The organism is Pseudomonas sp. Pmew2 (assembly GCF_058129885.1).
The window spans coordinates 5,632,737-5,862,642 of the sequence record NZ_CM176702.1 but is presented as its reverse complement, the minus strand read 5'-3'; the positions used below and the strand labels follow the sequence as shown (position 1 = coordinate 5,862,642).

General features: G+C 57.8%; 188 protein-coding genes, 1 tRNA gene and 17 pseudogenes (2 of these 206 only partly in view). 87 read left to right on the top strand and 119 right to left on the bottom strand.

What is annotated here, in order from left to right; genetic code table 11:
- The 3 genes from AC4ANK_RS27085 to AC4ANK_RS27075 all read left to right on the top strand — a co-directional run.
- On the top strand, positions 1–1,122 hold the 3' portion of the coding sequence (locus AC4ANK_RS27085) for an NAD(P)/FAD-dependent oxidoreductase (RefSeq protein ID WP_002555953.1). Its footprint begins 33 nt before the window's first position; only the last 1,122 of its 1,155 coding nucleotides appear in the window; the start codon falls outside the window, past its left edge; its stop codon occupies positions 1,120–1,122.
- Complete coding sequence (argE, locus tag AC4ANK_RS27080; RefSeq protein WP_002555952.1) at positions 1,119–2,276, top strand: acetylornithine deacetylase; 1,158 nt, start codon at positions 1,119–1,121, stop codon at positions 2,274–2,276. The genes AC4ANK_RS27085 and argE overlap by 4 nt, the downstream gene beginning before the upstream one ends.
- A 114-nt stretch (positions 2,277–2,390) precedes the next feature.
- The gene (locus AC4ANK_RS27075; protein WP_002555951.1) at positions 2,391–3,848 is read left to right on the top strand and encodes an NAD-dependent succinate-semialdehyde dehydrogenase; all 1,458 of its coding nucleotides are present in this window, start codon (positions 2,391–2,393) and stop codon (positions 3,846–3,848) included.
- Between the two features lie 191 nt (positions 3,849–4,039).
- Here the strand turns inward: AC4ANK_RS27075 and AC4ANK_RS27070 are convergent, their stop codons facing one another.
- Complete coding sequence (locus AC4ANK_RS27070) at positions 4,040–4,969, bottom strand: 2-hydroxyacid dehydrogenase (RefSeq protein WP_002555950.1); 930 nt, start codon at positions 4,967–4,969, stop codon at positions 4,040–4,042.
- Between the two features lie 284 nt (positions 4,970–5,253).
- Here AC4ANK_RS27070 and gabT point away from each other — a divergent pair, with 284 nt between their 5' ends.
- From gabT to AC4ANK_RS27055, 3 genes are all read left to right on the top strand, one after another.
- A complete protein-coding gene (gabT, locus tag AC4ANK_RS27065) occupies positions 5,254–6,558 on the top strand; it encodes a 4-aminobutyrate--2-oxoglutarate transaminase (RefSeq protein ID WP_002555949.1) in 1,305 nt (434 codons plus the stop codon).
- An 81-nt stretch (positions 6,559–6,639) separates the two neighbouring features.
- On the top strand, positions 6,640–7,296 hold the full coding sequence (locus AC4ANK_RS27060) for an HAD family hydrolase (protein WP_032074465.1): 657 nt from the start codon (positions 6,640–6,642) through the stop codon (positions 7,294–7,296).
- A 47-nt stretch (positions 7,297–7,343) separates the two neighbouring features.
- A complete protein-coding gene (locus tag AC4ANK_RS27055) occupies positions 7,344–7,832 on the top strand; it encodes an Lrp/AsnC family transcriptional regulator (RefSeq protein WP_002555947.1) in 489 nt (162 codons plus the stop codon).
- 37 nt (positions 7,833–7,869) lie between these two features.
- Here AC4ANK_RS27055 and AC4ANK_RS27050 read toward each other — a convergent pair whose 3' ends face one another.
- Entirely contained in the window at positions 7,870–8,328 is a 459-nt protein-coding gene (locus AC4ANK_RS27050) for an REP-associated tyrosine transposase (protein ID WP_002555946.1), read from the bottom strand.
- A 517-nt stretch (positions 8,329–8,845) separates the two neighbouring features.
- Between AC4ANK_RS27050 and AC4ANK_RS27045 the strand changes: the two genes are divergently transcribed.
- Positions 8,846–10,342, top strand: coding sequence for a methyl-accepting chemotaxis protein (locus tag AC4ANK_RS27045; RefSeq protein ID WP_002555945.1), 1,497 nt, complete (start codon positions 8,846–8,848; stop codon positions 10,340–10,342).
- 28 nt (positions 10,343–10,370) lie between these two features.
- Here AC4ANK_RS27045 and AC4ANK_RS27040 read toward each other — a convergent pair whose 3' ends face one another.
- From AC4ANK_RS27040 to AC4ANK_RS26995, 10 genes are all read right to left on the bottom strand, one after another.
- The gene (locus AC4ANK_RS27040) at positions 10,371–11,954 is read right to left on the bottom strand and encodes an ABC transporter ATP-binding protein (RefSeq protein ID WP_002555944.1); all 1,584 of its coding nucleotides are present in this window, start codon (positions 11,952–11,954) and stop codon (positions 10,371–10,373) included.
- Between the two features lies 1 nt (position 11,955).
- Positions 11,956–12,978: an ABC transporter permease gene (locus tag AC4ANK_RS27035; RefSeq protein ID WP_002555943.1), complete on the bottom strand. Its 1,023-nt coding sequence runs from the start codon at positions 12,976–12,978 to the stop codon at positions 11,956–11,958.
- Complete coding sequence (locus tag AC4ANK_RS27030; RefSeq protein ID WP_002555942.1) at positions 12,978–14,045, bottom strand: microcin C ABC transporter permease YejB; 1,068 nt, start codon at positions 14,043–14,045, stop codon at positions 12,978–12,980. Before AC4ANK_RS27030 ends, AC4ANK_RS27035 begins: the two co-directional genes overlap by 1 nt.
- A 1-nt stretch (position 14,046) precedes the next feature.
- On the bottom strand, positions 14,047–15,930 hold the full coding sequence (locus tag AC4ANK_RS27025; RefSeq protein ID WP_002555941.1) for an extracellular solute-binding protein: 1,884 nt from the start codon (positions 15,928–15,930) through the stop codon (positions 14,047–14,049).
- A gap of 144 nt (positions 15,931–16,074) precedes the next feature.
- Positions 16,075–18,900, bottom strand: coding sequence for a TonB-dependent receptor (locus AC4ANK_RS27020; RefSeq protein ID WP_031596816.1), 2,826 nt, complete (start codon positions 18,898–18,900; stop codon positions 16,075–16,077).
- Positions 18,901–18,999: 99 nt separating this feature from the next.
- Positions 19,000–19,401: an ExbD/TolR family protein gene (locus AC4ANK_RS27015; RefSeq protein ID WP_002555939.1), complete on the bottom strand. Its 402-nt coding sequence runs from the start codon at positions 19,399–19,401 to the stop codon at positions 19,000–19,002.
- Positions 19,401–20,087 (bottom strand): MotA/TolQ/ExbB proton channel family protein, encoded by a 687-nt coding sequence (locus AC4ANK_RS27010; RefSeq protein WP_003435083.1) that lies wholly within the window; start codon positions 20,085–20,087, stop codon positions 19,401–19,403. The genes AC4ANK_RS27015 and AC4ANK_RS27010 overlap by 1 nt, the downstream gene beginning before the upstream one ends.
- 74 nt (positions 20,088–20,161) lie before the next feature.
- Positions 20,162–20,986, bottom strand: a complete 825-nt coding sequence (locus AC4ANK_RS27005) for an energy transducer TonB (RefSeq protein WP_002555937.1) — start codon at positions 20,984–20,986, stop codon at positions 20,162–20,164.
- 1,194 nt (positions 20,987–22,180) lie between these two features.
- Entirely contained in the window at positions 22,181–22,960 is a 780-nt protein-coding gene (locus AC4ANK_RS27000; RefSeq protein ID WP_002555833.1) for a hypothetical protein, read from the bottom strand.
- Positions 22,961–23,075: 115 nt separating this feature from the next.
- A complete protein-coding gene (locus AC4ANK_RS26995) occupies positions 23,076–24,230 on the bottom strand; it encodes a cysteine desulfurase family protein (RefSeq protein ID WP_002555834.1) in 1,155 nt (384 codons plus the stop codon).
- A 265-nt stretch (positions 24,231–24,495) separates the two neighbouring features.
- On the opposite strand from AC4ANK_RS26995, the gene AC4ANK_RS26990 reads away from it, so the two are divergent.
- A protein-coding gene (locus tag AC4ANK_RS26990) for an IS3 family transposase (protein WP_095178871.1) occupies positions 24,496–25,871 on the top strand; the annotation gives its coding sequence in 2 pieces (ribosomal slippage) (positions 24,496–24,967 and positions 24,967–25,871; 1,377 coding nt in all).
- Here AC4ANK_RS26990 and AC4ANK_RS26985 read toward each other — a convergent pair.
- Positions 25,796–26,239, bottom strand: a complete 444-nt coding sequence (locus AC4ANK_RS26985; protein WP_460383754.1) for a DUF3010 family protein — start codon at positions 26,237–26,239, stop codon at positions 25,796–25,798. The genes AC4ANK_RS26990 and AC4ANK_RS26985 overlap by 76 nt on opposite strands.
- 55 nt (positions 26,240–26,294) lie before the next feature.
- A complete protein-coding gene (locus tag AC4ANK_RS26980; protein ID WP_002555668.1) occupies positions 26,295–26,705 on the bottom strand; it encodes a lysozyme inhibitor LprI family protein in 411 nt (136 codons plus the stop codon).
- Positions 26,706–26,933: 228 nt separating this feature from the next.
- Here AC4ANK_RS26980 and AC4ANK_RS26975 point away from each other — a divergent pair, with 228 nt between their 5' ends.
- The 6 genes from AC4ANK_RS26975 (at position 26,934) to etfB (ending at position 34,687) form a co-directional block, all read left to right on the top strand.
- Positions 26,934–27,911, top strand: coding sequence for a dipeptidase (locus AC4ANK_RS26975; protein WP_002555667.1), 978 nt, complete (start codon positions 26,934–26,936; stop codon positions 27,909–27,911).
- Positions 27,912–27,995: 84 nt separating this feature from the next.
- Positions 27,996–28,526, top strand: coding sequence for a DUF5943 domain-containing protein (locus AC4ANK_RS26970; RefSeq protein ID WP_005613912.1), 531 nt, complete (start codon positions 27,996–27,998; stop codon positions 28,524–28,526).
- A 15-nt stretch (positions 28,527–28,541) separates the two neighbouring features.
- Positions 28,542–30,602 (top strand): dimethylglycine demethylation protein DgcA, encoded by a 2,061-nt coding sequence (gene dgcA / locus AC4ANK_RS26965; protein ID WP_031598465.1) that lies wholly within the window; start codon positions 28,542–28,544, stop codon positions 30,600–30,602.
- 116 nt (positions 30,603–30,718) lie between these two features.
- Positions 30,719–32,680: a dimethylglycine demethylation protein DgcB gene (gene dgcB / locus AC4ANK_RS26960; protein WP_460383751.1), complete on the top strand. Its 1,962-nt coding sequence runs from the start codon at positions 30,719–30,721 to the stop codon at positions 32,678–32,680.
- Positions 32,680–33,900, top strand: coding sequence for an electron transfer flavoprotein subunit alpha (gene etfA / locus AC4ANK_RS26955; RefSeq protein ID WP_002555663.1), 1,221 nt, complete (start codon positions 32,680–32,682; stop codon positions 33,898–33,900). Before dgcB ends, etfA begins: the two co-directional genes overlap by 1 nt.
- Entirely contained in the window at positions 33,890–34,687 is a 798-nt protein-coding gene (gene etfB, locus AC4ANK_RS26950; RefSeq protein ID WP_002555662.1) for an electron transfer flavoprotein subunit beta, read from the top strand. The genes etfA and etfB overlap by 11 nt, the downstream gene beginning before the upstream one ends.
- A gap of 2 nt (positions 34,688–34,689) precedes the next feature.
- Here etfB and AC4ANK_RS26945 read toward each other — a convergent pair whose 3' ends face one another.
- The 9 genes from AC4ANK_RS26945 to gbca all read right to left on the bottom strand — a co-directional run bounded on the left by AC4ANK_RS26945 (position 34,690) and on the right by gbca (position 47,366).
- Positions 34,690–35,925: a PI-PLC domain-containing protein gene (locus AC4ANK_RS26945; protein WP_223216230.1), complete on the bottom strand. Its 1,236-nt coding sequence runs from the start codon at positions 35,923–35,925 to the stop codon at positions 34,690–34,692.
- A complete protein-coding gene (locus AC4ANK_RS26940) occupies positions 35,912–36,649 on the bottom strand; it encodes a PI-PLC domain-containing protein (protein WP_002555660.1) in 738 nt (245 codons plus the stop codon). Before AC4ANK_RS26940 ends, AC4ANK_RS26945 begins: the two co-directional genes overlap by 14 nt.
- 33 nt (positions 36,650–36,682) lie before the next feature.
- A complete protein-coding gene (locus AC4ANK_RS26935) occupies positions 36,683–39,997 on the bottom strand; it encodes a hypothetical protein (protein ID WP_460414679.1) in 3,315 nt (1,104 codons plus the stop codon).
- Positions 39,998–40,371: 374 nt separating this feature from the next.
- Positions 40,372–41,343 carry a hypothetical protein gene (locus AC4ANK_RS26930; protein ID WP_460383747.1) on the bottom strand — a complete coding sequence of 324 codons (972 nt, stop codon included), beginning with the start codon at positions 41,341–41,343 and terminating at the stop codon, positions 40,372–40,374.
- The gene (locus tag AC4ANK_RS26925; RefSeq protein ID WP_460382697.1) at positions 41,328–42,077 is read right to left on the bottom strand and encodes an IS5 family transposase; all 750 of its coding nucleotides are present in this window, start codon (positions 42,075–42,077) and stop codon (positions 41,328–41,330) included. Before AC4ANK_RS26925 ends, AC4ANK_RS26930 begins: the two co-directional genes overlap by 16 nt.
- Before the next feature lie 68 nt (positions 42,078–42,145).
- Positions 42,146–42,658 (bottom strand): hypothetical protein, encoded by a 513-nt coding sequence (locus AC4ANK_RS26920; RefSeq protein WP_460383745.1) that lies wholly within the window; start codon positions 42,656–42,658, stop codon positions 42,146–42,148.
- Between the two features lie 243 nt (positions 42,659–42,901).
- On the bottom strand, positions 42,902–43,105 hold the full coding sequence (locus AC4ANK_RS26915; protein ID WP_460383743.1) for a hypothetical protein: 204 nt from the start codon (positions 43,103–43,105) through the stop codon (positions 42,902–42,904).
- A 338-nt stretch (positions 43,106–43,443) separates the two neighbouring features.
- Positions 43,444–45,864: a fibronectin type III domain-containing protein gene (locus tag AC4ANK_RS26910; protein ID WP_460383741.1), complete on the bottom strand. Its 2,421-nt coding sequence runs from the start codon at positions 45,862–45,864 to the stop codon at positions 43,444–43,446.
- A gap of 203 nt (positions 45,865–46,067) precedes the next feature.
- A complete protein-coding gene (gene gbca / locus AC4ANK_RS26905) occupies positions 46,068–47,366 on the bottom strand; it encodes a glycine betaine monooxygenase oxygenase subunit (RefSeq protein ID WP_002555658.1) in 1,299 nt (432 codons plus the stop codon).
- Between the two features lie 309 nt (positions 47,367–47,675).
- Here gbca and gbcB point away from each other — a divergent pair, with 309 nt between their 5' ends.
- On the top strand, positions 47,676–48,776 hold the full coding sequence (gene gbcB / locus AC4ANK_RS26900; RefSeq protein ID WP_002555657.1) for a glycine betaine monooxygenase reductase subunit: 1,101 nt from the start codon (positions 47,676–47,678) through the stop codon (positions 48,774–48,776).
- A 289-nt stretch (positions 48,777–49,065) separates the two neighbouring features.
- Here gbcB and AC4ANK_RS26895 read toward each other — a convergent pair.
- A pseudogene (locus AC4ANK_RS26895) lies at positions 49,066–49,308 on the bottom strand (hypothetical protein); the annotation flags it as partial.
- Positions 49,309–49,431: 123 nt separating this feature from the next.
- Entirely contained in the window at positions 49,432–49,662 is a 231-nt protein-coding gene (locus AC4ANK_RS26890) for a DUF6124 family protein (protein WP_004654874.1), read from the bottom strand.
- A gap of 380 nt (positions 49,663–50,042) precedes the next feature.
- Here AC4ANK_RS26890 and AC4ANK_RS26885 point away from each other — a divergent pair, with 380 nt between their 5' ends.
- A complete protein-coding gene (locus tag AC4ANK_RS26885; RefSeq protein WP_002555652.1) occupies positions 50,043–50,879 on the top strand; it encodes a 23S rRNA (adenine(2030)-N(6))-methyltransferase RlmJ in 837 nt (278 codons plus the stop codon).
- A 243-nt stretch (positions 50,880–51,122) separates the two neighbouring features.
- Here AC4ANK_RS26885 and msrA (AC4ANK_RS26880) read toward each other — a convergent pair whose 3' ends face one another.
- The 6 genes and pseudogenes from msrA (AC4ANK_RS26880) to AC4ANK_RS26855 form a co-directional block, all read right to left on the bottom strand.
- Complete coding sequence (gene msrA, locus AC4ANK_RS26880; RefSeq protein ID WP_002555651.1) at positions 51,123–51,770, bottom strand: peptide-methionine (S)-S-oxide reductase MsrA; 648 nt, start codon at positions 51,768–51,770, stop codon at positions 51,123–51,125.
- A gap of 147 nt (positions 51,771–51,917) precedes the next feature.
- Entirely contained in the window at positions 51,918–54,611 is a 2,694-nt protein-coding gene (locus AC4ANK_RS26875) for a sensor domain-containing phosphodiesterase (protein WP_031597329.1), read from the bottom strand.
- Between the two features lie 250 nt (positions 54,612–54,861).
- Positions 54,862–56,271: pseudogene (gene mdtD / locus AC4ANK_RS26870) on the bottom strand (multidrug transporter subunit MdtD).
- Positions 56,272–56,288: 17 nt separating this feature from the next.
- A pseudogene (locus tag AC4ANK_RS26865) lies at positions 56,289–57,599 on the bottom strand (TldD/PmbA family protein); the annotation flags it as partial.
- On the bottom strand, positions 57,599–59,041 hold the full coding sequence (locus tag AC4ANK_RS26860; RefSeq protein WP_031597326.1) for a TldD/PmbA family protein: 1,443 nt from the start codon (positions 59,039–59,041) through the stop codon (positions 57,599–57,601). The pseudogene AC4ANK_RS26865 and the gene AC4ANK_RS26860, both read right to left, overlap by 1 nt.
- 127 nt (positions 59,042–59,168) lie before the next feature.
- Positions 59,169–60,209 (bottom strand): threonine aldolase family protein, encoded by a 1,041-nt coding sequence (locus AC4ANK_RS26855; RefSeq protein ID WP_002555646.1) that lies wholly within the window; start codon positions 60,207–60,209, stop codon positions 59,169–59,171.
- A gap of 99 nt (positions 60,210–60,308) precedes the next feature.
- Between AC4ANK_RS26855 and AC4ANK_RS26850 the strand changes: the two are divergent.
- Positions 60,309–61,054, top strand: a pseudogene (locus AC4ANK_RS26850) (TraX family protein).
- Positions 61,055–61,162: 108 nt separating this feature from the next.
- On the opposite strand, the gene AC4ANK_RS26845 reads toward AC4ANK_RS26850, so the two are convergent.
- Positions 61,163–62,359: a class I SAM-dependent rRNA methyltransferase gene (locus AC4ANK_RS26845; protein WP_005744093.1), complete on the bottom strand. Its 1,197-nt coding sequence runs from the start codon at positions 62,357–62,359 to the stop codon at positions 61,163–61,165.
- A gap of 81 nt (positions 62,360–62,440) precedes the next feature.
- Positions 62,441–62,980 (bottom strand): type 1 glutamine amidotransferase domain-containing protein, encoded by a 540-nt coding sequence (locus AC4ANK_RS26840; RefSeq protein WP_005735018.1) that lies wholly within the window; start codon positions 62,978–62,980, stop codon positions 62,441–62,443.
- Positions 62,981–63,218: 238 nt separating this feature from the next.
- Here AC4ANK_RS26840 and AC4ANK_RS26835 point away from each other — a divergent pair, with 238 nt between their 5' ends.
- The 3 genes from AC4ANK_RS26835 (at position 63,219) to AC4ANK_RS26825 (ending at position 65,326) form a co-directional block, all read left to right on the top strand.
- The gene (locus AC4ANK_RS26835) at positions 63,219–64,031 is read left to right on the top strand and encodes an HDOD domain-containing protein (protein WP_011169740.1); all 813 of its coding nucleotides are present in this window, start codon (positions 63,219–63,221) and stop codon (positions 64,029–64,031) included.
- 45 nt (positions 64,032–64,076) lie between these two features.
- Entirely contained in the window at positions 64,077–64,889 is an 813-nt protein-coding gene (gene mutM, locus AC4ANK_RS26830) for a bifunctional DNA-formamidopyrimidine glycosylase/DNA-(apurinic or apyrimidinic site) lyase (protein ID WP_002555642.1), read from the top strand.
- 98 nt (positions 64,890–64,987) lie between these two features.
- Positions 64,988–65,326 carry a hypothetical protein gene (locus AC4ANK_RS26825; protein WP_002555641.1) on the top strand — a complete coding sequence of 113 codons (339 nt, stop codon included), beginning with the start codon at positions 64,988–64,990 and terminating at the stop codon, positions 65,324–65,326.
- Between the two features lie 8 nt (positions 65,327–65,334).
- Here AC4ANK_RS26825 and AC4ANK_RS26820 read toward each other — a convergent pair whose 3' ends face one another.
- The 4 genes from AC4ANK_RS26820 to AC4ANK_RS26805 all read right to left on the bottom strand — a co-directional run bounded on the left by AC4ANK_RS26820 (position 65,335) and on the right by AC4ANK_RS26805 (position 68,032).
- The gene (locus AC4ANK_RS26820; RefSeq protein ID WP_002555640.1) at positions 65,335–65,586 is read right to left on the bottom strand and encodes a YfhL family 4Fe-4S dicluster ferredoxin; all 252 of its coding nucleotides are present in this window, start codon (positions 65,584–65,586) and stop codon (positions 65,335–65,337) included.
- A 98-nt stretch (positions 65,587–65,684) separates the two neighbouring features.
- Positions 65,685–66,164 (bottom strand): pantetheine-phosphate adenylyltransferase, encoded by a 480-nt coding sequence (gene coaD / locus AC4ANK_RS26815; protein WP_002555639.1) that lies wholly within the window; start codon positions 66,162–66,164, stop codon positions 65,685–65,687.
- A gap of 376 nt (positions 66,165–66,540) precedes the next feature.
- Positions 66,541–67,770 (bottom strand): IS91 family transposase, encoded by a 1,230-nt coding sequence (locus AC4ANK_RS26810; protein WP_460382827.1) that lies wholly within the window; start codon positions 67,768–67,770, stop codon positions 66,541–66,543.
- A complete protein-coding gene (locus tag AC4ANK_RS26805; protein WP_015062535.1) occupies positions 67,751–68,032 on the bottom strand; it encodes a hypothetical protein in 282 nt (93 codons plus the stop codon). The genes AC4ANK_RS26810 and AC4ANK_RS26805 overlap by 20 nt, the downstream gene beginning before the upstream one ends.
- Positions 68,033–68,238: 206 nt before the next feature.
- On the opposite strand from AC4ANK_RS26805, the gene AC4ANK_RS26800 reads away from it, so the two are divergent.
- Positions 68,239–68,901, top strand: a complete 663-nt coding sequence (locus tag AC4ANK_RS26800) for a TetR/AcrR family transcriptional regulator (protein ID WP_002555638.1) — start codon at positions 68,239–68,241, stop codon at positions 68,899–68,901.
- 54 nt (positions 68,902–68,955) lie between these two features.
- The gene (locus tag AC4ANK_RS26795) at positions 68,956–69,813 is read left to right on the top strand and encodes a sulfurtransferase (RefSeq protein ID WP_002555637.1); all 858 of its coding nucleotides are present in this window, start codon (positions 68,956–68,958) and stop codon (positions 69,811–69,813) included.
- A 16-nt stretch (positions 69,814–69,829) separates the two neighbouring features.
- On the opposite strand, the gene AC4ANK_RS26790 is transcribed toward AC4ANK_RS26795, so the two are convergent.
- The 4 genes from AC4ANK_RS26790 to AC4ANK_RS26775 form a co-directional block, all read right to left on the bottom strand.
- The gene (locus AC4ANK_RS26790; RefSeq protein WP_031595041.1) at positions 69,830–70,855 is read right to left on the bottom strand and encodes a hydrolase; all 1,026 of its coding nucleotides are present in this window, start codon (positions 70,853–70,855) and stop codon (positions 69,830–69,832) included.
- A gap of 284 nt (positions 70,856–71,139) precedes the next feature.
- Positions 71,140–71,730, bottom strand: coding sequence for a 16S rRNA (guanine(966)-N(2))-methyltransferase RsmD (rsmD, locus tag AC4ANK_RS26785; protein ID WP_002555635.1), 591 nt, complete (start codon positions 71,728–71,730; stop codon positions 71,140–71,142).
- The gene (locus AC4ANK_RS26780) at positions 71,730–73,223 is read right to left on the bottom strand and encodes a M16 family metallopeptidase (protein WP_460383733.1); all 1,494 of its coding nucleotides are present in this window, start codon (positions 73,221–73,223) and stop codon (positions 71,730–71,732) included. The genes rsmD and AC4ANK_RS26780 overlap by 1 nt, the downstream gene beginning before the upstream one ends.
- Positions 73,220–74,572: a M16 family metallopeptidase gene (locus AC4ANK_RS26775; RefSeq protein ID WP_002555633.1), complete on the bottom strand. Its 1,353-nt coding sequence runs from the start codon at positions 74,570–74,572 to the stop codon at positions 73,220–73,222. The genes AC4ANK_RS26780 and AC4ANK_RS26775 overlap by 4 nt, the downstream gene beginning before the upstream one ends.
- A 256-nt stretch (positions 74,573–74,828) precedes the next feature.
- Here AC4ANK_RS26775 and ftsY point away from each other — a divergent pair, with 256 nt between their 5' ends.
- The 4 genes from ftsY to rpoH all read left to right on the top strand — a co-directional run bounded on the left by ftsY (position 74,829) and on the right by rpoH (position 78,988).
- Complete coding sequence (gene ftsY, locus AC4ANK_RS26770) at positions 74,829–76,319, top strand: signal recognition particle-docking protein FtsY (protein ID WP_460383731.1); 1,491 nt, start codon at positions 74,829–74,831, stop codon at positions 76,317–76,319.
- On the top strand, positions 76,316–76,987 hold the full coding sequence (gene ftsE / locus AC4ANK_RS26765; RefSeq protein WP_002555631.1) for a cell division ATP-binding protein FtsE: 672 nt from the start codon (positions 76,316–76,318) through the stop codon (positions 76,985–76,987). Before ftsY ends, ftsE begins: the two co-directional genes overlap by 4 nt.
- Positions 76,984–78,015, top strand: a complete 1,032-nt coding sequence (gene ftsX / locus AC4ANK_RS26760; protein ID WP_460383729.1) for a permease-like cell division protein FtsX — start codon at positions 76,984–76,986, stop codon at positions 78,013–78,015. The genes ftsE and ftsX overlap by 4 nt, the downstream gene beginning before the upstream one ends.
- A 118-nt stretch (positions 78,016–78,133) precedes the next feature.
- Positions 78,134–78,988: an RNA polymerase sigma factor RpoH gene (gene rpoH, locus AC4ANK_RS26755; protein WP_002555629.1), complete on the top strand. Its 855-nt coding sequence runs from the start codon at positions 78,134–78,136 to the stop codon at positions 78,986–78,988.
- A gap of 124 nt (positions 78,989–79,112) precedes the next feature.
- Here rpoH and mtgA read toward each other — a convergent pair whose 3' ends face one another.
- On the bottom strand, positions 79,113–79,823 hold the full coding sequence (gene mtgA / locus AC4ANK_RS26750) for a monofunctional biosynthetic peptidoglycan transglycosylase (protein ID WP_002555628.1): 711 nt from the start codon (positions 79,821–79,823) through the stop codon (positions 79,113–79,115).
- 80 nt (positions 79,824–79,903) lie between these two features.
- Here mtgA and AC4ANK_RS26745 point away from each other — a divergent pair, with 80 nt between their 5' ends.
- The 4 genes from AC4ANK_RS26745 to trmB all read left to right on the top strand — a co-directional run bounded on the left by AC4ANK_RS26745 (position 79,904) and on the right by trmB (position 82,189).
- Positions 79,904–80,284, top strand: a complete 381-nt coding sequence (locus AC4ANK_RS26745) for a DUF423 domain-containing protein (RefSeq protein ID WP_002555627.1) — start codon at positions 79,904–79,906, stop codon at positions 80,282–80,284.
- A gap of 112 nt (positions 80,285–80,396) precedes the next feature.
- Positions 80,397–80,597, top strand: a complete 201-nt coding sequence (gene thiS / locus AC4ANK_RS26740; protein WP_002555626.1) for a sulfur carrier protein ThiS — start codon at positions 80,397–80,399, stop codon at positions 80,595–80,597.
- Positions 80,598–80,649: 52 nt separating this feature from the next.
- Positions 80,650–81,444 carry a thiazole synthase gene (locus AC4ANK_RS26735; protein ID WP_002555625.1) on the top strand — a complete coding sequence of 265 codons (795 nt, stop codon included), beginning with the start codon at positions 80,650–80,652 and terminating at the stop codon, positions 81,442–81,444.
- Between the two features lie 97 nt (positions 81,445–81,541).
- Positions 81,542–82,189: a tRNA (guanosine(46)-N7)-methyltransferase TrmB gene (gene trmB, locus AC4ANK_RS26730; protein WP_215907216.1), complete on the top strand. Its 648-nt coding sequence runs from the start codon at positions 81,542–81,544 to the stop codon at positions 82,187–82,189.
- Positions 82,190–82,241: 52 nt separating this feature from the next.
- Here trmB and AC4ANK_RS26725 read toward each other — a convergent pair whose 3' ends face one another.
- Positions 82,242–83,300 carry an HAD family hydrolase gene (locus tag AC4ANK_RS26725; RefSeq protein ID WP_002555623.1) on the bottom strand — a complete coding sequence of 353 codons (1,059 nt, stop codon included), beginning with the start codon at positions 83,298–83,300 and terminating at the stop codon, positions 82,242–82,244.
- 190 nt (positions 83,301–83,490) lie between these two features.
- Positions 83,491–84,003, bottom strand: a complete 513-nt coding sequence (locus AC4ANK_RS26720; RefSeq protein ID WP_002555622.1) for a dihydrofolate reductase — start codon at positions 84,001–84,003, stop codon at positions 83,491–83,493.
- Positions 84,004–84,101: 98 nt separating this feature from the next.
- Between AC4ANK_RS26720 and AC4ANK_RS26715 the strand changes: the two genes are divergently transcribed.
- From AC4ANK_RS26715 to AC4ANK_RS26690, 6 genes and pseudogenes are all read left to right on the top strand, one after another.
- Positions 84,102–85,481, top strand: coding sequence for a DUF2868 domain-containing protein (locus tag AC4ANK_RS26715; RefSeq protein ID WP_002555621.1), 1,380 nt, complete (start codon positions 84,102–84,104; stop codon positions 85,479–85,481).
- Positions 85,474–86,862: a GTPase/DUF3482 domain-containing protein gene (locus AC4ANK_RS26710; protein WP_031595049.1), complete on the top strand. Its 1,389-nt coding sequence runs from the start codon at positions 85,474–85,476 to the stop codon at positions 86,860–86,862. The genes AC4ANK_RS26715 and AC4ANK_RS26710 overlap by 8 nt, the downstream gene beginning before the upstream one ends.
- 433 nt (positions 86,863–87,295) lie before the next feature.
- Positions 87,296–87,889, top strand: coding sequence for a transcriptional regulator BetI (gene betI, locus AC4ANK_RS26705; RefSeq protein ID WP_002555619.1), 594 nt, complete (start codon positions 87,296–87,298; stop codon positions 87,887–87,889).
- 102 nt (positions 87,890–87,991) lie between these two features.
- Entirely contained in the window at positions 87,992–89,464 is a 1,473-nt protein-coding gene (gene betB, locus AC4ANK_RS26700; RefSeq protein ID WP_002555618.1) for a betaine-aldehyde dehydrogenase, read from the top strand.
- Positions 89,465–89,604: 140 nt separating this feature from the next.
- The gene (gene betA / locus AC4ANK_RS26695; RefSeq protein WP_002555617.1) at positions 89,605–91,311 is read left to right on the top strand and encodes a choline dehydrogenase; all 1,707 of its coding nucleotides are present in this window, start codon (positions 89,605–89,607) and stop codon (positions 91,309–91,311) included.
- 287 nt (positions 91,312–91,598) lie between these two features.
- Positions 91,599–91,823, top strand: a pseudogene (locus AC4ANK_RS26690) (sigma factor); the annotation flags it as partial.
- 174 nt (positions 91,824–91,997) lie between these two features.
- On the opposite strand, the gene AC4ANK_RS26685 reads toward AC4ANK_RS26690, so the two are convergent.
- Both AC4ANK_RS26685 and AC4ANK_RS26680 read right to left on the bottom strand, forming a co-directional pair.
- Positions 91,998–93,227 carry an IS91 family transposase gene (locus AC4ANK_RS26685; protein WP_460382827.1) on the bottom strand — a complete coding sequence of 410 codons (1,230 nt, stop codon included), beginning with the start codon at positions 93,225–93,227 and terminating at the stop codon, positions 91,998–92,000.
- Positions 93,208–93,489, bottom strand: coding sequence for a hypothetical protein (locus AC4ANK_RS26680; RefSeq protein ID WP_015062535.1), 282 nt, complete (start codon positions 93,487–93,489; stop codon positions 93,208–93,210). Before AC4ANK_RS26680 ends, AC4ANK_RS26685 begins: the two co-directional genes overlap by 20 nt.
- A 93-nt stretch (positions 93,490–93,582) precedes the next feature.
- Here AC4ANK_RS26680 and AC4ANK_RS26675 point away from each other — a divergent pair.
- The 4 genes and pseudogenes from AC4ANK_RS26675 to AC4ANK_RS26660 all read left to right on the top strand — a co-directional run.
- Positions 93,583–94,335 (top strand): annotated as a pseudogene (locus AC4ANK_RS26675) (FecR domain-containing protein); the annotation flags it as partial.
- 121 nt (positions 94,336–94,456) lie between these two features.
- Positions 94,457–95,590: a PepSY-associated TM helix domain-containing protein gene (locus AC4ANK_RS26670; RefSeq protein ID WP_002555614.1), complete on the top strand. Its 1,134-nt coding sequence runs from the start codon at positions 94,457–94,459 to the stop codon at positions 95,588–95,590.
- A complete protein-coding gene (locus AC4ANK_RS26665) occupies positions 95,587–95,769 on the top strand; it encodes a hypothetical protein (protein WP_002555613.1) in 183 nt (60 codons plus the stop codon). The genes AC4ANK_RS26670 and AC4ANK_RS26665 overlap by 4 nt, the downstream gene beginning before the upstream one ends.
- 69 nt (positions 95,770–95,838) lie before the next feature.
- Positions 95,839–96,468, top strand: coding sequence for a glutathione S-transferase family protein (locus AC4ANK_RS26660; protein WP_002555612.1), 630 nt, complete (start codon positions 95,839–95,841; stop codon positions 96,466–96,468).
- Positions 96,469–96,729: 261 nt separating this feature from the next.
- Here the strand turns inward: AC4ANK_RS26660 and rloA2 are convergent, their stop codons facing one another.
- A complete protein-coding gene (gene rloA2 / locus AC4ANK_RS26655; protein WP_002555611.1) occupies positions 96,730–97,233 on the bottom strand; it encodes a retropepsin-like aspartic peptidase RloA2 in 504 nt (167 codons plus the stop codon).
- A 193-nt stretch (positions 97,234–97,426) separates the two neighbouring features.
- Here rloA2 and yihG point away from each other — a divergent pair, with 193 nt between their 5' ends.
- The gene (gene yihG / locus AC4ANK_RS26650) at positions 97,427–98,326 is read left to right on the top strand and encodes a 1-acylglycerol-3-phosphate O-acyltransferase, YihG family (protein ID WP_002555610.1); all 900 of its coding nucleotides are present in this window, start codon (positions 97,427–97,429) and stop codon (positions 98,324–98,326) included.
- On the opposite strand, the gene AC4ANK_RS26645 is transcribed toward yihG, so the two are convergent.
- On the bottom strand, positions 98,306–98,869 hold the full coding sequence (locus AC4ANK_RS26645) for a DUF2780 domain-containing protein (protein ID WP_005735044.1): 564 nt from the start codon (positions 98,867–98,869) through the stop codon (positions 98,306–98,308). The genes yihG and AC4ANK_RS26645 overlap by 21 nt on opposite strands.
- 230 nt (positions 98,870–99,099) lie before the next feature.
- On the opposite strand from AC4ANK_RS26645, the gene AC4ANK_RS26640 reads away from it, so the two are divergent.
- Together AC4ANK_RS26640 and AC4ANK_RS26635 are read left to right on the top strand one after the other, a co-directional pair.
- Positions 99,100–100,146: an RHS repeat-associated core domain-containing protein gene (locus AC4ANK_RS26640; protein ID WP_162837002.1), complete on the top strand. Its 1,047-nt coding sequence runs from the start codon at positions 99,100–99,102 to the stop codon at positions 100,144–100,146.
- A gap of 238 nt (positions 100,147–100,384) precedes the next feature.
- Positions 100,385–100,894, top strand: a pseudogene (locus AC4ANK_RS26635) (RHS repeat-associated core domain-containing protein); the annotation flags it as partial.
- Between the two features lie 513 nt (positions 100,895–101,407).
- Here the strand turns inward: AC4ANK_RS26635 and AC4ANK_RS26630 are convergent.
- From AC4ANK_RS26630 to AC4ANK_RS26580, 11 genes are all read right to left on the bottom strand, one after another.
- Entirely contained in the window at positions 101,408–102,667 is a 1,260-nt protein-coding gene (locus tag AC4ANK_RS26630; protein ID WP_054082596.1) for an IS256-like element ISPsy17 family transposase, read from the bottom strand.
- Positions 102,668–102,840: 173 nt separating this feature from the next.
- On the bottom strand, positions 102,841–104,040 hold the full coding sequence (fdhA, locus tag AC4ANK_RS26625; RefSeq protein WP_002555607.1) for a formaldehyde dehydrogenase, glutathione-independent: 1,200 nt from the start codon (positions 104,038–104,040) through the stop codon (positions 102,841–102,843).
- A 49-nt stretch (positions 104,041–104,089) separates the two neighbouring features.
- Positions 104,090–104,947: a formyltetrahydrofolate deformylase gene (gene purU, locus AC4ANK_RS26620; RefSeq protein ID WP_004655932.1), complete on the bottom strand. Its 858-nt coding sequence runs from the start codon at positions 104,945–104,947 to the stop codon at positions 104,090–104,092.
- Positions 104,948–105,197: 250 nt separating this feature from the next.
- The gene (locus AC4ANK_RS26615; RefSeq protein WP_002555605.1) at positions 105,198–105,830 is read right to left on the bottom strand and encodes a sarcosine oxidase subunit gamma; all 633 of its coding nucleotides are present in this window, start codon (positions 105,828–105,830) and stop codon (positions 105,198–105,200) included.
- Positions 105,831–105,881: 51 nt separating this feature from the next.
- Positions 105,882–108,902, bottom strand: coding sequence for a sarcosine oxidase subunit alpha (locus tag AC4ANK_RS26610; protein WP_002555604.1), 3,021 nt, complete (start codon positions 108,900–108,902; stop codon positions 105,882–105,884).
- Positions 108,899–109,195, bottom strand: a complete 297-nt coding sequence (locus tag AC4ANK_RS26605; protein WP_002555603.1) for a sarcosine oxidase subunit delta — start codon at positions 109,193–109,195, stop codon at positions 108,899–108,901. Before AC4ANK_RS26605 ends, AC4ANK_RS26610 begins: the two co-directional genes overlap by 4 nt.
- A gap of 15 nt (positions 109,196–109,210) precedes the next feature.
- Complete coding sequence (locus AC4ANK_RS26600; RefSeq protein ID WP_002555602.1) at positions 109,211–110,461, bottom strand: sarcosine oxidase subunit beta family protein; 1,251 nt, start codon at positions 110,459–110,461, stop codon at positions 109,211–109,213.
- 17 nt (positions 110,462–110,478) lie between these two features.
- A complete protein-coding gene (gene glyA, locus AC4ANK_RS26595; RefSeq protein WP_460383719.1) occupies positions 110,479–111,732 on the bottom strand; it encodes a serine hydroxymethyltransferase in 1,254 nt (417 codons plus the stop codon).
- A gap of 261 nt (positions 111,733–111,993) precedes the next feature.
- Positions 111,994–113,172, bottom strand: coding sequence for a choline ABC transporter ATP-binding protein (gene choV, locus AC4ANK_RS26590; RefSeq protein WP_002555600.1), 1,179 nt, complete (start codon positions 113,170–113,172; stop codon positions 111,994–111,996).
- Complete coding sequence (gene choW, locus AC4ANK_RS26585; protein ID WP_170846044.1) at positions 113,169–114,017, bottom strand: choline ABC transporter permease subunit; 849 nt, start codon at positions 114,015–114,017, stop codon at positions 113,169–113,171. Before choW ends, choV begins: the two co-directional genes overlap by 4 nt.
- Positions 114,018–114,081: 64 nt before the next feature.
- Entirely contained in the window at positions 114,082–115,029 is a 948-nt protein-coding gene (locus AC4ANK_RS26580) for a choline ABC transporter substrate-binding protein (RefSeq protein ID WP_002555598.1), read from the bottom strand.
- Positions 115,030–115,809: 780 nt separating this feature from the next.
- Here AC4ANK_RS26580 and gbdR point away from each other — a divergent pair.
- Entirely contained in the window at positions 115,810–116,913 is a 1,104-nt protein-coding gene (gene gbdR / locus AC4ANK_RS26575) for a choline metabolism transcriptional regulator GbdR (protein WP_002555597.1), read from the top strand.
- A gap of 85 nt (positions 116,914–116,998) precedes the next feature.
- Here gbdR and AC4ANK_RS26570 read toward each other — a convergent pair whose 3' ends face one another.
- Together AC4ANK_RS26570 and AC4ANK_RS26565 are read right to left on the bottom strand one after the other, a co-directional pair.
- The gene (locus AC4ANK_RS26570; protein ID WP_404940567.1) at positions 116,999–118,129 is read right to left on the bottom strand and encodes a methyl-accepting chemotaxis protein; all 1,131 of its coding nucleotides are present in this window, start codon (positions 118,127–118,129) and stop codon (positions 116,999–117,001) included.
- Positions 118,130–118,558, bottom strand: a pseudogene (locus AC4ANK_RS26565) (MCP four helix bundle domain-containing protein); the annotation flags it as partial.
- 488 nt (positions 118,559–119,046) lie between these two features.
- On the opposite strand from AC4ANK_RS26565, the gene AC4ANK_RS26560 reads away from it, so the two are divergent.
- Both AC4ANK_RS26560 and AC4ANK_RS26555 read left to right on the top strand, forming a co-directional pair.
- Positions 119,047–119,280 (top strand): hypothetical protein, encoded by a 234-nt coding sequence (locus AC4ANK_RS26560; RefSeq protein ID WP_002555595.1) that lies wholly within the window; start codon positions 119,047–119,049, stop codon positions 119,278–119,280.
- Positions 119,277–119,579, top strand: a complete 303-nt coding sequence (locus AC4ANK_RS26555) for a cell division protein ZapA (protein ID WP_002555594.1) — start codon at positions 119,277–119,279, stop codon at positions 119,577–119,579. Before AC4ANK_RS26560 ends, AC4ANK_RS26555 begins: the two co-directional genes overlap by 4 nt.
- A gap of 13 nt (positions 119,580–119,592) precedes the next feature.
- On the opposite strand, the gene AC4ANK_RS26550 is transcribed toward AC4ANK_RS26555, so the two are convergent.
- Entirely contained in the window at positions 119,593–120,306 is a 714-nt protein-coding gene (locus AC4ANK_RS26550) for a 3'-5' exonuclease (protein WP_002555593.1), read from the bottom strand.
- Positions 120,303–122,237 carry a putative nucleotidyltransferase substrate binding domain-containing protein gene (locus AC4ANK_RS26545; RefSeq protein ID WP_002555592.1) on the bottom strand — a complete coding sequence of 645 codons (1,935 nt, stop codon included), beginning with the start codon at positions 122,235–122,237 and terminating at the stop codon, positions 120,303–120,305. The genes AC4ANK_RS26550 and AC4ANK_RS26545 overlap by 4 nt, the downstream gene beginning before the upstream one ends.
- A 232-nt stretch (positions 122,238–122,469) precedes the next feature.
- On the opposite strand from AC4ANK_RS26545, the gene AC4ANK_RS26540 reads away from it, so the two are divergent.
- Positions 122,470–122,916, top strand: a complete 447-nt coding sequence (locus tag AC4ANK_RS26540) for a response regulator (protein WP_002555590.1) — start codon at positions 122,470–122,472, stop codon at positions 122,914–122,916.
- Between the two features lie 45 nt (positions 122,917–122,961).
- Here AC4ANK_RS26540 and AC4ANK_RS26535 read toward each other — a convergent pair whose 3' ends face one another.
- The 3 genes and pseudogenes from AC4ANK_RS26535 to AC4ANK_RS26525 form a co-directional block, all read right to left on the bottom strand.
- On the bottom strand, positions 122,962–126,699 hold the full coding sequence (locus AC4ANK_RS26535; protein ID WP_170947354.1) for a coiled-coil domain-containing protein: 3,738 nt from the start codon (positions 126,697–126,699) through the stop codon (positions 122,962–122,964).
- Between the two features lie 721 nt (positions 126,700–127,420).
- Positions 127,421–127,660: pseudogene (locus tag AC4ANK_RS26530) on the bottom strand (hypothetical protein); the annotation flags it as partial.
- Between the two features lie 272 nt (positions 127,661–127,932).
- Complete coding sequence (locus AC4ANK_RS26525; RefSeq protein ID WP_002555587.1) at positions 127,933–130,110, bottom strand: malate synthase G; 2,178 nt, start codon at positions 130,108–130,110, stop codon at positions 127,933–127,935.
- 321 nt (positions 130,111–130,431) lie between these two features.
- Between AC4ANK_RS26525 and AC4ANK_RS26520 the strand changes: the two are divergent.
- A pseudogene (locus AC4ANK_RS26520) lies at positions 130,432–130,948 on the top strand (glycine cleavage system transcriptional repressor).
- Positions 130,949–131,171: 223 nt separating this feature from the next.
- Here AC4ANK_RS26520 and rarD read toward each other — a convergent pair.
- Both rarD and AC4ANK_RS26510 read right to left on the bottom strand, forming a co-directional pair.
- The gene (gene rarD, locus AC4ANK_RS26515; protein ID WP_010204883.1) at positions 131,172–132,059 is read right to left on the bottom strand and encodes an EamA family transporter RarD; all 888 of its coding nucleotides are present in this window, start codon (positions 132,057–132,059) and stop codon (positions 131,172–131,174) included.
- Positions 132,060–132,270: 211 nt separating this feature from the next.
- Positions 132,271–133,245, bottom strand: coding sequence for a serine/threonine protein kinase (locus AC4ANK_RS26510; protein ID WP_002555585.1), 975 nt, complete (start codon positions 133,243–133,245; stop codon positions 132,271–132,273).
- Between the two features lie 194 nt (positions 133,246–133,439).
- Here AC4ANK_RS26510 and AC4ANK_RS26505 point away from each other — a divergent pair, with 194 nt between their 5' ends.
- From AC4ANK_RS26505 to AC4ANK_RS26480, 6 genes and pseudogenes are all read left to right on the top strand, one after another.
- Positions 133,440–134,459, top strand: a complete 1,020-nt coding sequence (locus AC4ANK_RS26505; RefSeq protein WP_002555584.1) for a LacI family DNA-binding transcriptional regulator — start codon at positions 133,440–133,442, stop codon at positions 134,457–134,459.
- The gene (locus tag AC4ANK_RS26500; RefSeq protein ID WP_002555583.1) at positions 134,443–135,444 is read left to right on the top strand and encodes an ABC transporter substrate-binding protein; all 1,002 of its coding nucleotides are present in this window, start codon (positions 134,443–134,445) and stop codon (positions 135,442–135,444) included. The genes AC4ANK_RS26505 and AC4ANK_RS26500 overlap by 17 nt, the downstream gene beginning before the upstream one ends.
- Positions 135,444–136,294 (top strand): annotated as a pseudogene (locus tag AC4ANK_RS26495) (ABC transporter permease). The gene AC4ANK_RS26500 and the pseudogene AC4ANK_RS26495 overlap by 1 nt, the downstream one beginning before the upstream one ends.
- The gene (locus tag AC4ANK_RS26490) at positions 136,291–137,085 is read left to right on the top strand and encodes an ABC transporter permease (RefSeq protein WP_002555581.1); all 795 of its coding nucleotides are present in this window, start codon (positions 136,291–136,293) and stop codon (positions 137,083–137,085) included. The pseudogene AC4ANK_RS26495 and the gene AC4ANK_RS26490 overlap by 4 nt, the downstream one beginning before the upstream one ends.
- Complete coding sequence (locus AC4ANK_RS26485; protein WP_002555580.1) at positions 137,082–138,113, top strand: ABC transporter ATP-binding protein; 1,032 nt, start codon at positions 137,082–137,084, stop codon at positions 138,111–138,113. The genes AC4ANK_RS26490 and AC4ANK_RS26485 overlap by 4 nt, the downstream gene beginning before the upstream one ends.
- A 24-nt stretch (positions 138,114–138,137) precedes the next feature.
- Positions 138,138–138,971: a phosphodiesterase gene (locus AC4ANK_RS26480; RefSeq protein WP_005735063.1), complete on the top strand. Its 834-nt coding sequence runs from the start codon at positions 138,138–138,140 to the stop codon at positions 138,969–138,971.
- A 268-nt stretch (positions 138,972–139,239) separates the two neighbouring features.
- On the opposite strand, the gene AC4ANK_RS26475 is transcribed toward AC4ANK_RS26480, so the two are convergent.
- The 3 genes from AC4ANK_RS26475 to AC4ANK_RS26465 form a co-directional block, all read right to left on the bottom strand.
- Entirely contained in the window at positions 139,240–141,156 is a 1,917-nt protein-coding gene (locus tag AC4ANK_RS26475; protein WP_460385227.1) for a PhoX family protein, read from the bottom strand.
- Between the two features lie 81 nt (positions 141,157–141,237).
- Positions 141,238–142,002, bottom strand: coding sequence for a TOBE domain-containing protein (locus AC4ANK_RS26470; protein ID WP_002555576.1), 765 nt, complete (start codon positions 142,000–142,002; stop codon positions 141,238–141,240).
- 147 nt (positions 142,003–142,149) lie between these two features.
- On the bottom strand, positions 142,150–142,884 hold the full coding sequence (locus AC4ANK_RS26465) for a ComFC family protein (protein ID WP_002555575.1): 735 nt from the start codon (positions 142,882–142,884) through the stop codon (positions 142,150–142,152).
- Positions 142,885–142,973: 89 nt separating this feature from the next.
- On the opposite strand from AC4ANK_RS26465, the gene bioB reads away from it, so the two are divergent.
- The 10 genes from bioB to AC4ANK_RS26415 all read left to right on the top strand — a co-directional run bounded on the left by bioB (position 142,974) and on the right by AC4ANK_RS26415 (position 154,322).
- On the top strand, positions 142,974–144,032 hold the full coding sequence (gene bioB / locus AC4ANK_RS26460; protein WP_002555574.1) for a biotin synthase BioB: 1,059 nt from the start codon (positions 142,974–142,976) through the stop codon (positions 144,030–144,032).
- A gap of 64 nt (positions 144,033–144,096) precedes the next feature.
- Complete coding sequence (bioF, locus tag AC4ANK_RS26455) at positions 144,097–145,287, top strand: 8-amino-7-oxononanoate synthase (RefSeq protein WP_002555573.1); 1,191 nt, start codon at positions 144,097–144,099, stop codon at positions 145,285–145,287.
- The gene (locus AC4ANK_RS26450) at positions 145,280–146,011 is read left to right on the top strand and encodes an alpha/beta fold hydrolase (RefSeq protein ID WP_044423848.1); all 732 of its coding nucleotides are present in this window, start codon (positions 145,280–145,282) and stop codon (positions 146,009–146,011) included. The genes bioF and AC4ANK_RS26450 overlap by 8 nt, the downstream gene beginning before the upstream one ends.
- Positions 146,004–146,813: a malonyl-ACP O-methyltransferase BioC gene (gene bioC, locus AC4ANK_RS26445; RefSeq protein WP_002555571.1), complete on the top strand. Its 810-nt coding sequence runs from the start codon at positions 146,004–146,006 to the stop codon at positions 146,811–146,813. The genes AC4ANK_RS26450 and bioC overlap by 8 nt, the downstream gene beginning before the upstream one ends.
- Positions 146,814–146,843: 30 nt before the next feature.
- Positions 146,844–147,524 (top strand): dethiobiotin synthase, encoded by a 681-nt coding sequence (bioD, locus tag AC4ANK_RS26440; RefSeq protein ID WP_002555570.1) that lies wholly within the window; start codon positions 146,844–146,846, stop codon positions 147,522–147,524.
- Positions 147,525–147,679: 155 nt separating this feature from the next.
- A complete protein-coding gene (locus AC4ANK_RS26435; RefSeq protein WP_002555569.1) occupies positions 147,680–147,976 on the top strand; it encodes a hypothetical protein in 297 nt (98 codons plus the stop codon).
- Positions 147,977–148,324: 348 nt separating this feature from the next.
- On the top strand, positions 148,325–150,130 hold the full coding sequence (locus AC4ANK_RS26430) for a phenylacyl-CoA dehydrogenase (RefSeq protein WP_002555568.1): 1,806 nt from the start codon (positions 148,325–148,327) through the stop codon (positions 150,128–150,130).
- Positions 150,131–150,506: 376 nt separating this feature from the next.
- Positions 150,507–151,805 (top strand): GGDEF domain-containing protein, encoded by a 1,299-nt coding sequence (locus AC4ANK_RS26425; RefSeq protein WP_031596853.1) that lies wholly within the window; start codon positions 150,507–150,509, stop codon positions 151,803–151,805.
- A 172-nt stretch (positions 151,806–151,977) separates the two neighbouring features.
- Entirely contained in the window at positions 151,978–153,756 is a 1,779-nt protein-coding gene (locus AC4ANK_RS26420; RefSeq protein ID WP_002555566.1) for an acyl-CoA dehydrogenase C-terminal domain-containing protein, read from the top strand.
- A gap of 404 nt (positions 153,757–154,160) precedes the next feature.
- Positions 154,161–154,322 carry a YqaE/Pmp3 family membrane protein gene (locus tag AC4ANK_RS26415; protein ID WP_002555565.1) on the top strand — a complete coding sequence of 54 codons (162 nt, stop codon included), beginning with the start codon at positions 154,161–154,163 and terminating at the stop codon, positions 154,320–154,322.
- A gap of 84 nt (positions 154,323–154,406) precedes the next feature.
- On the opposite strand, the gene AC4ANK_RS26410 is transcribed toward AC4ANK_RS26415, so the two are convergent.
- The 11 genes from AC4ANK_RS26410 to AC4ANK_RS26360 form a co-directional block, all read right to left on the bottom strand.
- Entirely contained in the window at positions 154,407–156,233 is a 1,827-nt protein-coding gene (locus AC4ANK_RS26410) for a S9 family peptidase (protein WP_005735076.1), read from the bottom strand.
- The gene (pqqE, locus tag AC4ANK_RS26405) at positions 156,196–157,365 is read right to left on the bottom strand and encodes a pyrroloquinoline quinone biosynthesis protein PqqE (protein WP_002555563.1); all 1,170 of its coding nucleotides are present in this window, start codon (positions 157,363–157,365) and stop codon (positions 156,196–156,198) included. Before pqqE ends, AC4ANK_RS26410 begins: the two co-directional genes overlap by 38 nt.
- A complete protein-coding gene (pqqD, locus tag AC4ANK_RS26400) occupies positions 157,358–157,642 on the bottom strand; it encodes a pyrroloquinoline quinone biosynthesis peptide chaperone PqqD (protein WP_002555562.1) in 285 nt (94 codons plus the stop codon). The genes pqqE and pqqD overlap by 8 nt, the downstream gene beginning before the upstream one ends.
- Entirely contained in the window at positions 157,639–158,394 is a 756-nt protein-coding gene (pqqC, locus tag AC4ANK_RS26395) for a pyrroloquinoline-quinone synthase PqqC (protein WP_002555561.1), read from the bottom strand. Before pqqC ends, pqqD begins: the two co-directional genes overlap by 4 nt.
- Positions 158,395–158,402: 8 nt before the next feature.
- Positions 158,403–159,314: a pyrroloquinoline quinone biosynthesis protein PqqB gene (gene pqqB / locus AC4ANK_RS26390; RefSeq protein ID WP_002555560.1), complete on the bottom strand. Its 912-nt coding sequence runs from the start codon at positions 159,312–159,314 to the stop codon at positions 158,403–158,405.
- A gap of 87 nt (positions 159,315–159,401) precedes the next feature.
- Positions 159,402–159,476: a pyrroloquinoline quinone precursor peptide PqqA gene (gene pqqA / locus AC4ANK_RS26385; protein WP_003422658.1), complete on the bottom strand. Its 75-nt coding sequence runs from the start codon at positions 159,474–159,476 to the stop codon at positions 159,402–159,404.
- Between the two features lie 135 nt (positions 159,477–159,611).
- Positions 159,612–161,921 (bottom strand): pyrroloquinoline quinone biosynthesis protein PqqF, encoded by a 2,310-nt coding sequence (pqqF, locus tag AC4ANK_RS26380; RefSeq protein ID WP_002555559.1) that lies wholly within the window; start codon positions 161,919–161,921, stop codon positions 159,612–159,614.
- Between the two features lie 182 nt (positions 161,922–162,103).
- A complete protein-coding gene (locus tag AC4ANK_RS26375; RefSeq protein ID WP_002555558.1) occupies positions 162,104–162,898 on the bottom strand; it encodes a carbon-nitrogen hydrolase family protein in 795 nt (264 codons plus the stop codon).
- A gap of 14 nt (positions 162,899–162,912) precedes the next feature.
- Positions 162,913–164,592 carry a flavin monoamine oxidase family protein gene (locus AC4ANK_RS26370; RefSeq protein ID WP_002555557.1) on the bottom strand — a complete coding sequence of 560 codons (1,680 nt, stop codon included), beginning with the start codon at positions 164,590–164,592 and terminating at the stop codon, positions 162,913–162,915.
- 150 nt (positions 164,593–164,742) lie between these two features.
- Entirely contained in the window at positions 164,743–165,204 is a 462-nt protein-coding gene (locus tag AC4ANK_RS26365; protein ID WP_002555556.1) for an Lrp/AsnC family transcriptional regulator, read from the bottom strand.
- Between the two features lie 10 nt (positions 165,205–165,214).
- Positions 165,215–166,282 (bottom strand): FUSC family protein, encoded by a 1,068-nt coding sequence (locus tag AC4ANK_RS26360; RefSeq protein WP_002555555.1) that lies wholly within the window; start codon positions 166,280–166,282, stop codon positions 165,215–165,217.
- Between the two features lie 311 nt (positions 166,283–166,593).
- Between AC4ANK_RS26360 and AC4ANK_RS26355 the strand changes: the two genes are divergently transcribed.
- The 10 genes and pseudogenes from AC4ANK_RS26355 to AC4ANK_RS26310 all read left to right on the top strand — a co-directional run bounded on the left by AC4ANK_RS26355 (position 166,594) and on the right by AC4ANK_RS26310 (position 177,759).
- The gene (locus AC4ANK_RS26355) at positions 166,594–166,917 is read left to right on the top strand and encodes a helix-turn-helix domain-containing protein (protein ID WP_004654729.1); all 324 of its coding nucleotides are present in this window, start codon (positions 166,594–166,596) and stop codon (positions 166,915–166,917) included.
- Positions 166,917–168,143 (top strand): type II toxin-antitoxin system HipA family toxin, encoded by a 1,227-nt coding sequence (locus AC4ANK_RS26350; RefSeq protein ID WP_031596855.1) that lies wholly within the window; start codon positions 166,917–166,919, stop codon positions 168,141–168,143. The genes AC4ANK_RS26355 and AC4ANK_RS26350 overlap by 1 nt, the downstream gene beginning before the upstream one ends.
- Positions 168,144–168,412: 269 nt before the next feature.
- A complete protein-coding gene (locus tag AC4ANK_RS26345) occupies positions 168,413–169,708 on the top strand; it encodes a M20 family metallopeptidase (protein ID WP_031596857.1) in 1,296 nt (431 codons plus the stop codon).
- A 117-nt stretch (positions 169,709–169,825) separates the two neighbouring features.
- A complete protein-coding gene (locus AC4ANK_RS26340) occupies positions 169,826–170,329 on the top strand; it encodes a GNAT family N-acetyltransferase (RefSeq protein ID WP_005735085.1) in 504 nt (167 codons plus the stop codon).
- 327 nt (positions 170,330–170,656) lie between these two features.
- The gene (locus AC4ANK_RS26335) at positions 170,657–174,697 is read left to right on the top strand and encodes a Pls/PosA family non-ribosomal peptide synthetase (RefSeq protein ID WP_460383704.1); all 4,041 of its coding nucleotides are present in this window, start codon (positions 170,657–170,659) and stop codon (positions 174,695–174,697) included.
- Positions 174,694–175,338, top strand: a complete 645-nt coding sequence (locus AC4ANK_RS26330) for a 4'-phosphopantetheinyl transferase family protein (protein ID WP_031596860.1) — start codon at positions 174,694–174,696, stop codon at positions 175,336–175,338. The genes AC4ANK_RS26335 and AC4ANK_RS26330 overlap by 4 nt, the downstream gene beginning before the upstream one ends.
- 107 nt (positions 175,339–175,445) lie before the next feature.
- On the top strand, positions 175,446–175,697 hold the full coding sequence (locus AC4ANK_RS26325; protein ID WP_004660081.1) for a helix-turn-helix transcriptional regulator: 252 nt from the start codon (positions 175,446–175,448) through the stop codon (positions 175,695–175,697).
- A gap of 15 nt (positions 175,698–175,712) precedes the next feature.
- Positions 175,713–176,168 (top strand): annotated as a pseudogene (locus tag AC4ANK_RS26320) (HipA domain-containing protein); the annotation flags it as partial.
- Between the two features lie 129 nt (positions 176,169–176,297).
- Entirely contained in the window at positions 176,298–177,134 is an 837-nt protein-coding gene (locus tag AC4ANK_RS26315) for an AraC family transcriptional regulator (RefSeq protein ID WP_031596862.1), read from the top strand.
- Positions 177,135–177,183: 49 nt separating this feature from the next.
- Positions 177,184–177,759 (top strand): LysE family translocator, encoded by a 576-nt coding sequence (locus AC4ANK_RS26310; protein WP_044423846.1) that lies wholly within the window; start codon positions 177,184–177,186, stop codon positions 177,757–177,759.
- Positions 177,760–177,931: 172 nt separating this feature from the next.
- Here AC4ANK_RS26310 and AC4ANK_RS26305 read toward each other — a convergent pair whose 3' ends face one another.
- Together AC4ANK_RS26305 and AC4ANK_RS26300 are read right to left on the bottom strand one after the other, a co-directional pair.
- Entirely contained in the window at positions 177,932–178,747 is an 816-nt protein-coding gene (locus AC4ANK_RS26305) for a formate/nitrite transporter family protein (RefSeq protein WP_005735093.1), read from the bottom strand.
- Positions 178,748–179,098: 351 nt separating this feature from the next.
- Positions 179,099–180,079 (bottom strand): IS5 family transposase, encoded by a 981-nt coding sequence (locus AC4ANK_RS26300; protein WP_044424202.1) that lies wholly within the window; start codon positions 180,077–180,079, stop codon positions 179,099–179,101.
- A gap of 75 nt (positions 180,080–180,154) precedes the next feature.
- On the opposite strand from AC4ANK_RS26300, the gene AC4ANK_RS26295 reads away from it, so the two are divergent.
- The 5 genes from AC4ANK_RS26295 to AC4ANK_RS26275 all read left to right on the top strand — a co-directional run bounded on the left by AC4ANK_RS26295 (position 180,155) and on the right by AC4ANK_RS26275 (position 187,012).
- Positions 180,155–181,414 carry an IS256-like element ISPsy17 family transposase gene (locus tag AC4ANK_RS26295; RefSeq protein ID WP_460237255.1) on the top strand — a complete coding sequence of 420 codons (1,260 nt, stop codon included), beginning with the start codon at positions 180,155–180,157 and terminating at the stop codon, positions 181,412–181,414.
- Between the two features lie 304 nt (positions 181,415–181,718).
- A complete protein-coding gene (gene msrA / locus AC4ANK_RS26290) occupies positions 181,719–182,225 on the top strand; it encodes a peptide-methionine (S)-S-oxide reductase MsrA (protein WP_031598392.1) in 507 nt (168 codons plus the stop codon).
- A gap of 829 nt (positions 182,226–183,054) precedes the next feature.
- Complete coding sequence (locus AC4ANK_RS26285) at positions 183,055–183,480, top strand: hypothetical protein (protein WP_460383700.1); 426 nt, start codon at positions 183,055–183,057, stop codon at positions 183,478–183,480.
- A gap of 12 nt (positions 183,481–183,492) precedes the next feature.
- Positions 183,493–184,473: an IS5 family transposase gene (locus AC4ANK_RS26280; protein ID WP_044424202.1), complete on the top strand. Its 981-nt coding sequence runs from the start codon at positions 183,493–183,495 to the stop codon at positions 184,471–184,473.
- A gap of 256 nt (positions 184,474–184,729) precedes the next feature.
- On the top strand, positions 184,730–187,012 hold the full coding sequence (locus AC4ANK_RS26275) for a C48 family peptidase (RefSeq protein ID WP_200877642.1): 2,283 nt from the start codon (positions 184,730–184,732) through the stop codon (positions 187,010–187,012).
- A gap of 158 nt (positions 187,013–187,170) precedes the next feature.
- Here AC4ANK_RS26275 and AC4ANK_RS26270 read toward each other — a convergent pair.
- Positions 187,171–187,488 (bottom strand): annotated as a pseudogene (locus tag AC4ANK_RS26270) (integrase core domain-containing protein); the annotation flags it as partial.
- 190 nt (positions 187,489–187,678) lie between these two features.
- On the opposite strand from AC4ANK_RS26270, the gene AC4ANK_RS26265 reads away from it, so the two are divergent.
- The 3 genes from AC4ANK_RS26265 (at position 187,679) to AC4ANK_RS26255 (ending at position 189,968) form a co-directional block, all read left to right on the top strand.
- Positions 187,679–188,188 carry a hypothetical protein gene (locus AC4ANK_RS26265; RefSeq protein ID WP_223812328.1) on the top strand — a complete coding sequence of 170 codons (510 nt, stop codon included), beginning with the start codon at positions 187,679–187,681 and terminating at the stop codon, positions 188,186–188,188.
- A gap of 398 nt (positions 188,189–188,586) precedes the next feature.
- Positions 188,587–189,102 carry a GAF domain-containing protein gene (locus tag AC4ANK_RS26260; protein WP_031598251.1) on the top strand — a complete coding sequence of 172 codons (516 nt, stop codon included), beginning with the start codon at positions 188,587–188,589 and terminating at the stop codon, positions 189,100–189,102.
- 335 nt (positions 189,103–189,437) lie between these two features.
- A complete protein-coding gene (locus tag AC4ANK_RS26255) occupies positions 189,438–189,968 on the top strand; it encodes a hypothetical protein (RefSeq protein ID WP_031598249.1) in 531 nt (176 codons plus the stop codon).
- Between the two features lie 101 nt (positions 189,969–190,069).
- On the opposite strand, the gene AC4ANK_RS26250 is transcribed toward AC4ANK_RS26255, so the two are convergent.
- Positions 190,070–191,029: a tyrosine-type recombinase/integrase gene (locus tag AC4ANK_RS26250; RefSeq protein WP_002556075.1), complete on the bottom strand. Its 960-nt coding sequence runs from the start codon at positions 191,027–191,029 to the stop codon at positions 190,070–190,072.
- 337 nt (positions 191,030–191,366) lie between these two features.
- Here AC4ANK_RS26250 and AC4ANK_RS26245 point away from each other — a divergent pair, with 337 nt between their 5' ends.
- Positions 191,367–191,615, top strand: coding sequence for a type II toxin-antitoxin system prevent-host-death family antitoxin (locus AC4ANK_RS26245; RefSeq protein ID WP_002556076.1), 249 nt, complete (start codon positions 191,367–191,369; stop codon positions 191,613–191,615).
- A 12-nt stretch (positions 191,616–191,627) separates the two neighbouring features.
- The gene (locus AC4ANK_RS26240) at positions 191,628–191,978 is read left to right on the top strand and encodes a type II toxin-antitoxin system RelE/ParE family toxin (protein ID WP_002556077.1); all 351 of its coding nucleotides are present in this window, start codon (positions 191,628–191,630) and stop codon (positions 191,976–191,978) included.
- Between the two features lie 93 nt (positions 191,979–192,071).
- On the opposite strand, the gene AC4ANK_RS26235 is transcribed toward AC4ANK_RS26240, so the two are convergent.
- From AC4ANK_RS26235 to rpsU, 22 genes and pseudogenes are all read right to left on the bottom strand, one after another.
- Positions 192,072–192,476 carry a hypothetical protein gene (locus tag AC4ANK_RS26235; RefSeq protein WP_031598244.1) on the bottom strand — a complete coding sequence of 135 codons (405 nt, stop codon included), beginning with the start codon at positions 192,474–192,476 and terminating at the stop codon, positions 192,072–192,074.
- Positions 192,466–193,449 (bottom strand): annotated as a pseudogene (locus AC4ANK_RS26230) (RHS repeat-associated core domain-containing protein); the annotation flags it as partial. The gene AC4ANK_RS26235 and the pseudogene AC4ANK_RS26230, both read right to left, overlap by 11 nt.
- Positions 193,450–193,463: 14 nt before the next feature.
- Positions 193,464–194,213, bottom strand: coding sequence for an IS5 family transposase (locus tag AC4ANK_RS26225; protein ID WP_460382697.1), 750 nt, complete (start codon positions 194,211–194,213; stop codon positions 193,464–193,466).
- Between the two features lie 89 nt (positions 194,214–194,302).
- A pseudogene (locus AC4ANK_RS26220) lies at positions 194,303–196,147 on the bottom strand (RHS repeat protein); the annotation flags it as partial.
- Positions 196,144–197,637 (bottom strand): DUF6531 domain-containing protein, encoded by a 1,494-nt coding sequence (locus AC4ANK_RS26215; RefSeq protein ID WP_237772657.1) that lies wholly within the window; start codon positions 197,635–197,637, stop codon positions 196,144–196,146. The pseudogene AC4ANK_RS26220 and the gene AC4ANK_RS26215, both read right to left, overlap by 4 nt.
- A gap of 17 nt (positions 197,638–197,654) precedes the next feature.
- Positions 197,655–197,858: pseudogene (locus AC4ANK_RS26210) on the bottom strand (hypothetical protein); the annotation flags it as partial.
- Positions 197,855–199,372: a DUF6531 domain-containing protein gene (locus tag AC4ANK_RS26205; protein WP_460383694.1), complete on the bottom strand. Its 1,518-nt coding sequence runs from the start codon at positions 199,370–199,372 to the stop codon at positions 197,855–197,857. The gene AC4ANK_RS26205 and the pseudogene AC4ANK_RS26210, both read right to left, overlap by 4 nt.
- A 920-nt stretch (positions 199,373–200,292) precedes the next feature.
- Positions 200,293–200,508 carry a hypothetical protein gene (locus AC4ANK_RS26200; protein WP_080719071.1) on the bottom strand — a complete coding sequence of 72 codons (216 nt, stop codon included), beginning with the start codon at positions 200,506–200,508 and terminating at the stop codon, positions 200,293–200,295.
- A 120-nt stretch (positions 200,509–200,628) separates the two neighbouring features.
- The gene (trbL, locus tag AC4ANK_RS26195; RefSeq protein WP_460383692.1) at positions 200,629–201,960 is read right to left on the bottom strand and encodes a P-type conjugative transfer protein TrbL; all 1,332 of its coding nucleotides are present in this window, start codon (positions 201,958–201,960) and stop codon (positions 200,629–200,631) included.
- Positions 201,961–202,163: 203 nt separating this feature from the next.
- Positions 202,164–202,919, bottom strand: coding sequence for a P-type conjugative transfer protein TrbJ (gene trbJ / locus AC4ANK_RS26190; protein WP_002556080.1), 756 nt, complete (start codon positions 202,917–202,919; stop codon positions 202,164–202,166).
- Positions 202,920–203,032: 113 nt separating this feature from the next.
- On the bottom strand, positions 203,033–203,842 hold the full coding sequence (istB, locus tag AC4ANK_RS26185) for an IS21-like element ISPsy4 family helper ATPase IstB (protein WP_005741073.1): 810 nt from the start codon (positions 203,840–203,842) through the stop codon (positions 203,033–203,035).
- Positions 203,839–204,861: an IS21-like element ISPsy4 family transposase gene (gene istA / locus AC4ANK_RS26180; RefSeq protein WP_002551322.1), complete on the bottom strand. Its 1,023-nt coding sequence runs from the start codon at positions 204,859–204,861 to the stop codon at positions 203,839–203,841. Before istA ends, istB begins: the two co-directional genes overlap by 4 nt.
- Positions 204,862–204,915: 54 nt before the next feature.
- Positions 204,916–205,302, bottom strand: coding sequence for a conjugal transfer transcriptional regulator TraJ (gene traJ / locus AC4ANK_RS26175; protein WP_460383690.1), 387 nt, complete (start codon positions 205,300–205,302; stop codon positions 204,916–204,918).
- 328 nt (positions 205,303–205,630) lie between these two features.
- A complete protein-coding gene (locus tag AC4ANK_RS26170) occupies positions 205,631–205,873 on the bottom strand; it encodes a TraK family protein (RefSeq protein ID WP_080053433.1) in 243 nt (80 codons plus the stop codon).
- A gap of 63 nt (positions 205,874–205,936) precedes the next feature.
- Complete coding sequence (locus AC4ANK_RS26165; RefSeq protein ID WP_002556081.1) at positions 205,937–206,776, bottom strand: helix-turn-helix domain-containing protein; 840 nt, start codon at positions 206,774–206,776, stop codon at positions 205,937–205,939.
- 4 nt (positions 206,777–206,780) lie between these two features.
- Complete coding sequence (locus AC4ANK_RS26160) at positions 206,781–206,999, bottom strand: MerR family transcriptional regulator (RefSeq protein WP_003433273.1); 219 nt, start codon at positions 206,997–206,999, stop codon at positions 206,781–206,783.
- Between the two features lie 475 nt (positions 207,000–207,474).
- Positions 207,475–208,572, bottom strand: a complete 1,098-nt coding sequence (locus AC4ANK_RS26155; protein ID WP_050512918.1) for an integrase — start codon at positions 208,570–208,572, stop codon at positions 207,475–207,477.
- A gap of 127 nt (positions 208,573–208,699) precedes the next feature.
- A tRNA-Ile gene (locus tag AC4ANK_RS26150) sits at positions 208,700–208,776 on the bottom strand.
- A gap of 15 nt (positions 208,777–208,791) precedes the next feature.
- Positions 208,792–211,259 (bottom strand): annotated as a pseudogene (locus AC4ANK_RS26145) (EAL domain-containing protein).
- 277 nt (positions 211,260–211,536) lie between these two features.
- Positions 211,537–213,387, bottom strand: coding sequence for an RNA polymerase sigma factor RpoD (gene rpoD, locus AC4ANK_RS26140; RefSeq protein ID WP_002551876.1), 1,851 nt, complete (start codon positions 213,385–213,387; stop codon positions 211,537–211,539).
- A gap of 67 nt (positions 213,388–213,454) precedes the next feature.
- Positions 213,455–215,410: a DNA primase gene (gene dnaG / locus AC4ANK_RS26135; protein ID WP_031597121.1), complete on the bottom strand. Its 1,956-nt coding sequence runs from the start codon at positions 215,408–215,410 to the stop codon at positions 213,455–213,457.
- A 509-nt stretch (positions 215,411–215,919) separates the two neighbouring features.
- Positions 215,920–216,135 carry a 30S ribosomal protein S21 gene (gene rpsU, locus AC4ANK_RS26130; RefSeq protein ID WP_002551877.1) on the bottom strand — a complete coding sequence of 72 codons (216 nt, stop codon included), beginning with the start codon at positions 216,133–216,135 and terminating at the stop codon, positions 215,920–215,922.
- A gap of 198 nt (positions 216,136–216,333) precedes the next feature.
- On the opposite strand from rpsU, the gene tsaD reads away from it, so the two are divergent.
- On the top strand, positions 216,334–217,359 hold the full coding sequence (gene tsaD / locus AC4ANK_RS26125) for a tRNA (adenosine(37)-N6)-threonylcarbamoyltransferase complex transferase subunit TsaD (protein WP_002551878.1): 1,026 nt from the start codon (positions 216,334–216,336) through the stop codon (positions 217,357–217,359).
- Between the two features lie 35 nt (positions 217,360–217,394).
- On the opposite strand, the gene plsY is transcribed toward tsaD, so the two are convergent.
- Positions 217,395–217,964, bottom strand: coding sequence for a glycerol-3-phosphate 1-O-acyltransferase PlsY (gene plsY / locus AC4ANK_RS26120; RefSeq protein WP_004660108.1), 570 nt, complete (start codon positions 217,962–217,964; stop codon positions 217,395–217,397).
- Positions 217,965–218,038: 74 nt separating this feature from the next.
- On the opposite strand from plsY, the gene folB reads away from it, so the two are divergent.
- Together folB and folK are read left to right on the top strand one after the other, a co-directional pair.
- On the top strand, positions 218,039–218,392 hold the full coding sequence (folB, locus tag AC4ANK_RS26115) for a dihydroneopterin aldolase (RefSeq protein ID WP_002551880.1): 354 nt from the start codon (positions 218,039–218,041) through the stop codon (positions 218,390–218,392).
- Positions 218,383–218,907, top strand: coding sequence for a 2-amino-4-hydroxy-6-hydroxymethyldihydropteridine diphosphokinase (gene folK / locus AC4ANK_RS26110; protein ID WP_002551881.1), 525 nt, complete (start codon positions 218,383–218,385; stop codon positions 218,905–218,907). The genes folB and folK overlap by 10 nt, the downstream gene beginning before the upstream one ends.
- Positions 218,908–219,003: 96 nt before the next feature.
- On the opposite strand, the gene AC4ANK_RS26105 is transcribed toward folK, so the two are convergent.
- The 10 genes from AC4ANK_RS26105 to AC4ANK_RS26060 all read right to left on the bottom strand — a co-directional run.
- The gene (locus AC4ANK_RS26105; protein ID WP_002551882.1) at positions 219,004–220,233 is read right to left on the bottom strand and encodes a multifunctional CCA addition/repair protein; all 1,230 of its coding nucleotides are present in this window, start codon (positions 220,231–220,233) and stop codon (positions 219,004–219,006) included.
- A gap of 97 nt (positions 220,234–220,330) precedes the next feature.
- Positions 220,331–221,893, bottom strand: coding sequence for a SpoVR family protein (locus AC4ANK_RS26100; protein WP_002551883.1), 1,563 nt, complete (start codon positions 221,891–221,893; stop codon positions 220,331–220,333).
- Positions 221,890–223,161, bottom strand: a complete 1,272-nt coding sequence (locus AC4ANK_RS26095; protein ID WP_002551884.1) for a YeaH/YhbH family protein — start codon at positions 223,159–223,161, stop codon at positions 221,890–221,892. Before AC4ANK_RS26095 ends, AC4ANK_RS26100 begins: the two co-directional genes overlap by 4 nt.
- 121 nt (positions 223,162–223,282) lie before the next feature.
- The gene (locus AC4ANK_RS26090; RefSeq protein ID WP_460383683.1) at positions 223,283–225,205 is read right to left on the bottom strand and encodes a PrkA family serine protein kinase; all 1,923 of its coding nucleotides are present in this window, start codon (positions 225,203–225,205) and stop codon (positions 223,283–223,285) included.
- A gap of 284 nt (positions 225,206–225,489) precedes the next feature.
- A complete protein-coding gene (gene glpE, locus AC4ANK_RS26085; RefSeq protein ID WP_002551886.1) occupies positions 225,490–225,810 on the bottom strand; it encodes a thiosulfate sulfurtransferase GlpE in 321 nt (106 codons plus the stop codon).
- Positions 225,807–226,703, bottom strand: coding sequence for a symmetrical bis(5'-nucleosyl)-tetraphosphatase (locus tag AC4ANK_RS26080; RefSeq protein WP_002551887.1), 897 nt, complete (start codon positions 226,701–226,703; stop codon positions 225,807–225,809). Before AC4ANK_RS26080 ends, glpE begins: the two co-directional genes overlap by 4 nt.
- A complete protein-coding gene (gene apaG, locus AC4ANK_RS26075; protein ID WP_002551888.1) occupies positions 226,703–227,083 on the bottom strand; it encodes a Co2+/Mg2+ efflux protein ApaG in 381 nt (126 codons plus the stop codon). Before apaG ends, AC4ANK_RS26080 begins: the two co-directional genes overlap by 1 nt.
- A gap of 113 nt (positions 227,084–227,196) precedes the next feature.
- Positions 227,197–228,003, bottom strand: a complete 807-nt coding sequence (gene rsmA / locus AC4ANK_RS26070) for a 16S rRNA (adenine(1518)-N(6)/adenine(1519)-N(6))-dimethyltransferase RsmA (RefSeq protein WP_002551889.1) — start codon at positions 228,001–228,003, stop codon at positions 227,197–227,199.
- Positions 228,000–228,989, bottom strand: a complete 990-nt coding sequence (gene pdxA / locus AC4ANK_RS26065) for a 4-hydroxythreonine-4-phosphate dehydrogenase PdxA (protein WP_002551890.1) — start codon at positions 228,987–228,989, stop codon at positions 228,000–228,002. The genes rsmA and pdxA overlap by 4 nt, the downstream gene beginning before the upstream one ends.
- Positions 228,986–229,906 carry the 3' portion of a peptidylprolyl isomerase gene (locus tag AC4ANK_RS26060; RefSeq protein ID WP_460383679.1) on the bottom strand. It continues 402 nt past the right edge of the window, so 921 of the gene's 1,323 nt are visible here — the last part of the coding sequence; its start codon lies off the right edge, out of view — the gene reads right to left on this strand; it ends in the stop codon at positions 228,986–228,988. The genes pdxA and AC4ANK_RS26060 overlap by 4 nt, the downstream gene beginning before the upstream one ends.

Below are 229,906 nucleotides of genomic sequence, written 5' to 3'. Positions count from 1 at the left end.
GGTGGCGGCTTCATGGGCTCGGCGTCGGCGTTCTTTCTGCGTCAGCGCGGCAAGTCGGTGACCCTGCTGGAGCGCGACGTGATCGGCCAGTACGCCAGCGGCGTCAACTTCGGCAACGTGCGGCGCCAAGGCCGGCACCTCGGTCAGCTGGAACTGGCCAACCGCTCCAGAGCACTGTGGCAGCGGTTGCCTGAGCTGATCGGCGAAGACCTGGAGTTTCTGCCCAGCGGGCACATGCGCGTCTGCTATCGCGAGGATGAAATCGCTGAGCTGGAAGCTTACGCAGCGGCCCCGGAGGCCCGTGAGCTGGACCTGAAAATCTATAGCGGCAAGGCACTGCACGAGCGTTTCGGGTTTCTCGGGCCGGACGTAAAGGGCGGCTCCTACGCGCCGCACGATGGCCACGCCAACCCACGTCTGGCTGCACCGGCTTTTGCGCGAGCAGCGATTCGTGCCGGGGCGCGCATCGAAGAGCGTACCGAAGTGGCGCATGTGGAAAAGGTCGGTAACGAATTTGAAGTCACCACCACTGACGGGCGCATTTTCACTGCCGATCAATTATTGATCACCGCAGGTGCCTGGGGGCAAAAACTCTCCGCGCAGTTTGGCGAGCCCGTACCGCTGGAAACCAATGGCCCGCAGATGGCTGTGACCGAACCGGTGCCTTATGCGCTGCCGACCGTCATCGGCGTGTTCACCAAAATCCCTCACGAAGTGATCTACTTTCGGCAGATCGCACGTGGCAACATCGTCATCGGCGGTGGTTTTCGCAGCAAGCCGGACATGGTCAACCGCCGCGCCTACGTCGAGCCGCGCAGCATCATTAATCAGGTGCAGCAGATGCGTCGGCTGTTGCCCGGTGTCGGCAACCTGAACATCATCCGCGTGTGGAGCGGCATTGAAGGCTACACGCCGGACTCGCTGCCAGTGATGGGCCGCAGCGGTAAGGTCGATGGCCTGTTCTATGCATTTGCCTTCTGCGGTCACGGCTTCCAGCTCGGTCCGGGCGTGGGCGACGTGATGGCTGAACTGATCAGCACCGGTAAGACCAGCACCTCGATCAGCCCGTTCGACATTCGCCGTTTTGAAATCGTTACCGAACAAGCGAGTAAAGCCTCATGAGCCCCCGCGCCCTGGAAATTCTCAAACGCCTGATCGCCTTCGACACCGTGTCGTCGGAGCCGAACATGGCACTGATCGAATACGTCCGTGAACTGCTGGCCAGCAAGGGCATCGAGTCGTTGATCGTCAAGGACGAGACCGGCAAGAAGGCCAACCTGTTCGCCAGCACCGGCCCGCGTGATGTACCCGGCGTGCTGCTGTCCGGCCACACCGACGTGGTTCCTGCGGCCGGTCAGGCGTGGACGATGCCGCCGTTTCAGGCCACCCTGCGTGACGGGCGTATCTACGGCCGTGGCACCTGCGACATGAAGGGTTTCATTGCCCTGGCCATCGACGCGATGCTCGATGCCGCGGACATGACCCTGATCCGTCCGCTGCAACTGGCGCTGTCCCACGATGAAGAGATCGGCTGTGTCGGCGTGAGACGGCTGCTGGATGTGTTGCATCTGGCACCGGTGCGCCCGTTCCTGTGCGTGGTTGGCGAGCCGACCCTGATGCAGTTCGCTGTCGGTCACAAGGGCAAGGCGTCCTATCGCACCTTCTGTCGAGGCCAGGAGGCACATTCCTCGCTGGCCCCAAGAGCGGTCAACGCGATTCACCTGGCCAGCGATTTCATCGCCGAGCTGCGCAATAGCCAGAAACGGATCGAGCAACAAGGCGCGCGTGACGAGGGTTACGACATCCCTTACAGCACCGTGCACATCGGCCGTATCGATGGCGGCAAGGCGCTGAACATTGTGCCCAACCTTTGCACCATGGAATTCGAGTACCGCAACCTGCCGGGCGACAATCCCGACGCGCTGCTGGAGCAACTGCGCGAGCGCGCCGAAGTGCTGGTACGCGAAGCGAAACAATTGTCGGGCGTGGCCGCTATCGAAATCGAAGTGATGAACGAATACCCGGCACTGGAGACTCATCCGAGCGTTGAAGCAGTGCGCATGCTGCATGCATTTGCCGAACCGGGCACACAGCACATCAAGGTCTCCTATGGCACTGAAGGCGGCCTGTTCGCCGGGCGGCTCAACGTGCCGGTGGTGGTGTGCGGGCCAGGCTCCATCGAGCAGGCACACAAGCCGGACGAGTTTATCGAGGAGAGCCAGATGAACGCGGGCGAGCGCTTTTTGCAAAGCCTGCTGGGTTCGTTGAAGCAGTAGAGGCTGCCGTCCGAGGGCAAATTTCAGCATCGGACGCTGCCGTTATCCTGCTTTCAGCATCCTGGACTGCGGCGCCTGCCTAGACTGGCAGGTATCCCGAAACAGGACTCGACCATGCTCAAGAATCAGTTGAAAGACCCCAGCCTGCTGGTAGACCGCGCCTACGTCGATGGGCAATGGATCAGCGCTGACGATGGTGCAACGCTGACCATCAGCGACCCGGCGACCGGCGAAACGATCGCGCAGGTTCCGGCCCTGAATGGCCCTGAAACCCGTCGCGCCATCGAAGCTGCGAATCGTGCCTGGCCCGCCTGGCGTGCACGTCCCGCTGCCGAGCGCGCGACCCTGCTGGAGCGCTGGCATCAGGCGATGCTCGACAACGTCGAAGACCTGGCGCTGATCATGACCCTTGAGCAGGGCAAGCCGCTGAACGAATCTCGCGGCGAGATCCGCTATGGCGCGAGCTTCGTCAAATGGTTCGCTGAAGAGGCGCGCCGCTCCTACGGCGAAACCATCCCCGCGCCCAGCGCAGACCGTCGTTTGATGACCCTCAAGCAGCCGGTGGGTGTGTGCGCCGCAATCACCCCGTGGAATTTCCCCAACGCCATGATCACCCGCAAGTGCGCGCCAGCCTTGGCTGCCGGGTGCCCGATCATCGTCAAACCTTCGGACCTCACGCCTTTGTCGGCGCTGGCGCTGGCGGTATTGGCCGAGCGTGTGGGTATCCCTGCCGGTGTGTTCAACGTCATTACCGGCATGCCCGCAGGCATTGGCGAAGAACTCACCGGCAACCCGGTGGTGCGCAAGATTTCCTTTACCGGCTCGACCCCGGTCGGCCGTTTGCTGATGCGCCAGAGCGCCGAACACATCAAGCGTCTGAGCCTTGAACTGGGCGGCAACGCGCCCTTCATCGTGTTTGACGACGCGGACCTGGAACAGGCGGTGACGGGCATCATGCTCAGCAAATTCCGCAACGCCGGGCAGACCTGCGTGTGCGCCAACCGGATTCTGGTGCAAGACGGCATCTACGACCGTTTTGCTGCACGGCTGGTAGAGGAAGTGAGCAAACTCAAGGTCGGCAACGGCCTGGAAGAGGGCGTGACCATTGGCCCGCTGATCAACCCGGCGGCGGTCAGCAAGGTTACCCGGCACATTGATGATGCGCTGAGCCAGGGCGCGAAGTTGCTGCATGGCGGCCGTCCCGATGGCACCAGTCAATTCGTCCAGCCAACGGTATTGGGCGAAACCCATGCGGGCATGCTGCTGGCCAACGAAGAAACCTTCGGGCCTGTTGCGCCACTGATGCGCTTCACCGACGAAGCCGAAGCGCTGGCACTGGCCAACGCCACGCCTTATGGCCTTGGCGCGTACTACTTCACCCAGGACCTGCGTCGCTCATGGCGTTTCGGCGAGGCGCTGGAGTTCGGCATGGTCGGCCTCAACACCGGCATCATCTCCATGGAAGTCGCCCCGTTCGGTGGCGTCAAACAATCCGGCCTGGGCCGCGAAGGCTCCAGCTACGGCCTGGATGAATACCTGGAAGTGAAGGCGTTTCATGTGGGGGGGTTGTAGCGTTCAGAACGGCGTACCAACGCGGAGCGTCGGCACGATAGTTGAGATTATCGTTCCTCACGCTCCGCGTGGGAATGCAGGTCGTGACGCTCCGCGTCACAAATCCACAGAGCACAGCACGCTCAAGATCGGACGCGGAGCGTCCAGAACTGCATTCCCACGCGGAGCGTGGGGAACGATAATCCAACGCATCAGTAACCCTGGCCGCGATCCACCTGCCCCTGCATTGCTTCACCACGCTCAAAGCGGCGAATGTTATCGAGCAGGCCAGGAAAGGCGCTTTCCGGTTGGGTCATGGCCGCGACATGCGGTGTCAGCATGATCTTCGGGTGTTGCCAGAACGGATGATCAGCCGGTGCCGGTTCCTGTTGCAGTACATCCAGCACCGCAGCGCTCAACTGGCCGCTATCCAGTGCTTCAAGCAGGTCCGCTTCCACCAGATGCCCGCCACGGCCCATGTTGATCAATGCTGCCCCCTGGGGCAGGTGCTCGAAAAGCTGGCGATTGAGGATGCCTTCGGTTTGCCCGGTCAGCGGCAACACACACAGCAGAATGTCGCACTGACCAAGAAACGCACTCAGCTGTCCTTCACCCGCATAACACGTCACGCCTTCTACCTGATGCTCGCTACGCGCCCAGCCCGACAGCTCGAAACCGAATGGTTTTAGGGTCGACAGAATATGCTGCGCCTGCAAGCCCAGCCCCATCACACCCACGCGACGCTTGTGCGCCGGTACCAGCGGATGAGCTTTCCAGACGCCCTCGACCTGCTGCTGCCGATAACGCAGCATTTCCCGGTGCAGGCTCAGTACCGCCAAAGACGCGTACTGACACATCCCGTGACTGATGCCGGGGTCCAGCAGACGAACCACCGGCAAGGACTCGGGAATACGGCTCAGGTCCAGTTGATCGACGCCCGCAGACAAGGCGAACAGCACCTTCAGGTTGGGCAGCAGCTCCTGCAGATCGTCAGGTGCCAGCCAGGCCCCCAAATAGTGGATATCGGCCGGGTCACCGATATCCGGCCACACACGCCATTCAATGTCCGGCGCGTGCTCGGCAAACAGGACACGCCAGCGTTCGGCGCGTGCGGGATCGGCTTTGTAGAGCAGGGCGGGCATGGGCATTTCCTGAGTGTGAAAGTGGAGCCCCATCATGCCGCAAGTCGAAAGCAGGATCTGTCGAAACAGCCTTTTGCAGAGCGTCGGCATGACTGAAAAGCAGCGTTGCCCGGCAGATTGCGTGGTGCTCGCAAGGCATGAAGGAATCTGCCGTTTGCGAGGCGAAAAACAGTCGATCTGGACATCTGAGAGGGCAAGTTCGGCGTAGATCATTTCGCTGAACGCTTAACCTGAACAGCATCGCAGCCACCCCGTCGGCTGCCAGGCCCACGACAGGTAAAACCATGAACAGCAAAGTCGACGAAACACCTCATCTGCTCCGCCAGCGCGATCAGTTCGTGCCGCGAGGCATCGTCACGGCCCATCCGCTGGTCATCGACCGCGCGCAAGGTTCTGAACTGTGGGACGTCGATGGCAAGCGCTATCTGGATTTCGTCGGCGGTATCGGCGTGTTGAACATCGGCCACAACCACCCCAACGTGGTCGCGGCGATTCAGGCGCAACTGACCAAGGTCACCCACGCCTGCTTCCAGGTGGCGTCCTATCAGCCCTATCTGGATCTGGCCAAACGCCTGAGCCATCTCATCGCGGGCCAGAGCGGCATCGATCACAAGGCCGTGCTTTTCACCTCTGGCGCCGAAGCGGTCGAAAACGCGGTGAAAATCGCCCGCGCTCACACCAATCGCCCGGCAGTTATCTCGTTCCGCGGCGGTTTTCATGGCCGTACACTGCTTGGCACCACGCTGACCGGCATGAGCCAGCCGTACAAACAGAATTTCGGCCCGATGGCCCCCGAAGTGTTCCACACGCCGTACCCGAACGAATTCCGCGGCGTCACCACTGAAGTAGCGCTGGCGGCGTTGCACGAGCTGTTGGCCACCCAGGTCGCACCGGAGCGTGTGGCGGCGATTCTGATCGAGCCGATGCAGGGCGATGGCGGCTTCCTGACTGCGCCGGTGGAGTTTATGAAGGCCTTGCGTGCGCTGACCGAGCAACATGGCATCGTGCTGATTGTCGATGAAATCCAGTCCGGTTTCGGGCGTACCGGCAAATGGTTCGGTTTCGAGCATTCGGGTATCCAGCCTGATCTGGTGACGGTTGCCAAGAGCCTCGCGGGCGGCATGCCGCTGTCAGGCGTGGTCGGTCGTGCCGAGATCATGGATGCACCGCTTCCGGGCGGTCTAGGGGGCACTTACGGCGGTAATGCGCTGTCCTGCGCCGCGGCACTGGCAGTGATCGATACGTACGAGCAGGACAATCTGCTCGCGCGTGGCGAACAGCTGGGCGAACACTTGCGTGCCGGTCTGCTCAAGCTCAAAGACCGTTACAACTGCATTGGCGATGTGCGCGGTACGGGTTTCATGCTCGCCATGGAACTGGTCAAGAACGATGCTGCACGCAGCCCGGACGCTGATCTCAACCAGAAGGTCATTGATCAGGCACGCATCGGCGGTCTGCTGGTGATCAAGTGTGGTGTGTACCGCAACGTATTGCGTTTCCTCGCACCGCTGGTCACCACAGAGCAGCAGATCGATGAAGCACTGACCATTCTCGATGCCGCCTTGGCACGAGTATTGAAGTCCAGCTGAGCGTAGACGTGGTCGCGGTTGTCGCGAGACGCTGCGACCACCAGCGCTGGGGATCATTGTTGAATGGAGACGTTGCCTGCCATGGGGCTTATTGATTACCGCGCACTGCTGATCGATTGTGATGAGGTTCTGGTGGACCGTGATTCGGGTGTCTGGGTGGCGTTGCAGCCGTTGCTGGAAAACGGTCTGAACACACCGGATAAAGACTCGGTCCTGACCGAATTCAATGATGTTGTGCGCACGCTCTATCCGCGCTTCGACGAATTGGGATTCAGCGGCCTGCTGTGCTTCGCGCACCGGCAACTGGCCGAGCGCCTTGGCATCAAGGCCAGTTGGGAAGAAGGTATGACCTTCGCCCGTTCCGTGCCGAACTGGACGCTGTTCGAGGATGCACCCGGCGCGATGCTCTACCTGCGCAAGTTCTATCGGCTGCTGGTGTACGCCGACCGGGACCTGCAGGATCGCGGCATCCTGTGCGAACGGCTGGGGCTTGAACCTGACAGCCTGCTGTCCCTGACCACTCACCCGCTGGACAATCCGGACTGGCTCGCCGGGATGGATCTGGAGCCACGTGAAACGCTTCTTGTGTCTCGCCCGCCCGCCTCGGCGTTAGGCACCGGTGGGCTGTGTCTGATCCGCCGTAGCAGTGAGCAACACTGTCAGCCATGCACTGCCGACCTGTGCATCAACAGCATGGCCGATCTGGTCGCTCAGCATCAGCTGTCTTTACGGCGCTGATTTTGCTAGAAGGTAGGCACCGTGAATGGCAATACAAGAGGTAGGTAATGGAAGGCTTGGTCAAACTGGATCGGATTGATATCAATATCCTGGTAGAACTCCAGAAAGACGGGCGCATGACCAACGTCAGCCTGGCCGACGCCGTCGGGCTTTCCGCGAGCCCTTGCCTGCAGCGCGTCAAACGTCTTGAGTCGGCAGGTTACATTTCCAGTTACAAGGCGCACCTTAATCTGGCAAAAATCACCGAATCGGTAACCGTATTCACGGAAATCTCCCTCAGCGACCACAAGCGTGAAGACTTCGCCAAATTCGAAGCCAACATCCGCCACGTTGACGAAGTCCTGGAGTGCCACCTGATCAGCGGCGGCTACGACTACCTGGTGCGCTTCATGACCCGCAGCATTCAGCACTATCAGGAAGTGATCGAAGAGCTGCTGGACAAGAACATTGGCATCTCCAAGTACTTCAGCTACATCGTCATCAAATCCCCGGTCATGAAAGACGGCGTGCCACTGCGCAAACTGTTGCGCCATTGAAACGGCGTAAAGAAATTTCACTGCGTGGATGTGTGGTTCAAACCCATACCGCATCCCACAGTGGATAATCTCCTATCTTCTTGACCAGTCCTGCGCGTAGCGGGTTTGCGACGATATAGCGAGCCAGACCGACCATGTCCTGTTCGTTGCGCACAGCCTGGTCGTGATACCCGGACTGCCATAAGGTGTCGGGATGTGCTCTGATTTTTCCGATGGCTATTGAACTGCGTGCTTTAAGTTGTTGAATCAACATGGGCAGATCATTCTTTTTGAGCTCAAAAAGCCAGTGAAAGTGGTCAGGCATTACGACCCAGGCAAGCGACTTGACCAGTTCCTGCTCTTCGCATCGTCTCAGCTCTCGAACCAGCAAGCGCCCGAGACGAACATCGGCGAATACCGGTTCGCGTCCTCGTGTCACTGAAGTCACCATATATATCTGGCCTATTGCGGAATATCGGCCTGTACGTAAACGTTTTGACGCAGAGTACACGTGCATTCCCTTGCTCCTAAAATCACTTCACCGGTGAACTTTAGTGTGTGGCACGTGGAGCAGCTGAGTAATGCTTTACAGCATGTAATTTCAATGAATCATTCGGTGTTTGATGATCAGCCTTCGTGGACAAGTCCACTCCCACAGGAGTGCATGGGTGCATGGTCACAGGATTACAGGAGTGCATGGTCACAGAATCACAGGAGTGCAGGAGTCCAGGAGTCCAGGAGTCCAGGAGTGCATGGTCCCAGAGTCACAGGAGTGCAGGAGTGCAGGAGTGCAGGAGTGCAGGACCAGGATCACCGATTGATGTGGTGGGAGCGGACTTGTCCGCGAAGAGGTCCGGCCTGCTACCAACGGAAGCCCGCTCCATCATCGCGCCTCAACACCGGGTAAATAATCCATTTCTGAATTTATGGCACGAGGCCACCACTCAGATGGCACGTTGGCCGGGGTTTTGCTCGTGCAGATCTGAAAACCGACGGGGCCCCCTGTCGCCATGGATTTCAAAAGGATGTGTTCGATGCCCGTAGCCCCTCGTTTCCTGGACCATTACCGCAAGGCCGACCGGATCATGCTGGGTCTGATCTGGCTGTTGTTCATCTACGCGCTCGGGTTGGCGTTCTGGTTCGACACCTTCACCCAGGCAGTCATCGTCGGTGGCGGCACCGCGGTGGTGCTGACCGGGCTGTATCGTGCCATCGGCGGCACCCGATTGATGCGCTGCTGTGTGGGTGTAGGCCTGATGGTCATGGCCGCGCTGCATATCAATCAGGCGCACGGGCTGATCGAAATACATTTCGGCATCTTCGTCTTCCTCGCCGTGCTGACCTTCTACCGCGACTGGCTGCCGATTCTGGTCGCTGCCGTCACCATTGCCATCCACCATGTCGGTTTCCACGCCCTGCAGCATGCGGGCTTCCCGGTTTACGTCATGCACCACGGCGGCGGCTGGAGCATGGTGATGGTGCATGCGGTGTACGTCGTCGTAGAAAGCGCGATTCTGGTCTATCTGGCCGTGCAGAATCAGGCTGAAGCGGTCGAGAATCATGACATGCTCGATCGAATGCTGGCCACCACCAATCAGTTTTCGCCCAATAGCCAGGCCAGCGAGCGTTCGGCCAAACGCGTGCCGCTGGCGCAACGTTTCGAGCAGTTTCTGGAGCAGATCACCAGCCTTGTCGACGGCGTGGTGCGCGACACACGCGGGCTCGGCGAGCTGGGTCATGACCTTGCCAAGGCCAGCGGTACGCTGGAAACCGGGGCGCAGCATCAACTCAGCGAGATCGCCCGCATGACCGGCGCAATGCAGCGCATGGGTGATGCCATGAACGATATCTCCAGCCATGTTGCGCAAGCCGTGCAGCGTGCCGGTGATGCAAGCGATCAGGTGGCTCACGGACGCGACAGCGTCGACCGTGCGCAGAGCGAAATCACTCAGCTTGCCGCGCGCATCAACACCACCGATGAAACCGTGCAGGCACTCGCCAACCAGTCAGAGCAGATCGGCAAGGTGCTGGACGTGATCGGCAGTATTGCCGAGCAGACCAACCTGCTGGCGCTGAACGCAGCGATTGAAGCTGCACGAGCCGGAGAGCAGGGCCGGGGCTTTGCCGTGGTGGCCGACGAGGTGCGCAATCTGGCGCAACGCACCGCGTCGTCGACCAAGGAAATCCAGACCATCATCGAGGATCTGCAAAGGGGCAGCCGTCAGGCCGCTACAGCCATGAACGACAGCCTGCAAGGCGTCGGGCGTTGTGTGGAAAACAGCCAGCGCGCGTCGGAATCCCTGCGCGCAGTCGGTGAAGGTATCGGGCATATCACCCAGCTTAACGGCCTGATTGCCACGACCACTGAACAGCAGTCCACCGCCAGCCGGGAAATCGCCGATCAATTACGTTCGGTGCAGACCATCGCCGAGCACACCGCCGCCAATATCGGCGTACTCGCGACCAGCAGCCAGAGCCTGTCGCCGCTGGCCATACGCCTGGAGGCGCTGGGCCAGAGCTTCCACAACTAGCTTTCGCACCTGGCTTTAAAATTCAGGCTCAGGCAAACACCAGCCCGGAAGAACGCAGCAGTTCCTGAGTATAGGCCTGCTGCGGCGCGGCGAAGATCTCGCGGGACGGGCCTTGTTCGACCACCTTACCGTCCTTGATCACAATCAGGTCATGCGCCAGCGCATGGACAACCGCCAGGTCATGGCTGATGAACAGGTACGTCAGGCAATGACGGATTTGCAGGTCACGCAGCAGGGCGACGATCTGTTTCTGCACCGTACGGTCGAGCGCTGACGTAGGCTCGTCGAGCAGGATCAGATCCGGCTCAAGCACCAATGCCCGGGCGATGGAAATGCGCTGGCGTTGCCCACCGGAAAACTCGTGCGGGTAACGATGCCGGGTTGCCGGGTCCAGCCCGACTTCCTGCAACACCCGGATCACCGTCTGCTCACGCTCTTTCGGCGTGCCGATATTGTGCGTCACCAACCCCTCGGCGATGATCTGTTCCACGGTCATGCGCGGGCTGAGGCTGCCGAACGGGTCCTGAAACACTACCTGTAACTGACGACGCAACGGGCGCATCAGGTGCTGACTGTGCAGGCTCAGCTCCTTGGTGCCAAAACGGATGCTGCCCTCTGAATCGACAAGACGCAAAATCGCCTGGCCCAGAGTCGACTTGCCCGAACCGGACTCGCCGACAATCCCGAGTGTCTTGCCCTTGAGCAGCTCAAAACTCACCCCATCCACCGCCTTCACATACTGCGGCTCGCGCTTGAACCAGGCTTTGCCCAGCGGGAACCAGACTTTCAGGTCCTGCACCGACAACAGCGTGTTGCTGTGCGTGGACGGCACCGGCTCGCCGTCTGGTTCGGCGTTGATCAGCAAGCGACTGTAAGGATGCTGCGGATTGTCGAACAGGGCCTGGCAATCGGCCTGCTCCACGATTTCGCCCTCACGCATCACGCAGACCCGCTGAGCGATGCGCCGCACAAGATTGAGGTCGTGGCTGATCAGCAACAACGACATGTTGAGCCGCTGTTGCAGGGACTTGAGCAACTCCAGAATCTTCACCTGCACGGTCACGTCCAGCGCGGTGGTCGGCTCGTCGGCAATCAGCAAGTCGGGCTCGTTAGCCAGTGCCATAGCAATCATGATGCGCTGGCGCTGCCCACCCGACAGTTGATGCGGATATGCCTTGAGACGTGACAGCGAGTCGCGGATGCCGACCAGTTCCAGCAGCTCCAGGGTGCGACTCAGCGCGGCCTTGCCTTTCAGGCCCTTGTGAGTGACGAGAATTTCGCCGATCTGCTTTTCGACCGTGTGCAGCGGGTTCAGCGAGCTCATGGGCTCCTGAAAAATCATCGCCACACGGTTGCCACGCAGGCTGCGCAATTGCTTGTCGCTGGTAGTAACCAAGTCGAGCCCGTCATAGCGAATCGAGCCCTGGGTGCTGACGGTTTTGGCCGGCAACAGACGCAGAATCGAATGCGCAGTGACCGACTTGCCCGAGCCGGATTCGCCGACCAGCGCCAGGCATTCGCCGCGTCGGATGTCGAGGCTGACGCCATGCACCACTTCATGGCCGTTGAAGGCGACCCGCAGGTCGCGAATTTCAATCAGGTTGTCTTGCATGTCAGCTCCGAGGATCAAACGCGTCGCGGCAGGCTTCGCCGATGAACACCAACAGAGAAAGGATCAGAGCCAGCGCTACGAACGCGGTCAGCCCCAGCCAGGGCGCTTGCAGGTTGCGCTTGGCCTCGCCGATCAGTTCGCCCAGCGAAGCGCTGCCAGCGGGCATGCCGAAGCCGAGAAAGTCCAGCGCGGTCAGAGTAGCGATGGCACCGGTGATGATGAACGGCAGGTACGTCAGGGTGCTGGTCATCGCGTTGGGCAGGATGTGCCGCCACATCAGCGCGGCATCGGTCAGGCCCAGTGCGCGGGCGGCTTTGACGTATTCCAGATTGCGCCCGCGCAGGAACTCGGCACGCACCACGTCAACCAGCGACAGCCAGGAGAACAGCGCCATGATCCCCAGCAGCCACCAGAAACTGGGGGACACGAAGCCGGACAGAATGATCAGCAGGTACAGCACCGGCAGCCCCGACCAGATCTCCTGAATGCGCTGGCCGATCAGGTCGGTCATGCCGCCGTAGTACCCCTGAATCGCCCCGGCACACACGCCGATCACCGTGCTGATCGCGGTCAGCAGTAGCGCGAACAGAATGGAAATCCGCGCGCCGAACAGCACCCGCGCCAGCACATCACGGGCCTGTTCGTCCGTGCCCAGCCAGTTGATGTGGTCCGGCGGGCTGGGCGATGGCGCGTCCAGGTCGTAGTTGATGGTGTCGTAGCTGAACGGGATCGGCGCGAACAGCATCCAGCCGTTTTTTGCCGCGATCAGCTTGCGCACATAGTCGCTGGCATAGTCCGGCTCGAAAGGCAGCTCGCCGCCGAAATCAGTTTCCATGTAGGTGTGCAACACCGGGTAATACATCTGCCCGTCGTAGCTGACCAGCAGCGGCTTGTCGTTGGCGATCAGTTCGCCGCACAGGCACACCAGCATCAGGCCGATGAAGATCCACAGCGACCACCAACCGCGACGGTTGGCCTTGAACAGGTCGAAGCGACGCCGGGTCTGGGGAGAGAACTCGAACATCAGGCGCTCCTCGCGGAAAAGTCGATGCGTGGGTCGACCAGCGTGTAACACAGGTCACCGATCAGTTTGATCAGCAGGCCGAACAGCGTGAACAGAAACAGCGTGCCGAACACGATGGGGTAGTCGCGCGAGACGGCAGCTTCGTAACTCATGCGCCCCAAACCATCGAGGCCGAAGATGGTTTCGATCAGCAGCGAGCCGGCGAAGAACACCTCGATCAAGGCCTGCGGAATACCGGCGATCACCAGCAACATGGCGTTGCGAAACACGTGGCCGTACAGCACGCGATGCTCGGTCAGGCCCTTGGCGCGCGCCGTGACCACGTACTGGCGGCTGATCTCGTTGAGAAAGCTGTTCTTGGTGAGGATGGTCAGCGTGGCGAAGCCGCCGATTACCAGCGAGCTGACTGGCAACACCAGGTGCCACAGATAGTCCTTCACCTTGCCCCAGGTACTCAGGTTGTCGAAGTTGTCCGAGAACAGCCCTTGCGCCGGAAACCAGCTCAGGTAACTGCCTCCGGCAAACACCACGATCAGCAGAATGGCGAACAGAAACGCGGGCGTGGCGTAACCGATGATCACCAGCGTGCTGCTCCAGACATCGAACGCGCTGCCGTGCCGCACCGCCTTGCGAATGCCCAGCGGGATGGAAATCAGGTAGGTGATCAGCGTCGCCCAAAGCCCGAGGGACAGCGACACCGGGAGCTTTTGTGTAATCAGTTCGGTGACCGGCGCGCCACGGAAGAAGCTGGTGCCGAAGTCCAGTTGCGCGTAGTTCTTGAGCATCAGCCACAGCCGTTCGTGCATCGGTTTGTCGAAACCGTAATGTTCCTTGATCTGCTCGATCAGCGCCGGGTCCAGCCCGCGCGTACTGCGGCTGGCGGTGCCGCTTGCGGCTACTTCGCCCCCGCCGCCCCCCACACCGTTGGGGCTGAAGCCCTGAATGCGCGCGATGGCCTGCTCGACCGGTCCGCCGGGAGCGGCCTGCACGATCAGGAAATTCACAATCAGAATGGCCAGCAGCGTGGGAATGATCAGCAGTAGGCGTCGAATCACATAAGCCAGCATCTCAGTACTCCTTGGCGGCGGCAGGCTTGCCGGTCAGCGCAGCGGCCTGAGCATTGGTCAGCGGCGTCGGGCTGATCTGCCACCAGGTTTCCAGACCAACGTCATAGGTCGGTGCCACATCCGGCATGCCGAAACGGTTGGCGAACACCAGTGGCGTGCCCTTGGAGTAGTAGTTGGGAATCACGTAGTAACCCCATTGCAGGACCCGATCCAGCGACCGTGCGTAGAGCACCATGTCATTGCGCGTATTGGCGCTGACCAGCCCGTCGATCAGCGTGTCCACCGCAGGATTGCGCAGCACCATGGCGTTGGAGCTGCCCACTTCGGTGGCGCTTTGCGAGCCGTACAGGTTGTACAGCTCACGGCCAGGGGAAATGATCGGATTACCGTTTTTCGGCAGGTTGACCACGATCATGTCGTAGTCCCGCGCATTGAGCCGGTTGATGTACTGCGCCGAATCGATGCGCAGGAAATCCAGGGTGATGCCGATCTGCGCCAGCGTGCGCTTGAACGGCAGAATCAGCCGGTCGAAACCGCCTTGACCATCGATGAAGCTGAACACCATCGGCTCGCCCGCCGCGTTGACCAGCTTGTTGTCCTTCGGATGCCAACCGGCTTCGGCCAGCAGCTTGAGGGCCTGCAACTGCTTGTCACGGATGTAGCCGCTGCCGTCGGTTTTCGGTGGCTGATAGACCTTGCTGAACACCTCTTCCGGCACTTGGCCGCGCAAGGGCTCGAGAATTTTCAGCTCGGCCGGGGTCGGCAGCTCGGTGGCGGCCATGTCGCTTTTCGGGAAATAGCTTTGTTCGCGCACGTAGAAATTGCGCATGACTCGACGATTGATCCAGTCGAAATCCCACAGCAACGACAGCGCCTCGCGGACGCGGCGGTCCTTGAACATGGGTTTGTCCAGATTGAACACAAAGCCCTGCGCGGCGACCGGACGTTGCGGTGCGAGGATGCGCTTTTGCAGGCGCCCGTCGTCAATCGCCGGGCCGCTGTAGCCGACCACGAAGCCTGAAGAGGAGAACTCGCGGTTGTAGTCGAACGTCCCGGCCTGCAGCAACTGGCGGGCGATTTCGGTGTCGCCGTAGTAGTTCACGGTGAGCGTGTCGAAGTTGTACAGGCCACGGCTGACCGACAGGTCCTTGCCCCACCAGTCCTTGACCCGTTCGAAGGTGACGCTGCGCCCGGCGTCAACCTTGGCGACACGGTACGGCCCGTTGCCCAAAGGCGGCTCGAAACCGCCGCCGTTGGCGAAGTCGCGGGTCTTCCACCAGTGTTCGGGGAGGATGTGCAGGCTGGCGATGTCCAGCGCCAGCATGCGGTTGAGGTTGTTCTTGAAGTCGAAGCGAATCTGCAGCGGCCCTTCGATGGTCACCTCTTTGACGTCGGCGAACATGGGTCGATAACTGAAGCTGGCCTTGGTGGTTATCAGCTCGAAGGTGTAGCGCACGTCTTCGGCGGTGACGGGCTTGCCGTCCTCGAAGCGCGCCTTGGGGTTGAGGAAAAAACGAATCCACAGACCGTTCGGGTCCATCTCCATCTTTTCCGCGATCAATCCATAAACGGTGTACGGCTCATCCAGCGAGCGATAGGCCAATGGTGAGTACACCCAGGTATCGACCTGCACCACATTGATGCCCTGATCGACATAAGGGTTGAGGTAGTTGAACTGGCCGATTTCTTCCGCCGAACGGGTCAGTGAACCGCCTTTAGGGGCGTTCGGGTTGACGTAGTCAAAGTGCTGGAAGCCAGCCGGGTATTTCGGTGCCTCGCCATAGACGGTCAAGGCGTGAGTCGGGGCGGCCTGAGCGACCTGCCAGCAACTGCACAGCGCAACACCCAGAATCAGGCGCCGCAGAAAACGGGTATGACGCAACATGATGGGGCTTTCCTCGTACGCACTGAATGACGATGAGTCGCGAAAAAGCCCCCGGCCGGGGAAGGTGGATGAAACCTGGGCCGGAGGGGGCGAGCTCGCAATCTGACGTGGCCCAAGGAGCGTGTATGGGCCACGTCGTCACACTCAGAAGTGGTAAGTCGCGCGTGCGAACAGGGTGCGGCCCAGCGGGTCGGCGTAACGAGGGTCGTAGCCGGACTGGAAGTTGTAGGCCTGGTTGGAGAACGGCGGGTTGCGGTCGAACATGTTGCGCACCCCGGCGTCGATATCCAGCACCTTGTCGAAGGTATGACCCACCGACATGTCCCACAGCGCATACGACGCGACGCGCGCATTGGTGGTGCGGTCGTAGTCGTTGTAGCCGCTGGTGAAGCGGTTGGTGATGGAAGCGCGGGTATCGCCCAGTGCCCAGGTGCCGGTCAGAACGTGTTTCCAGCGCGAGATCACGCCGTCGCCCTGGAAGTCGCCGACCTTGTCGGTGTACGGGCCGTCGATGATGTTCTGGAAGTCATAACGGGTCACATAGGTGCCGGTCATGCCCAGACCGAACTGGCCGTAAGGTGTGTTCGGGAAGCGATAGTCGAGCGTTACGTCGACGCCGCTGGTCTTGACGATACCCAGGTTGGCGTTGCCGGTCACGATATTGGCAATCGAACCATCAGCAGCGCGCACGTAGCGGTCGGCGTAGGTGTTCGGATCATCAAACACAGTCGACTCAGGGAACGCCTGGATCTGGTTGGAAATGTGAATCCACCAGAAATCCAGGCCCATCGACAGGTTGTTGACCGGCTGATAGACGAAGCCCAGCGTCATGTTGCGGGCTTTTTCCGGGGCCAGCTCGGTGTTGCCTCCACCATTATTGAGAAACTGCTGCTGGCAATCACGACCGGCGTTACCACCCGGCTGAACGACGCCACCGGCACACAGAACCGGGTCGTTGTAATAGCCCTGAGTGAAAGTCGTACTGCGCGGGGCATACAGCTCGTAGAGCGACGGCGCGCGGAAACCTTCGCTGTAGGCACCACGGACCACCAGTTGCTTGATCGGCTGGTAGCGGAACGAGTATTTCGGATTGGTGGTGCTGCCGAAGTCGCTGTATTTGTCATGACGAACGGCGGCGGTCAGTTCAAGGCTGTCCAGCACGGGCACGTTCAGTTCGGCGTATTCCGCCTTGACGCTCCTGTCACCTTCGACGCTACCGGCGGCATCTGCGCCCAGGCTGCTGATGTCGTTGACGTAGGCTTCGTACTGCTGATGCATTTTCTCTTTGCGGTATTCGCCGCCCAACGCCAGACCCGCAGGGCCTGCACCGAACCAGTCACCGATTTCCCGGCTGATGCGCGCATCGAGCCCGGCGACCCTGCCCACGGCGCTTGAGTATTGGCCGTGATATTCGCTGGCATCGATCAGCGCCTGACCGGCAGTGGTTTGCGGGCCGAACGGGTTAAGGGTGCCATTGGCCAGGCCGTTGAGCATTGCAGCGTCACTGACATACCCGTTGGTGAGCGATGACAGGACTTTGTTCTGGTTGTAAGAAGCACCTACGTTGTAGTCCCAGCCGCCCACCAGGCCGTCGAAGTTCAGCAGAAAACGCTGGCTGGTGTTCTGGTCGCTGGACCCGCGTGGCCCGGCCGCCGTTTCTCGCCAGGCTGTGCTGATCGGTTGGGTCGGGTCGAGAGTAAAGTCGGTCGGTGCCGGAGTGATGCCGTTGCCGGGATAAAAAGGCGACGATGAGTCCAGAGACAGGCCGGTGAGAGGCGCAGGCCCGATATCGGTATGGTTGTTGTTACGGGCCCAGAAGTATTCGAGGCTGACGTTATGATCGTCTGCCAGCTTGCCGGTGGCCTTGCCAAAAAACGAGGTCTTTTCGGTTTGCGGGATCAGGTCGATGTATTCACGGGTGCTGAACCGGCAGATGCCGTTGCTGGCGATCAGGTTAGGGCCGCCGCAGTTTCTGCCCAGCGGGTTGGCAGAGTTGTCACCCTGGAAGTAATTGCCGGGATAGGCCGTACCGGAAGTCTGATTGAGCCCGCGTCCTGGCACGTAATCTCTGGCAAACGAGCGGTCGTTGGCGTCCAGGTTTTGCTGCTTGTTGTAGTTGAAGACACCCATGACGTTGAAGCGGTCTTGCTCCAGATCACCAAAGCCCCAACTGGCGCTCATGTCCTTGGTGGCACCGCCGCCGCTGGCGGTCGGGGTTTCTCCACCCAGGGTCAGGCTGCCGTCGGTCAGGGATTTTTTGGTGATGAAGTTGATCACACCGCCAATGGCGTCAGTGCCGTATAGCGCCGAGGCGCCGTCACGCAATACTTCCACACGGTCGATGGCGGCAAACGGGATCATGTTCAGGTCGATGGCGCTGCCGTTGGGCGTGCCCACACCCGACAGTGCGTTATTGGCCAGACGGCGGCCGTTGAGCAGCACCAGCGTCTTGTTGGCGCCGATGCCGCGCATATCGGCAAACGAGGCACCTCCTGTTCCTGCACCGACCGAGCCTGCGCTGTTGTTGATCGACTGGCTGCCGGTAATGCGCTGGACCATTTCCTGGGTGGTGGTCACGCCCTGTTTCTTCAGGTCGTCGGCACGCAGGATAGTAATCGGCACTGCGGTTTCGGCATCGACCCGGCGGATCGCCGAACCGGTCACTTCTACACGTTGCAGCTGGGTCGTGGCAGGCACAACCGCTGCGCTGGTGGACACGGCCGAGCCGCTTGTGTCCGCATCGACGGCGTCTGCCGCCTGGGCACCGCTCATGCCCATGGCCAATGCACAAAGCAGGGCACGTGGATGACGCCGGACCGCGAGGGCCAGTGGTTTGAGGGTGCAACCGGGAAGATTCATCAGCATGGTTAGTTCCGACTTGGTCCAGACGTTATTGAAATGGCCTTGTGAGCCCTCTGTTCCCGACGCGGTTGTGCCGAGCGGGAGTTCCACTTCTTCTTTTTCCAGCAAGCCGCTCCCCTCCAGAGGCTTTTCAGCCCACGGACAACCGCATTTACGGGGGTCGGGTCAAACGGCTTCGCGCGGCGAAGCCGTCAAATCACCTGAGGGTCATTTCGCCGTCATGACGGATATCTTCGTAATGCCCGAACGCTCGATGGACGCCATGGCCTTGGCCACCTGGCCATAATTCACGGCGGTATCGGCCTGCAACTGGACGCGGATTTCCGGGTCTTTGGCCTTTTCGTCCTGCAGGCTTTTTTCCAGCAGTTCCGGGGCGATTTCCGATTTGGCGAGGTAGAACTTGCCGTCCTGATCGACGCTGACCACCACCGGGTTTTTCTTCTCGGCAGGGGCGACCGCATCAGTCTTGGGCAAGTTGACCTTGATCGCGTTGGTCATCAGCGGCGTGGTGACGATGAACACCACCAGCAGTACGAGCATCACGTCCACCAGCGGCGTGACGTTCATTTCGCTGAGCACTTCATCGCTGTCCTGAGTGGAGAAAGACATTAGCTGGCCTCCCGAACGGCATGGCCATTCTTGCTGGCGATGGGCTGACGGGTGACCGCGAAGGCGCTGCGCTGGGCGAGGGCGTCGAAATCGTGGGCGAAGTCATCCATGTCGGCCACGGCGAGCTTGAGGCGGCGCAGGAAGAAGTTGTAGATCAACACTGCTGGCACGGCTACGGCGATACCCACACCGGTGGCGACCAGCGCATGGCCGATAGGCCCGGCGACCGCTTCCAGGCTGGCCGAGCCGGTCACACCGATGCTTTGCAGTGCTTCCATGATCCCCCAGACGGTACCGAACAGGCCGATGAAGGGCGCGGTGCTGCCGATACTGGCGAGAATTGCCTGACCACTTTCCAGTGCGCGACGCTCTTTTTGTATCTGCTGGCGCAGGTTGCGCTCCAGACGGTCCGAGCGGTTGATGGTGTGCGCCAGTTGTTGCGTGGTGCGCGGCGACTCATCGACCGCCATGGCTTCGAAGCCACTATTGGCGATACGCGCCAGCGCACCGGGGTATTGTGCAGAGTGCTCGGCGGCGGTCAGCAGGTCCGGTGCGCTCCAGAAGGCTTTGGTGAATTGTTTGTTCTGCGATTTCTGGCGGACATACTGCGCCGACTTGATCAGCAACAGTGCCCAACTCAATACGGAAAACAGAATCAGTGCCCAGAGCACGGCCGGGACGATCATGGAAGAGAGCGATGCGTTCATGGTTTAAACCTCACCAGCTTTAATAATTGAAGTGTCGGTTGTCAGGTGCCGGATCATTCCGGCAACTTGAAGTCGATGGTCTGCGTCGCGAAGCCTTCTATCGGCGTGTCACCGCGTTTGGCCGGTATGAACTTCCAGTTGCGCACAGCCTCCACGGCCGCTTCGTCCAGTACCGGTTTGCCGCTGGATTTGGTCACCTCGACAGCGCCAGCGCGGCCGTTTGGCAGCACCTTGATGCGCAGAATCACGCGACCTTCCCAACTGCGGCGCAAGGCCAGCCCTGGGTATTCCGGCGGCGGGTTGCCCAGGCTGGCGAGCCCGGATACGGCAGCGCTTTCCTTGGCTGGCGCAGGTGGCGCAGCAGGTGCCGGAGGTGCGGGCGCAGGTGCGGGCGGCGCAGGCGGGCTGGGTGCGGCAGCAGGCGTTGGCGCAGGCGGCGTCGGCTTTTTCACCGGCTCGACTTTCTTGACCGGCTTGGGCTTCTCGACCTTGGGCTTTTCCACTGGCTTGGGCGGCGGCTCGACCGCGTCCGGATCCTCGACCGGTTGTTCCGGTTCGGGGGGAGGCGGTGGGGGCGGCGGCGGAGGTGGTGGCTCGGGCGGCGGCGGTTCCGCGGCAGGTGGCGTAGGGCTGGTCAGTTCAATGGTCATTTCCGGAACTTGTGGTGCAACTTCCGGCAGGTCTGGCTGGGCAGTTTGCATGTACCACCAGATCACACCATGGATAAGTACTGACGCAGCAATCAACACCATTACTTGTGGCTTGTTAAGGCCACCCGGTCGTGACGTATTGGCGCTGAAAGGAATGCCCTGCCACGCCGTCGAAGTGTCATCGGGCGAGGGAGAGGGAACCGCTTTCATTATTACCGCATCATTCATTAACGCTCCCTCGGGTAGTTAAAGGGCAATAAAAATCCGTTCGAATATTTTTGTGAATATTCGACTGAGGGCGGCCTGCACACTGTTTATATGCAGCGCACCGCGGCACCTGCGCACGGCAGGCTTAAACAGGGAAAAGCGGTTTACATCAGGGCGCTGGCATTGCTGATCCTTGCTTCTTATCGTCATGTACGGGGACGTACAGCGATGTTCCTGAATGCTTACATTGCAACCGCTGTGCCAGAAAGCCCACGCAGGGACCGTTGATTCAGAGCGGGTGTCGCATTCATATAACTATTTATCGAATCCCGATCTCATGGACTTCGAAGGTATTCAAATGAAGGACTCCTTAAACAAAACAGCAGACAAATTCGTACCCTCTGCTGTGCCAGACGCGTTCGAAACTCGTGACCTGCTAGTCACTTTCCTGAATGCACCAATACTGTGTAACGAGGATCAAGTTGGTGCGTTAGTTACTCAAGACTTCATAAAGGACTGCTCCATGTGGGTCCGCGTTTATATGATCAGTAACCGTTAAAGAAACAAAAGCCATCGCACGAATGATGGCCAAATGAAACCACCTCAAATAAAGTGTCGGACAATCTTTATATGTGGGTTGCGCGTTAATTGAAAAACAGGGGGTTTATCCTTATTGCGCGCACAGTTCTGCAAGGCCCTGATTAATCGTCAGAACATTCAAGGGCACACGCAAAATGACTTACGTCCAGACGTACAGAACCGTCGGAAAACAACAAGCAGATCTGGATAACGCGCAGGCACCGTCCAAGGCAGGCAATGCCTCAGGGGTAAGCAGCCAGCGTAACGGTGGTCTGACACAATACTGATAGAGCACGGCTAGATTCCTTTCCTGGTGAGGAGAAGACTTGTGGTCTGCCCTCCTGCACTGTTTGTGGACGCTCTGGCGTCCGTTAACTGCACTTTGGTGCGTGTAGGCACCCCTTGAATGCAGCGTGCACCAATGGTTTATGGCACGACCGTTCCACTTGAAAGAACTGTGCCAATTTGTGTCTTTTTGTATCTGGAGGGGTACATTTTCATGTAATCGACGCTAAAGGCCCCCGCCGGGTGATGTTCGGGGCCTTGACTTGAAGACATGGGAGAAGATGAAAGCCAGCGATGGCTGGCTCTGGGGAAGGGCATTACTTTTCAGAGCGTCAGGGACCGCTTCGATACTCAGAGCTGCTCCAGCGCTTGTATCCGGATCTTGAACCCGTTGGGTGCGAGGATTTTCTGCCAACCGACGTATCTGAATTGGGCGTCGGGGTTGATCCAGTCACCGCTGTTCACGCCGCGGGTTCCTCTGATCGCGAATCTTTTTACTGACCCACATGGGCCATTGAATCTGGGGTCAGTCGTATAAATGACGTACGGCTCCACGTACTGCGTGGCCCGCAGATACTTTCCGCATTGCTGGTCAACGTTAATCAGTGTTGACTTCAGCTCAGCGTCACCGACCATGTCGTCATACATTTTCAGAAACGTGATATTGCCTACGTCCTTGAACCCCAACGATCTCGCCTGTTTGTATTCAGGTAAATTCTGGTGAGCGATCAAGTCGGCTTTCTTTTGCTTCTTGTCTTCAATGGCCTGAGCGGCCGCCAGAGTAGCTTCGGCCTGCTTGCGTAACTTACCCGCTTTAGCGTAAGTGGCATTGCATCGCGCAAGCTCCTCTGCGCTCACACCCATTTCGCTGGGGGTGTAGTTGTCAGCGCTGAGGGAGTAGGAAGTAATAGTGAGCGAGTTGATCACTTCTTTTGGGTCCAGCGGGCCTTGTTGAGCCTCCAGAGAATCCACTTGCTCTTGCGTTTTGTTGCAGTGCTCCATGTAGAGGGTGTAGGGAGAGTAGGCGTCATTTTTGTCGGAGTCGGTATACATCTTGGCAAAAACCAGGGGGCTGATGGCGGTCGTCACAAACGCCAGGAAAATACACCTGATTGGAAGAGCAAAGGTCATGACTTATTCCTTTAGGGTTAAAACCTGATCCGTGAGCATCACTTGGCAGCTGCCGGGTTGTGCCATTATAACGACATCGCTCTGTTGTTGCTTTTTCTGATCTCGAAAATACTGGTCACCAGAACGCAGCAGGTGCGCTGAGCGCCTTGCTGAATACCTCAATGGCACGCTCGACGTCTGCCTGCGTGGTGTAGCGGCCAAGGCTGACACGCACGCTGGCCAGGGCCTTGGCTGAATCCATCCCCAGAGCGAGCAACACATGCGAGGGTGCATTGCTGGCCGAGTTGCACGCGGATGTAGAAGACAACGCCAGGCTGTGGGATAGCTGCGAGCTGGTGAAGCCACTGCGGGTGATGCACAGGTTCAGGGTGTGCGGGATGCGTTGTTGCGGACAGCCGTTGAGCTGCACATCCGGCAGGCTCAACAAGCCTTCGCGCAGGTGGCGACTCAGCTCTTCGATACGGCGGTTTTCAGTTTCGGCCTGGCTGATCGCCAACGCAAAGGCTGTACCCATGCCGACGATCTGATGGGTTGCCAGTGTGCCCGACCGAAAGCCGCCTTCATGTCCACCGCCGTGAATCTGCGCTTTCAGCAGCGAATGAGCACGCGGGCCCACGTACAGCGCGCCAATGCCCTTGGGGCCGTAGGCCTTGTGCGCCGAGAACGACATCAGGTCGACGGCCAGACTCGCCAGATCGACCTTCACCTTACCGACTCCCTGCGCAGCGTCCACATGAAACAGCGCGCCGTGCTCGCGCACCAAGGCGCCAATGCTGGCGATATCGGTCAGCGTGCCCAGCTCGTTGTTCACCAGCATCAGTGATACCAGCAGCGTGTCTTCGCGCAGGGCAGCCTGAACCGCCTGCGGCTGGATCAGGCCCTGGGCGTCCGGTTTCAGCCAGGTGACGGGAAAGCCCTGACGCTCCAGCGTGCTGACGGTATCGAGCACTGCTTTGTGCTCCAGAACACTGGTAATGATGTGCCGACGCTGCGCGCTGCTGTCATGGGCGATGCCCTTGATCGCCAGGTTGTTGGACTCGGTAGCGCCGGAGGTCCAGACGATGGTGTCGGCAGGCGCACCCACCGCATCGGCCACCTGCGCGCGTGCCTGTTCAACGGCCTGCCGCGCCACCTGCCCATAACCGTGCCCGCTGGATGCCGGATTACCGAAATGACCTTCGCGCCCCATGCAGGCAACCATAGCTTCGATGACCTGTTCATCAACAGGCGTGGTAGCGGCGTAATCCAGGTAGAGCGCAGAGGTGGTCATGGGCAATTCACTTTTGTAATCGAGTCAGAATCAAGGGCTGGCGGTACAAGGCCGATTGCTTGAAAGATTACTGATGCGCACGCGAAAATTTATTGATATTTGCACGTATAGCAGCAGCTAAAGCGAAAAATTATTCGCTTTTGCTTGGATTTTTACGATTAAAAATTCTAGGATGCTGCTTCAGGCGCAGAATCGCAGTCATACACCATCGTTCCTCACGCTCTGGTATGACCCCCGAAGGTTGGACGCAACCTTTGGAGGCGTCATGGGTAAATATACAGTGCAGGCAAAACTCGCAGCCGTGAAAGAATATTGTGCCGGCAAGGCAGGGTTGAGGGATGTTGCGCATCGCCACGATGTGGACTTTTCCTGTCTTCGTCAGTGGGTCGCGGCTTATCAGATCCACGGCCCAGCGGCTCTTAAAGAGAAAAAGCGGCAGCGTTACAGTGACGAGTTCAAGCTAGCTGTTTTGAAGCGCATGCATGATGAGCGATTATCACTGCGCCAGACAGCGGCCTTGTTCGATATCCGTCAGTTCGGCATCATCAATCTATGGCAGCGCCTTTTTGACGAAGGTGCGCTTAACGCCTCCTCAAAGCCCCCTGAGAAAGCTGGACGCCCAAGAAAGATGACGACGACCCTTCCCCCTGTGAATTCCGCTCCAGTCGACGATGAATCGCGTTCGCGTGACGAGTTGCTTGCCGAGGTGAAGCAACTGCGGATGGAGGTCGATTATCTAAAAAAGCTCGATGCCTTGGTTCAGAAGAAGCAACGAATAGCGCAGCAGAAAAAGCGCAAATCGTAATAGAACTGAGGCCTTTGCATTCTCTGGACGGCCTGCTGAAGTTTGCCGGTCTGGCACGCAGCACTTTTTACTATCAACAAAAGGTACTGCTGGCAGACGACAAATACGCAGGGCTGAAGGACCTGATTCAGGCAACGTTCTACGAGCATAAGGGCCGGTATGGCTATCGTCGCATCACGGCAGTCTTGCGCAGGGCGGGCCATCTTGTGAACCACAAGACGGTGCAGAAACTAATGGGGCAGCTAGGCCTGAAGAGCCTGATACGCGTGAAGAAATACCGTTTCTACAAAGGCGAAACAGGTAAGGCCGCGCCTAACCTGCTAAAGCGTGATTTCAAAGCGCAATACCTTAACCAGAAATGGGCCACCGACGTGACCGAATTCAAAGTAGGAGGCCAGAAACTCTATCTGTCGCCGATCATGGATTTGTACAACGGCGAAATCATTTCCTATGCGATTGCCAGGCGCCCGCTGTACTCCATGGTCGACGAAATGCTTGACGGAGCATTCACGCGGCTTGGACCGGATGAAAAGCCGATTTTGCATTCTGACCAGGGCTGGCAATATCGGATGCCTATTTACCAGCGACTGCTCCATGAGAATTCGATCACAGCCAGCATGTCGCGCAAGGGTAACTGCTATGACAACGCGGCTATAGAGAGCTTTTTTAGCACGCTGAAATCCGAATTTTTCTACCTGAACAAATTTAACGATCTGGATGAGCTTCAAGCGGGTATCGAAGAGTACATTGAGTATTACAATCACTCACGCATAAAACTGAAGCTTAACGGCCTGAGTCCTGTGGAATTCAGGATGCAGGCCGCCAAGGCAGCGTAAGTGGATAATTGTCCAACCTTCGGGGGGCATACCAGTTTCTTGTTCTGCGCATTAATGGTCTGCGGCGAGATCAGCGCTACATCGCAATCGGACATCAGTTGAAAGATGGTTTCGATCTTGAATGTGGTCGGGCCGCCGGCGAATTCGCCTTTCTTGCTGCGTTTTTTGATGGCGATGTGACTGACGCCGTGTTCGCGTACGAAGCTGGCGAGCTGCGTAGCGAAAGCCTTGACGTTGGCAGGCTCTTCATCGTCCTCCAGCGCGATCTTTTTCGTGGCCAGCGGCAGATGAGCGAGCCCGCTGCTCTGCCGAGTGGCAAGGGCGAAGATAGCTTCGCTGCCTTTGATTTCTACACCGCAAATAATCATGAGAAAACCTGATGAGCTCGTTCATATAAAGAAGCAGGTTATCTCATCGTAGACGTTATTCCTGTGCAATCGACTCCAGGTACTCCGAGCGCTCGTCGCTCATGCGCGCAATGCAGTCGTTTTCACTGATGGTGAATGCTTTGCTGCCTGCCGCAGAAGGGAAGACTTCAACGGCGCAATCTGCGTCACGCAGCTTCTCCCAGGCTTGCTGGGCGGTCTTGAGTTTGCTGGTAAAGTCGTTGAATTGCGTCTTGTTGGCAACGAACTGGGACTGAACACGCTTGAGCAGGTTGTTGAAATTTTCCTTGAGCAATTCTTCTGCAGTCGTGCGGCTGTAAACCGAGCACTCCAGAGTCTGCTTGTCATCGTCAACACCGTCGCAAGGCGAGACATCCGGGTTCTGAGCAGCCTGTACGCCTGTCACAGCCGTTGCCATCAGGGCCAGGGTCAGCAAAAACGTTTTCATCGAGTCGCTCCGATCCATTGATACGCTGGATTCTGTCTCAAGCGCGAGACAATGAACAGGTTTACGACATCGTGGGGCGACACGCCGTCACCCTTTGTCGCATCTTGACGCTTTCGGCAAACCCCCTGTCGTTTTTGCACCCGGTTCACGCGACCCTCCGGCATATGCTGACCCCATTAGCGCCGACAGCCGATTCGGCGCGCCGGAATCAAAAAAGGGGACAGCCTGATGAGCCCAGCCGAATTGCACGCCGACAGCATCGTTATTGACGGGCTGATCATCGCCAAGTGGAACCGCGAGCTGTTTGAAGACATGCGCAAGGGCGGCCTGACCATGGCCAACTGCACGGTGTCGGTATGGGAAGGCTTCCAGGCCACTATCAACAGCATCTGCAGCAGCCAGAAACTGATGCGCGAAAACAGCGACCTGGTCATGCCGGTGCACACCACCGCAGACATTCGCAAGGCCAAGGAACTGGGCAAGACCGGCATCCTCTTCGGCTTCCAGAATGCGCATGCCTATGAAGACCAGATCGGCTACGTCGAGATCTTCAAGCAACTGGGCGTCGGCATCGTGCAGATGTGCTACAACACCCAGAACCTGGTCGGCACCGGCTGCTACGAACGTGACGGCGGGCTGTCGGGTTTCGGTCGTGAGATCGTCGCTGAAATGAACCGTGTCGGAGTGATGTGCGACCTGTCCCACGTGGGTTCGAAAACCTCGGAAGAAGTCATTCTCGAATCGAAAAAGCCGGTCTGCTATTCCCACTGCCTGCCTTCAGGCCTCAAAGAGCATCCGCGCAACAAATCCGACGCTGAACTGAAGTTTATTGCCGACCACGGCGGCTTTGTGGGTGTGACCATGTTCGCGCCGTTTCTGGCCAAGGGCATCGATTCGACCATCGACGATTACGCCGAAGCCATCGAATACGTGATGAACATCGTGGGTGAAGATGCCATCGGCATTGGTACTGACTTTACCCAGGGGCACGGTCAGGACTTTTTTGAATACCTGACCCACGACAAGGGCTATGCCCGCCGTCTGACCAGCTTCGGCAAGATCATCAACCCGCTGGGCATCCGCACCGTGGGCGAGTTTCCCAATCTGACTGAAACATTGCTCAAGCGCGGTCATTCCGAGCGCGTGGTGCGCAAGATCATGGGCGAGAACTGGGTCAACGTACTGGCCGACGTCTGGGGCGAGTAATCCGCCAGCCACACCTTATCGAATTGAACCCCCGCGGCCTTTCAGGCGGTGGGTGTAACCCGAATCATCTGGAGTTTGACCCCCATGGCTAAAATCGCCCCGCAACTGCCTATCGAAGTCGACAGCGAAACCGGCGTCTGGACCTCCGATGCGTTGCCGATGCTCTATGTGCCCCGGCACTTTTTCGTCAACAACCACATGGGCATCGAAGAAGTGCTGGGTGCCGATGCCTACGCTGACATTCTCTACAAAGCCGGTTACAAGTCCGCCTGGCACTGGTGTGAAAAAGAAGCCGAATGCCACGGCCTGCAAGGTGTTGCCGTGTTCGAGCACTACATGAAGCGTCTGTCGCAACGCGGCTGGGGGCTGTTCAAGATTCAGGACATCGATATCGAAAAAGGCACCGCCAGCGTGAAGCTTGAGCACTCCTGTTTCGTGTATGTCTACGGCAAGGTCGGACGTAAGGTCGACTACATGTTCACCGGCTGGTTTGCCGGGGCGATGGACCAGATACTCGCCGCCAGCGGCAGCTCGATCCGTACCGTAGCCGAGCAGGTTTACGGTGGTTCCGAAGAAGGTCACGACGACGGACTGTTTGTCGTCAAGCCGCTGTAAATCGAGGATCGCGTTATGGCTTTCGAAGCGATGTTCCAGCCGATCCAGATTGGCAAACTGACAATCCGTAACCGTGTGTTGAGTACCGCGCACGCTGAGGTTTATGCCACAGACGGCGGTATGACCACCGACCGGTATGTGAAGTACTACGAAGAGAAGGCCAAGGGCGGCATCGGTCTGGCCATCTGCGGCGGCTCATCAAGTGTCGCCATCGACAGCCCGCAAGGCTGGTGGAAATCGGTCAATCTGGCGACCGACAGAATCATCCCGCACTTCCAGAACCTCGCCGACGCCATGCACAAGCACGGCGCCAAGATCATGATCCAGATTACTCACATGGGCCGTCGCTCGCGCTGGGATGGTGATCACTGGCCGACCCTGATGTCGCCGTCAGGCATTCGCGAGCCGGTACACCGTGCGACTTGCAAGACCATTGAGCCGGAGGAGATCTGGCGAGTGATCGGCAACTACGCCAGCGCAGCGGCGCGTGCCAAGGCCGGTGGGCTGGACGGGGTCGAGTTGTCGGCGGTGCACCAGCACATGATCGACCAGTTCTGGAGCCCGCGGGTCAACAAGCGCACCGATGAATGGGGTGGCAGTTTCGAGAACCGCATGCGCTTCGGCCTGGAAGTGATCAAGGCGGTGCGCAAGGAGGTCGGCCCCGACTTTTGTGTGGGCCTGCGCATCTGTGGCGACGAGTTCCACCCCGATGGTCTCAGTCACGAGGACATGAAACAGATCGCCAAGTATTACGACGACACCGGCATGATCGATTTCATCGGCGTGGTGGGCTCGGGTTGCGACACCCACAACACCCTGGCCAACGTCATTCCGAACATGAGTTATCCACCGGAGCCGTTTTTGCACTTGGCGGCCGGGATCAAGGAAGTGGTCAAGGCCCCGGTGCTGCACGCGCAGAACATCAAGGACCCGAACCAGGCAACGCGAATTCTGGAAGGCGGCTATGTCGACATGGTCGGCATGACCCGCGCGCACATTGCCGACCCGCACCTGATCGCCAAGATCAAGATGGGCCAGATCGATCAGATCAAGCAATGCGTCGGTGCCAACTACTGCATCGACCGCCAGTATCAGGGGCTGGATGTGCTGTGCATTCAGAACGCTGCGACGTCCCGCGAATACATGGGCGTGCCGCACATCATCGAAAAATCAGCCGGGCCAAAACGCAAGGTCGTGGTGGTCGGTGCCGGTCCTGCCGGTATGGAAGCGGCTCGGGTATCTGCCGAGCGTGGCCATGACGTAACGCTGTTCGAGAAAAAGGAGTTCATCGGCGGGCAGATCACTACCGCGTCCAAGGCACCGCAGCGCGACCAGATTGCCGGTATTACGCGCTGGTTCCAGCTGGAGCTGGCGCGCTTGAAAGTAGATTTGCGTCTGGGTGTTGCGGCCGATGCAGCAACCATCCTCGACCTGCGCCCGGACATCGTGGTGCTGGCGGTCGGCGGTCACCCGTTTCTTGAGCAGAACGAACACTGGGGTGCGGCTGAAGGCCTGGTGGTCAGCAGTTGGGATGTGCTGGACGGCAAGGTGGCGCCCGGCAAGAACGTGCTGGTCTACGACACCATCTGCGAGTTCACCGGCATGTCGGTGGCCGACTATCTGGCCGACAAGGGCAGCCAGGTCGAAATCGTCACCGATGACATCAAGCCGGGCGTGGCAATTGGCGGAACCTCGTTCCCGACCTACTACCGCAGCATGTACCCCAAGGAAGTGATCATGACCGGCGACATGATGCTGGAAAAGGTCTATCGCGAGGGCGACAAGCTGGTGGCGGTGCTGGAGAACGAATACACCGGTGCCAGGGAAGAGCGAGTGGTCGATCAAGTGGTGGTGGAAAACGGCGTGCGTCCGGACGAAGCGATTTATTACGCGCTCAAGGAAGGCTCGCGCAACAAGGGCCAGATCGACATCGATGCGCTATTCGCCATTCAGCCACAGCCTTCATTGAGCCAGCCGGGCGACGGTTACCTGCTGTTCCGTATCGGCGACTGCGTGGCGCAGCGCAATACCCATGCAGCGATCTATGACGGCTTGCGCCTGTGCAAGGATTTTTGAGAACAGCTACAGGTTGCAAGCTTCAAGCTGCAAGTAGAAGCCTTTGCTCGGTACTTTTTCTTGAAGCTTGCAGCTTGAGGCTTCCAGCTTAAAGCTTGCATCTTGAGGGCAACGTGATGCTAGACACCCTTCTTCCCATCCTGCTGTTCAGCGCCCTGGCCCTTGCGGCGCTGGGTGCGTGGCGGCGGGTGAGCATGTGGCGCAACGGACGGCCCTCGAAAGTCGACTTGCTCGGCGGGCTGCTGGCCATGCCCAAGCGCTACATGGTTGACCTGCACCACGTAGTCGCACGCGATAAATACATCGCCAACACCCATGTTGCCACTGCAGGCGGGGCGGTTGCCTCAATCGTGCTGGCGATTCTGGTGCACGGCTTCGGCCTGCATAACCGCGTTCTTGGCTACGCGCTATTGCTAATGACGGCGGTGATGTTTGTCGGCGCGGTATTTGTCTATAAGCGTCGTCTCAATCCGCCCGCGCGTTTGTCGAAAGGGCCGTGGATGCGTCTGCCGAAAAGCCTCATGGCGTTTTCCGCGAGTTTCTTTCTGGTCACGCTGCCGGTGACGGGCATTCTTCCCGAGCATTTTGGTGGCTGGGTGCTCGTCGCTGTTCTCGGGCTGGGCGTGCTGTGGGGCGTAAGCGAACTGTTTTTCGGCATGACCTGGGGCGGGCCGATGAAGCACGCCTTCGCCGGGGCCCTGCACCTGGCCTGGCACCGGCGTGCCGAGCGCTTTGCTGGTGGTCGCTCCACGGGCCTGAAACCTTTGGACCTGAACGATCGAACCGCACCGCTGGGTGTGGAGAAACCTCAGGACTTCACCTGGAACCAACTGCTGGGCTTCGACGCCTGCGTGCAGTGCGGCAAGTGCGAAGCGGCCTGCCCGGCGTTTGCGGCAGGCCAGCCACTCAACCCGAAAAAGTTGATTCAGGACATGGTGGTCGGCCTTGCCGGTGGCACCGACGCAAAATTTGCGGGCAGTCCATATCCGTCGCTGGATGGCAAAGGCAAGCCGCTGGGCGAGCATGGCGGCAATCCGCATCAGCCCATCGTCAACGGGCTGGTGGACGCCGAAACGCTGTGGTCCTGCACCACGTGCCGAGCCTGCGTCGAAGAGTGCCCGATGATGATCGAGCACGTCGATGCCATCGTCGACATGCGCCGTCACCTGACCCTTGAAAAGGGCGCGACGCCAAACAAGGGTGCCGAGGTGCTGGATAACCTGATCGCCACCGATAACCCCGGCGGTTTTGCACCGGGTGGTCGGATGAACTGGGCAGCGGATCTGAACCTGAGTCTGCTCAGCGAGAGAAAGAGCGTGGACGTGCTGTTCTGGGTCGGCGATGGCGCGTTCGACATGCGCAATCAGCGCACGCTGCGCGCCTTTGTCAAAGTACTCAAAGCGGCCAGGATCGATTTCGCCGTGCTGGGCCTCGAAGAGCGCGACAGCGGTGACGTGGCACGGCGTCTGGGCGATGAGGCAACCTTTCAGGTACTTGCCCAACGCAACATTCAGACCCTGGCCAATTACAGCTTCAAGCGTATCGTGACCTGCGACCCACACAGTTTTCATGTGCTGAAAAACGAATATGGCGCTTTTGGCGGTGACTATCAGGTGCAGCATCACAGCACCTTCATGGCTGAACTGGTGCGCAATGGCGCATTGAGTCTGGGCCAGCACAAAGGTGCCAGCGTGACCTATCACGACCCGTGTTACCTGGGCCGTTATAACGGCGAGTACGAGGCCCCTCGTGACGTGCTGCGTGCGCTGGGTATAGAAATCAGGGAAATGCAGCGCTCGGGCTTTCGTTCCCGCTGCTGTGGCGGTGGTGGCGGCGCGCCGATCACCGATATCCCCGGCAAACAGCGAATTCCCGACATGCGCATGGACGACATTCGTGAAACCGCTGCCGAGGTGGTAGCAGTCGGTTGTCCACAGTGCACGGCCATGCTTGAAGGCGTGGTTGAACCACGCCCGCTGATCAAGGATATCGCCGAGCTGGTGGCCGATGCGCTGATTGAAGAAGTTATCCCCAGCCCGTCTGTTGCCAGCAAACGTGAACCCGCGGAGGTGTACTGATGAGCGACATTATCCGCCGCGACCCTCGTGCCGAGTGGATTGCTCGCAATCGACTGCACCCACTGCATGCGGCCATGCAGCCGGCGCTGAACAGCTGGATGGGACCAAACGGTTTGCTGCGCAAGAACGTGCATGGCCTGGGTTTTATCGGTCCCAACGGTATAAAGCGCATCGACCGTAGCGGCGCTCAGCAGGGTGGCGCGGTCAAGCGTTCGGCCGCTGCCGACGTGCAGTTGCCACTGCATGCCATCGTCGAGCCAGCGTTCTATATCACGGTGGTGCCCGATATGGTCGGCGGCCGCCTGAGCAGCCACGATCGCGACTTGCTGGGGCTGGCGCGTCAGCTTGCCGGAGCTGAAGGTGCCGTGCTGGCAGTGGTGTTCGGCGAACACAAGGAAACTGCGTTCGACGTTGCTGGCGTGGATCGGTTATTGATTATCGACGGTGCCGGGTTCGACGGTTATTCACCGGAACAGCGCGTGCAGGGTTTGCGAGCTGTGGATAACCAGTTCAACCCGCGCCACTGGCTGTTGCCGGACAGCCGTAGCGGCGGTGGCGAGCTGGGAAGACGTTTTGCCGCCAGTATCGGCGAGCGACCTGCAACGCGGGTCTGGCAGGTCAAGGACCAGCTGTGCATAAGTCGGGCAGGAGCCGGGCGCGAAGACCTGGTTCGGCCTTTGGCCCGTCTGATTCTGGCCGCCGTAGAGTGTGCCGAACCGGTGAGCGAAACCCGCCACGAGGTATTGGCGGTCGAGTTGTCCACAAGCGTGGCGCGCAGCCTGCCGCGTATAGAGGACCTGGGAGCGGTTGCCGTCGATCCCGGAGTTATCCCCATGGCTGAAGCCGAATTCATTCTGTCTGGCGGCAATGGTGTCAAAGACTGGGACCTGTTTCATCACGCCGCTTCGGTACTCGGGGCCACCGAAGGGGCGTCGCGGGTGGCGGTGGACGATGGTTTCATGGGCCGCGAGCGGCAGGTAGGCGCGAGTGGCACCTGGGTGACCGCAAGGGTGTATGTCGCCGTCGGTATTTCCGGGGCCATCCAGCATCTGCAGGGCATCGGCGCCTGCGACAAGGTCATTGCGATCAATCTGGATGCGGGGTGCGACATGGTCAAACGCGCTGATCTATCGGTCATCGGCGAGAGCGCCGAAGTGCTCACGGCGTTGATAGCCGCAGTGCAAGCCTGGCGCAGCGGAGGTAAGCGCGATGCAGCCTGAAGTGTCTGTGGATAAGCATGCGGTACAGATCATCAGTCTGGTGTCCATCGGGGCGCACCCGACATCGGGTCGTGCGCGCCGCGCCGAACAGGATGCGCGGGCCGTCGAGCTTGGCTTGCAGCTGGCTGGGGATAACTTGCAGGTACTGCACGCCGGCAATGCCGAAGAACCGGCACTGCGCGCTTACCTTGGCATGGGGCTCAACGAGCTGCATGTGCTGGAGCAACCCGAGGGCGCCGATGCGCTGGTCGCGTTGACTGACTACCTCCGCGATTCTGCCGCACAGGTGGTGCTGGCCGGCAGTCAGGCTGAAACCGGTGAAGGGTCGGGCATGCTGCCTTTTCTGTTGGCTGAAAGGCTGGGCTGGCCACTGGTGACCGGTCTGGCTGAGGTCGAGTCGCTGAACAACGGTACCGCAGTGGTGTTGCAGGCTCTGCCTCGCGGCCAGCGTCGTCGGCTGAAGGTCCGCCTGCCGTTTCTGGCCACTGTGGATAACGCGGCTCCCAAACCTCGACAGAGCGCATTCGGGCCCGCACAGCGTGGCACGCTGGACACCGAAAGAGTTCAGGTCGTTGCCGATGAGTTATTGACCAACCAAGCGCTGCAGCCAGCCAGACCGCGGCCCAAACGCCTGAAAGTGATCAAGGCCAAGAGCGGCGCTGATCGCATGAAAGCCGCCACTGCCAAGGCCAGCGGCGGCGCAGGCCAAGTGCTGAAGGGGCTGCGCCCGGAAGAGGGCGCAGCCGCGATTCTGAAGCTGTTGATCGATGAGGGCGTCGTAAAGTAAGGCTATGGTCTGGTGCTGCCCTCTTTGATGGGCGGTTTGCCTTTCTGCTCGGAGAGAGGCTGGAAGTAGGCATAGGAAATGCTCCCGTCCAGACCACCGCCATTACTGACCTCGACTTTTACATCCGCGTTTTCGTAACTGCGGTTGAAACTCGAAATCGTGATGGGTAGCAAGATGGCTCGTTTGAACGTTACGCCTGTACGGCCTTGGCCAAAACTTCCGTCCGGCTTGCCGGTAACCGAGAACCTCGATCCCTTACCGGCCTTGAGTATTTTGGCAGAGCGTATTTCATCGTTGTCGCAGCCATAGCTGTTATTGCCACTGCCCATTTTGAATTGTCTGTCCGCATTGAAGGGCACCGTGCAGACAATATTCTGTGTTGCCCCATTGCCTTCATAGAACACAATGCTTGCGTCGCTTATGTCGTTATCGTCTGCTTTGTTAAGCACTTTTATTCGTGAAACCTTACCGTCAAGCCCATTATTATGAGAGGCGACCTTGCAGTAGTAGAACGTATCGGCCGAGCCCTCGAATGAATCGATTCGCACCCTTTTGCCCATGGGAATCGATTGCTTGACGTCTATCAGTGTGAAGTCATCCTGCTTATCTGCGTCGGGGTTGTCGTACAGTTCTATACGCGTGCCCGCTCGAACACCCTCAAGTTCCATTGACCGGAGTTCGTCGTTCTCACACCCGCGTGAGGCAAGCTTCATGTCATATTGAACGCCGCTGGTGCCCCCACCCTGATTCACCGGCAATACGCAGGAGGTGTCCCCCGCACGGTTGGCCCGGTTGTCTTCGTAGAAATAGAGACCGCCTTGAGAAAGCGCCGCAGCATAGGGCAGCGCGTCACCCACCTGGTTGAAGTCAATGCCCAGGTAGTTGGGTTTGCGCCAACCGGTCGCTTCGCCGCAATAGTTTTCCACCCGGCGCTGCAACCAGGTCAGGTTGTTGTCCATGTTTCCTGCATGCAGCGTAGTACTGCCCCAGGCATGGAATTGATTAAGAACGAATAGCCGCGGCAAACCACCGTCACGGGTGCGCAATGAAAGGTCCATGTAGCTGTAGCGTCTTTTGCATTGCCAGTCATGAACCAGCGAAGTTATACCCAGGTTGTAGGAGTTCTCAACTTGCGTGTTGGGTGCCCAAAGAACCTCGGCCTGTTTGCCGGCCAGCGTGTACTTCTGCGCCGCTGACCCGTTCGATAACATGACGAGGCGTTTGTTACTGTCGATCATTTCCCCGAACCGTTGGCCAGCTTTGTCCGTTGGACACATGGCTGTAATCCGCTATTTCCGGCACTTCTTCCAGCACCGGGAGCAGTTCGGCTGGGCTCAGCGTCGATTCGAAAAGCATGGAAATGACGGCATTTCGATCTTTCTTCATGTAGGCAATAAACTCTCTTAGCACGTCGCTTAACAAGGGCGCGTCCCTCCAGCATGCACCGATCGCCGGCAGATGGCATACCCGAACCCGTTTTTGCCCGTTGTCATCGCCCACATCCATGTGGATATCCAGCATGAACCCCCTTATACCGCGTTCCAGTTGTGGAGTAATGGCGTCCAGATAAGCATTGTGCGCAGTGACCCACGTGTACTGATCGAAGGTCTTGGTGAAGTCATTGATGCCCGGCGCTGCATACGCATCCTTGTTGACCCTGATCCAGTGGGCGTCTTCTGTTTCTGAGGTCGGGTAATACCAGTAATGCGCGGCTGCGTTACCGGAAAATTTCGAGCGGTAAAAAGTAATGTTATTCAGCGAGTGAATGGCGCCGGGGTACGTAGGTTCGTCCCATTCCTTCGGATCCTGCCATGTTCCTGCATGCTTGCCAGCATAGGTCCAGTAACTGTTGTCTGCAGCACCCGCAGGGTAATACCAGTTGTGTCTGGCCGGGCTGCCTTCCTTCAAGGCCTTGAAGAACCGTGTTTGGCCATTTTCATCGTAACGATGAATTTCCCCCACACGCGTAAATTCGTTCCATGTTTTGGGATCGGCTTAGTTACCTTCATTTTTGTAGAGATATGTCCAGTCTGACGTGCTGTATTCCGAGGTTGGAAAGTACCGGCCCGCTTCGGACGGACGACCCTCTTTTTCTGCACGGAACAACAACCGTTCGCCGTGGTAGTCGTAGCTGTAGATATCATCCGGGTAGGCGTAGTCGTTCCAGGTATTGGGCACTTCGAACGTACCTCGTCCCTTGCGGAAGAACTCCCACCATGTAGAGCTCTTGTCGGCAACAGGGTCGCCTTTAGCGGGCTGCTCCTTGGGGTAGTCGTTCTTGCCTGTGAACTTCGACCTGAACAACATGCTTTGATAGTCGATGGTTGTCTGATGGACAAGGCCATTCTGCGTCCAGTCAGCCAGGCTTTTGGGCTGATCGCGTGTTCCAGTGAGGTGCGTGACCTGAAGAAACTTCCAGGCTGGCGACTTTTCGACGAGAGCCGGAGGCTTCTTCTCTTCGTCCGCATCAAGTGGCGCGTTCGGAGGCTGGCTCCATTTGTCCTGCTCAGGTATACCCTCCTTGTCGGAGTTCACGCTAAACAACAAGCGCATTCCGCTGACATTGCGCACATGAACGGCGCCACGCCAGCTGACTTCGTTCCACTCTTTAGGGTTATCGACGGTGCCGGCGTGCCTGGAGATGCCATAGAAAACCCAGTTTTCGTTGTCCTGTTGATCGGCGGGGGTTGGCCAGTCATTCAATGAAGGAACACCGCTGTTTTTCGCGATGAAATAATGATCACCATCCTCGTACGTGGTTTTTACATAGTCGCCTGGTATGACGGGCTCGTTCTCATTCTTGGGATCGCTGATAGTGCCGTCGTGTCTTGCGGTCGCTACGTAGAGGAAATGTTCAGTGCTACTGTCGTCTGGGGGATAGGCCCAGTTCTGCTGGTTGGGTATTCCAGCGCGTCTGGCTTTGAAATAGAGCCGTATGCCGTCTTTTTCTACGCGATGAATCGCTCCCCTCCACGTAACTTCGTCAGGTACATGAGGGTCGGCAAAAGTGCCTGCATGCGACGTCGTGCCGTAATAGGCCCACTGTTCGGTGCTGCTTTCATCTGTGGGGTAGTACCAGTTATGTGTTGAAGGTGTCCCTGTCATCTGTGCACGGAAGTAGAGTGTTTTGCCATCATACTCATAGCGATGCAGACGTCCGGGCCACGTGTATTCATCCCACTCCTTGGGATCGTTTTCGGTTCCGGAGTGCCTGCTGACGCCCAGAAAGTGCCAGGAGTCGTTATCAGTGGGGGTCTTTGGCCGTTCGCCTACATCAACGTTCATTTCGCCGGATTTTTTGGCTTCAAACATAAATCGCGTTTCCCGGTCCAGATGGATGGCACCCGCCCAGGTTGGCTGGTCGAAATATTTGGGACTGTTCAGCGTGCCTTGGTAAATCGAAAAGCCAACATGATCAAAGTTGTTTTCGTTCCCATAGCCCTCTGGATCATCCGCCACATGCCCCCAGATTTTCGATCTGAAGAACCATCGGGTAAAACTTTCGCCAATACCGGTGGGGATTTTCACCACGTGTAGCGCGCCTGGCCAGGTTGCATCGGATTCAGGTTTCGGATCGAGCCAACTGCCCGCGTGAATACCCATGTCCAGGTAAGACCATTGCTGGTTGCTGTCAGGCGGTGTCGGATAGTGCCATCCTCCCTGACCGGGAACGCCATCGATGAGAGACCTTGCGAAGTAAACCTTTCCATCAACTTCAAAGCGGTGAATCGCGCCAGGCCAAGTGATTTCGTAAGCGTCCTTGGGTGATTGCAAGGTGCCTGCAAGCGCACTTTTACCCACATAAAACCAGTCTTCATTGCTTTGCTGTGAGTCAGGCAGCGGATGCCCGGTACTGAAAACACCGGCAAAACGAGCCTGGTAATACTTGTCCGTGGTGTGGATGACCCGGACAGTCTCGCCTGGCCTGATCATCTCCCCGGCCTGCACTGGATCAGTCAATGTGCCTTGATGAGAGGCTTGGCCCACGAACTCCCACCAGGCGTTGCCGGCTGCTTGCAGCGGAAGCGGGTGATCGATGCCGATGACAGCTAGATTGCCTGCAATCTTCGAGCGGTAATAATGCCTGGTGTTTTCGACCTGGCGCATATGAATCGCTCCCGTCCAGGTCACTTCCTGCTGATCCTTGGGATTGATGATATCGCCCGAATGCCTGGATTCTCCGACTACTGTCCAGTAATCATTTTCTCCGTTCAGAGGAATCGGCCAGTCGTGCTCGGCAAGCAGTCCATCGACTTTGGAGAGCAGATACAGAGTACGGTCTCTGGCTTGCATCGCGTGGATGCTGCCGGGCGAGGTAAATCCTGAGGAGCCTTTCGGATCGGCCCAGGTACCCTCGGGAACGTTTGTGCCCAAATACTGCCAGTGCTCGTTGTCGGTTCCAGGTACGGGATAACTCCAGTCATTGGCTTGAGGAATGCCCTGTGCGAGAGAGCGGTAATAGACGTGTTGACCTTCAACGGTAATGGCGTGAATCAGCCCCTGGCTGGTCATTTCGTCGAAGTCTTTCGGATCGGCGAACGTGCCTTTGTGCCGGACCACGCCCATCACTTTCCAATACTCTGTATCGCCCGCAGTCGGGAGAGGCCAATGGTCGGCGGTCGGGTTTCCGGACTGCTGAGCTATGTAAAACTGGCGCCGGCCTGATGAGCTGTACTCGTGAACAGCGCCAACCCAGGTCTGGCCGCTCATTGATTTGGGGTCGGCGTAAGTGCCAGCCTGATCGGAGGTAAACATGAACTCCCAGAAGTCTGTACTTGCGGGCTGTTGCGGGTAAGGTGTTTGCGAAGTGGGCTTTCCGCTGATTTTCGATTTGAGAAACACCCGTTGACCATCGATGGTTGCTACGTGTATCGCATCTGGCCAGGTAGGATCGGTAAAGGGTTTTGGGTCCGAGAAGGTGCCGGCATGTTCTCCGGCGTACTCATAGAACGCGTTGGATTCGTCGCCTGAGGGATATACAGCACCTACATCCTGAGCAAATCCGGAAAATCTGGAGCGGAAAAGTTTTTGACGCGTCAGGCCAAGCTGGTCGGCAAAGATTGCGCCGGGCGTGTTGATGTCGTTACGTTCGCGCGGCGTTTCGGCTGTGCCGCCGTTGAGTGAGGTCACGTAGCTCCACTGATCATCGCTTGTTTCGCCCACCGGATAAATCCACCCCCCTGCATCCGGTTGAGCCTGCTGCCTGGCCGCAAAAATGATGTGCTGATCTTCATCCAGGTGCAGTGCGCCAGGCCATGTGGTGTCATCACGGTCTTTGAGGTCGTCTGCCGTGCCGGCATGTTTGAACACCGTGACGAACTCCCAGTGTGTGTTACTGGCGAGATCATTCGGGTAGGGCGTCGTTGCGGAGGGCATGCCGTCGAACAGTGAGCGCAGTACTACACGCTGACCCTTGATCGAGGCCTCATGCAGTGCGCCGATCCGGGTGAAGTCATCGAAGGGCTTGAAGTCACTCCATGTGCCTGCGTGCCTGCCTGCATAGACCCAGTAAGGATCGGCGATGCCTACAGTCGAGAAGCTGTCGAGATCGTTGGCGGGGTAGCCTTCGTAATTGGAAACATAGAACGTGCGCGCGCCTGGAACAGTGCCATCCACGTAGACCGAACCTGCCTGGCTGTAGTCAGCGAACTGCCTCGGCGCTTCGAAAGTGCCTAACGGTTGTATCACTGGAATATATGACCAGTGTTCATTGCTTTCTGGTGTGGTTGGCAGCGGCCAGTCCTGCTCGGAGGGAAAGCCCTCTGCAGCGATACGAAATAAACGGGAGTGCCGTCGATCAGCGTTTTATGCACCGCGCCGGGCCAGGTAAATTCCTGTTGGGTCTTGGGGTCGGCCACTGTTCCTGCATGGAGAGAAGTCCCCAACGAATGGAACTCGTCGGTCTGGCTGTAATCCCAACCGGTTGCCGGCGCGGTCCAGGATGTCAGCGCACGATACAGCGCTTTCCCCTGGCTCTGCGGCGCTGAATGGATAGCGCCGACCCAGGTCTCGGTGTCCAGATCAGTTCTGGGGTCCCACCAGGTTCCGGCGTTCTGGGTGATGCTGCGCACTCCCCAATAAGTGGTATTGGCAGGCCAGGTTGGGTAAGGCTGTTCAACTGCCCCCGCGAAGTGCGCCGCGAATGAAACCCACTTGCCCTGCAGTTTGGCGCGATGCAGTTTGTCGAGCGCCGTGTTTTCTCCGAAGGCTTTCGGATCTGTATATGAGCCTTCATGTGCGCCGCGATAGTCCCAGTTGTGATTGCTCTGCGCGTCATTGGGGAACTCTGCATTCAGAAGGGGCGCAAACCCGATAAATGTGGATGCGCAGTAGTGACTGCGTAGCGGGCTCAGCGGGTTGCGATAATAAGAGCCCTTCGACGTGCTCATGTCGGTCCAGGGTTTGGGGAGGGTGACCCCTATGCCTGACAGGGTTCCCGCAAACTTCCAGTACCCAGCGCCTTGCTCTGTGCCGGGTGCAGGCCAAGCATCAACACTTGGGCGTCCGGTGTGCTGTGCCAGATAAACGGTTTTGGTGTGCTCGAAATATACGAAGACGCCAGGCCATACCAGATCCTGATCGGTTTTCATGGCTTCAGGTGTTCCGGATTTATCAAAAAAGCCTAGGGTCTGTTCCCGTTTCACATTGGCAGCCACAGAAAAGCGCAGGCCATTGCTATGACGCTTTCATAGTTTCTCTTGAGTTTGTCGAACCGAGAAGCCGCCGCCCGGAAATGCTTCAACCGGGCAAAGGCGTTTTCTACGAGATGTCGATTGCGATATAACCCTTTGTCCAGATCTGCGTTCCCTTTCAGAGAATTGCGCTTTCGTGGAATCACCACTTTGCTGCCTTGCTGCTCGACCTGAGCGCGTATCGCTTCAGTGTCGTAGCCCTTGTCCGCAATGATCACTTCTGCATTGGGCATCTTGGCAATCAACGAGGCCGCCTGCGAACAATCATTGGTCTGGCCTCCGGTCACGTCAAATGCAATGGGCAGCCCACAAGCGTCTACAGCCAGGTGAATCTTGCTGGTGTTACCGGCTCGGCTTTTTCCGATGGCCTGGTCCTGCGTGCTGGCAGCACCTGCACTGTGCTGATGAGCCTTTACATAACTGCCATCAATGAAAACCCACTCCATGTCAGGATCGGTCATCAGCACCTCAAGCACCTTGACCCACTTGCCTGAAGCAGACCAGGCATTGAACCGCTTGTAGACCTTGCTCCAGTTTCCAAACGCTTTCGGCAGGTCTCGCCAAGGGCAACCCACACGCATGCGGTACAGCATGCCTTCAACCGTGGTGCGCAAATCTCGCTTGTTGTAGATCGATTCGTGCAGCAAAATTTCTCGAAGCTTCGGCCAGTGCTCATCACTGAGCATTAATCGGGGCATTGCAGGCTCGTATTGGTGTTGTGTGAGAACTCCAACAATACGGGCCTGTTCTCATAGAGATCAATGGGTTACGTCGAAACGGGAACAGACCCTAGGAAGTCCCAGAAATCATTGCTCTGTGCTGTGGTGGGATAGGGTGTTTCGGCGCTTGGCGTGCCGTCCACTTTCGAGCTTAACAAAGCCTTTTTGTTATCAATCAGGCCCATGTGCAGGGCACCCACACGGGTAGGCTCATCGAACGACTTGAGGTCCGGCCCCAGACCTGAATGCTGGCCGGCGTAGGTCCAGAATTCGGTTGAACGTGGCGTATCGGGAAAAGCCGGATCAGCCTGATCAGGCTGGCTGTCGAACACAGCGGTATAGAACACGTTGCCTTGCTCGGTCAGGTCGAGGAATACCGCGCCTTTGAAAGCTGGTTCTCCTGCCAGCCGTGGCTGCTCGAAAGTGCCCGCGTTCACTTCTTCACCGACTGCCCGGACGGGAACAGTCGAGGCCGATGGAGATGATTCAGAAGGGCTCACGCCAGGGGCCGCAGTGACCAGCCAGGCCAACAGAAGGCCGCTGGCAAATGCCACCGACATTACAATCCTTTGATATTTTTTCACGGCACACCCGAGTCCATTCACAGTGAGTTGGCAATGCATTGAATAAATCCTATACGCGGAGCAAGCGCTGAGGTACCTATCAAACCTGACAGGTCTGTGCATAACGGCTTTGCAGGACGACTTACACACAATCCCTGTGCGTGCGCCTGTGGATAATGTGTTCGTGAACGTCTGAAGGGCTTTTAGAACGTGGCTTTCGGAGTGGTGTTCAAAAAACGATCAATCTAACTCTTTATTTTCATTGCATTTTTTTGTGGATAAATGCGCACTGCCATCTGCCAGCCACTGGGTATGCCCACAATCTCTGTGCGCGTGCTTGTGGGCAAGTTGTTTGTGATTACCTGCAAGCCTTGTAAATAAAGGCTTTGGAGGTTTTGTATGAAAAATGATCAAAGCAGGGTTTTGCGTGCAGCGTTGGTCCATTCGGGTGGTTTTTCAGCTATTTTATACATTGTCCACAGCAGGCCGGGTGATTCGGACGAAGTTGTACCCAAAGTCTGTTGGCGCTTCTGTGGATAAGGTGTTCGCGCTCCTCTGTAAACCCAGTGAAACTGTGGGCTACAAGGTTTTGAGCAAAAAATGTACAGGTGCAATGTTTGCAAGGTGATCTGGATAAGTGATTGTTATCCATTACATTCCTGCGTCAGCGCAACGACTCACCCACATGAACGCTTTGAAGGCTGTGTGGATAAGTCATTTCGTCGCTATATTTTCAAGCCCGTCTCATCGGCTATGGCAGCAGGTACCTGACGTCACGAGGATTACTGCCATTTTTTCGGCAAACCGGGATAAAGTTTGCCGCCTGCTTGCTCCACCCAAAGCGCCCACAACGTTGGTGCACTACCTGGCTTCCAGTCTATTTGTGAGGTGTGAGGATTGAGACAGATATAGGTGTCGCCGCCATACGTCACTTTATCCCCCTCCAAATAGGATTGAGCTGTTTTCCACTCAGGAATCGCTGCGCTGGTCGAAGCTTGTACAACATTGCTTGGGCCAGACAGGTTTTTCTCTGTATCGAGCGCGCCGGCAAGACACTGATACTTTTTAGCCGCTGTTAGTCCTTCCACAGTGTACTTGAGTGTTGTGGCGTCGAGACTCACTGTCTCCCCGCCAAAGGTTATGAGGCGGTAGGACGCGACACCCAGTGCACTGAAAGACGCGTCCCACTCTAATGAAACACTGGTCATTGTTGCAGCGGTCTGGCGTAAGTTGCCTGGTGGCGTAGGGCGATCGTCAGAGGGCTCGGACTTTGTAGTGACCAAGAGCGTTTCAGAGCGCTCAGAGCTGTTTCCCACGCTGTCAATTGCCTGGATCTGATAACCATAAAGACGGCTGTGCAAGACACTTGTGTCAGTAAAGGGTGCGCTTCCAACGCGCTGTAAAAAAACATTATCCCTGAAGAGGTCATATTGGACGTGAGCAACTTTCGCCTTGCTCCAGTCGAGCGTTACCGACGTTGTGGTCTGTTCGGTGGATTTGAAGTCGAGAGGCAGTGACGGGTTACCGGGAGCAGGTGTTTCGCCAGCAGTCTTGACCTTTAATACATTACTGACCTCTGACCACTGAAGTTCGGTATCTTGTGCAACGACGTAGTATTCATACTGAGTATCGGCAGTGACGTCGCTATCGGTATACGCGGTCGTTACGCTTGCGATCGTTTGAAAAGGCCAACCATTGCGGCCAATTTGATACCTGACGATTTGGCTATCGCTGGTAGACGGTGTCCACGTTAGCGACACACTGCTCTGGGTGACGTCTGCGAGGCTCAATACAGGTGTCGTCGGTTTTGCATCGCCTCCGCCTTCACTCTGTGTACGCACGGTGAGCGCGGCCGAGAATTCGGATGTGTTGCCTATGACATCAATTGCACGCACCTGGTAACTGTAAGCAGTACCGGGCTGAAGGCCGGTATTGTTATAAACAGGGTTGTCTACAAGAAAGGAGTCCGCACCGTTACGACGCAATTCATATTGCAAGACCGGTTGCGGGCCTTCCGAGAGCGACCAGTTCAGTTTCACCGACGTTGCAGTTTTTTCGGTTGATCTGAGATCAGCAGGTACTGATGGTTTTTCCGGTACAGGTGTTTCGCCTCCGGTGAGATAACCGTAGCGGTTCACGAACTCCCAGTTGTACTCCTCGCCGCTTTTGTTCTTGCCGGCATCCCAGTTGACTGACCAGGTCATCAGCCCGCGAATCGGATTGCCGACTTTTCTCAAGTCGTCCAATGCATCTATAGCATCCTGCGGGTTTACCACATAACCGGTAGCGGCTGCGTCGTTATTGGTGGGTAAGCCAATGGCCAGTCTATCGGCGGGAATTGTTGTGAAGCCACGTGTACCGTGGATCAGGCTATCAGTCAGGTAGTAGAGAAAATCTTTCTTGTGAGCATCGTTGTTTTGAGTGACCCACAGGCCGCTGCCATTATTGGCTTCATCGACCCATAAGCCATCGCCGCCCTGGTTGTAGTACTGGGGCGCAATAAAGTCATAGATGTCTTCCAGAGCGTTGATGTAGGCCAGGTAAGCGCCGCCGCTTCTCAACGATTCCAGGAACGTCACGACGTCTTTTAGAAACGGAAAGTACGTAGTGATTTCTTTCAATAAAGGAAGTTTTTTGCTGACTCTAAGGTAAGGAAATTCCGGGGCCATGCTGATGATGAAGTGCTTCCCTTCTGTCTCGTAATACTCGCGCACCATCCTCAACGCAGCGGGTAATACGGTCTGGTTATCGGCAAAGGTAATAGCAGCTTGTTCAAGGTCGATATCCAGGCCGTCAAAGCCATAGGTTTCAACCAGACGAATAATTTCATAGGCCAGTGCATCTTCCTGACCGGCATGCAACTCAATATGCGCGTCAGCCCCGCCAAGAGAAATCAGCACTGCACGGCCTTGTGCATTCAGTGCTGCCACCTGAGCGCGAAACGCATCATCACTCAGGTTATAAGGTTTGAAGGTGGGAATGCCGGCACCTTTCATAAAGGCCACTGCCACAACGTTATACGCTTCGGGTATGTCGGTCAGCGCCATCTCTTTGAAGAGGCCTTGCTGGTAACCTTGATCGGGTTCGGAAGGCCAGTTATGCCAGAACCCCATGAGAATATTTTTGCCCCTTATATCCGGCATGGCCGAGGCGGCATCGGTTGTTTTGTTTTTATATTGATCAATGATTTTTGGGTTGAGCATAGTCCGTGTCTCCTTCCGTTGGATTGACTTCCACGAGAGTTGATCACGAGAGGGGTTTTCAGGTAACTGTCAGAAATGACGGTATCGGCGGAGGAGTTGTTGTGCGGGGGAAACGGGAAATTCGTCAGTCGACGATCGTTTGAGCAGGCTCACCTCGCTGAAGAGTGAGCCGTACTCAGTATTGCCAAGGGCAGGTGTGCCCTCTACTCGTGATTCACCGCCACGCCCTTCAGATAGGGTGCTGGCTCTGCCCCGAGGTTTTCCAGCATACGCGAGCTGTACCAGTCGACGAAGTTGACCACGCCGAACTCATAAGTTTTCGAATAAGGCCCGGGTTGATAGGCGGTAGAGTTAATGCCGCGCTGGTTTTCTTCGGCAAGACGGCGGTCCTGATCATTGGTGGCATCCCAGACCTGGCGCATGCGTTCCACGTCATAGTCAACGCCTTCGACTGCATCCTTGTGGACAATCCACTTGGTGGTGACCATGGTTTCCTGTGCACTTATCGGCCACACCGTGAATACGATGATGTGATCGCCCATGCAGTGGTTCCAGGAGTGCGGCAAATGCAGAATACGCATCGAGCCCAGGTCCGGGTTCTGGATGCGGCCCATCAGCTTTTTGCAGCCGACCTTGCCGTCCAGGGTCATCGACACCGTGCCTTTGAGCAGCGGCATGCGCACGATACGGTTACGCAGGCCGAAACTGGCGTGGGCGTAGGGGATTTTCTCGGCGTCCCACGCAGCAGCAGATGCGGCCACGTGATCCTTGAAGGCCTGATCGGCGCGCGGGTCTGTGACATCGTCCCATTCCAGCAGGGTTTTGAGCAGCTCAGGGTGCGAGCCACCGCAGTGATAGCACTCGCGGTTGTTCTCCAGCACCAGCTTCCAGTTGGCCTTTTCCATCAAGGTGGTTTGCACCGCCACCTTGGTGTTCTCCATATCATAGGGTTCCATGTAGTGCCGCAGCGTCGACAGGAACTCGTCGATGGCAGGCGGGTTCTCCGCCAGGCTGATGAAAATGTAACCGCCTGCGGTCTTGACGTGCACCGGCTTGAGGCCGAACTGCTTCATGTCGAAGTCGTCGCCCATTTCAGTGCCCGCATACAGCAGGCGGCCATCCAGCTCGTAGGTCCACTGGTGATAGTGGCAAACCAGTTTGGCGACTTTTCCTTTCTCGGCAGTGCACAGGCGCGAGCCGCGATGGCGGCATACGTTGTGGAACGCGTTGACTGCGCCGTCCGGACCACGCACCACCAGGATCGGGTTCTTGCCGATCTGCAGCGTCAGGTAATTGCCCTTGGTCGGGATCTCGCACGTCATCCCGGCAATCAGCCACTCCTTGTGAAAGATTTCCTGCATGTCGATTTCAAACAGTCGGTCATCACTGTAAAAAGGCTGCGGCAGCGAGTAGGTGCGCTCGCGATTCTGCAGCATCTCGGCAGTGGCCTTGCGTGCAGGTTCCAGCGGATCGCCCAGGCTCAAGGTTGCGGTGACGTCCATCGATTAAATCCCTCATGACCGCGGCATGGGCGGCCTGCGAATGTGGCTGATACGGGTGTGATCGCGTTGCACGCATGACGATAGATCAGTCAATCATGCTCATGACCCTTGATGGCGAGTGTGGAGCCGGGCGCTGAGTGAACCTTATCCATGGGCGACATGGCCGCATCCGTTCCCGACGCGACAGGCCTTGTTGCACGGGGCTGGTCGCGGTAAGTACGTGAATGTCGTTGATAGGTAAATGGCCGCCTCGCGCGTTACGCAGAATCCGCAGCATGAGAGGCCGACAGTCGGCCGTGGAGATCGAGTATGTCGCAAAGTTTCCTGAGCCCGGTCACGACCCAGACATGGGCCAACGGTCGCCACCAGGTACGTGTCGTCAAAGTCATCCAGGAAACCTGGGATGTGCGCACGTTCTGCTTCATGGCCGACCAGCCGATCATGTTCTTCTTCAAGCCGGGCCAGTTCGTGACCCTGGAGCTGGAGATCGACGGCCTGCCGATCATGCGCTCTTACACCATCTCCAGCTCGCCGTCGGTGCCCTACAGCTTTTCGATCACCGTCAAACGCGTACCGGGTGGCAAGGTCTCCAACTACCTGCATGACACGCTCAGTGAGGGTCAGGAATTGGCCGTGCACGGGCCGGTCGGGCTGTTCAATGCCATCGATTTCCCCAACCCGAAGATTCTCTACCTTAGCGGTGGCGTCGGCATCACGCCGGTGATGTCCATGGCGCGCTGGTTCTATGACACCAACGCCAATGTCGACATGGTGTTTGTGCACAGCGCCCGCTCGCCCAAGGACATTATCTATCACCGCGAGCTGGAACACATGGCCTCGCGGATCGATAACTTCAGCCTGCATCTTGTCTGCGAAAAGCATGGGCTGGGTGAGCCGTGGGCCGGTTATCGCGGCTACCTGAACCAGAAAATGCTTGAACTGATGGCCCCGGACTTCATGGACCGCGAGGTGTTCTGCTGCGGGCCGACGCCTTACATGGCGGCGGTCAAGCGACTGCTGTTGGAAAACGGCTTCAACATGGCGCAATACCATGAAGAGTCGTTCGGTGCGACGCCGCCCGAGGCCAGGGCAGACGCCGTCGAGCAGGCCGAAATCGCCGCCGACGCGCCGGATGTCGACGCCGCCGACCTGCATCAGGTGGAATTCACCGACACCGGCAAGAGCATTCGCGTGGCCCCGGGCGAAACTGTTCACGCCGCTGCCGCCAAACTCGGCCTGATGATCCCCAAAGCCTGTGGTATGGGCATTTGCGGCACCTGCAAGGTTATGAAGCTGAGCGGCGAAGTGGAAATGGAACACAACGGCGGCATCACCGACGAGGATGTTGCAGAGGGTTACATTCTGTCCTGCTGCAGCGTTCCGAAGGGGGATGTGCGGATTGAGTATTGAGCACGCCGAAACTGTGTAACGCGGAGCGTCCGGAACGGCATACCCACGTGGAGCATGGGCACGATAGTGATCTCTCTGACGACTATCGTTCCTCATGCTCCAGCGTGGGAATGCCGTGGGTGACGCTCTGCGTCACAAATCTACGCCGCGCTGCAGGTTCAAGACCGGACGCGGAGCGTCCAGAACGGCATGCGACGCGGAGCGTCGCACGATAGTTGGTGTCATCCTTCCGCACGCTCCAGCGTGGGTACGATAGGCGTTCTTTAGGGCACCTATCGGTTACGTTCCAATAAGCCGCCAGCGCTGGCAGCAGTTGCTGGTCGATGGCCTGGCGTACCGCGGGGAGGAGGGTGGCGCTGCCGGTCAGGAGTTGCTCTACCAGACGTCGCAGGGCTGTAGCGCGTTCGGCGTTCAGGCCGCAAACGGCTTGCGCGCAGGCTTGTTCAGCGGTTGCGCCGCCGGGTGCTTCGAAGCCCAGGGCTCTGAGTTGGCCGAGCAGGTCTTCCTGGTCAATCAAATCTGCGTGCATCATGGCTTCTGTTCCTTTGATCGGGCTTTTTTCCGATTCTGGTAGGGCAGGCTGCCAAGGGCAAGTCCTGTGCGTCGCGCATGGCAGGATTGACTACAGGTACGTCGTTTTCAGTTCAGGTCGCGCTTATTCGATTTGCAGGTTTTCTATTGTGTTGTCGACCATGACCTTTGCCATTTCCACCAGGTGCATGATCGTGAGCGTCATATCTCTTTGCGCGCCGGTCATGCTGTCGCTGAACTCGTAAGCGCTGGTTGCTGCACAGCGCAGCAGGTCGCTGGCATACATCAGCGCATCTTCATGGCTGACTTTGGGGCGGGCGTTGAAGAGGGGTGGGTCGGGGACGATTTTTAGCATGTGATGTATCTCCTGGAGTTTTAGAAGACCATCACCGTCGGCTACTAAGCGAGGGTGGTGATCATGCGCAGGTAGTAGCCCGGTCCAGGAACCCCGGTGCATCCGAAGATGCCCCACGCACGACCACCATAAAAAATGCAGGCCGTGAAAGGGCACCTGCACAAGGTGGCGCAATGCGCCTGGATTTAACGAGGGCTACTAATCCTCATCGCTGAATATGCAGCGACGGGCGCAGAGTAGTGATCGAAATCGGCAGGCACAAGGGGGCGGGAGTTTCTCGGAAATTTCCTTCAAACGAAAGAGACGAGTCCCGCAAATTCGTTACAAATTCTTGTTCATTGCTCAGGTTTGCTAAACTGCGCAGCTTGCCAGGAGCTGCCATGAATTACCGTCACGCCTACCATGCCGGCAACCACGCCGACGTGTTCAAACACCTGACTCTGACTCGCTTGATCGCCCTCATGGCGCGCAAGGAGCAGCCGTTCGCCTATCTCGACACCCACGCGGGGTTGGGGTTATACGACCTCAAGGGCGATCAGGCCACCCGCACCGGAGAGTGGCTGGAAGGCATCGGCCGTCTTTGGGATGCACCGGACTTGCCCGCGTTGGCCTCCGATTACTTGCAAGTGCTGCACGACATGAACCCCGACGGCGAGCTGCGCTACTACCCCGGCTCGCCGGAGCTGGCCCGCCGCCTGACTCGCGAGCGCGAGCGTGTGCTGCTCAACGAGAAGCACCCCGAAGATGGGCGTCTGCTCAAGGAAAACATGAAGGGCGATCGCCGCGTGGCAGTGCATCTGGGGGAAGGCTGGCATGTGCCACGCGCCTTGCTGCCGGTGGCTGAGAAGCGTGCCGTGATGCTCATCGACCCGCCATTCGAGCAGCTCGATGAAATGAAACGCTGCGCTGTAGCGCTCAAGGAAACCATCGGACGCATGCGTCAGACGGTGGCTGCTATCTGGTACCCGATCAAGGACCCGCGCCTGCTGCGGCGTTTTTATCAGGACCTGGCCGAGACTGGCGCACCCAAATTGCTGCGCGTCGAGCTGTTCGTCCACCCGCTGGACACCCCGGCCAGCCTCAACGGTTCAGGCCTGGCCATCGCCAACCCGCCGTGGGGTCTGGAAGAAGAATTGCGTGAGCTGATGCCTTATCTGGCAGACAAACTGGGCCAGACCCAGGGCGGCTGGAAGATGGACTGGTTGATCGCCGAGTAATTGAGCCAGCCGTGACCACTCTGAAGCCCGAAGGGTGCGAGAGGTTCAGGAGATAGCTCTTGTATTCCCAAGCGCAGCAATGAATGAGCTTTTGTGGGAGCGAGCTTGCTCGCGAAAGGGCCAGTGCAGTCCTCGAAAAAGGGGCGTTTGAACTATTGCCTTCGCGAGCAAGCTCGCTCCCACGGGGGCTAGCCCTATCCAGCTACCAACGCTTCAGCCCCTTTTTTCAGCTAGTCAGCCAGTTCAAGCTGGCAGACAAACTCCGGTACCACCCAGGCCGCAATAGCCCTGAGGGTTCTTGGCCAGGTATTGCTGGTGGTAGGCCTCGGCAAAGTAGACCGTCGGGGCTTCTTCGATTTCAGTGGTAATTGCGCCTAGCCCGGCCTTGCTCAGTTCCGCCTGGAACTCCGCAGCGCTGGCCTTGGCGGCGTCGAGCTGTTCGGGAGTGGTGCAGTAGATCACCGAGCGGTACTGAGTACCGATGTCGTTACCCTGACGCATACCCTGGGTCGGGTTGTGCGCTTCCCAGAACACCTTGAGCAACGACTTGTAGCTGATTTTCTCGGGCTCGTAGACAACCAGCACCACTTCAGTTTGGCCAGTCAGACCGGAGCAGACTTCTTCGTAAGTCGGGTTCGGGGTAAATCCGCCCGCATACCCCACGACAGTGCTCACCACACCGTTCTGTTGCCACAGGCGGCGTTCTGCGCCCCAGAAGCAACCCAGGCCGAAGATGGCGAATTCCACATTGCTCGAAAACGGTCCCAGCAGCGGGTTGCCGTTGACGAAATGAGTTTCCGGAAGCGCCATAGGCGTTTCACGACCCGGCAGTGCCTGTTCGGCGGTGGGCAGTACGTTTTTGTTCACTAGAATTTCCGAGCGCAGAGTCATGAACCATATCCTCTCGTTTAGAGACAGGCAGCAGGGGCCAGGACAGATGAGCAGAGTTACATAGGTCCCGTTACACGCACAAACAAGTGCTGCCGTGTAATAACAGCCTGACAGTGTGCCCGAGAGAGCAGGGTGCAGGGAAGGTTGTCAGGCGGACGGACGACGCGGGTAGCGCTTCAGTTTCTCGATCAGCTCTTCGCCGGGGATAGGCTTGTCGAACAGATAGCCCTGGCCCACATCGCAACGATGACGGCGCAGGAACGTCAACTGTGCAGCGGTTTCAATGCCTTCGGCGACCACTTTGAGCTTGAGGTTGTGGGCCATCGCGATGACCGCAGAGGTGATTTCCATGTCGTCTTCATCATCCGGAATATCGCGGATGAAGCTGCGATCGATCTTGATCACATCAATGGGGAATTTCTTCAGGTAGCTGAATGACGAGTAACCGGTGCCGAAGTCATCCATGGCCAACGACAGGCCAAGCTTCTTCAGCGAGTCCAGCTGCTGGCGCGTGTCTTCGGTGGCTTCCAGCAGCAGGCCTTCGGTCAGTTCCAGTTCCAGCAGCGAAGGATCCAGCTCTTCTTCTCTGAGGATAGCGGCAATCGATGACACCAGCTCGGGGTCGGAAAACTGCTTGGGTGACACGTTGATCGCCACCTGCAAATTGCCGAAACCAGCGGCGGTGAGGTCCTTGCTCATGCGGCAGGACTGGCGAGCGACCCACTTGCCGATGGGGATGATCAGGCCGGTTTCTTCCGCCACGCTGATGAACTGATCGGGGCGGATCATGCCTTTTTCAGGATGATTCCAGCGCAGCAGCGCTTCCATGCCCAGCAGACGACCGGTCAGCAGGCACAGCTTGGGCTGGTAGAACACCTCCAGCTCGTTCTGGGTCAGGGCGCGGCGCAGGTTGTTTTCCACAAACAGCTTGTAGCTGGCCTCGGCATTCAAGGCTTCGGTAAACACCTGAACCTGGTGCTTGCCGTTGGCTTTGGCCTTATGCAGGGCCAGGCCGGCGTTTTTCATTAAGGTCTGCGGGTCACGGCCGTGCAGCGGCGCGCAAGCAAGGCCCACCGAGCCGGTAACGCTGATCAGCTGATTATCGACGAACATCGGCTTGTCCAGCGTGGCCAGTACCTGACTGGCGGTGGCCTGTCCGGCTTCCTGATCCGTGTTGTCGAGCAGAACGGCGAATTCGTTACTGGCAAAGCGCGCCAGCACGTCGGACGGGCTCAAGGTGTTACGCAGACGGCGCGCCAGACTGATCAGCAGTTTGTCGCCGGTCTGGTGGCCAAGACTGTCGTTGATGCGCTTGAAGTTGTCGATGTCGACCAGCAACAGGCTCATCGGCGTGTCGGTGTCACGGACAAAGCGTTCGTCCAGGTTGCGGATGAAGGCCGGACGGTTGCCCAGATTGGTCAGGTTGTCAGTGTAGGCCAGGCGCTCGATACGCTGCTGGGCCAGCTTGCTCTGAGTGATGTCTTCATAGATGCCGATGTAGTGCGTCAGCTCGCGATTATCGCCATACACCTTGGAAATCGACAGCTGGCCCCAGTAGGGTTCGAGGTTCTTGCGTCGACTTTTGAACTCGCCCTGCCAGCTGTTGCTGTTGGTCAGGCTGGAGTTGGCTTCCAGCAGCAACTGGTTGAGGTTTTCCAGCGCAGGCAGTTCAGAGAGCTTGTGCCCGGAGACTTCATCGGAACTGTACTGCGTGATCGCCGTGAAGCTTGGGTTGACGTATTCGACCACGCCGTTGCAGTTGACCAGCAGAAAGGCGTTGGCGCTCTGTTCGACCGCACGCTGGAACAGGTGCAGCGCATTGGTCGCGGCTCGACGGTTATGGTTGTTGATGACCTGAGCGAACTGGTCGGCCAGCTCCCCGGCGAAGGCGATTTCGTCGGACTGCCACTCGCGTGTCGAGCCGGACTGTTCCAGGCAGAGCACGCCAATGACCTGGCCATCGATACGAATACTCGCATCGAGGACCGCCTTGTCTTCTCCAGGGTTCAGGCTTTCGGCCATTTCGCGGGTGCGCGGGTCGGTCTGGATATTGCTGGCGTCAATCGCCCTGCTGGTATTGAGCGCTTGGAGATAGGTGGGGTAGGCGCTGATATCAATCGGCGTACGCGACTGATAGTCGCCGCTTTCCCGACGATAGTCGGTGATCGGTTCCAGACGCTTGTCGATGAGGTTCCAGATACTGACATGATCGACGTCATAAATGTCGCAGGCACTCTTGGTGATCAGCTTTGCCGCTTCCAGCAGGGTATTGGCTGTGGTGTAACGATGTCGGGTCAGGCGCAGGATCAGGTCCTGCTGGGCACGCACGCGTTCCAGATGGGCAAACTGGTCACGCTGGGCGCGCTGGTTGAGTTCAAGGGCAATCTGCAGGCGCAGGTTACGGGTTTCGAGATCGGAGTCAGTGGCGGTCTCGCTTTCTGTGACAAGGCCATCGACGATCAGAAAATAACCACGCAGCAGATGACGATTGTGCTGCTTGTAGGCTTCGCCGATTTCCAGCAAGCCAAGCGCGCCCTTGGGGCTGTGCAGGGTGTAGCGAATCAGGTAATTCGGAGAAGAAGCCAGTTGCTGCTGGATGTCGTCATGCAGTTGATAGCGTGCTTGCGGCTCCATGAGGCTGGCATAAGGGGATCCAATCAAGGCGCAAAGGTCGACGGCGGGCAGGCCGAACTGCTTTTCGCAATTCGGATCGAGAAACAATAGCGCCCAATTGGCTTCATTCAGCCGCTCGAAACGCAGCATGCCCAGGCGCGAAGGCACTGGCAATTGCGTCACTACCTCGGCTGCGGATCTACCGGCAGCATCGGTTTGGCTTTTCATGAACAAACTCGCTTCCGGAATACTAGTCGCGACGGGCGTAAACCCCACTTTCGCGTATGGCAAGGTTGCATGATGCGGCTCGTGCTTACAAGAGACCACAGTGGCTTAGTGCTATAAAAGTGTCGGCCGATTGCCCAGGTTCTTCAATGTATCTGGTCGGATACTTGAAACTGCTCGTTTTTCGGGCAAAGTTCCTGTTTTAAAGGGGATTTCGCCATACAGGTTTGCTCCTGTCCGGAAGGGTTGTCAATCAAGTCGTCGCTACCCTGGCCTCCTTCGCTGGTAATTGCAGGAAAATCCCGGCGGCAAACATGGCCAGAACTCCGACGCTCAGGAACGTCAGCTGGAAAGCCTCCAGCACGCTGCTCATCGCCGGTGGCCACTTCTTCGCTGAAACCGCCCAACAAGGCCGCAGCGCTTGCAACCCCAAGGCTCAGCGAAAGTTGTGCCACCACCGAGAGCAGGCTGTTGCCGCTTGCCGCGCTGGCATCGTCCAGATCGATCAGGGTGACGGTATTCATCGCGGTGAACTGCAAGGAGTTGACCGCACCGAGCAGGCCCAGATGCACCAGCAGAACCCAGTAAGGCGTCTGCACATCGACCAGTGCCAGGCTTGCCAGCAGGATGCCCAGCAGCAATGTGTTACCGGTCAGAATGAGGCGATAGCCCATATGCTCGATCAGCCAGCGCGCTACCGTCTTGGCGAACATTCCTGCAGCTGCCAGCGGCAACATGCTCATGCCCGCCTCGGAAGGCGAATACCCCAGTGCCACTTGCAGCAGCAATGGGATCAGGAAAGGCAAGGCTCCGCTGCCCAAACGGGCGAACAGATTGCCCAGAATACCGACGGCAAATGTCCGGGTGCGAAACAGCGAAGGGGCGAACAACGGCGATTCGATGTGCCCGGCGCGCAGCCAGTAGGCCGCCAGGCAGCCCATCCCGGCAAACAGCAGAAGCACCACGCGCATATGTGGCAGGTTCAGCTCGCCCAGCCCCTCGAGGGCAATGGTGATCAGCACCATTGCCGCGCCAAACAGGATAAACCCGATGCCGTCAAAACGCGTTCGACCGCCTCCGGGAAGGTCGGGGAGAAGTGTTTGACGGCGTAGCAGCCGAGAATCCCGACTGGAATATTGAGCAGGAAAATCCAGTGCCAGCTCAGGTACTCGACCATCCAGCCGCCAAGCGTCGGCCCCAGCAACGGTCCCAAAAGACCGGGCACGGTGATAAAGCCCATGATCCGTACCAGCTCCGACCGAGGATACGCACGTAAGACGATCAGGCGTCCGATGGGCAGCATCAGCGCGCCACCCAGCCCCTGAATCACCCGCGCCGCCACCAGCACGTTGAGTGACCAGGACAGCGCACGCAGCAACGAGCCGAAGCTGAACAGCAGAATGGCGCTGAAGAAGATGCGCTTGATCCCGAACCGATCGGCAATCCAGCCCGAGGCCGGGATCAGCAGTGCGATGGTCAGCATGTAGGCGATAACCACCGACTGCATGCGCAGGGGGTCTTGCGCCAGCGAGCTGGCCATGGACGGCAGGGCGGTGTTGAGGATCGTGCCGTCCAGGCTTTGCATGAAGAACGCAATGGCGATGACCCAGGGCATCCAGCGCAGGGTCTTTTCATCCATGATTGGCGCTGCTGAGTTCGACATAAGCTCCTGCTACAAGGGAGTCGGCTTATCAGAGCGCCGGGCAGTTGAATCGACCCCGTCTGGCGCTGAGTGTAGGTACTCGATTGAAGAATCAGTTCCCGCTCGCGAGTCAGGTCCTCCAGTGCGCTACCCAACAGGCTGTAGGCGCTGTCATCGAAACGCATGGTGCTGACCGGTGCGACGATCTTGCCGTCTTCGACCCAGAATGTTGCGAAACGTGTCATCCCGGTCAGACGTGCGGCAGCGCGATCCGAAAAGTTCAGGTACCACAGGTTGCTGATGTAAAGGCCTGTGCCGAGCTTTTCAAGGATCTGGTCCAGCTCCAGCGAGCCACCGGCAATGCTCAACGCGCTTGGACCCTCGCCATAATCCGCGCCGTTGGCAGGCAGGTCGTACTCAGCGGCGCTGCTCGAGTCCACCAGTCGCTCGCGGGCCTGCCCGTTGACGATCAGCTTCAGATCCTTGCGCGGGTAGCCTTCGCGTGAGAAGGCTGGCGAGAGCGAGCCACTGACTTGCTCGTCGAAGCTGATCAGCGGGCTGAAATGAGTCTCGCCGTCATACAGCCTTTGCAACGGGCTGCGCTTGCTGGCCACCGCTTGCGCGGAAAACCCGCCCCAGCTGAGCATGCCAATGACTTCGTCCAGCGCCGCCGGAGCCAGATAGGCACGGTATTGACCGGGCTTGAGGGTGTGCAGTGGGCGGCCGAGAAATTCGAGCTGTTCACGGGCCTGCTGAAAGCGTTGCGCGAACGCTTCGTTGTTCCAGTCGTGACCTGCGTAATTGGCTTTCACCGCCTGGCCGTTTTCATGAAACAGGCTCCAGTCGAAATTGAAGCTGTTGGCCTGATGCCAGCCCAGCGCGCCCCACGAACTGGCGAAACCCCGATACAGCGGACCAGCCGCGTAAAAACCCACCAGATCGAGGTCGCCTGACAGTTGGCTGATCTGCTCGACTACCTGCGCGCTGTCCGGCAGCGGTAAGTCCTGCACATTGCTGCTTTGCCAGGCCTGCGTGTTAGGCAACAGATACGGGTCTTTCGCCAGCGAAGGCAGGGTTTCGCGCAACTGCTGCAAGGCATTGGAAAGGCGCCGAGTATCGGTCTCCTGATCCCCGGACAAGGTCACTTCCAGGTTGGCATGACGCCCGTCGTCGATCAGTTTGAAGGTCGCAATGACCTGCTGCACGCTCCCGGCCTGCCGAACCTGGCCGTGGTTGAAACGAATGAAGTCGGACGCTTCGGCGTCGTAGGCCAGGGTGAAGTGTTCCGTCGGGCTGATGGCAGCCTTGAGCACGGCGACCAGCGCCTCGAATTGCTGTTGGTGCGACATCAGGCATCCCCTCCAAACACATCGACATTGGCAAATACACACGCCGGAGAGGCATGGCCTACACGGATCACCTGATTGGGTTCGCCCTTGCCGCAGTTGGGCGTGCCCAGCACTTTGAAGGTACTGGCGTCACCGACTGCGCTGAGGTTTTTCCAGAACTGAGCAGAAATCGCCCGATAGTTGGGGTTCTTCACAACGCCCTTGAGTTCACCGTTTTCAATCAATTGGCCCCATTCGCAGCCGAACTGGAACTTGTTGCGCGCGTCGTCGATGGACCAGGAGCGATTGCTCGACATCAGGATGCCGTGCTCGATGTTACCGATCAGGCCGTCCAGTGACTGGTCGCCCGGTTCGATGTTCAGGTTGGCCATGCGATCGATGGGCGCACGGTTCCAGCCGCAGGCGCGGCTGTTGGCAACCCCGTCCAGGCCGCTGCGGTATTGCGACAGTGCGCCGCCGAGCGGGCGTTGCAACAGGCCGTCACGAATCAGGAACTGTTTGCTGGCGGCCGTGCCATCGTCGTCGTGCGCATAGCTGGCCAGCTGTTCAGGAATGTCCGGGTCGAACGTCACGTTCAACAGGCTGGAGCCATATTGCAACGTGCCGAAATCAGTCGTCTTGACGAAGCTGGTGCCTGCGTAATTACGCTCGTCGCCAAGAATCCGGTCCAGTTCCAGAGGATGGCCGATGGACTCGTGAATCTGCAGAACCATCTGATCCGGCATCAGCAGCAGGTCGCGTGGGCCTGACGGTGTGTTGGGTGCGAGGATAAGCTGCAAGGCCTCATCGGCGACGTTGGCCGCAGAGCCGATCAGGCCGCAACTGCTCAGCACTTCGATGCCGCCCTGCTGGCCGAAGTTATGGCCACCCAGCGTGCGGGTCTGGCTGTCACGACCGTCGTAGGCTGTCACGCTCATGCCGGGGAAAATGAAGCGTTGCGCCTGACGAAGCTCTGCGCCCGCGGTGTTCAGGTAAATCTGCTCAACCGTTTCCAGCCCCAGTACGGCCTGCCAGTTGACCAGCCGTTCGTCTTTCGGGACGGCGCTGGACTCGGCCATCAGCAGGCCGATGCAGTCGCTCAGTGGCGGGAAGGCTTGATCCATGTGCGGCGACAGATAGTCAGCCTTGGCAGTCGAGACAGCTTGATCGCTCAGGTTCAGTAACGCATGCGGTGCCAAGCGACGTGCCAGCGCTTCGGCCTGCTGCAAGGCGGCTTGCAAACCCCGAAGGGAAATGTCGTTGGTGGCGGCGTAGGCTTCAACACCGTTCAGGCGCACGGTCAGCATTGCGCCCTCGTCGCTGCTCAGCGACGGCGGCTCGGCCACATTCTTGCGCACGCACAGGCGTTGGCCGGTGCGGTGCACGTAACGTACGGAAAAAAATTGCGCTTCACTCTGCAGAGCAGCGAAATGCTGCTTGAGCCGGGCGGAGAAATCGAACATGCAGACAAGCTCCTTCTTGAGGGTGGTCAGTGAAGTCCGGGCGGCCTTTTGGGCCGATTGCCGTTGAGGGGGAGATTGCCCCCACCACGATTGCCAGGCTGCACCTGCAAGCTTTGAGCCAGACGCTTCAGCCCTGCATCACCAGCTTGATATCGGCGGCCAGTTCACGCACGCGCTCTTCTTCGGTGTCCCACGAGCACATGAAGCGTGCGCCGCCGTTGCCGATGAAGGTATAGAAACGCCAGCCCCTGGCCGTCAATGCTGCAATGGCCGGTTGCGACAATTGCAGGAACACACCATTGGCCTGTACCGGAAACATCAGCTCCACGCCGGGAATATCCTTGACCAGTTCGGCCAGCAGTTGTGCGCAATGGTTGGCGTGGCGTGCGTGTTTGAGCCAAGCGTCGTTTTCCAGCAGCCCGACCCACGGAGCAGACAGAAAGCGCATTTTCGACGCAAGCTGCCCGGCCTGTTTGCAGCGGTAATCGAAATCTTCAGCCAGGTCATGGTTGAAAAACAGGATGGCTTCACCCACCGCCATGCCGTTTTTGGTACCGCCGAAGCACAGCACATCGACGCCGGATTTCCAGGTCAGTTCTGCCGGTGAGGCCTCCAGAAAGGCGCAGGCATTGGAGAAGCGGGCACCGTCCATGTGCAGATGCAGGCCCAGCTCCTTGCAGGTCGCACTGATTGCCTTGAGTTCTTCGGGCTGATAAACGCCGCCTACCTCGGTGGCCTGGGTCAGCGTCACGACGCGCGGTTTGGGGTAGTGAATATCCTGACGCTTGAGCGCCACTTCGCGAATCGACTCCGGGGTCAGCTTGCCGCCTGCGCTTCGTGCTGTCAGCAGTTTGGAGCCGTTGGAGAAAAACTCCGGCGCGCCGCATTCATCGGTTTCAACGTGAGCCGTTTCCGAACAGATGACACTGTGGTAACTCTGGCACAGCGATGACAGCGCCAGCGAGTTGGCCGCTGTGCCGTTGAAGGCAAAAAACACTTCGCAGTCGGTTTCGAACAGACGGCGGAAATCATCTGATGCGCGTGCAGTCCATTGATCGTCACCATAGGCACGTTGATGCCCCTTGTTCGCCTGCTCCATGGCTGCCCAGGCTTCAGGGCAGATACCGGAATAGTTGTCGCTGGCGAACTGTTGGCTTTGGTCTGTCATGGCCGATTCCTTATGGGCGATTATGGTGCGCACTGTAGCGACAATATAAGGTTCGGTCATGTGTTGACTGCATGACGCAATTCCCCATTCAGGAGCGATATGGATCTGTCCAACCCGCCTTTTCTGCCCGGACGCAACAAGGCGCTGGACCTGCTCAAGTGGCTGGCGATGCTGAGCATGGTGCTCGATCATCTTCGCTATGTGGGCTGGTCAGTTGATTTTCTTTACGTACCGGGGCGTTTCGCCTTTCCCTGGTTCTGTCTGGCAATTGCCGTAAACCTTTCCCGGCGCAGCGCAGCCATTCTGGCCCCGCGGGTGCAATGGCGCTATCTGGGCTGGCTGCTGGCATTCGCAGCGCTAGCAGAAATCCCGTATCGGCTGTTCATGGCGGACGTGACCGTGCTGAACGTGATGCCGACCCTGTGCTGGGGCTGCTGATTGCTCAAGGCTGGCAGCATCGCAACGTGACGACGCGGATCATGGCCATCGTGGCCCTGCTGTTTGGGGCGGTTTTTCAGCAACAATTGATGTTTGGTTTTGCTGGCGTGCTGCTGCCGCTGGTTTTTCTGTTGGTGCTGCAAAAGCGCCTTTGGTATTCGGTGTTTCCGGCAGTTTTCTGTCTCGCAGCCAATGCCTGGCCGCAGATGATTGCCGGCGCGAGCTGGGGCGACCCGATTTCCATTGGCTCGATAGCCGCCTGCCTGGTGGCACCTGCGCTGGGCATAGCGCTACTGCGCACCAGACCGAAGTTCGCAGTGATCCCGATGCGGCGCTGGGCCTATGCGATTTACCCGCTGCACTTTCTGGTATTGCTGGGTTTACGGACGGCGTTGGAGCGTGGCTGAACGATAACCTCAACTATCGTGCGACGCTCCGCGTCGCATGCCGTTCCGGACGCTCTGCGCCCTCTTGCAAGGCAGAGCGTCCTGAACTGCATTCCGATGCTGGAGGCATCAGCTATTAGGCAGCAACCGGCAAGTAATGCTCTTGATGTAGCGTGTCTCGGCAATTGCCGGGTGCACCGGATGGTCCGGGCCCTGGCCGCCGCGTTCCAGTAGCTGGATATTGCGGTCCAGATGGCGGGCGCTGGTCAGGAGGATGTTTTGCAGGTCGTCTTCCGGCAGGTGCATGGAGCAGGAAGCGCTGACCAGAATGCCGTCCTTGCTGAGCAGGCGCATGGCTTGCTCGTTCAGGCGGCGGTAAGCGCCTTCGCCGTTTTTCATGTCTTTCTTGCGTTTGATGAACGCAGGTGGATCGGCAACGATCACATCGAAACGCTCTTCACCGGCTTTCAGCTCTTTCAGCGCCTCGAAAACATCGCCTTCGATGCAGGTCATTTTTTCTGCGAAGCCATTCAGGGCTGCGTTGCGCTCAACGCCATCAAGGGCGAAGGACGATGCGTCGACGCAGGTCACGTCACTGGCACCAAAAGCCGCTGCCTGAATTCCCCAGCCACCAATGTAGCTGTACAGGTCCAGTACACGCTTGCCTTTGACGTAGGGGGCAATGCGTGCGCGGTTCATACGGTGGTCGTAGAACCAGCCGGTCTTCTGCCCGGCCATCACCGGTGCTTCGAACTTCACGCCGTTTTCTTCCAGCGCAACCCATTCGGGAACCAGGCCGAACACGGTTTCGACGTAACGATTCAGACCTTCCGCATCGCGAGCGGCTGAGTCGTTCTTGAACAGGATGCCGCTTGGCTTGATGACCTGAACCAGCGCGGCAATGATGTCTTCCTTGTGGTTTTCCATGGTGGCCGAGGCCAGCTGGACAACCAGAATGTCACCGAACCGGTCCACCACCAGACCCGGCATCAGGTCTGAATCGCCGTAGACCAGACGGTAGAAAGGCTTGTCGAACAGACGCTCGCGCAGCGACAGCGCCACGTTCAGGCGGTGGACCAGCAAAGACTTATCGAGCGGCAGCTTGATATCGCGCGATAGCAAACGTGCGCAGATCAGGTTGTTGGGGCTCATGGCGACGATGCCCAGCGGCTTGCCGCCAGCAGCTTCGAGGATGGCCTGATCACCGGCTGCAAAACCATGCAGCGGGGTGGCGGCTACGTCGATTTCGTTGCTGTAGACCCACAAGTGACCGGCGCGCAGGCGGCGGTCGGCGTTGGCTTTGAGGCGCAAGCTAGGCAGGGACATGACGTCGCTCCTGAAAAAAGAGCGGGATTATAGCGCGTCATCCCGGTAGTGCGCCGGGATGACTACAATAATCGCAACCGATCAAGCCGACAGCGCTTCAATCAACTTGCTGTTGAAGGCCGGGATGTCATCAGGCTGGCGGCTGCTGATCAGCGTGCCGTCAGTGACAACTTCCTGATCAACCCATTTAGCCCCGGCGTTGACCAGGTCATCCTTCAGCGTCTTGAAGCTGGTCAGGGTTTTACCCTTCACCAGGCCTGCCGATATCAACAGCCAGCCGCCGTGACAGATAACCGCCACTGGTTTGCCGGAGCCCTCTATGTCCTTGACGAGCTTCTGTGCGTCAGTGTCTATGCGGATGGTGTCGGAGTTCTGTACGCCGCCCGGCAGAACCACGCCATGGTAGTCGCTGGCGTTGGCCGCCTTGAACGTGCGGTCGATCTTGAAATCATCGGCAGGTTTGTCGTGATTCCAGCCTTTGACCTGGCCCTCTTCGGTGGACAGGATTTCCACGGTGGCACCTGCTTGCTCCAGCGCTTCTTTCGGGCCGGTCAGTTCGACCTGCTCGAAACCGTCGGTTACAAGAATTGCGATGCGTTTGCCAGTCAGTGCTTTAGACATGGGATCCTCCAGTGTCGGGCTTTCAGGGTGGCGTCTGGCGGTCGTTTTGAGGCCGCCATATACGCCGTCAACACAAGGTCCGAAGCCTGGCATTTGGCAAAGTTCCGAGAATATCTTCGTCTTGGGTGATGGACCGTTTCCCCGCAAGGGGTCAGAATCCAGTCATTACGGTGAGTAAATTCCTATGTCCGAAGAGCTAAGCCCAGAACAGATCCAGCAAGCGTTGCAGGGTATCAGTGTGCCCCCGCAGCCGCAGATCATGGTGGATCTGCAGATGGAGCAATACATGCCCGATCCGGACCTTGGGGTAATTGCGCGGCTGATTGCGCAAGATCCGGGGTTGTCCGGGGCGCTGCTGAAGATCGTCAACTCTGCGCACTATGGCCTGTCCAACAAGATTGCCTCGATTGACAAGGCTGTGAATCTGCTGGGCAGCCGTACCGTGATCAATCTGATCAACGCGCAGTCGATCAGGGGTGAGATGACCGATGAGACCATCGTCGCGCTTAATCGCTTCTGGGACACCGCGCAGGATGTCGCAATGACCAGTCTGACGCTGGCCAAGCGCATCGGCTCGCAGACTGTGGATGAATCCTACGCATTGGGCCTGTTCCATGACTGCGGTATTCCGTTGATGCTCAAGCGCTTCCCGAATTACATGCCGGTCCTTGAAGAAGCCTACGCCAACGCAGGGCCTGATTGTCGCGTTGTCGATACTGAAAACGCTGCGTTCGACACCAATCACTCGGTGGTCGGCTATTACACGGCCAAGTCATGGCGCTTGCCTGCGCACGTGACTGACGCGATCGCCAATCATCACAACGCATTGGCGATTTTTCAGGACGATACCAGTCGCAATGCCCCGCTCAAGAACCTCTTGGCCCCCCTGAAAATGGCCGAGCACATCTGCCAGTCCTACCAGGTGCTGGGCAATCAGGGCGAAGATCACGAATGGGAATGCATTGGTGCGCTGGTGCTGGATTACGTGGGCTTGTCCGAATATGACTTTGAATACCTGAGGGAAAGCATCCGCGAGCTGGGCGCGCGCTGAGCCTGTGCGCTGCTGGCTTGCCCTTCCTGTAAAACCGAGTGATACATGCCTGAATTACCCGAAGTAGAAACCACCCGTCGCGGCATTGCACCCCATCTTGAAGGTCAGCGTGTCAGCCGCGTTATCGTACGCGACAGCCGTTTGCGCTGGCCCATTCCCGAAGATTTGGACATCCGGCTTTCCGGACAGCGCATTGTGCAGGTGGACCGGCGCGCCAAGTACCTGCTGATTCAGGCCGAAGTGGGCACGCTGATCAGCCACTTGGGCATGTCGGGCAATCTGCGCCTCGTCGAGGCCGGGCTTCCGGCGCTCAAGCACGAGCATGTCGATATCGAACTGGAGTCCGGGCTGGCCTTGCGCTACACCGACCCGCGTCGATTCGGGGCGATGCTCTGGAGCCTTGATCCGCATAACCACGAGTTGTTGATTCGTCTGGGGCCGGAGCCGCTGACTGATCTGTTCGACGGTGAGCGCCTTTACGAGCGCTCGCGCGGCAAGTCGATTGCGGTCAAACCGTTTGTCATGGACAACGCCGTGGTGGTCGGGGTGGGCAATATTTACGCGACCGAAGCACTGTTCGCGGCTGGTATCGACCCGCGACGCGAAGCCGGAGGCGTCTCACGGGCTCGTTATCTCAAGCTTGCCATCGAGATCAAGCGCATTCTGACCTACGCTATAGAGCGCGGCGGTACCACCCTGCGTGACTTCATCGGCGGCGACGGCAAGCCGGGGTATTTCCAGCAGGAATTGTTTGTCTACGGGCGTGGCGGCCAGCCATGCAAGGTCTGCGGTACAACGCTGCGTGAAATCAAGTTGGGGCAGCGCGCCAGTGTTTACTGTCCAAAATGCCAGCGCTGAAACACCAGAGGCGCAGAGCGTCAGGCCACTTGCTTAAGCTGCACCCCTGTTTATAGTGATGGCACCTTAATTATTTGCTACGCCTGAAGGACCAAGCCATGAGACCGTTTCGTATTCTTGCTGCCACGCTGGCGCTGTTTATCGGCCTGCAGGCGCTGCCTGCGATTGCCGCCGATGTCTCCACCGGCAGCGGCGATCCGGTCTACACCATTCAAAACCCGCCAGCGTTCGCGATGATCGGCGATCTGCTGATTGCCCGACCGCTGTTGATAGCAGCCACGGTCATCGGTACAGGGCTGTTCGTGATTGCAGCGCCTTTTGCAGCGGCAGGCGGCAACCTCGGCGCAACGGGCAAGGCGCTGGTGGTCGATCCGGGCAAGGCAGCCTTTGTGCGTTGCCTGGGTTGCACCGGTGACGGGTACGGCAAGCAGCAGTAAAGGCTGTATCAGACCTTGCTGGTGATGATTCGGTACTTGTCCATCAGCTGCTCTTTGCTCTCGACGTGATTTTCATCCAGGGGGATGCAGTCGACCGGGCAAACCTGCTGGCATTGAGGCTCGTCGTAGTGACCCACACATTCGGTGCACAGGTTCGGGTTGATCACGTAGATCTCCTCGCCTTGTGAAATCGCCTCGTTTGGGCACTCGGGTTCGCAGACGTCGCAGTTGATGCAATCGTCAGTGATGATAAGGGACATGAATTGCTCCTGCCGCAGCCGACGCCGGGGCACATTAAAACCAATGCGGCGAATTGTGCCGCATTAGGCTTCGGGATGCACCTTCACATGCGGTGCGTCTAGCGCTTGAAGCGTTCGGTCAGCGCCTGAGCGACGGCAGGATGAACGAATTTGGTGATATCACCGCCCAATGCCGCGATTTCACGCACCAACGTCGAGGAAATGAATGAGTAGCGCTCTGAGGGCGTGAGGAACAGGCTTTCGACGTCCGGTGCCAACTGACGGTTCATGTTGGCCAGCTGAAACTCGTACTCGAAGTCTGATACCGCGCGAAGGCCGCGCAGAAAGACGTTGGCATTCTGTTCCTTGGCAAAATGCGCGAGCAGCGTCGAGAAGCCGACGACTTCCACGTTGGGCAGGTGTTTGGTGACTTCGCGGGCCAGTTCGACGCGTTGTTCCAGAGGAAACAGCGGGTTTTTCTTCGGGCTGGCGGCAACCGCAATGACCACGTGGTCGAACAGGCGCGAGGCGCGCTCGACCAAATCTCCATGGCCCTTGGTAATCGGGTCGAAGGTGCCTGGGTACAACACTCGGTTCATCGCGTCGTCCTGGTCGGAGTCCGTTGTGGGACTCGGATGGTATCGCAGCCTTCCCGATGGGCCAAGCTGCGTAATAAGCGCCAAGCGTCGTATTGCGCCGATTATCGGCCATGTTTCAGCCCAAACCCCCGATTTTGGGGCTATTTACTGTGGTGCGGATGATGCTCGACGCGCAGCAATTGGCTAAGACACCTTGATGCATAGGAATTTCAAAATGCCTATGCATGAACCTGACGCTGTGAAGGAGGCGTCATGCCTTCATAGCGATGCGTAGGAAGACGCTGATGCGTTACTTATGCAGTGAAAATCCCTATAAATCCGCATTAACACAGTTTATTTTACCGCTGAGCCTAGGTGCGGACGCACCTTCCCCCTGTCAGGGCTTCACGTACCTCATCTGCGCGATCGCCTGAGCGTTGAGGACCAGTCCCTGCACCGTCAGCCCGCTGATCGCTGCCGTGTATACCATCCGCGCGCCACACAGCACGCAGCGGAACGGATCGACGTTTAGAAAGGCTTTGGCCATCGGCGCAAAATACAGCTTTGGTACCGGTCCTGGCGTCGCCATCTTCAGTGCTTCATACACCTTCGGCAGGTATTTCCCACACACCCGATTGGCCAGAAAACCAAAATACCGGATCATCCGGAAATGCTTTTCCGGGATGTGCTGGACCACCCGGCGCAGCATGTCGGCCTGGCTCAGCGTTTCCTGCTGATAGGTCTGCGTGCGGTGATCCAGGTAGGTAAAGCTCAACGTGGCCCCGCAGGTGTAATGCGCCAGACGACTGCCCGAGATCGGCGGTTTTTTCAGGTAGCGGCCCAGGTAATTGACGGTCTTTCGGCCGTTTTCCGTCTTCTTCGACAAGTGGATGTGCCAGTGCTGGCCACCAGCGGTCAGTATCAAACGGCGCCAGTCGCTTTCACAGTGGATGTGGGCCAGCTGCGGCGGCATCGTCAGTTGCGAAAGCGGCTGTCCCAGCAGGTAATCGCGCACCAGCCACATCCAGCGCCGCCGCAGGGCCTCTTTGTGGAACGACAGATTTTTCCAGACGCCCTGCTCATCCAGGCCGCCCGCGGTCACCGACAGGTGGACGTGGGGATGCCAGTTGAGCCGCCGGCCATAGGTGTGCAGCGCACCGAAAATCCCGACGCGCAAACCGCGCCGCTTGGCGGTGTAGATCAGGTTATCGGCCGCCAGACGAAACAGCGCATCGAGCAGCCAGCGGTTGTAGAAGAACAGGGACCACAGCGTGTCGGGCAGCGTGAACACCAGATGCTGCCAGGGGCAGTCGGGCAGACGGTTGTTTTGCACGGCGATCCACTGGTCGGTGGCCTTTTTGCCGCAGGAAGGACAGGCCCGGCAATGGCAGGTGTTGCACAGGTATTTGACGTGTGGGCAATGCTCATTGCCACAGGTGTAGTGTTTGACGCCCAGTATCGAGGTGCCGCAGGCGAGCATTTTGCTGATCGACTCCACTTCGATTTGGCGCAGACCGCCGGCTTCCAGCAAATCTGCCCAGCAGCCGTTGGCCGTGAAGAGGTTTTTGAGCGGTCGAGGTTTGTAAGCAGGCGGTGCAGAGGCCACGTCAGCAGGATGGCTCCTCATCGTGGTGAATGACGGCGGTGATGGCGAATCCGCCTGGCCCTTCTCTCATCGAAACGCTTACGCAAGAAGCGTCGGGAAACCTGTCGTTCAGATACGCTGTCTGGCAGCAACTACAAAGATCGACATCACCCAAAGGATCGACATCGAAGAAAAATTCGGTATCGGGAACGAAGGTGGTATGCCCGGCGCGTTGGAGACGGGTCTGCTTTGCCTTGGCTTTTGCCCGGCTTGCCCGTTTACGTTTTTTTGTCTCTGACGCCATGTGTAAGCCTGTGCTGAGGAGGGATCGACTCAATTTTGGCTATGATAACCGATTTCAAAATCCCACAATTTGCAGCCGCAGGCTGCCCAGTTCAGCTTGCCTGCGTCGACTCTTCACTGGTGCTGCTTCGATTCTGCCACCATTGCGGCATCTGCCTGCGTTAAGATTGCCATCATCTGATTAGCACTTAGAGTGGCCTTGTCCGCATGGCAACCCGTACCAAAACCCGTGAACGCATCGTGCAAACCAGTCTGGAGCTGTTCAATCAGCAGGGCGAACGAAGCGTGACCACCAATCATATTGCTGCGCACATGGAAATCTCGCCCGGCAATCTCTATTACCACTTCGCCAACAAGCAGGTGATCATCGCCGAGTTGTTCACCGAGTATGAAACGCTGGTGGGCAGTTTTCTGACCCTGCCTGCCGACCGCCCGCCGACCATCGAAGACAAGCGCGATTATTTTCTGGCGATAATGGACGCCATGTGGCGCTACCGTTTTCTGTACCGCGACCTTGAGCATCTACTGACGTCGGATGCAGAGCTGGCGAGGCGTTACCGGCGCTTTTCGTATCGCTGCCTGATGCAGGCGATGACTATCTATCGGGGGTTTATCAAGGCTGGCATCCTGAAAATGGATGAATCGCAGATCGAATGGACCAGTCTCAACACCTGGATCGTTCTGACGTCGTGGGTGCGTTTTCTGTGCACCAACCGGGAAAACGCTACAGAGTTGAACGAATCGGCGATTCGACGTGGCGTCTATCAGGTACTTATGCTCGAATCTGTGTTTGTCGCGCCTCAGGCTCGCGAAGCGTTCGACGCGCTATGCGAAACGTTTCACTCGACGTTGCCTGAGGTTCTGATGTGAATTTCAGAGCCGATGAGCGGCCTGCTTGTCGGTTCTCTGCCACAGGAGTGTGTCATGTCCATTGCGCAACTGATCAGCCCCGAGCAACTGGCTGCACGACAGAAAACCCCAGGTCTGGTGATTCTCGATTGCCGTTATGCGCTTGAAGATTCCGATTACGGTCAGCGCACTTACGCCCAAGGGCGTATCGAGGGCGCGTCCTTTGCCGATTTGAAGCGCGACCTCAGCGGGCCGATGATCAAGGGCAAAACAGGCCGCCACCCGCTACCGGACCCCGACGCCTTGTTACAGTGCTTTCAGGCATGGGGTATCAACGCTGACAGCGATATCGTGCTGTACGACGACGGACCTGGAATGTATGCCGCGCGCGCCTGGTGGTTGCTGGCCTGGATGGGCAAGCGCGAAGGCGTGTACCTGCTCGATGGAGGGCTGAAAGCCTGGCACGCCGCCGGGTTGCCGTTGAGCCTTGACGCGCCGAATCGTGAGCCAGGCAGTTTCAGCGGTGAGCCGGACATGTCGATGGTTCTCAGCGGCAGTCGCTTGCATGGCCGTCTCGGTCGCCCGGAAATGACCTTGATCGACGCCCGCGCCGAGGCGCGCTTCCGAGGTGACGTAGAGCCTTTGGACCCTGTCGCCGGGCATATTCCAGGTGCTCAGTGTGCGGCCTGTACCGATAACCTCGGGCCGGATGGACGCTTTTTGCCACCTGAGCAGCTCAGGCAGCGTTTTGCCGAAAAATTGCAGGGTCGTCCGCCGGAAAGTCTGGTGTCCTACTGCGGATCAGGCGTCACGGCCTGCCATAACCTGTTCGCCCTGTGTCTGGCCGGCTATCCGCTGGCAACGCTGTATGCGGGCTCGTGGAGCGAGTGGATCAACGATCCCGAGCATGAAATCGCCACGGGCGCCGGTTGATGCTTCGTCAGCCTGATCAGGCGTTTTCGCGCTGATGTGCAGCGCTTAGCCATAACGGGATGCGGCGCTCAAGGTAATAGCCCGGATTGCGCAGCGAGCCGTCGACGAAACCGACATGCCCGCCTTTGGCGTGTAGCTCGAACTCGGTGCAGGACGACAGCTCGCTCGGTTCGGGGAGGCTGTGGGGGAACACGAACGGGTCGTCGCTGGACTGAATGATCAGCGTCGGCGTCTGAATCTGACCCAGATAGTAGCGGCTGGATGCCCTGCGGTAGTAATCCGTGGCGTCGGAAAAACCATGCAGCGGTGCAGTCACCCGTCCATCGAAGTCCCAGAACGTTCGCATGTTCTCCAGTGAGCCCAGCGCGGCGAGTTCGGCCAGCCCCTCGCTGATGCCTTCATGCTGGAAGCGATGCTGCTTGTCACGGATATACGCCAGCATTTCGCGCATGAAGTGCCGTTGATAAACCCTGGAGAACCCTTGGCCGATGCGGTTGGCGGATTCGTCCAGCCGAAACGGCACTGACACCGCCACCGCGCCCCGAAGATCACTGCTGGCGCCGGATTCACCCAGGTACTTGAGCAACACATTGCCGCCCAGCGAATACCCCGCCGCATAAATCGGAGCCAATGGCCGCAGCGAACGCAAATGAGCGATCACCTCGGCCAGATCCTCGCTCGCGCCTGAGTGATAGCTGCGCGACAGCAGATTCGGCTCTCCCGAGCACCCGCGCCAGTTCAGCGCCACACTGGGCCAGCCCTGCGCCGCCAGGGCCTTTTGCAGACCGGCTACATACGGCGAATTGGACGACCCGGTCAGGCCGTGCAGTACAAGAACCAGGGGTTTATGGGGCTCATCCGGACCATGCCAGTCCATATCCAGAAAATCCCCATCCTTCAGCCACAACCGCTCGCGAGTGCGCGCCAGCAGCGTCGGCCTGCGCAGCAGCGGGCCCCACAACGTCTGCAAATGCGGATTGCCCATGCCAGCGGCCGGGACGAATGGATTGGCATGGGACAGAAAGGTAGGGCGTGTGGACACGTGCTTGCTCAACGATCGGTGCAGTGACTGAAGCTGTACGTTGCCATTAAGTGGACCGGGATGTAAGTGGCTTGACGGTGTCGTTGCGTATAGAAATGCGTTTCGTGACGCTCTGCATCGCAAAAGAGTACGCACAGCGTCCAGAACTGCATGCGACGCGGAGCGTCGCACGATAGTTGTAGTTGCTCCAGGGTGGGAATGCCTTTCATGACGCTATGCGTCGTCAACAGGACGCGGAACGTTCAGAGCTGCATGCCAAACGCGGAGCATTGGTTCGTGAGCTGTCAGCCCTGGCCCCGCTGCCACAACGCGTAATACACCTGACCAGCCTTTTTCTCGCGGTGCAATCGCCAACTGCCCGGCAAGCCGGTGGTCGATGGCGGGGTTTCGCTTTCGGTGTAGATCCAGGCAGTGTCGGCCAGCCAGCCGTGGCTTTCCAGCAGGTTGCAGGCTGAAGCCAGCAGGCCTTGATGGAAGGGCGGGTCGAGGAACACCACGTCAAAGGGCGATGCCGTGGCGGTTTCCAGATGGCGCAGGGCGTCGGTCTGGGAGACCTGGCCGCTGGTGCAGTTCAGTGCGTTGAGGCTCTGGCGCAGGCTGGCGATGGCTGCCGCGTTGCTGTCCAGCGCCAGGCCCATGCTGGCGCCACGGGACAGGGCTTCGAAATACAGTGCGCCGCTGCCAGTGAAAACGTCCAGCACCCTGGCACCAGCGATGTAGGGCGCCAGCCAGTTGAACAGGGTTTCGCGCACGCGATCAGGCGTCGGGCGCAGGCCGGGGGCGTCGGGGAAGGTCAGGCGACGGCTGCCCCATTCTCCGCCGATGATACGAAGCTGACCCAGGCCGTTGTGGCCCTTCGGACGTGGATTGGCCATCAGTGTTCCGGGACCCCTACAGGTTGGCGAGTGGGTTTGTCGGTCGGTGCCGGCAGTGGCTTCTGCTCCACGGTCGGGCCAACGGTAACAATGACCATCTTGTCGGCGCTCAGGTGCTTGCTCATCGCAGCTTTCACCTGTTCGACGGTCACGCTCTGGGCGGCGGCCATGTAGTCCTCAAGGTAGGTCAGCGGCAGGTTGTAGAAGCCGATTGCACCTAGCTGACCCACGATGGCCGAATTGCTGGCTGCGGTGAGCGGGAAGCTGCCGGTCAGTTCGCGTTTCACATCGTCGACTTCTTTCTGGGTCGGGCCGTTGGCGAGGAAGTCGCGAACGATGTCCTGCACCAGCTTGAGGGTGTTTTCGCTCATTTCCGCACGCGTTTGCAGGCCGATCATGAACGGTCCGGCAACCTGCATGGCGGTGAAGCCTGACGACACACCGTAGGTCAGGCCGCGTTTTTCCCGCACTTCGGCCATCAGTCGACTGCCAAAGCCGCCACCACCCAGTACCGAGTTACCCACGGTCAGCGCCGCGTAATCCGGGTCGTTACGGTCGATGCCCAGTTGCGCGAGCATCAGGTGGGTCTGGTTGGACGCGAATTCGATATGCGTGGTGCCTGCCTTCGGTTCAACCGGATCGGCGACCTTCGCCAGCGCCGGGCCTTTGGGCAGCGAGGCGGAAACCTGCGCCGCGACGGCTTGCGCTTCGTCTCGCGACAGATCGCCTACCAGAGCAATCACCGCGTTGCCTGCCGCATAGCCTTTGGCGTGGAAAGCCTTGAGCTGAGCCAGGGTAATGGCATTGATGCTTTTTGCGTCGCCTTCGCTCGGGTGAGCGTAGGGATGGTCGCCGTAGAGACGGTTGAACAGTTCCTTGCTGGCGATAGCGCCGGGGTTCTGTTTCTGAGTCTCGAAGCTGGCGATCAACTGGTTTTTGATACGGGCCAGAGAGTCGGCAGGGAAGGTGGGCTTGCCCACGACTTCGCTGAACAGCTTCAGTGCCGGGTCGCGCTTGTCGGCAGCACTCAGGCTGCGCAAGGACGTGACCGCCATGTCACGGTAGGAACCGTTGCTGAAATCCGCTCCCAGGCCTTCGAAGCCCTGAGCGATGGCATTGACGTCCTTGCCTTTGACGCCCTCGTTGAGCATGGCGTTGGTCAACAGGGCAATGCCGGGCGATTTCTGGTCCTGGCTGCTGCCTGCGGCGAATGTCAGGCGCATGTCGAACATCGGCAATTCGCGTGATTCCACGAACAGCACCCTGGCACCCTCGGCGGTATTCCAGGTTTGTATGTTCAGGGCACGACGGGCCGGCGCCTTGCCGTCCAGTTCCTTGAGGGTTTGCAGGTTGCTGCCCAGTGCAGGAGTGGTCTGGCCCTGCTCGGCAGGGGCGGCGTTGTCTGCCACGGCTGGCAATGCGACAAAGGTGCCGAGTGAACCGGCCAGGATCAGGCCAAGCAGCGCATGACGTGGAGCGTTGCGCGTGATCATTTGGCTTTCTCCTCAGGCAGAACGTGCGCAACGCTGAGGCGCTCACGGGTGAAATAGGTATTGGCTGCTTTCTGGATGTCTTGCGGGGTCACGCTTTGCAGCGCCTCCAGTTCATTGTCCATCAGCTTCCAGGACAGACCGACGGTTTCAAGCTCGCCGATCATGGTCGCCTGGCTGGTAATCGAGTCGCGTTCATAGACCACGCCCGCAATGACCTGAGCCCGAACGCGCTCCAGTTCTTCGGCCGACGGTGCCTTGGTTTTCAGCTCGTCGAGCAGACGCCAGATGCCGGCTTCCACATCGGCCAGGGTCTTTTTCTTTTGCAGATTGGGTGTAGCGCTGATCATGAACAGGCTGTCGCCGCGAGCAAATGCGTCGTAGCGCGACGATGCGCCGGAGACCAGTTCTTCGCCACGTTCCAGGCGTGAGGAAATGCGTGCGCTGTAACCACCGTCGAGCAGTGCCGCAATCAGGCGCAGGGCATTCGCCGAACGTGGGTCTTCAGCGGTCGCAACGCTTGGCACGTTGAAGCCGTAAATCAGGCTCGGCAACTGGGTTTTGACGTGCAGAGTGATCTTGCGCTCGCCCGGCTCGGCCAGTTCCAGCGGTTTTTTCGAGGGCGGCACGTCGCGGCGCGGGATCGGCCCGAAGAAACGCTCTGCCAGGGCTTTGACCTCGTCCGGCTGCACATCGCCAACCACCACCAGCGTGGCGTTGTTCGGCGCATACCAGGATTCGTACCAGTGGCGCAGCTCTTCAACCTTCATGCGCTCCAGGTCCGCCATCCAGCCAATGGTCGGCGTGTGATAGCCGCTGGCAGGGTAGGCCATCGCCTTGAAGCGTTCGAATGCCTTGCCCATCGGCTTGTCATCGGTGCGCAGGCGACGCTCTTCCTTGATGACTTCGATCTCGCGGCTGAATTCGTCGGCGGGCAATTTCAGGGTTGCCATGCGATCGGCTTCCAGTTCCAGCGCTACGCTCAGACGATCGCGGGCCAGGACCTGATAGTAGGCGGTATAGTCATCGCTGGTGAACGCATTCTCTTCAGCGCCCAGATCGCGCAGAATCAGCGAGGATTCACCCGGTCCGGTCTTGCTGCTGCCCTTGAACATCATGTGCTCAAGCGCATGGGACAGGCCGGTCTGGCCGGGTGTTTCGTAGCTGGAGCCGACCTTGTACCAGATCTGCGATACCACCACTGGAGCGCGGTGGTCTTCGCGGACGACAACTTTCAGGCCATTGTCCAGGGTAAATTCATGAGTCGGTTGCGAATCAGCAGCCAATGCTGTCAAGGGCAGACAAATAGTGCTGAGCAGCAGGCCTGCGGCGCGGCGGGCTAGAGCATTCATTCGTAGTTTGAACCTGTAGGACGGCCCGCGTGAACTTAGCGTCGGCGGGCGCGGGGGTGTTAGGATACTGATCCGTTTGCTTCAGAGACAGCCTTCACTGGCCGATTGCGAGTGAAACCTGTCTGAAACGCAGGTAAAGGTAGCGCTTCAAGCGGCCGTTGAGTGAACAAGAAGTCCTAAACGCAGTCTGTTTTGCATGTCAGAATTTTTCCGGGTCGCCCTCTGGCGCCCCGCAACCTTGAGATAGCCGTCCTCCATGTTTGGTTCCAACGACGACAAGAAGACCCCAGCCGAGGCTGGAGAGAAGAAAGGCCTGTTCGGATGGCTGCGCAAGAAACCGCAGCAAGCCGAGCCAGCGCCACAAGAATCATCCCCGACGCAACCCGATCCGGTCCACGACCCGGTTGTGATCACGCCGCAGGTTGAGCCTGCTGTTGCCTCGCAATCTGTACCCGAGAGCATCGTCGAGCCGGTTGCGAATTCGCAGCAAGGCCATGTCAAGCCAGGTGCGCCGTCGCCTCAGCCGTGGCTGACCTTGCCGGTAACCGAGGAGCCAGTGGCACTGAGTGACGAGCGCGAGCCGCACATCACCCCGCCAATTCCAGAGCAAAGTCAGGCTCATGCCATGCCCGAGCCGGTCGCAGCGCAACCTGTGGCTGATATCGTGCCGCTGAGTGTTCCCGAGCCACTACTGGTTCAGCCTGTTCCAGAACCAGAACCCGTCGTAGCGCAGGCTGTGCCACAACCGGTAGCGCCTGTTCCGCAAGTGGTTCCTGCTCTGGCCCCTGCTCCGGTACAAGAGCCCGAAACCGGCAAGGTCGGCTTCTTTGCTCGCCTGAAGCAGGGGCTGTCGAAAACCAGCGCCAGCATTGGCGAAGGCATGGCCAGCCTGTTCCTGGGCAAGAAAGCCATCGATGATGACCTGCTGGAAGAAATCGAAACCCGTTTGCTGACCGCCGATGTCGGCGTTGAGGCCACATCGGTCATCATCAAGAGCCTGACTCAGAAGGTCGCGCGCAAGCAGTTGACCGATGCTCAGCCGTTGTACACCTCGTTGCAGGGCGAACTGGCTGCGATGCTCAAGCCTGTCGAGCAACCGCTGGTGATCAAGGCCGAACACAAGCCGTTCGTGATTCTGGTGGTCGGCGTCAATGGCGCGGGCAAGACCACCACCATCGGCAAGCTGGCCAAGAAGCTGCAACTGGAAGGCAAGAAGGTCATGCTGGCCGCGGGCGACACGTTCCGCGCTGCAGCCGTCGAGCAATTGCAGGTCTGGGGTGAGCGTAATCACATACCGGTCATCGCTCAGCACACCGGTGCCGATTCCGCCTCGGTGATTTTCGATGCCGTGCAGGCCGCCAAGGCCCGTGGCATTGATGTGTTGATCGCCGACACCGCCGGTCGCCTGCACACCAAGGACAACCTGATGGAGGAGCTGAAGAAGGTTCGCCGCGTGATCGGCAAGCTGGACGCAGATGCTCCTCACGAAGTCCTGCTGGTCCTCGATGCGGGCACCGGGCAGAACGCTATCAATCAGGCCAAACAATTCAACCAGACGGTTACGTTGACCGGGCTGGCGCTGACCAAGCTGGATGGCACAGCCAAAGGCGGCGTGATTTTCGCCCTGGCCAAGCAGTTCGGCTTGCCGATTCGCTATATCGGCGTTGGTGAAGGTATCGATGACTTGCGTACCTTCGAGGCCGAACCCTTTGTTCAGGCACTGTTTGCGGAGCGGGAGCGTCCATGATTCGATTCGAGCAGGTCGGTAAGCGCTACCCGAATGGACATGTCGGGTTGCATGAACTGAGCTTTCGAGTACGTCGCGGCGAGTTTTTGTTTGTCACTGGTCATTCCGGTGCCGGTAAAAGCACGCTGTTACGCCTGTTGCTGGCCATGGAGCGTCCGACCACCGGCAAACTGATGCTGGCCGGCCAGGACCTTGGGCAGATCAGCAACGCACAGATCCCGTTTCTGCGTCGTCAGATCGGCGTGGTGTTCCAGAATCACCAGTTGCTGTTCGATCGCACGGTGTTCAACAACATCGCGTTGCCCTTGCAGATCCTCGGTCTGTCCAAGCCCGAGATTGCCAAACGGGTCGATTCGGCCCTTGAGCGTGTGGCGTTGTCCGATAAGGCCGAGCTGTACCCCGGCGACCTGTCCACCGGTCAGCAACAGCGTGTCGGGATTGCTCGCGCCATTGTCCATCGCCCGGCCTTGCTGCTGGCCGATGAACCGACCGGTAACCTCGACCCACGTCTGGCGGCGGAAATCATGGGCGTGTTTGAAGATATCAACCGACTGGGGACCAGCGTGCTGATCGCCAGTCACGACCTTGCATTGATTGCCCGCATGCGCCATCGCATGTTGACCCTGCAACGCGGTCGTTTGATCGGTGACGGGGAGGCCGGAGTATGAGTGCTACACGCAGCCCCAAGGTTTCCGAACGCGTTGCGCCCAAGGCCGCCGATCCAGTGCCGCCGAAAAAGAAAAAGCAGCGTCACGACCATGATGACGGCCCGGATTTCAGTGCGTTGTTGTCGGCGTGGCTGGAAAGCCATCGCTCCAGTCTGCTGGACAGCCTGCGACGTCTGGCCAAACAGCCGATAGGCAGCTTTTTTACCTGTCTGGTGATGGCGATTGCCTTGAGCCTGCCGATGGGCTTGTCATTGCTGCTAAGTAATGTCGAGCGTCTGGGTGGTTCATGGCAGCGTGCGGCGCAGATTTCCATCTACCTGAAGCTGGATGCCAATACTGCTGATGGCACTCGCTTGCGCGATGAAATCAAGTCGATGCCCGGTGTGGCAGATGCCGAGTACATCAGCAGCGAGCAGGCATTGGGTGAATTCAAGCAACAGTCCGGTCTGGGCGAGGCGCTCAAGGAATTGCCAGAGAACCCGCTTCCAGGCGTGGTGTTGGTAACGCCGGATGAAGTGGACAAACCTGCGCTGGAAGCCTTGCGCACGCGGTTGGCAGAACTGCCTAAAGTCGAGCAGGCGCAACTGGATCTGGTCTGGGTCGAAAGGCTGGCCGCGATCCTCAAGCTGGGTGACCGATTCGTTTTCGGCTTGACGGTTTTGCTTGTCTCAGCTTTGCTGTTAGTAATTGGTAACACAATTCGTCTACATATTGAAAACCGCCGTATCGAAATCGAAGTTATCAAGCTGGTGGGCGGTACTGACAGCTACGTGCGCAGACCCTTTCTTTATATGGGCGCGCTGTACGGTTTCGGGGCAGGTATCCTGTCCTGGGGCGTTCTGGCTTATGGCCTGAACTGGCTGAACGGTGCGGTCGTCGGGCTGGCAGGTCTCTATGGAAGCGACTTTGCGCTGGCAGGTGTTCCGATGGGTGATGGTCTTTCGCTCTTGCTTGGAGCGGTTCTGTTAGGGTATATCGGTGCCTGGATTGCGGTCGCTCGTCACTTGCGTGAGCTGGCGCCCCGTTAGAGGCAAATTTTTCGTTCACCAGACTGGCTTCTGAAAATCAAGGAACTTGGTTAGCGGTTCCGGGTCAATCTGGCTATCGCTGAACTGCACATAACCTGTGCGCTGGAGGTTTTTTCGTATGACCACTTCTTTGCAACCTGCTTATGCTTTAGTCCCGGGTGCGAACCTTGAGGCCTATGTGCACACGGTCAACAGCATTCCCTTGCTGACGCCCGAGCAGGAGCGTGAACTGGCTGAAAGTCTCTACTATGAGCAGGATCTGGACGCGGCCCGACAAATGGTCCTCGCCCACCTGCGCTTTGTCGTGCACATCGCTCGCAGTTATTCGGGTTACGGTCTGGCTCAGGCTGACCTGATTCAGGAAGGTAACGTTGGTCTGATGAAGGCCGTGAAGCGTTTCAACCCCGAAATGGGCGTGCGTCTGGTGTCCTTTGCCGTGCACTGGATCAAGGCCGAAATTCACGAGTTCATCCTGCGTAACTGGCGCATCGTCAAGGTCGCCACCACCAAGGCGCAGCGCAAGCTGTTCTTCAACCTGCGCAGCCAGAAGAAGCGTCTGGCCTGGCTGAACAACGACGAGGTGCATCGCGTCGCTGAAAGCCTTGGCGTCGAGCCGCGTGAAGTCCGTGAAATGGAAAGCCGTCTGACGGGCCATGACATGGCCTTTGACCCGGCAGCCGAAGCGGATGACGACAGTGCGTTTCAGTCACCAGCCAATTATCTGGAAGACCACCGTTACGACCCGGCGCGTCAACTGGAAGACTCCGACTGGACTGACAATTCCACCGCCAACTTGCATCAGGCGCTGGACGTGCTGGACGAACGCAGCCGCGACATCCTCTACCAGCGCTGGCTGGCAGAAGAAAAAGCCACGCTGCACGACCTGGCGCAGAAGTACAACGTCTCCGCCGAGCGTATTCGTCAGCTGGAAAAAAGCGCGATGAACAAGCTCAAGACGTCGATAGCTGCGTAAGGCTACCCGGTGACGAAAAAACGCCCCGAGATGATCGGGGCGTTTTTGTTTGTGTACCAGCTATCGAGCGTCGCTCCGCATCGCATGCCGCTTCAGACGCTTCGCGTTCTCTTTTGTGACGCAATCACCACCGACGGCTGCTATTGAGTCCCTGCAAATACTCATCCCCACCCAACTGACGCATTTGCTGACGAATCCAGCCGGCGCGACGCGAGACGTAGCTGCTCGGGTGGCTGGCGCTCCACTCGCGCGGGTTGGGGAGGACGGCGGCGAGGTAGCTGGCCTGCTGTACAGAAAGCGCGCTGGCGTTGGTGCGGAAGTGATGTTGCGCTGCTGCCTGCGCGCCGAATACGCCTTCGTCCCATTCGACGCTGTTCAGGTACACCTCAAGGATGCGCTCCTTGGACCACAGCAGCTCGATGAGCATAGTGAACCACGCCTCCAGCCCTTTGCGCAGGTAGCTGCGACCGGACCACAGGAACAGGTTTTTCGACACCTGCTGGCTAAGCGTACTGGCGCCACGGATCGAGCCGCCGCGCTCGTTGTGCAGGATGGCCGCTTGAATGGCGTCGACGTCGAAACCCCAATGCTCTGCGAATTTCTGATCCTCGCCGGCAATGACCGCAATTTTAAGGTTGTCGGAGATCCTGTCCCACGGTTCCCAGTCGCGTTGCAGGTCGATAGGCTCGCCGTCGACCCAGGATTCGACCTTGCGTTCGACCATCAGCGCGGTGCCTGGTGGCGGTACCCAGCGCAGAACCAAAACCACGAGAACACTGCCTGCGGCGAACCACAGCAGGGCTTTGACGATGCGACGAAGGATAAACTGCAGCATAGAGATGGCTTGGCCGAACCCGTTGAGCGGGCCATTATACAGACCGTGCGCCTTTCGACGATTTTTCACTGGAGTTCCTGATGCTTCGTAGCTTTTTGATGCTTGCTGCCTTCTTTGGCTTCACGGGTGTGGCGTTGGGCGCATTTGCCGCCCACGGTCTCAAGGAACGCCTGAGTGCCGAGTACCTGGCGGTGTTCCATACGGGTGTGCTTTACCAACTGATCCACGCGCTGGCCCTGCTCGGTGTGGCGATACTGGCGACGCACATCCCCGGGCGTCTCGTCACTTGGGCCGGATTCTCGTTCGCTATCGGCATACTGTTGTTCTCCGGCAGCCTGTACGCGCTCACCCTGACCGGCATCGGCAAGCTGGGCATCATCACCCCGTTCGGTGGTCTGGCCTTTCTGTTTGGCTGGTCGATGCTGGGTCTGGCTGCCTGGCGGTTGGGCTCTGCTCCTTGAGTGACGGCTTGCACGGCAGATCGCGCTTGAGACGAATGGCGTGGCTTTGCCTTGGTCATACCCGCTGATCGGGCTAGAATGCTGGCCCCCCAAAAATGATGGCTGCTCTCGCATGCACATTCAGTTGAACGGTGAACCCTTTGAATTGCCCGATGGCGAAACCGTCGCGGCATTACTGACCCGCCTGGACCTTGCCGGACGCCGGGTTGCGGTGGAACTGAACCTGGATATCGTGCCGCGCAGTCAGCATGCGGCGACCGTCCTGGGTGAAGGCGATCAGGTCGAAGTGGTTCATGCCATTGGCGGTGGCTAGTTCGCAACCTGCACTTAGCCCAACCCCCATCTGCACGTTATGAGGATTTCCGATGAGCAATGTTCGCAGCGACAAGCCCTTCGTCCTGGCCGGTCGGACTTTCGAGTCGCGTCTGCTGGTAGGCACCGGCAAGTACATCGATATGGAACAGACCCGTCTGGCCATTGAAGCCTCGGGTGCCGAGATCGTGACTGTTGCCGTGCGTCGCACCAACCTCGGCCAGAACCCCGGCGAGCCGAACCTGCTGGATGTGCTGCCACCTGATCGCTACACCATCTTGCCGAACACCGCTGGCTGCTTCGATGCAACCGAGGCCGTGCGCACCTGCCGCCTGTCCCGCGAACTACTCGACGGCCGCAATCTGGTCAAGCTCGAAGTGCTGGCCGACCAGAAAACCCTGTTTCCGAACGTCATCGAAACCCTCAAGGCCGCCGAGATACTGGTCAAGGACGGTTTCGACGTGATGGTCTACACCAGCGATGACCCGATCATCGCCCGCCAGCTGGCCGAAATCGGCTGCATCGCGATCATGCCGCTGGCCGGCCTGATCGGCAGCGGTCTGGGTATCTGCAACCCCTACAACCTGCAGATCATCCTTGAAGAAGCCAAAGTGCCGGTGCTGGTCGATGCCGGTGTCGGCACTGCCTCCGACGCCACCATCGCGATGGAACTGGGCTGTGAAGCCGTATTGATGAACTCGGCCATCGCCCATGCGCAGCAGCCGGTGATGATGGCCGAAGCCATGAAGCACGCTGTAATTGCCGGTCGTCTGGCGTACCTCGCCGGGCGCATGCCTCGAAAACTCTATGCCAGCGCATCTTCGCCGCTGGATGGCCTGATCAAGTAAGAGCCCGTTGATGACTGATTCGCACGTTCCGCACCCAGAGTCGCCTGCTGTCGAAGAAGGCGAAGAGCGCCCGCACCGCCGCATCAAGAGTTTCGTGATGCGTGCCGGTCGCATGACCGAGGGTCAGCAGCGCGGCCTTGATCAAGGTCTCCCCCTGTATGGCCTGTCGCTGACCGATGCGCCGGTGGATTTCGATCAGGTGTTCGGTCGCGCTGCGCCGCGCACGCTGGAAATCGGTTTCGGCATGGGCCACTCGTTGCTGGAAATGGCGGCAGCGGCTCCCGAGCACGATTTTATAGGTGTCGAGGTGCACTCCCCAGGCGTAGGCGCGCTGCTCAACGGTGTGCTGACCCAAGGGCTGACCAATGTGCGCGTCTACGATTGCGACGCCATTGAAGTGCTGAACCGCTGCGTCGCCGATAACAGCCTTGATCGCCTGATGCTGTTCTTCCCGGATCCGTGGCACAAGAGCCGTCACCACAAGCGCCGTATCGTGCAGCCGGAATTCGCCGCACTGGTGCGTAGCAAGCTCAAGGTTGGCGGTGTGTTTCACATGGCCACCGATTGGGGGCCTTACGCGGAATACATGCTGGAAGTGATGAGCGTAGCGCCTGGTTATCGCAATCAGGCTGAAGACAACCAGTACGTTCCGCGCCCCGCGGAACGGCCGATCACCAAGTTCGAACGCCGTGGCGAGAAGCTCGGACACGGCGTATGGGATCTGAAGTTCGAGAAAGTCGACTGAGCGTGCTGATCGTGCCCGGTTACATGGGCACGATCACGCAGTATGAAGCCCGTTACTGAATCTCGTCCGGCTTGACGATCACCCAGTTCTTGTCCGCCGTGACCGGCAGCTTCTCCTTGGCCTGAGCTTCGGCATTGTCCTTGATCATGCCGTTCAGCTGGGTCATGTACTTGTCCTTGCGGTTGATCCACAAGTGCACGCCGCCCTTGCTCACGTCGACGCTGTGAAACAGCATGTAGCCGTCGCTGGTCGGGGTATCGCCGCCGACCAGAACCGGTTTTTTCCACTGATCGATGTAGGTCAGAATCGCCGCCTGCTTGCCGGCCATCCAGGTCGCCGGGGTCCACAGATAAGGTGTCAGCTCCAGTCCCATGTTGCTTTTCGCATCGTATTTGCCTGCGGTGATCTGCTTGCGTGCGGTAGTCAGCTCACCGGTCTTGCGGTCTTTGAGCAGGGTGGTGACGCCTATCACGTTCTGCGGTTTGACGTTGTAGCCGTACTTCGGATCGGCGGCGACCATGCGCACCAGCTCTTCGGACGCTGCGGTCATCACGTAGACCTCGATGCCGTTCTCCATCAGCTTGTTGTACAGCTCGGTCTGCCCGGTGAATACGCGCGGCGGCTCGACATTGAGTTGCTTGACCGTATCGCCGTCGTAATAGGTCGCCGGGATCGGCTTTTTCAGGGCCATCAGCTCATCGACATAGCCTTTGAGCTCCTGCAGGGTAAAGCCGGAAAACACCTGCACGACCCACGGGTAGCAGACCATGTCGTCTATTTCGCAAAGGCGATAGTAGTAACTGAACAGGCTTTCCTTGTGGTCGGCGGTGTCTTTGAAGGGGATCAGCTTCAGCGAAGGGTCGAGCGTTTCGCGGGTAATCAGTCCTTTGTTTTCCATGTACGGCAGCAGCGACTCTTCAAGGTCGAAGCGGTAGCTGGTGTTGTCCATGTCGAAGACCGCATAGTTGCCCTTGTTGGCATTGGCGGCAATCATCGCGTCGAGTGCCTTGGCGGCAGGCTCGGGCCAATGCTTCAATTCGGTGGCCGCGGTAGCCTGGCTGGCAAGCCCGAAAAAGACGGCAGCAGCCAACAGTTTTGGCACGAGTTTCATAGGCGATTTCCCCTTGTCGAAAAAACGAAGGGGCAGACCGTAACAAATTATTGTGAAGGCAAAAGTACGTCAGCGACCCGAAAAAGGCCAAAAGACGCCGTTTGCCCCTTTATTTGCGACAGTTAAACCAAAAGCGACACTTTTATTGCAGTTTTTCGTCAGCGACCTCAAATGCGCCGAAAAACGCTTATCAGACGCGCTCCCAGACTTCGAAGTTGTAGGCAGGCTTGCCGTCGACAGCCGCGTTCTCGGTATCGGACACCAGCGCCCACTGCGCCGTATCGAATTCAGGAAACCACGCGTCGCCATCAGGGCTCAGCGCTACGCGAGTCAGGTACAAGCGATCCGCCTGTGCAAGGCCCTGAGCATAAAGCTGCGCGCCGCCGATCAGCATCACCTCGTCGACACCCTGTTCCTGCGCCCATTGCTCGGCGCGCACGACTGCGGCATCCAGCGAAGGGAAGACTTCCGCGCCCTCGAGCTGCAAATCAGTCTGGCGGCTGACCACCAGGTTCAGGCGACCGGGCAGGGGACGGCCCAGCGAATCCCAGGTCTTGCGACCCATGATGATCGGCTTGCCGAGCGTCGTGGCCTTGAAGTATTTGAAATCCCCCGGCAAATGCCAGGGCATGGAATTGTCGACGCCGATCACTCGGTTTTCACCAAGGGCGGCAATCAGGCTAAGGGGGAGATGAGTTTTCATGCGCCGAGGATATCAGAGGGCGAATGAACTGACACGCACCGTGCTCAGTCCCATGACAGCGGTTATGCTCACCGCTGAATTCAATCAAGAGACACTGTGTGACTGCACTGACCCCACTCGATACCCTCTGGCTGACCGAAGCCGTGCGCCTGCGTGAACAACAGGCTGGCGCGCTGGATGATCAGGAAGCCAATCGCCGCGCCCGGGCGGCCGGAGGCGACCTGACTGCCCGTATCACCCATCGCGCCCTTGGGCTGGCACAGCGCGACGGCATGCTCGGCGCATTGCATCACTGGAAGCAGGGCGCGCGGTTGGCGTTGATTGCGCTTGCCGTATTCGCTGTCATCAGTGGCGCGGGCCTGGCCTTCGCCGCAATGGGCGACGGGCAGGCACCGGTCAATGTGTTCTGGGCGCTGGGCAGTCTGCTTGGGTTTAATCTGGTGCTGCTGGCTACCTGGGCGCTGGGCTTTATCTTCGCTGGCCGCAGCAACAGCGGGCTGGGCCGCTTATGGCTGTGGTTGAGTGAAAAGCTTGCCCGTGACGCCCAGGCTGCGCAACTTGCTCCGGCATTGGTTCTGCTGCTGCAACGCAAGCGTCTGAATCGCTGGGTGCTTGGCCTGGTGGTTCACAGCCTGTGGCTGCTCTCGCTGGTCAGTGCGCTGGTGGTGCTGTTGATGCTGATGGCGACCCGGCGCTACGGGTTTGTCTGGGAAACCACCATTTTGAGCAGCGACACGTTTGTCAGCCTGACTCAGACACTCAGTACCGTCCCGGCCTGGCTGGGCTTCAGTGTGCCGGACGAAGCCATGATTCGCGCCAGCGGCAATGCAGCGCTGAGTATCGAGAATGCACGCCAGGCCTGGGCTGCGTGGCTGGTGGGCGTGCTGCTGGTCTACGGCATTGTGCCGCGTCTGTTGCTGGCAGCGTTCTGCCTGTGGCGCTGGAAGCAGGGGAGTGCGGGGCTGCGTCTCGATCTTGAGCTGCCCGAGTACCTTGAGCTGCGTGAACGATTGATGCCCAGCAGCGAGCGATTGGGTGTCAATGACGTCGAACCTGCCGCGCTGCATCAGATTCAGCCCGGCGTGGGTGCGTCCGACAGTAATGGCGCGTTGCTGGTGGCCATCGAGCTGGATGATCAACAAGTCTGGCCGCCAGAACTGCCGTCAGGCGTGGTCGATGCAGGCATTCTCGACAGCCGTGAGTCGCGCCACAAGCTGCTTGAACAACTGACTCACTATCCGCCTGCGCGCATGGTGGTCGCCTGTGATCCGCGCCGCTCACCGGATCGTGGCAGTCTGGCACTGATTGCCGAACTGGCGCGCAGCGCGGGGGCGACACGTGTATGGCTGTTGCCCGCGCCTGCCGGGCAGGTGCTCGATCTGGAGCGTCTGGGCGACTGGCACAGCGCGCTGGATCAATTGCAGTTGCCGCGCACAGACAGCGCGCCCTTGAACTGGCTGGAGACGGGCCATGACTGAAGCAGACAATGTCCGCGCCATCAAGCTGGCGGTGGTTGGCCACACCAATGTCGGCAAAACGTCGCTGCTGCGTACCCTGACCGGCGATGTCAGCTTTGGCGAAGTGTCTCACCGGCCAAGCACCACCCGCCATGTGGAAGGTGCGCGCCTATCCGTGGACGGTCAGGCGCTGGTCGATCTGTACGACACGCCCGGCCTGGAGGACGCCATTGCGCTGCTCGATTACCTGGAGCGGCTTGATCGTCCTGGTGAACGTCTGGATGGCCCGGCACGGCTGGCGCGCTTTCTGGAGGGCAGCGAGGCACGCCAGCGTTTTGAGCAAGAGGCCAAGGTCATGCGCCAGTTGCTCGGCTCGGACGCCGGGCTGTATGTGATCGATGCACGCGAACCGGTGCTCGCCAAGTACCGTGATGAGCTGGCGGTGCTGGCCAGTTGTGGCAAGCCGTTGCTGCCGGTGCTGAATTTCGTCAGTGCGCGCGAGCACCGCGAGCCGGAATGGCGAGAGTCACTTTCACGCCTGGGGCTGCATGCATTGGTGCGCTTCGACAGCGTCGCACCGCCGGAAGATGGCGGTCGTCGTCTGTACGAAAGCCTGGCGCTGCTGCTGGAAAGCGCGCGGCCTCGGCTTGAGCGTTTGATTGAGGATCAGGAGAAACAACGTCGAGCCAGAAAACACAGCGCGGCGCGGCTCATCGCCGAACTGTTGATTGACTGTGCAGCGTGTCGGCGTAGCGTCGAGACCACTGCCGAGCAGGAACATCAGGCTGTGGAAGCGTTGCGCAAGGCTGTTCGCCAGCGTGAGCAGCAATGTGTCGAGGCGCTGCTCAAGCTGTATGCGTTTCGCAAGGATGATGTGTCTACCAGCGATTTGCCGTTGATGGATGGCCGTTGGGGCGATGACCTGTTCAATCCGGAAACCCTCAGGTTGATGGGCGTGCGGGTTGGCGGCGGCGTGGCAGCCGGTGCGGCGGCCGGGGCAGGGGTCGATCTGATGGTCGGCGGCGTAACGCTTGGCGCGGCGGCTTTGGTTGGTGCGATTGCAGGCGGTGCCCTGTTGACGGCGCGCAGCTACGGCGGACGATTGCTGGGCAAGTTGAAGGGCCGCAGGGAATTGACGGTGGACGATGCAGTGCTGCGCCTTCTCGCACTGCGACAGGGGCACTTGTTGCTGGCATTGGGAGTGAGAGGCCACGCGGCCATTCACCGCATGGAATTGACCACCCCGCAGGACAAAACCTGGCGCAAAGGCAAAATCCCCGAGCCGCTCACCCGTGCCCGCGCCCACCCGCAATGGTCAACACTCAACTCGCACGCCAAACCGAATCAGGCTGAGCGGCAGGAAGCGATTGATGAGCTGGCGGATGTGGTTTTGCAGGATTGACTATTCCAGCGCTGAAGACCGGACGCAAAGCGTCCAGAACGGCATGCGACGCGGAGTGTCGCACGATAGTTGAGGTGATCGTTCCTCACGCTCCACCGTAGGAATGCCGTTGCGTCACAGGTCTGTGCAGCGCCACGGCCCCAAGACTGGACGCGGAGCGTCGCACGATAGTTGAGGATGAAGCTGAGCACGATAGTTGAGATATCGTTCCTCACGCTCCAGCGTGGGAATGCCGTGGGTGACGCTCCGCGTCACAAATCTGCGCCTTGACGCATCCTCCAGAACCCTCGCATTCAGGCGCTTTTCAGCTTGCCGTTTGCCGGCGAAAACCTGCCGATTATTTTTATTGATTGATCGTTCAATAAAAAATCTTTAGACTGGCCTCACCGTTTTGGTACAACGATCATTGCAGACACCCGGGAGAATCGCGCCAATGCCCAAGGTCGGAATGCAACCCATCCGCCGCCAACAACTGATCCAGGCCACGCTTACTGCGGTCGATCAGGTCGGTATGGGCGACGCCAGCATTGCTCTGATCGCACGACTGGCGGGCGTGTCCAACGGCATCATCAGTCACTATTTTCAGGACAAGAACGGCCTGATCGCCGCCACGATGCGGCATCTGATGAACGCCTTGATCCAGAACGTCCGCGAACGTCGGCAGGCGCTGACCGAAGACAGCCCAAGGGCTCATCTGCAAGTGATCATCGAAGGTAACTTCGACGCCAGTCAGGTCAGCGGCCCGGCCATGAAAACCTGGCTGGCCTTCTGGGCGACCAGCATGCATCACCCTTCGCTGCACCGATTGCAGCGTATCAACGACCACCGTTTGTATTCGAACCTGTGCTGTCAGTTCCGCCGTACCTTGCCACTGGAACAGGCACGCAGCGCCGCCCGCGGGCTTGCTGCCCTCATAGATGGGCTGTGGCTGAGAGGCGCGCTGTCAGGCGATGCATTCGACACCGAGCAAGCGCAACGGATCGCTTACGAGTACATGGATTTCCAATTGGCGAAATCGGCGAGCTGAGGCTTTCGAAGCCCCTTACCGAACGACTGTAAAAGCCTGTTGCCGAACGAACCTGGCACACTGAAATCAGTCATCGCCCCCCACTGAATTTGCGAGGACTTTATGGCCCGTTTTGAACTGCAGAAACTTTACATCGATGGCGGTTACGTCGATGCCAGCAACACTGAAACCTTCGATGCCATCAACCCGGCGAACGGCGAAGTACTGGCGCAGATCCAGCGCGCCGGCAAGGAAGACGTCGAGCGCGCAGTCGTTGCTGCTGAAAAAGGCCAGAAGATCTGGGCGGCCATGACCGCCGTCGAGCGTTCGCGCATCCTGCGCCGTGCTGTCGACATCCTGCGTGAGCGCAACGATGAGCTGGCCGCGCTGGAAACGCTGGACACCGGTAAAGCCATTTCCGAAACCCGCTACGTGGATATCGTGACCGGCGCTGACGTACTGGAATACTACGCAGGCCTGGTGCCTGCAATCGAAGGCGAACAGATCCCGCTGCGTGATTCCTCTTTCGTTTACACCCGCCGAGAGCCGCTGGGTGTGGTTGCAGGCATCGGTGCGTGGAACTACCCGATCCAGATCGCCCTGTGGAAATCCGCACCGGCGCTGGCTGCGGGCAACGCGATGATCTTCAAACCAAGTGAAGTCACCTCGCTGACCACTCTGAAACTGGCAGAAATCTACACCGAAGCTGGCGTGCCAAATGGCGTGTTCAATGTGCTGACCGGTAGCGGTCGCGAAGTCGGCACCTGGATCACCGAGCACCCGCGCATCGAGAAAGTCTCGTTCACCGGCGGCACCGACACCGGCAAGAAAGTCATGGCCAGCGCCTCGAGCTCGTCGCTCAAGGAAGTGACCATGGAGCTGGGCGGCAAATCACCGCTGATCGTGTTTGACGACGCTGATCTGGACCGTGCTGCCGACATCGCAATGATGGCCAACTTCTATAGCTCCGGCCAGGTCTGCACCAACGGCACGCGTGTGTTTGTACCGAACGCGTTGAAAGCCGAGTTCGAAGCGAAAATCCTCGAGCGTGTGAAGCGTATTCGCGCCGGTAACCCGGAAGACGAAAACATCAACTTCGGCCCGCTGGTCAGCTTCGAGCATATGGAAAGCGTGCTGGGCTACATCGCCAAGGGCAAAGAGCAGGGCGCACGCCTGTTGTGCGGCGGTGATCGTCTGGCCGGTGGTGTGTTCGACAAGGGCGCTTTTGTTGCGCCAACCGTGTTCACCGACTGCACCGACGACATGACCATCGTGCGTGAAGAAATCTTCGGCCCGGTAATGAGCATCCTCGGCTACGACACCGAAGAAGAAGTGGTGCGCCGCGCCAACGACACCGACTTCGGTCTGGCCGCAGGCATCGTGACTCGCGACCTGAATCGCGCACACCGCGTGATTCATCTGTTGGAAGCCGGTATCTGCTGGATCAACGCCTGGGGCGAGTCGGCGGCACAAATGCCGGTCGGCGGTTACAAGCAATCGGGTGTTGGTCGTGAGAACGGCATCAGCTCGCTGGCGCAGTACACGCGGATCAAGTCGGTACAGATCGAGCTGGGCGACTACGCCTCGGTTTTCTAAACACGCTTCAAGTGGCACGCGGCAAATCTCAAGCAGACGCAATCAAAAGCGGTTTGCCGCACCCCATTTTCACAAGTATCGCCTCGCTGCTTCTGCTTGCAGCCAAGGCTTGAGACTTGCAGCTCTATGAGGGAGCCTCTATGACGACTCAATCCGAATACGACTACATCATCATTGGTGCCGGCTCTGCCGGTAACACCCTGGCAGCCCGTCTCACCGAAGACGCAGGCGTCACTGTTCTGCTGCTGGAAGCCGGTGGCCCGGACTACCGTCTGGATTTCCGTACCCAGATGCCAGCCGCACTGGCATTCCCGCTACAGGGACGCCGCTATAACTGGGCCTACGAGACCGAGCCAGAGCCACACATGAACAACCGCCGCATGGAATGCGGTCGTGGTAAAGGCCTGGGCGGCTCGTCGCTCATCAACGGCATGTGCTACATCCGCGGCAACGCGATGGACTATGACGGCTGGGCCAAGGAGCCGGGTCTCGAAGACTGGAGCTACCTCGATTGCCTGCCGTACTTCCGCAAGGCCGAAACCCGCGACATCGGCCCGAATGACTACCACGGTGGTGAAGGTCCGGTCAGCGTGACCACGCCCAAGGCGGGCAACAATCCGCTGTTCCACGCGATGGTCGAGGCGGGCGTGCAAGCCGGTTTCCCGCGCACTGACGACCTCAACGGTTATCAGCAGGAAGGTTTCGGTCCGATGGACCGCACCGTGACGCCTAACGGTCGTCGCGCCAGTACCGCCCGTGGTTATTTGGACGAGGCCAAGAAGCGCTCGACCCTGACCATCGTCACTCACGCGCTCACCGATAGCATTCTGTTCGAAGGCAAGCGTGCCGTCGGCGTGGCGTACCTGGTAGGTGACAGCGACACCCGCATCCAGGCCCGTGCCCGCAAGGAAGTGCTGCTGTGTGGCGGCGCGATCGCTTCGCCACAGATTCTCCAGCGTTCCGGCGTCGGCCCGGCCGAAGTGCTGAACAAGCTGGATATTCCGGTGGTTCATGACCTGCCGGGCGTTGGCCAGAACCTTCAGGATCACCTGGAGATGTACCTGCAGTACGCCTGCACCCAGCCGGTGTCGCTGTACCCTTCGCTGAAGTGGTGGAACCAGCCTGCCATCGGTGCAGAGTGGATGTTCCTCGGCACCGGTATCGGTGCGAGCAACCAGTTTGAAGCCGGTGGTTTCATTCGCTCCAGCGAAGCGTTCGAATGGCCGAACATTCAGTACCACTTCCTGCCGGTCGCGATTAACTACAACGGCACCAAGGGCGTTCAGGAACACGGCTTCCAGGCTCACGTCGGCTCCATGCGTTCGCCGAGCCGTGGTCGTGTGCAGGTCAAATCCAAAGACCCGCGCGAGTACCCGAGCATCCTGTTCAACTACATGTCCAGCGAGCAGGACTGGCAGGAGTTCCGTGATGGCATCCGCCTGACGCGCGAGATCATGCAGCAACCGGCTCTGGACCCGTACCGTGGCCGCGAAATCAGCCCCGGTATCGATGTGCAGTCTGATGAAGCGCTGGATCAGTTCGTGCGCGAGCATGCTGAAACGGCTTATCACCCGTCCTGCTCGTGCAAGATGGGCACCGACGAGATGGCCGTTGTCGACGGTCAGGGCCGTGTGCATGGCCTGCAAGGCCTGCGCGTAGTCGATGCCTCGATCATGCCGATCATCACCACGGGCAACCTGAATGCACCGACAATCATGATCGCCGAGAAAATCGCCGACAAGATCCGCGGTCGTCAGCCCCTGCCACGCAGCACCGCCGACTACTTCGTTGCAGGCGACAAACCTGCACGTGGCAAGCCGCTGCGCGAAATCAGCCACCAGGCCTGATCTGACAACGGGCGTCCTCCCTGGACGCCTTTCGTTGTGCATGCTCCAGCGTGAATGCATTTCACACTGGAGCATCGGCACGATAGTTACAAGATTCTCGTTCCTCACGCTCCAGCGTGAGACTGCATTTCCCCGACGCTCCGCTTCGCAATTTGCGCTGAGCATGGGTACGAGCGCCAACTCGATTCAGACCCTCCTCCCGACAGACGCGAATTGCCACCATCCCTCCGCTCTGCCACAATCGCGAATGATTCTCTTTAGTTAGATCTTTCTCATCGAGGCTATTCGTGTCGTCAGTCCCAAGCACTCATAGCGAGATTGTTGGCGCGCTGTATCGCGATCATCGTGGTTGGCTGCTGGCCTGGCTCAGACGCAATGTCGCCTGTCCACAGCGTGCTCAGGATTTGAGTCAGGACACGTTCGTGCGTTTGCTCGGGCGACAGGAATTGCTGACGCCCAGAGAGCCGCGAGCGTTCCTGGCGGCCGTTGCCAAGGGACTGATGTTCATGCATAGGAATTTCAAAATGCCTATGCATGAACCTGACGCTGTGAAGGAGGCGTCATGCCTTCATAGCGATGCGTAGGAAGACGCTGATGCGTTACTTATGCAGTGAAAATCCCTATAAATCCGCATTAACACAGTTTATTTTACCGCTGAGCCTAGGTGCGGACGCACCTTCCCCCTGTCAGGGCTTCACGTACCTCATCTGCGCGATCGCCTGAGCGTTGAGGACCAGTCCCTGCACCGTCAGCCCGCTGATCGCTGCCGTGTATACCATCCGCGCGCCACACAGCACGCAGCGGAACGGATCGACGTTTAGAAAGGCTTTGGCCATCGGCGCAAAATACAGCTTTGGTACCGGTCCTGGCGTCGCCATCTTCAGTGCTTCATACACCTTCGGCAGGTATTTCCCACACACCCGATTGGCCAGAAAACCAAAATACCGGATCATCCGGAAATGCTTTTCCGGGATGTGCTGGACCACCCGGCGCAGCATGTCGGCCTGGCTCAGCGTTTCCTGCTGATAGGTCTGCGTGCGGTGATCCAGGTAGGTAAAGCTCAACGTGGCCCCGCAGGTGTAATGCGCCAGACGACTGCCCGAGATCGGCGGTTTTTTCAGGTAGCGGCCCAGGTAATTGACGGTCTTTCGGCCGTTTTCCGTCTTCTTCGACAAGTGGATGTGCCAGTGCTGGCCACCAGCGGTCAGTATCAAACGGCGCCAGTCGCTTTCACAGTGGATGTGGGCCAGCTGCGGCGGCATCGTCAGTTGCGAAAGCGGCTGTCCCAGCAGGTAATCGCGCACCAGCCACATCCAGCGCCGCCGCAGGGCCTCTTTGTGGAACGACAGATTTTTCCAGACGCCCTGCTCATCCAGGCCGCCCGCGGTCACCGACAGGTGGACGTGGGGATGCCAGTTGAGCCGCCGGCCATAGGTGTGCAGCGCACCGAAAATCCCGACGCGCAAACCGCGCCGCTTGGCGGTGTAGATCAGGTTATCGGCCGCCAGACGAAACAGCGCATCGAGCAGCCAGCGGTTGTAGAAGAACAGGGACCACAGCGTGTCGGGCAGCGTGAACACCAGATGCTGCCAGGGGCAGTCGGGCAGACGGTTGTTTTGCACGGCGATCCACTGGTCGGTGGCCTTTTTGCCGCAGGAAGGACAGGCCCGGCAATGGCAGGTGTTGCACAGGTATTTGACGTGTGGGCAATGCTCATTGCCACAGGTGTAGTGTTTGACGCCCAGTATCGAGGTGCCGCAGGCGAGCATTTTGCTGATCGACTCCACTTCGATTTGGCGCAGACCGCCGGCTTCCAGCAAATCTGCCCAGCAGCCGTTGGCCGTGAAGAGGTTTTTGAGCGGTCGAGGTTTGTAAGCAGGCGGTGCAGAGGCCACGTCAGCAGGATGGCTCCTCATCGTGGTGAATGACGGCGGTGATGGCGAATCCGCCTGGCCCTTCTCTCATCGAAACGCTTACGCAAGAAGCGTCGGGAAACCTGTCGTTCAGATACGCTGTCTGGCAGCAACTACAAAGATCGACATCACCCAAAGGATCGACATCGAAGAAAAATTCGGTATCGGGAACGAAGGTGGTATGCCCGGCGCGTTGGAGACGGGTCTGCTTTGCCTTGGCTTTTGCCCGGCTTGCCCGTTTACGTTTTTTTGTCTCTGACGCCATGTGTAAGCCTGTGCTGAGGAGGGATCGACTCAATTTTGGCTATGATAACCGATTTCAAAATCCCACAATTTGCAGCCGCAGGCTGCCCAGTTCCGCAAGCTTGGCGGCGGTCTGGTCGGCGTGTTCATGGCGTTGGGGCTGGCATTGTTCGTCGGCGACCGCTACCTGCCGATAGATTACTGGCTTGCCGATCAGCGCACCGCCACCGGTGAACAGCGTGACGTGCGTCTGGCGGACAACACCCTGATTCGCCTTAACACCCACAGCGCGATTGATGTGCGCTTCGATGCGCAGCAACGTCGGGTGATTCTGCAGGACGGCGAAATAATGGTGCAGACCGGCAATCATGACGATCCGCGTCCCTTCATCGTCGAAACTGCGGATGGCAAAATGCGCGCCCTGGGTACGCGCTTTCTGGTCCGTCGCGAGCCAGACGGAACACTGCTCAGCGTGCTGCAATCAGCGGTTGCCGCCAATGCGCGCAATGCGTCCGGTGAACAGGTTCTGCGCGAGGGCCAGCAGGTTCTCCTCACGCGCAATGGCCTTGGCCCGTTGCTCAGCATGCCTTCCGGCGTCGACGCCTGGACGCGCGGCATGTTGGTGGTGGACAACGCCCGGCTGGCGGACATGCTTGCTGAACTGGGTCGTTACCGTACAGGCCATCTGGGTGTCGACTCGACCGTGGCTGATCTGCGTATTACCGGCACATTCCCGCTGGCCGACACTGACCTGGCGCTCAAGGCGTTGTTGCCGACCTTACCCGTGCAGATCGAACAACACACCGCGTGGTGGGTCACTGTGCTGGCCAGGGATGAGCAGGCCAGCAGCAATCCGGCAAAACTCTGAAACATACCTCTTCATGCCTGCACCGGATCGCCCTGACACTTTTCCGGTTTCGAGCGGCTTAGTCTTACAAGTCATTTCGGGGACGCGCTCGGTTTTGCGTCCCTTCGCCTGTGGATAAACCATGAAAAGCCAAACCGTGCGCCGCTGGTCCATCGTGCATACCTGGAGCAGCCTGATTTGCACCCTGTTTTTGTTGATGCTCGCGGTTACAGGACTGCCGTTGATCTTCCATCATGAAATCGATCACCTGCTGGGCGACGCCCCGCAGTACCAGGAGATGCCTGCCGACACGCCGCATCTGAACCTGGAGCAACTGGCCAGGGCCGCCGAAGCACATCGCCCCGGCGAGGTGATGCAGTATTTCGGCTGGGATGACGAAGACCCCAATGGCGTGATGGCCATCACCGCGGCAACCGCAGATACCGAGCCCAACTCATCGCACACCTTCGCCCTTGATGCACGCACCGGTGAAGCGCTGGAAATGCCTTCTGCCAACGGCGGCTTCATGATGGTCATGCTGCGCCTGCACGTAGACATGTACGCCAACCTGCCCGGCAAATTGCTGCTGGCGTTCATGGGTTTGCTGTTTGTGGTGGCGATTGTTTCCGGGACCGTGTTGTATGCGCCGTTCATGCGCAAGCTGGAGTTCGGCCAGGTGCGGGTCAATAAATCCAGGCGTACGCGTTGGCTGGACCTGCACAACCTGATCGGCGTAGTGACATTGACCTGGGCGCTGGTGGTGGGCGTGACGGGGGTGATCAGTGCCTGTGCCGATCTGCTGATTGCCTCCTGGCGCAATGATGCGCTGGCCACCATGATCGCCCCTTACAAAGACGCGCCGCCATTGACCCAGCGCGCCCCGGCGACTCGATTGCTGGAAATTGCCGAATCCGCTGCGCCCGGTATGCAGGCCGATTTCATCGCTTTCCCCGGCACGCGCTTCTCCAGCGAGCATCATTACGCGGTGTTCCTCAAAGGCAACACGCACTTGACTGCGCACCTCGCCACACCGGTGCTGATCGACGCGCAGACCCTGCAAGTTACCGCCGTGGTCGAACGTCCCTGGTATATGGACGCACTGGGCATGTCGCAACCTCTGCATTTCGGTGATTACGGCGGCATGCCGATGAAGATTCTCTGGGCAGTGCTGGACGTGCTGACCATCATCGTACTCGGCAGCGGCGTCTATCTGTGGTGGGTGAGGCGTCGTGCCGCGCGCTCGGTGAGCGTGGTTCGGGCTCAGGTGGCGCAATGAGTTCCAGGCCATCGCGATTCTGGAGGACCTTTGCGATACCCGCCGTGATAGCGCTGCTTATCGGCGTCGGCTTGTTCGCCGCGCTGCTGGGTGATGGCTGGTGGGATACGCTGGCGTGGCTGGGCATGGGGACGGCTGCCCTGTTGAGCATCAAGGGCTTGCTGGTGCGGCGCGGCTGATTGAAACGCTGATTGCAGACGCGTCACAGGCTGACTAGTCTAGGATCCTGTCTCATTCGAGGAATACCCATGTCAGCGCCCACGATGACGTTGTACTTCAACGCGGCTTCACCCTTCGCCCGCAAGGTGATGGTGATGCTGCATGAAACCGCTCAGCTCGATCGCGTCGAGTTGCAGACCACAGTGCTGACGCCGGTCAGCCCGTCTGCCGAGCTCAATGAAGACAACCCGGCCGGCAAACTTCCCGCGCTAAGGCTGGCTGACGGCAACGTCATTCACGACAGCCGGGTGATTCTTGATTATCTCGACCACCAGCACGTGGGCCTGCCACTGATCCCCCGGGAAGGCTCGGCACGCTGGAGGCGCCTGACCCTGGCTTCGCTGGCCGATGCGGTGTTGGATGCAGCGGTAATGATCCGCTACGAAACTGCCTTGCGTCCGAAGGAAAAACACCGGAACCAGTGGCTGGACAACCAGCAGCAGAAGATTGAGCGCTCGCTGCATTACTTCGAAAGCGACGCGGTCACCGAGCTCAGCACGTCCTTCGATGTCGCATCGATCAGCGTCGCCGCTGCACTTGGATATCTGGATTTCCGCCAGCCGGATCTGAACTGGCGCAGCACTTATCCGCGACTGGCCGCCTGGTATCTGGACGTCAGTCAACGCCCGTCGATGATCGCGACCCTGCCGCCAGTTTGAGTCAATCTGCGCCGCGCCGCATAGTCAAGATTGGACTCGGAGCGTCCTGAACGGCATACCCACGCGGAGCATGGGCACGATGGTGTTCTCGCGTGCGGCTATCGTTCCTCACGCTCCAGCGTGGGAATGCCGTGGGTGACGCTCTGCGTCACAAATCTGTGCCGCGCCACGCCCTCAAGACCGGACGCGGAGAGTCCAGAACGACATGCGACGCGGAGCGTCGCACGATAGTCAGGAAGAAGCATGAGCACGATAGACGCCTCAGCAGTCAGGCTGGTCAGCGGTATAGCGGCGTGCCGGATTAACCGCAGCGTCAAACTCGCGCAGGGCCTTGGCACCGATCAGTAGCGGGAAGTTGAAATGGCTGCGGTCGACCAGGTTGACTTCGACCGTACGCTTCTTGTTTCCCAGGCACAGTTCCAGGTCTACAACAGGACGCTTGGCAGGGTTGATACCTTCGTCGTCTTCGTCATCACCTTCTGCACGCCCTTTGATCTTGCTGATCCGCGACACCTTGTGCTCATACACCTTGTTGTCGGCGCCCTTGGTTGCCAGACGGAATCGCACCCAGTCATCGCCATCACGCTGGAACAGCTCGATGTCCTTGGCCGACAGCGATGCAGTGAGTGCGCCGGTGTCCATCTTGGCCTTGAAGGTCTGGTCCACGTCCAGAACCTTGATGTTCTCGTAGCGGCCATACAACGTCGGTTCAGCGGCCATGACCGGCAGGGCCAGCAAAGACAATAGCGCCAGGATCGGTTTCACGTGAGAGGTTCCTCGCAATAGTCAGCGCCTGATTGGCGCCCGTTTTTAGACAGCGAACCTGCAGTAGGTTCGTCAGGATGAATATGACGTCAGCATAAAGGCCGAGACGTGAAACATTTGTAAGCACCTGTGTAATTGGCGTAAAACGCGTGGGTCTTTATTATTGCCGCCCCTGAACCTTCAAGAGTCCGTCATGCGCCGTCTGCTCACCGGCTGTTTTGTTGCTTTGTTGTTACTGATCAATACGCTGGTATTGATAGGTCCGTTATTGGTTTTTGCCTTGCTCAAGCTGCTGTTCAGAGGCCGAATGCGTGATCGCTGTTCAGTCGCCGTTATGTGGATTGCCGAAACCTGGGCCGAGATCGACAAGGTCATCTTCGCAACCTGTGTACCGACGCAATGGGATATTCGTGGCGATGAGGGCTTGCGCGGTGATACTTTGTATCTGGTCATCAGCAATCATCAGTCGTGGGTGGATATTCCCGCGCTGGTCCAGGCACTCAACCGGCGCACGCCCTTCTTCAAGTTTTTCCTGAAAAAAGAACTGATCTGGGTGCCTCTGCTGGGCCTGGCGTGGTGGGGGCTGGATTACCCGTTCATGAAGCGCTATAGCAAGGCGTTTCTGGCGAAGCACCCGGAACTGAAGGGCAAGGATCTGGAAATCACCAAGGCCGCCTGCGAGCTGTTCAAGCGTCAGCCAGTGACCATCGTCAACTATCTGGAAGGCACGCGCTTTACTCCGGGCAAACATGCGACTCAAGCATCGCCCTATACCCATCTGCTCAAGCCCAAGGCCGGTGGCGTCGCATTCGTGCTGGCTGCCATGGGCGAGCAACTGGACGCCATTCTGGATGTCACCGTGGTCTATCCGGGTTCAGGCATCCCGGGGTTCTGGGACATGCTGTGCGGGCGGGTGCCCAAGGTGATTGTCGACATCAAAACCCGCGAAATGGACCCGGCACTGTGGCAGGGCGATTACGAGAACGATCCGGTATTTCGCGAGAAAATCCAGAGCTGGGTCAACCAGCTCTGGGTGGAGAAAGATGCGCGTATTGCGGCGTTGCGGCTTGAATCAGCTGCCTGTACCCCATAACCCACTCAGGCTCTGCAACGCCGAACCGCTGGCACCTTGCTGCCCGAGGTACTGCAGAATCAGCGGGGCAAACTGGCTGACCATCGTGCTGTCCATGCCCAGTGCCTTGAAGGCGTTATTCACATCACCCATGCTCTGCACGTTGCCCAGTGCGCTGTTGAGCATCGAGTTATCGCCGGACTTGCCACCGAGCAGGCTGCCCAGTGCGTTTGCGCCTCCCAGGCTGTCCAGTGCGGAGGTGCCGGACATCTGCTCCAGACCGGGAACCGATTTGGCCAACTGCGAATAATCGGTGCTGGTCAGCTTGTTCTTCGCCAGCCCGAGCAATGCGCCTGTTCCGCCAACGGCTTGTTCAGGGGTGACATTGAGCTGGGTGCCAAGGGTATTAAGCAGTCCTGCGACTTCAGGGGCCGCTGTGGCTTTCTGATTGCCACTCGTGGCATTGGAAACCGCATTTGCGGCGTCATTCAGATTGAAGGCAAACACCGGGCTTGCAGCCAGTGCCATCAACGTTACCAAAGCCATACCGCGTGCAGTTTTCATTGCGTCACCCTTATCAAACCTGAACCGCCCATGAGTGGGCGGTAAAGCAGACGGTTTGACTGTGAGCAACAGAGGCTTGTTCCCAACGCGCTGAAGACAGGCAGTTATTTCATTTGCCTGAATCGGCTCTGGCAGACGAGGTGGGGTCCCTAGCATTTCTGCTAGCTGTGCAGCACGAGATCACACGCCCAGAATTACGGTTCTATCATCGATTGCCGCAGGTGATGTTCATGTCTTCTGCCAGCCCTGTAGTGCTCTGCACTTACCATTACGACGCAACGGATCGCTTGGCCGACTGCTCGCCTGCGGGGCAGGGGAGCGCCCGGTTCTTTTATCAGCAGAATCGCTTAGCGACGCAAATTCAGGGGCAGATACAGCACACGCTTCTGCGTACGGACGAGCATTTGCTGGCTCACCTGAGTGTAGAAAACAACCAGAACGATTGTCTGTTACTGGCGACGGACCAACAGCAGTCCGTGATCGCGGCACAGGGTTTGGCGTTTGCTTATACGCCTTACGGCCATCGTTACCCTTCAGGCCCCGCAAGCCTGCCAGGCTTTACCGGCCAGCGGCTTGACCCGATTACAGGGCATTATTTGCTGGGCAATGGGTACAGGGCTTTTAATCCGGTGTTGATGAGGTTCAATAGTCCGGACAGTTTGAGCCCGTTTGGCGAGGGCGGGTTGAATGCGTATGCGTATTGTGAGGAGGACCCGGTTAATCGGGTTGATCCGGGCGGACATTTGCCAACGTTTTTAGTGAATATTTTGAAAAGAGCAAGCAGTGTGAAAAAGCGCTTACTTGGTCGAAAAGTTAGCCAGGATTCTCTATCTTCCCCGTTGCTTTATCCTGTCGAAAGTTTCGGGTCCACACAGGTACCTACTTCAACTAACTCGGTGAGCTCGCATATGTCTGCATCTGGTATTATCGATGGGTCACAATTTGTAGCCCCACCACCCCGTCCTCCCAAGAAAGGACTGCCGAGCAATGTACCTCCGCCCATCCCTCCAAAGAAAGCGCCGCCCAGCAATGCCCCACCATCCGTTCCTGCTCGAAAAAGTTACCTGAGGATAGAAGGTGAAGATGTAGACATTCATGAAGCTAAAAGACGGCTTGATGAACTGGTCCTGACAAATGAATCATATATTGGTAAAGGTGATGTTGTACCGTATGTTGTAAGGAATAATCTTGACTATTATAGACGTGCGGTTAAGCGTCTTAGAGGTGGCAGTGGCACTATCGAGAAGCGGGCGGGCGCGTCAAATCGATTCCGATAATGGCCAACCACCCAGTTGGTTAAAGGGGTAGGCGGAGCGCCTTTTAACCATGACGCTGATAATAAGTTTTGTTGCGTTTAAGTCACGCCCATCAATGAGTGAAGAGCGCTTCGGTCTGTGCGCCGGCATGACTGTGTTCAGCGCCTTTCGGCCTGGCACCTAGTAGTTCTGCTAGCTGGGCGCAAGCAGATAGTCAGCCCAGACTTGCTGCCATGGGTGACTTCAAAGGAGTGAAGCCATGGCTTCGTCTGGGCAATCCGTGCTCTGTGTTTATCGCTACGATCCATTGGATCGCCTGGCCGATTGTTCGGCCGCGGGGCAGGGCAGCACTCGCCTTTTTTATCAGAAGACACTCTTGGCTACGCAGATTCAGGGGCAGGTCCAGCACACGCTTATGCGCACGGATGAGCATTTGCTGGCGTGCCTGAGTGCAGAAAATAATCAGCGCGACGGCGCGTTGTTGGCGACGGATCAACAGCAGTCAGTGATTGCCGCTCAGGGGTTGGAGTTTGCCTACACGCCTTACGGACATCGTCATCCTTCAGGCCCCGCAAGCCTGCCGGGCTTTACCGGCCAGCGAGTTGACCCGGTGACGGGGCACTATTTGCTGGGGAATGGGTATCGGGCGTTTAACCCGGTGTTGATGAGGTTCAACAGCCCGGACAGTCTGAGCCCGTTTGGTGAGGGTGGGGTGAATGCGTATGGGTATTGTGGGGGGGATCCGGTTAATTGGGTTGACTTGACAGGGAGTACACCAACCTTGATGAAGGGACTTTTAAGAGCTTTTAAAATAATGAAGCCTTCCCGGCGTTTGTCTACGGATGGCGTTATTGGTAGTTCTGTGTTGCGCGGTTCTGACGGGATGAACTTAAGTGCGAGTGCGCCACAGTTAAGTCGCTCTGCAGCGGTGCGACAAGTCGAGTCAGTGAGTGTGTCTGCAAAAAAATTGAATAAACAAGCAGGTCTTGACTATAGAAAATCTGCAAAAGAGTTTAAGGCCAACGATAAGCTTTATAGTCAGTATGTTGAAAGGGCTACACAGCTGAAAAGAGAGGCAAACACGGCGTTAAGTTTGTATGATGAGGATGGTCTCCCTTATGAGTATGATCTGGTTCAACAATACAAGAAATCGCAGAAAAACCTCGCTAACCCTATTCAGAATCTATCGACGCCACCCTCTTACAAATTAGCGCTTAAAATGGGAGTATCAGTTTTTTTGTGTTCGGGCTGGTTAGGGCCTGCCGTCAGGCAGGCCCTTGTTTTACCAGCTCGGTCTGGTAAATCGGTCCCCGTACAGGATCGCAAATTGATTCATTGCCACTTTCCAGTCGTGTGCCGCATGACCCCAGTTGGCGGTGATGTTGCGCAACCCAAGCCATATCAGTTTCGTCGCGGCCTCATCGGTCGGGAAGTGCCCTCGAGTCTTGATGATCTTGCGTAACTGGGCATTGATGCTCTCGATGGCATTGGTCGTGTAAACCACTTTGCGGATGCCCGCCGGGAAAACAAAAAACGGTATAACCCGATCCCAGGCGCGACGCCATGCAGCAACCACAGTCGGATACTGCTTGCCCCAGGGGCCCGCTTCAAAGGCGTTAAGCTCTTGCTCAGCCACATCTGCATTGATCGCCTGGTAGATCGGCTTGAGTGCTTTGGCCAGTGCCCGACGTTTATCCCAAGCGGCATAGTCCAAGCTGTTGCGGATCAGATGCACGATGCAGGTTTGCAGCGTCGTGGCAGGAAAAACCGCCCCCAACGCCTCCGGTATTCCTTTGAGGCCATCCGTGACGGCGATCAGAACATCTTCAACGCCACGAGTCTTGAGGTCGTTGAACACCTTCATCCAAAACTTGGCACCCTCGGTGCTCTCGATCCATATACCCAGAATGTCGCGCGTGCCATCAGGTAATACCCCCAGCGCCAGATAAATAGCCTTGTTGCACACTAACCCCTCGTCCCGGATTTTGACCCGTAACGCATCGAAGAAGATCACCGGATACATCGGTTCCAAGGGTCGTTGCTGCCAAGTGCCCACCTCTTCCATGACCGCATCGGTGACTGAGCTGATGAAGTCATGGGACACGTTAGTTCCATACTGCTCAGATAGAAAAGCGCGGATCTCACGCACCGTCATGCCCCGGGCGTACATGGCAATTATCTTGTCGTCGAAGCCTGTAAAACGTCGTTCGTGCTTGGGAATCAGGATCGGGGCGAAGCTACCATCGCGGTCTCTGGGGATATCCAGGCGAAGCGGCCCGTCGTCGGTCAGAACCGTCTTGCTGCTTTTGCCATTACGCTGATTGGTCGACTCCTCAGGGCGCTCCGCGCCCTGAGGGTAACCAAGGTGGTGACCCAGCTCGGCGCCTAGCGCACGCTCGATCAGAGCCTTCTTGAACGCCATGGACGCGTCTTGAATGGCTTCGGCGCTCATCGGGCCTTTAACAAACTGCTCGATCAGCTCTTGGGGAATCGAGGGCAACTCCCTCGCTGTTGCATTGGCGGACTTCTTTTTGGTCGGCATACATGCACCTCTAGCTACATGTTATGCCCGAACACAAAATTTCTGACAGTCTCCTTAAAATTTCTAATGCTGAAGAAGAGTTAAGATTAATACGCCAGCAGATGTGAGAGAGCATTCCCCGCTCTTGAATCTGCTGACGTAATTAGTCAATAAACCCATTTGCTATTAGATGCCTACACAGCACCAAACAACCGATGCGGATCAATCACAAACTTCTTCGGCACGCCCGCATCAAACTCCCCATAACCCCGCGGAGCCTCATCCAGACTGATCACCTCGACACCCACTATGTCGGCGATCTTGATGCGGTCCCACATGATTGCCTGCATCAGCTGGCGGTTGTATTTCATGACCGGGGTCTGGCCGGTGTGGAAGCTGTGGGATTTGGCCCAGCCCAGGCCGAAGCGAATGCTCAGGCTGCCCATTTTTGCGGCAGCGTCTACGGCACCTGGGTCTTCGGTGACGTACAGGCCGGGGATGCCGATCTTGCCTGCGACGCGCACTACGCCCATCAACGAGTTGAGAACGGTGGCGGGTGCTTCGGCCTGTGCTCCGGCGTGACCGTGGCCGCGAGCTTCGAAGCCTACGGCGTCGATGGCGCAATCCACTTCAGGCTCGCCGAGCAGGGCAGCGATCTGTTCGTGCAGTGGCGTGTCCAGGGACAGGTCAGCAATTTCGAAGCCTTGGGCCTTGGCGTGGACCAGGCGTTTCGGGTTGACGTCGCCGACGATTACCACCGCCGCGCCCAACAAGCGTGCTGACGCCGCCGCAGCCAGGCCGACCGGGCCAGCGCCTGCTACGTAAACCGTGCTGCCAGGGCCAACCCCGGCAGTCACTGCACCGTGGTAGCCGGTGGGCAGGATGTCGGACAAGCAGGTCAGGTCGCGGATTTTCTCCATCGCCGCGTCGCGGTCTGGCAGTTTGAGCAGGTTGAAGTCAGCGTAAGGCACCAGGACGTATTCAGCCTGACCGCCGACCCAGTCGCCCATGTCGACGTAGCCGTATGCACCGCCGGGGCGGGCCGGGTTGACCGTCAGGCAGACGCCAGTGTTCTGTTCCTTGCAACTGCGGCAGCGACCGCACGCCACGTTGAACGGCACAGAAACCAGATCACCGACTTTCAGATGTTCCACGTCTCGCCCGGCTTCCAGCACCTCGCCGGTGATTTCATGACCCAGGACCAACCCGGTTTGCGCCGTCGTGCGACCACGCACCATGTGTTGGTCCGAGCCGCAGATATTGGTGGAGACTACGCGCAGAATCACGCCGTGTTCGATGCGCTTGCCGCGTGGGTCTTCCATTTTCGGGAAAGGAATTGATTGCACTTCGACCTTGCCAGCGCCGAGATACACTACACCGCGATTACCAGACATACATGTCACCTCGCTTTTATTGTGGTGGAGCAGAGAGAAGCCGTTGCAGCTATAAAACCACCGTCCTGTTGGCGTTGAGAAACACCCGCCGTTCGATGTGATAACCGACCGCACGGGCCAGTGTCAGTCCTTCGATGTCCCGACCCTTGGCGATCAGGTCTTCGGGATAGTGGCTGTGATCGACCACTTCCACGCCCTGGGCAATGATCGGACCTTCGTCCAGATCGTTGTTGATGTAATGCGCCGTGGCTCCGACCAGTTTTACCCCCTTGTTGTAAGCCTGATGGTAGGGCTTGGCACCTTTGAAACCGGGCAGCAACGAGTGGTGGATATTGATCGCCTTACCGTCCAGCTTGCGACACAGGTCCGGAGACAGGACCTGCATGTAGCGGGCAAGAATCACCAGTTCTGCACCAGACTCTTCAATGACCTGCCAGACTTTGGCTTCCTGCGCAGGCTTGTCGTTCGGGTCCAGAGGGAAATGGTAGTACGGAATACCGTGCCAGCCAGCCAATGGCTCAAGATCCGGGTGATTGGACACCACCGCGACCACGTCCATGGACAGTTGATTGATACGCTGGCGATAGAGCAGATCGTTCAGACAGTGATCGGCTTTTGAAACCATGATCACCACTTTTGGCCGGTAGTTGGGTGCTGTGAGTTCGAAGATCATGCCGAAGGCTTCGCCTCGTTCGCTCAGCCCGGCCCGGAAAGCCTGTTCGTCGAAAGCCTGGGGCTGACGAAATTCCACGCGTATGAAGAAACGCCCTGACAGGCGATCATCGAAGGAGTGGTGCTCAGTGACGTAGCAGCCCTGCTCGAACAGGAAGCGGGTCACCGCATCTACCGTGCCCAGTACACTGGGGCAGTCGGCGGTCAAAATCCACGTATCGGGCGCGCGGCTCATTGAATCAAAGCTCCTGAATGTTCGTTATCCACAGATCCGGCTGACTCTTGTGCCAATGCTCCGCGTTATACACAAATCTTGTGGGAGCGTACCGGGCGACGCTTCGCTTGTTCGCGAAGGGGGCGGTACATTCACCGGAAATGTATCGTCTGGACTACCGTCTTCGCGGACAAGTCCGCTCCCACAGGCCTCTCCCTCTGGAGTCTTCATTGAGACCGGCGCTGCGGTTTCAGCCCCGGTTCCCGGCTCTTCACGCCTGAATGCTCAGCCCGTACTCTGCGCTCGCATCCTGCAACCACAGCCACCAGTAATCCGAGAAGCTGCGGCGGACCAGCAGTTCCCAGGTTTCTTCACCGGTCCGGCGGATCACCAGTTGCGACTTGGCGAACACCGTGCCGACGGCCTTGCCCACCGGGAAGTTGTCCGGGTGCACGTCGTAGCTGGTGGATTTCATCAATACCTGGCGCACTTTCGGACCGGTCAGTTCGAGGATCGACTGGCCGCCACTGACATTGACGATGGAGATATGCAGCCCGGTCAGCGCCTCGCGCAGCTTTTGCTCTGCCGCGAACTCTTCGCCGCTCGGCACGATCAGCAGCCATTCATCCGGGCCAAGCCATTGCAGCGAGCTTTCGCCACTAATGACCAGCATCAGTGCGGCGGGCAGCTCCATGCCCAGCGCCTTGTGTACGCCTGCGGCGAAGGCCTGGTCGTGGGCATTGCCACGAATCGTCAGATGGCCCAGCAGCTTTTTCTCGCGCAGGAACACGCCGGGGCTGGCGCGTCCCTTGCCGATCAGGCTGTCGAGGTTTGCGTGGAACAGCGGCGACTCGGCTTTGACATCGGTGGTCGGGCGCTGCTGGTAAACGTTCGCTGTGGTCATGAATCACCTGCCTTGAATTCTGTGTGCTGCTGATGATCGGCGCTCCGCGTGTTACTCGACATTCTGGCGCTCGCCCTTTGGATCGAAGAACACCGAAGAAACGATCTCGGCTTCGATCACGCTGCCGTCTGCCAGAGGCGCGAAGACCCGCTCTCCCATGCGCGCCAGGCCGCCTTTGACCACGCCCATCGCAAACGAATAGCCCAGCGAGTTGTGTGCATAGCTGGAAGTCACATGGCCAACCATGCTCATCGGGATCGTCTGTTTGGTATCGAACACCAGTTGCGCGCCCTCTGGTAGCCATTTGGTCGGGTCGACAGGCTTGAGGCCGACCAGTTGCTTGCGCTGTTCTCGTACACAGTCTTCGCGATTCATGCCGCGCCAGCCGATCCACGAGAATGGCTTGGTCCGGCCGACACACCAGCCCATGTTCAGGTCGTCCGGAGTCATCGAACCATCGGTGTCCTGGCCAACGATGATGAAGCCCTTTTCGGCGCGCAGTACGTGCATGGTTTCAGTGCCGTAAGGCGTCAGGTTGTACTGTTTGCCTGCCTCGGCGATCTTTTCCAGAACGCCCATGGCGTAGTCAGCCTGAATGTTGACCTCGTAGGACAGCTCGCCGGTAAACGAGATACGGAACACGCGAGCTGGCACACCGGCGACCAGACCTTCCTTCCAGGTCATGAACGGGAAGGCTTCACGGCCCAGGTCGATATCAGTGACTTCGCTGAGCAGCTTGCGGCTGTTGGGGCCGGACAGCGTCAGCGTCGCCCAGTGATCGGTCACTGAGGTGAAATACACTTTCAGGTCCGGCCATTCGGTCTGCTGATAGATTTCCAGCCATTGCAGGACGCGTGCAGCGCCGCCTGTGGTGGTAGTCATCAGGAAGTGGTTGTCGGCGAGGCAGGCAGTCACGCCATCATCGAAGACCATGCCGTCTTCCTTGCACATCAGGCCGTAGCGGGCCTTGCCCACGTCCAGTTTGGTCCACGCGTTGGTGTAGATGCGGTTGAGGAATTCGCGGGCATCCGGGCCTTGAATGTCGATCTTGCCCAGCGTCGAAGCGTCCAGCAGACCCACGCTGTCGCGCACCGCCTTGCATTCGCGAGCGACGGCTGCGGGCAGGTCTTCGCCGTTTTTCGGGAAGTACCACGGGCGTTTCCACTGGCCGACGTCTTCGAATTCGGCACCGTTTTTGACATGCCAGGCGTGCAGTGCGGTGAAACGCACCGGTTCGAAGATGTGCTTGCAATGACGCCCGGCTATCGCGCCGAACGTGACCGGCGTGTAGTTGGGGCGGAACATGGTGGTGCCCATTTCCGGGATCGACACGTTCAGTGAACGGGCGGCGATGGCCAGACCGTTGACGTTGCCCAGCTTGCCCTGATCAGTACCGAAACCCAGCGCGGTGTAGCGTTTTACGTGCTCGACCGACTCGAAGCCTTCACGGGTCGCCAGCTCGATGGCAGCAGCGGTCACGTCGTTCTGCAGGTCGACGAATTGCTTGGGTGCCCGTGCGGTGCCTTTTTCGTGCGGCACCTGAAACAGCGCCAGTGTCGGTTCTTCGGCGCGACTGAGGGCTTTGGGCATCACGCCTTCGACCACCTTGAAGCCTGCTTCGCTGGCCGCGCGCACGCCACCTTCAAAACCATCGGCCAGGCTGTCTGCAAGACTGTAGACACCATTGACGCCGCCTACGCAAATACGTTTCTGCGGTGCTTCACCCGGCACAAACCCGAGGATGTCTTCACGCCATACCGGTTTGCCACCCAAGTGCGAGGCCAGGTGCACGATCGGGCTGTAGCCGCCAGAGCTGGCCACCAGATCGCAATCAAGCCATTCGCCGGGGCTGGTGACTGCGTGCGTCTTGACGTCGATTGCGGCGACGCGGGCAGCTGTCACGCGTTTGCTGCCACGGGCTTCAATCACTGCGCTGCCGGTCAGAATGCGAATGCCTTTGGCGCGGGCTTCCTCAACCAGCGGGCCGCGCGGGTTGTGCCGCGCATCGGCAATCGCAACCACTTGCAGGCTGGCGTCGAGCCAGTCCAGCGCAACGCGGTAGGCATGGTCGTTGTTGGTGGACAGCACCAGTTTTTTACCCGGTGCTACGCCGTAACGCCGGACATAGGTCGAAACGGCGCCGGCCAGCATGTTGCCCGGCACATCGTTGTTGCCGTAAACCAGCGGGCGCTCGTGAGTACCGGCAGCCAGCACCACACGCTTGGCGCGTACCCGGTGCATACGTTGGCGAACCATGCCGATGGGCGCGCGATCACCGAGGTGATCGGTCAGACGTTCGTGAATGGTCAGGAAATTGTGATCGTGGTAGCCGTTGACCGTGGCGCGCGGCAGCAGTGTCACGTTGCGCAGGCTTTTCAGCTCGGCGACCACCGTAGCCACCCATTCGGCAGCGGGTTTGCCATCTAGACTTTCACGGCTGTCGAGCAGACTGCCGCCGAACTCTTCCTGTTCATCCGCAACGATCACTCGGGCACCACTGCGGCCCGCAGCCAGCGCGGCGGCCAGGCCGGCAGGGCCTGCGCCTACGATCAGCACGTCACAGTGCTGGTTCATCGCGTCGTAGCTGTCCGGATCGTTCTCGGTCGGCGAGCGCCCCAGGCCCGCAGCCTTGCGGATGTACTTTTCGTAAGTCATCCAGAACGATTGCGGGTACATGAAGGTTTTGTAGTAGAAGCCCGGTGGCATCAGCTTGCCGCCGACCTTGCCCAAAATGCCCATGACGTCGGTGTTCACGCTTGGCCAGCCGTTGGTGCTGGTGGCGACCAGTCCTGCATAGAGCGCTTGTTGCGTGGCGCGCACGTTGGGGATTTGCGTCGCTTCGGTCGCGCCGATCTGCAATACGGCGTTTGGCTCTTCCGAACCCGCTGCGAAGATGCCGCGCGGGCGGGAGTATTTGAAACTGCGGCCGATGATATCGACGCCATTGGCCAGCAGGGCAGAGGCCAGCGAGTCGCCTTCAAAGCCCTGATAGGTCTGGCCGTTGAAGGTGAAGTTGAGCACCTTGCTGCGATTGATACGGCCGCCGTTGGGCAAGCGCTGGGTCTGGCTCATACCTTGTCTCCCTGATCCGTGAACTGCGGCTTCGTACCAATCGGATAGGTTTCGAGAATCTCGTAGGTCACGGTATTGCGCGTCATGTTGAAGTACTGGCGGCAACCGGCAGCGTGTATCCACAGCTCGTGGTGCAGGCCGCGCGGGTTATCGCGAAAGAACATGTAGTCGCCCCATTGCTCATCGGTGCAGGCACCTGGGTCCAGCGGGCGTGGAATATGCGCCTGGCCGGACGGGTGGAATTCCTCTTCGGAGCGCAGTTCGCCACAGTGAGGACAGAAGATATGCAGCATGGTCGGGTTCTCCTGTTAGTGGGCTACGGCTGCAGCGCCGTGTTCGTCGATGAGCGCGCCGTTGTGGAAACGGTCGATGGAGAACGGCTTGGCCAGCGGGTGCATCTCGCCCTTGGCCAGGCTGGCGGCAAATACGTTGCCCGAGCCCGGCGTGGCCTTGAAGCCGCCTGTGCCCCAGCCGCAGTTGAAGAACATGTTCGGCACCGGCGTCTTGGAAATGATCGGGCAGGCGTCCGGCGTGGTGTCGACGATGCCGCCCCACTGGCGGTTCATGCGCACACGCGACAGCACCGGAAACATCTCGACGATGGCCTGAATAGTGTGTTCGATCACCGGGTATGAGCCACGCTGGCCATAACCGACCCAGCTGTCGATACCGGCACCGATCACCAGGTCGCCCTTGTCGGACTGGCTGATGTAGCCATGCACGGCGTTGGACATGATGACGCTGTCGATAATCGGCTTGATCGGCTCGGAGACCAGTGCCTGCAAAGGATGTGATTCGATCGGCAGACGAAAGCCTGCCAGTTTGGCCATGTGCCCGGAGTTACCGGCGGTTACCACGCCGACACGTTTGGCACCGATGAAACCCTTGTTGGTTTCGACGCCGATGCACACGCCGTTTTCCTTGCGAAAGCCGATGACTTCGGTCTGCTGGATAAGGTCCACGCCCAGGGCATCGGCGGCACGCGCGAAGCCCCAGGCCACTGCGTCGTGACGGGCCACGCCGCCACGGCGCTGAACGGTTGCGCCGATGATCGGGTAGCGGGTGTTTTTCGAGCAGTCCAGGTATGGGATTTCCTCTGCGACCTGCTTGCCGTTGAGCAGTTCGCCATCTACACCGTTCAGGCGGTTGGCACTGACACGCCGCTCGGAGTCGCGCATGTCCTGCAAGGTGTGGCACAGGTTGTAGACGCCGCGCTGGGAAAACATGACGTTGTAGTTCAGGTCCTGAGACAGGCCTTCCCACAGTTTCATCGCGTGCTCATAAAGGTGGGCCGACTCGTCCCACAGGTAGTTGGAGCGCACGATGGTGGTGTTACGTGCGGTGTTGCCGCCGCCCAGCCAGCCTTTCTCGACCACGGCCACATTGGTGATGCCGTGCTCCTTGGCCAGATAGTAGGCAGTCGCCAGACCGTGCCCGCCACCGCCGACGATGACCACGTCGTAGACCTTTTTCGGGGTCGGCGTGCGCCACATGCGCTGCCAGTTTTCGTGATGGCTGAGGGAATGCTTGAGAAGGCCGAAGCCTGAGTAATGCTGCATGTAAGGCTACTCCTGACTCAGCGATAAACCGGGAAATCGGCGCACAGGTCTGCTACCTGACTGGCGACGTTGGCCTCGACATCGGCATCACCGAGGTTATCGAGAATGTCGCAGATCCAGCCTGCCAGCTCGACGCATTGGGTCACCTTGAAGCCGCGGGTGGTGACGGCCGGCGTGCCGATGCGCAGACCGGAGGTCACGAACGGCGACTGCGGGTCGTTGGGCACCGAGTTCTTGTTGACGGTGATGTGCGCACGGCCCAGAGCGGCGTCGGCGTCCTTGCCGGTCAGGCCCTGACGGATCAGGCTGACCAGAAACAAATGGTTGTCGGTCCCGCCTGAAACCACATCGAAGCCGCGGTCGATGAATACCTGCGCCATCGCTTGTGCGTTGTCGATGACCTGCTGTTTATAAGCCTTGAAACCTGGCTCCATCGCTTCCTTGAAGCACACGGCCTTGGCGGCGATAACGTGCATCAGCGGGCCGCCCTGACCGCCGGGGAAGACGGCGGAATTGAATTTCTTCTCCAGCTCTTCGTTGGCCTTGGCGAGAATCAGGCCGCCGCGTGGGCCGCGCAGTGTCTTGTGCGTGGTGGTGGTGACCACATCGGCATACGGCAGCGGGTTCGGATAGAGACCGGCAGCCACCAGACCTGCAACGTGTGCCATGTCGACAAACAGGTAGGCACCTACCTTGTCGGCGATTTCACGGAAGCGCGGAAAATCCAGCGTCTTCGAATAGGCCGAGAAACCGGCAATGATCATTTTCGGCTGGCATTCCACGGCGATGCGTTCGACTTCGTCGTAATCGATCAGCCCGGTGGTGGTGTCGATGCCGTACTGCACGGCGTTGTAGAGTTTGCCCGAGAAGCTGACCTTGGCACCGTGGGTCAGATGACCGCCGTGCGCCAGGCTCATGCCCAATACAGTGTCGCCTGCCTGCAGCAACGCCAGATAGACCGCTGCGTTGGCCTGGCTGCCGGAGTGTGGCTGGACGTTGGCGTAATCGGCCCCGAACAGCTGTTTGGCGCGCTCGATGGCCAGTTGCTCGACCTTGTCGACGTGCTCGCAGCCGCCGTAGTAACGCTTGCCGGGATAGCCCTCTGCGTACTTGTTGGTCAGGCCGCTGCCCTGCGCCTGCATCACGCGTTTGCTGGTGTAGTTCTCCGAGGCGATCAGCTCGATATGGTCTTCCTGACGCTGCTCCTCGGCGTTCATTGCCGACAACAGTGCGTCGTCATAACCCTGGATCTGGTCTTGCTTGCTGAACATCGCGGATCTCCCAGCGGCGCCTGACTTGTCGTTAGGGCCGAACAGAGCCCTCTGAGAGCGATGGTAGGGCCGGACCGAAGTCGCCAAATGCCTATGGACGCCACACAAAGGTGCGTTTACGACATGGGGGCCAAGGGAACGGAAATAGCAGAAGAGGCGTTGCGCGGTGACGAGGCCGCAAACGAAAAAGCCCGCTCCCGGCTGGAGTGATTCCAGCACAGGGAAGCGGGCTTGTCGGTTTCAGACTTTAATTTTCAGGCCTTAGCCGTGGTTTTTGCCCAGCAGCGCGTGATACAGCTCGGTATCCCCGAGAATGCCGACCACTTTATTGCCGTCCTGCAGGACCAGCTTGTTGCCGGTCTGGTAGCGGATCTGCAATGCGTCGCGCATGCCGATGTTGGAGTGCACCAGGGTAGGGCGACGGTCGAGCGTGCCGACGTCCTGGCCGGGGGTCCAGTTCTGCAGATCGAGGGGCGTAGCACCTTGCCGTGCGCCCTTGATCACATTGCCTTCAGCCAGGTCAAGCCATGAGTCGCCGCTCGGGTCCAGGCACACCGAATCGTTGACGTGCGTGCACTCATCGACCGTGCGCATCAGGCTACGACCACACAGCACGTTCAGTGGATTGGTGTGCGCAACGAAGGTGCGCACGTATTCGTCTGCCGGATTGAGCACGATCTGCTCTGGCACGCTGTATTGCACGATGCGGCCGTCTTTCATGATCGCGATTCGGCTGCCGAGCTTCAGGGCTTCATCCAGGTCGTGGCTGACGAAGACGATGGTCTTGCTCAGCTTGCTTTGCAGGGCCAGCAGTTCGTCCTGCAAGCCTTGGCGGATGAGCGGGTCAAGCGCCGAGAACGGTTCGTCCATCAGCAGAATGTCGGCATCCATTGCCAGTGCGCGGGCCAGCCCGACTCGCTGCTGCATGCCGCCGGACAGCTCGTCCGGCTTCTTGTTGCGCCACTGGGTCAGGCCCACTAGCTCGAGCTTTTCATCGACCAGCTTGCGTCGTTCCTTTTCCGGGCGACCCTGCATTTCCAGGCCGAAGCTGATGTTCTCGCGTACTGTCAGCCAGGGCATCAGGGCGAACTTCTGAAAGACCATCGCAATGCGTTTGGTGCGCATCATTTTCAGTTCGGCCGCGCTGCAGTTGGCGATGTTGATCTGCGAGCCTTCATGCTCGACGAACAACGAGCCACGGCTGACGGTATTGAGACCGTTGATGCAGCGCAACAGGCTGGACTTACCCGAGCCGGACAAGCCCATCAACACGCAGATTTCGCCTTTCTCGATGTCCAGACTGGCGTTCTCGACGCCGACGATCTGCCCGGTTTTCTTCAGAATCTGGTCACGCGTGAGGCCTTCGTCCAGCAGCTTGAGGGCTTCACGCGGATCCTTGGAGAAGATGACGTCTACCTTGTCGAATTTGATGATACTCATGCGTCGGACCCTACCTTGGCTTCGGGTTGTTTGCAGATGCGGTCGAGCATGATGGCCAGCAATACGATTGCCAGACCGGCTTCGAAGCCGAGCGCGATATCGGCTGTGTTCAGTGCGTTGACCACGGGTTTGCCCAGACCATCGGCACCGACCAGCGCGGCAATCACCACCATCGACAACGACAGCATGATGCACTGGGTGATCCCGGCAGCGATGCTGGGCATGGCGTAGGGCAGTTCGATGCGGGTCAGCAACTGGCGGCGCGACGAGCCGAAGGCCTTGCCGGCGTCCAGCAATTCCTGGGGTACATCGCGGATGCCCAGATACGTCAGGCGAATCGGTGCAGCAATGGCGAAGACCACGGTCGAGATCAGGCCGGGCACCACGCCCAGACCGAATAGCGTAAGGGTCGGGATCAGATAGACGAACGTGGGAACAGTCTGCATCAGATCGAGCAATGGCCGGATGATGGTGTAGAACAGCGGCTTGTGCGCGGCAATGATGCCCAGCGGCACGCCGATGACGACACACACCAGCGTGGCGAAGAGCACCTGCGCCAGGGTTTCCATGGTTTCCTGCCAGTAATGCAGGTTGAGGATCAGCAGAAACGAAAGGATGACGAAAACCGTCAGGCCCCACTTGCGCTGGATGAAATGCGCGAGGGCGGCGATAAGGCCGATCAGTACGAATGGATTGAACCAGGTCAGCGCGAAAGTGAACCCGTGGATCATCATTTCCAGTGTCGAGGCAATCGCGTCGAAGTAGTCGGCGCCGTTGGCCGTCAACCAATCGACAAATGCGGCGATGTACTCGCCCAGAGGGATTTTATGGTCAGTCAGCATGATTTCGGGTGTCCGCTTGCGGAAGGTGAGGAGGGCAGCAGGCGGGTCAGCCCCGCCTGCTGTCGGCTTACTGGGTCAACTTGGCTTTGGCTGCCTCCAGGCCTGGCTTGCCATCGACGGTGGTCACGCCGGCGAGCCAGGTGTCGAGTACTTGCGGGTTTTTCTTGATCCACGCCTTGGCGGCGGCATCAGGCTTCATTTTGTCGTCCAGGACGTTGCCCATCAGGGTGCTTTCCATGTCCAGTGTGAAGGACAGGTTCTTGAGCAACTGACCTACGTTGCTGCATTCCTGACTGTAGCCTTTGCGGGTGTTGGTGTAGATGGTCGCCTGGCCATAGTTGGGGCCGAAGAAGTCATCACCGCCAGTCAGATATTTCATCTTGAAACGCGTGTTCATCGGATGCGGTTCCCAGCCGAGGAACACGACATCGTTTTTGCGTTTCACGGCGCGGTCGACCTGCGAAAGCATTGCGGCTTCGCTGGACTCTACAACCTTGAAACCTGCGTCCTTGAGGCCGAAGGCGTTCTTGTCGATCATGCTCTGGATCAGGCGATTGCCATCATTGCCGGGCTCGATGCCGTAGATCTTGCCGCCCAGTTCCTTCTTGAATTTGGCGATGTCGGCGAAGTCATGCAGGCCTTTGTCGTAAAGCGCCTGAGGCACTGCCAGGGTGTACTTGGCGTTCTCCAGGTTGGCACGCACGGTTTCGACAGTCCCGGCTTCGCGATACGGCTTGATGTCGTTTTCCATGGTCGGCATCCAGTTGCCGAGGAACACGTCCATGTTCTTGCCGTCGGCCAGCGACTTGTAGGTCACCGGTACGGAAATCATGGTGGTCTTGGTCGTGTAACCCAAGGACTCGAGTACGGCGCTGGTGACCGCAGTAGTAACGGTGATATCGGTCCAGCCTACGTCGGAGAAGTTGACCGTATGACAGGCCTCTGGCTCGGCTGCCTGAGCAAGCACCGGCATACAGAGCGTAGCGGCCAATAGCAACGATTTGGAACCTTTCATAGGTGGACTCCTGTGAGTTTCTTCTAGTCATCAGCAGGTGAACGCTGACGCGGCTTATGGGTTGGCGAGGCTTTTCGCGAAGCTCCATCACTGCGCCGGGCGATCGAGTCGGAACTGATCATGTAACAGGGAAAATCAAACGCCTACAGGGGGCGTCGTATCCAGTGCAGGAGGCGTCGTATCCAGTGCGCGCAAGGTCGCTTACAGATTCGTTGCATCGTACACACGCCCGGTTGCAGTGTTGGGACTGCTGAAAAACGGCCAGTACGTTACACAGTCGCTGCGCAGGTCGGCAGCGGTCGGTTGGCAGGTCGGTGCCTGCGCGAACGCGGTCTTTTGGAGGGGGGTAACGCCGACAAGTTCATTATCGGGTCAGCCCGTGCGGTCGTGACGTCAGGTCTGACCATCACTTTTGATGGCTGCGCGGTTTTTGATCACACGTCTCGATGGCCGCCACCTTTTAGCGCGAAAACCCGCTGACGATCTGATTTTTCAGGGCGTGCCTTGAGTAGCACTTGGGGCACGTCTAGCCCCATGACGTTTCCCCGCGTGCTACCGAATTGCTCATCAGGAGTGCAGCCAGCGCGCCTTGGCGTCGCAAACAGACACTCGGGTCGCTGCTGGATAGACACTTCGCGACGTCGTTTTCAGGTGTTGTTGAATGGCTGATCAATTTCCGGCATGGGATTTGCGATGTCATCACAAAGCCCATCAATGAAGAGGGCTATAAGAAGAGCCTGTCCTGGGGCCAACCAATGCCATATGTGAGGAGATAGTGTGATGACATCGTTCAATCAAGGGGCCCAACCTCAGAACCGCGCGCCACAATCCATCGGCTTTCTGCTGCTGGATAACTTCACCCTGATCTCCCTCGCATCGGCGGTAGAACCTCTTCGCATGGCTAACCAGCTGTCGGGCCGCGAGTTGTATCGCTGGACCACGCTGAGCGTGGACGGCGGTCAGGTGTGGGCCAGTGACGGTTTGCAGATCACACCGGATGCCGCCATGCACAAGGCTCCGGCACTCGATACCGTCATCGTCTGTGGTGGTGTCGGCATTCAGCGCACCGTGACGCGTGAACACGTGAGCTGGCTGCAGAGCCAGGCGCGTCAGTCACGTCGCCTCGGCGCGGTGTGCACCGGCAGTTGGGCGCTGGCGTGTGCCGGCTTGCTGGATGGCTTCGATTGCAGTGTGCATTGGGAGTGTCTGGCTTCAATGCAGGAAGCCTTTCCACGCGTGTCGATGAGCACCCGGCTGTTTACCCTGGACCGCAACCGCTTCACCAGCTCGGGTGGCACGGCGCCATTGGACATGATGCTGCACCTGATCAGTCGCGATCATGGTCGTGAATTGTCTGCCGCGATTTCCGAGATGTTCGTCTACGAACGCATTCGCAACGAACAGGATCATCAGCGCGTGCCGCTCAAGCACATGCTGGGTACCAATCAGCCAAAGCTGCAGGAAATTGTGGCGTTGATGGAGGCCAATCTTGAAGAGCCGATCGACCTTGACGAGCTGGCGGTGTACGTCGCCGTGTCGCGCAGGCAGCTGGAGCGACTGTTCCAGAAATACCTGCACTGCTCGCCGTCGCGCTACTACCTGAAACTGCGCCTGATCCGCGCCCGGCAACTGCTCAAGCAGACACCGATGTCGATCATCGAAGTGGCGTCGGTGTGCGGCTTCGTATCGACGCCACACTTCTCCAAATGCTACCGCGAATACTTCGGCATTCCGCCGCGTGACGAGCGCGTGGGTTCCAACACCGCGCAACAGGTCGCCATGATGCCGATCCCGCAGGCAATGGTGCTCGCCCCATTGTCCGGACCGATGTCGGCGTTGAGTCAGGCGCGTAATGAATCGACGTTTGCGAGTGTGAGGCTTTAGTCGCCCTACGCCACAAGAGGACGCGGAGCGTCCAGAACGGCGTACTGACGCGGAGCGCCGGCACGCCAGCTGGGTTTTCGCGTGTTTACAGTGCGAAGCGCGACACCATGCTGTTGAGGTCCACGGCCAGGCGGGATAGCTCGGTGCTGGCCGCGCTGGTCTGATTGGCGCCGGTGGTGGATTGTGCAGACAGGTCGCGGATGTTGACCAGGTTGCGGTCCACTTCGCGAGCGACTTGCGCCTGCTCTTCGGCAGCACTGGCGATGACCATGTTGCGTTCGTTGATCTCTTCGACTGCAACGTTGATGGTGTTCAGCGCCAAGCCCGCGCCTTTGGCGATGTTCAACGTCGATTCGGCGCGTTCGGTGCTGTTGCGCATCGAACTCACTGCCTGCTCTGTACCGCTCTGAATGCTACCGATCATGCGTTCGATTTCACTGGTCGATTGCTGCGTGCGGTGCGCCAGGGCGCGGACTTCGTCGGCGACTACAGCAAAGCCACGCCCGGCTTCACCAGCGCGTGCAGCCTCGATGGCGGCGTTGAGGGCGAGCAGATTGGTCTGGTCTGCCAGGCCGCGAATCACGTCCAGCACCTTACCGATATCACGCGATTCACTGGCCAGATTGATGATCAGTTCAGCCGTACCTTTCACATCGCCGCTCATGCGTTCGATGGCGCTGACGGTTTCCTGAACCAGATCACGACCGTCGCCAGCAGATGTCGCAGCATTGCGAGACGCTTGTGACGTGCTGACGGCATTGCGCGCGACTTCTTCCACGGCGCTGGTCATCTCGTTGACCGCGGTTGCAGCCTGCTCTATTTCGTTATTCTGCTGCACCAGCCCGCGTGCGCTTTCGTCGGTGACAGCATTGAGCTCTTCAGCAGCCGAGGCCAGTTGCGTGGCCGAACCGGAAATTCCCTGCAACGTATCGCGCAGCTTGTCCTGCATGGTTTTCATGGCCAGCAGCAAACGACCGGCTTCATCGGTACCGTCGATCTGGATCGGCCGGGTCAGGTTGCCTTGTGCGATGGTTTCCGCTGCATGCAGAGCCGTGGCAATCGGCGTGGTAATACTTTTGATCAGCATCCAGGCAAACACGATGGTCAACAGGGTGGCAGCTATCAACAGTCCGACGACCAGATTGAATGCCGAATCGTACTCGCTGGACGCATCCTTCTTCACCTGGTTCAACTGAGCCGTGTTGAACTCCACCAGTTTGCTGAGCACAACATTCATCTGGTCGGAGTTGTTGAGCATTTCGTTATTGAGCAGGCCCTGCAATTCATCGATCTTGTTGGCGCGAGTCAGGGTCTTCAGGCGCTCTTCAAGCTGGCGATATTGTCCCAGCAGTTGTACGTACTGGCTGTAAAGATTGCGCTCGTCGGGATCGCTGATGAGCTTCTCGTAAATCGCCTGAGCGTCAGTGATCTGCTTGTTGCGCATCGCCATCAACTCGATGGTTTTCTGCTGGGTTTCCGGGTCGCGGTTGACCAGCAATCGATAGGACAGAACGCGCAAACGAATGCTGACTTCAGCGAATCGGTCAAGGCTCTTGATGCTCGGCACATTGTTATCGGCCAGCACTTCAGTGGCGCCACGGATCTTGCTCATCTGAGACAGTGCAAATACACCCAGAACCAACATGAGTGTGCCGATAATGGCAAATCCAAGAAACGCTCGGGGCGCGATGTTCATATTTCGCAGGGACATAGAAAGCTTCCAGGGTCAGGTACGCAATTCATGCGATTTAACGGTGAAGGGAATGCAGTGAATGGCTGCCTATCGGTCATGCGACTAACGTCTTGAGTCAGCAGGCACTAAATATTGACGACTTATTACTGACGGTTATCTTTGGATATGGCTGACATTCGCGCAAACCCTTGAAAAGGCTGGGTTGAGGGGGGGCTAGGGTGATGTCAGTTTGCCCATTGGCTGCGCGCATTTGTCGCAGTTCTGGGCGGTCTGACGAACAGCAGGAACCGGATTCCGAATACGTAGTCACAAGCCCCCTACGCGTCTACGTTATGGACATGTCAACGTCATGACAGATCAGTATCAAAGCCTGAGCGCTGGCATGCGCAGCGACTTTTCTTTATCGTACGCGCCCGTTGAAATTTGCTTGAGAAATCAAAATGTTGGAAGCCTCCCTTAGCCAATTGGAACAACTTGTCGGTGATCTGGTGCAACAGAACCAGGCCCTTCAAGACACAAATGCACAGCTCGGTGCCGAGCTGGCAAAAGCCAAGGACGAGAACGAGAACTTGCAACTGAGCCTGATGGAGCAGGAAGAGAAGCAGGGCAGCACCGCCGCCCGTATCCAGGCACTGGTTGATCGCGCGACCAGCGCAAGCGCTGTTGGCGCATGAACGTCGATGGCAACGGTGTAACCGTTCTCACCATTCTGGGTAATGAGTACTCGGTCAAAGCCCCTGCCGGTGAAGACCTGACCCTCATGAAGGCCGCGGCGATGCTCAACGCGTCGCTGGCCGACACCAAGCGCAAATACCCGACGTTGATCGGTGACCGTCTGCTGGTTCTGGCTGCGCTGAACCTCTGTTCGCAGCAAATCGAGCTTGAGCAATTGCACAGGGTCGAGCTCAAGCGTTACCGCGAGCAGGTCGACGCGACGGTGGATGTAATCGCCAAGACCATTTCCCAGAGCTAAGTGCAGGTCGCAGTCAAAACGAGTGCGATTGCTTGCGTCTGCGCCATTGCCCGAGTCGCTCCTCCAGTAGCCGCGGGCTGTCGATCTGCTGACGACGGGCGTGGCTGAACAGGATCAGCGCCAGCTCTGCGGTGACCAGTGCATCAGCGCTGGCGTTGTGACGCTCTTCGGCATGCAGGCCAAAAAACTGCGTCCAGTCGTCCAGCCCTGCGTGACGCAGGTTGGCTTGTTCACAGAGCATCGGGGCTATTTCTGCGGCATCGAAAAACGGATGCCGCAAGCGGTAGTCCAGGCTTTCTTTCAGTGCGCGCGACAGCATGTGCTGATCGAACGGCGCATGAAAACCCAGAATCGGGCTTTCGCCGACGAACTCCATGAAATCCAGCAACGCCTCGGCCGGCTCGCTGCCCGCGGCAATCGCACTGGGCGCCAAACCATGAATAAGCACGGCCGGGCTGACCTTGTGGTCGACGCGCAACAGCGTACGCTCGAACTGTTGACCCAGATCGATGGCACCGTCTTCAATTACGACCGCACCGATGGACAGCACTTGATCGCGGTTCATGTTCAAGCCGCTGGTTTCAAGGTCCAGCACGACCCAGCGCTGTTGGCGCAAAGGCTTGTCGCTGAGGTTCGCGCAGACCGGCAGCTTTTTGAGGCGATCCAGTTGATGCGCTTGCAAGGGTGTCTTTTTCGCGCGCGGCTTGAGCCATTCGAACAGGTTCATAGTTGATAACGCAGGGTCAGGCTGGTTTGCAGCCGCTGCGCCTGGCGAAACGATTCGCGCAGAATGCGTCTGTCCAGATGGTTGAGCGTGTCAGGGTCGATGCGGTTGGAGTAAGGAAGGTTCTGGCGGCTTTGCAATTGATGTTGCTGCATGCGTGTCTGCTGAATGAAGTGGTACGCCTCTTCATACGCAGCGCCATCCAGGGGGTCGATGACTTCACGTTCGACCAGTTGGCGCAGGCGTTCCTGGGTATTGTTGACGCCGACACCATTGGCAAGCGCCAGCAGGCGCGCACCGTCGACAAAGGGCGTCAGGCCTTCGGTCTTGAGGTCCAGGGTGTCTTTTTCGCTGCCTTTGCGCGCCAGGACGAAATCCTTGAAGCGGCCCACCGGCGGCCTTTGGCGCAGTGCGTTCTCGGCCATCATGCGCTGGAACAGCTTGTTGTCTGCTACCTGATCAAGAATGCCGCGGCGCAGTTGCTCGCCGCCGCTCTCATCGCCCCAGACCACGCGCAGATCGAAATAGATACTCGATGCCAGCAGGTTCTCCGGAGTTGCCTCGCGAATAAAGGCTGCAAAGCGCTGTGACCACTCAAGCCGGGACAGGCACAGGTCGGGATTGCCGGCCATGATGTTGCCCTTGCACAGGGTAAAACCGCACTGTGCCAGGCTCTGATTGATACGTTCGGCAATCGGCAACAATAACGTGCGGATCTGCTCTGCCTCCGCCGCATCGCTGGCTTCAAACAGAATGCCGTTGTCCTGATCGGTATGCAGCGTCTGCTCGCGACGGCCTTCGCTACCAAAGCACAGCCAGCTGAATGCAATGCCGGGGTCGCCATTTTCTGCAAGCGTCAGCTCGATCACGCGGCACACGGTGTGGTCATTGAGCAGGGTAATGATCTGGGTTATCTGGGTCGAAGAGGCACCATGGGCCAGCATGCGGTCGACCAACTGGATGATATCGCCCCTCAAACCGGCGAGCGCCTCGATACGCGGCGCATTGCGGATGGTCCGTGCCAGGTGGACCAGGTCGACCCGTTGCAAGGAAAACAAATCGCGCTCCGATACCACGCCACACAATCGCCCGTCTCTGACCAGGCACACGTGGGCGATGTGACGTCCGGTCATGGCGATGGCCGCGTCGAATGCGCTGGCGTCCGGGCTCAGATGGAACGGCGACAGGCTCATGGTGCGTCTGACCGGCGCGCTGAAATCGGCATTCACATCGGCAACTGCCTCACGCAGGTCGCGCAGGGTAAAAATCCCCAGCGGGGCCTGCTGCTCGTCGACAATCACGATGCTGCCTACCTGCTGTTCATGCATCAGTTTCACCGCGTCGCGCATGGGTGTTTCAGGGCTGCACATCACCGGGTGACGCATGGCCAGTTCGCCCAGACGTGTATTCAGGGAATACTGCGTGCCCAGGGTTTCAGCGGCGCGCTGCTGGACCTGCTGATTGACCTGATCCAGCAGGCTGCTGACACCACGCAGGGCAAAGTCGCGAAACGTTGTGGAAAGCGCGAATAGCTTGATGAACGCCTGCTTGTTCAATTGCAGGCAGAAGGTGTCTTCTGCAGCCAGGTGTTCAGTGCGAGTGGCACGCTCGCCCAGCAGGGCCGCAAGTGGAAAACACTCGCCAGTGGTAATTTCAAATGTTGTTTCTGTGCCGCCTTTGGCAGAATGCGGACGTTCACCGACGATTCGCCCCTGCTTGACGATGTAAAAGTGCTCTACCGGGCCATCGCCAGGCTTGATGATGCTTTCATCCGCAGCATAGAACCGGAGCTGACACTGCTCTACAAGGTACGCCAGATGCGCGTTTTCCATCTGGTTGAAAGGCGGGAATTTTTGCAGAAACTGCATGGTGCCGTGTATGTTCTGTAGCACGGCTGTCTTGCCTGCCTGGGTGAAAGCATCTGCCTTGCTCATGGCCTGTTCCGCGTTCTTGTTATTGGTGCTCATGGTCGGCCGCTTGCAGCCAGGTGCCCATTGGACGTAAGTCTTACGCTTGAACCGAGTGACAGTGCCGTGCCTGCTGCGGCGTAACTGATTTGACGAACGCAATGGATTGCGAGCGAAGACTGGCCAGGATGCCGACGAAATGCATCGCAGATTTATCCATATCTGCTGTCGGATTAGTTCAGGGAATGATGAGACTGCAATGATTGACCACGACATTTTGAGCGATGAAGAGCGCAATGCCCTCCATGAGGTCATGCTCACGCCCGCCCGTGACGCACCGCAACGAGTTCTGATCGTCGATGACGACAGCGACGCGCGCGAGCTGCTGGCCGAAATTCTGAGCCTCAATGACATCAGTTGCATGACCGCACCCGGTGGCGACAGCGCGCTCGAAATGATCCAGACGCGTCAGTCCATCGGACTGCTGATTACCGATTTGCGCATGGCACCTTTCGACGGGCTGGACCTGATCCGCAAGGTAAGGGAGTCGGATCGCGCCGAACTGCCGATCATTATCGTCTCCGGCGATGCCAACGTGCGCGATGCCATCGATGCCATGCACTTGAACGTGGTGGACTTCCTGCTCAAGCCGCTTAACACCAAGCAGCTGGTGAAGCTGGTAAAGCGTGAGCTGGGAATGAATTGACGCGTTAGTCGTACAGTTGAATGACCAGCGTGTCGATCCCCGTTTTCATGGCGGCGGAAACTGCGCTGCAGTGCGCTGACCGTCGATATTGGAGAGCTTCTGCCAACGCAGCAGGTTACGCCAGCCGACAACGGTTGAGTCCCGTGCCCGTTCACGAACGATCAACATCAGTGGTCGCCAGGTTTCTTTGGTCAGCAAAATATCGTCAATGGCCTGCTGGGCCTTCTCCGCTGCCTGCACATCCCCGCGCTGCAAAGCCACAGCCTGAATGCCGCGATAGCCGTCTATTTCGGCGCCTGCCCGGCCCTTCATCGAGTAATTGACGTTGTACTGGCAATACTTGCTGTCCTTGCCCAGACGTTTGATTGTCGCCTCGAAAGCGTCAAGGTGTATAGCCGCGCGCAGGCGGTTGTCGGGGGTGTTTTTGTTGCCTGTCTCATCCGGCTCCAGTGTTTCGATGCAACGCATCAACCACAGATCGCGGTTGGCGGTGATTTCGGCCTGCATGTCGCGCGGCGTGGAGTAGTGCCGGTCCAGATCGGCGTCCTGTTTGTCGCCAATCAGGAAGGGCGATATTTCGTTCTTTTCCAGCGCCCAGGCCAGGTCTCGGGACATGCCCAGTTGCAAACCCAGCCCCTGACCCTGAACCCCATGGTTGGCACCTTTTTCTACTGACGTGGCCGAGCTGGCAATCGGCGCGAAGTTCAGGTTGGCGGTGACCCCCGCCCGTTGCTGAGCAGTGTCACCCTTGGCGCCGACAACGCTGATGAATCCGCCGGTTTCCGTGCGTGTTTCCTTGATTCGATCCGCTTCGACGTACACCGAAGGTTCCGGCGTCAGGGTTTGAGAGGCATCGCTTGCGCCATCCTTGAAACGTACCGCCGGGACGCGCAATGCCACACGCGCCGCGACGTTCCGGGTGCTGGACGTCGCATCTATCTGGCTGACAGAGACCTCCGGGTTACGCGCCAGTATGGCTTCCAGCGGCCCGGCGTAGCGCTGGCCCTTTTGCGGGTCGATGATGTCCCAGCGCACCATGCTGTCCAGCGCGGTCAGCATGTTGCCGCGCATTTCATCGTCCTTGTGACGGGTGCGGAAAAAGCGCATGAGGGTCGAGCTGGTTTGGGTTTCCTGAGCGGTAAAGCGGCCAGTGAGCGCAGCCTGTATCCCCACACCCTCTGCAACCGCGCTTCCTGCCGCCACACCGATGGTGACCTCGGCGGCTTCGGTTCGTGCTTTGCCGAAGGACATTTCCATCCCCAGAATCGGCATGAACAACTGGGCAAACGCTTCGTCACTGCGAGATTTCTCTGCCGAAAAGATCGGTGACACGATGGGCGATATCAAGCTGTAGGGCAGCGACGGCAAGCCTACGCCCAGCGTGCCTCCGCCGCCCAGCCGAAGCCGGTCGCGCAGGCGGCTTTCAAGAATGAACGGCTTGAAAAACGTCACAATGTCGCTTTTCTCGCTCAAATGCCGTGTTTTCAGCAGTTTTATCGCCGCGTTCAAGTCCTGATCAAGCACCTCTTCAACAGACTGAGCAGGTTGCAGCGCTGGCGGCAATATCTCGCGCAGGTGCTCATCCACGCGATTGATTGCCTCGTAGACCGACAGCTTGCTGTTCGCCAGTTCGCTGTACAGCGGCGGCAGTTCGATGTGCTGAGCTTTGTGCAGTACGTTGACTGCGCGCTTGCCGTTCGCGTCCGGCTTATCCCATATCTGTGATAGCCGCTGCTGTTGAACGCGGGCCTTGAGCAGGCTTTGCATCGATTTGCCATCGCGGTTTTTAAGCGTCACCTGCGACAGGTGAGTGCCTTTCTTTTCCAGAGATTTGAGGTGATCGAGCATGGCGTGGGCGGCCGAGATTTCAAGTTGCAGTCCTGGTGCACCCTTGGCGTTTTTCAGGGTTTCTTCCAGCATGCTGATACGCGCAGAAATCACCTGATCAACCTGCTTTCTGGGCGATTGCAGGCCCATGCTTTCGCCCACCGAGTAGGCCCGATCCAGCGTCGATTTAGCAAAGGGTGTTTTGTTCAGCGTGGGGACCAGGCGGCGTGGTAACGAGCTTTTCGCTGGGGCAGTTGCTGTTGCTTGCTCCGGGGTATTGGCCGCCACGGCGCGCATGACCCATTCCATCGTCGCTTTTTTCAGGCGCTGGTCATGCTGCGCATAGGGCGTGCCGGGAGCGTTGCTGAAATAACCGTTACGAACCGCGTTGAAGGCGGCGTGATCAACATCGTCGAACGACTTCTCGTCTCCATCCAGCTTGCTGCGCGCCACCTGTTTGGCGGTTTGCAGCCATGCCTTGACCTTGCCGTCGGGCTCTTTCTGCTGCGCTTCATCGGCATTCCAGAACACGCGCAAAGGCTTGGCCCGCTCGGCCACTATCGGTGCAGTGCCATCGCTGGAGAGCACTTGCAGCATTTCCATGCCACGCGGCACAGTTGCCAGTTTTCGACAGAGGTTGAGCGTGTCCTGCTGAATGCTGTTGTTTGTGGCGCTGCGGGTCCTGACCGACTTCGACATTTCTTCGGCAACGCGTGGCCAATGTTCCAGTGGGTGCTGGCTCAGTACGTCGAGCACACGGTTGGCACGTGTGGCGTCATTGCCCGTCACGTCTGCCAGCGCCGACGTTATTACCTCGATAACCGCGAAGGCTGGCAGCGATGTGGGTGGCGGCGTGCCTTGCAGGCGATCGCCGATACGTTGCAGGGCCGCTTGAATTTCATCCGCACCGGTTGCTACAAAAGCGTGCGCTTGACTGATCTGACTGGCGAGGTACTGCTCGCGGACGTTCTTGAGAGCGGTTTTATCGATTCGTTCTTGGACCTCGCCCTCTGCAGGCGTGGTGACCTGGTCTGATGCGGGCAGTTTCTGATCAAGTGTCTTGAGTGCAAAGCGCTCGTCATTGACGATCGCGATTCGCTGATGAATCTCGCCCAGCTCGTCGTTCAGGCGCGCAACATCGGCATCGACCCGCACCAGTCTTTTTGCCAGTTGCTGATGTGTTTGCATGGCCTGTGAACGCGTTGCAAGCGTCTGTCCAATGGCGGTGTCCAGCCTGGCGGCTTCGTCTGACCCTTCGGGCGTCTCCTGTCGCTGGGCGCGCAACGCAGAAAGCTGCGTATTGGCGTGCGCGGCCGTGTGCTCGGCCGCGGTCATGTCGTGATCGAGTGAAATCAGCTCACGAGTCTCTGCCACCTTGAGTTGCAGTTCGATTTCGATGGCAGCGTGCCGGTCGGCGAAACGGACATCCAGCGCCTGCATGCGTGTGCGCAACTCGCCCAGCCACTGCTGAGAGAACTCGGCTTTCTGTTTAACCTGATCCTGCCCCTCACTCAGCGCGCCCAGTTGCAGTACCTCTGTGCCCTGAATCAGCTCCCGAAGTTGCTGGCTGGCCAGGCGGGTGGTGGAGTCGGCCTGTTGAACGCGAGCCCTGGCATGGTCCAGTCGTTCGGTCGACGTGGGCGGGGTGGCCTGTTCGAGCGATTCAAGATGCTCGCGCGCAGCGACCAATGCGAGGGTGGCTGTGGCGAGCACCTTGCTCTGATGATCCAGCCGGGTGCTCAACTCTTTCACCGCCGCTGCGATGGTTTCAGGGCTCTGCTGTGATTTATCGGCCTTGGTCTTGGCGTTGCTGCCATTGCTGGCGACCTCGCGTAGCGGGGCAGGCTTTAGCCACGGAAAAACCTTGGTGGTAATACCCCTTACCGTTGAAGGGGCGGGGCGCTCCCAGAGAGACGTCGGCGCCGCCTTCAGGTGGGTCAGCGCCGAATCGACCATGCGCTGCAGTTCATGCGCTTCTTTTAGCAACGGATCGTGTTTCTCCTCGCTCGATAGGTGCTCACCTTCCTCCGGAATCCCGCTGCGCAAGGGCCGGTTTAAAGTACGACCGGTGCCGGGAATACCGAGACTGAAATTGGTCTGACGCTCGGAAAGCTTGCCAGCGATGCGCGTCTTCAGCCCGTGAGTTTGCTGAACACCTGGCGCTGATTTAGGTGCAGCAGGATTGGCGACTGGCGGAGGCTCAGTCGGTCTTGCCGTGACAGACGGTACTGCCGGCTGCGACGAAGATCCTGTTTCCAGAGGTACAACCGGGGTAGCAGAACGAGTATTGATTCTTAAGGTCATGAGCGGGCTCCATCGGCTCAGATATCAAGTTCGACAGATCAATACAGGTGGTGGTAGTAATCGACACTGCACATTCGGTGGTGCGTAAAACGTGTTTGAAGGGCTGTCGCCATGACGCCAAGAGGTTGCAGGCGACACTTCTTCAAACTGCCAGGGCGGCACGGGGCAGGCGTGTTTGCTCGGGGGCATAACGGGGGCTACGTTGCTGACTCGCGGTTTGCTTCCGTTGGTGAGTCAGCTGTGGCAGGTGCCTGAAACGTTTCCCTGCTTGAACGGGAGGTTTTCGTACCTGTCTGGATGGGTGGTCGATATGTGGATTCGGTTCCGCTTTTATTTTGGTGCGCGCGAGGATGGGTGAAAGGTCGTCGGGGATTCAAGGAATGGCAGGTTGATCACCGACGCAATCAGAGACGTTCGGCCCGATGAGGATCATTCCGGCATAGGCCATTCCTGACCCACCGCCCCAAGACATTGGCCCACCTGCCGACTCCAGATCATGAATCTCGGTTTCCGAGAGCAATTCGCCGGTGCGGTTATCGTAGAGACGGAAAAATGCAGGGTAGCCCCACCAAGGAAGCCATTTCGGTGAATGATCTTTATAGGGGTATGACTTTTATTAATGCGGCAGGGAGAGATATCACTGTGTGTCGTGCGCGGAAATACCTTGTAGTTACATTTTTATAATTAAGGATCGGGCTTACACATGTTGATCAAGCGCCTTACATCGGGAATGACTTTTTCCCACAAATAGGGTGGGATTCGTTTTGCTTCCACGATGTGGCGAGTTGGAAAGTATCTGGGGTATTCGAACAAAAAACGCGATGTTTACTCATCGCCTTCCCGAAGAGGCAGCAAGCTGCCTCTCAGGTCCGATGACTAAAATCCTTACATTCCTTTTTTGGCCTTGAACTCACGACGGCGACGATGCAGTACCGGCTCGGTATAGCCGTTAGGCTGTCGCGTACCTTCGATCACCAGTTCGACGGCTGCCTGGAAGGCAATGTTGCTGTCGAAGTCTGGCGCCAGCGGGCGATACAGCGGGTCATTGGCATTCTGGCGATCCACGACCGGTGCCATGCGCTTCAAGCTTTCCAGCACCTGAGCTTCGCTGACAACGCCGTGACGCAGCCAGTTGGCCATGTGCTGGCTTGAGATGCGCAGCGTTGCGCGGTCTTCCATCAGGCCGATGTCGTTGATATCCGGTACTTTCGAGCAACCTACACCCTGATCGATCCAGCGCACCACGTAGCCGAGAATGCCCTGTGCGTTGTTGTCCAGTTCGTTCTGGATTTCTTCGGGCGTCCAGTCGGTGTTCGGCGCAAGGGGAATGGTCAGAATATCATCCACCGATGCCTGCTCGCGTTGAGCCAGTTCGGCCTGGCGAGCGAATACATCGACCTTGTGGTAATGCAGGGCGTGTAGCGCAGCCGCTGTAGGCGAGGGCACCCAGGCAGTGTTTGCGCCAGCCAGCGGGTGAGCGATTTTCTGTTCCAGCATGGCGGCCATCAGGTCGGGCATGGCCCACATGCCTTTGCCGATCTGTGCGCGACCTTGCAGGCCGCATTTCAGGCCGATGTCGACGTTGGAGTTCTCGTAGGCACTGATCCATTTCTCGGCTTTCATCTGCGCCTTGCGCACCACCGGGCCCGCTTCCATCGAGGTATGGATTTCGTCACCGGTGCGGTCGAGGAAGCCGGTGTTGATGAATACCACGCGCTCGCTGGCTGCCTGAATACAGGCTTTGAGATTGACCGTGGTACGGCGCTCTTCGTCCATGATGCCGACTTTCAATGTGTTGCCCGGCAAGCCCAGCACCTGCTCGATACGCCCGAACAGTTCGTTGGTAAACGCGGCTTCCTCCGGCCCGTGCATCTTCGGTTTGACGATGTACATCGAGCCGCTGCGGCTGTTGCTGCGCGAGGTATTGCCGTTAAGGTTGTGGATCGCAGCCAGACTGGTCAGCAGGCCGTCGAGAATACCTTCCGGCACTTCCTTGCCATGCTTGTCGAGAATCGCGTCGATGGTCATCAAGTGACCTACGTTACGAATGAACAGCAGCGAACGACCGTGCAGCGTGACTTCGCCGCCTTGTGGCGTGGTGTAGACGCGGTCCGGGTTCATGGTGCGGGTGAAGGTTTCGCCGCCTTTGGACACCGATTCCGCCAGGTCGCCTTTCATCAGGCCTAGCCAGTTGCGGTAGACGACCACTTTGTCGTCGGCGTCGACGGCTGCAATGGAGTCTTCGCAATCCATGATGGTGGTCAGCGCGGCCTCCATGAGGATGTCTTTCACGCCTGCCGCATCGGTTTGGCCAACCGGGCTGGAAGCGTCGATCTGCAATTCGAAATGCAGGCCATTGTGTTTGAGCAGCACGGCGAACGGCGCTGAAGCCTCACCCTGAAAACCCACCAGTTGTGCATCGTCGCGCAGGCCCGTGTTGCTGCCGCCCTTGAGGCTGATGACCAGTCTGCCGTCGATCAATTTGTAAGCAGTCGAATCAACGTGCGAGCCAGCCGCCAAAGGGGCTGCCTGATCGAGGAATGCGCGGGCGAAGGCGATCACCTTGTCGCCACGCACCTTGTTGTAGCCCTTGCCTTTCTCCGCGCCGCCTTCTTCGCTGATGGCATCGGTGCCATAGAGCGCGTCATACAGCGAGCCCCAGCGGGCATTTGAAGCATTGAGCGCAAACCGTGCGTTCATTACAGGCACGACCAGTTGCGGTCCGGCCATGGTGGCTATTTCTTCATCGACGTTTTGTGTGGTGATCTGGAAGTCCGCTGCTTCTGGCAGCAGGTAGCCGATCTCCTGAAGGAAGGCTTTGTAAGCCGAGGCGTCGTGAGCCTGTCCGGCGCGCGATTGGTGCCACGTGTCGATCTGCGCCTGCAATTCATCTCGTTTGGCGAGCAGTGCCTTGTTCTTTGGCGCAAGGTCGTGGATCAGTTGGTCCGCACCCGCCCAGAACGCAGTGGCGTCGATGCCGGTTCCGGGTGTGGCTTCGTTCTGCACGAAGTCGAACAGGACTCTGGCGACTTGCAGGTCACCGACTTGAACGTACTCAGTCATTGCACTTGCCTCACTCTGCTCAGCAGGGTCGAGCACACTCGGGGAGCGCTCTGTTATTGATCTTGGTGTCATGTAGTACGAGATTCTGGATACTACATGAGCCGCCGTTGCGTGAAAACGTCGCTGAATATGTCATTAAACGACTGGATATTCATATCGGGTCACGATGATATTCATTGTGTTCCCAAAAGCGCCCGGGATTGTTCCATAAAGCGTGGCAAACGGTACACGATTTACCGTGCACGGGCTGCCTTCGGGGCTGTCTATACTGGTGCGACCGACGCCGTTTTCAAATCACCTGCACAGAAAAAGGAATAGACCGTGGATCATCTCGTCGTAACGCTGGTTGCTCCCGACAAACCGGGTCAGGTCGAACGTATCGCGCAGTGCATTGCCGAGCAGGGCGGTAACTTGCTGGAAAGCCGCATGTCGCGCATGGCAGGGCAATTTGCCGGGATCCTCAAGGTGGGCGTCGAGCCGGAAAAGTACGATGACCTGATCAAAGCGTTGAACGCCTGTCGGCCCATGGCATTCGCATGCTGTTGGCTGAAAGCGTGATAGAGACAACCGCCCCGACTCAGTTGATCAGCATGCAACTGGTCGGTAACGACCGCCCCGGCATTGTGCGCGACATCACCCGCTTGCTGGCCGGGCAGGGTGTCAACGTTGAACACTTGATCACCGACGTTCTCCTGCGCCCATGAGCAGCGAGTTGCTGTTCCACGCCGATGCAGTGCTGGGCGTACCGGTGGGCTTGTCGCTGGATGACCTGCAGGCAGGGCTTGAGACCCTGGCTGATGATCTGATGGTGGAGCTGGTGTTGGGTACTGAGGACTAGATTAACTTTCAGGTTATCCAAGTTAACCGTGCATCTGCCTGTGGATAACCTGGGGGAATAGCCTTGCACGCCACGTTCGCCGTGGGCTGGCGAAAGTTGATCAAAAAACCAACAGTTTCAATGGCTTGTGCACAGATAAGGTTAGCCTGCCTGTGGATAACCCTTGGAGAACCTCTTGCAGGCCACGGGGGGCGTGGCTTGCGAGGTGTTGTGTGTTTTTTGATCAGCCTCGGCTGCGGGATTTCAGCCAGATATCCACACTGTAGATTGCCAGCCCCGCCCAGATGAAGGCGAAGGTGATGATGGTGCTGGTGGTCAGGTGCTCCCCATACAGCAGCACCGCCAGCAGCAGAACCAGCGTGGGCGCGAGGTATTGCAGGAAACCCAGGGTGGTGAAGGGCAGGTGACGGGCTGCGGCGTTGAAGCACACCAGCGGGATCAGCGTCACCGGGCCTGCGGCGGCGAGCCAGATGGCTTGCGTGGTGGTCCAGAATTCCGGCTGGGCGCTCACGGCCGTCGGGTTGAGCGTTAGCCAGATCAATGCCAGCGGCACCAGCATCCAGGTTTCCACCACCAGGCCAGGCAAGGCGGCAACCGGGGCTTTTTTGCGGATCAGGCCGTAGAACGCAAAGGTCAGCGCCAGGGCCAGTGACACCCACGGCAGGCTGCCGACGTTCCAGACCTGCTGGGCGACACCAATGGTGGCGAAAGCGACCGCCAGCATTTGTAGACGCCTGAGCCGCTCGCCCAGCAACAGCATGCCCAGCAGCACGTTGACCAGCGGGTTGATGTAATACCCGAGACTGGCTTCAAGCATGCGGCCGTTGTTAACGGCCCACACGTAGACGATCCAGTTCGCAGCGATCAGCGTCCCGCTGAGTGCCAGCACGGCCAGTCGCTGTGGGTTGTTGCGCAGGTCACGCCACCAGCCGGGATGTTTCCAGAACATCAGCACGATCGAGCCAAAGAGGGCTGACCAGAGCACTCGATGGATGATGATCTCGATGGCCGGAACGGCGGAGATGGCCTTGAAGTAGATGGGGAACAGGCCCCAGATGGTGTAAGCACTCAGGCCCAGGATGTATCCACGGCGTGGATTGGCAGCTTGCATGGAGCGTCCCTTTAATACAGAAATTTCCGGTTTTATTGTGGGGTGATGCGGTTGATGGTTTTGATCGTACTCACGCTGGAGCGCTGGATGTTATACACAGGTTCGGCTGATTCACGACATCTGTGCCGCGTCGCTTGTTCAGGATCGGACGCGGAGCGTCCAGAGCTGCATGCGACGCGGAGCGCCGCACGATAATCTGGGGCTCATCAGGTCAAAACAGCTTCAACGGCTCTTCATTCAGCGCTGACATCTGCTCGCGCAGGGCCAGGATATGGTCGCCCCAGTAACGCTCTGTGCCGAACCATGGAAAGCTGTGCGGGAATGCAGGGTCGTCCCAGCGCCTGGCCAGCCAGGCGCTGTAGTGCATCAGGCGCAGGGCACGCAGTGGTTCGATCAGGGCCAGTTCGCGTGGATCGAAATCATGAAACTCGTTGTAACCGTCCATCAGCTCCGACAACTGGCCGAGGCGCTCCTGGCGATCACCGGCCAGCATCATCCAGATGTCCTGAACGGCAGGACCAAGGCGGCAGTCGTCCAGATCGACGATGTGGAACATCTCGTCGCGGCACATCATGTTGCCGGGGTGACAGTCACCGTGCATGCGAATGTTGGTATGCGGCGTGGCGGCGTAAACGTCCTCGACACGCTTGAGCAGGTCACGGGCTACCGACTCGTAAGCCGGAAGCAGGCTGCGCGGGATGCAGTCGTTTTCCAGCAGGTAATTGACCGACGCATGGCCAAAGTTATTCACACCCAGTGCTTCGCGGTGCGCAAACGGTTTGGTCGAGCCGACCGCATGGATACGCCCCAGTAACTGACCCAGGCGATACAGCTGATCCAGATTGCCCGGCTCCGGCGCGCGTCCGCCTCGGCGCGGGAATAGCGTGAAGCGAAAGCCGGCATGTTCGAACAGGGTTTCGCCGTTATGCACCATGGGCGCAACAACGGGCACTTCGACCTCGACCAGCTCGTAAGTGAAGCTGTGTTCTTCAAGGATGGCTTCGTTGGTCCAGCGCTGTGGCCGATAGAACTTGGCGATCAGCGGCTGACCATCTTCGATACCGACCTGATACACGCGGTTTTCGTAGCTGTTGAGTGCCAGGATGCGGGCATCGCTGAGAAAACCGATGCTTTCAACGGCATCTAGCACCAGATCGGGAGTGAGTGTTGCAAACGGGTGAGCCATGACTACTCCTGCGCGCAGCAGGTTGCCGCGTCGGACCGCTGATGGTAACGCAGACCGGTCCCGGTTCGCTAAACCCCTTCTGTTTAAAATGCCCAAGGGTCGAGTTGTCACCAAACGGTCATCCTCCGGTCGCTGTTTAGCCATGTTCGCCACTTAGAGTTGCCGCCAATGAGATCGATCTCAAGCGAGCGACCATGACTGATTTGAAAGAAGTTGCACGACTGGCCGGGGTTTCCCGGGCGACTGCTGCACGCGCCTTCGCAAGCCCTGAGGTGGTGCGCGCCGAGACCCGCGAGCGAGTATTCGTCGCTGCTCGTGAGCTGGGCTTTCGCCCCAATCGGCTGGGCAGACAGTTACGTCTGCAAACCACCAATCTGATTGGCGTCATCGTGCCAAACCTGCTCAACCCGGTGTTCGCCGAGCAGTTTCAGGCTATGGAAAGGGCGGCGCGGGCACGGGGCTACAACCTGTTGTTGGCGACCACCGACTACAGCGCCGAGCGTGAAAGCGCCGTTGTTGAGGAACTGCTGCGCCAGCGGGTCGACGGGCTGGTGCTGACCGTAACCGACGCCGAGCACAACCGTGTGCTGGAGAGCCTGGCCATCGAGGACACGCCGTTCGTGCTGGCCTATCACCAGACCGACAATGAGGAGTACAGCGCTGTGTCTGTGGATAACCGCGCAGGCATGGCGCTGGCGACGCGGTATCTGATCAACGCCGGCCATCGGCGTATTGCGATGGTCGCAGGCCCGGTCATGCAGTCCGACCGCGCCCGCCTGCGTTACGAAGGCTATCGCGATGCCATGAACGAGGGTGGGCTTGAGGCGCGCCCGGTGATTGAAATGCCTGCCCATACCAACGCCGACTTCGCCGCGCTCGAACCGTTGTTACGTGGTCCGACTGCGCCAAGCGCGCTGGTCTGTTCCAACGATCTATTGGCTATCAGCCTGATCGCCGAATTACGCCGCAATGGTTGGGGTGTTCCCGAGCGTCTTTCGGTCATCGGCTTCGACGGCATCACGCTGGGCACGCAGATGCACCCGACGCTGTGCAGTGTGGTTCAGCCGATTACCGAACTGGCGCACATCGTCATCGACCAGTTGCTGTCGCGGATTGCCGGCGCGGCACCGGTTTCTCATTGTCTGCCGTGCCATATCCGGCCCGGCGAAAGCACCCAGCCCTACCAGGAGATGCTTCATGCTCAGCCTCAGTAAAACCCTCGCGGCACTGCTGTTATGTAGTGCGGCCAGCCTCGCCCAGGCCGCCGAAACCGCCATCTGCTACAACTGCCCGCCTGAGTGGGCTGACTGGGGCACGCAGCTCAAGGCCATTGCCGACAGCACCGGTGTACAAGTGCCGCTGGACAACAAGAACTCGGGGCAGGCGCTGGCGCAGATCGTCGCCGAGCAGGCCGCGCCGGTCGCAGACGTGGTGTATTACGGCGTGACCTTCGGCCTGCAAGCGCAAAAGGCCGGTGTGGTCGATACCTACAAACCCAAGCACTGGGACGACATTCCCGCAGGCCTGAAGGACCCTGAAGGGCACTGGTTCGCCATTCATTCCGGCACGCTGGGCATCATGGTCAATGTCGACGCACTGGGCGGTCTGCCGGTGCCGCAAAGCTGGGCGGATCTGCTCAAGCCCGAATACAAGGGCATGGTCGGCTACCTCGACCCCTCCAGTGCATTCGTCGGGTACGTGTCCGCCGTTGCGATCAATCAGGCCATGGGCGGCACACTGGACAACTTCGGCCCGGCCATCGACTACTTCCAGAAGCTGGCGAAGAACTCGCCCATCGTGCCCAAGCAAACCGCTTATGCACGCGTACTGTCCGGTGAACTGCCGATTCTGGTCGACTACGACTTCAACGCCTATCGCGCTCGCTACAAGGACAAGGCCAACGTCGCTTTCGTGATTCCCAAGGAAGGCACCATTGGCGTGCCGTACGTGATGAGCATGGTTGCCAAGGCACCGCACCGCGCCAATGCCGAGAAGGTGCTGGATTTCGTCCTGTCTGACGAGGGCCAGGCGCTGTGGGCCAAGGCTTATTTGCGTCCAGTGCGCTCGAAGATGCCTGCCGACGTGGCCGCGCAGTTCCTGCCCGACAGCGATTACGCTCGTGCCGGTGTGGTGGATTACCAGCACATGGCTGCCGTGCAGGAAGCCTTTGCTGCCCGTTATCTGCGTGAGGTGAAGTAATGTCAGCCTCGCCGGGACACGCGCTGGCTCTGCACAAGGGCGGATTTATGAAGCTGCGGCTGCGGTGGCACTTGCTCCGGCGCTGGCGGTGTTGCTGGCATTCTGGCTGCTGCCGCTGACCCACCTGATCCTGCTCGGCGCGCAAGGTTCTGACGGCAGCGGTTACTGGCAGGTGTTGAGCAGTGCTCAATACCTAGGCAGCCTGGCGCAGACCTGTCTGCTGGCACTGGTGGTCACGCTTGCGGCGTTGCTGGTCGGCGGTATCAGCGGTGTGTTTCTGGCCCGTAACCAGTTTTTCGGACGCTCTGCGCTGGTGGCGTTGCTGACCTTTCCGCTGGCGTTTCCTGGCGTAGTGGTGGGCTTTCTGGTGATTCTGCTGGCCGGTCGCCAAGGCATCTTCGCGGGACTCGGGCTGGAGCTGGCTGGCGAACGCTGGATATTCGCCTATTCGCTTACCGGTTTGTTCATTGGCTACCTGTATTTCTCGATTCCGCGCGTGATTCTCACCGTCATGGCCGCTTGCGAAAGCCTGGACCGCAGCCTTGAAGAAGCTGCGCATTCGCTGGGCGCGGGTCATTGGCGGGTGGTGTGCGATGTAATCGTTCCGGGGCTGGCACCCGCGCTGGTGTCCTGCGGTGCGATCTGCTTCGCCACGTCGATGGGCGCATTCGGTACTGCATTTACGCTTGGTACGCGCCTGAACGTCACGCCGGTGGCGATCTACAACGTGTTCACCAATTACGCCAACTTCACCGTAGCCGCCGCGCTGTCGGTGATCCTCGGGCTAGTGACATGGGCGGTGCTGTTGCTGGCCCGTCGCATGGTCGGGACATCAGGGGTTGCCCTTTGAAACGTTCTCCATTGTTTGCTGCGCAACTGGCATTCACGTTACTGGTTTGTGCGTTCATGCTGGTCCCGGTAGTGCTTTCGCTGCTTGCCGGGCTGACCCGCAATTATTTTCTGGGCCTGTCGAGCGGTTTGACATTCGACTGGCTGGTGCAGGTCTGGCAAGCCTATTCACCGACCGTCTGGTTGTCGCTGCAACTGGCTGTGGCCTGTGCGATCTGCGTATGCCTGGTCGGCGTTCCGGCGGCGTATGCGCTGGTGCGCATGAACAATCGCTTCAGCCGGGCCTTTGAAGAACTGATGGTCCTCCCCGTCGCCATGCCCGGCCTGGCCAGCGCCCTGGCGTTGCTGCTGACCTACGGCCAGTTCGGCAGCTTTCGCAGCAGCTGGCTGTTCATTCTGGTGGGCCATGTGTTGTTCACGTTGCCGTTTCTGGTGCGCCCGGTCATGGCGGTCATGCAGCGTCAGCAACTGCCGGTTCTTGAAGAGGCTGCCGCCAGTCTGGGCGCCGGGCCGATCAAGCGCTTTTTCAGCGTGGTGGTGCCCAATTGCCGGGCCGGAATTCTGGCCGGTGTGCTGATGGTCGTGACCCTGTCGCTGGGCGAGTTCAACCTGACCTGGATGCTGCACACGCCGATGACCAAGACCCTGCCGGTCGGTCTGGCCGACAGCTACGCCTCAGCCCGACTGGAAGTCGCCAGTGCCTACACCCTTCTTTTTCTGTTGCTGATTGTGCCGCTGCTGATTGCGTTGCAGGCCATCAGTGCGCGTCTTGCCCGTGGAGAGAGCCGATGAGCGGAACTACCATTCGCCTGAAAGGCTGCCGCAAGGCATTTGCCGACGGCACCGTTGCTGTACAGGATCTGCACTTGACCATCGAGCCTGGCGAAACGCTGGCGATTCTCGGTCCGTCCGGTTGCGGCAAGACCACCACCTTGCGTCTGATCGCCGGGCTTGAACGTCCGGACGTCGGTCAGGTGTTGTTCGATGATCAGGACGTTACGCGCCTGCCTATCGAGCGGCGTGACGTCGGGATGGTGTTTCAGAACTACGCGCTGTTCCCGAATCTAGACGTCGCCGGGAACATTGTTTACGGCCTGAAGATTCGCGGCCTGTCGCCTGCCGAACGAAGCAAGCGTTGCGATGAGTTGCTGGAACTGGTTGGCCTGACCGGTCATGGCAATCGTCGTGTCAACGAGCTTTCTGGTGGTCAGCGTCAACGGGTCGCGCTGGCCAGGGCTCTGGCACCGCGTCCGCGGGTGCTGCTGCTCGACGAGCCGCTGGCGGCACTGGATGCGCAGTTGCGTGAGCGCTTGCGCAGCGAGCTCGATCAGTTGTTGCGTGGGTTGGGCATCACCTCGGTGTTCGTCACCCACGATCAGGGCGAAGCCATGGCCCTGGGCGACCGGATTCTGGTCATGGAAAAAGGCTGCGTCTCGCAATTGGCGACGCCCAGGGAAATCTATCAACAACCTGCCAATGCGTTCGTCGCCGGGTTTGTCGGCAATCTGAATGCGTTCAGCGTGGTCGAGCGCACCCCGTCAGGCCTCAAGGTGAGCGGCGGCGAGCTGCCGTGGAACGGCGCTGATCTGCCGGGCACGGTCTACTGCCGCCCGGAACATCTGCGCCTGATGCCGGAGCGCGGGCACCTTCAGGGTCGCTTGGTCGGGCAGTTTTTTCAGGGTGCGCAAAGTCGTTTGCTGGTCGATGTCGGAGGTCCGCAGCCGATGTTGGTGGACAGCACCGACAACGTTATTCACGCCGCCAACGCTGCCATCGCCCTGAGTGTTGAGCCGCAGGCGCTGTTCACCCTGCATTCGTAACATCGTTTCCGTAGAGAGATTATTTTGAATCGTCCGTTTCTTATTGCCCAGATCAGTGACTTGCACCTCAAGGCCGACGGGCGCCTGACCTATGGCGTGGTCGATACACTGGGTGCATTGCGCCGCGCAGTCGAACACATCAACGCCAGCAAGCAGCGCCCAGACATAGTGGTGATCAGTGGTGATCTGGTGGACTTCGGGCGTGAGGACGAATACGCCGTGCTCAAGCCTGAGCTGGAACGCCTGCACATGCCGTTCTATCTGGTGCCCGGTAATCATGACGATCGACACAACCTGCTGGCTGCGTTTGCCGAACAGGTGTACCTGCCATTGTCGGCCAGCGGACCTCTGGACTGGGTGGTGGAGAAATACCCGGTACGTCTGATCGGCATGGACACGACCATTCCCGGCGAGCATGGCGGACAACTGGATTACTGTCAGTTGGACTGGTTGCACGCGCAGCTGTCACGTCGTCCTTATGTACCGACGGTGATCATCCTGCACCATCCGCCGTTCATTACCGGCATAGGGCACATGGACCGCGAACCCTTCGGCAACGCGTCGGCGCTGGAGCGTGTGATTGCCCAGCATCCGCAAGTGGAGCGTTTGTTGTGCGGGCATTTGCATCGCCCCATGCAGCGGCGTTTTGGTGGCAGCGTGGCAAGCATCTGCCCTGGCACCTCACACCAGATCGTGCTGGACCTCGACGAAGCCGCGCCTGCCCATTTCAACCTGGAACCGGCAGGCTACGTGCTGCATCGCTGGCATTCGGAACAGGGGTTTGTCAGTCATAACGCAGTGTTCGGCGACTATGAAGGGCCATACCCGTTCTACGATGTGAACGGGTTGATTGATTAATTGATTGCTCATCGCTCCCACGCTCTGCGCCCGGCGTGATACTCAAGTCTTGATGAGCCCGGAAAGCGGGGCTCGACGCGCAGTATCAGGCGGAGTAAAGATCCTTGTGGGAGTGAGCTTGCTCACGAAGACGGTGTTTCAGTCGATGCATTTTCGACGATCATACAGCCCTCTTCGCGAACAAGTTCGCTCCCACGGCCTCCGGCCAGAATCAATAGCAGACCTTTATATAACGATGAGCGATCTGCGTCCTCTTCCTGATTGCCGATCAGGCGCCGATAACGCCGCCATCTTCCCGGGTGATGACCATCACCGATGAGCGCGGTTTACCGTTGGGCAAATGCTCGGGGAACGTGGAACCACCGTTTTCACCGGGATGCTGGATGCCGATGAACATGGTTTTATAGTCCGGCGCAAAGCTGATGCCGGTGATTTCGCAACCAATCGGCCCGACCAGAAAGCGACGAATTTCGCCGCTGGCAGGATCGGCGCAGAGCATCTGGTTATTGCCCATGCCCGCGAAGTCACCCTTGTTGCTTGAGTCGCCATCGGTCTGAATCCACAGCCTGCCGGCTTCATCAAAGCTCAGGCCGTCGGGGCTGTTGAACATGTTCTGCGCGTTGATATTGCTCGACCCGGCCTGCGGTGTACCGGCATGCACAGTAGGGTTACCCGCGACCACGAACAGGTCCCAGTCGAAGGTCATCGCTGAAGGATTGCTGCCTTCTTCGCTCCAGCGCAGGATCTGCCCGTATTGGTTCTTGGCGCGCGGATTCGGCCCGCCTACAGGCTGACCCTCTTCGCCGCGTTTGACGTTATTGGTCAGTGTGCAATAGACCTGACCGTCTTTGGGACTGACTACGATCCACTCCGGGCGGTCCATGCGCGTGGCTTTTACAACGCTGGCCGCCAGGCGCGCGTGAATCAGCACTTCTGCCTGATTATTGAAACCGGCAGCCACGTCCAGGCCATTCTTGCCATGAGTCAGTTCGACCCACTGGCCCTTGCCTTTCGGATGATCCGGATTGCTGTCGCCTGCATCGAACTGCGCCACGTACAAGGTGCCGTGGTCGAGCAGGTTACGGTTGGCTTTGGGGTTCTGGTGATCGATCTTGTCGCGGCTGATGAATTTGTAGATGAACTCGCCACGCTCGTCGTCGCCCATGTACACCACGGCGCGGCCACCCTTGGTTTGGGTGAAGGCCGCGTTCTCATGCTTGAAGCGACCGAGTGCAGTGCGTTTGACCGGTGTGGACTTGGGGTCGAACGGATCGATCTCGACCACCCAGCCATGACGGTTGACCTCATTGGGGTTTTTCGCAACGTCGAAGCGTGGGTCGTGCGGGTGCCAGTTGATCTCCTTGCTGGCGGCAACCACGCCATAGCGCTTCATGCCTGCGTCGAACTTCTGCTCGGCGTTGCTGCTGCCGAAGCAATCAGTGAAGTTCTCTTCGCAGGTCAGGTAAGTGCCCCACGGCGTCTGGCTGCTGGAGCAGTTCTGAAATGTGCCGAGCGCCTGGGTGCCGGTCTTGTCGGCGTCCGTTTTGAGCCAGTCGTGCCCGGCTGCCGGACCACTCAGGCTGATCGGCGTGTTGCCATGAATGCGACGGTTGTAGCGCGAGTCCTGAACGAACTGCCACTTACCATTGTGCTGCTGCACTTCGATCACGGAAACGCCTTCTGCAGCCAGTGCCTTTTGCACTTCTTCAGCCGATTGCGGCTCCTTGCCGTGATCGAAAAGGTAGCGGTAATTGGTGTATTCGTTGTTGATCGCCATCAGTGCGCGATCCTTGTGGCCTGGCATCGGGAACAGGCACATGCCGTCGTTGTTGTCGCCGAACTGCACCTCCTGAGCCTGGGCTGTGCCCTTGCCGCTCGGGTCGAAAGCCGGGCCGCCTGCCTGCAAAGGCTGGCCCCAGCTGATCAGAACCGATGAGGTGTAGCCTTGCGGCAGGCTGATGCTGTCGGCAGTGGCGGCAGGGATGCTCTGGAAGCCCAGCAGTGTGCCGGACGCTGCGCTGATGCTGTTCGCGAGAACCGTGCGGCTCAACAGGTTGCCACCCAGAAACATCGCTGCGCCGCACAGGGCACCTGCGCTGATGAAGCCGCGGCGGGTGAGGCCGACCTTGTCTGTGCCGACCAGGTTTTCCAGATCTGTGGTTTGATTTTCTTCTAATAGTTTCATCATCACGGCTCCCTCGAATATGGCAGCCACCTTAGTGCGCACATATGACGGAATTGTGTCGCGGTAATGACTTGCCGACGCTTACATCGGTATACCCAGCAACACCAGTGAAGCGGCAAATCTTGCCTGCACCGTGGCACCGGTTTTCAGCTGTCGTGCATGCAGGTGCTCAGGTGTCGCCAGGGCGCACAGCGTCTGGCCGCTGGGGAGTGTGATTCGCACTTCGCTTGGGCCATCTTCAGCGTCGGTCACGCTGTCGATTCGGCCGATCAGGCAATTGTTTCCATTTGTTTCTTTGCTGTTGTCTGCATGCAGTTCCAGCCAACCGGCCTTGATCAGTGCAACCACCTCCGTGCCGTTTTCCAGCTCCAGACGCAGGGTGCTGTCATGGGTAACCTGTGCTTCGATGAACACCTCGCCAGCCAATTGCAGGCGAACCTGATCGTTGTGTCCCTGACGGGTGATGTTGACGATCCGCCCCAGCAACTGGTTGCGTGCGCTGGTACGCAAGGTCAGGCGATTGAGCAGGTCAAGGTCGCTGCTGTCTTCGGCCGCTTCCAGCACTTGGGCCTGCAATGCCTGCACCCGCTGATAAAGACGCAGCACTCGCTCGCCCTCTAGCGACAGCTTAGCGCCGCCACCGCCACGTCCGCCGACACTGCGTTCTACCAGCGGCTTTTGCGCCAGATTGTTCAGCTCATCAATGGCGTCCCATGCTGCCTTGTAGCTCAAGCCTGCGCTTTTCGCGGCACGGGTGATCGAGCCCTGTTCGGCAATGTGCTGCAACAACGCGATACGTTGCGGGCGGTGGACCATGTGTTGCGTCAGCAAGGTGGGTAGCGACATGGTAATCCGGGGCGGTCGAGTAGGAGAGGGCAGTATGATCGCTCTCGCGCATGGCGTCGAAAACCGGACGCGGAGCGTCCAGGGCTGCGCTACCACGCGGAGTGTGGAAGCGATGAGCGTTTTGAGGTTTCTGAGCATAGCGCCCAATCAATCCCCAGGCTTCGGCGTTCTTGCCAGGCAGTACACGTCCACTCTTCGCGCGCCGGCCTTGTTCAGGAGTCGCGCAATGACCTCTGCCGTCGAACCGGTGGTCAGGACGTCGTCCACCAGCGCCAGGTGCTTGCCCTGCACCCAGTCGGGATCAACGAGGGTGAAGGCGTCGCGCAGGTTGCGTTTGCGTGCCTTGGCGTCCAGCCCCTGTTGCGCTGTTGTCTCCCGGCTGCGCAACACATGGTGTTCGTCAACGGGCAGTTGCAACTGTTTACCCAGCCACCCGGCCAGCATCGCCGCCTGGTTATAGCCGCGCTGGCGCAGGCGCTTGTTGGCGAGAGGAACAGGAATCAGGTAATCGGGACGTGGCAGGTCTTCCTCGAAACGGTGGTGCAGAAACTGCCCGCACAGTTCGGCCAGCAGGCGTCCCATCGGCCATTTACCGTTATGTTTGAATCGGGTAATCAGGCTGTCCACCGGGAAGTCGTACAGCCACGGCGCGATGACCTGCGCAAATCCGGGAGGGCGCTTGCAACATTGCGCGCAGCTCATGCCGGAGAGGGGTAACGGCAGCGCACAGCAGTCGCACTGGCCGCCCAGCCATGGCAGCTCGGCTTCGCACGGCACGCAGACAGGCATTGGCACCTCGCTGCGCTCATCGCATAACAAACAGTGTTGTTTGTTTTTTAACCAGATGTAAACCTCGTATTGGCGGTTGGGTTGACAGCGCATGGCTCTTCCTTAAATATGCCCGACATCCGTGTAGCGCATGGTGCCTTTACGCCCTCGCGCATTGCCCAGAAACACCAAGGAGCCGCCCGATGAGCGCCAGCACCACCGCCACTTTGCGTCACGACTGGACTTTAGCCGAGGTCAGGGCGCTGTTCGTACAGCCATTCAATGACCTGCTGTTTCAGGCGCAAACGGTGCACCGCGCTCATTTCGACGCCAACCGTGTGCAGGTTTCCACGCTGCTGTCGATCAAGACCGGCGCTTGCCCGGAAGACTGCAAGTACTGTCCGCAGTCCGGTCACTACAACACCGGTCTTGAGAAAGAAAAACTGCTGGAAGTGCAGAAGGTGCTTGAGGAAGCAGCGCGTGCCAAAGCCATTGGTTCGACCCGTTTCTGCATGGGCGCGGCCTGGAAGCATCCTTCCGCCAAGGACATGCCTTACGTGCTGGAGATGGTCAAAGGCGTGAAAGCCATGGGCATGGAAACCTGCATGACCCTCGGCCGTCTCGATCAGGAGCAGACCGAAGCGCTGGCCACTGCCGGGCTGGACTACTACAACCACAACCTCGACACCTCGCCGGAGTTCTACGGCAGCATCATCACCACCCGGACCTACAGCGAGCGCCTGCAAACCCTGGCCTACGTGCGCGATGCCGGGATGAAGATCTGCTCGGGCGGCATTCTGGGCATGGGCGAGTCCCTCGACGACCGCGCCGGGCTGCTGATCCAGCTGGCAAACCTGCCGGAGCACCCGGAGTCGGTGCCGATCAACATGTTGGTCAAGGTTGCCGGTACGCCGCTGGAAAACGCCGAAGACGTCGACCCGTTCGACTTCATCCGCATGCTCGCGGTGGCACGGATTCTCATGCCGCAGTCCCACGTGCGGTTGTCTGCCGGGCGCGAAGCGATGAACGAGCAAATGCAGGCGCTGGCCTTCTTCGCCGGTGCCAACTCGATTTTCTATGGCGACAAGCTGCTGACCACCGCCAACCCGCAAGCCGACAAGGACATGCTGTTGTTCTCCCGTCTGGGCATCAAGCCCGAAGCGGGCGAAGGCCATGCTGATGAAGTGCATCAGGCTGCCATCGAACAGGCGCTGGTCGAACAGCAAAGCAGTTCGATGTTCTACGACGCTGCTTCTGCCTGACCCCTTGAACGGGCCGGCCTGCTCCGGCCCGTGTTGAACTGCCATCTTTCGGACCGGGGCCTGCATGTCTTTCGATCTCCGCACGCGCCTCGACGCCCGTCGCGCCGAACATCTCTACCGCCAGCGCCCATTGCTGCAAAGCCCGCAAGGCCCGCAGGTGGTTGTCGATGGTCAGCCATTGCTGGCGTTCTGCAACAACGATTACATGGGCCTGGCCAACCATCCGGAAGTGATCGCCGCCTGGCAGGCAGGTGCCGAGCGTTGGGGCGTGGGCGGCGGGGCGTCGCATCTGGTGATCGGCCACAGTACGCCGCACCACGAACTGGAAGAAGCATTGGCCGAGCTGACCGGTCGTCCTCGCGCGCTGTTGTTCTCCAATGGCTATATGGCCAACCTCGGCGCGGTGACAGCCTTGGTCGGGCAGGGCGATACGGTGCTGGAAGACCGCCTCAATCATGCCTCGCTGCTGGATGCCGGTCTGCTCAGCGGCGCACGGTTCTCGCGCTATCTGCACAACGATGTGACCAGCCTGACAAGCCGCCTGGAGAAATCCGTGGGCGATACGCTGGTGGTCACTGACGGCGTGTTCAGCATGGATGGCGACATCGCTGACTTGCCTGCGCTGGCCCAGGCTGCGAAGGCCAAGGGTGCCTGGCTGATGGTGGATGACGCCCACGGCTTCGGGCCGCTGGGTGCAAACGGTGCCGGAATCGTCGAGCACTTCGGCCTGAGCATGGAGGATGTGCCGGTACTGGTCGGCACCCTCGGCAAATCGTTCGGCACCTCTGGAGCATTCGTGGCCGGCAGTGAAGAGTTGATCGAAACCTTGATCCAGTTCGCCCGGCCCTACATTTACACCACCAGCCAGCCACCTGCGCTGGCCTGCGCGACCTTGAAAAGCCTGCAACTGCTGCGTACCGAACATTGGCGTCGCGAGCATCTGGCGAGCCTGATCCAGCAGTTTCGTCAGGGGGCCGAGCAGGTCGGCCTGCAATTGATGGACAGCTTTACGCCGATCCAGCCAATCCTGATCGGCGATGCCGGACGGGCTCTGCGTCTGTCGCAGTTGCTACGTGAGCGTGGCTTGCTGGTGACGGCGATTCGTCCGCCGACCGTGCCTGCTGGCAGTGCCCGATTGCGCGTAACGTTGTCTGCAGCGCACAGCAAGGCCGACGTACAGCTATTATTAGAGGCTCTGGAGCAGTGCTACCCGCTGCTGGATGCAAGTGAATCCACGGAGCCCGTCCATGCGTGATCGTTTGATTCTACTGCCGGGCTGGGGCTTGGGCGTTTCGCCGCTGGAGCCGCTTGCCGCCGCGTTGCGCGGGCTTGACGAGCACCTGCGGGTCGAAATCGAGCCGTTGCCGGATATCGACAGCTGCGACCTGCCTGACTGGCTCGACGAACTGGACGCCAACCTGCCGGATAACGCCTGGCTGGGCGGCTGGTCGCTGGGCGGCATGCTCGCCGCCGAGCTGGCAGCACGGCGTGGCGAAGGTTGCTGCGGGCTGCTGACCCTGGCCAGTAATGCCTGTTTCGTCACCCAAGGCGCGTGGCCGAATGCGATGCCCGCGCAGTATTTCGATGCGTTTCTGGCCGGCTGTTCCGCTGACCATGACGCGACCCTCAAGCGTTTCAGCCTGTTATGCACTCAAGGCGCAGTAGACTCACGCGGTCTCGCCCGGTTACTCAAGGCTGGCGCGCCGCACAGCTCCAAAACTGCTTTGGTCGATGGGCTGAAGATACTCCAGCAACTCGATACACGTAGCGCGCTGCAAACCTATCGCGGCCCGCAACTGCACCTGTTTGCCGGACTCGATGCGTTCGTGCCGGCTGAAGCAGCAAGTGATCTGCTGGCCTTGTTGCCGGATGTCGAGGTCGGTCTGATCGAACAGGCCAGCCATGCATTCCTTGTGGAAAACCCCCACGGAGTAGCCGCTGCGATTCACGCCTTTCTGCACGAGTTGGACGATGACTGATCTTTCTATGCCCAAACCGCCCTCTGTCCTGCCGGACAAACGGCAGGTCGCCGCGTCCTTTTCCCGGGCCGCGGGCAGCTATGACAGCGTGGCCGAACTACAGCGCAGCGTCGGCAGCGAGCTGCTGTCGCGTCTGCCTGCGCAGTTCAGTCCGGTTCGCTGGCTGGATCTGGGGAGCGGCACTGGCTATTTCAGCCGGGCACTGGATCAGGTTTTCAGTGGCAGCGAAGGCATCGCGCTGGATATCGCCGAAGGCATGTTGCGCCATGCGCAGCCATTGGGCGGTGCACAGCACTTTGTGGCAGGTGATGCCGAGCACCTGCCACTGCGTGATCAGAGTTGCGGGCTGATTTTCTCCAGCCTCGCTGTGCAGTGGTGTGCGGATTTCGCCGCGGTGCTCCGTGAGGCTCACCGGGTATTGCAACCAGGCGGTGTGTTTGCCTTCGCCAGCCTGTGCGTCGGCACGCTGTACGAGTTGCGTGACAGCTGGCAGGCAGTCGACGGCCAGGTTCATGTAAACCGCTTTCGTCACGAGGATGATTATCGTCAGTTGTGCGCTGCCAGCGGTTTACAGGTGCGCAGCCTGGATGTGTGCCCGCAGGTGTTGCATTACCCCGATGTGCGCAGCCTGACGCATGAGCTGAAAGCGCTCGGGGCGCACAACCTCAACCCTGGGCGGCCCAGTGGCCTGACCGGACGCGAGCGGATCAAGGGCATGGTTCAGGCCTACGAAGCCTTCCGTCAGGAAGCCGGTCTGCCCGCTACCTATCAAGTGGTGTACGCGGTGCTTGAAAAAGCCTGACGGCTCCACGTCATAAGGAAGATTACCGAGATGAGCGCTGCTTATTTCATCACCGGAACCGATACCGATGCTGGCAAGACCACGGTAGCTGCCGGTTTGCTGCATGCCGCCCGCTTGAAGGGCTTGAGCACCGCAGCGGGCAAGCCTGTGGCATCCGGTTGCGTAGTGACTGCACAGGGACTACGCAATTCCGACGCGCTGGCGTTACAGGCCGAGTGCTCTGTCGAGCTGAATTACGATGAAGTCAATCCGCTTGCTTTCGAACCGGCCATTGCGCCGCATCTGGCCGCGCGCGAGGCAGGTGTCGTGTTGACGGTCGACTCGTTGCTGAGGCCGATGCAGCATATTCTGGATAAACAGGCCGACTTCACCTTGATCGAAGGCGCAGGCGGCTGGCGCGTGCCCTTGGCCGGGCAGAGCAACCTGTCCGATCTGGCGCTTGCGCTGGATCTGCCGATCATTCTGGTGGTGGGCGTGCGTCTGGGCTGTATCAATCATGCGCTGCTGACTGCCGAAGCCATCGCCCGGGACGGTCTGCACCTGGCAGGCTGGGTGGCCAACGTCATAGACGCAAACACCTCGCGGCTTGAGGAAAACCTCGCCACGCTGGTCGAGCGTCTGCCTGCACCCTGTCTTGGACGCGTGCCACGATTAAACGAGGCGAGCGCCGGAAATGTGGCGCAATACCTTGAATTAGGGCAACTGCGCTGACAGCGTCGCTATCTTGCTGACAGGCAACGTTGTTTTGGTTTTTTCAAGAGTCAGGCTATCATGCGGCCTAGTGCCATTAGTCTATTTGTCGAGTATTTCTGCGCAAATGCTGGTTCAATGGCACGTGTTCGTTTTTTTGAACTGAGGATCGGCTTATGCAAATCACCATGAACAACACCCTTTATCCGGGCCTGAGCGCTATGCAGGTCGGGCAAGGTCGTGTGGATCAGGCGGCCACCCAGATCGCCAGCTCCAACATCGAAGTGTCGGGCAGAAGTCAGTCTTCTGACTTTCAGCTCGAAAACCTGCGTTCCGTCGACCGCAGCCAGCGTTCTGACCTGTCTGCCAATATTGTCGAGCTCAACGCTGGCAAGAATCAGGTCGAAGCCGGGGTTGCGGTTCAAAAGGCCAGCGACGAAGCGCTTGGCACTCTGATCGACACTTACGCTTAACATCCTGTGTTCTAAAGCTTCGTGTAACGCCCACGCCGTGCCACACCTGCACGGCGTCGTTTGCTGAATTGCCCGCCATCACCCTCCTGTATCGCCCCCGTAGCACCTTCCGCCCTCGACTAAACTTGCGCTTACGTTTTTCCTGCGCCTGATCCCTTTGCCTGCGCGGTCTGTAGAGCAGGGTGGACGAATGGTGCGCGCTTCGCTATTGACAAGGTTTAGGCGTAAACGTATGTTTCAAACACCTGTTTGACCGCAAGGCATACGAGATTGTCTGGTGCTTGAGGCTATGCTTTCAGCGACCGCCCGGTCATTCGTTCCAGGATTCATCAGCAGAGGTTTATCGCTATGCCTGACTACAAGGCCCCCTTGCGTGATATTCGTTTCGTCCGTGATGAGCTGCTCGGTTATGAAGCGCACTATCAAAGTCTGCCAGCCTGTCATGACGCCACCCCGGACATGGTCGACGCCATTCTCGAAGAGGGTGCCAAGTTCTGCGAGCAGGTTCTGGCACCGCTGAACCGGGTGGGCGATACCGAGGGCTGCACCTGGAGCGAGTCGGGCGTGAAGACACCGACCGGTTTCAAGCAGGCTTACAAGCAATTTGTCGAGGGCGGCTGGCCGAGTCTGGCGCATGACGTTGCGCATGGCGGCCAGGGCTTGCCCGAGTCGCTGGGTCTGGCGGTGAGCGAGATGGTCGGCGAAGCGAACTGGTCGTGGGGCATGTACCCTGGCCTGTCGCATGGTGCGATGAACACCATCTCCGAGCACGGCACCCCCGAGCAGCAGGACGCCTACCTGACCAAGCTGGTCTCCGGCGAATGGACCGGCACCATGTGCCTGACCGAATCCCACTGCGGCACTGACCTGGGCATGCTGCGCACCAGGGCTGAACCTCAGGCTGACGGGACCTACAAGGTTACCGGCACCAAGATTTTCATTTCCGCTGGCGAACACGACATGGCCGATAACATCGTCCACATCGTGCTGGCGCGCCTGCCGGACGCACCGGCTGGCACCAAAGGCATTTCGCTGTTCATTGTGCCCAAGTTCCTCTCGGCTGCCGATGGCAGCATCGGTGAGCGCAACGCGGTTAACTGTGGCTCCATCGAACACAAGATGGGCATCCACGGCAACGCCACCTGCGTGATGAACTTCGACGGCGCTACCGGCTACCTGATCGGCCCGCCGAACAAGGGCCTGAACTGCATGTTCACGTTCATGAACACCGCGCGTCTGGGCACTGCGCTGCAAGGTCTGGCGCATGCCGAAGTGGCCTTCCAGGGCGGCCTGCAATATGCCCGTGACCGTCTGCAGATGCGTTCGTTGACCGGCCCTAAAGCACCGGACAAGGCCGCTGACCCGATCATCGTCCATCCAGACGTGCGCCGCATGCTGCTGACCATGAAGGCTTTCGCCGAAGGCACGCGTGCCATGGTGTACTTCACGGCCAAACAGGTCGATATCGTCAAGTACAGCGAAGACCCGGAGCAAAAGAAAGCCGCCGACGCCTTGCTGGCGTTCATGACGCCGATTGCCAAGGCTTTCATGACCGAAGTGGGCTTTGAGGCCGCCAACCACGGTGTGCAGATCTACGGTGGTCACGGTTTCATTGCCGAGTGGGGCATGGAACAGAACGTTCGCGACAGCCGGATTTCGATGCTGTACGAAGGCACCACTGGCATTCAGGCTCTCGACCTGCTGGGCCGTAAAGTGCTGATGACTCAGGGCGAAGCGCTCAAGGGCTTCACCAAGATCGTCCACAAGTTCTGCCAGGGCAATGAGGGTAACGAAGCGGTGCAGGAGTTCGTGACGCCCTTGGCCGCGCTGAACAAGGAGTGGGGCGACCTGACCCTGAAAGTCGGCATGGCGGCCATGAAGGATCGCGAAGAAGTCGGCGCCGCTTCGGTGGATTACATCATGTTCTCCGGTTATGCCTGCCTGGCGTACTTCTGGGCCGACATGGCGCGTCTTGCGGCCGAGAAGCTGGCTGCCGGGACATCGGACGAGGCGTTCTACCGCGCCAAGATCCAGACCGCGCGCTTCTACTTCCAGCGCATCCTGCCGCGCACTCGCACGCACGTTGCCGCGATCCTGTCGGGCGCTGCCAACCTGATGGACATGAAAGAGGAAGACTTCGGCCTGGCTTACTAAGCCTCGCTGCGGTCATGAAAACCGCCTGATCGCTGATCAGGCGGTTTTTTATGGGTGCGTTTGGGCTCATTGTTAACACCAATCTCAACGAGACTTTGGGGAGCACTGACCCCGGATAACTCTCGTTTCCATCACTGCTCGTGGTAATGCATTTCGTGACGCTCTGCGTCACATCGCAGCCATGGGGCGCTATTCAATGCGGTCCGAGATACAGATAGCACCAACGCCCGCGACTTCCGCAATAAACATTTCCCACCTCCTGCCGTTACAGAAAGTAGCTCGTTTATTGATCCTGCCGATGCATTGTTCGCTGGCGGAGGGCACAATGCCATCAGGCCAGCCATTCATTCAGATGCCGGGTAGGAGATAACCCCTTTTGTTGCGTCCATCAGCTGCGCGATTGAGTCATTTTTTGCCTTCACTGGGTCTGCTGGTGGCGGGGCTTGCGGCTGCGTACGTAAAGGACCTGAACGTCTTCTTCACATCGCTTTTCAATGTGCTGCCCACGCTGGTCCTGCTATTGGGCGGTGCGTATTGCTGTGTTTACCGGCGTCAGCGCGAGCTGTTTCTGATGCTCACGGTGTATATCGCCTACTACCTGCTGGATACCCAGACCGATTTTTACCGCGATAACGGCAAGGTCCGTGAGGATGCGGCGGTGATTTTCCACCTGGTCTGCCTGCTGCTGCCGGTGCTGTTCGGGCTGTATGCCGCGTGGGAAGAACGTACGCATCTGTTTCAGGACATGGTCGCGCGGCTCGCGGTATTGGTGGCGGTAGGCAGTGTGGCGCTGGGTCTTGAACAGAGTTATCCGGTCGAACTGCAAGTCTGGCTGGCCGACATCCGCTGGCCTGCGCTGCACGGTGCCTGGATGAGTCTGATTCAGCTGTCCTATGCCATGTTCCTGGTGTCATTCGGGGTGTTGATCTGGCAATACCTGGAAAAACCGCGACCGCTGCACGCCGCGCAGATTGTCGGCCTGCTGGGATTGTTCTGGGCACTGCCGAAAACCTTCATCCTGCCGTTCACGCTGAATATCCTCTGCAGTCAGGTGATGCTGATGATTGCCGCCGCCGTGGCTCACGAGGCGTATCAGATGGCCTTCCGGGATGAACTGACCGGACTGCCTGGTCGCCGGGCGCTCAATGAACGCATGCAGCGTCTGGGACGCAACTATGTGCTGGCGATGAGCGACGTGGATCACTTCAAGAAATTCAACGACACCCACGGCCACGATGTGGGCGATCAGGTGCTGCGTCTGGTGGCCAGCAAACTGTCGAAAATCACCAACGGTGGTGGCAAGGCGTATCGCTATGGGGGCGAAGAGTTCGCCATCGTGTTTGCCGCCAAGACCATTGATGAATGCATGCCGCATCTGGAAGCCATCCGCGAGACCATCGCCAATTACGAGATTCAGCTGCGCAACAAGGACAGTCGTCCTCAGGATGATCAGCAAGGCCGACAACGCCGCGGTGGAGCGCAGGCAGGCAGCGTGTCGGTAACGGTCAGTATCGGCGTTGCCGAACGCCAGCCGGAACATCGCACGCCGGAAGAGGTGCTCAAGAGTGCTGACCAGGCGCTGTATGCGGCCAAGGGGGCCGGGCGCAACTGCGTGGTCGCTTACGGGCAGTTGAACCGGCGCGGCGCTGTTCGTACAACTGAAGCGGCCACCTGAGCCAATCCTGCTATTTTTCCCCGTGACCTGCTGTGACTATTCAGTCATGACACGACCCTATGTCTCTGAAATGTTGTTCGGGTAGACTCGTGAAACTCGACTGCTGATCTGCGTCTCTGCATGCATCGATCAGCCTCCAACAGAATTTCGCTCCGTGTTCACGAGGTTTGCCATGGCTGACTACAAAGCGCCACTGCGCGATATGCGCTTCGTCCTTAATGAAGTCTTCGAGGTTTCAAAGCTCTGGGCTCAACTGCCCGAGCTGGCCGAAACAGTCGATGCTGAAACGGTCGAAGCCATTCTCGAAGAAGCCGGTAAAGTGACCAGCAAGACCATTGCGCCGCTGAGCCGTAACGGTGACGAGGAGGGCTGCCACTGGAAGGACACCGTCGTCACCACACCTGCAGGTTTTCCCGAGGCCTATAAGACCTACGCTGAGGGCGGCTGGGTCGGTGTAGGCGGCAATCCCGAGTTTGGCGGCATGGGCATGCCCAAGGTGGTGTCGGCTCAGGTCGAAGAGATGCTCAACTCTGCCAGTCTGGCGTTCGGTCTGTACGCGATGCTCACGTCCGGCGCCTGCGTATCGATAGACACCCACGCCAGCGAAGCGCTCAAGACCAAATTTCTGCCCAATATGTATTCAGGCGTCTGGGCCGGGTCGATGTGCCTGACCGAGGCCCACGCCGGTACCGATCTGGGCATCATTCGGACCCGGGCCGAACCGCAGGCGGACGGCGCTTACAAGATCACCGGCAGCAAGATTTTCATTACCGGCGGCGAACACGACCTGACCGAAAACATCATTCATCTGGTCTTGGCCAAGTTGCCGGATGCACCGCCCGGGCCGAAAGGCATTTCGCTGTTTCTGGTGCCCAAGTTCATGGTCGGCGACGACGGCAGCCTTGGCGAGCGCAACACCGTCAGCTGTGGCTCAATCGAGCACAAGATGGGTATCCAGGCTTCGGCGACCTGCGTGATGAACTTCGACGACGCTACCGGCTACCTGGTCGGCGAACCGAACAAGGGGCTGGCGGCGATGTTCACGATGATGAACTACGAGCGTCTGGGCGTTGGTATTCAGGGCCTGGCGTCGGGCGTGCGGTCTTACCAGAGCGCCGTCGAGTATGCGCTGGATCGTTTACAGAGCCGCGCCCCGACCGGAGCGCAGAACAAGGACAAGGCTGCTGACCCGATCATCGTCCACCCCGACGTGCGTCGCATGCTGTTGACCATGAAAGCGTTCAACGAAGGCGGTCGTGCGTTTTCCAGCTACGTCGCCCTGCAACTGGATATCGCCAAGTTCAGCGAAGACGATGCCGCGCGCAAGCGTGCCGATGATCTGGTGGCGCTGCTGACCCCGGTCGCCAAGGCGTTCCTGAGTGATATCGGTCTGGAAACCACTGTTCATGGCCAGCAGGTTTTCGGCGGTCACGGTTACATCCGTGAGTGGGGCCAGGAACAGCTGGTACGTGACGTGCGCATTACGCAGATCTACGAAGGCACCAATGGCATTCAGGCGCTTGACCTGGTGGGGCGCAAGATCGTCGGTTCGAACGGCGCGTTCTATCAGTTGTTTTCGGATGAAGTGCGCCAGTTCATCAATGGCGCGGATGGCGCACTTAACGAGTTCGCCCAGCCGCTGGCAAAAGCCTTGAACATGCTGGATGAGCTGACTGGCTGGGTGCTGGACCGCTCGCGCGGTAATCCCAATGAAATCGGCGCTGCGTCTGTGGAGTATCTGCATCTGTTTGGTTACACCGCCTACGCCTACATGTGGGCGATGATGGCCAAGGCGGCGCTCGGTAAAGAGCAGCAGGAGGAGTTCTATGCGAGCAAGCTGGGCACCGCACGCTTCTACTTCGCGCGCCTGCTGCCGCGTATCCACTCGCTGGATGCCTCGGTGCGCGCGGGCAGCGATTCGCTGTACCTGTTGAAGGCGTCACAATTCTGACCTGCAAAAGCCTTGTAAGCATTTGCTTACACTGCGTGGTGCCAATTGACCTCTTCCCAAGAAAGGGATCCAAAGTTAATCTTCACCCATGGACGTAGCGCAGGACGCGCAACAAGACATAACAGGGACACGTAGGGAAGCCTGCCAGGACGGTGGGGTGAAAGGGAAATCAGGGAAACAGTCTGGAAAGCCCCGCTTAGGCGGGGTTTTCTTTGTTTGCGTTTTGACGATTCTGTTTTCTTTCCGCTCGCAGCACACGATGCTGTGCCCGCAGTGCAACGCTTGTCCTGATCCTCTCCCGAGAAAGAATAATGGCGCGGTGCCAGAGCCGGTTGAACCCTCACCGACGGCCAGGGTCGATTAGCTGTATGGCCAATCAGAGCCAATTCAATCAGGAGCTTTTCATGGACATCATTCGTATCATTTTCGCCATTCTGCTGCCTCCGGTAGGCGTGTTCATGCAAGTAGGCTTTGCTGGCGCTTTTTGGCTGAATATCCTGCTGACCCTGCTGGGTTATATCCCGGGGATCATCCACGCGATCTACATCATCGTCTCGCGCAAGTAACTCTCGCGCAAGTAACAAGGTCGCCCGACCACGCAGTAGCACTCGTTGATCGTTCCCTGCTGCGGGAACGATCACACGGCTTGATCAGGCATCAAGCACATCCCGATAAAAACGCCATTCTTTCTCCAGAGCATCTGCCAGGTTACTCGCCTTGCGGAATCCATGATGCTCGTCTGCGTAGAAGTGCGCTTCAGTCTTGATGCCGTTGTCTTGCAGGGCTTTGAGCATGGCCCGGGTCTGTTCGGGCACTACCACGGCATCCAGCTCGCCTTGAAAGAAAATCACCGGCACCTTGATGCGGTCTGCGTGCAACAGCGGCGTTCGATCCTGATAACGCTCGATGTCCTTGTCCGGGTCGCCGATCAGCCAGTCCAGGTAATCGCCCTCGAATTTATGCGTGGCCCTGGCCAGTGCTACCGGGTCGCTGACGCCATAAAGACTGGCACCTGCACGAAACACATCCTTGAAGGCCAATGTACAAAGTGTGGTGTAACCACCCGCGCTGCCGCCGCGAATGAAGGCCTGTCCTTGGTCAATCAGGCCACGTCCCGCCAGATGCGTGACAACCGCACAGGCATCTTCCACGTCCGCCACGCCCCATGCCAGGTGCAGGCCTTGCCGATAGGCGCGACCGTAGCCGCTGCTGCCGCGATAATTGAGGTCTGCCACGGCGAAGCCGCGGTGTGTCCAATACTGAATACGTGGGTCCAGCACCGGGTAGCAGGCGGAAGTCGGGCCGCCATGGATGAACACCACCAATGGCGGTTTTTGCGTGCCGGTCATGGCCGGGTAGAAATAGCCGTAGGCCTCGGCTCCACCGCTGGGATAACGCAGCGGCTGAGGGCGGCTGATCAGTTCGGGCGGCAGCGGCGAGCCTCCCCCGGCAAGCACCTGAACACCGGCGTCGTGGCGAGAAATAGCCAGCACGGCAGATGTGCTCACCGCGGATGCCGCGATGCAATACACGAACTCTTCGTCAATGGCGAGGCTGCGAAAGCGGCTGTAGCCAACGCTGAAATCCTCGACGCTGCCGTCAGCCTGACAAAGCCCCAGAACACTGGAGCCGTCTTCGATCCAGCTCGCCAGATAGCCATCGTTGATCGGCAGCCAGGTGCAGCTGCCCAGTTGCCAAGGCGCAGAAGCGTGATCGGCCGGGCTGGCGGGCAGCGGCGCAAACCCGGAAGGCGATTCACCCCACGGCTGCCAGAAGCCAGCGCGATCAGTCAGGCAATGCAGGCGACCGTGGGCGTCAAAACGTGGCTGTTGCAGCGACTCTTGTGCGCCTTCGCCTGCAACACACTGCGCAGTGCCCCAGCTGCCGTCGTCTTGTCTCGCTGCACACATCAAGCGGGTGCTGGTCCACGGCTGATGCGGGCGTTGCCATTCGATCCAGGCCAGGCGCTTGCCGTCGGCGCTGATGATCGGCGATGCGTAGAAATCAGCGCCTTCTGCCAGCAATCGGCGCTGCCCGTCAGCCAGATCGATAGCGACCAGCCGATGCGTATTGCGGTCTTCTTCAACGGCGAGAATCTGACCACCGCTAAAGAACAGGCCGCCATAACGCTTGTCGCCCTCCGTCAGCGCAACCGGCGCGCTGGCGCCCAGCGTCTGGCGGTACAATTGCTGGTCGCGCTCATTGACGAACACTAGCGCGTCGTCGGCCAGACAGAACGAACCACCACCGTATTCATACACCCGGCTGCGAACGCTGAAGCCTTGTGGCGTCAGGCAGCGCTTGCTGTTCGCGTACCAGTGCCAGATACGACAGGCGCCGTCTTCGGGGCGGTATTCGTTCCAGAACAGGCCCGCCGAGCTGACATCCAGTTCGGCGAAGTCGACGCCTGCAGCGACCGCTTGGGCGGCGCTCAGGCGTTCAGGAGGATTTTGCGATGAGTCGTGAGTTTCGGTCATTGCGAAAGGCCAGCTCTTCAATGGTTTGAGTAGCGGTTTCGGACTCGTCACGAGCCTGAGTGATGATCCCGTGGTGATAGGATTTGCTGCACACCGGGTCGGCATTGGCGGCGTCGCCGGTCAGCATGAAGGCTTGGCAGCGACAACCGCCGAAGTCCTTTTCCTTTTCGTCACACGAGCGGCACGGCTCGGGCATCCAGTCGTAACCGCGAAAGCGATTGAAGCCAAACGAGTCGTACCAGATGTGCTGCATGCTGTGGTCGCGCACATTGGGGAACTGGATCGGCATCTGCCGTGCGCCGTGGCAGGGCAGTGCGGTGCCATCTGGTGTCACGGTCAGGAAGATATTGCCCCAGCCGTTCATGCACGCTTTGGGACGCTCTTCGTAATAATCAGGCGTGACGAAAATCAGCTTGCACGGATGATTCTCTGCCTCCAGCCGGACGCGGTATTCATTGGTGACGGCTTCGGCGCGGACCAGTTGATCCTTGGTCGGCAGCAGGCCGAGGCGATTCAGGTGCGCCCAGCCATAGAACTGACAGGTGGCCAGTTCGACGAAGTCCGCTTCAAGCGCCAGACACAGCTCGATGATCTTGTCGATGCGGTCGATGTTGTGCCGATGGGTGACGAAATTCAGCACCATCGGGTAGCCGTGCTTTTTGACCGCCTTGGCCATCTCCAGTTTTTGCGCGAAGGCTTTTTTCGAGCCGGCGAGCATGTTGTTGACCTGCTCGTCGCTGGCCTGAAAGCTGATCTGGATGTGGTCCAGGCCTGCTTCCTTGAAGGCGATGATCTTTTCTTCGGTAAGGCCGATGCCCGAGGTGATCAGGTTGGTGTAGAAACCCAGGCGCCGCGCCTCGGCGATCAACTCGGCAAGGTCCTGGCGCACCAGCGGTTCGCCGCCGGAAAAGCCGATCTGTGCCGCGCCCATCTCCCGCGCTTCCTGCATGACCTTGAACCACTGCTCGGTGGTCAGCTCCTGGCCCTGTTTGGCAAAATCCAGCGGGTTGGAGCAATACGGGCATTGCAATGGGCAGCGATAGGTCAGCTCGGCGAGCAGCCACAGGGGCAGCCCGACCTCGGGAGTGAGCGGTATGTACGGGGTGTTGGTGACGGGGGCCAGGTCAGACAAGATCGATCCAGTTTTTCTTTTTGGCGCCTTCCATGAACTCGTCGACGTCCATGCCCAGTTCGGGAACATTGGGGAACTGCTGCTGAAGCTCATGAATGATGGCGGTGATGGTGCGCTTGCCATCGATCAGCCCGCCAATCAGGGCAGCGCTATCATTGAGTTTGATCATGCCCTCAGGGTAAAGCACCACATGCGCCTTTTGCGCAGGCTCGTACTGAAAGCGGTAGCCTTGATGCCATTTGGGTGTCAACGCTCGGAACTGCGGATCGTGCTTCATAGCGTAATCCCCTTATGCCAGACTTTTTGGTCTGTAACGCTGTGATACGGCGGGCGGTTCAGCTCGTAGGCCATGGACATCGCATCGAGCATGCTCCACAGGATATCGAGCTTGAACTGCAGGATTTCCAGCATGCGCTGCTGGCCTTCATATGTAGTGTAGTGCTGTAACGTGATGGCGAGGCCGTGTTCCACGTCGCGTCGGGCCTGGCCCAGGCGAGTGCGGAAATACTCGTAGCCTGCCGGGTCGATCCACGGGTAATGCTGCGGCCAGCTGTCCAGGCGCGATTGGTGGATCTGCGGCGCGAACAGTTCGGTCAGCGAGCTGCTGGCCGCTTCCTGCCAATTGGCGCGGCGGGCGAAGTTCACGTAGGCGTCGACGGCAAAACGCACGCCTGGCAGCACCAGTTCCTGAGAGCGCAGTTGGTCCGGGTCGAGCCCCACGGCCTGGCCGAGGCGCAGCCAGGCTTCGATGCCGCCGTCTTCGCCGGGCGCACCGTCATGGTCAAGCAAGCGCTGAATCCACTCGCGACGGATCTCGCGATCCGGGCAGTTGGCCAGAATCGCCGCGTCCTTGAGCGGAATGTTCACCTGATAGTAGAAACGGTTGGCGACCCAGCCCTGAATCTGCTCGCGGGTTGCACGACCCTCGTACATCGCCACATGGTACGGGTGATAGATGTGGTAATAGGCACCCTTGGCGCGCAAGGCCTGTTCGAATTCGGCGGGGGACAGTGCAGTCGCTTCGCTCATGTCAGCTCCTAAAGCTCGATGCTCATGCCATCGAAGGCCACTTCGACGTTGCGACGAACCAGCTCCGCACGTTCCGGGGAGTCTTCGTCGAGAATCGGGTTGGTGTTGTTGATGTGGATAAGCACTTTGCGCTGCTCGGGAAAGCCTTCGAGGACTTCCAGCATGCCGCCGGGGCCGTTCTGTGCCAGATGGCCCATTTCCCGGCCGGTACGCGTGCCGACGCCACGGCGCTGCATTTCGTCGTCGTCCCACATTGTGCCGTCGACCAGCAGGCAGTCGGCATCACGCATTTTCTCGGCCAGTGCTTCATCGACCTTGCCCAGGCCCGGGGCATAGAACAGCTTGCCGCCAGTGCGGGTGTCTTCGACCAGCAGGCCGATGTTGTCGCCCGGGTGCGGGTCGAAACGGTGTGGCGAGTAGGGCGGGGCGGCGCTGCGCAGCGGAAAGGGCGTGAAGCGCAGGTTCGGGCAGGCCGGAATCACAAAGCTGCCCTGTAATTCGATGCGGTTCCAGTTCAGGCCGCCGTTCCAGTGCTTGAGCATTTCGAACAGCGGGAAGCCGGTGCTCAGGTCTTCATGGACCATGTCTGTACACCAGACCTGGTGCGGGCAGCCTTCGCGCAGGCTGAGCAAACCGGTGGTGTGGTCGATCTGGCTGTCCATCAACACGATCGCGCTGATGCCGGTGTCGCGCAATGCGCGCCCCGGCTGCATCGGCGCAAAGCTCTGCAGTTGCGCACGGATATCCGGTGAGGCGTTGCACAGCACCCAGTTTATGCCGTCGTCGGACAGCGCAATCGACGACTGAGTCCGCGCGTGAGCACGCAGGCTACCGTCGCGAAAACCTGCGCAGTTGACGCAGTTGCAGTTCCACTGGGGGAATCCACCACCAGCAGCAGAACCTAGAATCTGGATGTACATGACAGCTCCTGGCACACGTTCTGAAATAAAAAACGCCACAACCATAAAAAAAGCCCCGGCGAACCGAGGCTTCACAGCGCACTGAAATCAACGGCTTGCGAAGTACATGGTGACTTCAAAACCGATACGCAGATCAGTGTAAGCAGGTTTAGTCCACGACATAAAAATCTCCTCGGATAAGTGCTGCGGTTGGTGACTACATCTTAGTGCATCGCTGAAGGCATCCGTTCAGATAGTTAGGGAGCTATGTTACTCAATTTAACAATTGCGCAGGACTGGAATCTGCAGGAAAGACCATTACCGTTCAGGTAAGGATAGCGGGATGGCCGCGTTGGCAGGGCGATTGGCCACGATCAGCCAGCCGCCAGTGGCATTGGTCAGCTGCTCCGTAGCAGTGAGTAACGAGTGTGTATCCAGATTTGACAGAGCGCGTTGCAACGCCTGCGAGTGGCTACCCTGATGGCCGGCAAGATGCGCTTGCCACTGCATTTCCGCCTGCTGCTGGTCCGGCATGCTCGACGGCTCGAATTGGGCTGAAAGGGCTTTTATCTGCTCAGACACATCTGCGTCGCGAACCCGCTCGGGCAATCTGCCGATGAACGTCTCAATGTGCTGAAAAAGCTGCCCTGCGTCGCAGGAGGGCGATTGAACACCAAACAGTAATCCGGTCCTTCCATTGATCTGTCTGATGCCACTGAACACGGCGTAACCCAGTTGCAGCTCGACCCGCAGCCGCTGGTAGAAGAGCGCTTGTGACACGTGCGCGAGCAACCGCCAGGCAGCTTCATCTTCAATGGAGGCCGTAAGGGCCGGGCAAAACACCAGCACTGCGTCTTCCGACGAGGACGATGCTTCAGTCGCCCAGCGTTTGCCTGGGAAAGTGGCGGGCGGCTTTGGCGAGTCTGTTTGCCGAACGCCCGGTGCTGCATTCAATGTGGCGTCTATCAAGGGCTGGCTGGCAGCAGAGAAGCCACTGGCGAAGCTGATCCAGCGCGAAGCCGCCCATACGCTTGGCAGATCGCCAACCGTCAGCTGCGGTTCGCTTCTCAGGTAATGATCGGCAAGCTGTTTGAGCAACTGACGAATCGGAATCAGCTCAGGTTCGTCGCCTGCCAGCGATGCGGGCTCAGGGTGCTGCAAGCGATGCAGGGCGTGTTCGATAACCGCAACCATCGGCTCGCGCAGGCCGTTCAGTTGAAGCTGCCAATAAGGCCCGTAAGCACTGAATGTAAGAGTTACACCGGCCTGACGTGCGTCTTCGGTCAATGGCTTGAGCTCTGCATTGAGCATCCGCCAGAGGGCTGGCTGCGGGGAGGGCAGTTCCCAGCGCAGATAAAACGCGGCTTCATCGCTGTTGGTGAGTGCCGTATCGAGAAACGGATTCGGCGCTGGCAAACGCCAATTGACCTGCTCGATGCTGTGGGTATCGGCGAGTGCGGAGCCGATCAGCGCGTCGGGCGTGAACTGTTCGAGCAGCGCGCGCAATGCCTCTTGGCCTTGCGCGCCTAACTGCGCAGGCGTCTCGCGACAGTAATGATGTGCCAGCGCCAACGCACCGAGCATGTGCAGGCGGCGTTGTTCGAGGCGTTGGTATTGCTCGACCAGCAACGGCCAGTGAGCCTTGAAAAAATCGAGCCAGCTGAAAAACAGGCTGTTGATGGTGAGAGTGTTCGCGAGGGCATCTTTCAGTTCGATATCAAGCAAGAGCTGCCCGCCGAACTGGTACAGCGGTGCGGCTTTCAGGGAGCTGGCAAGGCCCCTGTCGACCAGCTCGGCAATCAGTCCGCCCGGCTGAGTTGCATTAAGCCAGTGACAGAAGAACGCCAGCGCTTCGTCAGACTTGTCCGGCAAGTCCTCAAAGGCAAACAGCAGGTGGTTTTGCTGGTCAGCCTTTGGTCGATTGGCAATCAGCGGTGGGGGCGGTTGTTGTATGGCCTTCACACCACTGGCGAACATTGCGCCATGGTTGATTGCCAGTGTTTCCAGCTCGGCCATTGGTAGCGGCCCACTCAGGCACAGGGTCATCTGCCCTGCCTGATAGAAGCATCGATAAAAGTCCTGCAACGCCTGTTGAAACGCAGGGTTGGGCACTGACAGGCTGTAACGATTGCCAGCATGAAAGCCGCGCAGCGGATGCTGTGGATTGATCGATGCCAGCCGGCGCGCCTGATCGCGTGATGCGCTATCGCCGACCCAGGCGATGAACTCGGCGTGCAGCACTTCGCGCTCGCGCAGTTGATCGGCCATGGTCATGCGCGGCCGGGCAAGCATGTCGCACAGTCGCTCCAGCCCTTGGGCAAAGACCGCCTGCGGCAGCTCAAAGAAGAAGTCAGTGGTGCGTTCGCGTGTGCTGGCATTGACCTGACCGCCATGGCGCTGCACGAACGTCATCAGGTTTTCGCTGGCAGGGAAGCGCTCGGTGCCGAGGAACAACAGATGCTCCAGAAAATGCGCCAGCCCCGGCCAGGCCCGCGGCGCATCATGGCTGCCCGCCGCGACGCGCAATGAAGCTGCGCAGCGCTTGAGGCGCGGTTCGTGACACAGCACCACATTCAGGCCGTTGGCCAGCGTGAGGCGTTTGATGTCAGAGGAAGGCGGGGCAGGCATGAGGGTGTCCACGGCAGCAGGGAATGCAAAGCATCATGCTAGCGGATAACCGGCGAAGTTCGCGAGCATGGCTGAACCAAGGCAGGACGCGGAGCGTCCAGAACTGCATGCCGACGCGGAGCGTCGCACGATAATCGAGATTGTCACTCCAGTGCAGCACCGCCCAGCGTGACGCCTCGGGATCAAGTCAGCGACGTATACAGCCCCGGCCGACGATCGACGAAATAGTCGTTCACCGTCCTGGCCTGGGCCAGCAATGCCTTGTCCAGCGTCCCCACCAGCAAGCCTTCGTCCTGACCTGCCAGCAACGGGCGGCTGCCGTCCGGTGCGCAGAGGCTGCTGAGCCCGCAGTAACGAATCGCGCCTTCGCTGCCGCAATAGTTGGCGTACACCACGTAGCAGTGGTTCTCGAACGCTCGCGCCCGTACGGTCACTTCACAGACAAAGTCGTAAGGCAGCATGTTCGCGGTCGGCACCAGAATCAGTTCGGCCCCTGCCAGCGCAAGCCGACGGGTGTTTTCAGGGAACTCCACGTCGTAGCAAATCAGCATGCCCAGACGCCAGCCGTTCAATTCGACCACCGGGTAATGATCCTCGCCTGCTGCGAACATCGACCTGTCCAGCTCACTGAACAGATGGGTCTTGCGGTAGTTGCACAGACGTGTGCCCCGGCTGTCGATCAACTGCACGGCGTTGTATACCTGTTGATCAGGCCCGCGCTCCGGATAGCCGTACAGAATCGCAATGCCGCTTGCTTGCGCGATGGCGGCAATGCGCGACGCTGCCGGACCATCCTGCGCTTGCGCCAGTTCACTGACCGCCTGTGCACCGATGTTGTAGCCAGTCAGGAACATCTCCGGGCAGATCAGCAGCTGTGCCCCTTGCTCTGCGGCAGCCTGGGCCTGTTGTTCCAGACGCGTCAGGTTGCCGCTTATATCCAGCGGCAACGGCGAGCATTGATACAGCGCAATGCGCATGGTTTTTCCTTCTGTCAGTCGCCCAGTGCAATCGGGCCGATTTCATGAAACACGTCACCGGGGCCGGGGTTCTCGGCGTGAGTCTTGCCGCCGAAGTGGTTCATGATGCCCCACACGGCGTTGAGCGATGTCTGCACTGCGCCTTCAACCCAGGCCGGTGTCCAGGACACATCGTCACCGGCGATGAACATGCCGCGCTGTTCGCTGGGCATGTCCTGCTGCATGAAGTGCGCGTACATGCGCTGGTTATAGCGGTAATGGCCCGGCAGCGCACCTTTGAAGGCACCCAGGAAGTGCGGGTCGGCCTCCCAGGAAACGGTGATCGGGTCGCCGATGATGCGCGCTGCGATGTCCACTTTCGGGTAGATCTTCTTCAAGGCATCCAGCGCCAGCTTCACCCGCTTCTCGATGGGCTGCGGGAGCATCTTCAGTGCATCGCTCATCCACGAGTAGGACAGGCAGATCACGCCTGGCTTGTCGTCGCCGTTATCGAACAGGTAAGTGCCACGGGTCAGGCGGTCGGTGAGGGTCATGCTCATCAGGTCGCGGCCGGTTTCCGGGTCCTTGTCTTTCCAGAACGGACGGTCGACCATCACGAAAGTCTTCGAGGATTGCATGTAGCGCGTGCGATCCAGGGCCATCCACATCTTCTGCGAAAACAACGATTCTTCGCACTCGATCTGCGTGGTCAGCAGCCAGCTCTGACAGGTGGTCAGCACGGCGGCGTATTGCCGGGTGTCGCCCCAGTTGTCGGTCACGGTAAAGCTTCCGTCCTCGGCGCGGGCAATGCGTTTTACGCCAGGACGCGGTGCGCCGCGGTGCAGCGAAGACAGGCTGGTGCCCTTGGGCCAGTGTGCGCAACGCTCGGGCACATGGCTCCACAAACCGACCGGCACCTGCTGCACGCCGCCCACGATCAGGTGCTGGTGCTCATCGCAATTGGTCATCACCACGCGGAAGATTTCCAGCATCGAGTTGGGGAAGTCCGAGTCCCAGCCGCCGGTGCCGAAGCCTACCTGACCGAATACCTCGCGATGATAGAAAGACAGTTTGGCGAAGGCCTTGGACGTCGCGACGAAATCGTAGAAGGTGCGGTCGTCCCACAGCGGCACCAGCTTGTTCCACAGCTCTTTGAGGCGCGGCACATCACGGTCACGGATGGCCTGCTGGATGTCACCGAACTGCGAGCCGCTTTCCAGTGCGTCGGCCCAGGCGTCGGCCACTTCCTGAAACAGCGCCGGCAGATCCGAGAGCATTTGTGCGTAATAGGTGGTGCCTTCCAGGTCGATGACGGTGCTGCCTGAAGCGGCGGTCAGCGGGTTGGGAAAGGGCCTGGACTCAAGGCCCAGTTTGTCGACGTAATGAAAGAATGCGGTCGATGACACCGGAAAGCGCATGCCGCCCAGTTCGGCAACGATGCCTTTGGCACCCTCAAACTCTTGCGAACGCAACCGCCCACCCATCTTGGAGGCTTCGTAAACCACTGGCTTGAGGCCCATCTTCATCAGCTCGTAGGCCGCCACCAGCCCGGCGATACCGGCACCGATAATCGCTACTTCCGCGCCATGATTTTCAGCCGGGATACTGCCCAGACCTTTCGGGTGTTCGATCCAGTCATCGAAGGCGAAGGGGAAGTCGGGGCCGAACATCGTGATCGGCTTTTTGCCGTTGGCGGGGTGACGGTTGTTCTTCATGACGGACCTTGATGGGCAACGGCGAAAACAACAGTCTAGAGAAGGGCGGGCACGTTAATAAGACGCAAATTGTCGTCGATATGCTGTTTATTTATGCAAAGTGACGAATATTTTGGTCATCTTGTATGGTTTCGTGCAGCTATGGCTTGCTTATACCGGCTGGCCGCGGTCGATCTTGCTGCTGAGGATGATCGATGTCGTGGTCTTCTCGACACCATCCACGCTGCCGATCAGGTCCAGTAGCTGGTCCAGTTGCTCGGGAGAGTCCGTGCGCAGCCAGGCGACATAATCGAACTCGCCACTGACCGCACATAACTGCTGCACCTGCGCCATGGCGCTGAGTCGGCGTAGCACTTCCTTGCCCGAACGAGGTTGCACGGTGATGCCGACATACGCCTGCAATCCGCCACTGACCACTCGCTGGCCAAGGCGCACGCCATAGCCGGTAATCACCTTGCTGCTTTCCAGGCGTGCCAGCCGGGAGGTGACGGTGGTACGGGCGATGCCCAGTTGACGGGCGAGCATGGCGACGCTTTCGCGTGCATTGATTTGCAGCGCTGCGATCAACTGTCGATCAATTTCGTCCAGCACGGGCGGGCGGGTATCGGGCACGGGTATTTCCTTAAAACTTCCAGCGTTTAGCGGTCTTGGCCAGGCGTGCCTGGAGCCCGTCCAGGTTCTGTGCCAGTTGCTGAGTCATCAAGTGATAGCCCATCAACTCGGCTGGAATGACCGGCTGCGTGGGAGCGCTTTCCGATGTGCGCACCAGACGCTCGGTTGCGCCGGTTTGCAGCGCGCGAGCCATGCCGATCAACTGACGACGTATCTGCCGGTAATCGTTATCCAGTGAAGTTTTAAACGACTCGCCCGCCACTTTATCCAGATCGGCAGGGCGAATATTGGCGAGAATCTCCAGGGTGCTCAGGCACATGCGGAAATGGCCTTGAATGGCGTCCAGCTCGACCATGGACATCTTCACTTCCTTGGAAACCGACGGCAGCAGCGAGCGCAATTGCAGCATCGTGGCGTTGAGCCTGGCGGTCAGCTTGAGATGCTCGTCAGCGGCGACCGGCTGGCCTTGCACGATGCGTCCATAGACCTTGGCGCAGTCACGCAAGCCACTGGCCAGGTTGTAGCGCCAGGAAAACACGGCATACAGTGGCAGCGCGAAGGAGAAGGCCAGCGCCAGCGCGATACCGATCAAAATATCTACGGTGCGCCACAACCCGTCACTGATCGGGTTGTAGCCATGACCGGCCACGATAAACAGCGTTATTGCCGACAGCAGCGCGGTGTAACCGCCTTTGCCGATAGCGTGATAAGCAAAAAAACCGCACATAACCGACATCATCGCGTAGGTCAGTAGCGGCATTTCCAGATAGCCCTGCTGGACCACCACGATCAGGCCAAGACCAGCTCCGATCAACGTTCCGTAGGCGCGCTCGACTGACTTTTTGCCGATATTGCCGTGGTGTTGCAAACCGCCGATGACGATCAGCATTGTCACCGACGCCCACTCGCCATGAGGCAGATTGAGGCCCGTGGTCAACAGAATCGTTACCAGCAAGCCCACCGCAATCCGCGCCGCGTGGATCAGCCGCGCATGCCGATAACGGCGATATGGGTCCAGCAGCGGACGCAGAACAGGGCGAAGCCAGGAGGGTATGAAAGCAGAGCGCGAATTCGTCATGCGTTAAGAGACCGCGAGGGTAGGGAAGAGATTCCCTGATTGGATGATGGCAGGTCTCAGTAAGCCACATTTTGAGAGGAGATGGGTGGTGTATGTTGGTGATCAGTGAACATGACATCGTGGATTCAAGCGGTAGTAATCACGATCTGAATTCAGTAAGGATGAAATCCAGCACTTTTTAAGATGCCTTTATATGAGGCTTTATGGTCATTAATGTGTGCTTTTATGATCTATTATCTACAGGTTCAAGCCTGCAAACGTGCTACTTTGTGATTCCTTGAACCCCCGCGCCTGCTCGCTGGTAACTGCTCATGAAAGCTTTTTTCCCCGTTCAATGCAGCGACACGCTGTTGCGGATTGCCCTGCTGGTAAAGCAGGCCCGGCTACAACAGGGCGTTCGGCAAGTGGATCTTGCCGAGCGGCTGGGCATTTCGCTGCGTACATTTCGACGCATCGAAGCAGGCAGCGCAGACGGCGTATCGCTGCGCGACTTCATGCTGGTGGTCTGGGGGCTGGGTGTGTCAGAGCGCTTGTTTCAGGGGCTGCGAGACGACGAGTCGTTTAGCGTCGAACAGCTTGAAGCGGCCGACCGCAAGCGCGTTCGCCTGCCCAGAAGCAAGCCGGAGGACTTCTGATGGCTCAGGCCTACATTTATATGGAGTGTCCTGTCAGCGGACAGACACTAACGCTGGGCAAATTGACGATCCAGTCCGGTGTCGGGACGTTTCAGTATTCACCTGATGCAGTGCAGGAGAACATCTGGGTGCCGGACCCCTTCAGGTATCCGTTGTCTGCGCGGGCCTATTCCGTGCCGAAAAATGGCGGTGTGCCGGGCTTTATCGATGACGCCATGCCCGATGGCTGGGGGGAGCGGTTGTTGCATCGGGTTGAAAAAGGCCCATTGGACCCGATACAGCTTTTGCTCAAATCTCCCAACAGCGACAGGGCGGGCAACATCATGGCCGGACTGGCTCGCACAGCACAGGACGGACTGGGCCAGACGCCCCCCAAAGCCCTGCATGCCAAGGGGCTTGATCATTTCATCGATGCCTGTGAAGCGATCTACGACAGCCAGCTTAGTGGTGAGCAATTAGAGGCGCTGAAAGTCAGGGATCAGCGATCCTCCGCTGGCGGCGCTCGTCCGAAGCGAACTTATCTGGGCGACAGAAAACTGATTCTGGCCAAGCCTCGCGATAAGTTCGATCACTATGACCTGCCCTCTGTGGAGCATGCCTGCATGACGTTCGCAGGGCTTAAAGGGCTTCAGGCGGCCAACACCTCTTTGTATCGCGGCGAGCGAATCAATACGCTTCTGGTCGAGCGCTTCGACCGCGTCTTTGATGAGCCGACCCGGCGCTTTCGCCGGCTGCCGATGCTCAGCGGTTTGACCTTGCTGGACGCCGAGTGGAAGGCTCGGACACACCCGGACTGGCAATATGCAGCACTTGCAGATGAGTTGTATCGCCGTGGTGCGCCAGACCAGGACCGACAGGAACTGTACCGACGCATGGCTTATAACGTACTGGTCGGTAACGCCGACGATCATCCTCGTAACCATGCCGTCATCTGGAAAGAAGGCGTCTGGAGGTTATCGCCGCTGTACGACGTACTGCCGATTCTGGACGAAGGGCCTGCTCAGGCACTCGCCATGTCAGTCGGTATAGAAGGGCCACGTCTTAACCGGGGCAACCTGCTCAGCCAGCACGCCCACTTTGCCCTGAACAAGGAAGAAGCCGAGGCAGCTCTTGATGAAGTGGCGGGCTGGGAAGCCGAGCTGCACGACTATTACAGTCAATTTCTGGCCGGTGCAGAGCTGGATGCTGCGGTCGATGCGACCAGTGCAGCGCGTTTGAAGCGCTAGTAGATCCAGAGATGTTCGGACATTGGATATGCCTTTGAGGTGAGCCGATTGTGCTGGCTATTCGGCTCACCGTCCAGACGTTGTTTCGGGCCAAAAAATTTCAACTACCGTTCGTCCGCCTTCATAGTGGTTCACTTGCTGGCGCAATGGAACCGTATCAGCCTTCCCGACACTTATGACGGCACAGCATCGCTCCTTGTGGGCAATCTGATGAGATCCCGGGCGCAATGCCCCGGTCATCACTAATGGCCAAGCGGAGTTTATCCTTCATGAAAAAAAGTATTTCCCTGCTCACGACTTTGTTTTTCTGCCATGGCGCATTGGCAGGAACGATGCTCGATGAACAGAGCATTACTTCGTACGTCGACAGTCACAGTGTCGAGCAGGTCGCGTTGCTTGAAAAACTGGTGAACATCAACAGCGGCACGGACAACGTGGACGGTGTCGTCAAGGTCGGTGATCTGATGAAGGCAGAGTTGGAAGCGCTGGGCTTCGATACCCGTTGGCACGAGTTGCCGGCAGGGATGAACCATGCCGGTAGCCTTGTCGCGGTGCATGACGGTAACAAGTCTGCGAAACGAATCTTGCTGATAGGCCATCTGGACACGGTGTTTCCGGCCACCAGCAAGTTTCAGGAGTATTCATTGATAGATGGCGGCAAAAAAGCCAAAGGCCCCGGAGTGATCGACGATAAGGGCGGCCTGGTCACCATTCTTTACGCCTTGCAGGCGCTGAAACACAGCGGCGCATTGCAGGACATGAATATCTCTGTGGTCCTGGTTGGTGACGAAGAGCTGGCGGCCAAGCCGACTGAAATTTCCAGAGAATGGCTGATTGCCGAAGCCAAAAGAAGTGACATAGCACTGGGCTTTGAATTCGCCTTGTCGCCCAATCAGTTAATCACCGAGCGCAGAGGATTGAGCGAATGGTTTTTGACCAGTACCGGCATAGACAAACACTCAGCGACTATTTTTCAGCCTGAAACCGGTTTCGGTGCGGTGTACGAGTCGGCCCGGGTGCTTGATGAAATTCGCTCCAAACTCTCCGGTGAGCAAGGCTTGACCATCAACCCTGGGCTCATTCTGGGCGGCGCCACAGCCCAGGAAGATGTACCAAACGGGCAAGGCACTGCCTCGGGGAGAAAAACCACAATCGCCAGAATAGTGTCCGTGCATGGCGACCTGCGGTTCAGCAGTGAAGAACAGCGAAGCTCTACCGAAGCCCGCCTGCAGGAAATAGCCAGTCACTCGCTGCCACAGACTCATAGCGAGTTGAAGATCAAGGCAATCATGCCGGTCATGGTTGATCGCGAAAGTAATCGCAAACTTCTGCAAGCCTACAGCAAGGTCAGCCAGGACCTTGATGGACCTTCACTGGAATCGGCTCCGTCAGCGGAAAGAGGCGGTGCCGATATTTCCTATGTGAACAAATATGTAACGGCGAGCCTGGACGGTCTTGGCGCGTGGGGGCAAGGTGCCCACAGCGAGAATGAAACCATCGATCTGGGTTCGCTGCCCGTGGTGACCAAACGCGCCGCGCTGTTCATCAGCCGCTATGGCAAATAGCTGTTCTTCAGCCGGGCGCTGAGCCCTGCCTGGCTGAAGAGCACAAGGCCGACGGCAGCACCTGATGCGTGTTGCCGTCCTCACCTGCAGTGTTGACCAGCCAAGGAGAAAAGCCAGATGGAATTTGATCTGCGGTTGTCGCATGACAACGATCTGGAGCAGTTGCAGCGTCTCTCTGCGCGGGCTCGCCAGCGGTATACGATCATTCCCTCTTTGGCTCATGTCGCCGAAAGCCCACCGCTGGGCGCAGACAGATTCGAAGCCTGCCGGGTCATGGTTGCTGTAGACAGGCATAGCGATGAAGTCATCGGTTTCGTAGCCATGCGCCTACTGGATGATTACTTATACCTGGACAATATCTCGGTCGAACTCCTTGCTTCAGGCAAGGGCGTTGGAAAAAGCCTGCTGTCGTCTGTCGTGGCATACGCGCATTTGCGTCGGGCTGATGCGGTAAGCCTGACAACATTTCGCGAACCACCCTGGAATGGCCCATGGTTTCGTCAGCATGGGTTCTGTCCGATGCCGACGGATTGTATTGGCGATGGGTTAAGGCGCGTCATGAAGCGTCAGTCGCAGACTTTCGATCCTGCGACGCGTGAGACCCTGTGGCGTCTGCTTTAACCCATGCCAAGTCATGGATGCAATCCACTTTAGCGAACTGCGCTTTCCTCATCGAGCTGCAAGGTCGATACATAAATGCCTTGTTGGCTATCCGCCATCTTCGTTTTGTTGTTCAAGATTCGTACAGCCAGTCTTTGCCATATTCGCCTTGCCAGCCTGTTCTTTCACCGCGGTGAGAGCTGCAGCGCTCCAGCCAAAATGTATCAAAACAGAAATATTGTGGACACCTTGTCACCACAAAATGCACGCCACTCGCTGATGCACCGGCTCTGACCCCATAACCAGAAATCTCAGGCATCTCCTTCAGACGAGCGAATATTTGCTGCCATGAATAACCTGAACCTGCTGCAGACCTGCCAGAACGAACAATCGGCGGACGTGATTTACGGTCCGATTCAACCTGAACTGCTGCGCGAGGAAGTGCTGGCCGATTTGCTGGAAGCCAGCGCCCGGCGCAATCCGCAGCAAGTGGCACTGATCTTCGGCGAGCACCGGATCAGTTATGGGGAGCTGGACCGGCAGGCTGATCAGGTGGCTTCTGCGCTGATCAAGGCTGGCGTAAGGCCTGGGCACATCGTTGGTCTGTGGCTACCGCGAGGCATTGAGCTTCTGGTGATGCAGGCCGGTATCGCCAAGGCGGGTGCCGCCTGGCTGCCTCTGGATCAGGACACTCCGGTGGAGCGTCTGCAAATATGCCTGGACGATGCCAGCGCAGTGGGGCTGGTGTCCTGCAACGCGCTGAGCCCGTTGCTGGCTGGTAGCGGTCTGAACGTATGGACGGCCGAAGCGCTGCTGACACAGACCGACGCAGCGTTGGTGCGCCGCAGTGGTGTGCTTCCCGATCATCCTGCGTACGTGATCTACACCTCCGGCTCCACCGGCAAGCCCAAGGGCATCCTGATTTCCCAGCGCAGCATCTGCCATTTCCTGCGCAGCGAAAACGCGGTACTCGGTATCTGCGCCAGCGACCGGGTCTACCAGGGCTTTTCCGTGGCATTCGACATGTCGTTCGAGGAAATCTGGATTGCCTATCTGGTGGGCGCAACGTTGTGGATAGGCCCAAAGGAAACCAGCGGAGACCCCGAAACCCTGCCACGTCTGCTGAACGAGCAGCGCATCAGCGTTTTGCACGCGGTGCCTACCTTGCTGGCGCTGTTCAGCGAAGACGTCCCCTGCCTGCGGGTGATCAATCTGGGCGGCGAGATGTGCCCTGAGTCGCTGGTCGACCGCTGGGCCACGCCGAACCGGCAAATGTTCAACACCTACGGGCCCACCGAAGCCACTGTGTCGGCGAGTCTGGCGCGGTTGTCGCGTGGTCGCCCGGTCTCGATTGGTACGCCGCTCCCCAATTATGGTCTGTTGGTAATCGCCAATGACCCAGCGGTCGGCAGCAGCCTGGCACCCAGCCTGCTGCCCCGTGGCGAAGTCGGCGAACTGTGCATCATTGGCCCCGGTCTGGCTGAAGGTTATCTGGGCAGACCGGATCTGACCCAGGAAAAATTCCTGCCTAACCCGTGGTCCACCGGCTATCACGATGCGCGCCTGTATCGAACCGGCGACCTTGCGCGGATCGACGATGAAGGACAAGTACAATGCCTGGGACGTGCCGATGATCAGGTGAAAATTCGTGGCTTTCGCGTCGAACTGGGCGAGATTGAAGCGCTGTTGGCGCAACAGCCCGGCGTAGGCACTGTTGCCGTCCTGTTGCGCAACGAGGGTGGCGTTGATCAGCTGATTGCTTATCTGGTTTGCGATACATCGACGGATTCCAAATTCACCAGCCAGTTGCGCAAGGTCTTGCAGGCCCGGTTGCCGTCGTACATGGTGCCGGGGCATTTCGAGTTGCTCGACAGCATGCCGCGTCTTACGTCCGGAAAAATCGATCGCAAAACACTCAAGGCCCGCCCGTTGACGGTTGATGCCGCGGGTGCTGGCGCAGAGTCCGACGTGGCTGAAACTGAAGGCGAAATCGCACTGTTTGCTGCGTTGGCCTCACTCTTTCCTGGCATGCCGATCCGCCGCGATGCGGACTTTTTCACCGATCTGGGCGGGCATTCCTTCTTTGCCGCTCGTTTGGCCTCGGCCTTGCGGGCGAACCCTCGCTTTGCACAAATCACCGTGCGCGACATTTACCAGCAACGCCGTATCGGCGCGATTGCCGAAGTGCTGGATCAAGCACCGCAAGAGATGGCTGCCCCGGTCGACTGGACGCCTCCGTCCGCGTGGCGTCGCTGGCGTTGCGGCGTGGCTCAGGCTCTGGCATTGCCGGTAATGGTCAGCCTGCGAATGACCCAGTGGCTCGCGCCGTTCTTTACCTACCACTTGCTTACCGGTTCGCCTGACGACTCAGTGGCTTTGGCAACTCTGGCTTCTATCTCGGTGTTTCTGATTGCCACCGTTCTGCAGTTTTTCATCGCGTGGGCGGCCAAATGGCTGATCGTTGGTCGCCTGAAGCCTGGAATATATCCATTGTGGGGCGTCACTTATTTTCGCTGGTGGGCCGCCGACCGTATGGTCGAGTCGGCACCGACTTACCTGTTGAGTGGTTCTTCGCTTTATCCCCTGTGGCTGCGCGCCCTGGGAGCAAAGATCGGTGAGGAAGTGATTATCGGCGGGGCCACGGTGCGGGCCCACGACCTGCTGGAAATCGGTGACGGGGTCAGCGTCGGCAACGGCGTGAGCTTCGAGAACGCACGCGTCGAGCGGGGTCAGCTGCATCTGGGACGTATCGCCTTGCAGGACAATGCCTGTGTCGGTTCCTACGTGATCATGGAGGGCAATACGGCTATCGGTCCGTGGGGGCATCTTGAGGCGCAATCGGCCATGGCCGACGGCCGGGAGGTTCCGGCGCGTCGTATCTGGCAGGGCTCACCTGCGCGTGATGTCGGCGCGTTCGACACGCTCGGCCAACCTGCGCGGCCTGTGACCAGCCCTGCGCGTTTGCGGGCAGAAAAACTGTTCTTCGTGTTCGGCGTTCTGCTGGTCGCGACGCTGTTCTTCATCCCGGTCTTCCCGACCTTTTTCCTGATCGACTGGTTCGACACGCAGAACGTCTTGCCATGGTTCGAGGGCAGCGGACCATCGGGACAACTGGCGCGCTATTTCCTGCTCGCGTTCCCGGCCAGTGCGGTGCTGATTGTCGCGACTGTTCTGGCCTCTGCCGCATTGCGCTGGATCGTCTTTCCACGTCTCAAGCCGGGTCGCTACGCGGTACACAGCAACACTTATTGCGCCAAGTGGCTGATCAGTCAGATTCAAGAGGCCAGCCTCAATGTGCTTTCCGGTATCTACGCCACGGTGTACTCGCCCTTCTGGTATCGACTGTTGGGTGCGAAAGTGGGGCGCGACGCCGAGATTTCCAGCGCACAGGGCGTCATCCCGGACATGCTGACCCTGGGCGATGAAACCTTTATCGCCGATGCGGTGATGCTGGGCGATGAGCGTATCGATGGCGGCTGGATGACCATGCAACCCACAGTCGTATCCAATCGCAGCTTTGTCGGCAACGGCGGTTACATTTCAGATGGCACGGTGCTGCCGGAAAACGTCCTGATCGGCGTCCATTCCTGCGCGCCGCACAACAGCAAAATGGTCGACGGCGGCACCTGGCTGGGCTCACCACCGATCCACCTGCCTGCCCGCGAGCAGGTGAGTGGCGCTCCCGAATCACTGACCTTCAAGCCTTCACCGCTGCGCCGCCTGGCCCGAGGACTGGTCGAAGGCGTGCGCATTGTCACCCCGCACGCGGTAGTGATCGCCGTTGGCTACACGGTCATGCTTGACCTGATGCCTCTCGCCGACGACGAGCGCTGGGGCGCGGTGCTGGCCTACCTTGCAGTGATCGGCGTGGCGTACAGCGTGGGTAACTTTCTGCTGATCGCGGCCCTGAAATGGCTGGTGATGGGCCGCTATCGCAAACGCGCAGACCCTATGTGGACACCATTCGTATGGCTCTCGGAAGGTATCACCAGCCTCTATGAAGGCATGGCCGCACCAAACTTCATGCGCTACCTGCGCGGTACTCCGTGGTTGCCGCTGGCCTTCAACCTGCTCGGCTGCAAGATTGGCCGAGGGGTTTACATGGACACAACCGACATCACCGAATTCGACTGCGTCAGCATCGGTGCAGATAGTGAGCTGAATGCCGGTGCCTGCCCGCAAACACACCTGTTCGAAGACCGGGTCATGAAGATTGATCACGTCAGCATCGGCGAGCGCGTGTACATGGGCCCACGTAGCGCCGTGCTCTATAGCGCCGTAGTCGGCAACGATGCGCACCTTGGCCCACTGCCCCTGGTGATGAAAGGCGAGCATATCCCCGCGTGCAGTCGCTGGGCCGGCTGCCCGGCGGTACCTGACAGGGCATGAAACGCGGGGCGAGCTGGGCATTCGATGAAGATGGCCGGCTCGCCCCTCCAGAGTCCTTCCCTCGGCAGAATGTATTGCTGGTCAGATGCGTCACCAGGCCAGGCTGTGCAAGAGATGAGGCCAGAAACCGCATTCGGGCTTGCGTGCGAACCGCCGTGGAGCAGTGGCTCGAATTGCCATCGGAAGCGATCACGTTCATCAGCGCCCCAGGTCTCGCGCCGCGATTGATGATCGACGGCCTGCCGGAGCCCGGTTTTTCCATCAGCCACGAAGCTGGATTCTCTCTGGCTGCGGTCAATCTCAACGGAGCGGTGGGTGTGGACTTGATGCAGGTCCAGCCTGTACCGGACTGGCAGGTTATTGCGCGGGATTATCTCGGGCCAGATGTAGGTGCGCGACTGCGGGATGTTTCCGAGACGATGCGCCCGGTCGCGTTTGCCAGGGCCTGGTGTGAGCGAGAAGCGTTTTTGAAACTGCATGGGCGTGAGTTGGGGGAATGGATAGAGGTGGGGCAGTTGGAGGGCGTGGGCATCGAGGTTGAATTGGGGACGAATATGGTTGGGGTAGTGGCTTTGAAATGGCCTCGATATGTAGCTCTGAGCCGCCAGGCCTCATCTGACTCTGTAATAGCGTTTCAATAAATCCGCTAGCCGGTGCCGCGACTCAAAGCCCCGTTCACACATCAGTTTGATTTATTCGAAGGTTAGGTATACGTTACATTTAATCTAATTTGTTATGTATACGGAACATGGACTATTCCCTCATCACAACGCGTCTTGGCGAGCAGATTCGGCAGCGCCGCCTCAATCGAGGGCTTACGCAAGCCAGGCTCGCCGCGATGGCAGCCGTCACCCGGCAAAAGATAATCGCCGTAGAAAAAGGTGACCTCTCAGTAGGTATGACGGCCTATGCGCGCGTGCTCGGGGCGCTGGATTGTGAGCTCTCGGTCATACCCGCTGTCATGCCTACACTGGATGAAATTGAGGGAGTATTCGACTGATGATGACCACGCTGCAAGAGCTACTCCGCTATCGCCAAAGCAATCCGCCTGTTCTGTGCCCCCGACCAGGTACAGGACTCATTGGCCCAGCTATTCGCCATCGTGACCCTGAGCTGTATTGTCGGCAACGGCGACGCCCACCTGAAAAACTTCGGTCTGCTGTATTCCAACCCCACCCAACGAGATGCACGGCTCGCTCCAGCTTACGACATCGTCAACACCACGGCTTACATCCCCGAGGACGTGTTGGCACTGGATCTGCTCGGCAACAAGTCGCTATTCGCCTCGCGGCAGGGCCTACTGGATTTCGCCCAGATCTGTGATGTGACACGTCCAGAGGAGGTGATTTCCGGACAACTTCAGGCACTGGAGCAAGTACTGGCGCGTTCGGTTGAGCTGAACGAGCAGGCGCCGGAGGTCATCGCTGCGGTCAGGCGATGTGCTGAGCCGTTTATGAGAACCTTTGGGTAGCAAGCCGTTGGGCTTCGTGTCGCTACCTTTGGCAACTGCAATTCCAACAGACAGATGAATGCACGAATGTTCTAGACTCACCTTCCGACGTCAGCGATAACCAATCGCTTTCATCGATTCAGGTGTTTTATGCCTTCCACACACTGGATAGACCTCGCTCGCGACCTTGATACGGGCATCGAGACGCTGCACGCGCACTTTCAGGGGCATGCCTATGATCCCCATTGGCATGACAGCTATCTGGTGGGCGTTACCCGGCAAGGTGTGCAGCAGTTCAATTGCCGCCGTCAGCGCCATGCCAGCACGCCCGGGCAGGTGTTCACACTGGAACCGGGGGAAATTCATGATGGCAATGCCCCGTGCGCCGAAGGGTTCACCTATCAGATGCTGTACCTGGACCCGCATTGGCTGAGCCGGGAGCTCAGTGGGTTGTTCGAACAGGCTCCCGACCAGCATCTGCCTTCTTTCGCCAACACCCTGCAAACCGAATCACGGCTGGCTCACGCGGTCACGTTCGCTTTCACGGCGCTGCATCAAAAAGAACTACGCATCGTTCGTCAAAGCGCGTTGGATGAATTACTGGCGCAGCTCATTGATAGGGTGCAATGGCGACGCATGACCGATCCCGATCCGCGCTTGCCGCAGGTGGCCTTGCGGGCGAGGGATTATCTGCACGCGCATCTGCATCAGGACGTGGGCATGAACGAGTTGGCAGCTGTTTGTAGCGTTGACCGCTTTCGCCTGACGCGGGCGTTCAAGGCGACCTTTGGCCTGCCACCTCATGCATATCTGGTACAACTGCGCCTGGCCAAGGCCCGTCGAATGCTGGCAGCCGGAATCTGGCCCGCTCAGGTGGCCAGCGATCTGGGCTTTGCTGACCAAAGCCATCTGGGCCGCTGGTTCAGGCGCGCTTACGGACTTAGCCCGGCGGCCTATCGCTTGCGCTGCTCAAACCTTCCAGACTGATCCTGTGGTATGTCGCAGCATGGGCGTTTTCAGCCCTGGATTGCCGATTATGCTGCCTTTCATTCTGTTCGCCTTCGTCGCCTCGATTACCCCCGGCCCCACCAACATCCTGGTATTAAGCAACGGTGCCCGCTTCGGCTGGCGCGCCGTCGTACCGTTGATTCTGGGAGCCTGCACCGGCGCTGCACTGTTGGTGTTGCTCGTTGGCATGGGGGTCGGCCACTCATTGCTCGCGATCCCCAATGCTCAGCGCGTCATGGCATGGGTCGGCGTGCTGTGGCTAACCTGGCTGGCCTGGAAGATAGGTGCCGGCCCGACCGACTCAATCGAGCGGCAAAACAGTCTGCCGATGGGCTTTATCGGTGGCGCAGCACTGCAATTAGTAAATCCCAAGACCTGGGTCATGGCGCTGGCGGTAGTCAGTGTGTTCAGCCAGAGCAACCCGGTGTCTTACCTGGCGCTGGTGTTCTTTCTGATCTCGTTGCCCTGCTTAGGCTGCTGGGCGCTGATGGGCGCAGGCTCGTCCCGCTGGCTCACATCGCCTTGGCGAGTGCAGTGGGTGAATCGAGTGCTGGCGGTTTTATTGCTGCTGGCGGCGTGGATCGGTTTTATGGACAGTGTCTGAGCGCGTGCGGCCTGGGTTGGCGGTGGGTACGCGAGGAGTCGGCTTAATTTCAAAAGCTGATCTTGTCGAGCCAACTCGACTATTTGCTTGTGACGTGAGCTTTGCTCTTCAGCTTGCTGGTTTGCTCTGCGGTCGTCATCTCTTTTCACCACAGAGCGTGTATGGCGTCAGATTATTCCGGTGCTTGCGCGCCGCTGGCCCTGGACAGCTCAGCAGGTCGGGCTGCCGCATTGAAGAAGGCCAGGTGATAGGCCAGGCCTACGAACACCGCACCGCCCACCGCGTTACCCAAAAATACCGGAACGAAGTTGTCGCCGAACTGCGCCCAGCTCAAGGCGCCGGCAAAGATCGCTGCAGGAATGACGAACATATTGGCGACGATGTGCTGAAAGCCGATCGCGACGAATGCCATCACCGGAAACCACATGCCGACCACTTTACCGATCACGTCCTTGCTTGCGTAGCTGAGCCACACCGCCAGGCACACCAGCCAATTGCAGCCAATACCCGATATGAATGCCTGTTCGAAGCTGGCCCCTACCTTGGCATTGGCGATGGCCACAGTCTTGGCCATGAATGGGCCTTCAGTCAGCCCCACCACATGGCCGAAACAATAGGCGACGAACAGCGCGCCGATCAGGTTGGCCAGCGTCACCAGTACCCAGTTGCGCACCAACTGACCCAGACCGATACGCCCGGCGAATAGCGCCATGGGCAGGCTCATCATGTTGCCGGTCAGCAACTCGCCACCGGCCAGCACCACCAGAATCAGCCCGACCGGAAACACCACAGCGCCAAGCAGATTGCCCAGCGACGCCCACTCGTGAGGGATCATGGTGCTGACATGAATATCGAGAAGAAACCCGAGGGCAATGAAAGCCCCTGCCAGAAAGCCCAGGATCATCAACGACGACAGGCCCAAGTGGGCTTTCTTGACGCCACTTTCGACGGCAATTTCAGCGATTTGCTGCGGGGTGTTCAGAGACATGGTGGGCTCGTGCGTGGTCGTGGGCTGAGCGTGGGGAGCAGAAGCTCAAGCGGTGCGCGCCTGTCGCACGGGGAAACAACGTTACGGAATGTTTCGAAGGATGGCTAATCGGATGTTTTGATCGGGTGATTGAGAGGGTCGATGACTGGACTTACAGTTGTTTGGTTGGCAGGTTTGTAGTGGGAGACTGTCAGAAATTTTGTGTTCGGGCATAACATGTAGCTAGGGATGCTCCGATCAACTTGCCGCGCAGCGGTGGCAAGCCGTAATTTGCCAGGCACATAGCGCTATTTTTCTGAAAACGGTCTGATGCAGTGTGAGTCGAGCGCGTTTTTCGCTCGGTTTTCCGTGTTAAGCGCGCAACTCACCCAAACCCATTAGTCGCTTTCGAGCCATCCACAGGTTCGACAGGGCGAACAGCGTGGTCAGTTGGGCCGTGTTTTTCATCAGCCCACGAAAGCGTACTTTCACGTAACCAAACTGGCGCTTGATGACCCGAAACGGATGCTCGACCTTGGCGCGTGTCTGCGCTTTGCAGTACTCGATCTTGCGCTTGGCTTTGTACAACAGGCTGCGTTTGTTCAGCTTGGAATACGTGCTGCGCCGCGCCGCGATTTGCCAGATCACGTTACGATTTTCGTGCTCTTCACGCTTCTCGACACCGGTGTAGCCAGCGTCCGCATAGACCGCGTTTTCTTCCCCGTGGAGCAGTTCGGCGACTTGAGTGACATCGGCCACATTGGCCGCAGTGCCATGGACGTGATGAACCAGTCCAGACTCAACGTCAGCGCCGATGTGGGCCTTCATACCGAAGAAATACTGGTTACCCTTCTTTGTCTGATGCATCTCGGGATCACGCTCGCCGTCTTTGTTCTTGGTCGAGCTTGGGGCATGAATAATGGTGGCATCGACGATGGTGCCCTGGCGCAGCGACAGGCCTTTTTCCTGCAAATAACCGTTGATGACCGCGAGGATTGCAGGAGCCAGTTGATGTTTCTCCAGCAGGTGCCGGAAGTTCATGATCGTGGTGTCTTCCGGTATCGGCGCACTCAACGTCAGGCGTGCAAACTGGCGCATGGGGGTGATTTCGTAGAGCGCTTCTTCCATGGCCGGATCACTCAGGGAGAACCAGTTCTGCAGCAGGTGAATGCGCAGCATGGTTTCCAGCGGATAAGGTTTTCTGCCACCGCCGGCCTTGGGGTAGAACGGTTCGATCAGGCCCAGCAGACCTGTCCAGGGGACGACCTGATCCATCTCGGCGAGGAAGCGTTCGCGGCGTGTCTGCTTGCGCTTGCTGGCATATTCGAAATCGGAAAAGCTCATCTGGCTCATGGGAGGCTCGGATCAGGTGGTCAGGCGATTTTCGCATAACCGGGACTTGTTCGGAGATTCCCTAGAGGTGCATGTATGCCGACCAAAAAGAAGTCCGCCAATGCAACAGCGAGGGAGTTGCCCTCGATTCCCCAAGAGCTGATCGAGCAGTTTGTTAAAGGCCCGATGAGCGCCGAAGCCATTCAAGACGCGTCCATGGCGTTCAAGAAGGCTCTGATCGAGCGTGCGCTAGGCGCCGAGCTGGGTCACCACCTTGGTTGCCCTCAGGGCGCGGAGCGCCCTGAGGAGTCGACCAATCAGCGTAATGGCAAAAGCAGCAAGACGGTTCTGACCGACGACGGGCCGCTTCGCCTGGATATCCCCAGAGACCGCGATGGTAGCTTCGCCCCGATCCTGATTCCCAAGCACGAACGCCGTTTTACAGGCTTCGACGACAAGATAATTGCCATGTACGCCCGGGGCATGACGGTGCGTGAGATCCGCGCTTTTCTGTCTGAGCAGTATGGAACTGACGTGTCCCATGACTTCATCAGCTCAGTCACCGATGCGGTCATGGAAGAGGTGAGCGCTTGGCAGCAACGACCCTTGGAACCGATGTATCCGGTGATCTTCTTCGATGCGTTACGGGTCAAAATCCGGGACGAGGGGTTAGTGTGCAACAAGGCTATTTATCTGGCGCTGGGGGTATTACCTGATGGCACGCGCGACATTGTGGGTATATGGATCGAGAGCACCGAGGGTGCCAAGTTTTGGATGAAGGTGTTCAACGACCTCAAGACTCGTGGCGTTGAAGATGTTCTGATCGCCGTCACGGATGGCCTCAAAGGAATACCGGAGGCGTTGGGGGCGGTTTTTCCTGCCACGACGCTGCAAACCTGCATCGTGCATCTGATCCGCAACAGCTTGGACTATGCCGCTTGGGATAAACGTCGGGCACTGGCCAAAGCACTCAAGCCGATCTACCAGGCGATCAATGCAGATGTGGCTGAGCAAGAGCTTAACGCCTTTGAAGCGGGCCCCTGGGGCAAGCAGTATCCGACTGTGGTTGCTGCATGGCGTCGCGCCTGGGATCGGGTTATACCGTTTTTTGTTTTCCCGGCGGGCATCCGCAAAGTGGTTTACACGACCAATGCCATCGAGAGCATCAATGCCCAGTTACGCAAGATCATCAAGACTCGAGGGCACTTCCCGACCGATGAGGCCGCGACGAAACTGATATGGCTTGGGTTGCGCAACATCACCGCCAACTGGGGTCATGCGGCACACGACTGGAAAGTGGCAATGAATCAATTTGCGATCCTGTACGGAGACCGATTTACCAGACCGAGCTGGTAAAACAAGGGCCTGCCTGACGGCAGGCCCTAACCAGCCCGAACACAAAAAAACTGATACTCCCTGTAGTGGGTCAACTAAACCCGATCACTGAGTTGTCAGCGAACGGGCCATCTTGGAAACGCTGACTAAACCGCACAAGCCGGCGGATTCTGAAGCAACTGTAGACTACGGAGCAAGGCGCCAAGGCTTCTGTAGGACGTGTACTCGTTCCGCAACACGATCCTGTTTTTTACTTCATCCGGCTTGGTATTGCCCGACATCACCCCATAACTATCCCTGTCTCCATGAACCGCAAGGACAGACTATGACCAACTCAACCGAAACCGCCATCCTTGCCGGCGGCTGCTTCTGGGGCATGCAAGATTTGTTGCGACGCTACCCCGGCGTGCTGCGTACGCGAGTCGGCTACACCGGTGGCGAAGTACCGAACGCCACCTACCGCAACCACGGAAACCATGCCGAAGCGATTGAGATCGTGTTTGACCCGGCGGTGATCAGCTACCGGCAGATTCTTGAATTCTTTTTCCAGATCCATGACCCGAGCACGCCTAACCGGCAGGGCAATGATCTTGGGCCGAGCTATCGTTCGGCGATTTACTACCTGAGCGAACAGCAAAGGGATATTGCCGAAGATACCGCGGCTGACGTGGACGCCTCCAAGCTGTGGCCGGGGCGTGTGGTCACGCAAATCGAGCCCGCCAGGGAGTTCTGGGAAGCGGAGCCGGAGCATCAGGATTATCTGGAGCGGATACCGAACGGTTATACCTGCCACTTCATCCGGCCAAACTGGAAGTTGCCCAAGCGGGCTTGAACCTGAATCGGACCTGGAAGGCCACGATAGGGGAGAGCGCAAAAGCTGACCAGTATCTGAGAGAACCACCCAGAAACACAAAAGCCGCGCAATGCGCGGCTTTCAAAGGTGGTGGGCCCACACGGACTCGAACCGTGGACCAAAGGATTATGAGTTGCTGGGCGACGTGCTATGCCTAGAGAAATCGTTCGTAGGTGAACGTAGGTTGGCATAGCTGGAGGCCCCGTAGTTAGTGGTGTTGAGCGTAGTTTTGATAAGGTTGATCAAGCTGGGTACTGTACCGTGGTTGTACTGATTTTGCAGCGTATGAGCTTCGACTTAAAGTAACGCGGTCACCATGTTCAATTCTGAAGAGGCGAATGCTTGGCCTCGAATGGGCTCTTGGCGTTGGTAGCGGCTGAGCCCCGGCTTCCGGTTACACCAGGAGGCCGCAATCTGTCGCAGCAAGCTCCCTCTTGAAGCACTGCCCCAGCCGGATCATCATTCGGGATGCGCATTCTCTGCTTTTGCCAGAAGCGCCTTAATCTCGTTCATGCTGAGAAATTGGCACAGCACCAGTTCCCGTATCGATCAGCTTGCCCCCAGGCATACTGGAGAAAATTGAGGACGATGTGCGTGAAAATAAGCGCTCCGGGAAAGCACACAGGACGGTCAGCGCTATTGTCAGGCGTGCGTTGGAAGCTCAAGGGTATACGCTTGATTAATTAAAAATTATTGAATCATAATTAACATGCAACAGTTTGGGCGCGGTGACGAAGTACTAGCGGCTTGGTCGGCGATATGCATCGACCTCCGTTATCTTCTGTAAAATTTTTATATTGAGTGGAAAATGTCAGAAGTCGAACTGAAAGAAGATACGGAAAAAAAAGCTGCAACGTTTATGGGATGGGGCAAGCTTGGAGCCTTGGCTTTGGCTATTTCAGCCCCTATGTTTTACTTGAATGGAAAAGCCTACCACGAGGGCTACCTCTCCTATTTGCACCTTGAGCCGTCTATGTTTCCTCTGTTGGCCACTGAGTATGTCGAACAAACTGCGGTGGGTTGGTTCAGAGTCATAGTCGGTTGGTTCAACAACGGATTTGACACCTTGGGGAAAAACTGGCTCTTGGCTAGTATGAGCATGGTTGTCCTAAGCTTGATTTTTGGCCTTGTTGACTTCATGACAGACCGTACGGGTTGTGATGACCGGAAAAGTCACAAACCTAAGGAATCTCCGAACAAGTCCCGGTTATGCGAAAATCGCCTGACCACCTGATCCGAGCCTCCCATGAGCCAGATGAGCTTTTCCGATTTCGAATATGCCAGCAAGCGCAAGCAGACACGCCGCGAACGCTTCCTCGCCGAGATGGATCAGGTCGTCCCCTGGACAGGTCTGCTGGGCCTGATCGAACCGTTCTACCCCAAGGCCGGCGGTGGCAGAAAACCTTATCCGCTGGAAACCATGCTGCGCATTCACCTGCTGCAGAACTGGTTCTCCCTGAGTGATCCGGCCATGGAAGAAGCGCTCTACGAAATCACCCCCATGCGCCAGTTTGCACGCCTGACGTTGAGTGCGCCGATACCGGAAGACACCACGATCATGAACTTCCGGCACCTGCTGGAGAAACATCAACTGGCTCCTGCAATCCTCGCGGTCATCAACGGTTATTTGCAGGAAAAAGGCCTGTCGCTGCGCCAGGGCACCATCGTCGATGCCACCATTATTCATGCCCCAAGCTCGACCAAGAACAAAGACGGCGAGCGTGATCCCGAGATGCATCAGACAAAGAAGGGTAACCAGTATTTCTTCGGTATGAAGGCCCACATCGGCGCTGACGTTGAGTCTGGACTGGTTCATCACGTCCATGGCACTGCGGCCAATGTGGCCGATGTCACTCAAGTCGCCGAACTGCTCCACGGGGAAGAAAACGCGGTCTATGCGGACGCTGGCTACACCGGTGTCGAGAAGCGTGAAGAGCACGAAAATCGTAACGTGATCTGGCAAATCGCGGCGCGGCGCAGCACGTATTCCAAGCTGAACAAACGCAGCCTGTTGTACAAAGCCAAGCGCAAGATCGAGTACTGCAAAGCGCAGACACGCGCCAAGGTCGAGCATCCGTTTCGGGTCATCAAGCGCCAGTTTGGTTACGTGAAAGTACGCTTTCGTGGGCTGATGAAAAACACGGCCCAACTGACCACGCTGTTCGCCCTGTCGAACCTGTGGATGGCTCGAAAGCGACTAATGGGTTTGGGTGAGTTGCGCGCTTAACACGGAAAACCGAGCGAAAAACGCGCTCGACTCACACTGCATCAGACCGTTTTCAGAAAAATAGCGCTATGTGCCTGGCAAATTACGGCTTGCCACCGCTGCGCGGCAAGTTGATCGGAGCATCCCTAATGATTGTCTTGCTTAAGAGATGCGAATATTAAAATTCAAATCAACCTGTTGATTATTATTTATGGCTTTCTAATGGCAAACCAGTATCGGCGCTAAAATTACGGAAAACCCCAATACAGAAAAGTCTATGGGTATCACAGCAAGAATAATACAAAATTATTTTAACATCTCAGAGAGATTTTCTGACAGAATTGCCATCAACCAGGAGGAATATATGTGGAATTTTAATAATTGGAGCAAAAGCTTGGACGCTTATCAGAGACTCCAGGAAACGCAAAGTAAACTTCATGAGTTTCTTTCTTCTGATACAACATCCTCAGTCCAACCCGATGGGGGGGGCGCGCACGACCTGCCGCAAAGACAGCGATATTCTATTCAGCAAGCTGAGTCTCAGGGCAGGCGGCTCGTAGATCAAGCAGAACTACAAACGCAGGTTGAGCGCCGCTTTTCAAAAAAGTCTGAGACAAGATATGTAACGGAGGTTCAATTTGTTCCAGATCACCTTGAGGATACTGAGTATCGATACAGCTCTAGAAAAGTCCCCTATTGTGAGGATATAGCACTCATTGAAAGATTTTGCGAGGGTGCTCTGCTAGGTGGTAGCAACTCTAACACCGTGGACTTTTATAAAAATCAGTTGATCTCTATTAGTGACTATCTTCAGCGACAGCACATGCCAGCGATTAACGCACGTTTATTCTCTGATAGTCTTGAAAGCGATTTAAAACAGTATGCGTTTCAAAACAATCGCAGTGATACGCTGGCAATTATAGGTCACTTACGACGTATTGAATCTAACAAACACGGGGTTAGTGCTATTCTGCCTTTCAAAACAAAAAGTTCAGATTTAGACGAATGGTTAATCGATCAAGTGTTTTCCGACGAAAACCAGACTACTTCCTCATATAGATCAACTTTGCGCGCGCTCAGTCATTGGCTCGCAGCACAAGAAAAGCCGGGGCTGTGTGATCCGGACTATCTCCATTCCCACGAATTGACGGGAGATGTGCTGAAGTTCAGCTGTTTGCCAGGCCGTCACCAATGTAGCGCGGCGTTGCAACACATGCGAAACTATGACCTTGGTAGTAAAGTTCGCCTAAAGAAGCAACGTGATACCCGTAATATCCCAGACGAGGACCAAACGTTAATCTCGCACTACCAAAAAATTGCTAACGATGCCTTGGTAATAAAAAATAGTAAAGCCGGAAAAAAAACGAATCGTGATCCTCATGGAAGAACGAGCGTTGACAAGTACGCGTCTGTACTACGCTCATTCAGCGCGTGGCTTAAGGAGGAGGGAAAAGGAAGCTTGTCAACTCTTCTTCACGATCCAGAGTTGGATACGTATAGGGATTTATGGACGCACAACAAAAGCTCTTCTAATGCCAAAACGGTTGTAACCCTGCTAATGAAATTGCGTGAAATATTTCCACCCTTCTCAGTAGAAGCGGTACAAGAACCTAGTCACTCCTCTTTTACGTTGCCAAATTCAGAGTGGTCAGGTTGGGGCTGGAATCCAGATACGCCGCAATACCCCCCTCAAAGTCCAGCTTCGACCTTCAACGGACTCTCCTCCCTGAGTGATTACGGCCGCGAATTCGACCTCAATACGCCCCAGCAAGAGCAGCCGTGGAGCACCTATGGGGACTATGGCACTCAGGCTACAATGGAGCACTCGGCCCTGCCCCCCATGAGTCCCGAGAGGATCGATGTGGACAATCTGCCGTTTACCCAGGACGTCGAAGACCCCGAGCTGCCTCAAGTGACTGAGACTTCGTGGCTGCTAGACGGACATTTGCACGCCTACACCAACGACCTCGCTCGCCGATTGCAAGAGGAGTCCAATGCCCATTTACTCCACTTTGCCGACTCGCAAATAGTCACTATGCTGAACTCCGAGGATGAAGCACAGAGAAACGTTGCGTTGCGCCGTCTAGTCGGAGACGCAGTCAACCCTGCCCCACCCATCGCGTTCATGCCCATCAACCGAGATAACGTCCATTGGTCGCTTCTCGTCGTCGACCGTCGAGATAACCACTCGCCTGCAGCCTACCATTACGATTCCATGGGAACTCCGCATCCACATCAGCACTGGCATGCCCAAATGGCAGCCTGGCGCCTGGGCCTTGATGCTTCGCAAGTCTATAAAATGCCCACCGCCATACAGCCGGACGGTTATTCTTGCGGCGATCATGTGCTGACCGGTATAGAGGTGTTGGCTCACAGGGTGATCGACGGCATGTTCGATTACGCGGGCGGCAAGGACCTGAGCGATATCAAGCCAGACCGCGACTTCATCAGGGATCGTCTTGCCCCAGCGGATCAAGCGCCAGCAGAAAGCAGTGTCAGGTCAGTTCCCGAGCCGCCCGTCGAACAGAAGAAAAAGAAAAGCAAGTGGTGGAAGTTGTAGCGGCTTGATGTATAGGAATTTCAAAGTTTCTATAAAGGGCAATCGTCCCCAAAAGTCACCTCTGCGTGATGCCGAGGTGGCGTTGAGGCTGGTGAAACGCTTTTCTCACGCCACATCGGCGTCTAAAAACGGGGCCATTGCGACGTTCTGTGTAGTGGTCAACTGATCCCGGACACGACGTTAAGGTTGAGCGGGCGCCAGTCCACCTTTGTACTGGTGTGGTCGAATCCAGTTGTAACGATGCATCAGATAATGACTGATATCCCGCTGAGCCCCTTGGGCTGTCGTGTAGCCCACACAGTCGGTATCCACTCAGCTTTCAAACTGCGGAATACACTCTCCATCGGCGAGTTGTCATAGCAATTACCTCGGCGACTCATGCTCTGGCGTATGCGGTATCGCCAAAGCCGCTGGCGAAACTGTCGGCTCCCATATTGGGTGTCCTGGTCTGAGTGAAACAGCAGGTCCTGAGGCTTCTACATCGTAGCCACAGTCATCGATAAATTCAGTGACTTTTTGATACAGATCAATAACAGCTATCAGGCTTGACTGATCATTGAACTAAATCTCTGAATATGCAATTAAAAACCCACATTTCTGGAAATGTGAAAAGTTTTTAAATATGGTAGCTAGAAACCTGTAATCCATTTTAAAGCGCAGCAAAAGATGAGTGTAAGAGAGGCTGTTGTAGTCCTTTTTTCAAAATCCATAGGCTCTCCAATTTTAGAGGTTACTATGCAAACCTATAAATACTACCCCAAGAATCTACCTGCCATTGGCACCGTTCTGCTGACGACTTATGGCTTGTTCGCCCATAAAAACGAGATCCCCAAATCTCATGTGACTGATGTTTTAAAAATTTGCAAAAAACTCACCGATGGTTTCGATGACGAGATGCATCATTTAAGCGCTCTTATGCTGATGATTGCTGACGCTCCAGTGGAACCTTTGCTCAACGCATCTGTCGCTCACAAAGGCTCCATCATCGGATTTACTTCTCTTGGCTACCTTCTATCCTATGGATCTATTAGTGAAACGGCTAAGAGCATCATCCAGACAGGTAATGGTGTTTTTCTCGTGGAGCTAAGTGGTAATATTGACAACCCTACAGCTGATCTCAAAGTTTTCAACTCTTGGTCTCAGTATCAAAAATTCCTCAAATGGGGACGAAATTGAGACTAAGAAGCATTCTTGGAAACGTCGTCAAGCCTACTAATTAATAGTAAAAAATCCATACCCATAAAACCGCGGCCCTGGCAAATGAGCGGTGCCCCAAGCTGGCCCCGTCGAACGATAGGTTCTACGCCCTAATGCATATGGTTGGCGTTGTGCGAGCGCGCTACGAAGCAACAGGAGTCTTGGCAAGGCAAGCTCGCGGAGCACCTTCCTGACGGCTGTTCAAAAGACGTTGAGTTAACATAACGCTTGCGCTGCAGCTCTGCCACAAACCTTTCGGGACTTCTGCTGTACGAAACGGTTAAGATATCTTACGAACGTCCGACAAGCCTGCGGTGCTGTGGCGCTGGGAGCGGTCTAAAAGAAAGCTTTATCTGAGACAATACACCAGGATGAACATGAGATTTTCCAATACCAACGCAGATAACCCCCTGATTACCAAAGCTGAAAATTCTGCTATCGCTGAAATCGAAGCCACCGCAAGCACATTGCAACTCGTCAGCCGCCTTACTCAGATGAGGTTCGTGTCCATTGCCAAATTTACAGAAAGCGACTGGGTTGCCTGTGCAGTTCATGATGCGGTGCATTTCGGCATCGAACCAGGTGATGCTTTTGCTTTGGAGTCTAGTCTTTGCAATGCAATGCGTTTTGATCATAAGGCTTTAGTGATTCCGAGGTTGAGCCAGGATCCAAAATACCGTGATCATCCGAACGTGAGCCGTTATGGCTTCGAAAGCTACATAGCGATACCTATCTTTTTTTCCAACGGATCGCTATTTGGTAGTCTTTGTGCTATCGATTCACAGCCAGCGGTGCTGGATGACCCAGATGTGATTAGCACTTTAGAAATAATTGCCAAGCTGATCGGCTTGATTTTCTCTATGCATATAAACCAACAGGACCATGCGTCGTAGCTACGGTGGAAAAGCTTCATATTTACAGTACGTCTGGGTTACGTATACCCCCCCCCCCCCCCCCCCATAGTATATTTTACTGTTATAACTGTATCATTGTAATTATACTAAATAGCGGTCATAAATTGGGGTGGGGGCTGGATCCTCAACGCATGATATTCAGCGATCAAGAGAAATTTTAGTTGAACCGGCGTATTCGCTCAGAGACTAACTTCCCGCGCGACGACCGCCGCGCCGGGGTAGTTTTACTGGCTGTTTAGGGTCACTCACCTGAAACATTCGCTGAATTAACAGGCTTTTTGAATCGCCCCGGGTTTCGTAGTCACGGAAAAAAAATGCCCAATAGCCAAAAAAAGTCACTTCTCGAAATGCCAAAAGATTGGCCTTTGCCAGATTACTATCTTCTTGAGCTAGGCCGCATAGCTGCAACCTGGTCGGTCCTTGAAGGTAGCTTGAATATCTATATAAAAAAGTTGTTAGGTATCAATGACCCTGACGACGCTAGACCACAAATAATCACTACACATATGAACTTCAAGCAAAAGCAGGATGCCTTTGGAACGCTATGTGACATTCTAAAAGATTCACATCCAGGATTGAAAGACTACCAGGCGGTAATAGCAGCCATGAATAAAGCGGCAAAGGCACGCAACATATATGTGCATGGTTCGCTTCACTATGACACTGAGACGGCGAATCTTTTGCTGTCTTCGGTGAGTGCACGAGGAAGCTTCAAAGTCACATTTGTCCCTACAACGGTGGAGGATTTGAAAGGTGTGTCTGTACTCATTCACAAAGCAAGCGTGGCTCTGCACAACCTAGTTACAGGGTCTAAACATCCAGGTCTTTTTCCAACACAGGCATGAAGCTGAATGGCAAATTCTTGGCATGCAGATCTCCCATCCCCAATACTTTTTAAGCCGTTTCACAGCTTGCCGCCGCTGAACTCAGTCCGTATCAAGCCACGTCAGTACTTCACTTTAAACGTCGGCGAATCCTCCGGCCGCTGACCGCGCCGGTCATAAAGGCGGGTGGTGCTGATGTTCGCGTGCCCCAGCCACATCTGTACTTTGGCGATATCGGCGTCGTGCTCCAGGGCGTTGGTCGCCGCCGTTGCGCGCAGGCCATGCACGCCCAGGTGCTCGACGACGATGCCGGCCTTCTTGGCATAGGCCTCGACAACGGTATAGATGCCGTTGGCCGTAATGCCGGCGCCGGTGGTAGTACCGCGCAGCGAGCGAAACAGCGGACCCGGCGCGGTGTCTCGTTCAACATCCTGTTCCAGGTACGCGTGGATGCGCTCGGCGGCCATGGGATGCAGCGGCAAAAAGCGGATCTTGCTGCCTTTGCCATGCACCCGCAGGTGTTTAATGCCACGCCGCTCCTGCAAGTCGCCGGTCGTCAGTTGTGCCGCTTCTTCTCGACGCAGGCCGTGGTACAGCAGCACGGCCAGAATAGCCCGATCACGCAATCCCTTGAGCGTTTCAGTGTCCGGAGCCTCTAGCAGCTGCTTGGCCTGGTGATCGCCGAGTGCCGGAGTCTTGCCTTCGTTGGTCTCAATCCGAGGCCGTTTGACGCCATGCACCGGGTTGCCGCCAGCGACGGCATTGTTATCCAGGAGGTGATCGAAGAGGCTGGCCAGTGCGGCCAGTTTGCGCCGGATGGTGGCCCCGGCCAGGCCGCGTTGTTCCAGATCGGCGCGCCAGGCCAATACGTGCGATCGGGTGACCTGGCGAAAGTCATCGGCGCTGGCCAGCCCTATAAAGGAGCAGAAATCCGTCAGGTCATTTTGATAGGCACGGCGTGTGCGCGGATTGTCGAGGTTGGCAAACCACTCGACCGCTGACGGAACTCTGGCCAACTGCTGAAATTCGACCGCCGATAGCCTGCGGTGGTCGCCGGAGACTACTTTCGTCACTTCCTGCATGTACAACCATCAATCGGATTATTAGCGATCACGTATCACCATTCCAGTCACCAAAACGACGCCAGTACCCAGCAGCGTACACGATTCGGAAAAGGCCGCAATAAGTGATGATAACCTATTTTATCACCAGTAACCATAAAAATTACACGGTGTGATATTTTTGCATTACCAAACAATGGTCTTGACTCTGAAGGAAAAATAAAACTAGTAAAGAGCCTATATTTGGTCTATATTTGGGCTTCTAACATTAGCTTAGGTGATCCTCGGCCTAAGACAACCAAGCGTTATGCACCAGTTTATCGCGGTGCAAATACAAACATGAAGGAGGTCTCAACTCATGCGAGTTGAAACAATCAGTTTTCTGAAACGCAACGCAGCCGACCTGCCTCTCGATGAGCCATTGGTCGTCACGCAAAATGGTGTCCCGGCCTACGTGGTGGAGTCTTACGCTGATCGTAAGCGCCGCGATGAGTCAATCGCCTTGGTGAAGCTCCTGGCAATCAGCTCCCGCGAGTACTCCCAAGGCAAGCACTGTTCCACTGACGAACTCAAAGCCCGATTGAGCAGGAGGTTTACCCAGAAATAAATAGGAGCATTAATGAATACGTTTGCACTGCGCTTTACCGATGTTGCCCAGCAAAGCCTTGAGGATCAGGTTGAACACCTGGCTGTCCATCAGGGATTCTCATCAGCTGCTCAACGCATAGATACCCTTATCGATGCCATCCAAGACAAGCTCCTGTCTACCCCGTTGGGCTACCCGGTCAGCCCTCAATTGAGTGAGCTGGGTGTACTGCACTATCGTGAGCTGAACACTGACGGATACCGGATCTTTTACGAGGTGATGGATTCAGATGGTATTACCTTCATCGTCATATTGCTCGTATTAGGAGGTAAACAAAGTGTTGAACAAGCCCTCATCCGCTATTGCCTTCTTCAGCCTATATAGTGTCTGATGATCCTGCGGCCAGCTTAGTGTAAGTCTCCATTTCTGACGGCTCGTAAAACACTTTGAAAGGAGCGTAATCAACGCTCCTCATATTTAGTCCACTACCTTAATTTCTGGGCTGTTGAACGAAACTATATCTAGACTTTCGTCTGCTAGAAGTAGAGAAAAGTGAATTACTCCGTCAAGATCACCAACGCCATAAGTTTCAGCCTTGAACCATTCGATATATTTCGAATTTTCAACCTTAAATAGTGAGTAGTCGGTTCTTCTCGTCGTTCGCGCGCTATCAGACCTCCAGCTATAACTATCATTAGCAAGTTTAAAGCCGACAATGTCTTTTAACTCAAATATTAACTCTATCTCAAAAATCTGATCATTTCCAGCAAGCAATATTATTTTTAGTTCCGTCTCAGTTCGTGAAAAAAAACGCAGAGCACACCGACCAATTTCGATGTCAGGTATTATCCAGTCTATATAGTTTTCGAGTTTATCGACCATATCTCACCTTTACTCGGTCACGTCCGTTCTGAATCTCCAATGTAGGTCGGCCGTCAGAACTATCAGGGCGCACAACAATTTTTCGACCGTCTGGTAATGTTCCTGCTCTACCGTTTGGTATATCTTTAACGTCAGAGGGATTCATATCATCGAAGTCATTATTTGCTGTATCCATGTCTCCTTCAGGCTTGATCCATATATCACTAGGCCCTCTAGTTTTGTCACCTGGAATCGCATCAGGTACTGGACTATCAACACTTTCATTATGGTAACACCCTCCCGCAGGACACTCTCCATTACCCAGGGAAGGTGAGTAAAGTAAGCATGACGCCCCGGCACCTAAGCCTAAGCCGACACCTCTCCCAACTTGGGGTAGAATATCTGGAATGCTATCAAACCAGGTTGGCAATGCAATTGCTGCTAATCCCATAGGATCAATATACGACATAGGGTTGGCGTTAACGTACGCGTAAGTATTACGTCCACCCCCTAGCCCAATCGGATCACTCTGCACATACCGCCCGGTGTCCGGGTTGTAATCCCGATGATAGTTATAGCTCAGCTGCGTTTGCGCATCGTAGATCTGTCCTGGAAACCTTAGTGCTATGGCCGTGGCTTTGCCGTCGCCATCCACATCCTCTTCAGGCGCGCCTACACCATACGCATCGCTGTTCCAACGCCACAGCAGTGCCTGGGAACTGTCTGTCGCCAGTCTCGGTGTGTTCAGGTGATCGACATGAAGGTAAATCAGTTTGCTGCTGCTCACTTCACCCAGCGCAGAGAAGTTCGCCGTCAGCTGTGCCAGCGGCATGTTGTCCAGCCAGAACCAGTATTGGCCACTGGTTTTCTGGCCATTTCCGTCATAGAACGTTTGGCCGATCAGCTTGCCGCTTGGGTCATACAGGTAGGTGGTTGTGCCCGCCAACGCCTGACTACCCATGACGTAAGAGCGTTTGATGATTCGCTGGCCTAGGGTCTGTTCCCGTTTCACATTGGCAGCCACAGAAAAGCGCAGGCCATTGCTATGACGCTTTCATAGTTTCTCTTGAGTTTGTCGAACCGAGAAGCCGCCGCCCGGAAATGCTTCAACCGGGCAAAGGCGTTTTCTACGAGATGTCGATTGCGATATAACCCTTTGTCCAGATCTGCGTTCCCTTTCAGAGAATTGCGCTTTCGTGGAATCACCACTTTGCTGCCTTGCTGCTCGACCTGAGCGCGTATCGCTTCAGTGTCGTAGCCCTTGTCCGCAATGATCACTTCTGCATTGGGCATCTTGGCAATCAACGAGGCCGCCTGCGAACAATCATTGGTCTGGCCTCCGGTCACGTCAAATGCAATGGGCAGCCCACAAGCGTCTACAGCCAGGTGAATCTTGCTGGTGTTACCGGCTCGGCTTTTTCCGATGGCCTGGTCCTGCGTGCTGGCAGCACCTGCACTGTGCTGATGAGCCTTTACATAACTGCCATCAATGAAAACCCACTCCATGTCAGGATCGGTCATCAGCACCTCAAGCACCTTGACCCACTTGCCTGAAGCAGACCAGGCATTGAACCGCTTGTAGACCTTGCTCCAGTTTCCAAACGCTTTCGGCAGGTCTCGCCAAGGGCAACCCACACGCATGCGGTACAGCATGCCTTCAACCGTGGTGCGCAAATCTCGCTTGTTGTAGATCGATTCGTGCAGCAAAATTTCTCGAAGCTTCGGCCAGTGCTCATCACTGAGCATTAATCGGGGCATTGCAGGCTCGTATTGGTGTTGTGTGAGAACTCCAACAATACGGGCCTGTTCTCATAGAGATCAATGGGTTACGTCGAAACGGGAACAGACCCTAGTGCGTTGTATTTGTAGTCGGCAATTTTGTAGATGTTTGCCTGATAAACCTCGCTCAGACGGCCTTGGCTGTCGTAGGTGAATCGGCGGCCATTGATCTGCGTGTGGTTACCCGCAGCGTCCACAGGCAGTGTGGAGCCATTGACGCTGGTTAGCCGGTTGCTGTCGCTGGCATAGGTTAAAGACTGAGTCTGCGTGGCATCACTTGTGGTCAGGCTGGTAGTGGTACGCTGAGTTCTGTTGCCAGTGGCGTCGAAGCTGTAAGCCTTCTTGATGCTGTTGGTTTGCTCCTGAGTCAAACGGCCCAGTGCATCATATTCATACTGCACCGCACCCCACAGACTGGTGGCTGTCTCGGCGATATTACTGTCAGCGTCGTACCGATAAGTTGTTTGCCAGTTGCCGACTTGCTGCTGGGTCAGTTGATAGTCCTGGTCATAGGTTCTCGACAGCAGGATACCGTTGCCCCAGGTAAGAGAATTGACTGGACCAAAAGGCTGGTAAGAGATGTTGCTGGCCAGCGTTGCTGTCTTGTTGCCGATGGCCAGTTTGATGCCCGTGACCTGTGCCGCGCTGTTACGCGTGTAGGTCAGGTTGATATTCGATGGATAGCCGATCTGCACCAGATTACGGGCGGCGTCATACCCGTAATTCAGTGTTTCATAATAGTCGCCGCTGTTAACGCCAACCGAGCGATACTGCCTGACCAGATTGCCCTTGGCGTCGTAGGTATACGTCAGAACCCCGGCACTGTCCTGTAGGCCGGTGAGGTGGCCAATTCCAAGATTGCCATCAGCAGTCTGATCATAGAGAAACTTGATATTGAGCGCCGGTGTGGCCGGATAGCTTTTACTGGTCAGACGATTGAGCGCGTCGTAGGCATACTCGGTCACAACCCCACGTGCATCAGTGCTGCGAATGAGATTGTTGGCCTCGTCGTAGGCATAAGTGCTGGTACCGCCGTCCGTGCTTTTGCTGCTGATGCGGTTGCCTAAACTGTCGTAGGTATACAGCGTCGTCACGCCACGTGGGTCGACTACCTTGGTGACTTTGTCGTCAGAGTTGTAGCCCAAGGCAGTCACGCCCTGCAGAGCATTGACGATCTTGCTGACCCGATTCAGAGCGTCGAACGCTTGCTGCGTTTTGTTGTTACGCGGAGTGGTATAGCTCGACTGATTGTCGTTCAGGTCATAGCCATAACGTTGCGTCTGATCACCAGCACCCACAACCCGGATCAGACGACCTAACTCATCGAACACACGTCGCTGAAGATGGACCACGGCTCCATTGGTGTCTTTGGTCTGTTCCGCCGTCCGATTACCCATTGGGTCGAGAGTGTAATTGATGCTTTCACCAAGCCGATTGCGCACCCCGATAAGCCTGCGGGCATCGTCATAGCTGTACTTGACCCAGTTTCCATCAGCCGTGGTCACTTGCAGCAAATCACCGACTTCGTTGTACCCATACTGGGTAGTCGACGAATCAACAGTCAGACTGGCAAGCCAGCCTTGAGGGGTGTAGCTGAGGGTCGTCACCACCCCGTTTGGGTCAGTGACACTTTGCGGATTGCCGTAGCTGTCGAAACTGGCAAGCGTGTAGACCTGACCCAGCGCGTTGGTCACCGTTGTAAGGTTGCCTTGGGCGTCGTATGCATACCGAGTAACATCATCCACGTCAGTACGCGCGCCATCCACACTCGCAACCTGCCCCAAGGCAGTATAGGTCCGGCTGATCGTGCCGGCCTGGGCAGAACATGCCAGCCAAGCGCAGGCAATACCTACTGCAGTTTTACGCAAGAAAGAAACGGTCATGCTCAGATCCTTGAAATAGGGAGTGCTCATCGGGATGTGCTCTGCCGAGTGAGCTCGCGTCCTTGATTGTCATAGCTATACACAGTCACGCGATTGGGTTCAATTACCCTGATTGGCAGAAAACGATCAGGGTCCCATTCCGTTGTAGTGGTGCGTGCCAAGCTAGTACCGCTGGCCTCGGTGCGGCTGATTTCCAGGCCCCTGTCGTTGTACTCATAAGTGGTAATCAAGCCTTTGGCATCGGTTTTGGTCAGTACGAGGCCGCGGTCGTTATAGGTGTAGGAGGAGTTGGTAGCTGGGCAGTCGGGGGTAGGTTCACCTTTAACTTCGACTAATCGCTTCACGCCGGAAATAATTTCGTACCTATATGTTGTATCTTTACCAAGCTCATTTGTTACGACACTGGATAAGTCAGATGTATAAGATATCTTGACCGCACCCGCATTACCTGCATGCTGACTGGAAATAGCCCTACCTGCCCTGTCATAAGCCCAAGTGGCAAAGCGAACACCTCGCTCATCTGTAATCCCTGTAAGTAGATTACGGCTGAAAGAGTCTTCGTAGTGGTACTTTCTGATAGAGACACTACCGTTAGAAGTCAGTTGCCGCTCGGTCAAATTTTGATTATTATCATATACGAAAGTAATATCTTGCGTAGTTGTCTTTACTGATTTAATCCTACGTCGCGCGCCTTCCACCAAGACAACAGACTCGCCATAGTTATTGTTTACAACTATCTCACGCCCTGTACCTCGCTTACTGTAAACCAACTTATATACAACCCCTTGCGGATCATTAACTTGAGTCAGATCACCCGAAGCTGAAAAAAATAATACCTCATGATTTAAGCCGTCATATCGCCACGAATCGTTTTCCTTTTTTAGAATTCCGACATCAGTTTTGGAAATGTAATTTTCAGTACTCGGCGAAAATAGATTTTCTTTACCGTCCGATCTTACCATAACCGCAGATCGATCCGAAAAGAAAAGGTAGGTAGAAAAATTATGTCTCCAAAGACTGTCCGAGCTATTATAGAAACGCGAAATCCTCATGGTTTTCGATTCAAAGTCAGTTTCATCTTGAATCTTATTTCCATATGTGAAATTGATAGGATTCCCTGCTAGAGTTGATGGGCTCGAGCAACTCATAGAGTGATCATCGCGCCCTTTAGCAGACTCCTTTGTACAAGCACTGTACCGTGGATTTGGTCTCTCTCCCTCAGGACAGTTTAGTGTAATCAACACCCCATCGCCAAACGTAGTTGGATAAGAAGAGTTAAAACCACATGCGTAATAGAACTGAGATATATATCGATTATTTTCGGGTTTATAGAACTGTGTCATATGCGGCCACGACTCATATAGTGTTTCGCACATCTGCTCTGGCGTTTCAAAATAAGCGTCAGGAAGGTTGCCGTCCGTCCTCCAAGTTTTATAAACGTCTGCACGAACAGGCGACAAGTATATAGCTTGAGCAATAAAGACTAAAAAAGTCTTGAAAAAAATCTTTTTACTTTTCATGAAATGCCTTTTCCAATTTGAGCGTCGTATGCGTAACGAGTGACGTCATCCACATCAGTACGCGCACCAACGATACTTGCGAGCTGCTCAAGGGCTGTATAAGTGCGACTGATGGTGCTTGCTTGCACAGAGAATGCCAGCCAGGTGCAGGCAATTCCCACAGTGGCTTTGCGCAAGAAAGAAACGGTCATGCTCAGATCCTTGAAATAGGGAGTGCTCATCGGGATGTGCTCCGCCGAGTGAGCTCACGTCCTTGATTGTCATAGCTATACACGGTAACTCGATTGGGTTCAATTACCCTGATAGGCAGAAAACGATCAGGGTCCCATTCCGTTGTAGTGGTGCGTGCTAACATAGTACCACTGGCCTCGGTGCGGCTGATTTCAAAGCCCCTGTCGTTGTACTCATAAGTGGTGATCAAGCCTTTGGCATCGGTTTTAGTTAGTACGAGGCCGCGATCGTTGTAGGTATAGGTGGAGTTGCTGTAGGGGCAATTAGGCGTAGGCTCTCCTTCAATAGATGTAATCTTCTGTATGCCTCCAATAACCTCGTAATGATAAATCGACTTGCGTCCTAAAGAGTTTATAACCGTAGAATAACCTGTTCCGTAGGTAATCTCAGTTTTCTGAGATTCATTTGCATGCTTTGAGGAAACGGCACGACCAAGGCTGTCGTACTCCCAACTGGCATAAACGATTCCTCGTTCATTAAGTATCCCTGTTAGGAACTTATCAGAGCTAGGGCTTTCATACTTATAAGAGCGCACCATCTCGACACTCCCGTTTGACTTAGCTACACGAGATAGCATGCCACTTGAATTATAAGTGTAGTTTACCATGAGGTCTTTGCTTTTCATGCTTAACAACTGGTGCCTAGAGTCTTCCTCTAGTTCAACAATATTTTCATACTCGTCTGATAACTGTATTCTAGTACTCGAACTACCAACTACGTAATTCAGAGTCACATTTCCGCCGTCAGGGTTGGAAATCTTTATTAATTTCCCAATGGCGGAGTAAAAATATGTTGAGCGGTCTACAGAATTATAGATCCATTGGCTATTGACTCCGTCATAGCTCAATTTTCCGATATCTGAAACGGAGGTATAAACGCCTGACTTTTCTGTATAAGCTGATGCTCCGGAATCTCCTTTTATCACAACCACAGAGCCGCTAGCGAAATCCAGGCGTGAGGAAAAATTATGGACCCAGGCCCCATTCAAGCTATTATAAGTACGAAAAACTTTTATGCTATGGGCCCCGCCAGCTGTAAAGTCAATCTCCTGTTGCATTTTGTTTCCGGAAATAACATTTACTGGGTTACCTACAAAAACATCCGGCGTGCTTGTTGGTACATCACAAGTAGAAATTTCAGTTGTACGCCCAAGGGCACCAATTCGCTTACACTGCATGCTAGGAAAGTCTAGAATCTCCGAATTATCACATGTCACTTCCCCATAGTCTACAGATCCAAAATATCCTTGATTCAAATCAGAGCCACATTGAAAACGCTTAGATTTATAGTAGGGATCATAAAAACTCTTTTCCGGACGATAAGCCGAGGAAATCCCCGGAAGCTCAACATAGTATATATATTCACAGCCCTGTTCCGGAGTTTGGAATATAACTGGAGGGATGTATCCTTCCCACCAAAATTTATAGGTCCGAGCTTGGGCAGACTCTTCGCTTACAAAAGCTAAAGTTATTAGTACAGCAAAAAACCTTGTAAAATTATTCAATGTCATAATCCACGCGATAGATGAATTGCAAGAGTCCAAAAGTCTTAACCGGTCTAAAAGAGAGTAGGCCGCTCAGCGAAATCACGGTTCGGCCTGGAAAGTGGCGGCGGCTATCCAGATCGACCACACCGACAAGGCGAACCGGCTGATACGAGAGCAAGGCAAGGTCATGCACAGATCCTTCTGGTAGAGGGTATTCAATAGCTAAATGGTCATGTCAGCGAGGAATGACTTGCCGGCCGGTTTCCCGGCCTGACTGTCGTAGGTGTATACCGTGGTACCGGCGGTTCTACAACCTAGGTGCGCAGGAAGCGGGTGGGGTCCCGTTCGGAGGTAGTGACTGGGGCATGAGGAGTGCCGCTGTCTTCGCCGATAATATCAAAATGATATCCATTATCGGCAATTTTCGGAGCCGAATTGCATGGTAGTACGACTTGCCAGCGCGTAGGTTATCCGTTCCTGTCCAGTGCTTTGACAGCAACCAGGCTAACAAAGGGACTACGTACGAGTAAAAACGTATTCCCGTTACGCGCTTTGGTTATTCTTAGGTGCTCTGGTCCGTGGTAGATATTGATTTTGGGTGTTATAGCTGATGCAGAATTTACCCAGCTGCCGACTTGGTGTTGCCCATAAGCATTCAGCATTAAGTCAGACCTGCAAACGCTTCACGAAGTAGAGGCTTGGGTCAGCGAAATTTCGGCAGATGGGTCAATTCTGCATCAGCGGCAACACCCATGTAGGCCTTAGTGTTGACCACTGATGATAAAAAGCCTCTGTTCATTCGCCTTCGCCAGATTGATATTGGGTGTTCCTGTGATTCTAGCGAAAAAATGAGGGTTGCGAAGCCGCCTCGGACCGCGCTTAGCTTATGCCGTTAGGTAAAGTGGGCCCCGTTTGGGCAGCTCCTTCGCCGCGAATAACTATCTATTTGTTCCGGACGGCAGCTCATCCATTGTTGTATTGGAGGGCATCAGTTCGTCGGGCTTTGAAGACATGCCAAGACCCGATATTTTTGCTCCATGTTTGTTGAGGATCGCTCGGAGGGTCGTGCGCGTGACGAAGATGGGCGGAGGATCGATGAGGCCGTTGTGATGGTCTACGAATCGTGGTTCGGTAGTAGGCGTCAGCTTTTCCATGCTTTGCTCCCGAGTCTAAATGACATAGATACCCGCCGCAGCTCAGTCGCGGTGGCCTCCGTGATATTTAATCCGGAGTAGGATCTCTGTTGATGAAGTCTGCAAACTCATCGGATCCACTCACGCTATCACCGTTGAACCTCTCGGTCTTGTCGGAATGTGACGGTTTGCGATTCTCATTGATCGAAGCCGCGACCCTGCCCCCGCCGTATCTGCTGCCGCCGCACTGGCTCGACTGCTTATGCTCTGGCCCACTTGTTCAGCGATGAGCGCCCCGGCACTTGCTGCCAACCTTCCAGTCCGGGCCACCCTCGAAGCATAGTCTGTGTTCTGTCCATTGCCCATGGCTTGCCCAAAAGCCGATTGTCCCGAACCACTCATGGTGTGCTCCTCGCTGCCGGAACTGTATTCAAAGCTACCTGTGTCAGTGGAGCCGCTGTCCATGTGGGCTTCGGCAGCTTTAAAGGCAGCCGTGAGTGCTGAAGTGCCTCCAGCTATCTCGTTGGCTCCCGCCAACGCGGTGCTCGCTGCCGAAGATACGGTAGAAGCAGCCATAGTTGCTGCTCCTATCGCAGCTCCAGCGCCGAAACTACCGATGCCTGAGGTCTGCCCTCCAGAGCTGATTATGCCGGCAAGCATTGGGGGTAGCTTATTGACCAGAGTGAGCAATACCACGGATGCGACCAGGAGTACGCATAGGCTATTCAGATCAGGCGTCCCAACTGAAAAGGCCTGGTAGTATTGGTCCAAAAATGATCTTCCTACACCGATCAGAAAAGTCATTGTGAAAAGCTGGATACCGACGCCAAGTACAGTTTTGTAGTAGTTAATCGCTATGTCGGAGGTCCATTGGCTACCGCCAAACCCTAGAAGGAAGATCCCGGCGTAGGCCAGCAACCATGCCGAGATGAGCAGCAGAAGCATGTTCACCGCGATCAGTGCAAGGATTACCAACACTACGATAGCTGCCGCGAGCATCAGGGCGGTGACTACCGGGTATAGCAGCGAGGCTGACTCGCTGACCTTGGTGAGAATGTTGAATCCTATGTCCACGATGCTCGACGGAGAAAGGCCGCTTCCAAGTCCAGAAGCGTTTGCGCTGATATCTCGCATGGTGTCGATGATGGACAAGGATATAGCTGGTCCATTGATTAGTAACCACCAAAAGAATCCCAAGGTTACGAAGAATCGAATGGTCTCGACGAAGAAGGCTTGGATGTCGGCGTTACGCAGGATCATCAGGCCATAAGTCCAAACGATGCTTATGGATGCTAACCCCCAAAACAGCCATGAGGCGCGCTCTGTGATCTCGTCTTTCCAAGTCACTGCGACCGTCGAGAAGTTATCCAGAATTTTGTTGAGCATGTCGCCGCTGTCCAGACCCGCTGCTTGAGCCGTACTGCTGAATGCTAGCGCGATGAGCAGCAGGTGGATTGGTAGTAGCCTTTTCATAGAGTCACCATTTCCTGTCTGAGCTTTGGGTGTTTTTATGCCCCAGGACACACGCTTCCTGGTTGTTCGTTTTAGACGACGCCTGCTCTGTTTGTGGCGCTCCGCAACCAGAGGGCATGCTGTCATCAGCGGCTCCGCAACCACTGGTCAGTAACGCGATGAGGACAAGCCACGTGGTTCGCCGAATGAAAGCATTCATATCGTCACCACTGCCTGTCTGCGCTTTGGCTATTGCGGCCGCTGAGAGCTTTTCGATCCGCAGCAAGCTTCTGAGCGTCACGATCAGCCTCCACCTGTGCGTTTGTTGCGAGCGCGTTTTGCTGTGCAATTAGCAGGCTGCGAATTTGTAAAAGCTGACTGGTTTGTGCGCTGGCAAACTGGTTTGCTGATTGAATAGCCTGCATCTGACCTGTAGCGCCACTCGCAGCACGCTGTATACCTGCAAGAGCTTGGGCATCGGATTGCAAGGTTTCTTGCTGACGCGAGACGCTTGTTAGAAGGGCGTCATTTGCCTTTTTTCTGGCGGTGGTGGCATCGCTCTGCGAGTCGGCAATTGCTTGTTGGTCTTGAGTCATACACGTGTCCATACCGATGCAGGGTGCTTTAGCGTAGTGAGCCGCATCCTGATAACGCGAAAGGTACTGCTCTAAGCTCCCAGCTTGATTTTTGTAGTAGCTGAGTGTGTCCTGAGCCGCGAGTAGCTTTGAAATCGTCTGGTCAGCCTCACTCCAGATGTAGGCCGCCGGCGCAGCTGTGTTCTGCAGCATGGTTTGATATTGCTGAAGCTGAATTTTGTACTGTTCAATCTGTTTGGCTACTGCCGCTACGTTCTGAATTGCGCTAATGGTTGTTTGGCTGGTGTTCGCGCCGTCGAATACCGGAACGCCTGCCATTGCGAGGTGAGGTATGGCCGCAGCGATAAGCAAACTAATCCATCGTGGGGTTTCGGGAATTTTCATTTGGACTCCAAAGGGTAGGGTGAGCGGAATTTTTTAGCCGCTAAAATTTCAGCGCCTGTACCAGTTGTCAACGCCAACTAAAAAGTGACCCCCTTCCGTGCTAAATCGCCAACTTAGTTTTGACCCCCCTCGGGTTCATATTTTCGAGCCGGTTCGGCCCGAGAAGATTTGGTTCCTGCTTTGCGCTTGTCCTTGAGTCGATAGCTTTCACCTGTCATCTGCACGATATGGGCATGATGTAACAGCCTGTCCAGCATGGCCGCTGTCAGTGTTTGATCATCCGCAAAGGTTCCGGCCCACTGGGTAAACGGCAAGTTACTCGTGAGGATCAGGCTGCCTTGCTCGTAGCGCTTGGCGACAACATTGAAGAACAGGTTGGCTTCATCACGACCAAACGGCAGGTAGCCGATTTCATCGATGACCAACAACCCAGGGGCCATCACCACACGACTGAAGTATTCCTTGAGCCGTTCCTGGCGGTGCGCAGCGGTCAGTTGCAGCATCAAGTCAGCCGCCGTGACGAAGCGGGTTTTGATACCGGCCATCACTGCCCGGTAGGCCAGGGCGATAGCCAGGTGGCTCTTGCCTACACCACTAGGCCCCAGGAACACGATGTTCTCGGCACGTCCAACAAAACTCAGTGCTGCCAGCTCCTGGAGCTGTGCCCGGGGGACGCCGGTGGCAAACGCGAAGTCGTATTGCTCCAGCGTTTTCACAGCGGGCAGCGCGGCAGTTTTCAGCAGGGCCTGTCGAGAGCGTTCACTTCGGGCATCGGTCTCGGCAGCCAGCAGCTTTTCGAGGAAGTCGGCAAAGCTGTCTTCGCCGCTTGCTGCTTGTTGGGCCAGGTGCGGCCAGTCCACCCCGACGCGCTCAAGCTTTAGCCCCTTGCATAGTTCTGTCAGGCGAGCATGTTGAAGGTTCATGCTCTCACCTCCAGCAGTTGCTCATAAACCGACAGCGGATGCTGCAAGCTCTCGTACGGCAGGACCCGTCCCAGGCGTAGGCCTTGGGCGGGTTGTGGGCGCAGGCTCTGTGTTGGCAGTGGTAATAGTACCTGCTGCTCTTGGGCCAGACGTACCGCCGGTTGAACACCCGTCGTGCCGTGAATCCGCTGATGAGCGACTTCGTCGAGCCATTGGCCGATATGTGCGTTGGCCGTCACCACATCCAGCGTCAGACCCGCACTCTTGAGCGTAGCGGCCAACGGGGTAATGAAACTGCCCTTCAGATACCCGTTGAAGCGCTCAACCTTGCCCTTGGTCTGGGCACGGTAAGGGCGGCAGACCTTGGGAATAAAACCAAACTCATCGGCCAGCGCAGCCAATCGGGGATGCCAACGGTGCTGGCCCTCCCCAAAAGCATCTCGCTCGGTGATGATGGTTCCGGCGTTATCAAACAATGCCTGCTCGGGCACGCCGCCAAAGTAAGCGAACGCCTCCCGAAGCCCTGTCAGCCAGGCTTCGCTGTCCTCTCGCTCGGAGAAACGGACAAAGCTTGCTCGACTAAAACCAAGTGTCGCCACGAACGCCTTAAGCGGCTGACGGCCTCGTCGAATGGTGGTGAAGTCCACCTGTATCTGCTTGCCGGGCAGTGTCTCGAAACGTACCACCGGCTCTTCTGCCTTACGTTTGAAGGGGCGAATATAAGCCTTCAGACGACTGACGCCGCCGCTGTACCCCAATGCCGTGATCTCACGCAGCAGGACGGTCGCCGGAATCCAGTGTGGGCGCGCCGCCTCAATACGCTCGTGCAGGTAGTCCTTGAAGGGGTCGATTTTGCACGGACGTGCGGGTCTCACCTTGTCACTGGGTAGCGACCGGGCCTTTCGCAGGTACTTGCGCACGGTGTTACGCGAAATACCCAGCTCACGGGCGATGAATTTGATGCCATGGCCCTGACGGGCCAACACTTTAATTTCCACAGACTGCTCCTGGGTCAACATATTGGCAGCTCAAAGCCGCCAGTTTTACCCAGGGGGGTCAATTCTAGGTTGGCGTTAGGGGGTCATTTTTACAGTGGCGGTGACAACCAGTCGGAGCATTTCGTCCTGGTTGGTCTCAATCCGCTTTAAAAGTGCGCGTACGACTGCGGGCGTCCAATTGCCACCACAGACAGCCAGCTTGGGGTCATCTGTTAACCACAGCTTTAGCAATCCACCTAATCTGCCTTGGTCAGCGTTAATCTTTACGATTTGCAATACATAGGTGGAATCCAGCGTGCTCTTGACCTCGTATCCGAGGCTCAAGCGGCGTAGATATTCCGCCACTGTCAGACCAACATTTGCTGCGTTCTCTTTAATCGTCTGCTCTTCGTCAGGTAGGACCGGCACTCGCAGATGCTTTCCGTATTTTCGTGTGTGTTCCTGCTGTTTGTGAGGACTCATTTTTAACCTCCTTCTGGTGTTCATAACGTCGCGGAAGCGACCTGCCTCGCAGAGCAAGACAGCATTGAGTGCCGCAGGCGCGAATACGCGATAGTGGAATTGGCTAACCGACTTGTCGGTTGGCTAACTTCACCTGTCTTGCCCTCGAAATCACCGTTGTTTAGCCAAACAGTGTCCATTTCTCCGAGCGAACTACAGCATTGTTTTGCCGCACAAAAGGAAACTAATCGGTAGAACAACGGAATTGTTCGGCAGATGAACGTGAAAAGCGGTATTGATCGCTGTAGCAACGAAAAAAGTCTGGTTGCTGATAGCTTGTTTGGTCTGTTTAGTGCGTCTTGTTATCCGCATTTATGAGTACGCGAGCATATCGGCGAAATGCTTGGTAACCGAAATTGATTACTCCCTCTTCGCTGAGTGTTTTCCAAATGCTCAGCAGTGAGCATCCTCGCTGAACTGCATCCTCTATCTCTGATCTATGTATGATCATTACCGCGCGGTGCGCCAAAGAACTTTCTGGTTTTGCGCTTTGAATTACACGCTCTGCGATTCTGAGGCTTAGTGATTTCATTGCGTTTCTCTGGTCGCCTTATTGGCCTTGCTCCGAGCGAGGCCCCTCATCTGTCACGTCGCATTAGGGCGACGAGTTTGGGCTACGCGTAGTTTTCTTTAATTTGCCTAGATACTCCAAGCCTACGTCAGAGCGCTTGCTTGCATTGACACTTGGGGGGCTGTCGCGCGCCGTACTAACTGATTTAGCAGGACTGTTCTCCTGAACGTCCTGTGACGTCAGCGCTGTAAAATTGAAGGCCCCTTCTCGGTACCGCTTGAGCGCGCCATGAAACCAGCGGATCGGCGTAGTCTTGATTGCCCCTGACTTTATCGCTGCACATAACTCGTCGAGCATGCGTTGTCGATCAAGTGGATCTACCTGCCCCAGTGCTTTGAAAACTTGCTCACTGGTTTCCGTAAGCATCGGAGCGGTCAGTCGCAGTTCCTGCTGGACCTCGCCAAGGATAGGGGGCTGGGTTGTAGTAGTATTTTTTGTTTTTGGTTTTTTTGTTTTGTAAGTATTTATAGGTCTAGGGTTATCCGAAATCGGGTCGCCCGAATGTGGGTTTTCCATATACGGGAGATCTTGGCTAATTTCGGTCACTTTAGAGTTTTCGGGCTGATCCCTCAGCCGCCATTCGTACCCAGCATAATGGCCGCGTGTATCGTATTTTTGCTCTACTTTCAAGTACCCAGCGTGCTGTAACTCCTTTATCCCGGACCTGATTGCGGTAGTCCCTGTTTTATACTTGACTGCCAGGCGTTCAACGCTTAGGTGTTCATAACCTGGCGGTAAAGAAAGCAATGCTGAGATTAGTCCCTTCGCCTTGAGGCTTAGATTTTCATCATTGATTATGTGGTTGGGTATCATCGTAAAGCCTCTTGATTGGCTTTGTCTTTCCACGAGCAAAGTTATAGACATACCGCTAGCCCTGATCGATGGCTTTGGCTACATCAGCAGTACGAAAATAAATTCTTCGTCCAATCTTCACTTTGCAAGGTAGGAATTTTCTAGAGACCTCGTTATCACCGCTCAAGCTAATCCGTAGACCGTCCTTGCTTCGATGAAGTACCTCCGCCAGCTGATCAATAGACAAGAGCGGGGCCCCAGAAAAAAGCGCGCGTATTGACTCTTCGGTTGTCATATTTTAAGTCTCGTTCGGTTAGCTTCAAATATCCTATGACAACTTCCACTGGTATTGGAAGCTTTTCTTTAAAATTATCTTGGCATCTATAACTTTAGCTAAGCTAGTTGGGGTGGTGTGACGTAAATTTTAGCGGCTAAAATTTTGTTCCTAATGGAAATGGCTGCTAGCTTTGCGGCCAGGTTCTCTGATCTGAGATGCGTGTACCGCTTCAGTATCCGCACTGATTTGTGGTTTCTACACTGGAAACCTCAAGGTCAGAAAGGCCGCCGTCAACGAGGGGGCTCACCACCCAGTACCTTAAACCATGAAATCCGGCGGCGTGAACTTTTTAACGAAAACTCCTGTATTTAGGAAGTCGGCTAAATTCGGAAACCCCAAGGGGGATTTTGTTAGTTCTAGAGAAATTTATTTACCACTTGATATTAATATTTATAACTTTAGCTAAACGTTGCTTTGGAATTAACTAAGAAGGTTAAATGGACGCGACGCGCTTTTTAGTCGCTAAATTTTTTTTCCTAATAGCCATAGCGTCCAGTTTTTCCACCAAGTCCTCTGACCGTAGGTGCGTGTATCGTTTCAACATCTGCATTGATTTGTGGCCGCTAATACTGGAAACCTCTTGGTCAGAGAGGCCTCCTTCAACGAGGCGGCTCACGGCCTCGTGCCTTAGGTCGTGAAATCTGAAGTCTGGCAACTCAAGCTTTTTAACGAGCAACCTCCACGTTTTGGTAAAGGCATAAGGGCGACGCTTTGTATCCTTGCCGGGTTCACCGAAGAACACCAGATTGCATTCACTCGGTCGAGCTGGATTTTCCATGGCCGATTGGAAGAGTGCTGTCGCTCGCTTGCTCAAAGGCACAGTGCGTTGTGCGTCGTTCTTCGTATCCACAAGCTTCACGATACGACGCTCCAGATCAACTTGGGATTTACGTAGCGAACTGATCTCTGCAGACCGCATACCTGTCTCTAGAGCGATACCAACGATCCAGCCGAGCATGGGGTTGCTGTGCTTATTCATGGCGATCAGTAACCGGCGCTCCTCGTCATGTGATAGCCGACGATTCCGGCCTTCTCCCGGGCTCGGCTTGCGGATGTTCAGGACCGGATTGAATGCGAGGCCCAGCCCCCACTCTTGAATTGCAACGGTGAATAGATGGCTCAGTAAAGCCAGCTCCAGGCGAACAGTGTTGTTGCTGGTAGTACCAGCGCGCCCTTTTTCATTCAGGCGCTTGTCGCGATACCCTGCGATGATTTCAGCGGATAGGGCGGCCAATGAATATTTGCCCAGATGCTCGATGAGCTTCTTGGCCTTCGAGGTTTCGCCACGCTGGGTGGTGGGCTTCTTGGTGGGGGTGATGTCACTCAAGTATCGCTTGAGGGCTGCCTCCAACGTCATGCGCTCGGAGCCGCTACGCTGGATATACACACCTCTGACCATTTCGTCTTCGGTGCGACGTGACCAGTCCTCCGCATCGCGTTTGGTGCGGAAGGTTTTAGCCACAGTTGGCCAGCCAGTTTTGCGGATCAAAGCCTTCCAGGTGCCGGAAGGAGTTTTGACTAATGTTGCCATCTGAAAGGACTCCAAAGGTGTACTGGCGCACCAGTACTGTACCGATTTTGTACCTTTGGACCATAGGACTGTATTAGTGGAGAACCACCCAGAAACGCGAAAGCCGCGCAATGCGCGGCTTTGAGTATGGTGGGCCCACACGGACTCGAACCGTGGACCAAAGGATTATGAGTCCTCTGCTCTAACCAACTGAGCTATGGGCCCTCAGTAGGCCGCGGATTATAACGGCGGTTTCGCGGCTGTGCTATCCGAAACGTCCGAAAGATTCATAAGAAGAAATCTCGCGCTGAATTCTTCGGGTTGAAGGGGCAGGCTGATGATGTAGCCCTGGATCTGTTCGCAGCCCTCGCGGGTCAGGAATTGCTGCTGTTCACTGTTCTCCACGCCTTCGGCTATAACGGTCAGTTGCATGCTGCGCCCAAGGGCGATGATGGCGCGGACGATGGCGGCGTCGTGGGTGTCTTCGGGTAGGCCGCGAACGAAGGACTGGTCGATTTTGAGGATGTCCAAGGGCAGGCGTTTGAGGTAGCTCAGGGAGGAGTAGCCGGTACCGAAGTCGTCGATGGCCAGTTGCACACCGAGTTTCTTCAGTTTGTGCAGCACTGCCAGCGCTTCCTGGGTCTGGCTCATGATGAAGTTTTCGGTGATTTCCAGTTGCAGGCAGCCTGGCTCCAGGCCGTTGTCGGCCAGTAGTTGTTCGACAAGGTTCGTCTGGCGCAGTTGAGCGCCTGCAAGGTTGACTGACACTGGGCCGAACGGCTGACAGGTTTTGCGCCATTTGCCCATTTGTTGGCAGGCCTGCTCCAGCACCCATTCGCCGATTTGCAGGATCATGCCGTTTTCTTCGGCCAGCGGTATGAAATGTTCGGGTGGCACGTCGCCGAAGGTCGGGTGGTTCCAGCGGATCAGCGCTTCTGCGCCTATCAGCGTGTGAGTCAGAAGGCTGATTTTGGGCTGGTAGGCCAGGGACAGCTGATTGCGGTCCAGCGCTCTTCTCAATTCCTGTTCAAGGGCAATACGCTCGCTGGCCTGTGTGGTCAGGTCGCAGGTGTAGCTTTCGACCCGATTGCGGCCCTTGGCCTTGGAGCGGTACATGGCGGCGTCTGCGTTTTTGACCAGTGTTGCTACGTCGGTGCCGTCAGTCGGGAAAACACAGCTGCCAATGCTCGGGCTGATGTAGAGCTCATGTTCGCCAGCTTCAAAAGGCGTGTTGAAGCAGGCCAGCAGTTTGTTGGCGATGGCTTGTGCGTCGCTGGGCTGCAGCAGGCCAGGTAACAGAACGATGAACTCGTCACCACCAAGGCGCGCGACCGTGTCGACATCGCGCAGGGTCTCCTTGAGCCGGTGTGCGATGCCCTTGAGCAGCAGATCGCCGACCGGATGGCCCAGGCTGTCGTTGATGTGTTTGAAGCGGTCCAGATCGAGGAACAGCACTGCGCCAAGGCTGCCGGATTCTTCGCTGTGCAGTAATGCCGATTGAAGGCGACTCTCGAACAGGGTTCGGTTGGGCAGGCCGGTGAGCGGGTCGTGGTGGGCCTGGTAGTCGAGACGCGCCTGGGCGTGTTTGAGGCTGGAGATGTCAGCGAAAACGGCGACGAAATGGGTGGTGAGGTTGGCTTTGTTGCGCACTGCATTGATCGTCAGCCAGCTTGGGTAGAGCTCGCCGTTCTTGCGTCGGTTGCTGATCTCGCCCTGCCAGTGGCCATCGGCTGCAAGTTGATGCCACATTGAGGCATAGAACGCGCTGTCATGCTGGCCTGAGGCGAGCAGGCGAGGTGTCTGGCCGATGGCTTCGCTCTCGATGTAGCCGGTAATCTCAGTGAAGGCACGGTTGACGGCATTGATGCGCTGGTTGGTGTCGGTAATGAGCACGCCCTCGGCTGTGCTCTCGAACACCGTTGCAGCCAAGTGCAGTTTTTCCTGCATTTGTCTGCTTTCGGTTATATCCCGTGCAATCGTCAGCAGGCAGTCGTCGCCTGCGATGACGATCGGGTGCGAGGACAGTTCGCACAGTCTGATACTGCCATCAACATTACGAAGCCGGGCCCTGAAGTCCCGGACGGAGCCGTGCCGCTTCAGTTGCTCAATGAGCCTGGAGCGGTCGCCCAGATCCACCCAGACACCCAGGTCGAATGTCGAGTGTTCAAGGCAGTACGCTTCGCTATACCCCGTGATGCGGCAGAAACCTTCGTTCACCTCTAAAAGCATTCCGTCCTGTTGGCGGGTGATAGCCAGCCCGTCAGGCGAGGCATGAAACGCCTTGGCGAATTTTTCTTCGGAAAGTTGAAGTTGCTGCTGGGCCTGCTTGCGCTGGGTGATATCACGCACTATCACAGTACGGCTTGCGTCGAGCTCTGGTCGAAAGGCTGGGCGGACATGAGCCCGGAAAAGGTTTCGCCGTTCTTGCGCCGAAAGGGGATCTCCAGGTTATGAATGTTGCCTGTCTGCAGTTGCTGCAAAACTTTTGGGCCTATACCTGGCACTGCCCACAAATCCAGTTGGGTGGGCGTTTTCCCAATCACTTCGTCAAGGGTGAGGCCGGTCCGTTCAACGAATGCCGCGTTGGCATCCATGATATGCCCGTCGGCAAGGCTTGCGATAATCATGGCATCCGGGCACTGAGCGAAGACCGAGGCGAATTTTCCCTCGGACAGGCACGACGCTTCCCGGTCACTGGTGTCGATTATTACTTCACGCATATGCGGCTTACGTCCGTGTCTGACTATCGCTGATATTGTTGTGGCGTGAATTTGTAACAATCACTGGCCAAGGCTCGACTGGCAAGCGCTTGTGTCCTGTGTGATACATAGTTGTAGGTCAATTCGCCATGGCCTGCAATTAGACCGACGTCTGACCTCTGTTTGATTTGATCAATTGACGACTGGACCTGCAAATCCGGATTTCTTTTTCCCGGAAACGCAAAACCCCCGGCAGGCCGGGGGTTTTGTTGACTCGCTGGTACGATTACTCGTCGAGGAACGAGCGCAGGTGCTCGCTTCTTGTCGGGTGACGCAGCTTGCGCAGTGCCTTGGCTTCTATCTGACGAATCCGCTCGCGGGTAACGTCAAACTGCTTACCGACCTCTTCAAGCGTGTGATCGGTATTCATGTCGATGCCGAAACGCATGCGCAGAACTTTTGCTTCACGGGCGGTAAGGCCCGACAGCACTTCGCGTGTCGCTTCTTTCAGGCTTTCAACAGTGGCGACATCGATTGGCGACTGCATGGTCGAGTCTTCGATGAAGTCACCCAGATGCGAATCTTCGTCGTCTCCGATCGGGGTTTCCATGGAGATCGGCTCTTTTGCGATCTTCAATACCTTGCGGATTTTATCCTCAGGCATTTCCATGCGTTCGCCCAACTCTTCCGGGGTCGGTTCGCGACCCATTTCCTGCAGCATCTGCCGGGAAATACGGTTGAGCTTGTTGATCGTCTCGATCATGTGCACCGGAATACGGATGGTGCGGGCCTGGTCGGCAATCGAGCGAGTGATCGCCTGACGGATCCACCAGGTGGCATAGGTCGAGAATTTGTAGCCACGACGGTATTCGAACTTGTCCACAGCCTTCATCAAGCCGATGTTGCCTTCCTGGATCAGATCGAGGAATTGCAGACCACGGTTGGTGTACTTCTTGGCGATGGAGATAACCAGACGCAAGTTCGCTTCAACCATCTCTTTCTTCGCGCGGCGGGCCTTGGCCTCACCGATCGACATGCGACGGTTGATGTCCTTGATCTCGGCTATTTTCAGGCCGGTTTCTTCTTCCAATGCCGACAGCTTCTGCTGGCAACGCTGGATGTCAGGCTGCAGACGACCAATGGCTTCGGCGTATTTGCTCTTGCCCTTGGCCAGTGCGTCAGTCCAGCTTTCGTCAACTTCGTTGCCCGGGAACTGGCGAAGGAAGTCGGCGCGCGGCATACGTGCATCACGTACACAAAGCTGCATGATGGCGCGTTCCTGAGCACGAAGACGCTCAAGGGCACCCCGCACACGCTCTACCAGACCTTCAAACTGCTTTGGAACCAGTTTGATCGGCATGAACAGTTCGGCAAGTGCAACCATTTCGGCAATGGCATGCTTGTCGTCGCGACCGAATTTCTTCAGCGCCTTGCGGGTGATTTCCATTTGATCGGAAACCGCACCGAAGCGCTGCTGGGCGATGACCGGATCGGGACCGCTTTCGACTTCGTCTTCGTCGTCGCTGGCGTCTGCCGATTCTTCCTCGTCGTCATCGGTGCCTTCGGCCTTGACGGCTTTGGGATCGACAGGCGGAGGTACTTCGGCAGGCGGCGCAATGCCGTCGTCCGGGTCGATATAGCCGCTCAGAACATCGGAGAGGCGACCGCCTTCACTGGTGACACGTGTGTATTCGGAAAGAATATGGTCAACCGTGCCAGGGAAGTGCGCAATTGCGCCCATCACTTCACGGATGCCTTCTTCGATACGTTTGGCGATTTCGATTTCGCCTTCACGGGTCAGAAGTTCAACGGTACCCATTTCACGCATGTACATACGAACGGGATCGGTGGTACGCCCGATGTCGGTCTCGACCGCTGCCAACGCTGCAGCCGCTTCTTCTGCGGCTGCCTCGTCGGTATCGGCGTCGGCCAGCATCAAGGCGTCCGCATCCGGAGCACTCTCGTGTACCGGGATCCCCATGTCGTTGATCATGCGGATGATGTCTTCCACCTGCTCGGGATCTGAAATATCCTCAGGCAAGTGGTCGTTGACCTCTGCGTAAGTCAGATACTTCTGCTCACGACCCAGGGTGATCAACTCTTTGATACGAGATTGCTGTTGCGCTTTTCCGGACATAACACCCTATCCACTGAAGGTCTTGGCGGGCAAAAAACAAGCCGAGGATTATACCCGAGCTATGACCTCACGCGCCAGTTGAGGTCGGGGTTTGTGCGGGAACATTGCGATTTAGCAGTTCCCTAAGCTGAATTTTCTCTTCTGCGCTCAACTCGGTTTGACGGGCCTTGCTGATCAGATGTTCCAGACTGCGCTCGCGTTGGCGAGCGGATAAGCTAGTTATAGTGTCGAAAAACTGTTGTTCAAGGTTGTCGGCCTCAATCAGCCATTCCTTTTCTGCCAGAGCGCGCAGCAAACGGCCCTGTTCAGTCCCGTGCCACCTCGCTATCAACTGTAACGACCGCAGGTTGGGATTCTTTTGCCTGGCTTCGATAAGGGCGACCAGCAGTTGCGCGTTAGATTGGTCTTCTGCAGCGAAATGGCTGGCATTTTCGACCTTTTCGGCCAGTTCAGGGTGATGCAGCAAGGTTCTCAGTGCGGCCTGCATGGGTGGCTCGACAGCGGTCGGTACACGCGGCGTTCGAGGTTCGAAGTCCTGACGCTTACCTTTTTTGCCCCAGGATTTGTTGTCCCATTTTTTTTGATTCTGACCGCCGGTTTTCTTTGGCGTCCATTCCTGCTGTGGCTCATAACCGCCTTGAGGCTGGTAATCGGCAAAGTCAGGCATGGCGTCGTAATCGACATAGGGGTCGTAGCTCGGTGGCGCATCCACCGGCGCGCTCTGTACCAACTGACTGACGGCCTCGCCGGTAAGCCCGGTAATTTCGGTCAGGCGTTGGCGCATCAGAATGCGCAGGTTCGCCCCAGGCACTTTATCGATGAGTGGCGCCGCGAGGGTGGCCATGTGCGCCTTGCCCTCCAGCGAGCGTGGGTCAGACTCTTTGGTCAGTTGCTCGAAAAAATAATCGGCCAGTGGCTGGGCGTGCTGATTGATGCGTGCCTTGAACGCGTCGGTGCCTTCGGAGCGCACCAGCGTGTCCGGGTCTTCGCCCTCGGGAAGAAACAAAAAGCGCGCCCGACGCCCGTCCTGCAGGTTCGACAGGGTGGCTTCCAGTGCCCGCCACGCGGCATTGCGCCCGGCCTGATCGCCGTCGAAGCAGAACAGCACGTTGGGCACGACCCGGAACAGTCGTTTCAAATGCTCTTCGCTGGTCGCGGTACCCAGCGTGGCCACGGCATTGCGCAAACCTTGCTGCGCCAGGGCGATGACGTCCATGTAGCCTTCAACGACGATGATTTCGTCGAGGTTGCGATTGAATTTGCGGGCTTCGAACAGCCCGTACAGCTCCTGGCCCTTGTGGAAAACCGGTGTTTCCGGCGAGTTCAGGTACTTGGGCTTGTCATCACCCAGCACGCGCCCGCCAAAGGCGATGACGCGTCCGCGCGAGTCGCGTATCGGAAACATCACCCGGTCACGGAAGCGATCATAGCGTTTGCCGGTTTCGGCGTTCTCGATCAGCAGACCGGCATCGATCATGACCTTTTGCTGCAGTGAGTCGCTGCTCAGGTGCTTGTACAGGTTGTCCCAGCCTGGCGGAGCAAAGCCCAGACCAAAGTCTCTGGCGATTTCACCGGACAGCCCGCGGCCTTTGAGGTAATCCACCGCTGCCTTGCGCGATGGATGGCTTTTCAGCGCCTGGCGATAGAACTCGGCGGCGGCGGTCAGCAGCGGGTAGAGCGGGGAATCGGTTGGCTGGCGGGGCTTCTGGCCTTTTATGCCCTGTTCGCGAGGCACTTCCATGCCTGCTGCTTTGGCGAGGTCTTCGACAGCCTGGGGGAAATCCAGATTGTCGTGATCCATGATGAAGCCGAGCGCGTTGCCGCCAGCGCCGCAACCGAAGCAGTAATAGAACTGTTTGTCCGGGCTGACGCTGAAAGAGGGTGTTTTCTCTTTGTGGAACGGGCAGCAGGCTGTGTAGTTTTTCCCGGCTTTCTTGAGCTGCACGCGCGAACTGACTACATCGACAATGTCGGTGCGGTTCAGAAGGTCGTCGATAAAGCTCTGGGGAATCAGCCCGGCCATGGCGTTCTCATCATTCAAGCGTGGTGCAAAAGTATCGGGAGACTCTACGAGCGTTCCGTCAGCCTGTCAGCCGTCTTTTTGAAGACGTGGGCAATCAACGGGCACGTCTTTGCATCCGATGGGCGGTGTGGGCCTGAAAGGGGAATAAACTTGAGCCTGCGGGCAGGTCATAAGGCTTCACGCTGGGTGTCCACCTGAGGGTGACAAAACCCGGATACATAGCCTGGGTGCACGGAAGACGCTGCCTTGGCTGAGCTTCTTGCGAAGTCATCAAGGCATACTCGTCTTATCATCGACCGGTCTGCTGCCCGAGTGGGCATGGCCGATGTAGCCTGTGAACAGGCTGGACGTGCTTGATTGAATGTCTGAGTCGCATCGGCGGCCTGGACGGGCTCAATCAATCTAGCTAACGCGCAATCCAGTTAACGCAAAAAAGCGAAGCTGGAACTGCCGACAGCCCGGCTGGTTGGCCGGGCTGTCGGCAGAAGCTTGCGACGAAGGTCTGTAAATTAATACAGACGAACGGCGCGGCGCTGTTCGCGCTGGACTTTCTTGGCGTGGCGTTTGACAGCAGCTGCTGCCTTGCGCTTACGCTCCGAAGTCGGCTTCTCGTAAAATTCGCGGCTACGAACTTCAGCCAGAACACCGGCTTTTTCGCAGGAGCGCTTGAAACGACGCAGAGCTACGTCGAAGGGTTCGTTCTCTTTAACTTTGACGGCTGGCATCCAGAGCTACCTTCATTCATTACCGGGGTCAACGCTTAGTGCAAACACTGCACAAAAGTACGTCGGTTTTTAAGGGGTGCGGATGTTAACCCCTCATTGAGAGGAATGCAAAGCCTCTGATCGAAAACCGCTGGTCGGCACCTCGGTCGACGACTATTATGCGCGCCTTCAAATCTGCCCCCTACAAGGCGCAACCCCATGCTAGTACTGGGATTAGAAACCTCCTGCGACGAAACCGGTGTCGCGTTGTACGACAGCGAACGCGGTTTGCTCGCGGACGCATTATTCAGCCAGATCGACCTGCATCGTGCCTATGGCGGTGTAGTGCCGGAGCTGGCTTCGCGCGATCACGTCAAGCGCATGCTGCCGCTGATTCGCCAGACACTGGCCGAGGCGGACTGCGTGGCCACTGACATCGACGCCATTGCCTACACGGCCGGACCGGGTCTGGTAGGTGCATTGCTGGTCGGCGCCTCGTGCGCTCAGGCGCTGGCATTCGCCTGGGATATCCCGGCGTTGGGCGTTCACCACATGGAAGGCCATTTGCTGGCCCCGATGCTGGAAGAAAACCCGCCGCAGTTCCCGTTCGTCGCGTTGCTGGTGTCCGGTGGGCACACGCAACTGGTACGCGTCGATGGCATCGGTCAGTACGAACTGCTGGGCGAGACGCTGGACGATGCAGCAGGCGAGGCGTTCGACAAGACCGCCAAAATGATGGGCATGCAGTACCCAGGCGGCCCGGAGATTTCCAAAGCGGCGATGCAGGGTGTGGCGGGGCGCTTTGTCTTTCCCCGGCCGATGACTGATCGTCCCGGGCTGGAATTCAGTTTCAGCGGGTTGAAAACTTCTGCGCTCAATACCTGGCAGCAATGTCAGGGCGCTGGAGACGACAGCGAGCAAACCCGCTGCGACATCGCTCTGGCGTTCCAGCAGGCGGTAGTGGAGACTTTGACCATCAAGTGCAAGCGTGCGCTCAAACAGACCGGCCTCAAGAGTCTGGTCATTGCGGGCGGCGTCAGCGCGAATAAGGCGCTGCGGGCTTCGCTGGAAAGCATGCTCGGCGACTTGCGCGGTAATGTTTACTACGCAAGGCCCGAGTTCTGTACCGATAACGGCGCAATGATCGCCTTTGCGGGCTGTCAGCGTTTGCAGGCAGGGCAGAAGGAAGATTTGAGCATCAGCGTGCAGGCGCGTTGGCCCATGGAGCAGTTGCCGGGGCTGTGATGACAGGCGAGGGTGCGATGATTTCAGGTTGCCCTTCAGAAATGTCGTTCGCGCCCGGCGAGCAGGTCGCGTAGATTGCCGCGATGGCGCCAGACGATGAGCAGCGTCAATACGCTCATCGGCAACAGCGCATGAGGTTCTTGCCATGCCAGTAATGGCAGGGTCAGCGGTGTGGCAATCAGGGCGGCGAGCGAGCTGGTACGCGTCAGGTAAAGCGTCAGCAGCCAGGCCGCTATGGCCAGGGCGGCTGCGGGCGGGTACAGCCCCAGCAGCACGCCGGCGGCTGTCGCGACACCTTTGCCACCACGGAAGCGAAAGTACACTGGGAACAGGTGGCCCAGCACTGCGCAGACGCCGATCCAGCCCTGTTGCGCGATGTTCAGGTTCCAGGCGCTGGCGATCAGGATTGGCAGCAGGCCTTTGCAGAGGTCGCCAAGCAGGGTCAGGATGGCCAGTTTTTTTCCGGCCAGACGCAGCATGTTGGTAGCACCGGCATTGCCCGAGCCACTGGCGCGCGGGTCTGGCCTGCCGCTCAGGCGGCTGAGCAGAATGGCGAAGGACAGCGAGCCAAGCAGGTAGGCGAAGGTGGCCAGTAACCAAAACATGCTAACCATTCCGGGCGAGGATGCCCTGATTCTAACGGCGCATCGCGCCCTTGTCGTGCAGTGGAGAGTAGTGCTTGGACAGAGTTTTCATCGAGGGCCTTGAGGTTGATACAGTCATCGGCGCCTATGACTGGGAGCGCGGCATTCGCCAGTGCCTGCGTCTGGACCTCAGCTTCGCCTGGGACAATCGCCCTGCAGCGGCAGGCGACGACCTGAGCAAGGCCCTCGACTACGCCAGTGTTTCGACACGTATTCAGGCTTTCGCCGAGCAGGCTCAGTTTCAGTTGGTAGAGACCTTCGCTGAGCGGCTGGCTGAAGTGCTGATGAGCGAATTCAATATTCCCTGGCTGCGTCTGAAACTGACCAAGCCGGGTGCCGTAGCGGCCGCTGCCGGTGTGGGTGTGGAGATCGAGCGCGGATGTCGCTGACGCGGATTTTCCTCGGCCTGGGGAGCAATATCGAGCGCGAACGTCACCTGCATGCCGGGCTGGATGCGCTGGATGGCTTTCTGACTGACCTCAGTTGCTCGCCGGTTTTTGAAAGCCATGCGGTGGGTATCAAGAGCGGGCCATTCTTCAATCTGGTGGTGTCGGCGTTGACCGATCTGCCGTTGATGGAGCTTGATCGCCGCCTGAAATTCATCGAGGCCGACAATGGCCGCTATGCCCCGGATCGCAAAGGGCTGCCGCTGGATATCGATGTGCTGTTGTATGGCGAGCAGGTCGGCAATTTTGACGGGCTGATTTTGCCGAGAGCGGAAATTCTGAAGAATGCCTTTGTGCTGTGCCCATTGGCATTGATTGCCCCTGAGCGTCTGCATCCGGGTGTGGGGATTGCATTCAGCAAGCTCTGGGCTGACGCGCAGATCGATCAGCAGCTCTGGCCTGTGGCTTTTGAATGGCGCGGCGTGGGCCTTACGCCTGAGAGTCTGCTGCGTAGCTGAGTGGGTTCGTGTTTCTCGGGTGCTGAAGATCGGACGCAGAGCGTCCAGGGCTGCGCTCCCACGCTGGTGCGTGGGAGCGATAGTAGTCAGTTAGAGTCAGGCGACGTGCTCCGCCTTATAGATTTTCAGCGCCTTGAGCCGTTCGTTCTTTAGCGCGTCGCCCAGTTCCTTGCCCTTGAAGCCCTTCTCCAGCAGCGGCTGTACTGACACCGTTCGAGCGGCCTGTGCTGCACCGCGCAGGTAATCAGCCTGTGGATAACTGCGTTGTTCGAAGCCGTGACGTCCTCGCGCGTCCATCTCGCACGCCGCAATGAACTCTTCAAAACGTTGCGGGCGGCGGTAGACGTCGACACTTTGCAGCAGCTCCAGCAAAGTCGAGGGTTTCAGTTCCAGCGCCCGATGGCCGTGGGTGTGGTACTGGCCGACCAGCAGTGCCAGTTCCTGACATTCCCTGGGCACCCGAAAACGCTCGTTGACCGCTTTAATCAGGCGCAGGCCGGTATGTTCATGGGCAATGTGCCTGGGCCATTCGGCTTCTGGCGTCAGCCCTTTGCCCAGATCGTGCAGCAGGCAGGCCCAGCGTACGGTCAGCGGGTGTTTGTGAATCGCAGATTGCTCTAGCACGCTGAGGACGTGTACGCCGGTGTCAATTTCCGGATGATGCGTAGCGGGCTGCGGTACACCAAACAATGCCTCGACCTCAGGCATCAGTTCCTTGAGCGCGCCGCAGTCGTGCAGTACCTGGATGAACACCTGAGGCTGCTCTTCCATGAGGGCGCGTGAGATTTCCTTCCAGCTTCGCTCGGCGGTCAGCGCCTTGAGTTCGCCGGATTCACTGAGCTGGCGCATCAGCCCCAAGGTCTCGGGTGCGATGGTGAAACCGTAACGTGCGTAGCGCGCTGCGAACCGGGCCACGCGCAAGACCCTAAGCGGATCTTCGGCGAATGCGGGGGAAACGTGGCGCAATATTCGCGCTTCAAGGTCTTTCTGACCGTTATACGGGTCGGTCAGGTTTCCGTCCTTGTCTTCGGCCATGGCATTGATCGTCAGGTCGCGCCGAATCAGGTCCTGCTCAAGCGTTACCTCGGGGCTTGCATGAAAAACAAAGCCTCCATAGCCCACGCCGCTTTTGCGCTCGGTGCGCGCCAGCGCGTATTCCTCATTGGTCAGCGGGTGCAGAAACACCGGGAAGTATGTGCCGACCGGGCGATAGCCCTTGACCAGCATGTCCTCAGTGCTCGCGCCGACCACGACCCAATCAATATCAGTGACAGGTTGACCCAAGAGGCGGTCGCGTACAGCACCGCCCACTTTATAAATCTGCATAAAAAGCCTCCGTAAGCGCGACAGGATAAACCTTGTGCCGTGCTTGCGGAGGCTAAAGCTGCATGAGCAGCCGTTTAAACAGCCTTTACCCTAACGTCTAAAGATGGACGACCGCCATATCAAGCCGGGGATACTCACTGTCGGCATGCTCGCCTTTTGGAGGTACGTGATGGGTCTTGACCACCTGATCGCCCTGCAGGGTTTCGAGATGGATATCAAAGCCCCACAGCCGGTGCAGGTGCTTGAGCACCTCGTCTGTCGAATCGCCCAGCGGTTTTCGGTTGTGCTGTTGGTGGCGCAGGGTCAGCGAGCGATCGCCTCGGCGGTCGATGCTGTAGATCTGCACGTTGGGCTCCCGATTGCCCAGGTTGTATTGCGCAGCGAGGATCTCGCGAATGGTCCGATAACCGTTTTCATCATGAATGGCAGGCACCAGCAGGTCTTCCTGCTGGTCGTCGTCCATGATGCTGAACAGCTTGAGGTCGCGAATCACCTTGGGCGACAAGTATTGGAGAATGAAGCTCTCGTCCTTGAAGCTGGTCATCGCAAACTTGATCGCCGTCAGCCAGTCGGTGCCGGCAATTTCCGGAAACCACTGCCGGTCCTCATCGGTAGGGTTTTCGCACATCCGGCGTATGTCCTGATACATGGCAAAGCCCAGCGCGTAGGGATTGATGCCGCTGTAGTAGGGGCTGTCAAAACCGGGCTGGAAAATCACGCTGGTGTGCGACTGCAGAAACTCCATCATGAAGCCGTCGGTGACCAGTCCTTCGTCGTACAGGTCGTTCATCAGCGTGTAATGCCAGAACGTTGCCCAGCCTTCGTTCATCACCTGGGTCTGGCGCTGTGGATAAAAGTACTGCGCGATCTTGCGCACAATGCGCACCACTTCGCGCTGCCAGGGCTCCAGCAGCGGCGCGTGTTTCTCGATGAAATAGAGAATGTTTTCCTGCGGCTCGGCAGGAAAGCGTGCGTTGTCCTCTTTGCTGTTTTTTTCGGCGTTCTTCGGAATAGTGCGCCAAAGATCGTTGATCTGGCGCTGAAGATGTTCTTCCCTATCCTTCTGACGCCGCCGTTCCTCTTCAGCGGAAATCGGATACGGACGCTTGTAGCGGTCCACGCCGTAGTTCATCAACGCGTGGCACGAGTCGAGCAAATCTTCCACGGCGTCGATGCCATGCCGCTCCTCGCATTGCATGATGTACTGCTTGGCGAACACCAGATAATCAATGATCGAGCTGGCGTCGGTCCAGGTGCGGAACAGGTAATTGCCCTTGAAGAAGCTGTTGTGGCCATAGCAGGCGTGCGCAACGACCAGCGCCTGCATGCAGATGGTGTTTTCTTCCATCAGGTAGGCAATGCACGGGTCCGAGTTGATCACAATCTCGTACGCCAGCCCCATCTGGCCACGCGAATAGGATTTTTCAGTGCTGAGGAAGTGTTTGCCGTATGACCAGTGATGGTAGCCCAGGGGCATGCCCACCGAGGCGTAGGCATCCATCATCTGTTCGGCAGTGATCACCTCAATCTGGTTGGGATAGGTGTCCAGAGCATACCGCTCGGCAATTCTGCCGATCTCACGGTCGTAGGCCCGGATCAGTTCAAATGTCCACTCTGACCCCGTGGAAAGGGGTTGGCGCTTCTGCTCTCTGGCGGTCATGACACTAACCTTCGCTGGAAGAGTTCGCGGAATACCGGATAGATATCACCGGCAGAGACCAGCTGCTGCTGGGCGAACGTGTCGGCGTAGTCTTCACCGATACGCTCGTATTCGTACCACAAGGCCTGGTGCTCACGCGGCGTGATCTCCACGTACGTGTAGTACTGCACGAAGGGCATGATCTGTTTGGTCAGGATTTCCCGGCAAATGGGCGAATCGTCGTTCCAGTTGTCTCCGTCCGAGGCCTGTGCCGCGTAAATATTCCAGTCGCTGCTTGGGTAGCGTTCGGCCATGATCTCCTGCATCAGTTTCAATGCGCTGGAAACGATGGTGCCGCCGGTTTCCCGGGAATAGAAAAACTCTTCTTCGTCCACTTCCCGGGCGCTGGTGTGGTGGCGAATGAACACAACATCGATCTTGTCGTAATTACGCTTGAGAAACAGGTACAGCAGGATGAAGAAGCGCTTGGCGATGTCTTTGGTCGCCTGGGTCATGGATCCGGAGACGTCCATCAGGCAAAACATGACCGCTTTGGAACTGGGGTTGGGTTGTTTGACCAGCAGGTTGTACTTGAGGTCGAACGTATCGAGATACGGTACGCGACGAATACGTGCTTTCAGTCGATCGATTTCTACTTCCAGTTCCTGAATATCGCCGAAGTTGTCGGGCTCTTCGCGCTTCATACGCTCAAGCTCGACAGTTGCCTCTTTGAGTTTTGCCCGACTGCTGCCGGACAGCGCAATGCGTCGCGCATGCGCCGAGCGCAGGGTACGGATGATGTTGATGCGTGAAGGGTTGCCTTCGTTGCTGATACCCGCGCGCACGGTCTTGAAGGTGTCGGTACCGGTCAGGTTGCGCTTGACCAGGTTCGGCAGCTCCAGGTCTTCGAACATGAACTCGAGAAACTCTTCCTGAGTAATCTGAAACGAGAACTCATCCATGCCTTCGCCGGAGTTGCCTGCCTTGCCAGGCCCTTTGCCGCCACCGCCGCCTTGAGGGCGGGCGATGTGCTCGCCTGTGGTGAACTCCTTGTTGCCTGGATGAACAACGGTCTGTTTGCCGCCACGACCGTGATGCAACACCGGTTCGTCAATGTCGCGTCCGGGAATACTGATCTGCTCGCCGTGTTCCATGTCAGTAATGGAGCGCCGGCTGACCGCTTCCTCCACTGCCTTTTTAATGTGGTCACGGTAACGACGCAGAAACCGCTGCCGGTTTACCGTGCTCTTGTTCTTGCCGTTGAGACGTCGGTCGATCACATAGCTCATAGGCTCCTCCGGGGAGCTTCAAGTTGTAAGCTTCAAGCTGCAAGCGAGCGCGCCATCGATCCCGAAGCCGGGCCTCGATCGCTTTTCGCTTGCAGCTGATAGCTTGAAGCTTGCAGCTGCTTTATTGCGATTTCCGCACGCGCAGATACCATTCGGACAGCAGACGTACCTGCTTGTCCGTGTAGCCCCTCTCGACCATTCGTGTGACGAAGTCGTTGTGCTTCTGCTGATCCTCCTTGCTGGCCTTGGCATTGAAGCTGATGACGGGCAGTAGGTCCTCGGTGTTGGAGAACATTTTCTTCTCGATCACCACGCGCAGCTTCTCGTAGCTGAGCCAGGTCGGATTCTTGCCGTTGTTGTTGGCGCGGGCACGCAGCACGAAGTTGACTATTTCGTTGCGGAAGTCTTTCGGGTTGCTGATGCCGGCCGGTTTCTCGATCTTTTCCAGCTCCTCGTTCAAGGCCACGCGGTTGAGAATCTCGCCGGTTTCCGGATCGCGGTATTCCTGATCCTGAATCCAGAAGTCTGCATACAGCACGTAGCGGTCGAAAATGTTCTGACCGTACTCGCTGTAGGATTCCAGGTACGCCGTCTGGATTTCCTTGCCGATAAACTCGATGTAGCGGGGTGCCAGGTATTCCTTGATGAAGCGCAGGTAGCGTTCACGCGTTTCGGCCGGAAATTGCTCCTGTTCGATCTGCTGTTCCAGTACGTACAGCAGGTGCACCGGGTTGGCAGCAATTTCGTGTGGATCGAAGTTGAAGACCTTGGACAGAATCTTGAACGCGAAGCGGGTAGAGAGACCGTTCATGCCTTCGTCGACGCCCGCACTGTCGCGGTATTCCTGGATCGACTTGGCTTTGGGGTCGGTATCTTTCAGGTTCTCGCCGTCATACACGCGCATCTTGGAGTAGATGTTGGAGTTGTCCGGCTCTTTGAGGCGCGACAGCGTGGTGAATTGTGCGAGCATCTTCAAGGTGTCAGGTGCGCAATGCGCTTTGGACAGCGAGCTGTTGAAAAGCAGTTTGTCGTAAATCTTGATCTCGTCGCTGACACGCAGGCAGTACGGCACCTTCACGATGTAGATACGGTCGATGAAGGCTTCGTTGTTCTTGTTGTTGCGGAAGCTGTGCCATTCCGATTCGTTGGAGTGCGCCAGCAGAATACCGGTGAACGGGATGGCACCCAGCCCCTCGGTACTGTTGTAGTTACCTTCCTGGGTCGCGGTCAGCAACGGGTGAAGGACCTTGATCGGTGCCTTGAACATCTCGACGAATTCCATCAGGCCCTGGTTGGCCCGGCACAGTGCGCCCGAGTAGCTGTACGCGTCGGCGTCGTTCTGTGGGAATTCTTCCAGTTTGCGAATATCGACCTTGCCGACCAGCGCGGAAATATCCTGGTTATTTTCGTCGCCGGGCTCGGTTTTCGCTACGGCGATCTGGTTGAGAATCGAAGGGTAGAGCTTCACAACCTTGAACTGGCTGATGTCACCACCGAACTCGGCCAGGCGCTTGGTCGCCCAAGGCGACATGATAGTGCTCAGGTAGCGTCGCGTAATTCCGAAGTCTTCTTCCAGAATCGCGCCGTCCTCAGTGGCGTTGAACAGGCCCAGAGGCGACTCGAAGACTGGCGAGCCCTTGATGGCGTAGAATGGGACTCTTTCGATCAGTTGCTTGAGCTTTTCAGCCAGGGACGACTTACCGCCGCCAACCGGGCCGAGCAGGTAAAGGATTTGCTTCTTCTCTTCCAGGCCTTGGGCGGCATGGCGGAAATACGAAACAATCTGGTCGATGCATTCTTCCATCCCGTGGAAGTCGGCAAAGGCTGGATAGCGGCGTATCACCTTGTTGGAGAATATTCGCGAGAGCCTGGAGTTGGTAGAGGTATCCACCAGTTCGGGCTCGCCAATGGCCAGCAGAAGACGTTCTGCGGCAGAGGCATAGGCGCTGCGGTCCTGTTTGCAGAGCTCCAGATACTCCTGTAGCGAGAGCTCTTCTTGCCGTGTGCTTTCGAAGCGTTGTTGGAAGTGGCTGAATATACTCATGACGTCACCTCGCTCGATACGTGGAGCCGGCGGCGGATCGTCAGTCGATGCTGGCAGCAACCACAATGCGGCTGCTGTTTCCCCCCAGAACACCTTAAAAGTAACTACCGATGACCCACGCGCCGGTGTACCGGCTCTCCCCTGAATACGGATGGCCTAGGCTAAGGATAGTTCGGATTCGGAAAGATAAAGAAGGGATGCGCGAGAAGACGGGCTGACCGTTCGTCAGATGGCTCGCGAGCCCGCGTAAAACGCGGGATCAGCTGTCATAAAAATATTTTTTATCAGCCTTGCGCGGTTTCGTCAGGGTAAGTGGCGCGCCACAGCTCAAAGCCGCCGTCGACGCTGTATACGTCGGAGAAACCCTGGCCCACCAGGTAGGCTGCAGCGCTCTGGCTGGAGTTGCCGTGGTAGCAGACAACGACCAGCGGCTTGTCCAGATCGGCCTTGGCGATGAAGTCGGCAATCGAGTGATTGTCCAGATGCACGGAGTCAGGAATGTGATTGCTTTGAAAAGTCTGCGCATCACGAACATCGACCAGCACTGCACCTTGCTCGCGCAGTGCCTGTGCCTGTTCAGGTGGAATACGTTTGAATTCGGTCATTGCCTGGGCTCCTGAGCCTGGGGGTTAGTGGCGGTGCCGGCCTGTGCGCTTGTAACAAGCCCGTTGGCGGCCTGGCCGACAGCATCGCAATTGCATTGGTGACGTTCAAAGGTATCAACGTTGAGCAGCGTCATCGAGCCGCCCCAGACACATCCGCTGTCGAGGGCAAAGACGCCAGGCTCGTTGCAGCGACCCTCAAGCGCCGCCCAGTGGCCAAAAATGATTTTCAGCTCACGGGTCTTGCGTTTCGGGTGGCTGAACCAGGGCGCATAGCCAGGTATGGCGGTTTCAACGCCTTCCTTGCTCTTCATGTCGAGCTTGCCGTCGCTGGTGCAGAAGCGCATACGGGTGAAGTAGTTGGTAATCACCCGCAAACGCGTGACGCCTTGCAGGTCGTTGTCCCACTTGGCCGGCTCATTGCCGTACATGCCGTCGAGAAAAGCGCCATACAGCTGGTCGTCCTGAAGTGCATGCTCGACTTCGGCTGCGTGCTTCAAGGCCTTTTTCAGCGACCACTGCGGCGCGATACCGGCATGCACCATGGCGACGTTGCGCTCTGCATCGTAGTGCATCAGCTTTTGCCGACGCACCCAGCCGAGCAATTCGTCACGATCCGGCGCTTCAAGGATTTCGCGCAGCGTATCGCCTTTTTTGAGCAGTTCGTGTTTACGGGCGACGGCAAGCAGGTGCAGGTCATGATTGCCCAGCACGCACACCAGCGATTCACGGAGGCCGTACAGGTAGCGAAGTGTTTCCAGCGATTGCGGGCCACGATTGACCAAATCGCCCACCAGCCAGAGTCGATCATGCTCGGGGTTGAAGTGGACGTGCTCGAGCAGGCATTGCAGAGGTTCAAGGCAACCTTGCAGGTCACCAACGGCGTACACCGCCATCAGTGCAGCGAACCCGGGACGGCCAGACGAAAGGGCTTTATGACCGCATCAAAGCGTTTACCGTCTTCAGCCAGCATCTGATAAGAACCCTGCATATTGCCCACGCGGGTGGTCATTACCGTACCGCTGCTGTAGGTATGGCTTTTACCGACCTCGATCAACGGTTGCTGACCGACCACGCCCTCGCCGCGCACCTCTTCGACATGGCCGTCGCCGTCGGTGATGACCCAGTGACGCGACAGCAGCCTGGCAGGTAATTTACCGTTGTTGTGCACGGTGATGGTATAGGCGAAAGCGAAGCGATTCTGCTCGGGTTGCGACTGTTCCGAGAGAAAGCGTGTGACGACGCTGACGTCGACCTGGTAACGAGAATCGGGCATGCAATAGGCCTTGAAATCCATAACGAAAAAATGGCGTGTGCGGCAGGTAGACAAGTCTAGGACAAGTAAGCGGGAAATGACGACTGGCAGTGCCGTTTACTTGTCCTCAGGGTTCACTCTGTCACAACTTTCTCGCTGAGAGTGTCTGCCAGACGGACGAATGCAGCCAGGTCGAGTTGCTCGGGACGCAAGCTGCCGTCTACTCCGGAAGCGGTAATCTCGTCGCTGGTCAACAGCAACTTGAGCGTGTTGCGCAGGGTCTTGCGACGCTGGTTGAACGCTTCACGCACGATGCGCTCCAGCACGCGGTGATCCTTGGCAGGGTGCGGCAATGTTTCGTAAGGGACGAGACGCACAATGGCCGAGTCCACTTTCGGCGGCGGGTTGAACGCCCCCGGCCCGACGTTGAACAGATGCTCCACGCGGCAATGGTACTGGACCATGATCGACAGGCGACCCCAGTCACCGCCGCCGGGACCGGCAGCCATGCGCTCGACCACCTCCTTCTGCAACATGAAGTGCATGTCGCGGATCAGGCTGGCGTTTTGCAACAGATGAAAAATCAACGGCGTCGAGATGTTGTACGGCAGGTTGCCCACGACACGCAGGCTGTGCGGTTCGGCACCCAGGCTGTTGAAGTCGAACTTCAGTGCATCACCCTGATGCAGGTTGAAATTTGGCTTGTTGCCGAACTGGCCGGTGAGGATCGGGATCAGGTCCTTGTCCAGCTCGACCACATCCAGCTGTGCGCCGCTGTTGAGCAGCCCTTCGGTCAGCGCGCCCTGGCCCGGTCCGATTTCCAGCAGCCGGTCTTCAGGTTTGGCACGAATGGCGCGCAGGATTTTGTCGATAACGCCTGCGTCGTGCAGGAAGTTCTGCCCGAAACGCTTGCGCGCCCGGTGTTGGTATTGCTCGGTCATGAATGGGTCTCGGCCATCTGGTAGGCGGTTTGCAGTGCAACGTGCAGGCTGCCGGTGTCAATGTTCGCGCTGCCAGCCAGATCCAGCGCCGTGCCGTGATCGACAGAAGTGCGGATAATCGGCAGGCCGAGCGTCACATTGACTGCTGCGCCGAAACCTTTGTATTTCAGCACGGGCAAGCCTTGATCGTGGTACATCGCCAGCACTGCGTCGCAGTGCTCCAGATATTTGGGGGTAAACAGAGTGTCGGCAGGCAGTGGGCCGCGTAAGTCCAGGCCCTCGCTGCGCAGGCGCTCCAGAGTCGGTTCGATGATGTCGATTTCTTCACGGCCCAGATGCCCGCCTTCGCCTGCATGAGGGTTGAGGCCGCAGACCAGAATACGCGGGCGGGCAATGCCGAACTTGTTCACCAGATCGGCATGCAGGATGCGTGTCACGCGCTCCAGTCGGTCTGGCGTGATGGCATCTGCCACTTCGCGCAACGGCAGGTGCGTGGTCACCAGCGCCACGCGCAGGTCGCCGGTCGCCAGCATCATCACCACCTGTTCGGTGTGAGTCAGTTCAGCGAGAAATTCGGTGTGTCCGGAAAACGCGATACCGCCGTCGTTGATCACGCCTTTGTGCACCGGGGCGGTGATCATGCCGCTGAACAGCCCATCCAGGCAGCCCTGGCCCGCGCGAATCAGGGTTTCCAGGACGAATGCAGCATTGGCCTTGTTCAGCACGCCGGTTTCCACCGGAGCGGCCAGTGGCGTATCCCAGACGTACAAACTGCCGGCAGGCGCAGGCAGGTCGGGAAGCGTATCAGGGGTGACGTCAAGCAGACTGACCGCCACACCCAGTTGCGCGGCCCGCTTAAGGAGCAGGTCACGGCTGGTGATGGCGATCAGGGGGTATGGCTGAGGCTGCGTGGCGAGCAGCAGGCAAAGGTCAGGGCCTATGCCGGCCGGCTCACCGGGTGTCAGGGCGAAACGCTTGGGTTTCACTGCGCAGCCTGGGTCGCGCCAGGGAGTTTGATTTCAACGTAGGCTTCGTCACGGATCTGACGCAGCCAGGTTTGCAGCTCTTCGTCGTACTTGCGGTTACGCAGTACGTTCAACGCCTGCTGTTCACGCGCCTGATCGGTAGCATCCGTGGAACGACGACCGAGAACTTCCAGAACGTGCCAGCCATAAGCGGTCTTGAACGGTTTGGACAATTCGCCTTGTGGCGTCTCGTTCATGACCTGACGGAATTCCGGAACCAGAGAGTTCGGATCAACCCAGTTCAGATCGCCGCCATTGAGTGCCGAGCCTGGATCTTCCGAAAAGCTTTTCGCCAGTTCGGCGAAGTCTTCGCCATTCTGGATGCGGTCGTAGATTTTCTCGGCAAGACGCTTGGTCTCTTCTTCGTTACGGATTTCGCTTGGTTTGATCAGGATATGACGCACATGCACTTCATCACGCATTTGTGCCTGCCCCTGGCCGCCACGTTTTTCCAGTAACTTGAGGATGATGAAACCGCCCGGCGTGCGCGCTGGAGGCGTCACGTCGCCGACAGGCATTGCGCTGAGCATGTCACCGAATGGCGGTGGCAGTTGCGCAGCCTTGCGCCAGCCCATGTCGCCGCCTTCCAGTGCGTTTTCGCTGGAGGAGGTGGTGGCTGCGAGTCGGGTGAAGTCAGCACCTTTCTTCAGCTGGTCATAAATGCCCTTGGCTTTGACCGCAGCAGCCTGGATGGCATCCGAAGAGGCGCTGTCAGGCGTTGCGATCAGAATGTTGGCCAGGTGGAACTCTTCAGACAACTGAGCCTTGCCCTGATCGGAGGCGAGGAAGTTTTTCACTTCCTGCTGGGATACCTGGATACGTTCGGCCACCCGGCGCTGACGCACACGGCTGATGATCATTTCCCGGCGCACCTGCTC

What these genes read in the sequence shown, in the direction of transcription:
- AC4ANK_RS26890 (WP_004654874.1), bottom strand. Translation starts at nt 49,662, where the DNA reads ATGCTAAAAATCGTCCCCGACCCACCCCTCTTCAACGCCCGCCCCAAA.
- AC4ANK_RS27075 (WP_002555951.1), top strand. Translation starts at nt 2,391, where the DNA reads ATGCTCAAGAATCAGTTGAAAGACCCCAGCCTGCTGGTAGACCGCGCC.
- AC4ANK_RS26485 (WP_002555580.1), top strand. Translation starts at nt 137,082, where the DNA reads ATGAGCGGAACTACCATTCGCCTGAAAGGCTGCCGCAAGGCATTTGCC.
- AC4ANK_RS26665 (WP_002555613.1), top strand. Translation starts at nt 95,587, where the DNA reads ATGAGTTCCAGGCCATCGCGATTCTGGAGGACCTTTGCGATACCCGCC.
- pqqD (WP_002555562.1), bottom strand. Translation starts at nt 157,642, where the DNA reads ATGAAGCACGATCCGCAGTTCCGAGCGTTGACACCCAAATGGCATCAA.
- AC4ANK_RS26420 (WP_002555566.1), top strand. Translation starts at nt 151,978, where the DNA reads ATGGCTGACTACAAAGCGCCACTGCGCGATATGCGCTTCGTCCTTAAT.
- ftsE (WP_002555631.1), top strand. Translation starts at nt 76,316, where the DNA reads ATGATTCGATTCGAGCAGGTCGGTAAGCGCTACCCGAATGGACATGTC.
- AC4ANK_RS26355 (WP_004654729.1), top strand. Translation starts at nt 166,594, where the DNA reads ATGAAAGCTTTTTTCCCCGTTCAATGCAGCGACACGCTGTTGCGGATT.
- AC4ANK_RS26225 (WP_460382697.1), bottom strand. Translation starts at nt 194,213, where the DNA reads ATGCCCCGATTAATGCTCAGTGATGAGCACTGGCCGAAGCTTCGAGAA.
- mtgA (WP_002555628.1), bottom strand. Translation starts at nt 79,823, where the DNA reads ATGCTGCAGTTTATCCTTCGTCGCATCGTCAAAGCCCTGCTGTGGTTC.
- AC4ANK_RS26800 (WP_002555638.1), top strand. Translation starts at nt 68,239, where the DNA reads ATGGCAACCCGTACCAAAACCCGTGAACGCATCGTGCAAACCAGTCTG.
- AC4ANK_RS26170 (WP_080053433.1), bottom strand. Translation starts at nt 205,873, where the DNA reads ATGAAATCACTAAGCCTCAGAATCGCAGAGCGTGTAATTCAAAGCGCA.
- AC4ANK_RS27000 (WP_002555833.1), bottom strand. Translation starts at nt 22,960, where the DNA reads ATGACCTTTGCTCTTCCAATCAGGTGTATTTTCCTGGCGTTTGTGACG.
- AC4ANK_RS26645 (WP_005735044.1), bottom strand. Translation starts at nt 98,869, where the DNA reads ATGAAAACTGCACGCGGTATGGCTTTGGTAACGTTGATGGCACTGGCT.
- AC4ANK_RS26200 (WP_080719071.1), bottom strand. Translation starts at nt 200,508, where the DNA reads ATGGAAAAGCTGACGCCTACTACCGAACCACGATTCGTAGACCATCAC.
- AC4ANK_RS26725 (WP_002555623.1), bottom strand. Translation starts at nt 83,300, where the DNA reads ATGAAACTCGTGCCAAAACTGTTGGCTGCTGCCGTCTTTTTCGGGCTT.
- AC4ANK_RS26080 (WP_002551887.1), bottom strand. Translation starts at nt 226,703, where the DNA reads ATGGCGGTGTACGCCGTTGGTGACCTGCAAGGTTGCCTTGAACCTCTG.
- AC4ANK_RS26295 (WP_460237255.1), top strand. Translation starts at nt 180,155, where the DNA reads ATGCCGACCAAAAAGAAGTCCGCCAATGCAACAGCGAGGGAGTTGCCC.
- AC4ANK_RS26855 (WP_002555646.1), bottom strand. Translation starts at nt 60,209, where the DNA reads ATGACAGACCAAAGCCAACAGTTCGCCAGCGACAACTATTCCGGTATC.
- AC4ANK_RS26370 (WP_002555557.1), bottom strand. Translation starts at nt 164,592, where the DNA reads ATGAAGAACAACCGTCACCCCGCCAACGGCAAAAAGCCGATCACGATG.
- istB (WP_005741073.1), bottom strand. Translation starts at nt 203,842, where the DNA reads ATGAACCTTCAACATGCTCGCCTGACAGAACTATGCAAGGGGCTAAAG.
- AC4ANK_RS26610 (WP_002555604.1), bottom strand. Translation starts at nt 108,902, where the DNA reads ATGAGCCAGACCCAGCGCTTGCCCAACGGCGGCCGTATCAATCGCAGC.
- ftsY (WP_460383731.1), top strand. Translation starts at nt 74,829, where the DNA reads ATGTTTGGTTCCAACGACGACAAGAAGACCCCAGCCGAGGCTGGAGAG.
- AC4ANK_RS26945 (WP_223216230.1), bottom strand. Translation starts at nt 35,925, where the DNA reads ATGATCGACAGTAACAAACGCCTCGTCATGTTATCGAACGGGTCAGCG.
- AC4ANK_RS26735 (WP_002555625.1), top strand. Translation starts at nt 80,650, where the DNA reads ATGAGCAATGTTCGCAGCGACAAGCCCTTCGTCCTGGCCGGTCGGACT.
- fdhA (WP_002555607.1), bottom strand. Translation starts at nt 104,040, where the DNA reads ATGTCTGGTAATCGCGGTGTAGTGTATCTCGGCGCTGGCAAGGTCGAA.
- betB (WP_002555618.1), top strand. Translation starts at nt 87,992, where the DNA reads ATGGCCCGTTTTGAACTGCAGAAACTTTACATCGATGGCGGTTACGTC.
- AC4ANK_RS26415 (WP_002555565.1), top strand. Translation starts at nt 154,161, where the DNA reads ATGGACATCATTCGTATCATTTTCGCCATTCTGCTGCCTCCGGTAGGC.
- AC4ANK_RS26780 (WP_460383733.1), bottom strand. Translation starts at nt 73,223, where the DNA reads ATGATCACGCGCAACGCTCCACGTCATGCGCTGCTTGGCCTGATCCTG.
- dgcA (WP_031598465.1), top strand. Translation starts at nt 28,542, where the DNA reads ATGGCTTTCGAAGCGATGTTCCAGCCGATCCAGATTGGCAAACTGACA.
- AC4ANK_RS26550 (WP_002555593.1), bottom strand. Translation starts at nt 120,306, where the DNA reads ATGAACCTGTTCGAATGGCTCAAGCCGCGCGCGAAAAAGACACCCTTG.
- AC4ANK_RS26100 (WP_002551883.1), bottom strand. Translation starts at nt 221,893, where the DNA reads ATGACCGCCAGAGAGCAGAAGCGCCAACCCCTTTCCACGGGGTCAGAG.
- glyA (WP_460383719.1), bottom strand. Translation starts at nt 111,732, where the DNA reads ATGTTCAGCAAGCAAGACCAGATCCAGGGTTATGACGACGCACTGTTG.
- AC4ANK_RS26600 (WP_002555602.1), bottom strand. Translation starts at nt 110,461, where the DNA reads ATGCAGCATTACTCAGGCTTCGGCCTTCTCAAGCATTCCCTCAGCCAT.
- AC4ANK_RS26920 (WP_460383745.1), bottom strand. Translation starts at nt 42,658, where the DNA reads ATGTCGGTGGCATTTGCCAGCGGCCTTCTGTTGGCCTGGCTGGTCACT.
- AC4ANK_RS27030 (WP_002555942.1), bottom strand. Translation starts at nt 14,045, where the DNA reads ATGCTGGCTTATGTGATTCGACGCCTACTGCTGATCATTCCCACGCTG.
- AC4ANK_RS26820 (WP_002555640.1), bottom strand. Translation starts at nt 65,586, where the DNA reads ATGTCCCTTATCATCACTGACGATTGCATCAACTGCGACGTCTGCGAA.
- rpoD (WP_002551876.1), bottom strand. Translation starts at nt 213,387, where the DNA reads ATGTCCGGAAAAGCGCAACAGCAATCTCGTATCAAAGAGTTGATCACC.
- glpE (WP_002551886.1), bottom strand. Translation starts at nt 225,810, where the DNA reads ATGACCGAATTCAAACGTATTCCACCTGAACAGGCACAGGCACTGCGC.
- msrA (WP_002555651.1), bottom strand. Translation starts at nt 51,770, where the DNA reads ATGACTCTGCGCTCGGAAATTCTAGTGAACAAAAACGTACTGCCCACC.
- gabT (WP_002555949.1), top strand. Translation starts at nt 5,254, where the DNA reads ATGAACAGCAAAGTCGACGAAACACCTCATCTGCTCCGCCAGCGCGAT.
- AC4ANK_RS26265 (WP_223812328.1), top strand. Translation starts at nt 187,679, where the DNA reads ATGAGTGTAAGAGAGGCTGTTGTAGTCCTTTTTTCAAAATCCATAGGC.
- rpoH (WP_002555629.1), top strand. Translation starts at nt 78,134, where the DNA reads ATGACCACTTCTTTGCAACCTGCTTATGCTTTAGTCCCGGGTGCGAAC.
- AC4ANK_RS26340 (WP_005735085.1), top strand. Translation starts at nt 169,826, where the DNA reads ATGGAATTTGATCTGCGGTTGTCGCATGACAACGATCTGGAGCAGTTG.
- AC4ANK_RS26720 (WP_002555622.1), bottom strand. Translation starts at nt 84,003, where the DNA reads ATGAAAACTCATCTCCCCCTTAGCCTGATTGCCGCCCTTGGTGAAAAC.
- AC4ANK_RS26775 (WP_002555633.1), bottom strand. Translation starts at nt 74,572, where the DNA reads ATGAATGCTCTAGCCCGCCGCGCCGCAGGCCTGCTGCTCAGCACTATT.
- AC4ANK_RS27055 (WP_002555947.1), top strand. Translation starts at nt 7,344, where the DNA reads ATGGAAGGCTTGGTCAAACTGGATCGGATTGATATCAATATCCTGGTA.
- AC4ANK_RS26505 (WP_002555584.1), top strand. Translation starts at nt 133,440, where the DNA reads ATGACTGATTTGAAAGAAGTTGCACGACTGGCCGGGGTTTCCCGGGCG.
- AC4ANK_RS26450 (WP_044423848.1), top strand. Translation starts at nt 145,280, where the DNA reads ATGCGTGATCGTTTGATTCTACTGCCGGGCTGGGGCTTGGGCGTTTCG.
- pqqC (WP_002555561.1), bottom strand. Translation starts at nt 158,394, where the DNA reads ATGAGCGAAGCGACTGCACTGTCCCCCGCCGAATTCGAACAGGCCTTG.
- AC4ANK_RS26525 (WP_002555587.1), bottom strand. Translation starts at nt 130,110, where the DNA reads ATGACTGAGTACGTTCAAGTCGGTGACCTGCAAGTCGCCAGAGTCCTG.
- AC4ANK_RS26260 (WP_031598251.1), top strand. Translation starts at nt 188,587, where the DNA reads ATGAGATTTTCCAATACCAACGCAGATAACCCCCTGATTACCAAAGCT.
- AC4ANK_RS26250 (WP_002556075.1), bottom strand. Translation starts at nt 191,029, where the DNA reads ATGCAGGAAGTGACGAAAGTAGTCTCCGGCGACCACCGCAGGCTATCG.
- dgcB (WP_460383751.1), top strand. Translation starts at nt 30,719, where the DNA reads ATGCTAGACACCCTTCTTCCCATCCTGCTGTTCAGCGCCCTGGCCCTT.
- AC4ANK_RS26500 (WP_002555583.1), top strand. Translation starts at nt 134,443, where the DNA reads ATGCTCAGCCTCAGTAAAACCCTCGCGGCACTGCTGTTATGTAGTGCG.
- AC4ANK_RS26825 (WP_002555641.1), top strand. Translation starts at nt 64,988, where the DNA reads ATGAGACCGTTTCGTATTCTTGCTGCCACGCTGGCGCTGTTTATCGGC.
- bioD (WP_002555570.1), top strand. Translation starts at nt 146,844, where the DNA reads ATGAGCGCTGCTTATTTCATCACCGGAACCGATACCGATGCTGGCAAG.
- AC4ANK_RS26430 (WP_002555568.1), top strand. Translation starts at nt 148,325, where the DNA reads ATGCCTGACTACAAGGCCCCCTTGCGTGATATTCGTTTCGTCCGTGAT.
- AC4ANK_RS27015 (WP_002555939.1), bottom strand. Translation starts at nt 19,401, where the DNA reads ATGTCTTTCTCCACTCAGGACAGCGATGAAGTGCTCAGCGAAATGAAC.
- AC4ANK_RS26285 (WP_460383700.1), top strand. Translation starts at nt 183,055, where the DNA reads ATGTCAGAAGTCGAACTGAAAGAAGATACGGAAAAAAAAGCTGCAACG.
- AC4ANK_RS26300 (WP_044424202.1), bottom strand. Translation starts at nt 180,079, where the DNA reads ATGAGCCAGATGAGCTTTTCCGATTTCGAATATGCCAGCAAGCGCAAG.
- AC4ANK_RS26875 (WP_031597329.1), bottom strand. Translation starts at nt 54,611, where the DNA reads ATGAAAAGCCAAACCGATGCTGCCGGTAGATCCGCAGCCGAGGTAGTG.
- bioB (WP_002555574.1), top strand. Translation starts at nt 142,974, where the DNA reads ATGAGCGCCAGCACCACCGCCACTTTGCGTCACGACTGGACTTTAGCC.
- AC4ANK_RS27025 (WP_002555941.1), bottom strand. Translation starts at nt 15,930, where the DNA reads ATGTTGCGTCATACCCGTTTTCTGCGGCGCCTGATTCTGGGTGTTGCG.
- AC4ANK_RS26745 (WP_002555627.1), top strand. Translation starts at nt 79,904, where the DNA reads ATGCTTCGTAGCTTTTTGATGCTTGCTGCCTTCTTTGGCTTCACGGGT.
- AC4ANK_RS26350 (WP_031596855.1), top strand. Translation starts at nt 166,917, where the DNA reads ATGGCTCAGGCCTACATTTATATGGAGTGTCCTGTCAGCGGACAGACA.
- trbJ (WP_002556080.1), bottom strand. Translation starts at nt 202,919, where the DNA reads ATGAAAATTCCCGAAACCCCACGATGGATTAGTTTGCTTATCGCTGCG.
- AC4ANK_RS26095 (WP_002551884.1), bottom strand. Translation starts at nt 223,161, where the DNA reads ATGAGCTATGTGATCGACCGACGTCTCAACGGCAAGAACAAGAGCACG.
- AC4ANK_RS26090 (WP_460383683.1), bottom strand. Translation starts at nt 225,205, where the DNA reads ATGAGTATATTCAGCCACTTCCAACAACGCTTCGAAAGCACACGGCAA.
- ftsX (WP_460383729.1), top strand. Translation starts at nt 76,984, where the DNA reads ATGAGTGCTACACGCAGCCCCAAGGTTTCCGAACGCGTTGCGCCCAAG.
- AC4ANK_RS27005 (WP_002555937.1), bottom strand. Translation starts at nt 20,986, where the DNA reads ATGAATGATGCGGTAATAATGAAAGCGGTTCCCTCTCCCTCGCCCGAT.
- AC4ANK_RS26995 (WP_002555834.1), bottom strand. Translation starts at nt 24,230, where the DNA reads ATGACCACCTCTGCGCTCTACCTGGATTACGCCGCTACCACGCCTGTT.
- dnaG (WP_031597121.1), bottom strand. Translation starts at nt 215,410, where the DNA reads ATGGCCGGGCTGATTCCCCAGAGCTTTATCGACGACCTTCTGAACCGC.
- AC4ANK_RS26630 (WP_054082596.1), bottom strand. Translation starts at nt 102,667, where the DNA reads ATGCCGACCAAAAAGAAGTCCGCCAATGCAACAGCGAGGGAGTTGCCC.
- AC4ANK_RS26325 (WP_004660081.1), top strand. Translation starts at nt 175,446, where the DNA reads ATGGACTATTCCCTCATCACAACGCGTCTTGGCGAGCAGATTCGGCAG.
- AC4ANK_RS26255 (WP_031598249.1), top strand. Translation starts at nt 189,438, where the DNA reads ATGCCCAATAGCCAAAAAAAGTCACTTCTCGAAATGCCAAAAGATTGG.
- AC4ANK_RS26245 (WP_002556076.1), top strand. Translation starts at nt 191,367, where the DNA reads ATGCGAGTTGAAACAATCAGTTTTCTGAAACGCAACGCAGCCGACCTG.
- folK (WP_002551881.1), top strand. Translation starts at nt 218,383, where the DNA reads ATGTCGCTGACGCGGATTTTCCTCGGCCTGGGGAGCAATATCGAGCGC.
- AC4ANK_RS26410 (WP_005735076.1), bottom strand. Translation starts at nt 156,233, where the DNA reads ATGACCGAAACTCACGACTCATCGCAAAATCCTCCTGAACGCCTGAGC.
- AC4ANK_RS26660 (WP_002555612.1), top strand. Translation starts at nt 95,839, where the DNA reads ATGTCAGCGCCCACGATGACGTTGTACTTCAACGCGGCTTCACCCTTC.
- AC4ANK_RS27050 (WP_002555946.1), bottom strand. Translation starts at nt 8,328, where the DNA reads ATGCACGTGTACTCTGCGTCAAAACGTTTACGTACAGGCCGATATTCC.
- AC4ANK_RS26105 (WP_002551882.1), bottom strand. Translation starts at nt 220,233, where the DNA reads ATGCAGATTTATAAAGTGGGCGGTGCTGTACGCGACCGCCTCTTGGGT.
- apaG (WP_002551888.1), bottom strand. Translation starts at nt 227,083, where the DNA reads ATGCCCGATTCTCGTTACCAGGTCGACGTCAGCGTCGTCACACGCTTT.
- AC4ANK_RS26335 (WP_460383704.1), top strand. Translation starts at nt 170,657, where the DNA reads ATGAATAACCTGAACCTGCTGCAGACCTGCCAGAACGAACAATCGGCG.
- thiS (WP_002555626.1), top strand. Translation starts at nt 80,397, where the DNA reads ATGCACATTCAGTTGAACGGTGAACCCTTTGAATTGCCCGATGGCGAA.
- mutM (WP_002555642.1), top strand. Translation starts at nt 64,077, where the DNA reads ATGCCTGAATTACCCGAAGTAGAAACCACCCGTCGCGGCATTGCACCC.
- AC4ANK_RS26235 (WP_031598244.1), bottom strand. Translation starts at nt 192,476, where the DNA reads ATGGTCGATAAACTCGAAAACTATATAGACTGGATAATACCTGACATC.
- AC4ANK_RS26310 (WP_044423846.1), top strand. Translation starts at nt 177,184, where the DNA reads ATGCTGCCTTTCATTCTGTTCGCCTTCGTCGCCTCGATTACCCCCGGC.
- AC4ANK_RS26305 (WP_005735093.1), bottom strand. Translation starts at nt 178,747, where the DNA reads ATGTCTCTGAACACCCCGCAGCAAATCGCTGAAATTGCCGTCGAAAGT.
- AC4ANK_RS26975 (WP_002555667.1), top strand. Translation starts at nt 26,934, where the DNA reads ATGAGCCCAGCCGAATTGCACGCCGACAGCATCGTTATTGACGGGCTG.
- msrA (WP_031598392.1), top strand. Translation starts at nt 181,719, where the DNA reads ATGACCAACTCAACCGAAACCGCCATCCTTGCCGGCGGCTGCTTCTGG.
- AC4ANK_RS26360 (WP_002555555.1), bottom strand. Translation starts at nt 166,282, where the DNA reads ATGACGAATTCGCGCTCTGCTTTCATACCCTCCTGGCTTCGCCCTGTT.
- AC4ANK_RS26615 (WP_002555605.1), bottom strand. Translation starts at nt 105,830, where the DNA reads ATGACCACAGCGAACGTTTACCAGCAGCGCCCGACCACCGATGTCAAA.
- AC4ANK_RS26345 (WP_031596857.1), top strand. Translation starts at nt 168,413, where the DNA reads ATGAAAAAAAGTATTTCCCTGCTCACGACTTTGTTTTTCTGCCATGGC.
- AC4ANK_RS26275 (WP_200877642.1), top strand. Translation starts at nt 184,730, where the DNA reads ATGGGTATCACAGCAAGAATAATACAAAATTATTTTAACATCTCAGAG.
- AC4ANK_RS26580 (WP_002555598.1), bottom strand. Translation starts at nt 115,029, where the DNA reads ATGAAAGGTTCCAAATCGTTGCTATTGGCCGCTACGCTCTGTATGCCG.
- AC4ANK_RS26535 (WP_170947354.1), bottom strand. Translation starts at nt 126,699, where the DNA reads ATGGTCGATTCGGCGCTGACCCACCTGAAGGCGGCGCCGACGTCTCTC.
- AC4ANK_RS26560 (WP_002555595.1), top strand. Translation starts at nt 119,047, where the DNA reads ATGTTGGAAGCCTCCCTTAGCCAATTGGAACAACTTGTCGGTGATCTG.
- argE (WP_002555952.1), top strand. Translation starts at nt 1,119, where the DNA reads ATGAGCCCCCGCGCCCTGGAAATTCTCAAACGCCTGATCGCCTTCGAC.
- AC4ANK_RS26510 (WP_002555585.1), bottom strand. Translation starts at nt 133,245, where the DNA reads ATGGCTCACCCGTTTGCAACACTCACTCCCGATCTGGTGCTAGATGCC.
- AC4ANK_RS26840 (WP_005735018.1), bottom strand. Translation starts at nt 62,980, where the DNA reads ATGTCTAAAGCACTGACTGGCAAACGCATCGCAATTCTTGTAACCGAC.
- AC4ANK_RS26330 (WP_031596860.1), top strand. Translation starts at nt 174,694, where the DNA reads ATGAAACGCGGGGCGAGCTGGGCATTCGATGAAGATGGCCGGCTCGCC.
- AC4ANK_RS26910 (WP_460383741.1), bottom strand. Translation starts at nt 45,864, where the DNA reads ATGCTCAACCCAAAAATCATTGATCAATATAAAAACAAAACAACCGAT.
- istA (WP_002551322.1), bottom strand. Translation starts at nt 204,861, where the DNA reads ATGTTGACCCAGGAGCAGTCTGTGGAAATTAAAGTGTTGGCCCGTCAG.
- gbdR (WP_002555597.1), top strand. Translation starts at nt 115,810, where the DNA reads ATGACATCGTTCAATCAAGGGGCCCAACCTCAGAACCGCGCGCCACAA.
- etfA (WP_002555663.1), top strand. Translation starts at nt 32,680, where the DNA reads ATGAGCGACATTATCCGCCGCGACCCTCGTGCCGAGTGGATTGCTCGC.
- AC4ANK_RS26710 (WP_031595049.1), top strand. Translation starts at nt 85,474, where the DNA reads ATGACTGAAGCAGACAATGTCCGCGCCATCAAGCTGGCGGTGGTTGGC.
- choV (WP_002555600.1), bottom strand. Translation starts at nt 113,172, where the DNA reads ATGAGTATCATCAAATTCGACAAGGTAGACGTCATCTTCTCCAAGGAT.
- AC4ANK_RS26970 (WP_005613912.1), top strand. Translation starts at nt 27,996, where the DNA reads ATGGCTAAAATCGCCCCGCAACTGCCTATCGAAGTCGACAGCGAAACC.
- etfB (WP_002555662.1), top strand. Translation starts at nt 33,890, where the DNA reads ATGCAGCCTGAAGTGTCTGTGGATAAGCATGCGGTACAGATCATCAGT.
- tsaD (WP_002551878.1), top strand. Translation starts at nt 216,334, where the DNA reads ATGCTAGTACTGGGATTAGAAACCTCCTGCGACGAAACCGGTGTCGCG.
- yihG (WP_002555610.1), top strand. Translation starts at nt 97,427, where the DNA reads ATGCGCCGTCTGCTCACCGGCTGTTTTGTTGCTTTGTTGTTACTGATC.
- AC4ANK_RS26435 (WP_002555569.1), top strand. Translation starts at nt 147,680, where the DNA reads ATGCAAATCACCATGAACAACACCCTTTATCCGGGCCTGAGCGCTATG.
- trmB (WP_215907216.1), top strand. Translation starts at nt 81,542, where the DNA reads ATGCGTGCCGGTCGCATGACCGAGGGTCAGCAGCGCGGCCTTGATCAA.
- AC4ANK_RS26165 (WP_002556081.1), bottom strand. Translation starts at nt 206,776, where the DNA reads ATGTCTATAACTTTGCTCGTGGAAAGACAAAGCCAATCAAGAGGCTTT.
- AC4ANK_RS26795 (WP_002555637.1), top strand. Translation starts at nt 68,956, where the DNA reads ATGTCCATTGCGCAACTGATCAGCCCCGAGCAACTGGCTGCACGACAG.
- gbca (WP_002555658.1), bottom strand. Translation starts at nt 47,366, where the DNA reads ATGGACGTCACCGCAACCTTGAGCCTGGGCGATCCGCTGGAACCTGCA.
- AC4ANK_RS26985 (WP_460383754.1), bottom strand. Translation starts at nt 26,239, where the DNA reads ATGATTATTTGCGGTGTAGAAATCAAAGGCAGCGAAGCTATCTTCGCC.
- AC4ANK_RS26215 (WP_237772657.1), bottom strand. Translation starts at nt 197,637, where the DNA reads ATGAAAAGTAAAAAGATTTTTTTCAAGACTTTTTTAGTCTTTATTGCT.
- rarD (WP_010204883.1), bottom strand. Translation starts at nt 132,059, where the DNA reads ATGCAAGCTGCCAATCCACGCCGTGGATACATCCTGGGCCTGAGTGCT.
- rsmD (WP_002555635.1), bottom strand. Translation starts at nt 71,730, where the DNA reads ATGGCCAATCCACGTCCGAAGGGCCACAACGGCCTGGGTCAGCTTCGT.
- pqqB (WP_002555560.1), bottom strand. Translation starts at nt 159,314, where the DNA reads ATGTACATCCAGATTCTAGGTTCTGCTGCTGGTGGTGGATTCCCCCAG.
- AC4ANK_RS26860 (WP_031597326.1), bottom strand. Translation starts at nt 59,041, where the DNA reads ATGTTCGATTTCTCCGCCCGGCTCAAGCAGCATTTCGCTGCTCTGCAG.
- AC4ANK_RS26160 (WP_003433273.1), bottom strand. Translation starts at nt 206,999, where the DNA reads ATGACAACCGAAGAGTCAATACGCGCGCTTTTTTCTGGGGCCCCGCTC.
- AC4ANK_RS26475 (WP_460385227.1), bottom strand. Translation starts at nt 141,156, where the DNA reads ATGAAACTATTAGAAGAAAATCAAACCACAGATCTGGAAAACCTGGTC.
- betA (WP_002555617.1), top strand. Translation starts at nt 89,605, where the DNA reads ATGACGACTCAATCCGAATACGACTACATCATCATTGGTGCCGGCTCT.
- AC4ANK_RS26885 (WP_002555652.1), top strand. Translation starts at nt 50,043, where the DNA reads ATGAATTACCGTCACGCCTACCATGCCGGCAACCACGCCGACGTGTTC.
- rpsU (WP_002551877.1), bottom strand. Translation starts at nt 216,135, where the DNA reads ATGCCAGCCGTCAAAGTTAAAGAGAACGAACCCTTCGACGTAGCTCTG.
- AC4ANK_RS27010 (WP_003435083.1), bottom strand. Translation starts at nt 20,087, where the DNA reads ATGATCGTCCCGGCCGTGCTCTGGGCACTGATTCTGTTTTCCGTATTG.
- coaD (WP_002555639.1), bottom strand. Translation starts at nt 66,164, where the DNA reads ATGAACCGAGTGTTGTACCCAGGCACCTTCGACCCGATTACCAAGGGC.
- AC4ANK_RS26155 (WP_050512918.1), bottom strand. Translation starts at nt 208,572, where the DNA reads ATGGCAACATTAGTCAAAACTCCTTCCGGCACCTGGAAGGCTTTGATC.
- bioC (WP_002555571.1), top strand. Translation starts at nt 146,004, where the DNA reads ATGACTGATCTTTCTATGCCCAAACCGCCCTCTGTCCTGCCGGACAAA.
- purU (WP_004655932.1), bottom strand. Translation starts at nt 104,947, where the DNA reads ATGAGCCGCGCGCCCGATACGTGGATTTTGACCGCCGACTGCCCCAGT.
- AC4ANK_RS26375 (WP_002555558.1), bottom strand. Translation starts at nt 162,898, where the DNA reads ATGCGCATTGCGCTGTATCAATGCTCGCCGTTGCCGCTGGATATAAGC.
- AC4ANK_RS26680 (WP_015062535.1), bottom strand. Translation starts at nt 93,489, where the DNA reads ATGGCGTCAGAGACAAAAAAACGTAAACGGGCAAGCCGGGCAAAAGCC.
- traJ (WP_460383690.1), bottom strand. Translation starts at nt 205,302, where the DNA reads ATGAGTCCTCACAAACAGCAGGAACACACACGAAAATACGGAAAGCAT.
- pqqF (WP_002555559.1), bottom strand. Translation starts at nt 161,921, where the DNA reads ATGCCTGCCCCGCCTTCCTCTGACATCAAACGCCTCACGCTGGCCAAC.
- AC4ANK_RS26685 (WP_460382827.1), bottom strand. Translation starts at nt 93,227, where the DNA reads ATGAGGAGCCATCCTGCTGACGTGGCCTCTGCACCGCCTGCTTACAAA.
- AC4ANK_RS27045 (WP_002555945.1), top strand. Translation starts at nt 8,846, where the DNA reads ATGCCCGTAGCCCCTCGTTTCCTGGACCATTACCGCAAGGCCGACCGG.
- AC4ANK_RS26240 (WP_002556077.1), top strand. Translation starts at nt 191,628, where the DNA reads ATGAATACGTTTGCACTGCGCTTTACCGATGTTGCCCAGCAAAGCCTT.
- AC4ANK_RS26605 (WP_002555603.1), bottom strand. Translation starts at nt 109,195, where the DNA reads ATGCTGCATATCTTCTGTCCTCACTGTGGCGAACTGCGCTCCGAAGAG.
- AC4ANK_RS26540 (WP_002555590.1), top strand. Translation starts at nt 122,470, where the DNA reads ATGATTGACCACGACATTTTGAGCGATGAAGAGCGCAATGCCCTCCAT.
- AC4ANK_RS27070 (WP_002555950.1), bottom strand. Translation starts at nt 4,969, where the DNA reads ATGCCCGCCCTGCTCTACAAAGCCGATCCCGCACGCGCCGAACGCTGG.
- AC4ANK_RS26640 (WP_162837002.1), top strand. Translation starts at nt 99,100, where the DNA reads ATGTCTTCTGCCAGCCCTGTAGTGCTCTGCACTTACCATTACGACGCA.
- AC4ANK_RS26545 (WP_002555592.1), bottom strand. Translation starts at nt 122,237, where the DNA reads ATGAGCAAGGCAGATGCTTTCACCCAGGCAGGCAAGACAGCCGTGCTA.
- bioF (WP_002555573.1), top strand. Translation starts at nt 144,097, where the DNA reads ATGTCTTTCGATCTCCGCACGCGCCTCGACGCCCGTCGCGCCGAACAT.
- AC4ANK_RS27060 (WP_032074465.1), top strand. Translation starts at nt 6,640, where the DNA reads ATGGGGCTTATTGATTACCGCGCACTGCTGATCGATTGTGATGAGGTT.
- AC4ANK_RS26555 (WP_002555594.1), top strand. Translation starts at nt 119,277, where the DNA reads ATGAACGTCGATGGCAACGGTGTAACCGTTCTCACCATTCTGGGTAAT.
- AC4ANK_RS26670 (WP_002555614.1), top strand. Translation starts at nt 94,457, where the DNA reads ATGAAAAGCCAAACCGTGCGCCGCTGGTCCATCGTGCATACCTGGAGC.
- AC4ANK_RS26810 (WP_460382827.1), bottom strand. Translation starts at nt 67,770, where the DNA reads ATGAGGAGCCATCCTGCTGACGTGGCCTCTGCACCGCCTGCTTACAAA.
- trbL (WP_460383692.1), bottom strand. Translation starts at nt 201,960, where the DNA reads ATGAAAAGGCTACTACCAATCCACCTGCTGCTCATCGCGCTAGCATTC.
- AC4ANK_RS26980 (WP_002555668.1), bottom strand. Translation starts at nt 26,705, where the DNA reads ATGAAAACGTTTTTGCTGACCCTGGCCCTGATGGCAACGGCTGTGACA.
- AC4ANK_RS26465 (WP_002555575.1), bottom strand. Translation starts at nt 142,884, where the DNA reads ATGCGCTGTCAACCCAACCGCCAATACGAGGTTTACATCTGGTTAAAA.
- AC4ANK_RS26470 (WP_002555576.1), bottom strand. Translation starts at nt 142,002, where the DNA reads ATGTCGCTACCCACCTTGCTGACGCAACACATGGTCCACCGCCCGCAA.
- AC4ANK_RS26280 (WP_044424202.1), top strand. Translation starts at nt 183,493, where the DNA reads ATGAGCCAGATGAGCTTTTCCGATTTCGAATATGCCAGCAAGCGCAAG.
- plsY (WP_004660108.1), bottom strand. Translation starts at nt 217,964, where the DNA reads ATGTTTTGGTTACTGGCCACCTTCGCCTACCTGCTTGGCTCGCTGTCC.
- AC4ANK_RS26845 (WP_005744093.1), bottom strand. Translation starts at nt 62,359, where the DNA reads ATGTCCCTGCCTAGCTTGCGCCTCAAAGCCAACGCCGACCGCCGCCTG.
- rsmA (WP_002551889.1), bottom strand. Translation starts at nt 228,003, where the DNA reads ATGACCGAGCAATACCAACACCGGGCGCGCAAGCGTTTCGGGCAGAAC.
- AC4ANK_RS27040 (WP_002555944.1), bottom strand. Translation starts at nt 11,954, where the DNA reads ATGCAAGACAACCTGATTGAAATTCGCGACCTGCGGGTCGCCTTCAAC.
- AC4ANK_RS26915 (WP_460383743.1), bottom strand. Translation starts at nt 43,105, where the DNA reads ATGGACCAACGCTGCACGCAAAACCCTGCTTTGATCATTTTTCATACA.
- AC4ANK_RS27035 (WP_002555943.1), bottom strand. Translation starts at nt 12,978, where the DNA reads ATGTTCGAGTTCTCTCCCCAGACCCGGCGTCGCTTCGACCTGTTCAAG.
- AC4ANK_RS26805 (WP_015062535.1), bottom strand. Translation starts at nt 68,032, where the DNA reads ATGGCGTCAGAGACAAAAAAACGTAAACGGGCAAGCCGGGCAAAAGCC.
- AC4ANK_RS26315 (WP_031596862.1), top strand. Translation starts at nt 176,298, where the DNA reads ATGCCTTCCACACACTGGATAGACCTCGCTCGCGACCTTGATACGGGC.
- AC4ANK_RS26925 (WP_460382697.1), bottom strand. Translation starts at nt 42,077, where the DNA reads ATGCCCCGATTAATGCTCAGTGATGAGCACTGGCCGAAGCTTCGAGAA.
- betI (WP_002555619.1), top strand. Translation starts at nt 87,296, where the DNA reads ATGCCCAAGGTCGGAATGCAACCCATCCGCCGCCAACAACTGATCCAG.
- gbcB (WP_002555657.1), top strand. Translation starts at nt 47,676, where the DNA reads ATGTCGCAAAGTTTCCTGAGCCCGGTCACGACCCAGACATGGGCCAAC.